195 protein-coding genes (2 of these 195 cut by a window edge) are annotated in these 230,686 nt (G+C 40.4%); 107 read left to right on the top strand and 88 right to left on the bottom strand.

The window, feature by feature from the left end; genetic code table 11:
- Positions 1-223, top strand: the 3' end of a protein-coding gene (locus HCZ11_RS01695; protein WP_130052806.1) for a DsrE family protein. Its footprint begins 302 nt before the window's first position; 223 of the gene's 525 nt are visible here — the last part of the coding sequence; its start codon lies off the left edge, out of view; the stop codon is at positions 221-223.
- The gene (locus HCZ11_RS01700) at positions 223-822 is read left to right on the top strand and encodes an SGNH/GDSL hydrolase family protein (protein ID WP_167657462.1); all 600 of its coding nucleotides are present in this window, start codon (positions 223-225) and stop codon (positions 820-822) included. The genes HCZ11_RS01695 and HCZ11_RS01700 overlap by 1 nt, the downstream gene beginning before the upstream one ends.
- Here HCZ11_RS01700 and HCZ11_RS01705 read toward each other — a convergent pair.
- Together HCZ11_RS01705 and HCZ11_RS01710 are read right to left on the bottom strand one after the other, a co-directional pair.
- Complete coding sequence (locus HCZ11_RS01705; protein ID WP_130052804.1) at positions 819-1,487, bottom strand: LytTR family DNA-binding domain-containing protein; 669 nt, start codon at positions 1,485-1,487, stop codon at positions 819-821. The genes HCZ11_RS01700 and HCZ11_RS01705 overlap by 4 nt on opposite strands.
- Complete coding sequence (locus tag HCZ11_RS01710; RefSeq protein WP_250662275.1) at positions 1,480-2,514, bottom strand: sensor histidine kinase; 1,035 nt, start codon at positions 2,512-2,514, stop codon at positions 1,480-1,482. Before HCZ11_RS01710 ends, HCZ11_RS01705 begins: the two co-directional genes overlap by 8 nt.
- A gap of 782 nt (positions 2,515-3,296) precedes the next feature.
- Between HCZ11_RS01710 and HCZ11_RS01715 the strand changes: the two genes are divergently transcribed.
- Positions 3,297-4,166: an ABC transporter ATP-binding protein gene (locus HCZ11_RS01715; protein ID WP_167657463.1), complete on the top strand. Its 870-nt coding sequence runs from the start codon at positions 3,297-3,299 to the stop codon at positions 4,164-4,166.
- Positions 4,160-7,312 carry a M1 family metallopeptidase gene (locus HCZ11_RS01720; protein ID WP_167657464.1) on the top strand — a complete coding sequence of 1,051 codons (3,153 nt, stop codon included), beginning with the start codon at positions 4,160-4,162 and terminating at the stop codon, positions 7,310-7,312. Before HCZ11_RS01715 ends, HCZ11_RS01720 begins: the two co-directional genes overlap by 7 nt.
- A 76-nt stretch (positions 7,313-7,388) precedes the next feature.
- Here the strand turns inward: HCZ11_RS01720 and HCZ11_RS01725 are convergent, their stop codons facing one another.
- Complete coding sequence (locus HCZ11_RS01725) at positions 7,389-9,647, bottom strand: TonB-dependent receptor (RefSeq protein WP_130052801.1); 2,259 nt, start codon at positions 9,645-9,647, stop codon at positions 7,389-7,391.
- Between the two features lie 263 nt (positions 9,648-9,910).
- Here HCZ11_RS01725 and HCZ11_RS01730 point away from each other — a divergent pair, with 263 nt between their 5' ends.
- The 3 genes from HCZ11_RS01730 (at position 9,911) to HCZ11_RS01740 (ending at position 13,788) form a co-directional block, all read left to right on the top strand.
- Entirely contained in the window at positions 9,911-10,918 is a 1,008-nt protein-coding gene (locus HCZ11_RS01730; RefSeq protein ID WP_167657465.1) for a LacI family DNA-binding transcriptional regulator, read from the top strand.
- 101 nt (positions 10,919-11,019) lie between these two features.
- Entirely contained in the window at positions 11,020-12,270 is a 1,251-nt protein-coding gene (locus HCZ11_RS01735; protein ID WP_130052799.1) for a sugar MFS transporter, read from the top strand.
- Positions 12,271-12,279: 9 nt separating this feature from the next.
- Entirely contained in the window at positions 12,280-13,788 is a 1,509-nt protein-coding gene (locus tag HCZ11_RS01740) for a trehalase family glycosidase (RefSeq protein WP_167657466.1), read from the top strand.
- A 625-nt stretch (positions 13,789-14,413) separates the two neighbouring features.
- On the opposite strand, the gene HCZ11_RS01745 is transcribed toward HCZ11_RS01740, so the two are convergent.
- Positions 14,414-14,626 carry a catalase gene (locus tag HCZ11_RS01745; RefSeq protein ID WP_167657467.1) on the bottom strand — a complete coding sequence of 71 codons (213 nt, stop codon included), beginning with the start codon at positions 14,624-14,626 and terminating at the stop codon, positions 14,414-14,416.
- A 225-nt stretch (positions 14,627-14,851) separates the two neighbouring features.
- Here HCZ11_RS01745 and HCZ11_RS01750 point away from each other — a divergent pair, with 225 nt between their 5' ends.
- Positions 14,852-16,063 carry a sugar efflux transporter gene (locus tag HCZ11_RS01750; RefSeq protein ID WP_294090139.1) on the top strand — a complete coding sequence of 404 codons (1,212 nt, stop codon included), beginning with the start codon at positions 14,852-14,854 and terminating at the stop codon, positions 16,061-16,063.
- Positions 16,064-16,121: 58 nt separating this feature from the next.
- Here HCZ11_RS01750 and HCZ11_RS01755 read toward each other — a convergent pair whose 3' ends face one another.
- From HCZ11_RS01755 to HCZ11_RS01765, 3 genes are all read right to left on the bottom strand, one after another.
- On the bottom strand, positions 16,122-17,207 hold the full coding sequence (locus HCZ11_RS01755; protein ID WP_167657469.1) for a methyl-accepting chemotaxis protein: 1,086 nt from the start codon (positions 17,205-17,207) through the stop codon (positions 16,122-16,124).
- A gap of 228 nt (positions 17,208-17,435) precedes the next feature.
- Entirely contained in the window at positions 17,436-19,835 is a 2,400-nt protein-coding gene (locus HCZ11_RS01760; protein WP_167657470.1) for a TonB-dependent siderophore receptor, read from the bottom strand.
- A gap of 150 nt (positions 19,836-19,985) precedes the next feature.
- Positions 19,986-21,206: a sugar MFS transporter gene (locus tag HCZ11_RS01765; protein WP_130052794.1), complete on the bottom strand. Its 1,221-nt coding sequence runs from the start codon at positions 21,204-21,206 to the stop codon at positions 19,986-19,988.
- 138 nt (positions 21,207-21,344) lie between these two features.
- Between HCZ11_RS01765 and gtfA the strand changes: the two genes are divergently transcribed.
- Entirely contained in the window at positions 21,345-22,817 is a 1,473-nt protein-coding gene (gene gtfA, locus HCZ11_RS01770; RefSeq protein WP_130052793.1) for a sucrose phosphorylase, read from the top strand.
- Here the strand turns inward: gtfA and HCZ11_RS01775 are convergent.
- Positions 22,814-23,845 (bottom strand): LacI family DNA-binding transcriptional regulator, encoded by a 1,032-nt coding sequence (locus HCZ11_RS01775; protein ID WP_167657471.1) that lies wholly within the window; start codon positions 23,843-23,845, stop codon positions 22,814-22,816. The genes gtfA and HCZ11_RS01775 overlap by 4 nt on opposite strands.
- 128 nt (positions 23,846-23,973) lie before the next feature.
- Here HCZ11_RS01775 and HCZ11_RS01780 point away from each other — a divergent pair, with 128 nt between their 5' ends.
- A complete protein-coding gene (locus HCZ11_RS01780) occupies positions 23,974-24,645 on the top strand; it encodes a YoaK family protein (protein ID WP_130052791.1) in 672 nt (223 codons plus the stop codon).
- On the opposite strand, the gene HCZ11_RS01785 is transcribed toward HCZ11_RS01780, so the two are convergent.
- Positions 24,635-25,543 (bottom strand): AraC family transcriptional regulator, encoded by a 909-nt coding sequence (locus HCZ11_RS01785; RefSeq protein ID WP_167657472.1) that lies wholly within the window; start codon positions 25,541-25,543, stop codon positions 24,635-24,637. The two genes, HCZ11_RS01780 and HCZ11_RS01785, sit on opposite strands and share 11 nt — an antisense overlap.
- A 177-nt stretch (positions 25,544-25,720) precedes the next feature.
- On the opposite strand from HCZ11_RS01785, the gene HCZ11_RS01790 reads away from it, so the two are divergent.
- Together HCZ11_RS01790 and HCZ11_RS01795 are read left to right on the top strand one after the other, a co-directional pair.
- Entirely contained in the window at positions 25,721-27,241 is a 1,521-nt protein-coding gene (locus tag HCZ11_RS01790; RefSeq protein ID WP_130052789.1) for an aldehyde dehydrogenase family protein, read from the top strand.
- A gap of 129 nt (positions 27,242-27,370) precedes the next feature.
- Complete coding sequence (locus HCZ11_RS01795) at positions 27,371-27,856, top strand: GNAT family N-acetyltransferase (protein ID WP_167657473.1); 486 nt, start codon at positions 27,371-27,373, stop codon at positions 27,854-27,856.
- 293 nt (positions 27,857-28,149) lie between these two features.
- On the opposite strand, the gene HCZ11_RS01800 is transcribed toward HCZ11_RS01795, so the two are convergent.
- The gene (locus HCZ11_RS01800) at positions 28,150-28,623 is read right to left on the bottom strand and encodes a hypothetical protein (RefSeq protein ID WP_130052787.1); all 474 of its coding nucleotides are present in this window, start codon (positions 28,621-28,623) and stop codon (positions 28,150-28,152) included.
- Between the two features lie 206 nt (positions 28,624-28,829).
- On the opposite strand from HCZ11_RS01800, the gene HCZ11_RS01805 reads away from it, so the two are divergent.
- From HCZ11_RS01805 to map, 3 genes are all read left to right on the top strand, one after another.
- A complete protein-coding gene (locus HCZ11_RS01805) occupies positions 28,830-30,314 on the top strand; it encodes a S41 family peptidase (protein ID WP_167657474.1) in 1,485 nt (494 codons plus the stop codon).
- Positions 30,315-30,386: 72 nt separating this feature from the next.
- A complete protein-coding gene (locus tag HCZ11_RS01810; protein ID WP_119853080.1) occupies positions 30,387-30,593 on the top strand; it encodes a ParD-like family protein in 207 nt (68 codons plus the stop codon).
- A complete protein-coding gene (map, locus tag HCZ11_RS01815; RefSeq protein WP_130052785.1) occupies positions 30,586-31,368 on the top strand; it encodes a type I methionyl aminopeptidase in 783 nt (260 codons plus the stop codon). The genes HCZ11_RS01810 and map overlap by 8 nt, the downstream gene beginning before the upstream one ends.
- A gap of 8 nt (positions 31,369-31,376) precedes the next feature.
- On the opposite strand, the gene HCZ11_RS01820 is transcribed toward map, so the two are convergent.
- From HCZ11_RS01820 to HCZ11_RS01850, 7 genes are all read right to left on the bottom strand, one after another.
- On the bottom strand, positions 31,377-31,838 hold the full coding sequence (locus tag HCZ11_RS01820) for a hypothetical protein (RefSeq protein ID WP_130052784.1): 462 nt from the start codon (positions 31,836-31,838) through the stop codon (positions 31,377-31,379).
- A gap of 111 nt (positions 31,839-31,949) precedes the next feature.
- Positions 31,950-33,119, bottom strand: coding sequence for a BamA/TamA family outer membrane protein (locus HCZ11_RS01825; RefSeq protein ID WP_250662266.1), 1,170 nt, complete (start codon positions 33,117-33,119; stop codon positions 31,950-31,952).
- Between the two features lie 43 nt (positions 33,120-33,162).
- Positions 33,163-33,951: a hypothetical protein gene (locus HCZ11_RS01830; RefSeq protein WP_130052783.1), complete on the bottom strand. Its 789-nt coding sequence runs from the start codon at positions 33,949-33,951 to the stop codon at positions 33,163-33,165.
- A gap of 138 nt (positions 33,952-34,089) precedes the next feature.
- The gene (locus HCZ11_RS01835) at positions 34,090-36,330 is read right to left on the bottom strand and encodes a multiheme c-type cytochrome (RefSeq protein WP_368484039.1); all 2,241 of its coding nucleotides are present in this window, start codon (positions 36,328-36,330) and stop codon (positions 34,090-34,092) included.
- 123 nt (positions 36,331-36,453) lie between these two features.
- Complete coding sequence (locus HCZ11_RS01840) at positions 36,454-37,680, bottom strand: threonine/serine exporter ThrE family protein (RefSeq protein ID WP_082401625.1); 1,227 nt, start codon at positions 37,678-37,680, stop codon at positions 36,454-36,456.
- 149 nt (positions 37,681-37,829) lie between these two features.
- The gene (locus HCZ11_RS01845) at positions 37,830-39,050 is read right to left on the bottom strand and encodes a glycosyltransferase family 4 protein (RefSeq protein ID WP_167657475.1); all 1,221 of its coding nucleotides are present in this window, start codon (positions 39,048-39,050) and stop codon (positions 37,830-37,832) included.
- Positions 39,047-40,054 carry a LacI family DNA-binding transcriptional regulator gene (locus HCZ11_RS01850; protein ID WP_130052781.1) on the bottom strand — a complete coding sequence of 336 codons (1,008 nt, stop codon included), beginning with the start codon at positions 40,052-40,054 and terminating at the stop codon, positions 39,047-39,049. Before HCZ11_RS01850 ends, HCZ11_RS01845 begins: the two co-directional genes overlap by 4 nt.
- Positions 40,055-40,216: 162 nt before the next feature.
- Between HCZ11_RS01850 and HCZ11_RS01855 the strand changes: the two genes are divergently transcribed.
- The 3 genes from HCZ11_RS01855 (at position 40,217) to HCZ11_RS01865 (ending at position 44,960) form a co-directional block, all read left to right on the top strand.
- Positions 40,217-42,670, top strand: a complete 2,454-nt coding sequence (locus HCZ11_RS01855) for a prolyl oligopeptidase family serine peptidase (protein WP_167657476.1) — start codon at positions 40,217-40,219, stop codon at positions 42,668-42,670.
- Between the two features lie 335 nt (positions 42,671-43,005).
- Complete coding sequence (locus HCZ11_RS01860; protein WP_254869049.1) at positions 43,006-44,103, top strand: serine hydrolase; 1,098 nt, start codon at positions 43,006-43,008, stop codon at positions 44,101-44,103.
- Positions 44,104-44,342: 239 nt separating this feature from the next.
- Positions 44,343-44,960, top strand: a complete 618-nt coding sequence (locus HCZ11_RS01865) for a LysE family translocator (RefSeq protein ID WP_130052778.1) — start codon at positions 44,343-44,345, stop codon at positions 44,958-44,960.
- Positions 44,961-45,018: 58 nt separating this feature from the next.
- Here HCZ11_RS01865 and HCZ11_RS01870 read toward each other — a convergent pair whose 3' ends face one another.
- On the bottom strand, positions 45,019-45,927 hold the full coding sequence (locus HCZ11_RS01870; RefSeq protein ID WP_130052777.1) for a LysR family transcriptional regulator: 909 nt from the start codon (positions 45,925-45,927) through the stop codon (positions 45,019-45,021).
- Positions 45,928-46,045: 118 nt separating this feature from the next.
- On the opposite strand from HCZ11_RS01870, the gene HCZ11_RS01875 reads away from it, so the two are divergent.
- Positions 46,046-48,022 carry a ligand-gated channel protein gene (locus HCZ11_RS01875; protein ID WP_167657478.1) on the top strand — a complete coding sequence of 659 codons (1,977 nt, stop codon included), beginning with the start codon at positions 46,046-46,048 and terminating at the stop codon, positions 48,020-48,022.
- Between the two features lie 221 nt (positions 48,023-48,243).
- Complete coding sequence (locus HCZ11_RS01880; RefSeq protein ID WP_217702824.1) at positions 48,244-50,424, top strand: PHB depolymerase family esterase; 2,181 nt, start codon at positions 48,244-48,246, stop codon at positions 50,422-50,424.
- 45 nt (positions 50,425-50,469) lie between these two features.
- Here HCZ11_RS01880 and HCZ11_RS01885 read toward each other — a convergent pair whose 3' ends face one another.
- The 3 genes from HCZ11_RS01885 to HCZ11_RS01895 all read right to left on the bottom strand — a co-directional run bounded on the left by HCZ11_RS01885 (position 50,470) and on the right by HCZ11_RS01895 (position 55,740).
- Positions 50,470-52,548 (bottom strand): TonB-dependent siderophore receptor, encoded by a 2,079-nt coding sequence (locus HCZ11_RS01885; protein ID WP_167657479.1) that lies wholly within the window; start codon positions 52,546-52,548, stop codon positions 50,470-50,472.
- Between the two features lie 229 nt (positions 52,549-52,777).
- On the bottom strand, positions 52,778-53,632 hold the full coding sequence (locus HCZ11_RS01890) for a DMT family transporter (protein WP_130052773.1): 855 nt from the start codon (positions 53,630-53,632) through the stop codon (positions 52,778-52,780).
- Between the two features lie 431 nt (positions 53,633-54,063).
- A complete protein-coding gene (locus tag HCZ11_RS01895; RefSeq protein ID WP_167657480.1) occupies positions 54,064-55,740 on the bottom strand; it encodes a methyl-accepting chemotaxis protein in 1,677 nt (558 codons plus the stop codon).
- A 184-nt stretch (positions 55,741-55,924) separates the two neighbouring features.
- On the opposite strand from HCZ11_RS01895, the gene HCZ11_RS01900 reads away from it, so the two are divergent.
- Complete coding sequence (locus tag HCZ11_RS01900; protein ID WP_167657481.1) at positions 55,925-57,280, top strand: flagellin; 1,356 nt, start codon at positions 55,925-55,927, stop codon at positions 57,278-57,280.
- A 16-nt stretch (positions 57,281-57,296) separates the two neighbouring features.
- Here the strand turns inward: HCZ11_RS01900 and HCZ11_RS01905 are convergent, their stop codons facing one another.
- The 7 genes from HCZ11_RS01905 to HCZ11_RS01935 all read right to left on the bottom strand — a co-directional run bounded on the left by HCZ11_RS01905 (position 57,297) and on the right by HCZ11_RS01935 (position 63,392).
- Positions 57,297-58,286 carry a Gfo/Idh/MocA family protein gene (locus HCZ11_RS01905; RefSeq protein WP_167657482.1) on the bottom strand — a complete coding sequence of 330 codons (990 nt, stop codon included), beginning with the start codon at positions 58,284-58,286 and terminating at the stop codon, positions 57,297-57,299.
- 2 nt (positions 58,287-58,288) lie between these two features.
- Positions 58,289-59,089 (bottom strand): class I SAM-dependent methyltransferase, encoded by an 801-nt coding sequence (locus tag HCZ11_RS01910; protein WP_167657483.1) that lies wholly within the window; start codon positions 59,087-59,089, stop codon positions 58,289-58,291.
- 4 nt (positions 59,090-59,093) lie between these two features.
- Positions 59,094-59,465 (bottom strand): hypothetical protein, encoded by a 372-nt coding sequence (locus tag HCZ11_RS01915; protein WP_130052768.1) that lies wholly within the window; start codon positions 59,463-59,465, stop codon positions 59,094-59,096.
- A 54-nt stretch (positions 59,466-59,519) separates the two neighbouring features.
- Entirely contained in the window at positions 59,520-59,939 is a 420-nt protein-coding gene (locus HCZ11_RS01920) for a DUF3429 domain-containing protein (RefSeq protein WP_130052767.1), read from the bottom strand.
- A gap of 96 nt (positions 59,940-60,035) precedes the next feature.
- A complete protein-coding gene (locus tag HCZ11_RS01925) occupies positions 60,036-61,574 on the bottom strand; it encodes an AMP-binding protein (RefSeq protein WP_167657484.1) in 1,539 nt (512 codons plus the stop codon).
- Positions 61,575-61,583: 9 nt separating this feature from the next.
- On the bottom strand, positions 61,584-62,276 hold the full coding sequence (locus HCZ11_RS01930) for an SDR family NAD(P)-dependent oxidoreductase (protein ID WP_130052765.1): 693 nt from the start codon (positions 62,274-62,276) through the stop codon (positions 61,584-61,586).
- Between the two features lie 96 nt (positions 62,277-62,372).
- Complete coding sequence (locus HCZ11_RS01935) at positions 62,373-63,392, bottom strand: AraC family transcriptional regulator (protein WP_167657485.1); 1,020 nt, start codon at positions 63,390-63,392, stop codon at positions 62,373-62,375.
- Positions 63,393-63,541: 149 nt separating this feature from the next.
- Here HCZ11_RS01935 and HCZ11_RS01940 point away from each other — a divergent pair, with 149 nt between their 5' ends.
- The 4 genes from HCZ11_RS01940 to ahpF all read left to right on the top strand — a co-directional run bounded on the left by HCZ11_RS01940 (position 63,542) and on the right by ahpF (position 67,594).
- A complete protein-coding gene (locus HCZ11_RS01940; protein ID WP_130052763.1) occupies positions 63,542-64,543 on the top strand; it encodes an NAD(P)-dependent oxidoreductase in 1,002 nt (333 codons plus the stop codon).
- 36 nt (positions 64,544-64,579) lie between these two features.
- Positions 64,580-65,083 (top strand): 2,4'-dihydroxyacetophenone dioxygenase family protein, encoded by a 504-nt coding sequence (locus HCZ11_RS01945; RefSeq protein WP_167657486.1) that lies wholly within the window; start codon positions 64,580-64,582, stop codon positions 65,081-65,083.
- A gap of 207 nt (positions 65,084-65,290) precedes the next feature.
- Entirely contained in the window at positions 65,291-65,860 is a 570-nt protein-coding gene (gene ahpC / locus HCZ11_RS01950) for an alkyl hydroperoxide reductase subunit C (RefSeq protein ID WP_130052761.1), read from the top strand.
- Between the two features lie 153 nt (positions 65,861-66,013).
- On the top strand, positions 66,014-67,594 hold the full coding sequence (gene ahpF / locus HCZ11_RS01955) for an alkyl hydroperoxide reductase subunit F (RefSeq protein ID WP_167657487.1): 1,581 nt from the start codon (positions 66,014-66,016) through the stop codon (positions 67,592-67,594).
- 76 nt (positions 67,595-67,670) lie between these two features.
- Here the strand turns inward: ahpF and HCZ11_RS01960 are convergent, their stop codons facing one another.
- The 10 genes from HCZ11_RS01960 to HCZ11_RS02005 all read right to left on the bottom strand — a co-directional run bounded on the left by HCZ11_RS01960 (position 67,671) and on the right by HCZ11_RS02005 (position 78,026).
- Entirely contained in the window at positions 67,671-68,141 is a 471-nt protein-coding gene (locus HCZ11_RS01960) for a DM13 domain-containing protein (RefSeq protein ID WP_130052759.1), read from the bottom strand.
- 2 nt (positions 68,142-68,143) lie between these two features.
- Positions 68,144-68,950 (bottom strand): ABC transporter substrate-binding protein, encoded by an 807-nt coding sequence (locus tag HCZ11_RS01965; protein WP_167657488.1) that lies wholly within the window; start codon positions 68,948-68,950, stop codon positions 68,144-68,146.
- Positions 68,951-68,986: 36 nt separating this feature from the next.
- Positions 68,987-70,612, bottom strand: a complete 1,626-nt coding sequence (locus tag HCZ11_RS01970; protein ID WP_167657489.1) for a methyl-accepting chemotaxis protein — start codon at positions 70,610-70,612, stop codon at positions 68,987-68,989.
- A 195-nt stretch (positions 70,613-70,807) separates the two neighbouring features.
- A complete protein-coding gene (locus tag HCZ11_RS01975) occupies positions 70,808-73,006 on the bottom strand; it encodes a DUF3300 domain-containing protein (RefSeq protein WP_167657490.1) in 2,199 nt (732 codons plus the stop codon).
- Positions 73,007-73,105: 99 nt separating this feature from the next.
- The gene (locus tag HCZ11_RS01980; RefSeq protein ID WP_167657491.1) at positions 73,106-73,942 is read right to left on the bottom strand and encodes a patatin family protein; all 837 of its coding nucleotides are present in this window, start codon (positions 73,940-73,942) and stop codon (positions 73,106-73,108) included.
- Positions 73,943-74,028: 86 nt separating this feature from the next.
- Positions 74,029-74,481 (bottom strand): NfeD family protein, encoded by a 453-nt coding sequence (locus HCZ11_RS01985; protein WP_130052754.1) that lies wholly within the window; start codon positions 74,479-74,481, stop codon positions 74,029-74,031.
- Between the two features lie 8 nt (positions 74,482-74,489).
- Positions 74,490-75,443 (bottom strand): slipin family protein, encoded by a 954-nt coding sequence (locus HCZ11_RS01990; RefSeq protein WP_130052753.1) that lies wholly within the window; start codon positions 75,441-75,443, stop codon positions 74,490-74,492.
- A 132-nt stretch (positions 75,444-75,575) separates the two neighbouring features.
- Positions 75,576-76,481 carry a GGDEF domain-containing protein gene (locus tag HCZ11_RS01995; protein ID WP_167657492.1) on the bottom strand — a complete coding sequence of 302 codons (906 nt, stop codon included), beginning with the start codon at positions 76,479-76,481 and terminating at the stop codon, positions 75,576-75,578.
- Between the two features lie 466 nt (positions 76,482-76,947).
- Entirely contained in the window at positions 76,948-77,697 is a 750-nt protein-coding gene (locus HCZ11_RS02000) for a class II aldolase/adducin family protein (RefSeq protein WP_130052751.1), read from the bottom strand.
- Positions 77,698-77,705: 8 nt separating this feature from the next.
- A complete protein-coding gene (locus HCZ11_RS02005) occupies positions 77,706-78,026 on the bottom strand; it encodes a DUF962 domain-containing protein (RefSeq protein ID WP_130052750.1) in 321 nt (106 codons plus the stop codon).
- Positions 78,027-78,123: 97 nt separating this feature from the next.
- Between HCZ11_RS02005 and HCZ11_RS02010 the strand changes: the two genes are divergently transcribed.
- The 4 genes from HCZ11_RS02010 (at position 78,124) to HCZ11_RS02025 (ending at position 85,254) form a co-directional block, all read left to right on the top strand.
- Positions 78,124-79,089 (top strand): AraC family transcriptional regulator, encoded by a 966-nt coding sequence (locus tag HCZ11_RS02010; protein WP_167657493.1) that lies wholly within the window; start codon positions 78,124-78,126, stop codon positions 79,087-79,089.
- A 227-nt stretch (positions 79,090-79,316) separates the two neighbouring features.
- Positions 79,317-81,251, top strand: a complete 1,935-nt coding sequence (locus HCZ11_RS02015) for a methyl-accepting chemotaxis protein (protein WP_130052748.1) — start codon at positions 79,317-79,319, stop codon at positions 81,249-81,251.
- A 259-nt stretch (positions 81,252-81,510) separates the two neighbouring features.
- Complete coding sequence (locus HCZ11_RS02020; protein ID WP_130052747.1) at positions 81,511-82,404, top strand: cation diffusion facilitator family transporter; 894 nt, start codon at positions 81,511-81,513, stop codon at positions 82,402-82,404.
- A gap of 63 nt (positions 82,405-82,467) precedes the next feature.
- Positions 82,468-85,254, top strand: coding sequence for a response regulator (locus tag HCZ11_RS02025; RefSeq protein WP_175580342.1), 2,787 nt, complete (start codon positions 82,468-82,470; stop codon positions 85,252-85,254).
- Here the strand turns inward: HCZ11_RS02025 and HCZ11_RS02030 are convergent.
- Positions 85,229-89,677 carry an EAL domain-containing protein gene (locus HCZ11_RS02030; RefSeq protein ID WP_167657494.1) on the bottom strand — a complete coding sequence of 1,483 codons (4,449 nt, stop codon included), beginning with the start codon at positions 89,675-89,677 and terminating at the stop codon, positions 85,229-85,231. The genes HCZ11_RS02025 and HCZ11_RS02030 overlap by 26 nt on opposite strands.
- 253 nt (positions 89,678-89,930) lie before the next feature.
- Between HCZ11_RS02030 and HCZ11_RS02035 the strand changes: the two genes are divergently transcribed.
- The 3 genes from HCZ11_RS02035 to HCZ11_RS02045 all read left to right on the top strand — a co-directional run bounded on the left by HCZ11_RS02035 (position 89,931) and on the right by HCZ11_RS02045 (position 92,527).
- Positions 89,931-90,485, top strand: coding sequence for an isochorismatase family protein (locus tag HCZ11_RS02035; protein WP_175580343.1), 555 nt, complete (start codon positions 89,931-89,933; stop codon positions 90,483-90,485).
- A gap of 76 nt (positions 90,486-90,561) precedes the next feature.
- Entirely contained in the window at positions 90,562-92,028 is a 1,467-nt protein-coding gene (locus HCZ11_RS02040) for a methyl-accepting chemotaxis protein (RefSeq protein ID WP_167657496.1), read from the top strand.
- A gap of 13 nt (positions 92,029-92,041) precedes the next feature.
- A complete protein-coding gene (locus HCZ11_RS02045; protein WP_130052742.1) occupies positions 92,042-92,527 on the top strand; it encodes a DUF6436 domain-containing protein in 486 nt (161 codons plus the stop codon).
- A 53-nt stretch (positions 92,528-92,580) separates the two neighbouring features.
- Here HCZ11_RS02045 and HCZ11_RS02050 read toward each other — a convergent pair whose 3' ends face one another.
- A complete protein-coding gene (locus tag HCZ11_RS02050; RefSeq protein WP_167657497.1) occupies positions 92,581-94,860 on the bottom strand; it encodes a CHRD domain-containing protein in 2,280 nt (759 codons plus the stop codon).
- 295 nt (positions 94,861-95,155) lie between these two features.
- On the opposite strand from HCZ11_RS02050, the gene HCZ11_RS02055 reads away from it, so the two are divergent.
- Entirely contained in the window at positions 95,156-95,572 is a 417-nt protein-coding gene (locus HCZ11_RS02055; RefSeq protein ID WP_167657498.1) for a hypothetical protein, read from the top strand.
- A 57-nt stretch (positions 95,573-95,629) separates the two neighbouring features.
- Here the strand turns inward: HCZ11_RS02055 and HCZ11_RS02060 are convergent, their stop codons facing one another.
- Positions 95,630-96,328, bottom strand: a complete 699-nt coding sequence (locus HCZ11_RS02060) for a hypothetical protein (RefSeq protein WP_167657499.1) — start codon at positions 96,326-96,328, stop codon at positions 95,630-95,632.
- 371 nt (positions 96,329-96,699) lie between these two features.
- Between HCZ11_RS02060 and HCZ11_RS02065 the strand changes: the two genes are divergently transcribed.
- The 5 genes from HCZ11_RS02065 (at position 96,700) to HCZ11_RS02085 (ending at position 103,163) form a co-directional block, all read left to right on the top strand.
- Complete coding sequence (locus HCZ11_RS02065; RefSeq protein WP_105181791.1) at positions 96,700-96,894, top strand: (2Fe-2S)-binding protein; 195 nt, start codon at positions 96,700-96,702, stop codon at positions 96,892-96,894.
- A 158-nt stretch (positions 96,895-97,052) separates the two neighbouring features.
- Positions 97,053-98,585: a phospholipase D family protein gene (locus tag HCZ11_RS02070; protein ID WP_167657500.1), complete on the top strand. Its 1,533-nt coding sequence runs from the start codon at positions 97,053-97,055 to the stop codon at positions 98,583-98,585.
- Positions 98,586-98,837: 252 nt separating this feature from the next.
- Positions 98,838-101,093 (top strand): acyl-CoA dehydrogenase, encoded by a 2,256-nt coding sequence (locus tag HCZ11_RS02075; protein WP_130052737.1) that lies wholly within the window; start codon positions 98,838-98,840, stop codon positions 101,091-101,093.
- Positions 101,094-101,238: 145 nt separating this feature from the next.
- A complete protein-coding gene (locus HCZ11_RS02080; protein ID WP_167657501.1) occupies positions 101,239-102,189 on the top strand; it encodes a phosphotransferase in 951 nt (316 codons plus the stop codon).
- Between the two features lie 2 nt (positions 102,190-102,191).
- Complete coding sequence (locus HCZ11_RS02085; RefSeq protein WP_167657502.1) at positions 102,192-103,163, top strand: Gfo/Idh/MocA family protein; 972 nt, start codon at positions 102,192-102,194, stop codon at positions 103,161-103,163.
- Here the strand turns inward: HCZ11_RS02085 and HCZ11_RS02090 are convergent.
- The gene (locus HCZ11_RS02090; RefSeq protein WP_130052734.1) at positions 103,160-103,978 is read right to left on the bottom strand and encodes a hypothetical protein; all 819 of its coding nucleotides are present in this window, start codon (positions 103,976-103,978) and stop codon (positions 103,160-103,162) included. The two genes, HCZ11_RS02085 and HCZ11_RS02090, sit on opposite strands and share 4 nt — an antisense overlap.
- A 193-nt stretch (positions 103,979-104,171) precedes the next feature.
- Between HCZ11_RS02090 and upp the strand changes: the two genes are divergently transcribed.
- The 5 genes from upp to HCZ11_RS02115 all read left to right on the top strand — a co-directional run bounded on the left by upp (position 104,172) and on the right by HCZ11_RS02115 (position 110,925).
- Entirely contained in the window at positions 104,172-104,801 is a 630-nt protein-coding gene (gene upp / locus HCZ11_RS02095) for a uracil phosphoribosyltransferase (RefSeq protein WP_130052733.1), read from the top strand.
- 9 nt (positions 104,802-104,810) lie between these two features.
- Positions 104,811-106,049 carry a uracil-xanthine permease family protein gene (locus HCZ11_RS02100; RefSeq protein WP_130052732.1) on the top strand — a complete coding sequence of 413 codons (1,239 nt, stop codon included), beginning with the start codon at positions 104,811-104,813 and terminating at the stop codon, positions 106,047-106,049.
- A gap of 138 nt (positions 106,050-106,187) precedes the next feature.
- On the top strand, positions 106,188-107,930 hold the full coding sequence (locus tag HCZ11_RS02105; protein WP_167657503.1) for an HAD-IIB family hydrolase: 1,743 nt from the start codon (positions 106,188-106,190) through the stop codon (positions 107,928-107,930).
- Positions 107,923-109,143 carry a glycosyl transferase gene (locus tag HCZ11_RS02110; RefSeq protein WP_130052730.1) on the top strand — a complete coding sequence of 407 codons (1,221 nt, stop codon included), beginning with the start codon at positions 107,923-107,925 and terminating at the stop codon, positions 109,141-109,143. The genes HCZ11_RS02105 and HCZ11_RS02110 overlap by 8 nt, the downstream gene beginning before the upstream one ends.
- A 12-nt stretch (positions 109,144-109,155) precedes the next feature.
- Positions 109,156-110,925 carry a sugar phosphorylase gene (locus HCZ11_RS02115; RefSeq protein ID WP_130052729.1) on the top strand — a complete coding sequence of 590 codons (1,770 nt, stop codon included), beginning with the start codon at positions 109,156-109,158 and terminating at the stop codon, positions 110,923-110,925.
- A 22-nt stretch (positions 110,926-110,947) separates the two neighbouring features.
- On the opposite strand, the gene HCZ11_RS02120 is transcribed toward HCZ11_RS02115, so the two are convergent.
- Both HCZ11_RS02120 and HCZ11_RS02125 read right to left on the bottom strand, forming a co-directional pair.
- Positions 110,948-111,991 carry an ABC transporter substrate-binding protein gene (locus HCZ11_RS02120; protein WP_167657504.1) on the bottom strand — a complete coding sequence of 348 codons (1,044 nt, stop codon included), beginning with the start codon at positions 111,989-111,991 and terminating at the stop codon, positions 110,948-110,950.
- A gap of 151 nt (positions 111,992-112,142) precedes the next feature.
- On the bottom strand, positions 112,143-114,989 hold the full coding sequence (locus HCZ11_RS02125; protein ID WP_130052727.1) for a TonB-dependent siderophore receptor: 2,847 nt from the start codon (positions 114,987-114,989) through the stop codon (positions 112,143-112,145).
- A gap of 348 nt (positions 114,990-115,337) precedes the next feature.
- On the opposite strand from HCZ11_RS02125, the gene HCZ11_RS02130 reads away from it, so the two are divergent.
- Positions 115,338-115,724 (top strand): cytochrome b562, encoded by a 387-nt coding sequence (locus HCZ11_RS02130; protein WP_167657505.1) that lies wholly within the window; start codon positions 115,338-115,340, stop codon positions 115,722-115,724.
- Between the two features lie 43 nt (positions 115,725-115,767).
- Here HCZ11_RS02130 and ykgO read toward each other — a convergent pair whose 3' ends face one another.
- A complete protein-coding gene (gene ykgO, locus HCZ11_RS02135) occupies positions 115,768-115,905 on the bottom strand; it encodes a type B 50S ribosomal protein L36 (protein ID WP_054554561.1) in 138 nt (45 codons plus the stop codon).
- 18 nt (positions 115,906-115,923) lie between these two features.
- The gene (locus HCZ11_RS02140; protein WP_130052724.1) at positions 115,924-116,175 is read right to left on the bottom strand and encodes a type B 50S ribosomal protein L31; all 252 of its coding nucleotides are present in this window, start codon (positions 116,173-116,175) and stop codon (positions 115,924-115,926) included.
- Between the two features lie 207 nt (positions 116,176-116,382).
- Between HCZ11_RS02140 and HCZ11_RS02145 the strand changes: the two genes are divergently transcribed.
- Positions 116,383-116,652, top strand: a complete 270-nt coding sequence (locus tag HCZ11_RS02145; RefSeq protein ID WP_130052723.1) for a hypothetical protein — start codon at positions 116,383-116,385, stop codon at positions 116,650-116,652.
- Between the two features lie 93 nt (positions 116,653-116,745).
- Here the strand turns inward: HCZ11_RS02145 and HCZ11_RS02150 are convergent, their stop codons facing one another.
- Positions 116,746-120,522: a S8 family serine peptidase gene (locus tag HCZ11_RS02150; protein ID WP_167657506.1), complete on the bottom strand. Its 3,777-nt coding sequence runs from the start codon at positions 120,520-120,522 to the stop codon at positions 116,746-116,748.
- A gap of 239 nt (positions 120,523-120,761) precedes the next feature.
- A complete protein-coding gene (locus HCZ11_RS02155; protein ID WP_130052721.1) occupies positions 120,762-121,415 on the bottom strand; it encodes a DUF6058 family natural product biosynthesis protein in 654 nt (217 codons plus the stop codon).
- 160 nt (positions 121,416-121,575) lie between these two features.
- Between HCZ11_RS02155 and dapA the strand changes: the two genes are divergently transcribed.
- The 24 genes from dapA (at position 121,576) to HCZ11_RS02275 (ending at position 143,685) form a co-directional block, all read left to right on the top strand.
- The gene (dapA, locus tag HCZ11_RS02160) at positions 121,576-122,490 is read left to right on the top strand and encodes a 4-hydroxy-tetrahydrodipicolinate synthase (RefSeq protein WP_130053029.1); all 915 of its coding nucleotides are present in this window, start codon (positions 121,576-121,578) and stop codon (positions 122,488-122,490) included.
- Between the two features lie 106 nt (positions 122,491-122,596).
- Positions 122,597-123,307 carry a beta-ketoacyl synthase chain length factor gene (locus tag HCZ11_RS02165; RefSeq protein WP_130052720.1) on the top strand — a complete coding sequence of 237 codons (711 nt, stop codon included), beginning with the start codon at positions 122,597-122,599 and terminating at the stop codon, positions 123,305-123,307.
- The gene (locus tag HCZ11_RS02170; RefSeq protein WP_130052719.1) at positions 123,297-124,082 is read left to right on the top strand and encodes a 1-acyl-sn-glycerol-3-phosphate acyltransferase; all 786 of its coding nucleotides are present in this window, start codon (positions 123,297-123,299) and stop codon (positions 124,080-124,082) included. The genes HCZ11_RS02165 and HCZ11_RS02170 overlap by 11 nt, the downstream gene beginning before the upstream one ends.
- Positions 124,079-124,336 (top strand): phosphopantetheine-binding protein, encoded by a 258-nt coding sequence (locus tag HCZ11_RS02175; protein WP_054554555.1) that lies wholly within the window; start codon positions 124,079-124,081, stop codon positions 124,334-124,336. The genes HCZ11_RS02170 and HCZ11_RS02175 overlap by 4 nt, the downstream gene beginning before the upstream one ends.
- 25 nt (positions 124,337-124,361) lie before the next feature.
- Positions 124,362-124,607, top strand: coding sequence for an acyl carrier protein (locus HCZ11_RS02180; RefSeq protein WP_054554554.1), 246 nt, complete (start codon positions 124,362-124,364; stop codon positions 124,605-124,607).
- 8 nt (positions 124,608-124,615) lie between these two features.
- Entirely contained in the window at positions 124,616-125,182 is a 567-nt protein-coding gene (locus HCZ11_RS02185) for a hypothetical protein (RefSeq protein WP_167657507.1), read from the top strand.
- Positions 125,169-126,527 carry a class I adenylate-forming enzyme family protein gene (locus tag HCZ11_RS02190; RefSeq protein WP_167657508.1) on the top strand — a complete coding sequence of 453 codons (1,359 nt, stop codon included), beginning with the start codon at positions 125,169-125,171 and terminating at the stop codon, positions 126,525-126,527. Before HCZ11_RS02185 ends, HCZ11_RS02190 begins: the two co-directional genes overlap by 14 nt.
- A complete protein-coding gene (locus HCZ11_RS02195) occupies positions 126,511-126,864 on the top strand; it encodes a thioester dehydrase (protein WP_063707686.1) in 354 nt (117 codons plus the stop codon). Before HCZ11_RS02190 ends, HCZ11_RS02195 begins: the two co-directional genes overlap by 17 nt.
- A gap of 3 nt (positions 126,865-126,867) precedes the next feature.
- The gene (locus HCZ11_RS02200) at positions 126,868-127,605 is read left to right on the top strand and encodes a glycosyltransferase family 2 protein (RefSeq protein WP_167657509.1); all 738 of its coding nucleotides are present in this window, start codon (positions 126,868-126,870) and stop codon (positions 127,603-127,605) included.
- The gene (locus tag HCZ11_RS02205) at positions 127,605-128,573 is read left to right on the top strand and encodes an acyltransferase (RefSeq protein ID WP_167657510.1); all 969 of its coding nucleotides are present in this window, start codon (positions 127,605-127,607) and stop codon (positions 128,571-128,573) included. The genes HCZ11_RS02200 and HCZ11_RS02205 overlap by 1 nt, the downstream gene beginning before the upstream one ends.
- A 1-nt stretch (position 128,574) precedes the next feature.
- Complete coding sequence (hutH, locus tag HCZ11_RS02210) at positions 128,575-130,119, top strand: histidine ammonia-lyase (RefSeq protein ID WP_368484040.1); 1,545 nt, start codon at positions 128,575-128,577, stop codon at positions 130,117-130,119.
- On the top strand, positions 130,112-130,537 hold the full coding sequence (locus HCZ11_RS02215; protein WP_167657511.1) for a thioesterase family protein: 426 nt from the start codon (positions 130,112-130,114) through the stop codon (positions 130,535-130,537). Before hutH ends, HCZ11_RS02215 begins: the two co-directional genes overlap by 8 nt.
- Positions 130,537-131,055 carry an outer membrane lipoprotein carrier protein LolA gene (locus HCZ11_RS02220; RefSeq protein WP_167657512.1) on the top strand — a complete coding sequence of 173 codons (519 nt, stop codon included), beginning with the start codon at positions 130,537-130,539 and terminating at the stop codon, positions 131,053-131,055. The genes HCZ11_RS02215 and HCZ11_RS02220 overlap by 1 nt, the downstream gene beginning before the upstream one ends.
- Entirely contained in the window at positions 131,052-133,271 is a 2,220-nt protein-coding gene (locus HCZ11_RS02225) for an MMPL family transporter (protein ID WP_167657513.1), read from the top strand. Before HCZ11_RS02220 ends, HCZ11_RS02225 begins: the two co-directional genes overlap by 4 nt.
- 3 nt (positions 133,272-133,274) lie before the next feature.
- Positions 133,275-134,516 (top strand): tryptophan 7-halogenase, encoded by a 1,242-nt coding sequence (locus tag HCZ11_RS02230; protein ID WP_167657514.1) that lies wholly within the window; start codon positions 133,275-133,277, stop codon positions 134,514-134,516.
- Positions 134,504-135,055 carry a DUF3261 domain-containing protein gene (locus tag HCZ11_RS02235; RefSeq protein ID WP_167657515.1) on the top strand — a complete coding sequence of 184 codons (552 nt, stop codon included), beginning with the start codon at positions 134,504-134,506 and terminating at the stop codon, positions 135,053-135,055. Before HCZ11_RS02230 ends, HCZ11_RS02235 begins: the two co-directional genes overlap by 13 nt.
- 2 nt (positions 135,056-135,057) lie before the next feature.
- Positions 135,058-136,221 carry a beta-ketoacyl-ACP synthase gene (locus HCZ11_RS02240; protein WP_130052710.1) on the top strand — a complete coding sequence of 388 codons (1,164 nt, stop codon included), beginning with the start codon at positions 135,058-135,060 and terminating at the stop codon, positions 136,219-136,221.
- Positions 136,208-136,663: a hotdog family protein gene (locus HCZ11_RS02245; protein ID WP_167657516.1), complete on the top strand. Its 456-nt coding sequence runs from the start codon at positions 136,208-136,210 to the stop codon at positions 136,661-136,663. Before HCZ11_RS02240 ends, HCZ11_RS02245 begins: the two co-directional genes overlap by 14 nt.
- Positions 136,660-137,385 carry a 3-oxoacyl-ACP reductase FabG gene (fabG, locus tag HCZ11_RS02250; protein ID WP_167657517.1) on the top strand — a complete coding sequence of 242 codons (726 nt, stop codon included), beginning with the start codon at positions 136,660-136,662 and terminating at the stop codon, positions 137,383-137,385. Before HCZ11_RS02245 ends, fabG begins: the two co-directional genes overlap by 4 nt.
- On the top strand, positions 137,385-138,611 hold the full coding sequence (locus HCZ11_RS02255) for a beta-ketoacyl-ACP synthase (RefSeq protein ID WP_167657518.1): 1,227 nt from the start codon (positions 137,385-137,387) through the stop codon (positions 138,609-138,611). The genes fabG and HCZ11_RS02255 overlap by 1 nt, the downstream gene beginning before the upstream one ends.
- Entirely contained in the window at positions 138,608-139,438 is an 831-nt protein-coding gene (locus HCZ11_RS02260; RefSeq protein ID WP_130052706.1) for a MipA/OmpV family protein, read from the top strand. The genes HCZ11_RS02255 and HCZ11_RS02260 overlap by 4 nt, the downstream gene beginning before the upstream one ends.
- Complete coding sequence (locus HCZ11_RS02265) at positions 139,439-139,870, top strand: excinuclease ABC subunit A (RefSeq protein ID WP_167657519.1); 432 nt, start codon at positions 139,439-139,441, stop codon at positions 139,868-139,870. It begins immediately after the preceding gene.
- A gap of 67 nt (positions 139,871-139,937) precedes the next feature.
- A complete protein-coding gene (locus HCZ11_RS02270) occupies positions 139,938-141,239 on the top strand; it encodes a DEAD/DEAH box helicase (RefSeq protein ID WP_167657520.1) in 1,302 nt (433 codons plus the stop codon).
- 193 nt (positions 141,240-141,432) lie between these two features.
- Positions 141,433-143,685 (top strand): carbohydrate binding family 9 domain-containing protein, encoded by a 2,253-nt coding sequence (locus HCZ11_RS02275; protein WP_130053027.1) that lies wholly within the window; start codon positions 141,433-141,435, stop codon positions 143,683-143,685.
- Positions 143,686-143,715: 30 nt separating this feature from the next.
- Here the strand turns inward: HCZ11_RS02275 and HCZ11_RS02280 are convergent, their stop codons facing one another.
- The 6 genes from HCZ11_RS02280 to HCZ11_RS02305 form a co-directional block, all read right to left on the bottom strand.
- On the bottom strand, positions 143,716-144,234 hold the full coding sequence (locus HCZ11_RS02280; RefSeq protein ID WP_130052703.1) for a protein tyrosine phosphatase family protein: 519 nt from the start codon (positions 144,232-144,234) through the stop codon (positions 143,716-143,718).
- Positions 144,235-144,253: 19 nt separating this feature from the next.
- On the bottom strand, positions 144,254-145,990 hold the full coding sequence (locus HCZ11_RS02285) for an amidohydrolase (RefSeq protein ID WP_167657521.1): 1,737 nt from the start codon (positions 145,988-145,990) through the stop codon (positions 144,254-144,256).
- 73 nt (positions 145,991-146,063) lie between these two features.
- On the bottom strand, positions 146,064-147,029 hold the full coding sequence (locus HCZ11_RS02290; protein WP_167657522.1) for a Solitary outer membrane autotransporter beta-barrel domain: 966 nt from the start codon (positions 147,027-147,029) through the stop codon (positions 146,064-146,066).
- A 122-nt stretch (positions 147,030-147,151) separates the two neighbouring features.
- Positions 147,152-148,747 carry an AbgT family transporter gene (locus HCZ11_RS02295; RefSeq protein WP_130052698.1) on the bottom strand — a complete coding sequence of 532 codons (1,596 nt, stop codon included), beginning with the start codon at positions 148,745-148,747 and terminating at the stop codon, positions 147,152-147,154.
- Between the two features lie 78 nt (positions 148,748-148,825).
- Positions 148,826-149,125, bottom strand: a complete 300-nt coding sequence (locus HCZ11_RS02300) for a hypothetical protein (RefSeq protein WP_130052697.1) — start codon at positions 149,123-149,125, stop codon at positions 148,826-148,828.
- A gap of 7 nt (positions 149,126-149,132) precedes the next feature.
- Positions 149,133-149,393: a DUF3081 domain-containing protein gene (locus tag HCZ11_RS02305; protein WP_130052696.1), complete on the bottom strand. Its 261-nt coding sequence runs from the start codon at positions 149,391-149,393 to the stop codon at positions 149,133-149,135.
- 189 nt (positions 149,394-149,582) lie between these two features.
- Here HCZ11_RS02305 and HCZ11_RS02310 point away from each other — a divergent pair, with 189 nt between their 5' ends.
- Positions 149,583-150,449 (top strand): thioredoxin family protein, encoded by an 867-nt coding sequence (locus HCZ11_RS02310; protein ID WP_130052695.1) that lies wholly within the window; start codon positions 149,583-149,585, stop codon positions 150,447-150,449.
- Between the two features lie 79 nt (positions 150,450-150,528).
- Entirely contained in the window at positions 150,529-151,809 is a 1,281-nt protein-coding gene (locus tag HCZ11_RS02315) for a flavohemoglobin expression-modulating QEGLA motif protein (protein ID WP_167657523.1), read from the top strand.
- Positions 151,810-151,900: 91 nt separating this feature from the next.
- On the opposite strand, the gene HCZ11_RS02320 is transcribed toward HCZ11_RS02315, so the two are convergent.
- From HCZ11_RS02320 to HCZ11_RS02345, 6 genes are all read right to left on the bottom strand, one after another.
- Positions 151,901-153,118 (bottom strand): type III PLP-dependent enzyme, encoded by a 1,218-nt coding sequence (locus tag HCZ11_RS02320; RefSeq protein WP_167657524.1) that lies wholly within the window; start codon positions 153,116-153,118, stop codon positions 151,901-151,903.
- Positions 153,119-153,365: 247 nt separating this feature from the next.
- Positions 153,366-154,256, bottom strand: coding sequence for a hypothetical protein (locus HCZ11_RS02325; RefSeq protein ID WP_130052692.1), 891 nt, complete (start codon positions 154,254-154,256; stop codon positions 153,366-153,368).
- A 28-nt stretch (positions 154,257-154,284) separates the two neighbouring features.
- Positions 154,285-155,088, bottom strand: coding sequence for a DUF1338 domain-containing protein (locus tag HCZ11_RS02330; RefSeq protein ID WP_130052691.1), 804 nt, complete (start codon positions 155,086-155,088; stop codon positions 154,285-154,287).
- 40 nt (positions 155,089-155,128) lie between these two features.
- Positions 155,129-156,601, bottom strand: a complete 1,473-nt coding sequence (gene astD, locus HCZ11_RS02335; protein ID WP_167657525.1) for a succinylglutamate-semialdehyde dehydrogenase — start codon at positions 156,599-156,601, stop codon at positions 155,129-155,131.
- 18 nt (positions 156,602-156,619) lie between these two features.
- The gene (gene astA / locus HCZ11_RS02340) at positions 156,620-157,654 is read right to left on the bottom strand and encodes an arginine N-succinyltransferase (protein WP_130052689.1); all 1,035 of its coding nucleotides are present in this window, start codon (positions 157,652-157,654) and stop codon (positions 156,620-156,622) included.
- Positions 157,655-157,700: 46 nt separating this feature from the next.
- Positions 157,701-158,906, bottom strand: a complete 1,206-nt coding sequence (locus HCZ11_RS02345) for an aspartate aminotransferase family protein (RefSeq protein WP_130052688.1) — start codon at positions 158,904-158,906, stop codon at positions 157,701-157,703.
- A gap of 204 nt (positions 158,907-159,110) precedes the next feature.
- On the opposite strand from HCZ11_RS02345, the gene HCZ11_RS02350 reads away from it, so the two are divergent.
- Both HCZ11_RS02350 and HCZ11_RS02355 read left to right on the top strand, forming a co-directional pair.
- Positions 159,111-159,539 (top strand): Lrp/AsnC family transcriptional regulator, encoded by a 429-nt coding sequence (locus HCZ11_RS02350; RefSeq protein ID WP_130052687.1) that lies wholly within the window; start codon positions 159,111-159,113, stop codon positions 159,537-159,539.
- Positions 159,540-159,606: 67 nt separating this feature from the next.
- On the top strand, positions 159,607-160,755 hold the full coding sequence (locus tag HCZ11_RS02355; protein WP_130052686.1) for a cellulose-binding family II protein: 1,149 nt from the start codon (positions 159,607-159,609) through the stop codon (positions 160,753-160,755).
- A gap of 10 nt (positions 160,756-160,765) precedes the next feature.
- On the opposite strand, the gene HCZ11_RS02360 is transcribed toward HCZ11_RS02355, so the two are convergent.
- Both HCZ11_RS02360 and HCZ11_RS02365 read right to left on the bottom strand, forming a co-directional pair.
- Entirely contained in the window at positions 160,766-161,689 is a 924-nt protein-coding gene (locus HCZ11_RS02360) for a hypothetical protein (RefSeq protein ID WP_130053026.1), read from the bottom strand.
- 42 nt (positions 161,690-161,731) lie between these two features.
- Positions 161,732-163,654, bottom strand: coding sequence for a bifunctional diguanylate cyclase/phosphodiesterase (locus tag HCZ11_RS02365; protein WP_167657526.1), 1,923 nt, complete (start codon positions 163,652-163,654; stop codon positions 161,732-161,734).
- 1,168 nt (positions 163,655-164,822) lie between these two features.
- Here HCZ11_RS02365 and HCZ11_RS02370 point away from each other — a divergent pair.
- The 11 genes from HCZ11_RS02370 to rluF all read left to right on the top strand — a co-directional run bounded on the left by HCZ11_RS02370 (position 164,823) and on the right by rluF (position 181,453).
- Entirely contained in the window at positions 164,823-165,122 is a 300-nt protein-coding gene (locus tag HCZ11_RS02370; RefSeq protein ID WP_167657527.1) for an isoamylase early set domain-containing protein, read from the top strand.
- 8 nt (positions 165,123-165,130) lie between these two features.
- Positions 165,131-167,107: a 4-alpha-glucanotransferase gene (gene malQ / locus HCZ11_RS02375; RefSeq protein ID WP_167657528.1), complete on the top strand. Its 1,977-nt coding sequence runs from the start codon at positions 165,131-165,133 to the stop codon at positions 167,105-167,107.
- A complete protein-coding gene (gene glgB / locus HCZ11_RS02380) occupies positions 167,107-169,344 on the top strand; it encodes a 1,4-alpha-glucan branching protein GlgB (protein WP_167657529.1) in 2,238 nt (745 codons plus the stop codon). The genes malQ and glgB overlap by 1 nt, the downstream gene beginning before the upstream one ends.
- Complete coding sequence (gene glgX, locus HCZ11_RS02385; protein WP_130052681.1) at positions 169,334-171,391, top strand: glycogen debranching protein GlgX; 2,058 nt, start codon at positions 169,334-169,336, stop codon at positions 171,389-171,391. Before glgB ends, glgX begins: the two co-directional genes overlap by 11 nt.
- Entirely contained in the window at positions 171,384-173,906 is a 2,523-nt protein-coding gene (locus tag HCZ11_RS02390) for a glycogen/starch/alpha-glucan phosphorylase (protein ID WP_167657530.1), read from the top strand. The genes glgX and HCZ11_RS02390 overlap by 8 nt, the downstream gene beginning before the upstream one ends.
- A gap of 18 nt (positions 173,907-173,924) precedes the next feature.
- Positions 173,925-175,226, top strand: a complete 1,302-nt coding sequence (glgC, locus tag HCZ11_RS02395; protein WP_054562381.1) for a glucose-1-phosphate adenylyltransferase — start codon at positions 173,925-173,927, stop codon at positions 175,224-175,226.
- Between the two features lie 123 nt (positions 175,227-175,349).
- Positions 175,350-176,888, top strand: coding sequence for a glycogen synthase (locus HCZ11_RS02400; RefSeq protein ID WP_167657531.1), 1,539 nt, complete (start codon positions 175,350-175,352; stop codon positions 176,886-176,888).
- Positions 176,889-176,979: 91 nt separating this feature from the next.
- Positions 176,980-178,194 carry an EAL and HDOD domain-containing protein gene (locus HCZ11_RS02405; protein ID WP_130052678.1) on the top strand — a complete coding sequence of 405 codons (1,215 nt, stop codon included), beginning with the start codon at positions 176,980-176,982 and terminating at the stop codon, positions 178,192-178,194.
- Positions 178,195-178,201: 7 nt separating this feature from the next.
- Positions 178,202-179,284 carry a DUF418 domain-containing protein gene (locus HCZ11_RS02410; RefSeq protein ID WP_130052677.1) on the top strand — a complete coding sequence of 361 codons (1,083 nt, stop codon included), beginning with the start codon at positions 178,202-178,204 and terminating at the stop codon, positions 179,282-179,284.
- 43 nt (positions 179,285-179,327) lie between these two features.
- Positions 179,328-180,419, top strand: a complete 1,092-nt coding sequence (locus HCZ11_RS02415; RefSeq protein ID WP_167657532.1) for an ABC transporter substrate-binding protein — start codon at positions 179,328-179,330, stop codon at positions 180,417-180,419.
- A gap of 89 nt (positions 180,420-180,508) precedes the next feature.
- On the top strand, positions 180,509-181,453 hold the full coding sequence (gene rluF, locus HCZ11_RS02420) for a 23S rRNA pseudouridine(2604) synthase RluF (RefSeq protein ID WP_130052675.1): 945 nt from the start codon (positions 180,509-180,511) through the stop codon (positions 181,451-181,453).
- Between the two features lie 139 nt (positions 181,454-181,592).
- Here rluF and HCZ11_RS02425 read toward each other — a convergent pair whose 3' ends face one another.
- Together HCZ11_RS02425 and HCZ11_RS02430 are read right to left on the bottom strand one after the other, a co-directional pair.
- On the bottom strand, positions 181,593-184,664 hold the full coding sequence (locus tag HCZ11_RS02425; RefSeq protein ID WP_167657533.1) for an efflux RND transporter permease subunit: 3,072 nt from the start codon (positions 184,662-184,664) through the stop codon (positions 181,593-181,595).
- Positions 184,664-185,749: an efflux RND transporter periplasmic adaptor subunit gene (locus HCZ11_RS02430; RefSeq protein WP_167657534.1), complete on the bottom strand. Its 1,086-nt coding sequence runs from the start codon at positions 185,747-185,749 to the stop codon at positions 184,664-184,666. Before HCZ11_RS02430 ends, HCZ11_RS02425 begins: the two co-directional genes overlap by 1 nt.
- A 117-nt stretch (positions 185,750-185,866) precedes the next feature.
- On the opposite strand from HCZ11_RS02430, the gene HCZ11_RS02435 reads away from it, so the two are divergent.
- Positions 185,867-186,784 carry a LysR family transcriptional regulator gene (locus HCZ11_RS02435; protein WP_167657535.1) on the top strand — a complete coding sequence of 306 codons (918 nt, stop codon included), beginning with the start codon at positions 185,867-185,869 and terminating at the stop codon, positions 186,782-186,784.
- Positions 186,762-187,079: an MGMT family protein gene (locus HCZ11_RS02440; protein ID WP_239978154.1), complete on the top strand. Its 318-nt coding sequence runs from the start codon at positions 186,762-186,764 to the stop codon at positions 187,077-187,079. The genes HCZ11_RS02435 and HCZ11_RS02440 overlap by 23 nt, the downstream gene beginning before the upstream one ends.
- On the opposite strand, the gene HCZ11_RS02445 is transcribed toward HCZ11_RS02440, so the two are convergent.
- Entirely contained in the window at positions 187,076-187,705 is a 630-nt protein-coding gene (locus HCZ11_RS02445; RefSeq protein ID WP_130052670.1) for a hemolysin III family protein, read from the bottom strand. The genes HCZ11_RS02440 and HCZ11_RS02445 overlap by 4 nt on opposite strands.
- A 257-nt stretch (positions 187,706-187,962) precedes the next feature.
- On the opposite strand from HCZ11_RS02445, the gene HCZ11_RS02450 reads away from it, so the two are divergent.
- The 15 genes from HCZ11_RS02450 to HCZ11_RS02520 all read left to right on the top strand — a co-directional run bounded on the left by HCZ11_RS02450 (position 187,963) and on the right by HCZ11_RS02520 (position 199,157).
- Entirely contained in the window at positions 187,963-188,241 is a 279-nt protein-coding gene (locus HCZ11_RS02450) for a hypothetical protein (RefSeq protein ID WP_130052669.1), read from the top strand.
- A gap of 220 nt (positions 188,242-188,461) precedes the next feature.
- A complete protein-coding gene (locus tag HCZ11_RS02455; RefSeq protein WP_130052668.1) occupies positions 188,462-189,040 on the top strand; it encodes an LON peptidase substrate-binding domain-containing protein in 579 nt (192 codons plus the stop codon).
- 62 nt (positions 189,041-189,102) lie between these two features.
- Positions 189,103-189,726: a sigma-70 family RNA polymerase sigma factor gene (locus tag HCZ11_RS02460; protein WP_130052667.1), complete on the top strand. Its 624-nt coding sequence runs from the start codon at positions 189,103-189,105 to the stop codon at positions 189,724-189,726.
- Positions 189,719-190,369 carry a ChrR family anti-sigma-E factor gene (locus tag HCZ11_RS02465; RefSeq protein WP_130052666.1) on the top strand — a complete coding sequence of 217 codons (651 nt, stop codon included), beginning with the start codon at positions 189,719-189,721 and terminating at the stop codon, positions 190,367-190,369. The genes HCZ11_RS02460 and HCZ11_RS02465 overlap by 8 nt, the downstream gene beginning before the upstream one ends.
- A gap of 10 nt (positions 190,370-190,379) precedes the next feature.
- Positions 190,380-191,333, top strand: a complete 954-nt coding sequence (locus tag HCZ11_RS02470) for a DUF523 and DUF1722 domain-containing protein (RefSeq protein ID WP_167657537.1) — start codon at positions 190,380-190,382, stop codon at positions 191,331-191,333.
- Positions 191,333-192,724 (top strand): deoxyribodipyrimidine photo-lyase, encoded by a 1,392-nt coding sequence (phrB, locus tag HCZ11_RS02475; RefSeq protein ID WP_167657538.1) that lies wholly within the window; start codon positions 191,333-191,335, stop codon positions 192,722-192,724. The genes HCZ11_RS02470 and phrB overlap by 1 nt, the downstream gene beginning before the upstream one ends.
- A gap of 1 nt (position 192,725) precedes the next feature.
- Positions 192,726-193,154: a nuclear transport factor 2 family protein gene (locus HCZ11_RS02480; RefSeq protein WP_167657539.1), complete on the top strand. Its 429-nt coding sequence runs from the start codon at positions 192,726-192,728 to the stop codon at positions 193,152-193,154.
- Positions 193,154-193,864 (top strand): SDR family NAD(P)-dependent oxidoreductase, encoded by a 711-nt coding sequence (locus HCZ11_RS02485; protein WP_130052662.1) that lies wholly within the window; start codon positions 193,154-193,156, stop codon positions 193,862-193,864. The genes HCZ11_RS02480 and HCZ11_RS02485 overlap by 1 nt, the downstream gene beginning before the upstream one ends.
- On the top strand, positions 193,861-195,117 hold the full coding sequence (locus HCZ11_RS02490) for an NAD(P)/FAD-dependent oxidoreductase (protein ID WP_167657540.1): 1,257 nt from the start codon (positions 193,861-193,863) through the stop codon (positions 195,115-195,117). Before HCZ11_RS02485 ends, HCZ11_RS02490 begins: the two co-directional genes overlap by 4 nt.
- Complete coding sequence (locus HCZ11_RS02495) at positions 195,110-195,841, top strand: DUF1365 domain-containing protein (protein WP_167657541.1); 732 nt, start codon at positions 195,110-195,112, stop codon at positions 195,839-195,841. Before HCZ11_RS02490 ends, HCZ11_RS02495 begins: the two co-directional genes overlap by 8 nt.
- Before the next feature lie 22 nt (positions 195,842-195,863).
- The gene (locus HCZ11_RS02500) at positions 195,864-197,126 is read left to right on the top strand and encodes a cyclopropane-fatty-acyl-phospholipid synthase family protein (protein ID WP_167657542.1); all 1,263 of its coding nucleotides are present in this window, start codon (positions 195,864-195,866) and stop codon (positions 197,124-197,126) included.
- 28 nt (positions 197,127-197,154) lie between these two features.
- Positions 197,155-197,598, top strand: coding sequence for a DUF2878 domain-containing protein (locus HCZ11_RS02505; RefSeq protein ID WP_250662181.1), 444 nt, complete (start codon positions 197,155-197,157; stop codon positions 197,596-197,598).
- 55 nt (positions 197,599-197,653) lie between these two features.
- On the top strand, positions 197,654-198,151 hold the full coding sequence (locus HCZ11_RS02510) for a chalcone isomerase family protein (RefSeq protein WP_254869050.1): 498 nt from the start codon (positions 197,654-197,656) through the stop codon (positions 198,149-198,151).
- On the top strand, positions 198,144-198,677 hold the full coding sequence (locus HCZ11_RS02515; protein ID WP_130052657.1) for a DUF3833 domain-containing protein: 534 nt from the start codon (positions 198,144-198,146) through the stop codon (positions 198,675-198,677). The genes HCZ11_RS02510 and HCZ11_RS02515 overlap by 8 nt, the downstream gene beginning before the upstream one ends.
- Positions 198,678-198,881: 204 nt before the next feature.
- The gene (locus HCZ11_RS02520; protein ID WP_036972004.1) at positions 198,882-199,157 is read left to right on the top strand and encodes an HU family DNA-binding protein; all 276 of its coding nucleotides are present in this window, start codon (positions 198,882-198,884) and stop codon (positions 199,155-199,157) included.
- An 82-nt stretch (positions 199,158-199,239) separates the two neighbouring features.
- Here the strand turns inward: HCZ11_RS02520 and ilvN are convergent, their stop codons facing one another.
- From ilvN to HCZ11_RS02565, 9 genes are all read right to left on the bottom strand, one after another.
- Positions 199,240-199,737, bottom strand: coding sequence for an acetolactate synthase small subunit (ilvN, locus tag HCZ11_RS02525; protein WP_130052656.1), 498 nt, complete (start codon positions 199,735-199,737; stop codon positions 199,240-199,242).
- A complete protein-coding gene (locus HCZ11_RS02530; protein ID WP_130052655.1) occupies positions 199,737-201,461 on the bottom strand; it encodes an acetolactate synthase 3 large subunit in 1,725 nt (574 codons plus the stop codon). The genes ilvN and HCZ11_RS02530 overlap by 1 nt, the downstream gene beginning before the upstream one ends.
- A gap of 750 nt (positions 201,462-202,211) precedes the next feature.
- Entirely contained in the window at positions 202,212-203,186 is a 975-nt protein-coding gene (locus HCZ11_RS02535; protein ID WP_167657544.1) for a transposase, read from the bottom strand.
- Between the two features lie 212 nt (positions 203,187-203,398).
- Positions 203,399-204,406: an isocitrate dehydrogenase gene (locus tag HCZ11_RS02540; RefSeq protein ID WP_130052654.1), complete on the bottom strand. Its 1,008-nt coding sequence runs from the start codon at positions 204,404-204,406 to the stop codon at positions 203,399-203,401.
- A 215-nt stretch (positions 204,407-204,621) separates the two neighbouring features.
- On the bottom strand, positions 204,622-206,307 hold the full coding sequence (locus HCZ11_RS02545) for a hypothetical protein (protein WP_167657545.1): 1,686 nt from the start codon (positions 206,305-206,307) through the stop codon (positions 204,622-204,624).
- A gap of 18 nt (positions 206,308-206,325) precedes the next feature.
- Positions 206,326-206,709 carry a DUF3192 domain-containing protein gene (locus HCZ11_RS02550; RefSeq protein ID WP_054563904.1) on the bottom strand — a complete coding sequence of 128 codons (384 nt, stop codon included), beginning with the start codon at positions 206,707-206,709 and terminating at the stop codon, positions 206,326-206,328.
- A 71-nt stretch (positions 206,710-206,780) separates the two neighbouring features.
- A complete protein-coding gene (xni, locus tag HCZ11_RS02555; RefSeq protein WP_167657546.1) occupies positions 206,781-207,554 on the bottom strand; it encodes a flap endonuclease Xni in 774 nt (257 codons plus the stop codon).
- A gap of 11 nt (positions 207,555-207,565) precedes the next feature.
- Positions 207,566-208,909, bottom strand: a complete 1,344-nt coding sequence (gene ppnN / locus HCZ11_RS02560) for a nucleotide 5'-monophosphate nucleosidase PpnN (RefSeq protein WP_130052651.1) — start codon at positions 208,907-208,909, stop codon at positions 207,566-207,568.
- Between the two features lie 71 nt (positions 208,910-208,980).
- A complete protein-coding gene (locus HCZ11_RS02565) occupies positions 208,981-210,516 on the bottom strand; it encodes a GGDEF domain-containing protein (protein ID WP_130052650.1) in 1,536 nt (511 codons plus the stop codon).
- A 203-nt stretch (positions 210,517-210,719) separates the two neighbouring features.
- On the opposite strand from HCZ11_RS02565, the gene HCZ11_RS02570 reads away from it, so the two are divergent.
- Positions 210,720-212,501: a M61 family metallopeptidase gene (locus HCZ11_RS02570; protein WP_167657547.1), complete on the top strand. Its 1,782-nt coding sequence runs from the start codon at positions 210,720-210,722 to the stop codon at positions 212,499-212,501.
- A gap of 4 nt (positions 212,502-212,505) precedes the next feature.
- Here HCZ11_RS02570 and HCZ11_RS02575 read toward each other — a convergent pair whose 3' ends face one another.
- From HCZ11_RS02575 to HCZ11_RS02590, 4 genes are all read right to left on the bottom strand, one after another.
- Positions 212,506-213,300 carry a glycosyltransferase family 25 protein gene (locus HCZ11_RS02575; protein WP_167657548.1) on the bottom strand — a complete coding sequence of 265 codons (795 nt, stop codon included), beginning with the start codon at positions 213,298-213,300 and terminating at the stop codon, positions 212,506-212,508.
- Positions 213,301-213,364: 64 nt separating this feature from the next.
- Complete coding sequence (locus tag HCZ11_RS02580) at positions 213,365-213,550, bottom strand: DUF1289 domain-containing protein (RefSeq protein ID WP_167657549.1); 186 nt, start codon at positions 213,548-213,550, stop codon at positions 213,365-213,367.
- 36 nt (positions 213,551-213,586) lie between these two features.
- Positions 213,587-214,099 (bottom strand): hypothetical protein, encoded by a 513-nt coding sequence (locus tag HCZ11_RS02585; protein WP_167657550.1) that lies wholly within the window; start codon positions 214,097-214,099, stop codon positions 213,587-213,589.
- A gap of 151 nt (positions 214,100-214,250) precedes the next feature.
- A complete protein-coding gene (locus HCZ11_RS02590; protein ID WP_167657551.1) occupies positions 214,251-214,988 on the bottom strand; it encodes a DUF4097 domain-containing protein in 738 nt (245 codons plus the stop codon).
- A gap of 212 nt (positions 214,989-215,200) precedes the next feature.
- Between HCZ11_RS02590 and HCZ11_RS02595 the strand changes: the two genes are divergently transcribed.
- Entirely contained in the window at positions 215,201-216,580 is a 1,380-nt protein-coding gene (locus HCZ11_RS02595) for a serine hydrolase (protein WP_167657552.1), read from the top strand.
- Between the two features lie 43 nt (positions 216,581-216,623).
- Here HCZ11_RS02595 and hisIE read toward each other — a convergent pair whose 3' ends face one another.
- Genes hisIE through hisG form a run of 8 tightly spaced genes read right to left on the bottom strand, consistent with a single transcriptional unit; the run spans position 216,624 to position 223,691 of the window.
- Positions 216,624-217,238, bottom strand: a complete 615-nt coding sequence (hisIE, locus tag HCZ11_RS02600; RefSeq protein WP_130052642.1) for a bifunctional phosphoribosyl-AMP cyclohydrolase/phosphoribosyl-ATP diphosphatase HisIE — start codon at positions 217,236-217,238, stop codon at positions 216,624-216,626.
- Positions 217,229-218,008, bottom strand: a complete 780-nt coding sequence (gene hisF, locus HCZ11_RS02605; protein WP_167657553.1) for an imidazole glycerol phosphate synthase subunit HisF — start codon at positions 218,006-218,008, stop codon at positions 217,229-217,231. The genes hisIE and hisF overlap by 10 nt, the downstream gene beginning before the upstream one ends.
- Positions 217,990-218,724: a 1-(5-phosphoribosyl)-5-[(5-phosphoribosylamino)methylideneamino] imidazole-4-carboxamide isomerase gene (locus tag HCZ11_RS02610; protein ID WP_167657554.1), complete on the bottom strand. Its 735-nt coding sequence runs from the start codon at positions 218,722-218,724 to the stop codon at positions 217,990-217,992. Before HCZ11_RS02610 ends, hisF begins: the two co-directional genes overlap by 19 nt.
- 27 nt (positions 218,725-218,751) lie before the next feature.
- Positions 218,752-219,342: an imidazole glycerol phosphate synthase subunit HisH gene (gene hisH, locus HCZ11_RS02615; protein ID WP_130052610.1), complete on the bottom strand. Its 591-nt coding sequence runs from the start codon at positions 219,340-219,342 to the stop codon at positions 218,752-218,754.
- Positions 219,339-220,400 carry a bifunctional histidinol-phosphatase/imidazoleglycerol-phosphate dehydratase HisB gene (gene hisB, locus HCZ11_RS02620; RefSeq protein WP_130052609.1) on the bottom strand — a complete coding sequence of 354 codons (1,062 nt, stop codon included), beginning with the start codon at positions 220,398-220,400 and terminating at the stop codon, positions 219,339-219,341. Before hisB ends, hisH begins: the two co-directional genes overlap by 4 nt.
- Complete coding sequence (gene hisC, locus HCZ11_RS02625; protein WP_167657555.1) at positions 220,397-221,494, bottom strand: histidinol-phosphate transaminase; 1,098 nt, start codon at positions 221,492-221,494, stop codon at positions 220,397-220,399. Before hisC ends, hisB begins: the two co-directional genes overlap by 4 nt.
- On the bottom strand, positions 221,484-222,785 hold the full coding sequence (gene hisD, locus HCZ11_RS02630) for a histidinol dehydrogenase (RefSeq protein WP_167657556.1): 1,302 nt from the start codon (positions 222,783-222,785) through the stop codon (positions 221,484-221,486). Before hisD ends, hisC begins: the two co-directional genes overlap by 11 nt.
- Positions 222,786-222,791: 6 nt before the next feature.
- Positions 222,792-223,691, bottom strand: a complete 900-nt coding sequence (gene hisG / locus HCZ11_RS02635) for an ATP phosphoribosyltransferase (protein ID WP_130052606.1) — start codon at positions 223,689-223,691, stop codon at positions 222,792-222,794.
- Positions 223,692-224,047: 356 nt separating this feature from the next.
- Here hisG and HCZ11_RS02640 point away from each other — a divergent pair, with 356 nt between their 5' ends.
- Together HCZ11_RS02640 and HCZ11_RS02645 are read left to right on the top strand one after the other, a co-directional pair.
- Entirely contained in the window at positions 224,048-224,281 is a 234-nt protein-coding gene (locus tag HCZ11_RS02640) for a hypothetical protein (RefSeq protein WP_167657557.1), read from the top strand.
- Positions 224,282-224,372: 91 nt separating this feature from the next.
- On the top strand, positions 224,373-225,338 hold the full coding sequence (locus HCZ11_RS02645; protein WP_167657558.1) for a sensor domain-containing diguanylate cyclase: 966 nt from the start codon (positions 224,373-224,375) through the stop codon (positions 225,336-225,338).
- A 27-nt stretch (positions 225,339-225,365) separates the two neighbouring features.
- Here the strand turns inward: HCZ11_RS02645 and HCZ11_RS02650 are convergent, their stop codons facing one another.
- The gene (locus tag HCZ11_RS02650; protein WP_130052603.1) at positions 225,366-226,649 is read right to left on the bottom strand and encodes a sodium:proton antiporter; all 1,284 of its coding nucleotides are present in this window, start codon (positions 226,647-226,649) and stop codon (positions 225,366-225,368) included.
- Between the two features lie 225 nt (positions 226,650-226,874).
- On the bottom strand, positions 226,875-227,954 hold the full coding sequence (locus HCZ11_RS02655) for a mechanosensitive ion channel family protein (protein WP_175580346.1): 1,080 nt from the start codon (positions 227,952-227,954) through the stop codon (positions 226,875-226,877).
- Between the two features lie 378 nt (positions 227,955-228,332).
- Here HCZ11_RS02655 and HCZ11_RS02660 point away from each other — a divergent pair, with 378 nt between their 5' ends.
- A complete protein-coding gene (locus HCZ11_RS02660; protein ID WP_167657559.1) occupies positions 228,333-230,528 on the top strand; it encodes a pre-peptidase C-terminal domain-containing protein in 2,196 nt (731 codons plus the stop codon).
- A gap of 55 nt (positions 230,529-230,583) precedes the next feature.
- A protein-coding gene (locus tag HCZ11_RS02665) for a M28 family metallopeptidase (protein ID WP_167657560.1) crosses the window boundary here: on the top strand, positions 230,584-230,686 show its beginning. 1,760 nt of this gene lie beyond the right edge of the window; only the first 103 of its 1,863 coding nucleotides appear in the window; it begins with the start codon at positions 230,584-230,586; the stop codon falls past the right edge of the window.

Raw genomic sequence — 230,686 nt, forward strand, 5'->3', positions numbered from 1 at the left:
AGAAAACAGTTTTTATAAAAAGCGCTTTGACAGCGACAATAAAAATCAGCAATTGATCTCACAATTGTTAGCACAGAACACTGTTGTGTATTTGTGCGGGCAGTCTGCAACGCACATGAAGGTAAAGCAACAGCAGCTTATACCGGGTGTACAAATGGCTTTGTCGGCAATGACCGCACACGCACAATTGCAACAACAAGGTTACACACTGAATCCATTCTAATGAATATCTTATGTTTTGGTGATTCAAACACCTATGGTATTTCGCCCGTTGATGGTAAACGCTTGGCTGCTTATGAGCGCTGGCCAAGTTTGCTTGGTATTAAATTAGGTGCTGGCTATGAAGTGATTGAAGCCGGACAGCCAAACCGTACGCTGGTGAACGACCCGCCTTTTAGTGGCGATAAACTGGGTATTAAATACCTCGAACCCTACCTCGCGGCTTATCATTTAGATGTGATTATTATTCAGCTTGGCACTAATGATTTAAAGCGCCGTTTTGCACTGTCGCCTGCTGATATTGCCAATGCCCTCGAAACACTCATTTTAGATATAAAAAACTACTATCTGCACCGCAAATTGCCCAAAATAATGATACTAAGCCCGCCTGCGGTGTATGAAGTTGGCGCGTATCAATCTATTTATGCAGGAGCAGAGCTAAAAGCAAAACTCTTAGTGGAAGAATTTAGAAATGTTGCTGACAGTAACAACTGCTGTTTTGTTAATTGCTTTGAACTTATAACGACATGTCCTTCGGAAGGAATTCATTTGCCAATCTCACAGCATGAGGTTCTTGTAGAACACCTGATAAGTATTCTCTAAAGTAAAACTTTGCAGTGCTCTTTAAAAGATTTGCCAATTTTTATCTTATCACCATTATCTAGCTCTACATGCTCGTTTGTAATAGCTATGACTCTGTTGTTATTCACTATGTATGATTTATGGATTTGAGTGAATGAACCTATTAACTGCTCTAAAAGCTGTTTTAGAGTTGTTGTTGCGAGGATCGTTTGGTCGTCTTGGTGTACTTTTACATAATTACCATATGCCTCAATATATTTAATTGTATCTAAACTAAGCTTGCGTTTTTCGCGATCTATTTTTAAGGTGATTGATTTGCTTTTAGGAGCCAGGTAAATGCGCTCGCGCACTTTATTTATTGCTTGCTGAACACGTTTTGCAGATACAGGCTTGAGTAAATAATCAGTAACATTAAGTTCAAAGCCCGTGATTGCATATTCTTCATAAGCACTCACAATGATAATTTGAGGTGGATTAGCGAGTGCTTGAATGAGCTCTAATCCTGACAATTCTGGCATGTTTATATCTAAAAACACGACATCTATAGTTGATTTTGCTAATTCGTACAAAGCATCTTTAGCGCTGAAATGCTGAGAAACTACTTTGATATCTGAGTACGACTCTAAATGATGAAGAATTACTTGATGAGCAAGTGGTTCATCATCAACAATAATTGCCTTAATCACTTGATAGCTCCAAAGAGAGGTTGGTTTGCCAAAGTCCATTGTGATTGTGCACCAATAAAGTATGTTTTTCGGGATAAAGCAGCTCTAAACGGCGCTTTAAATTTTTTAGTCCCATACCTGAATCATCGTTATCGCTTTTGCGAGGAATACTATTTTCGCAATATAAAGTTAAAACGTTGTCGTTTAATGTTAGTTTTATCGTTACTTCAGCGTTTTCTTGTGCGTGTTCAACACCGTACTTTATGGTGTTTTCAATTAAAATGATCAGAAGCAGTGGTGCTATAGAAAGAGATTGAGTAGTTTCAGGCCATGCTAGGTTGAATCTACAGTTATTTGCATGCCTTATCTTGTGCAGTTCAAGAAAGTTTTTAATGTAACTTAGCTCTTTTTCGAGTGGAACGAATGGTTTTTGCCCTTCATAGACGGTATATCTCAGTAAGTCAGCCAACTGTAATACCAAATCAGGTGTCTTTTCTGATTTTGTTAATGCAAGTGCATATAAGTTATTTAAAGTATTAAATAAAAAGTGCGGATTAATTTGCTGCTGCAGTAGCTTTAGTTCTGTTTTTATTTGCTGTTTGGCGACTTCTTCTAATTTATGGTGGTGCTGTTGGCGTTCAAACGCCAAGATAATGGGTGTAGAGATACTTAAAAATAAAAACATAAACTGATAATTGTACTTATTGATAATGTTTTGGCTGCCTCCCGGAGTTAGATTGGCGACATATGAGGGTAAGTCATTAACAGGTAATGTGAGCACAATAGCGACAAGTAATGGTGTAAAAATAACCATGCTAATTAAGCATGCAGATACAAAAATGAGCACTCCATGTCTGGCTAATAATTGACGTATTAAAATGTAACGATTAAATAAAAAAATGCCGTGAACGATAATTGCGTAGACCAGAAGCTGAGAAAAATACCAAATAAATTGATAATAGTTTGTAAGTAGCTTTTGAGTATCAAATATCAATGCGAATGGTTGATTTAGCAGGGGTGATTCATGGCTATTAAGTATGCCAGCCATGATAAACGCCCAGGCAAAACATATAAAAAAAACAACTTTATTTAATGTAAACAATGAGCTAATCCAACTGGTAAATTTAGATTTTTGGTTCTTCTTAAAACGTTGGGATGAAAGCCAAAATAAACTTGCTAGGCTGCAAAGTAACCAACATTGTTCTTGTAAGTAATGCCATTTATCATAAGTTGGCAAGCCGTTGCTTAATAGATAAGTGATTATTGGATAACCAATAAACCCTGACAACCACCACAATGAAGCTTGCTTTAAAGAGTGTTGAGATGCTATCCAGTGAGCGATTAAGAAGGGGATACACTCAAAAATTAGCTGTAAATTTACTGTTAGATAAGTACCTGGTGAATCAATTCTCAGGGAAAGATAACGAATATGGCTTTCAAGTAGTATCGCAGCGATTAATGGTAGTAAAGCAACCATGCTTTTTGTGTTTTTAGTTGATGATAAATAGCTAATAGCTGCCAGCAAAATCTACTCCGTTCATTTTTTATTTTTGCAACTTTACATTGTTGTTTTTTCGAACATTTATATATTACCCTAATTTCTAAATAATGTGGAAACTGAGGGCGTAACATACTGATAAAGGGTTACTAATAGATTTAGCTTAACGTTTTTATTGCTTTATTCATCCACATTTTGATGAAAGTTCTTTTTTTGATGACGAAAGCAGAATATTTGCTTTCATCATCAAACTTGACTCATTGATCATTACTTCATAGTAGCGAGCTTTGCCATTCCTTAATCTAGATTTGTGCTAATTAAGGAGCCAATAAATGCTAACACTTGAACATATTTCGAAAACATACCCTGATGGAACTCAAGCACTTAACGATATAACCATTGAGTTACCCAGCGGCATGGTAGGTTTATTGGGGCCAAATGGCGCTGGTAAGTCTAGTTTGATGAGAACCCTTGCATGCCTGCAAACTATTAATTCTGGCCGTATACAGTTTAGTGGCTTAGATATATTAAAAGACCCTGAAAAGTTACGTAAGCAACTTGGTTATCTACCACAACAATTTGGTGTTTACCCACATATAGGGTGTAGAGCACTACTTGAACACATAGCCATATTAAAAGGGCTTGAAATTAAAAAGACAAAGCAACAGATTGATGACCTGCTTACTGCGTTAAACTTAACTCAACATGCAAATAAAAGAGTCAGTCACTTTTCTGGGGGAATGAAACAACGCTTTGGTATTGCTCAAGCATTGCTGGGGGATCCTAGATTAATTATTTTAGATGAGCCTACAGCAGGGCTTGATCCGGCTGAGCGAGAGAGCCTCAATAACTTATTAGTATCAATGAGTAAGAATCGACTGATCTTGCTTTCAACACACATTGTGGAAGACATAGAAAACCAATGTCACTTTGTGGCGATGATTAAAGGAGGTCAACTGATACAAAGTGGCCATATCGATACCTTAGTAAGTCACCTCAAAGGTAAAGTATGGACATTAAAAACTTTGCCAAACGAACTGCCCAAAGGTGCTTTAGTACTGAGCCAAAGTTATCGATATGGCAGGCCTGTCTTTCGAGTTTATGCCGCAGAACGCCCAACTATAGGAGCTGTTTTGGCGACAGAATCATTACAAGATAAGTACTTCTTTGAACTAAAATCTCAAAGAGGCGAATTATGTTAATAATTAATGAGTTAAAGTATCTTTTTCGTCAACCAATAGTTTGGGTGTGCTTGCTTATTGCGCCAAGTTTTGCATTTTCACTTTCTTCAGGGCTTGCAACAAGTAATGTTGACCCGTTACAGCAGTATCAATTGCATTTAGTGTCATTACACATGATGCAATTGGTTTTATTGGTTGGAGCATTATCGCCAGCAATTTTCTTACGTGATCACCTCTTTCATATGGACGAAATTATTGCTGTTGCATCAGTAAGTTCAAGACAAAAAAACTATGTTCGAATAGGTGGTTTTGTAAGTCTATTAATGATGGTTTCATTAAGCAGTACGTTGGTTATGAGTTTCGTAGATTTTCAAAATAATGGATTTAGTTGGCAAATACTTGGTTATACAATTTTTTATAGTGGTTTTGTTTTACTCATAAACTGTTTTTTACTTATTGCTTTGGCATTTTGGCTTTGTCAAAGGTTTCGAAGCTCAATGATTATCTATGCCGTTTTTGCAAGCATTTGGATAGCTTATTTGTTCGCTGCGAGTATAACGGGTAATCCAATTTTGGCAGGAAGTAATGTACTAAACGAAACGTTCTATCAACTATTTATCTGGTTAGATCCATTTGCTTATACAACGGTAATAGCAAGTTTTAGCGAGTCACAAAATACGCCCTTTTATACTAATCGTTTTATTTGTTTTAGTCTGGCATTTGTTATTTTTACTTTCGCTGTTGGTTTGTACCCCCAAGCACATGCACGGGCAAAAAAAGCGGAGGAAAGGCATCTTGAGTCCGATTTTAGGCCTAACACTCACTATCAAACGGTAAAGCCTACATTTCGTCAAAGCTCGATTCTATTTGAGCTATATAAAGCTGCAATTTTAAATATCTTAAAACAACCAATAACAATCATTCTATTATTTTTATGGCTAGGGTTGGTGTTTAATAGTGTTGCATCCTCCTCTCAGTATGCAGAGCCAATGAGTGTTATAAAAGCAACTAGCATTGATGCTGTTAATCAATATGCCTTTGATATGTATATATTGCTCGGGTGTTTACTGAGCGCTCTATGGAGTTGGCAACTTAGTTGTAATGCTAGGCACTATAAAGTAGCAGAGATAATTGCGGCAGCGCCTATTAAGACCGCTTCAATTTTACATAGCCAATTATTGGCAATAATGAGTTTGGTGTTTGTTTATTCGTTAATTGGCTTAGTTGGCGCATCTCTAGCTGAACTTTTTATTGGCAGTGACTTTGACTTCTATCAACATATTTATATTTTAGCTTTAATGGGGCTGCCGCTGGCTATTATTGCTTCAGTATTTGTATGTATTTTCAATTTAATGCGCTCAGAGCTCGTTGCATCTTTAGTGGTTTTGGCCATTTTGTTACTTAAATTTACTCCAGTAATGACTTATTTAGGGCTAACACACACGTTTTGGAGTGTAGCTTGGACACCATTGCAGCCGGCTAATGAATTTTGGGGCTATCGCGCAAGTTTAAGTAGTTACTGGCCTTATATTCGCGCATGGCTAGTGTTATTACTTAGTGTTGTGCTTGTTAGTCAGGCTTTTAATCATCGTGGTACAGGGTTGGGCCGCAGGGCTTTTAAAAGTAAAGATGCTTGGCTGTTAACACCTGCAGTTTTAGCTATCAGTTTATTTTGGCAGCTGCATGCTAATTTAATTTCAGAAAAGCCACTAAGTAACTCTCATAAACGAGAAAGATTTAAAGCAAACTATGAAAGAATGTTTACTGGTTGGAAATATAAAGCTCAGCCTAAAATCAGTCATATTGATGCAGAAATAGATTTTTACCCCTATAAGCAATCAGCACAATTTAACTTAACCTACTCATTTACTAACCCTCACACAAAACCAATAAAACAGGTATTGATAGGTCGCGCAGGTTTTTATCAATGGGCAGATATTAAGATAGAAGGAGCTGAGCAAGTCGCGTTTTATCCATCAATGAATCAAGCTATTTACGAGTTTAAACCTGCACTCAAGCCATTTGAAACAAGGCAACTTAAAACACAATTTGAAGTTAAGCAAGCCAAATTATGGCCCACACAAGGGCATCAAATCATTACGCCTGAATTTAGTTATATTCGTTCTGTTCCACTTTTACCGACGCTTGGATATCAAAGAAACTATGAGCTAGGTGATGAGAAGTTAAGATTAGATTATGGCCTTCCACTCTATGTTAAAACACCACCTTCAAAGCTTTTTAATACTACATACCAAGTACCGGATAGCTATGAACGTATTACTATGAAAAGCAAGGTTACCACCGCAGTAGGTTATCAGGTCGTTTCACAAGGTAAAAATACAGAGCATATTATTGAAGGACAAAGAGCCGTTTTTAAATTTCAGACGACAGTGCCAATTAACAACTTACCTGCTTGGATGTCGTTTCCATTTGGAGCAACTGAGTTAATTTATGAGGGGGTGAAGTTACAGGTTTTTACTAAATCAAGTGCAACAGAAACTGTTCAAGATGCTGTAAAAGTTAACTTACAAGCTATGAGTGATACGCTTTCTTGGTTTAAGAGTAATCTTAATGCGTACAAAGGTTCAAAGCTCAGTTTGATTGACTCAACAGGTTTTGGTGGGACTGGGTATGCATTACCTGAAATTATTTTGATTGATAATAAAGTCGGTTTTAGAGCAAAACCAAGTGAGGGAGCAGGTTTTGATCAACGTTATCGACGTGCAGTACATGAAACGGCTCATCAATGGTTTGGTCATGATATTGGCAATAGTGTTCCTGAAGATAGCGCTTTTTTGATTGAATCATTAGCTAAATATATAGAGCTTGTGGTGATTGAAAAGCGTTACGGAAAAAAGGCTGTCGATGCATTAGTCAAATATGAAACTCAACGATATCAACAAGCTTCTAGGCTAGATATTTCGACAAAGCAAGCATTGGTAGATTCATCAAAAAGTTACGATCAGTATTCCAAAGCCACTCTTGTATTTGCAAAGCTTAGGAATGAATTTGGGGATGCATTGATTGTGACAGCTTTAAAATCAGTATGGCAAAAATACGCATTTCCTAATCGACCTGCAACGTCAATGGATTTTATTAGAGCTTTACAAGAACAGCTTAATGAACAAGATAAAGACTTAATTAATAAACTTTTTTTGGAAGTATAAAAACAAAAAAGCCACAGGTTTTAAAACACTGTGGCTTGGGTATTGATTGCATAACAACCAAGGGAGTTAGGTGAGTTTAAAACTCATAGCTAATGCTTAAGCGTGTAGTACGAGGCATAATATATCGTCCATTCGGTGCGTCAGCATTACGAGGATCACCTTCAGTGATACCTTGCTCGTCAGTTAAGTTATCAACCGCTAACTGCACTTTAATACCTTCCATAGGTTCAACAATTAAACCAATGTCTACTTTTTCGTAACCTTCTAAAACAACCGTATTTTCGTTGTCGCCGAAGCGATCATCAACCGCTGAGATTGTGCCGTATAAGGTGGCATACATGTCGCTTACTTCAAAGTCATAGCTTGGTGTTACACGTACTTGCCATTTTGGCTGACGTTGGCTTTCGTTGCCTTCGTTGCTCGGGCTTTCTGTTATCTCGGTTTCTTGAAGCGTTGAGTTTAAGTTAACTGAGAAACCAGATTCGTGGTTGTAGTTATAATCAAGCTCAATACCGTATGCTTCGTTTGTTAAGATTTCAGCGGGTACACCAGGGCGGCGAACAAAGGTATCACCTTTTACTTCATTAGTGAATAAAGTTGCGTAGAAATCGGTGCTATCGGTAAGTAACTTATAACCAAACTCGGCTTGTGTTACTTCTTTAATTAACTTTTCGCCACCTTCGTATGCACCAAAGTTATCACGAAAATCATCGAAGTAAGGCATTTTATAACCGCGGTTTACACGAGCAAATACACCCATGTCATCGTTAATTGAGTAGTTAATACCTGTTGTCCACGATGTTTTACTTTCGTCATATTGAACTGACTTGTCGATTACGCCATCAAGACCTTCATCAACTGAGTATTCAACTTCGTGGCTTTCAAAACGAACACCCGCATCAAGTGTAAAGTCATCGTTGAATTTATACTGAGCGGTTGTATAAAACGCATTGGTGCGTGCATCACCTGTCGAATTGATATCGTAGTTAAAACCACAACCCTCAACACTTGCATTACACTCGATGCCGTCTAGCATTTCGCCGCCTGCTTCAAGTACGTGATACGCAGTGTTACCTAAGCTCCACCAGTCATTTGCTGATGTGCTTGCTGTGTAATAACCAAATGCTAGTGATAAGTTATCTAGCTTTTTAGCGAATGCTAAATCATTGGTGAATGCGCTAATTTCTTTTAAAACCACCCAACGGCCAAGTTGTTGAACCGCAGTGCCTGCATCGTATTCTGTGCCAGTTACTGCACCTGTTGCTGTTTCACCGTTATCAGCCACTGCACCAACCGTTGTTGCAGAGCCTGCCGGTACTAAGCCGTAAGTGTTTGCATCACCCTTGGTGATGTTGAAGCGATCTGTGAAGCTCCAACCGTTATCGAATTCAAGCTTAATGCTACCGCCTGAAACATGACCTTTCCAACCACGGCCTTCACCTAAATCGATTTGTTGCTCATCATTATTTGCGCCTGTGTAAATTATCGCTTGGCGATTTAAAGTACCCAGTTGCGTGTAGCTTGCATCAACACCATCAACATTTAGTGGCGTAGGTAAGTACCAAGCACCGTGGTCGTCTGTTTGACGGGTGTATAAATTAATGGTGCCGTTTTCTAATTCTTTAGTGATATTAATTGTGAACTGGCTGCCTTTTTCTGATGTAAAACCAGCATCACGGATACCTGGAGAGCTTTTAACATAACCTCCCACCATGAAATATAAATCATCAGAAATCTCACCACTAACCATAGCGTCAAGGCGTTGTAAGTCATAATCTGAGGTTGTGTATTTGAATACACCTTCGGTATCTTCACTACCACGCTTAAGGCGGAAGTTAGTTGTTAAACCAGGTTGGCCATTTGAAACAACAGGGTTTGGACCACCACGTAATGCTTCCATTGTTTCAATGGTTTCGTCTAAACGGAATAACGACGAGTTTTCTAAAAATGACAAAGTAGGCGCAGGGTAAATTGGCGAACCTTCAAGGCTTAAGGTTAAAAATGGTGCATCACCACCGCCAGGAAAACCACGTACAAATACGTTAGCACCAGATTCACCACCCGAGCTTTCTACCCACACACCCGGTACGGCTTTGAATAAATCAGCAGTACTTTTTGGCGATAATTTAACAATTTGATCTGCATCGATATTGGTAACGGCATAGCCTGCATCAATTTTACGTACGCCAATACCCGCTGGCGTACCAGATACAATAATTCGTTCAACTTTTTCTTTAGCTGGTTGCTCAGTTTGCTCTTCAGCCATAACTGTCTGGCCACTCAAAGCTAGCAAAATTGCAGAGGCTAGCGCACTGCGTGTGTATGTAGTTGTCATTGTGTGTTCCCATTTTTTATGTTGTTAAAAGCAATGTATTAGCGAATATTTTGAATTGTTAACACCTTGCTTTTATAAACCATAGAGATTTATGCAATCGTTTGCAATTTGTTTTTTCAGTTTTTTGTCCTTTTTTTACTCTCAGAATGAGTTTGCCTGTTTATGCTTACTGAAAAAATATTATGCTTAATGGCGCAGCGATTTAGACAAAATGGTGGTATATTGCCAGCCTATGTTTTAAAGGAAGGCAGTGTTTCAGTTTCATGAACGATAGAAAATTAAAGTTAGCCGATCTTGCTAAGTTAGCAGGTGTTTCTACGTCGACAGTATCCCGCGCGCTCAATGATAACCCATTGATAAAACAGGAAACTCGTGACAAGCTTCAACAGTTGGCAAAAAAACATAACTTTAGTTTAAACACAGCTGCTAGCCGCCTTCGCACCCAAAAAACCAATGTTGTTGCGGTTATTATTAACCTTGATGGTGATACAGAGCAGTCTATTAATGATCCTTTCTTACTTAAAATTGTCGGTGAAATAAATTTAGCGTTAAACAAATTTGGCTTAGAGTTATTACTTTCTAACTCATTTATGGCCAGTGATGATTGGGCTAATTACTTTATCAATAGCCGCCGCGCAGATGGCATTATTGTGGTCGGCCAAGGTAAAAGCCAAGCAAATATTGAAGCTGCAGCGAATGCTGGTGTTCCTTTAGTTGTGTGGGGCGATCCAAAAACACCCAGCAGTTACCCAATTGTTGGCAGCGATAATTATTTAGGCGGTCGCCTAGCGACTGAGCACTTATTGAAAAATGGCGCTAAAAACATTTTGTTTTTAGGCGACCCTGGGCATGCTGAAATTAGTGAAAGGCATTGTGGTTATTTAGATGCCATTTCTGCAGCAAAAGCGACACCTCACGTACTCTCTATCGATATCACCAGTAGCGCTGCTTACAAAGGAATTAACCAATTATTGGTAGAAAAAGGGCTTTGTTTTGATGGCATTATGGCATGTAGTGATATGGTGGCTTTCGGTGCGATGAAAGCCCTGAAAGAGCGTTACATTAGCATTCCAAATGACGTTGCCCTTGTGGGCTTTGATGATATTGCTATGGCGGATATCAGTCATCCTTCGTTGTCGAGTATCAAGCAAAACACTCAACGTGCCTCAGTCATTCTTGTTGAAAAGTTGTTAGCTCAGTTAGCAGGGCAGTCGGTAGAGTCTCAAGTTGTTGAAATAGAACTAGTAAATAGGCAATCTAGTCAGCGCTAAACCTATTGAATGTTAGCGACATGTGTAATTTTAAATGCAAACGTTTGCATTTTATTTTTCGCTAAACTAGACTGAGTAAAAATAATCATAGGTTGAAGTGAATGAATCCTATAAGAATAACCATCGCGCTGGCATGCAGCTATTTTGTCTTTGCTTTAATGCTCAATAGTGTAGGCACTGTTATTTTACAAGCAATAAATAGCTTAGATGTAAGCAAAACACAGGCGTCTGTTCTTGAAGGATTTAAGGATTTAAGTATTGCTATTGTGTCATTTTTAGTGGCGTCATTTATTCCTCGCTTGGGCTATAAAATTGCCATGCTCGGTGCTTTATTACTGGTTGCAATTATGTGCTTAGTTGTACCGAGTATTGCTGAGTTTTGGGTATTAAAAGCACTATTTGCCGCAATTGGTTGCAGCTTTGCTGTGATGAAAATCTCTGTTTACTCTGTCATTGGTCAAGTGACTGATAATGCAAATAAGCACTCTGCTTTATTAAACACTATAGAAGGAGTGTTTATGCTAGGGGTGTTATCGGGCTATTGGATTTTTGCGTTATTTATAGATGCTGATAACCCGCAAAGTAGTCACTGGCTGAATGTATATTACTTGCTTGCAGTGATTGTTGCTGTAGCGTTTGTTTCAGTCATTGCGGCTCCAATAAAATCACCAGAACTAAAAACAAATCAGCAATCTCAGCTGCATGACTTTATTGATATGCTAAAGCTGGCCTATCAACCATTGGTGCTCATTTTCGTTGTAAGTGCATTTATGTATGTACTTATAGAGCAGGGAGTAGGCACTTGGTTACCTACTTTTAATAATCAAGTTTTAAAATTACCCGTAGATGTAAGTATTCAACTTGCTAGCTTGTTTGCTGCGGCACTGGCGCTGGGCCGTTTAGTGGCAGGGCAAGTACTTAGGTTTATTAGTTGGTTTAGTTTATTAATGGGCTGTTTGGTCGCTATGGGTGTACTTGTAGTGTTGGTGCTGCCTTTAACTCATGATGTTGATGGTAGCCAAGTGAAAAGTGTTTTTGATGTGCCTTTTGCTGCATATATGTTGCCGTTGATTGGCTTTTTTATGGCACCGATTTACCCATTACTTAATTCTGTGATGCTTAGTTCTTTAGCGAAATACAAGCACGCCGCTATGACTGGCTTAATCGTCGTTTTCTCTGCATTAGGTGGCACAACGGGCTCAATTATTACGGGCTTTGTATTTGATAAGTTCAGTGGTCAACACGCGTTTTATCTGACATTAGTGCCAATAGCCTTGCTATTAATTACTGTTTCCGTATTTAAAAGAATCACCTTACAGCCACAGTATTTAGAAGCATCAAACGTAAAATAAGGGATTATCATGAATTTCGTTAATAGCCAACTATTTAAAGACGTACAGTTAGCAGAAGTGTTTGCTGATTCAAAAATGTTTGCCGATGCAGTGCCAAAATTGTCTTGGCAAAGTGCGTGCGAGTTATATCAACTTGCTGGGCCTTTAAAAGGCGATGAACTACGAGAATTTGTGATGTCGAATTTTATATTTGCTGATCAATCTATTCCTAGTGCCACATTAGATTCCACATCAGTGAAGCAATATATTCTTGATTTATGGCCACACCTACATAGAAATGCCGATACTGATTTAGCAAGCTCACTTATGCCACTGCAATTTGATTACATTGTACCAGGTGGCCGTTTTCAGGAAATTTATTACTGGGACAGTTACTTTACCGCACTTGGTTTAGAAGATATTGAAGACTTAGCAACTATTGAAGCAATGGTAAATAACTTTATTGACCTGCAAAAGCGTAATGGCTGTATTCCGAATGGTAATCGTGTTTATTATAGCTCACGCTCACAGCCTCCTGTTTTAGCGTTGATGTTAGCGATGCTGTGGGATGCTAAATATAAATTTGAGGCTGATTTAACTTGGCTGGCAAACGCTGTAAAAGCACTTGAAGCAGAGTATCAGTTTTGGATGACTGGCTGTAACGACCTTAGCATTGAAACGCCTGCCATTAGGCGTGTTGTTAAAATGCCTAATAAGGCTATTTTAAACCGCTACTGGGATAGTGCGGCAACACCTCGCCCAGAGTCATTAAAAGAAGATTTACATGACGCTGAAGGGCTAACAACTGAGCAGCAGCAAAGCTATTTCCAGCATATTCGTGCTGCATGCGAGTCTGGCTGGGATTTTAGTAGCCGTTGGCTACGCGATCATAGTGAGCTCAAAAGTATTGAAACAACCAATATCATACCGATTGATTTAAATAGCTTATTGTATAATGCAGAACACACTTTAGCTCGCTTCTACCGTTTACTTGGTGCAGAGCAACAGAGTCAGTCCTTTGCTGAGCTGGCTACACTTCGCCTAGATACTATCAATACCTATTGTTGGAATTCTGAGGCAGGTGTTTACCGTGATTACAACATTCGACTCAATCAGCAAAGCAGCGTTGATTCAATGGCAATGGCCGTTCCTTTGTTTGTTGGTGCTGCATCTGTACAACAAGCCCAGCAAGTAAAACAAAAGCTGATGAGTGAGTTTTTAAAACCAGGTGGTTTAGTTACAACATTATGTAGTACTCCACAACAATGGGATAGCCCTAATGGCTGGGCGCCGCTGCAATGGTTTGCTGTAAAAGGTTTAACTGATTATGGTTTTGTCAGCGAAGCACAAGCGATTATGAAAAATTGGTTGAGCATGATTGAAATGCGTTTTGCAGAGGATAAATGCCTGCTTGAAAAGTACAATGTGTGTGAATTAGTCAGCCGTGCAGGTGGTGGTGAGTACACAGTGCAACAGGGGTTTGGTTGGACAAATGGCGTAACATCACGTTTTTATAAACTACTTGATGACAACCTTTGAGCTGTTTGTTCAGATCACGATTTGAAATTTATAGTAAGTGTGTCTGAAGGCATACTTACTATTAGATAAAATTTTTGATTTATTTCGTTCATTGAGACTGTTTTGTATATTTATTCATAAAGTACAATGGAATACATAGTATTAATAGTCCCAGCCATTGCCATAATGGAGCAAAAACAAACACCAACGCTGATTGTGCGTCATGAGAAAAATAAATTGAACCTAAGGTCACAATACCAAATAAGACACAAATGATAGTGACAATAAATGAGGCAATCTGTGTCATTCTTGTTTTACTGTGTTCAACCATCCACGCCATTAACAGGTAAGGTGAAATCCCCCATAGAACGAAGCCAATTGGAAGGCTTTGTGAACTGTCAAAATTATCAATGGTTATGAGTACAGTAATAATTATGGCTAAAACAGTGAGGGAATAAGCGCATTTGGAGAAAGTAATCCATTTCATAAATAAACTTAATTGACTGAATGCTATAGGTATTTACCTCTGATGGAGAATTAAGCAGAAAGTTCAATACATGGCCTTTTATTGTTTTGCTTTATTGACCTGCTAGCTCAAACAGAGCGGCAATGATTAAGTTTTCGAGATTTTTACTCGCAGCTACCCCTATGCATCCTTACCACGAGTATTAACCACACACTTAGGAATATATTTACATGCAAAGCGTTGCCGTTTTTGAATTACATGAACGTCTTCAAGTAATACGCTGCAACGAGGGGATGTTGTAAAAGAGTTTTGGGTATAACCCACAGCTACATCATTGTCTTTAGTGAATGTTGAAGCGCTGATTATAAGAGTAGGTGTGTAAATAAATTTCATATAAACCTATTCATAAGTCGTCAAGGCATTTGCATTTTATAGCAGTCTTTATGTGAAGTTTTTTTATTAGGTAATGCTGAGCGCTTTTATTAGTGTAATAGACTTTAACTATTAAATTCACGTGTACTTTAATTTGTATTACAAAATGAAGTTCTCATTAAAACTGTGTATAATTTGCGCCCTTTAAATTATCTATTCACTTGTTGTATTGATATGGGGTCGTTAGTGAAAGTATTGTTTAAACAGCATGGTGTAATATTTATTCTTCTAAGTATGCTAACAGGGTTAATGGGGGCATTCGTTAACCCTTTGATGAGCTTATTTATAGTTGAAGGGCTGCAAACACCGCCCATTTATTTGGGGGTTTATATGGTGTCGGTAACCATTACGGGTTTAGTTATCAGTCAGTGGCTGGGTGGCATGGCTGATAAAGGCACAAGTGCACGTAAGTTATTTATGGTGGCTGTAGCAGGCATGACGTGCGCGTTAGTGACCTTTGCAAATGCCACTGCATTTTGGCAAGTGCTACTCGCAGGTGTGTTATTTCTAGCGATGGGAAATGCGGCAATCCCACAAATGATGACGGTTGCACGACAATGGGCTGGACGTCAACAGAATATAGACATTACCAGCTTTAATTCGCGTTTACGTGCTGCTATCTCATTTGCTTGGGTGGGAGGCCCTCCGCTGGGCTATATGTTAGCTGCAGGGGGGAAGTTTAGTCACTCGTTTTACTTCGCTGCATTTTGCGCTTTGATTGCGCTAATCTTTGCATTTAAGTTTATTCCTGACTACAGCGCTAAAAAATCGCAAAACGGCTCAGAGCCTGCAGCCGCAGCGAGTTTATCATTTTGGTTGTTAGGCTTATCGATAATGCTTGGTTCAACGGGTAATATTATGTATTCATCGGCACTGCCACTTTATAGCATTACTGAACTTGGGTTTGCTGAACATACCCCAGGACTGTTTATGGGGGTCGTGGCACTGTTAGAAATTCCTATCATGCTGTATGGAGCAAAACTAGCTAAAAAATACAGTAAGGTCTCGATGCTTGCGGTGGCATTTTGTTGTGCCATTGTATTTTATTTAGGAGTGTTTTTTGCCACTCAAGTGTGGCATTTAATCGCGCTGCAAGTATTGAACGGCCTGTTTTACGGTATTTTTGCAGGCATTGGCTTAACCGTATTACAAGATCAGCTTCCTGAGCGAATAGGGTTTACCTCAGCGTTTTACACGAACGCCATTAAACTTGGTGTTATGTGCGGGGCAGGGGCAACAGGCGTTATTGCACAGTTTTATAGTTTTAGATTCGCCACTCTTGGCTCTATGCTAGCTGCAAGTTTAGCCCTTGGATGCTTAATGTTGTTTAGCTATGTGAAGCGCCAAGAACAACAAAGTGCTGTAATGCCGGTGCTGCAAGAAGGTTTAGTTGAGTAACTTGCTTAAATAGATCAAAAAACCGAGCATCTGAGCTCGGTTTTATTATTTTTAGTAATTAGCCGTTAGCGATTTGATCAAGTATATGCATGACACGCTCACTTGCTGCTTCCATTTTATTAATGTGATTAATAGCTGCGTCTTTATTGCCTGTTTGTAGCATCACTAACGCTTCAACACCATTACGGTGCACTTCACGGTGTGGCTCTTCTAATTGACGATAAGCATTGAGCTGTTTAAAGCCATTTGATTGTTCAGAGTTATACCATTTACCTAGTCTACACATGGTATGATCTGAAAAGTCATCAATCGACTTGTTACTTGTACCATTGGCAACCGCATATACTTCACCTTTCCATACAATATGGTCTAGTTTTACAGTTTGCACAAATGAGCGAGTAGCGGCATTAATAATAGTTTCTTTCATTGAATTGCAGTGATTCATGATCGAACTATAGTCGTTGTTCAAGGTATCAAAGCTTGTTGAAAGCTGGGTGTTATTTTGCTGAATATCTTCAACCGAGGTGACAGTTTCACCCGTTTTGTTAATGATTTCTTTTACTAAATCAGACACTTCTTGTGCTGATTTATTCGTGTTGGTAGCAAGCGTACGTACTTCATCAGCAACAACACTAAAGCCACGACCAGCCTCACCAGCACGAGCTGCTTCAATGGCGGCGTTAAGCGCGAGTAAGTTGGTTTGATCTGAAATTTTTGAAATGGTTGATACAAAGGTATTGATGCTATCAGCCATATCAGACAAGCCAGTAATGTTGCTGGTCATGCTCCCCATTTTGCCTGCCATACTCGCCATTTCACTGACGATATGCTGCAGCGCATTATTTGAGTCATTCAATAGTTGACTGATCTGTAAAGTGACTTGGCTTTCTTCTTCAATAACAAGGTATGAGTCGAGAACAGTTTGGCGTACGCCCTCAATTTGCGTGATACATTCAATCGAACTATTCAATAAATTAGCAATGAACAGTTGATCTGCATCATCAGCATGATGATGTAATTGAGCTTCTAAGCGCTCGTTTTCATCACGCAGAACGTGATTGTCGGCTTTGAGTGCCTCAACTTCAGCTAATAGCGCGTTGTATTGATCTTGGAGTAAAGAGTGGCTTTTGCGTGAGACAAACATGCATGTTCCTAATTCAAATGGTTAAACCAATTCGCAATAATACTTAATCATTTTAAGGGATTAATACTTGTGGCGCACGTTGATTATAGAACAAAGTGATAATTTATTATCTGTTTTTTTACTAGAAAGGGAGTAATTACGACTATTTGCTCAATTGAGGCTGGAAAGTTGGTTATTAAAGCTGAAAAAGCCCAGTAAAAACTGGGCTAAAACAAGGGAGTTTAGTGATTAATAAAAAGAATATTTTAAAGTAAGTGACGTTGTACGGCCGTTAATAGTACGGGCACGGATAATGTCGTTATCTGGTACTGAGCCTTCTTCTGCTTCTGTGATACCTACGGTGTCAAACAGGTTGTTCACATTAAGCGATAGGCTTAAGTTTTCAGACAAGTTGTAACTTACAAAGCCATTTACTTGTGTGTAGCCATCGAACTGAAGATCATTACTATCTTGTGCGTAAGCATCTGTTGTACCAATAAAGCTCAGACCCGCTGCACCTTTGTCAAAGTTGTAAGTGGCCATTAGTGAGTAGATAAGGTCAGCTTGACGACGTGGTGTATTACCTACTAACTCCGGCGATAACGCATCTTTAGCTATTTCTGCATCTGTCCATGTAAAGTTACCACGGAAATCCCAATCGCCTACGTAGTAAGTTGATTCAACCTCAATACCTTTGGCTTCATATTCGCGGTCAAAGAATTTTTGCGATGTGGCTTCGAAGTTTTGTTCTTCAGTTTCTGCATAGAATGCTGTTGCAAATACTGATAGTGAATCAAAACGTTTTTTCACACCGAATTCGTATTGATTTACTTCATCAATCGCATCGGCTTCAGCAACTGAACCATCCGCTTCTACTTTACCGAATAGTAAGCGGTCTGCATTTGCACGGCCGCCTTTACTAATACGAGCAAATGTCGCAAAGCTTGGATCAATTTGGTAATTAGCACCAATTGAGTATGAGCTGTAGTGCCAGTCATAGTTAACAATGCTTGGGTTTGCGTTATCTATACCAACTACACTTTGCTCCGGAATTGAGATTGTACCGTCGCTATTCATATCAACAGTTGATGTTACGGCGCCTGCGTAGTTACCACGCGCTTCACCTGAATCGTAACGAGCACTTGCATCAATGCTTAGGTCACCAAATTTAGTTGCTAAGTTAATGTAAGGTGCACGTGTTTCGTACTCTGTATCGTAGTTGCGTTGACAGCAGTTACCCCAATAAGGAGTGCCATAGGCATATAAGCCATTATCAGAATAGCTATCACCATTAGCAGCGTACACATCGAGTAATGCTGCGTTATCGCCTTTTAACTCCATAACATATGAGTTCCAAAGCCATGACATATCAATTGATTGGCTTGATGCAAAGTAACCAAAGGTCATGCTTGTGTCATCAGAAAACGATTTAGTTAACTTAAGGTCGTTAACTATTGAACCCATGTCGTTTAGTGTTACATCGAATGTGTGGATGCGCATTGCTAAATCGTCATCGCCATAAGCTTGGCCTGCTGAGCCACCATTTGCATAAACAAGTGATGCGCCATCACCAGCAATGCTAGAGGCAATTGAGCTTGCACTTGCTACTTCAGCTGGAATAAGAGAAATAAAATTACCGCTTACAGATGATGTTCTAAAACGGTTTTCGATGCGCCAGTCGTTATCTAAATCAAAAGCAGCTTCAAAGCCAACAGATGTAACAACCGGATTCATACCATCAGTCATGTCACCAGTGCTAATTTGATTATCACCATTTAAACGCAGTGTTTGTGTGAAAAGTGCTGAATGTGGCGTATCTGATTGTGCATCAAAACCAGGGATTGAATCGCCATTTGAGTACATAGGCATAGGTAGGTAACCTACACTTTTATCATCAAGGTGCTTAAAGTAAACACGCACATAGCCGGCATCAAATTCTTTAGTAAGGTTCGCCTTAATCTGGCCCCCTTTATTTGATGTATATCCAGTTTCACGCGGGCCTTCGCCTTGGCGAACAAAACCACCTATGTGATAACGCACACTGTCGTTAAGATAAGTACCATACTCAAAGTCTGTGCGAATTGAGTCATAATCAAGGCCTACAGTGGTTGATACACTGCCAGACTCGTTCTCACCGGTTTTAGAAATAAAGTTGATGATACCGCCTGGTGCATCACTTGCTGCTGTAGATGCTGAGCCACCACGGATTGATTCAACACTTTGTACTGTTGAATCTAAGCGCATGAAGATATCTGCGTTACCAAAAGCAATATCGCCAAACTGCATCACAGGTAAGCCGTCTTCTTGTAGTTGTAAGAATTTGGCACCACCCGATGCAACAGGTAAGCCACGTACTGCGATGTTGGCGTTACCTTCACCGCCAGTTGATTCTGAACGTACACCCGGGATTGTTCTGAATGCTTCTGCGGTAGAGCGTGGTGTTGATACTTCAATTTCAGCTAATGTAACACTGCTAACTGAAGAACTTGATGCCATAATTGTCGTACGGCGCGGTACACCTGTTACAACAATCGTTTCAAGGCCGCTTTTTTTAGCCTCTGGTTGTGCTTGCTCTTCAGCGTGTAAGTTTTGACTTACTGCTAATGCAAGCGCGCTTAATGTATAAAGGGCATGTTTGTGTGTTGTCATAATGTGCCTCGTCTCAATCCCAGATGGTTTGTTGTCTAAATTGTTATCTTAATCGATTAAGTAAAGATAACAATAATTTTACATAATGCAAGTTTTTTAGCGAAAAATTTGCACAATTTATGTTCGATAATTGATTTTTAAGAGTTTTATTTAGTGGCTTAGCGCGCTGTGCTGCGCTAATGCTTGCTCAGCAGGGTCTCGTAAGTAGTTATATAGCATGGCTAAAAACAATAAACATGCGAAACCTGTTGCGAGATAAAAGCCGTAACGAATGTGACCAAAGTAGTCACTGATCACACCCATTAATAACGGCCCCGCTGCAGCCGAAAGGGCGGTAAAAAACAAAATAACCCCAGCGACCGCACCGTGTTGCTGCACCGCAAAGCAAGAAATACCTTTCGAGTTTAAAGTTGGGTAGATCATCGACATAAACAGCCCCGATAATGGTAATAAGAATACCGCCCAATCAACGCCACCAAAAATTAAGCCTAAATAACAAAGAGCAATGCCTAAGCTTAGATACAGCATTGCCGCTTGCCAACTTAAATGATTTAACAGCCATACCGCTAAGAAACGCCCTGCAGCACGTAAAATGAAAAATAGGGTTAGCGCATATGTAGCCAGTAATTGCCATGGGCCGTTGTAATCACTAAGTAAAGTGGGCATCCATACATATATAGCCACTTCGGTCGCAACATAAAGAGCAATTGCTAAGGAAAAGCCAAGTGCATAGGGGTTTTTCATCATACTCATTGTGGTTGCAAGTGATGCTGGTTTAGCATGCTTTTCAAGCTTTTTAGGTTTAGGGTATTCTGCACGCCAAGCGATTAAGGTCAAAATTAAGCATAAGACCCCAGCGATGACATAAAGATAAGTCCAGCTTACCTGTTGGGTGATTAAAAAGCTGACAAGTGCAGGGCCTACAATGGCTCCAACACCAAAGAAGCCTTCGACCAAGTTCATTGTTTTTGTATGCTCTAAATTGTTTTTAGAGATGTCACCTAGTAACGCCAATGCGCCGGTTTTGAACAAGCCAATAGCAAGGCCAATGCAGCTAAGTAGCACTACAAATATACTAAAACTGCTGCTAACGGCAAATAAGAAACAACTTATTGTAAATAAGCCTAGCCCCAGCATTATGGTTTGCTTGCGACCAAAACTATCAGCCAAAAAACCTAAAAATAGGCCGCTAAAGGCAATTAATGCCATTGGTGCATAATGAAAGGCACTGGCTTGAGTCATGCTTAAGTTAAATTCATTGATAAGCTCTGGAATGATCATACCAACCGCATCAGATGTCATAGCAAACATAAAAAACATCATGTATGTCAGCCATCTAATGGTTTGCAAAGGATCGTGTGTTCTATTCATTGTTGTATCCCCACCGAAAGGTCTGCACCTTTACTATATATATTAGTGTATAAAAATTGTAAAAACTGCTTGAATAATTTGCTGTCGTGGTTAAAGATATATCTTAATCGATTAAGTTTCAACTTGGTATTAACAATTATGATCAACAATAAAGTGCAATTAATCACCTATGCAGACCGAATTACAGGTCAAGGTATTGATGAATTAAGTAATTTATTAAATGGCCCACTTAACAATGTGTTTGCAGGTGTACATTTGTTGCCATTTTATAACCCGATTGATGGCAGTGATGCTGGCTTTGATCCCATTGATCATAGCGAAGTAGACTCGCGTCTTGGTAGCTGGGACGATATTAAAGTGCTTGGTGCCAACTATGATTTAATGGCTGACTTAATTGTTAACCATGTTTCAGCACAGTCTTTTCAATTTAAAGATGTATTAGCTAAAGGCAAGCAATCTGAGTTTTGGGATTTATTTCTAACCAAAGATGATGTATTCCCAAATGGTATGTCTGAGGCTGAACAACAAGCGATTTATCGTCCGCGTCCTGGTAGCTGCTTTACGCCTATTGCATGCGGCGATGGCCAAACCTATGATTTTTGGACTACATTTACCGATAATCAAATTGATATTAATGTGAAATCAACGGCGGGCATCGAGTACTTAAATACTGTACTTGGCAAATTTGCTGATAATAATGTTAACATTATTCGTTTAGATGCTGCTGGTTACGCTATCAAAGAAGCAGGCACAAACTGCTTTATGCTTGACGAAACATTTGAATATTTAAATAAGCTTTCTGCGCAAGCTAATGAAGCAGGTATGGAAACCATTGCTGAGATTCATAGCCACTTCCAAACTCAGGTTGAAGTCGCAAAGCGTGTAAATATGGTATATGACTTTGCCTTACCACCACTTATTTTACACAGTTTGTTTAGCAATGATGCGCAAGCTCTACTGAACTGGCTAACAATTTCGCCGCGTAACTGTTTAACGGTTCTCGATACCCATGATGGCATTGGTATCATTGATGCGGGCCCTATGGGTGATAAACCGGGCTTATTAAACGCCGCGCAAATTGATAACTTGGTAGAAACCATTCATGAAAAAAGTGAAGGGCAAAGTCGCCTTGCAACTGGTGCAGCTGCAAGTAACGTTGATTTATACCAAGTAAACTGTACATATTACAATGCATTGGGCGCAGATGACTTTGATTACCTACTAGCGCGTGCGATTCAATTCTTTGCACCAGGTATTCCACAAGTTTATTATGGCGGCCTGTTCGCTTGTGAAAATGATATGGAATTACTGGCTCGCACAAATGTTGGCCGTGATATTAATCGCCCATATTTAAATGCACAAGACATTGATGCAGCGCTTGCTAAACCTGTCGTTAAAGGCTTGATTAAACTCATTCAATTGCGTAATGAGCACTCAGCTTTTAATGGTGAATTTATTGCTAAAGGTGAAGGCAGTGTATGTCGTTTAAGCTGGCATGATGATAGCAGCTCAATCGAGTTAAAGGTCGACTTTGCAAGCCGTGAAGTGATGATTCTTGATCAGCGAGATGGCGGGCAAAGCATGACTAATTTAGCTGACTTATTAGCTTAACTGCTTTGACCCAATTGCAGCTGATAGTCGATTTCGGCTGTTTGCTGCTCTTTAGATATAAACAAGGTCGCAGCAATGCGGCCTTTTTCTTCGCTATTTTGATGGACAGTTGTGAGTTTTGGCACAAATCGCTGTCCTTCATCTATACCATCAAAGCCGACAATTCTGACATCCTCAGGAATTGATAACCCCATTTTTAATGCTTCGCGCATTGCGGCAAGGGCGATTAAATCACTCATACACAACAATACATTTGGTCGTGGGGTGCTGCTAAGTGCTTCTTTAGCAGCAATGCTAGCGAAGCGTTCGCTACTTTCTGGAATATTCCATGTTCTATCATCACCAAGGGTGACGCCAGCATCGCTGATTGCTTGCTGATAACCGCGCAGTCGTTGATGAGCGATAGACTGACCAGCCTCAAATTCATGATGTTCGTAAACTCGGCATAAAACGTCGTTATCGAGTAAGCGCAGGCCTAAAATAGCAACCCGATCATCATTATTTTGTAGTGCGTGTTTGGCAATATCAAAGCTGGCTTGTTGGTTGTTTACGTTTACAGAGGCATCGCGACCGATGTTAAAATCGACAGTTACCACATGTTTTGGTACTTGTTTCAATTGTTCAACAAGTTGCTTATTACGTGGGCGACCGTAGCAAATAAAACCATCAACAAAATCAACCACGCTATTTAGGTTATCGTTGTTACCTGAAAATAATAAAAGATTGATGCCGTTTTTTTCGAGTACTGCTGACACACCACGCATAAAGCTACTTGCAACCGGATCTGATACCATATATTCAACACTGTCTGGTAGCACTAGGGCAACAATATTAAAGGTGCCACGACGTAATGATTGCGCCGCTTTATTGGGACCAAAATAGCCTAGCTTTTTACATGCAGCTAAGATCTCTTCACGGCGCGCCTTAGATAATTGATCCGGACGGTTAAACGCATTTGATACGGTAGCATTTGAAACACCTAACTCTTTGGCGATACTTTTCAGCGTCCAACTTTTTGGCTTTGTCATTATAGCTTCTTAATCGATTTACTTAATTGTAAATTACCATATAAAGAGTCGAAAAAAAGTGTTTTTAGTCATAAAAATTAACGTACCATAAAAGAATGAGTAAGAGAGCAAAAAAAGGCGAGTAGCGAGTGATTTCTAAGTTACCAAAGTGGGTTGAGATTGGGGCATTTATTTTGGCGTTGGTAGCCGGTTGCGTGAATGCAGTTGGGTTACTTAGTTTTGAACATCAAGCTGTATCACATTTATCAGGAACTGCAACTTTGCTTGGCGCAGATCTAATGCATGGCAATAGCCTTGATGCTTTACATTTATTAGGCGTATTACTGTCATTTTTAGTAGGTTCTGGTATTGCAGGGTTTTTACTGCATAGCTCTGCACTTAAATTAGGTCGTCACTACGACACCGCATTATTAATCGAAGCAGGGCTTTTATTAGGCGCACTTTGGCTATTGTTTAATGGCTCTGGTTATGGGCACTTTTTGGCCTCTGCGGCATGTGGATTACAAAACGCATTGGCAACGACCTACAGTGGTGCAATCGTTCGTACCACTCATGTGACAGGGATCTTTACTGATTTAGGTATTATGTTTGGTCGTTTTTTCCGAGGTGAGGAGCTTGATAAGCGTAAGGCTAAGCTATTTGGCCTAATCATCTTCGGCTTTATTTTAGGTGGCTTATCAGGTGCATGGTTATTTGCAAAATTTAGCTTTTCGGCGCTTTATGTACCAAGTATTATATGTATTTTATTGGCATTGACCTATCGGGTTTATACTCGTTGCAATCCTAGGTTTAATGGTTAGCGATACTCTTTGGGGTTGCGCCAAAGGCTTGTTTAAACACACGACTAAAATGGCTCGGGTTATTAAAACCTAATTGATAACAAACCTGACTAATAGCCTCACCTTTTTCGAGCAGTTTGTATGCTTTTTGTAAGCGTAATTGCTGCTGCCAAAGAGCTGGGGTGACACCAAATGCTAGCTTAAATTGCTGATAAAACTTACTGCGGCTCATACACGCTATCTTACATAACACATCAATATCAATATTCTCTGCGAGATGTTGTTCTATATAGCTAATTACATGGCTCATTGGAGTTGCAAGTTTACCTTTCTTACAGCTTGCGATCATTAAATCTCGGCTTTGTTGCTGTAATAGGCGGGTTATTAACTCATTGAGTGATAGATCAATTAAGTAATCACGGTGTTGTTCATTTTCGCTAAACAGGGTAATCATCCGTTCAAGCAGTTGTTGGGTTTGCAGGTTATGCTGTGTATGGACTAGCTTCGTTTGATATTGGAAAAAGTCATCTTGTGTAATTTGCTGATTAAAATTAAGTATATCGACTACTTGGCTTATTTTGTCTGTACTAATTTCAATCGCTAAACAGGTTGTTGGTTGGTTGAGCGAAGCATTTGGAAAATCGATTAATACACCTTGCTCTGGGGCCAGTACAAATGACTGGTTTGGCAAGAACTCTTCATGATAATCACTGTCAGCAACATGCATGATTTTTTTGCCACTGATCATGCCGCAAAATAATAATTCAGTGGAATGCAGCGCTACTTTTTGCGCATCTAAATAGGTGTCGTAAATACTTAATTCTGCATGCTCTCCAGCAAAACTTACTTTATTTTCAATAAGCACATCAATAAGTTGCCGTTTCTTATCTAAACTTCTGCTGCTAACTGATGTGTTCATTGTTGCCTCGCTGTCGCCCTAAATTCTGGACAAATAGTCAAAAAGTCTGGACTAGGAATCAAGTGTACTTCTATTAACTAAGCTAACTTCAAAAGCTAGCGGTTCATTAAACAATAACCTACCGCGTAATTTAGTCAATGCTAAATAAAACACAACAATTTGAAGAGAGAACACATTATGATTTATGCAAACCCAGGTAGTGAAGGCGCAAAAGTTAATTTTAAAGCGCAATACGAGAATTATATTGGTGGCCAATGGGTTGCCCCTGTAAAAGGAGAATACTTTGAAAACATCAGCCCTGTGAACGGTAAAGTGTTTTGTAAAGTACCTCGTTCATCAAAAGAAGATATCGAGCTGGCACTTGATAAAGCCCATGATGCAAAAGCAGCGTGGGGAACAACGTCAGTCACAGAGCGCAGTAATATCTTATTAAAAATAGCCGATCGCATTGAACAAAATCTAGAGATGCTCGCGGTTGCAGAAACCTGGGATAATGGTAAAGCAATTCGTGAAACTCTGGCGGCAGACGTGCCATTAGCGGCCGATCACTTTCGCTATTTCGCAGGCTGTGTTCGCGCACAAGAAGGCTCAATTGGTGAGATTGACGAAACCACCGTTGCGTATCATTTCCATGAGCCTCTGGGTGTAGTAGGGCAAATTATTCCTTGGAATTTCCCATTGCTAATGGCTGCATGGAAGCTTGCTCCAGCTCTTGCTGCGGGCAACTGTGTTGTTTTAAAACCGGCTGAACAAACACCTGCATCAATTTTAGTGCTGCTTGAAGTCATCGGTGATTTGTTACCAGCAGGTGTTCTAAATATTGTGAACGGTTATGGTAAAGAAGCTGGCGAAGCCCTCGCAACCAGTACTCGAATTGCTAAAATTGCCTTTACAGGTTCAACGCCGGTAGGTTCACATATTTTAAAATGTGCTGCTGATAATATTATTCCATCAACGGTCGAACTAGGTGGTAAATCGCCAAATATCTTTTTTAATGATGTAATGGAAAAAGACGATGAGTTTTTGAGTAAAGCTATAGAAGGGGCTGTACTTGCATACTTTAATCAAGGCGAAGTTTGTACCTGTCCATCGCGTTTATTTATTCAAGAAGACATTTACGAGCAGTTTATTGAGCGTGTTCTTGCCCGCACTTTACAAATTAAACGTGGTAACCCACTTGATACAGAAACCATGGTCGGCGCACAAGCATCGCAAGCTCAGTTTGATAAGATCCTAAGTTACATCGAAATTGGTAAACAAGAAGGGGCTGAGGTACTCGCTGGCGGTGAAGTAGAGCAGCTGTCAGATGAGTTTAATGGTGGCTACTACATTCAACCAACACTGTTAAAAGGCACCAACGACATGCGTGTGTTCCAAGAAGAAATCTTTGGCCCCGTTATTTCAATGTCGACCTTTACAGATGAAGAGGAAGCATTAGCGCTTGCCAATAGCTCAGAGTTTGGCTTAGGGGCTGGTGTATGGAGCAGAAATATGAATCGTGCTTATCACTTTGGCCGTAAGATTGAAGCGGGCCGCGTTTGGACAAACTGCTATCACATGTATCCAGCGCACGCTGCGTTCGGCGGATATAAAAAATCAGGCATTGGCCGCGAAACACATAAACTCGCCCTTGATCATTACCAGCAAACTAAAAACCTATTAGTAAGTTACAGTGAAAATCCACTGGGCTTCTTTTAAAAGCAATTTCTTATTGTTGTCGAAACTACCCAAACGCCACGTCTAGTGGCGTTTTTATTTTGCGTAAATGTATTCCCAAATCTTCTTTTCTGTTATTAATAAATCATTGTTGAGTAAGGAATTTCAAACATGATTAGAAATACAACGGCTGATGATAGTAAAGCCATTGCTGCAATTTACAATCACTATGTTCTCAATAGTACGGTTACATTTGAAGTTGATGCTATCACAGACGTTGAAATAGCAAAGCGGATACAGGTTAATCTTGCCTCTGGCTTACCTTGGTTGGTTGCCGAAATTAATGGCAAGGTTATTGGATATTGTTATGCAACACCTTGGAAAGCACGTAAAGCTTACCAACACTCAGTGGAAATTTCGATTTATTTAGATGCTGGTAGTCATGCAAAAGGGGTTGGTACACAGCTCTACGCTGCACTGTTTGCTCAGCTAAAAGCGCAAAATGTACATGCTGTTATGGCAGGGATTGCATTACCTAATGTAGCAAGTATCGCCTTGCATGAAAAATATAATATGCAAAAGGTCGCGCATTTCCAGCAAGTTGGAAAAAAGTTCGCTCAGTGGGTTGATGTAGCTTATTGGCAAGTTATTTTATAACGGGCATAAAAAAGCCTGGCGAACACACAAGCCAGGCCTTTGACAACAATTTGGTTGAGTCACCGCAAGTGCCATGACTCGGAATAAAAAAGCTTAGAGAACACACAAACTAAGCTTTTGACAACAATTTGGTTGAGTCACCGCAAGTGCCATGACTCGGAATAAAAAAGCTTAGAGAACACACAAGCTAAGCTTTTGACAACAATTTGGTTGAGTCACCGCAAGTGCCATGACTCGATATATGAAAAAGCCCAGAGAACACACAAGCTAGACTTTTTGTGACAACAATTCCGTTATAAAGCTAAGTTTTTCTTAGCGCGGTTTAGGTTGTGATTGACTAAATCATTACCCGATATTTTTACCGCTTCATAAAAATCTGACAGTGCAGCTGTGTCGTTTTTCGACATGATGCGTGCGATACCTCGATTACTTAAAGCGAAAGAAGTTAGCTCTCGGCGTTTATATCCGCGTACTTCGCTTGTATTAAGAAGCTTGATAGCTTCAGTACAAAGTGATTCTGCATCGCTGAAGTTTTTAGACTTCACACTTGCTGCGCAACGATTGAATGCAAGTTCGTATTGGCTGTTTGAGTCAGTCGCTTGAGCTGTGCTATTTAACACTGCATCATATTGGCCTTGCATAATTGCTTGCGATGAATCTGAGTCGCTAATTACCATTAGTTTGTAGTCACTTTGATCAGCGATTGCAAAAGCTGAACATGTCAATAAAGAGCTAAGAGCAAGTCGTTTTAAAAGTGGTTTAAACATGATTGGTTTCCTCGTTAATCGCAGCATCGTTTGCTGATGAGTTAACTTTAGAGTAATCCATCTAAATCGACAAACGATTAAAATAAACCTGATAGATGAATTTTTTTAATCTATTCATATGTGAAGTACTTTTCATTGCCACAACAATGTCTTAGTGATTAAATAGGGTGTTTTTTGAACATAATGACTATTTAAAATGGATTTTTATGAAACGCTTGGCGCTTTACTCATCACTTATCTTTACAGCTCTTAACTTTAGCCCACTTAGTGTGGACATATGTCGCGCCAATGAGGCTAATACAGTAATTAACTCTGAAATTAATTGGTCTGAGCTTGCTATAAAAGATGTTGAAGCGGCTTATCAGTTATCGGTCATAAACCACCCTGGGATGCATGATGTGCGTAACCCTGGATTTGTAAAACAGCTCGAAAAAGCAAAGCAAGAAGGCTTAAAGCTGGCTGTAAAAGCGCATAGTTCACAAGGTTTTTCTGCAGCTATTGCACGTTTTAGAACCATACTACAAGATGGTCATGCGGGAGCGGTTGATACCTTACCAAGTGAACTAAAGCCACAAAGAAGTTGGCCGGGCTTTTCAACTGTTTGGCGCGGTGATGCGTTGAAAGTGTATTACAGCGAACTAGATACAGTTGCCAAAGGCGATAAGCTCGTGAGCTGTGATAATAAAGCAATTGATACTTTGCTAGTTGAGCGTGTTTTTCGCTATTACGGAGAAGTAGAACAACCCGGTAGTTGGTGGAACCATGGTTGGCGACTAGCGATTGATGATGGAAATCCATTTTTGTCGCCTCTTGAGCGCTGCACTTTCGAAAAAGCCGACGGCTCTGCTTACAGCTTAAAGTTAAACTGGCGTATTAGGCCTGATACTGTCAGTGAAAATCTTAAAAATGCTTACAACGGCGATAAGTTACCAATTGAGCTTAATTGGCCTTTAGAGGATATTGCTTGGATCAGCATGCCAACTTTTGCACCCAATGAGCAGCAGCAAGCGGATTATCAAGCGATGCTGAGCGCTATTGAACAGCAACATGATAAGTTAATGCAAGCTAAAGCTGTGGTGCTTGATCTTCGTCATAATCAAGGTGGCTCATCGATGTGGAGTGAGCAAATAGCCTCAGCACTTTGGGGCAGTGAACAGTTTAAATATGGCCGCTATGAGTTACACAAAAATACCCAAGTGTGGTGGCGAACTTCTAAAGGTAATACTGACTATTTAGGTGATGTAGTCGCAAGCTATGATAAGGCTAGCCCGTGGTATCAATGGCTAAAGACGACCCACGAAAGTATGCAGGCGGCTTATGAAAAGGGTGAACATTATTATGTCGAGATACCTGCAGCAGAGCGACAAGCAATGCCAAAAAATGCCAGCAAATTTACTACACCGGTTTATGTGATTGTGCCAGGGCAATGTGCTAGCGCCTGTTTAGATGCACTGGATAGTTTTAAGCTGTTTGCAAACACACAATTAGTAGGCGCACCAAGTAGTACAGACTCTACCTATATGGAAGTGAGGCTCGAAACCTTACCTTCAGGCTTTGCTAAAGTCATTCTGCCGATAAAGGTCTATGTAAATAGACCACGTGAAAAAGGCTTTTATTATCAACCTGATATTAAATTCAATGAGCTTGAATGGACAACACAAGCGCTTGTTAAAATGATAGCTGAGTTGTAATTAAACAAGTTCTCCTTGCTTTTTTATATAATATGAATACGATCTGTATATGTTTTATATATAGGTCATATGATGGGTATTGTTAAAATTAGCGATGAGCTACACGAAGAAATCCGTAAAGCAAGTACAGCGATGGTGCGCTCAATTAACTCGCAATCTGAGTATTGGATTAAAATAGGCATGCTTGCTGAGCTTAATCCTACCATGACCTACAGCGATATTATTAAAGAGCAACTTCGCCAAGCTGATGTGAAGGCTAAGGATGTAAGTGATGAGTAAGGTTGTGATTAAAGATGCAGATGAAATTGCTTTGATGCGAGAGTCTGGTCGATTACTTGCTGATGTATTTGCTTATCTTGACCCTTTAGTAAAAGAGGGCGTGACTACAATGGAAATAAACGATCTCGTTGAACGCTACATTGTTGAGCAGTTACAAGCAAGGCCATCAAGTAAAGGGCAGTACGACTACCCTTATGTATTAAATGCCTCTGTGAATGAGGTGGTATGTCATGGTTTTCCAAGCGACAAAGGCATTTTGAAAGCAGGCGATATTGTGAATATTGATATCACTCTCGAGAAAAATGGCTATTTAGCTGACTCTAGCAAAATGTACTTAATTGGTGATGTATCGCCTTTAGCAAAACGTTTGGTAGACACCACCCAGCAAGCCCTGTGGCACGCAATTAAAATGGTAAAACCAGGTGTGAGGCTGGGGGATATTGGTAATGCGATTGCAAATTTTGCTCATCAACATGGTTATAGTGTGGTTAAAGAGTACTGTGGTCATGGCATCGGCCAGCAAATGCACGAAGAGCCACAAGTATTACATTACGGCAAGAAAAATACGGGGCTTGTACTAAAAGAGGGGATGACCTTTACGATAGAGCCAATGATCAATCAAGGGGCAGCTAAGGTAAAAACTAAGCCAGATGGTTGGACTGTAGTTACAAAAGATAAAAAGCTTTCTGCGCAATGGGAGCATACTTTAGCGGTAACGGCTGAGGGGGTTGAAGTGTTGACCTTGCGTGAAGAAGAGCAACACTTTTTAAACTAAATTGTGTATTAACAGGCTAATTCAGTAACAGACTCTTCTGCTAACCAGTTTAGGGCCGCTGTTTTTGACTTAAACACATTCATTACCATGCCTGCTCGTTTATACAAATTGCAGTAGGTATCGGTAAGTAAGCTTCCGCCTTCAAGCCCCTCTTTGATGACAAAGGCTGTTTTTGCTGGTGCAATGCCTTTACGTCGCAGTTCTACAAAGTACACCATTAGCTTTTCGAGTGCCCCAGGAGTTGCCATGCATGAGTTTTCAAACTCAACCAATTCAAACCATTGGCCATAATCAGTGGTGAGTTTATTAATGTAATCTTTTTGCATAAAAGAGTGCGCGTCAATAATTTCTTCGTTGAAAGGCCCTATGGCAGTCGTTAAAAGAGTATGTTCATGTTGATAAAACTCGACAAGGCCATGTGGTTTAAAATCTTTGAATGGATAATGGTTGGTTGATACTTTTTTATGCATCCGTTCAATCCCTGAATGTTTATTGAGCTATTGATAATAGCAGTGAAACAAATTAATTCAATCTTTAGGTTTAATCAGTTATTAAAATAATAACAAAAGTATTAGTTTCGATTACCAAGTAGAACCCGCCTGAATGTAAATTGCGTTTTGTTCAGGGCCATGCGCAACATCTATGCCTATGCTAATACCGTAATGTTCATCAATTAAATAACGAAAGCCTGCGCCAACAGTATCAATGGTTTCAGCCTTAGATAAATCAGAAAAATTATCGGCAGCCCAGCCCATGCCAGTAAATAAATTAAGCTTTATTTTCTGCGTAACTTTATAACTTGCTTCTGCTTCGGCCACAAACACATCAAGGCCTTGATATCGAGTTGCAGATACACCCCGTAAGCTAATACTTGGTGGAATATAAACCGGTAAGCGTTTTTTACCACGGTTATTTACTGAGTCATATTGCATGCGCAGGGCAAAGTTAAATTTATCGGTGTAACGCCAGTAATTTAAGGCGGTAAGCTTTAGGCTGGTGTAATCAACCTTACTGCCAATAGCCTCATCATAATATAAATATTCGGCCTTATAGTTAAAGCCCCGCTCTGGGTTCAGCGGGTTATCTCGGCTATCGTATTCTAGTAACGGACCAATGCCTGAGGTATTTACATCAAGCGATAGATGTTCCTTGATAATATCATTTTCGAGCAGAAAATCTTCGATAGGGTTTTCGGCTAAGCTAATATCAACTTGACGATATATCTGCTTAAAGCCATAAAAGAAGTTACTGTCGTCATAACGTAACTTAAGGTTTTGAAACACCGCAGGGCCTTCAATATTCAACGATAAAGGTGTAAGCAGTTTAATCTCGTCAAAGGTGTAAAAATCAAGGTTTATACTCGCCCAGCCAACAATCCCTTGATAGCGAATTCGGTCTTCATCCCAAAACGTAATGTGGCCAACAGCGCCGCCTTTGGTACCATTTTTAGTGCCCATTAGGCCTACTAAACTGATGCTTTGTGGCAGGGTCGAGCCTTCTTTTTTCTTCTTTTTAGCTTTCTTTTCGTTGTCATGAAAAAATAAACCAACGACCCCAAGGCCTGGCCCTACAGCAGGCTCTGTAATAAAGGTTGGTATAGGAAGAAATGAAATAGGTTCATCAACTTTTTGTTGTTGATTACTTAATTGCTGCTCTGCGGGTTTTATTGCATATTGATCATAACTCGATGCAAAGCTTTGTGTGCTGAGCAAACTTGCTGTAAGCATATTTATTAGTACAACGTTTTTCACTTAATCCCTTACCTTGTTGTTTCTTTTTACTTCACATTTTAATTTATAGCTGATAGTTAAATTCGAGACGATGATCGCCATCTAAGAAGTCAAGGTTTTCGTTCCAGTTTGCGAAATAGCGTAGATTCATACGTGGGTTAATTTGATAACTGGCTGCAAATTCGTGAGTCAAAATATGGCTTTGGTTTAAACCATAATAGTGATCTTTATAGTTATCGCTTCCGCCGATAGTTGTTAGCCAAAATGGATTGTAGTTAAGCCAAATTTTATCGTTAATAGTAATTTTTGCGTACATACCCACTAAACCATATGCACCCATAATGGAATAACCACTGTCACGACTGCCGTCATCTTCTAGGGTATTTTCACCCAGCGATGCACCGACCCCAGCTAATGGGTAAAACGTAAAGCGTCCCATAGGTTTAAGGGCTTTAATGTAGCTATATGAGACATCCATGCTTTCGTCAGCAACAAGGTTGGCATTGAGGTTATAGTTAGCATCAATCTGTGTTGCACTCATTGAGCTTAAGTCAACCGAGAAATTACGAAAGCGAAATGAGTCAATAGAATCTGTCGTTCTGCTATCGCTTTCCCAACCAAGCACATCACCATAAATACCTTTGACTTCAATAACATTCATGCCAGCAGTTGTAGCTATACCTGTATCGTATGCTTGACCCACTTTAAAATTAAGGCCCTTGTTTGTCGCACCGGTACCGGCTTGTGTATAAACAGCCAGTGGATCAGACATGTCTTGTACTTCTTTTTGTTCAGTTGCAAAGCATGAAGCTGAGAAAATGAGGATAAGTGGAGTAAATTGAAGAGAAGTCATGTGCTGTCCTTACACAAAATATTAGAATAGATATACTTTCTTTCGCTACTTATAGCTTATTTATTAATCGAGTTCAATTGTCTAAAGCATATAATACTTGCTAAATTTAAAAAGCTTCTTTTAGCCTCTAACTATCAATTAATTGATGCTATTCATCATTTCTAGTTGCTTAACAAATTGCTGAACTTGTTGGTTGCCAGGTACTAAACGAGCGAGGTTTCTTGCATAAAACAGCGCTTGGCTGTAGTTCTCTTCTGCCACATACCACTGCGCCAAACTGTAGTTAATATCAGGGTTATTCGGTGTTAGATTAAAAGCACGCTCAAGGGCTGATATTGCTGCTGGCATATTACCTAAATCTTGTAGCAGCAGCGCATAAGTATACTGGTAGCTTGCATTATCTTCTGCGAACTGGGCAGCTTTTTTTAAATGTGTAAGTGCTATGTCTTTTTGTTTGGAGCGAATAAGGCTCATGGCGAGGGCATAATGAATATCGGCGCTTTCTATATTAACCGTTAAGCCTTGTTTTAAGATTTTTTGCGCTGCCTTCTCATCGCCTTGATTGCGGTATAGATCAGCTAAGTTAACATAAGCAGGAGCAAAAATAGGCTCAATACTGATTGCTTGTAAGTAATGTGCTTTGGCTTGCTCTGGTTCTTGTAATGTGAGCGCAAGATTACCTAAATTGGTATGTGAGTAGCCGCGCTCGGCTTGGTATTGTTGGAGGCCTTTGTATTCATCAAGCGCTGCATTTAACCGTTTACTGTCTTGCACATTAAGACCGGCCGGAAACGGTTGAATTAACATGGCCGACAGAGCTCTTGCGGCTTCGGTTCTGATTGGTAAATGCTCATCATCAAGCAATGGGTTTAACAGGCGCCAGCGCTGGTTTATATCAAGCGGCATCGCTGCTTCAATCGCAGCTTGACGCTTTAAGGGCTCGCTGTCTTTTACTGAGCGAGCAATCGCAACAACGGCATTATTATCGGGACTTGCTGCTAAACGGCTCAGTGCTGATGCACGGATAATCTCAGGGAAATTTTTATCTTGCACTATTTTAGTCAGCATAGTTGACGCATTAGGCAGGCGGTTATCTGCCGCATAAAACGCCTCAGAAAAATGCGCAGTGCCAAGATGTTTTGAATTTGGATGCCAGTCTTTCATTTTTGCGACGGCCCATTGTGGTGTTTTATCTTCATGGCAACTATTACACGCATTAGGGGCATTGGTTTTTAATGTTAAATCTGGGCGAGGTACTCTAAAACTGTGGTCACGTCTGGCGTCTACTTGCATATAGGTGGTCGCGGGCATATGACAATCGACACATTGGCTACCCATACTTGCCATTTTATGGCCGTGATGTTTTGGTGTATCGAACATCTCTTGACTATGACATTGCGTACAGGTTTGATTGCCCGGTAGCTTTAATTTACCCGAATGAGGGTTATGACAGTTACTACAGGTTACCCCCGCGTTGAACATTTTACTTTGTAAAAATGAACCCCATACATAGTCTTCATCCCATACTTGACCATCAACGTGGTAAAGCTCAGGAGTGAGTAATGAGCCTTGAAAGCTTTGTAAAAAACTATGCGGGTCTTTGCGGTCATCAAGCTGTGAGCGCCGAGCATGACAGGTTGCACAGACTTGCACTTGATCGCTTTTTACAAGTGGCTGTACGCTTTGCATCCTGCCATCGGCTTGTTGAGAAAAAAGCGGGGTTTGCTTTTTAATGTTATGAGTAAAGCCTTTATCGGCAATGCTGCTATCGCCATCAGCCCATTTCAAATGAGCTTGGGTATCACCATGACACGCTTTGCAGCTCACGTTAATACTTGAGTAACTTGAATCAAAGCTATTCGTTTTAAGGTCAAATTGTTTTTTGAAATCAGTTGAGTGGCAATCAGCACACATATGATTCCAGTTTTGGCCTTTTTGCGACCAATGAAATAGGTCATGCTTTTTCTGCTCAGGATGCAGTACAAACCAGCGCTGCCCGCCGTCTGTTTTACTGCGTGAGTCCCACGCAAAGGGAAATAGCTGTATGTGGCCTTTGCCCATATCAAACATGTATTGCTGCAATGGCTCATAGCCAAATGTGTATAAAACAAGGTAGTCAGTCTGCTTGCCATCTAGGTTTGGCATGCTTATAAAAAGTTGTTGGTCTTGTTGATAAAAGCGCGCTTGCTGGCCCTGGTAGTTAAGGGTTTGCTCATTGAAATTACCAAGCACCGAGGTGGGAGTGGCTTTTTCCATAGCATGAAAATGATGGGATGTTTGCCAGTCTTCAACTTGGCTTTGATGACAGTTAATACACTGGGGTTCTGCAAACGCATTAAAGGCGAAAAAGCTGCATAACAGCCAAGCCAATCTTATCACTGAATAAATCCTTTTTATATTTACCACATGCACTTAAGAGTTATATCAGTTTGTTGCTGATAAGCAAAGTCGGCTTATAAAAACGAGGGCGTAAAAAAGCCCGAGAAACTCGGGCTTAGTAAGTTATAAACTTTTCTTCGGTGGCAGCGCGACGTTAGCAAAGATAAGCCCCGCCACTAATGACATGAAAATCAAAAAGGTTTGCTGGCCAATATGGTCTGCATAAACGAAATCTTGGCCTTCTATCAATGAGTTTAAACCAATATAGGTTTTACTACCTGGTACCAATACGATCAGACCTTGCATAGCTACAATGGAGGCTGGAGCATTGACAACGCGGTTGAATAAGTTGCTAAAAACGCCCACGGCTAATGCGCCTACAAATGTGCCTAATGTGTAGTCTAGGTACATGGCTGAACCAATACTTGTACCATACGCTATAAAGCCAGATGCAATAGACCAAACAGCATGCTTTAGCTTGGTTCTAAAAATGACGATTAGGCTGCTACATAGCATGAAAATAGCTAGCCAAGCCGTCCATTTAGGTAAAGGCTCGGGTTGCACAAAGTCACTTTGGCCAAAAATAGCAAAACCAATACCGATACCAATAAAAGCACCAAAATACAGCTTAAACAGCAGCATGAATGAGTCCATAACCCGAGCTGTACCAGACACTAAATGCCTAGCTGCTAACTCTGCTAAACCGAGGGCTAATGCTAAGCCGGGTATAAACACAATGATGGCTGAAAGTACCACCAGTCGTATGTTAATTTGGGCATCAATATAGACACTAATAGCACAGGCTATAATCGCCGATACAATGGCAACTAATGGTTCAAGCATATGTGCAACACGCTTAGAACGCGTTGACCAAAGCACAAATAAATACACAACTAAGGTAATGAGTGCTGACCAAAAAACATCATTCCAACTGGTACCCATCAACATTGCAAACGCGCCACCCGAGGTTGCAAACGCAACGCCGGTCATAAATTTATTATATGGGTTCGGCATGGTGTAAATAATATCGAGCTGTTTATCGACTTCTTGTAACGTCAGCTCCCCATTTAGCATTTTGTTTACTAGGTCATCGGTATCTGCCAGCGAGCCTAAATCATGATCGCCTGGATCAACACGCGCAACATGGGTGTACTCTTCTTCATGGCCATCAGTCCAGATCACAAAAGTCACGGATGTTGGCGACATAACAAAAGATGATTTCAAACCGAGGTAAGTCGCAACTTCCATTAAGTGTGCTTCTAGTCGGTATGCAGGTGTACCGTATTTATGAAGCATTTTGCCAAGCTTCACGATAAATTTTCGTTTTTCAGTAAACGTTGCGGTTTTCAAAGGCGTTTTGAACCAAAGGTTAAATTGTTCAGTTAAGGATAGACCAAAATTCAATAAGATATAGTCTAATAGCTAGACTATATCGCTTAAATTGACCAGCGCGATTTTAGCGACAAAAGCCGCTATGTCTAGTGTTATTTACGGCAAAATTACTTATTTTTTGCTTCAATCCACTGCGCCATGTATTGGGTCGAACGCATGGTGTGATGTTTAAGCATTTGGCCGGTAAAATTTTGCTGTCTATGCTGCGCTAATGACTCACTAATGGCGGTGATTTTAGCGATTAACTGCGACTGAAGTTTTGATTTATCATAATATTTTTGCAATAACTGCTGGCCATTTTGCTGTGCCTCATTAAATAACGCTTCATCTTGATAAAGTGCTACTGCTGCATCTGCAAATTGCTGTGCATCTTCACAGATTGCGCCTGACCATGGCTCATCTTGATGCATGCCTTCACTACCAATAGGAGTTGTTACGCTCGGCGTATGCATGATCATCGCTTCGAGTAACTTACCCTTAATACCAGCCCCAAAACGCAGTGGCGATAAACACACACGGGCATCTTCCATTACTTTATAGGCATCATCTGCCCAGCCCTTAATTAAAAATCCGGTTTTTGGATTGTTAAGCGCTGTTGCCTTTGGTGGCGGGTAAGAGCCATAAATGTGGAGTTCGGTATCGGGTAATTGTTTGCGGATCAGCGGCCAAATCTGTTGTAAGTACAACACTGCATCCCAGTTTGGCGCATGACGAAAATTACCAATAGTCATGAAGTGTTTGCGCTCAGCAAATGTTTTGGTGCTAGTGGGAATATGCTGCAAATCAACCAAAAATGGTAAATGGTGAAGTAGGGCAGAATCGACTTTGAAAACGTCATTGAGTAACTGCATCTCGTAGTGCGAGATAATTAAGCTGATATCTGAGCGCAAAATTGCGGCGATTTCTCGTTTTGCAATATCGCTGTGTAAATCGCTTTGGCTGAACTCCCGGCCTGCTTTATGAGCTTCGTGACGGGCATTTCTTAGACACTGTAAATCTTCTGTATCAAGAATCTTAAGTGCGTTAGGGCAGTATTTATCGACTCGCCAACCGAACTGTTCTTCCATCATAAAGCGGTCAAACATCACAATATCAGGGTTATACGCTTGCACGTACTCATCAAAGCTAGAGCAATTTAATGCAATTACCTGAGTGGTAATGCCATCTTCGCTGAGTTCCACCATATGTTCGGTTTTTTGCGCAGGACTGGCAAATTCAACTTGCCAGTTTTCTGCACGAAAGGCGCGCAGGAGTGACATCATGTGGGTGCCGGCTGCCGACGAATTAGGCTCAGGCCATACATAGCCGATCACTAACACTTTTTTCATTGACTTGAGTCTCGTATTTTTAAGTTAACATCCACCAAGGTGCGAACTGGCGGTGTTGATTTATCTAATAGTTCTTTTAGCACCTGACAGGTGCGTTTACCGATTTCATCGGCATTAATGGCGATGGTTGAAAGAGAAGGCAACATTAAGCGCGAATCTTCTAAGTCATCAAAGCCAATAACCTTGATGTCTTTACCCGGCTCTAGGCCGTGTTGGCGCATAGCTTCAATCGCGCCGTAAGCAATCACATCATTAAAACAGACAATGGCCTTGGTATTCGGTGCTTGTTTTATAAGGGTATTAAAGGCTTCACGGCCACCTTGTCGGTTTGTCGGTGCCTTAATAACGGGTTTTTCGTCAGTGATATTAAATTGCTCAAGCGCAGCTAAAAAACCACTTAAACGTTCATGATAATCAGATATTTCTGCCGTGCCGCCTAAAAAGGCTACCTCTTCAATACCTTGCGATAAAATATGGCTGGTCGAAATATGTGTGCCTTTTTTGTTATCAGGCAAAATACAGGGTGCTGCTGAAAATGGAATTTCACGCATGATATTAATAACCGGAAAACCACTATTTATTAAATCATCTTGCCACTGTTGCTTAGTTCCCGGAGCCGGGCACATAATAAACGCCGATACGTTGTATTCTTTTAAGGTTTTCACCACTTGAGTTTGCCTTTCGACAGACTCCGCAATATTCACCAGCATTGGCAGCATGCCAAGCTCAAAGATGTGTTTTTCGAGTCCAACAGCAAGTTGAGCTGAATAAGGGTTGGTTAAGTCATTTATAACCAGCGCGACTAAGTTTGAGCGCTTGCTACGAAGTGCTGCAGCATCACGGTTATACACGTAGCCAAGCTTATCAATGGCAGCCAGTACTTTTTCTTTACTTTTTTTACTGACCTTATCACTGTTGGTAAGGACCAAAGACACCGTTGATTTTGAAACGTGTGCTTGTTCAGCAACATCCCAAATTGTGACTTTGCCTGTCGATTTTTTCATTTTTATTAGCAAAAAGTGGCGAATAGAGTGCTTTTATTTTAGCGTAATTTAGCTGTTTAAGTCACTGATTGGCTGCCAAAAGGGTCGAAACTCTTTATGAAATGCTGCAAACATGTTCTACTTGTTTACAGAATCGAAAATAAAAACGAAAAAGGAACGAACATGAAAGCATTTAAACTGCTTTTTGCGCTAGTTATTGGCGCAGCTGTTTGCACACCCAGTTTTGCTAATCAAGGTTATCAAACTCCATCGCCTGCGCTAGCTGCAGTGGTTGACGCTAAGCTTGCACCGAGTAGTTATTTATCAAATGATGGCGAGTGGCTGGCATTATTTGATAGAAAACGCATCGATACCTTACAAGATTTAGCCAAAGAAGAGCTAAAACTTGCGGGCATTAAGCTTAATCCTGCTAATTTTTCGCGCTCACGAGTACGAAATAAGTTTACGTCGTTAGTGCTTAAACATGTAGAAACCGGTTCTGAAATTGTTGTATCTGGTTTGCCAAATGGCATTTTACGCTCACCAAGCTGGTCAAGCGACAGTCAATACTTGGCGTTTGTCGTTGAGCAAGCATCGAGTGCTAATTTATGGGTTTATAATGTAAGTACTAAGCAAGCCCGCCAGCTAAGTGATACACCTCTTAATTCAGTGTTAACTCGCACACCTTATACTTGGTTGCCAGATAGCAGCGCAATTGTTGCTAATGCAGCGGTCAATATAGGTAAAGCTCGCTTAAGCAACGACAGCTCGCAGGTTGTGCCGGTTATTCAACAAAGTAGTGGTGAAAAAGCGCCTGCCCGTACATATCAAAACTTACTAACAAGCCCTTATGATGAAGCGCAATTTAAGTTCTTTGCCCAAAGCCAGCTGACTTATATTCCGCTCAGTGGTCAAGGTCAACCGATTGGTCAGCCAGGCTTAATTAAATCGTTTTCTGTCTCACCAGATTCAACCAATATTTTGGTTGGCATGATTGATGAGCCATTTTCGTATCAAGTGCCTTACAGTCGATTTGCAGCTACTTGGCAAATTTGGGGCATGCGTGGCTATACGTTAGCAGAGCTTGCTAAGCAGCCTTTAGCTGATAACATTCCACAAGGCTATGACAGTGTTCGCACTGGTCGCCGTGACTTTCAATGGCGAGCAGATCAAGGGGCTGAGGTAATTTGGGCTGAAGCACAAGACGGCGGCGATATGAAAACCGACGTGCCTTATCACGATCACCTTTATAGCCTAAGAGCACCTTTTAAACGTGATGCTAAGTTATTTGCTAAAGTTGAACGCCGATTTGATTCAATTACTTGGGGTAATGGCAATGTTGCTCTGTTATCTGAATGGCGCTTTAGCGACCGACAAGTTCGCACATTTGTTATTCAACCACGTAATGCAGATAAAAACCGAGTGCTATTTTCTGAGCGTAGCTATAACGATGCTTACAAAGATCCAGGTTACCCAATATATGAAAAGAATGATTTAGGCGCTGACGTATTAAAAGTCGTTGGCGGGCGTTATCTTTTCTTACGCGGTAACGGTGCATCTGAACAAGGCAATATTCCGTTTTTAGACCGTTATGATGTAAAGACCAATACCACAACACGCGTTTGGCAATCAGAAGCGCCATACTATGAACGTATACGTGCCATGCTTGATGACGAAGGCGAGCGTTTAATTACTATTCGCGAATCTAAAACTGAGCAACCTAACTTCTTTATTCGCGACCTAGACGATAAAACCCTGACTCAACTTACGACCTTTGAGCACCCTTACCCAGAATTTAAAGGAGTGACTAAAGAGTTAATTCGATACAAGCGTGATGATGGCGTTGAGCTTAGTGGTACGCTTTATTTGCCGCCGGGTTATGATTCAACTCAAGGCCCGTTACCGGTTCTAATGTGGGCTTATCCGCTTGAATATAAAGATAAAGCTGTTGCGTCACAAATGCGCGAGTCGCCGTATGAATTTACCTATATCGGTTATTGGGGGCCAATGCCTTATCTTGCAAAAGGTATTGCCGTATTTGACGACCCGAAAATGCCAATTGTGGGTGTTGACGGGAAAGAGCCAAATGACTTATTCCGTAAACAATTGGTAGCAAGTGCCAAGGCTGCGGTAGACGTGCTTGTAAAAAAAGGTGTCGCAGATAAAGACAAAATTGCCATTGCTGGTCACTCTTATGGTGCCTTTATGGTGGCGAACTTATTAGCCCATAGCGATTTATTTAAAACCGGTATTGCCCGCAGTGGTGCTTATAACCGCACCCTAACGCCATTTGGTTTCCAAGGTGAAGAGCGTGACTTTTGGCAAGCACAAGATGTGTATGCGGCTATGTCACCGTTTTTCCACGCTGATAAAATCAATGAACCTATGCTGATGATCCACGGTCAAGAAGATCCCAATTCGGGTACCTTTCCAATGCAAAGTGAGCGTATGTACGCTGCATTAAAAGGCTTAGGTAAAGAAGCCCGCTTAGTGATGTTACCTTATGAGGCGCATGGCTATCGTGCTCGTAAGAGCTTGCTGCATGTGCTTTGGGAGCAAGAGCAGTGGTTAGATAAGTACTTATTAAGTGACGAAAAACCAGCAGAGCCAGTTGCCGCTGAAGGCGTTACTCAGTAATTAGAAAATTACTCTTATAAAAAATCCCCGCCCTTTAAGCGGGGATTTTTGTATTGCCTACTTGCATATTCTTATTCGTAGATAAACGGTAAGCAAATAAGAGGAAATATTGTTCATGTGCGCACATTTAAAGTCATGAAGTGGACTAATAATCAGGCCAGTTACCAGCAAGCATTATTTTTGATAGTGTAACTAGTCTACGTACTTACATTGATGAACAAGCAGGTGAACAGCACTTGAAGGGAAGATACAAATCGCTAAGTTTTTATATACCCAGCTAATTTTAGCCAACTAAAACAGGCCTTTGATGAGGTCGTTACAAAACAAGGATGCTCATGAATAAGTTTATAATTCTAATATTGTTTTTAATATCGTCTTGCTCATTACATGCAAAACAAACTAAAAGTTTAGAATTTTCTAAAGTGCTAGATAAAGAGATCCCTTTAATTCTTGAAAAAAGCAAAGCGCGTGGTATTGCTATATCGATTGTTCAAGGGAAAGAGGTGGTTGGTTCATATTATTATGGCTATGCTGACGCTGAAAATAGAACTCCAATCACACACAAAACTTTATTCAATGTTGGCTCTATTTCTAAAGTGATTACAGCTTGGGGCGCAATGAAACTAGTTGAACAAGGTAAAGTTGAACTTGATAAACCAATTAATGATTACTTAAAAAGCTGGAAAATACCGAATTCTCAGTTTGATGCTAACAAGGTAACTTTACGTAATATTCTCTCTCATACTTCAGGGCTTTCATTAAGTGGGTACAATGGATGGAGCGCTGAAGATCCATTACCTACTCTTGTAGAGTCATTAGAAGGCAATAACACAGGGGGGGGAGCCGTTAAAATTATTCATGAGCCTGATACTAAATGGTCTTATTCAGGTGGTGGTTACACGATAGTTCAGCTGTTAATTGAAGATCTGACTAATCAATCTTTCAGTAATTTTATGACTGAAAACGTTCTTTTACCCCTCGGAATGACAAATTCTTCGTTTGATATCAACCGTGTTTCTTCAGCAATGCTGGCTAGTCCTTACGATGAGAATGGCAACAAAACAGCGATGGTGTATTTTACAGAAACTGCTGCCGCTGGCTTTATAACAACTGCAGATGATTTAGCTAAGTTTAATCAGGCAGTGCTAAAAAATGAGCAAGGTAATTACATTGGTTCAAATATTTTATCAAATCAGCTTATTGCAAATATGATTCAAGCTCAGCCTCATACCGGAGGGCGATGGAGTATGAGCTATGTCATAGACTCTGAGAATAATAGTTTAGGTTTTGCAGGGTTTAATAGAGGCTGGACATCATTAACTCGCTCTGTGACAGATAAAAATATTGGTTATGTAATTTTAAACAATAGTAGCGTTGGTGGAGTGAATAATGAAATTGATCAACTTCTGCTGTCTGTAATTAAAGGTAGTTAAACTGAAGCGCACATAGCAACCATCTTAGCTCTGCGTAATCGGTTTTAACTGCTCGCTTAACCAATCAATAAAAACGCGAGTGCGCCTTGGTAAGTGACGTCTATTTGAGTAGACGATATTCATAGGCATGGGCGGTATGTTTTTATAACCCTGTTAGCAATCGCGTGTTTGTTTGCTTATTTAAGTGAATGTGATTTAATCGCTTTCTCTTTTTTAGCTATAAACATGTGATTGCATTTATGCTCGATTTAGCAGTACTCGCGGTTTTTATTCCGACCTTTTTCTTTGTTTCAATTACACCTGGTATGTGTATGACGCTCGCCATGACGTTAGGGATGAGTGTGGGTATTCGGCGCACGCTTTGGATGATGGTCGGTGAGGTGTTAGGCGTTGCCACGGTGGCCATTGCAGCGGTGATTGGGGTTGCCAGTATTATGCTTAATTACCCTGAGTTATTTGCCTTTTTAAAATACCTAGGTGGCGCGTACTTAATATACTTAGGTGTTAATATGTGGCGCGCTAAAACCAGCTTCAAACCTAAGGATGATGCACAGCAACAAATTGGCCGTGGGCAATTGTTTTCGCAAGGTTATATTACTGCTATTGCAAACCCAAAAGGGTGGGCATTTATGATTTCTTTACTGCCTCCATTTATCAATGTTGATTTAGCAGTTGCCCCACAGCTTGCTGTGTTAGTGGGCATTATTATGTTGAGCGAATTTATCTGTATGTTGATTTACGCAACAGGCGGAAAGAGCTTAAGGCTGTTTTTAGATAAAGGCGACAATGTGAAGTGGTTAAACCGTATTGCTGGTGCGCTAATGATGTGCGTGGGCGTTTGGTTAGCGCTTGGATAATACTAATTTGGATAATACCCATCCGCATACTGCAAATTGGTATTATCCATGTTGAGTCTTAATCAACTAATTCGACTTGCTTTGACACATGGTTAAAGCACAGTTTCAGAGTATCAATGGCCGTTTTTGTTTTTGCCGCTAAGCTGTCTCTGGCTGGTGTTACCGCATAAACAGTGTAATTAGGCATTGCCCATTCCGGCGCTATTTCAACCAGTTCTTTCGATTTTAGTAAATGCCTTACTTCTGGCTCTGGTAACACGCCATAGCCAACACCATCACACACCAGTTTAATTAAGCTTTGCATATTATTTACGGTGATCTTCGCTTTCGGTAATGGCTTGCTTGCCAGCGTTAACGGGTTAAACGCATTACTGTCGGCGTTGCTATGTGCAATACGCGCAAACTTGCTTAGATCTTCCCAACTGGCTTCATCTAATTTGCTAATCGCATGGTCTTTATGGGCACAGAGCTTTAACGGCCAAGTTGCTAACTTACGAGCAACAAGGTTAGAGTCAGTTAACGGGCCAATGGCAATCGCTAAGTCAGCGCCGCATTTGATCATATCGATAGGCTCATCTGTTAGAATTAACTGAATACGTAAATCATCAAATTCATTGATTAAGCGCTCCAATGGTTCACTTAATAGCCCACCCCCAAACCCCACGGGAGCCACTAATTTTAACTCACCACTCGGTTTATTTTGTAAATTCTGTAATTGCGTACTGGCTTGATCAGCAAGTGCCAGCATTTTTAAACAGCTTTGATAATACAGCTGACCAGCCTCAGTTAAAGTGAGCTCACGCGGGCTGCGATTAAATAGACTTAGTCCGATTTCTTGTTCTAATTGCTTAATGTGTTGACTGACAGCCGATGTAGTCATCGATAATTCAGCAGCTGCGCTACTCATGTTGCCTGTTTCAACAGTACGAGAAAATACACGTAATGTTTTTATCAGCTTGGAATTCATAGTTCAGGCCTTCTTAATTCAGTTTTAAGAAATCGTAAATTGTGAAAATTGGGACTTCTCATTAATATGCGAACGCTAATTATTATCATTTATAAATAAAAAGTCACGGAGTATTATTATGACGAGGGTTGTTTCTTCTGTTTTACCACTCACCGCTGCTGTGTTAGCAGGTCTTTCCCATTTTGCATACGCTGATGACAAAAAACAAGACATGGAAGTAATAGTTGTATCGGCTTCCGGTTACGAGCAAATGCTTAAAGAGGCGCCAGCCAGTATCAGTGTTATTGACCGTGAGCAGCTTGAAAAGCGTTTTTACCGTGATTTAACCGATGCGATGACCGATGTGCCCGGTGTGGTGGTCACGGGCGGAGGCGACAGAAAAGATATCAGCCTTCGCGGTATGGCTAGTCAATATACTTTGATTTTAATAGATGGCCAGCGTCAATCCTCTCGTGAAACTCGGCCAAATAGTGATGGACCGGGTGTTGAAGGCGCATGGACTCCACCTATTTCAGCGATTGAGCGTATCGAGGTTATCCGTGGTCCTATGTCATCACTATATGGCTCAGATGCAATTGGTGGTGTTATCAATATTATTACCCGTAAAACACCAGAAACATGGTACGGTGAACTACGCTTAGACAGCACTATTCAAGAATCAAGTGACTCGGGTGATATCAATCAAGGCAGTTTCTTTACTGCAGGTGGTCTAATTCCTGAGTTATTAGGTATGCAGCTATCGGGTCAGTTTTCAAAGCGTGACGAAGACGATTTTGAAGCAGGCTTTCGTGGTAAAGAGCAGAGCAATATTAAAGCTAAGTTCATTTTAACGCCCTCTGATAACCATGAAATTATGCTCGAAGTAGGTTCTGCAAAACAAAAACTCGAGGAAACATTAGGTAAAACAGTTGCGCCTTTAGCTCAAGGTGAAAGTTGTGGCCGTAATGGTTGCCCAGAGTCATCAACCACAGAGTACGACCAAGAAAGCTACTCACTAAGTCATAATGGTTTTTATGATTTTGGCTCATCACGCAGTTACTTAAAGTACGATAAATTCGATAATACCTCTCGCGAAATGTATGTCGAAAATACCGATGCGCAAACAAGCTGGACTTTACCATTTAGCAATCATAATGCTGCATTTGGTGCGTCATATTTAAAAGAAGAGCTGGACGATTACACCAGTAACCGGATTAGTGACTTAACGCATGTTGAGAACGAGCAGTGGTCAGTATTTGCAGAAGATGAGTGGGCTGCAACGAAGCAGTTTAAACTCACTAGCGGTCTTCGTTATGATCATGATGGCAATTTTTCAGGTCATTTCAGCCCACGTTTATATGGTGTGTATACAGCAGCTAAGTCGTTGACGGTTAAAGGGGGTATCTCAACAGGCTTTAGAGCGCCGAATATTCGTCAATCTACCGCTGCGTGGGGGCAAGTGAGCCGAGGTGGCAATATTTATGGTAACCCTGATTTAAGCCCTGAAAAATCTGTAAACTACGAAATGGGTATATACTATGATGCTAGCCGTGATTTATCGCTTTCAAGCACGGTTTTTTACAACGAGTTTGAAGATAAAATTACCCGTATTTCGTGCCCACTCACTCAGTGTACTGATGGACCAAACCAGTTTGGTTCAATGCCAACGACCTATGTCAATGTGGATGAAGCCGTTACGCAAGGCTTTGAGTTATCAGTATCTTATGACATTACCAGTGAGCTTGATGTAAGTGCCAATTACACCTACACCGATTCTGAGCAAAAAACCGGTGCATACAAAGGCAGCCCACTTAACCAATTACCTAAGCATATTTTACAAACTTCAGTTAATTGGCGTCCGGTTGATAAACTAGGCACGTGGCTGCGTGTTCATTACCGCGGTGAAGAAAGCCAACCGACAACAGGCCCGTCACAAAGTAGCTTAATTGCGCCAGATTACACCTTGGCTGATATTGGTGGTAACTATGATTTAAGCCGCAGCATTAAGTTAGGTTTTGGTGTTTATAATCTATTTGATAAAGATATTACCGAAGGTGAATACGGCTATGTTGAAGATGGCCGCCGTTATTGGGTATCTCTAGGTTTTAATTTTTAACCGCATAACATAGTAAAAGCAAAGCCAACGTATTGCGTTGGCTTTGTTAATGGAATTGGGTTTAGTTTCGAAAAAAGCAATAAATGCAGGTGTGATATCTTAGGGTTGTATTTTAATTAACGTATAGCACTATAGTTATAGTTCGCTTTTTAGATAGTTCTACTACATTGGGTTAGTCATCAACTGACAGACAACAATGATAACGACTATAAAGGCGATATATGCAAAAAGTAACACAATCATGTAAACGAAAATCAGCGTCGTTTACTTCGCTCGCAGTGTTCTGTGCTGCTATTTTCTCACAACCAAGCTTTGCTGGTAGTTGGCAACAAAATGTCAGCATTGGCGGTTTTAATAATGTTCATATTTACACTCCTGATACGCAATCAAGCATAGGCACTGGTCATTCTTTGATGCTGGTGCTACATGGCTGTGTACAGCCTATCAATAACTACTTAACGGCTAACCTTGAAGATGCAGCTGAAGCTCATGGCATGGTGATAGCAGTCCCTGATGCAATGAATAAAGCAGGTTATAGCTGCTGGTCATATTGGCAAGGGACAATCAATCGCAGCTCTGGCGATTATAAGAATTTGATTAATTTAGCCAATGCATTAAGTGGTGATTCAGCCCGTAATATTGACCCTAAACAAGTGTATATTGCAGGTTTATCATCTGGGGCGGCAATGGCTGCACAAACAGCTTGTGTAGCGCCTGATGTATTTGCAGGGGTTGCTCCAAGCGCTGGGCCAACCATCGGCACAAGTTCAAGTGGGGCGATTTCAACCTGTGAAACGGTTTCTGAAAACACCTTTGTATCTCGCTGTGAAAGCTATGCTGGCAGTTATAAAGATCACTTTGCCACACAAATAGCGGTGATTGGCCACGGTACTGCCGATACCACAGTAAATACCTGTTATAACCAGCAAAACGCAGATGGTTTTGCTGCCCTTTATGGGGTTAATCAACTTTCAGGTACGACGACAATAAGTGATGATGCAACACGCACTGCCGAGCAATCACTTTGGCAAGATAATCGGGTTGCTATGCTGTGGTTTAATAATTTGGATCACTCGTGGTCGGGTGGGCAAGGCGCGTCTGGCGATTATGTTGCTGCAAACAGTATTAATTTTGCTACTTATCTAGGTGAGTACTTTGCGGCTAATAATAAACGAGTTGATCGTAATGCAGGCCCTGAAATTAGTAATTTAAATGCCTCAGACAGTAATAACCAGCTCACCATTACAGGAAGCGCAATCGACCAAGAAGGCAGTGTAACGAATGTTGATATTAACGTGTATAGCCTAGCTGGTGGTGTGCCAAGCTTAATTGAGTCACTCAATGTGCAAGTCGATGCGAATAATACCTTTAGTGGGGTGACAAGTGCACTCAGCGATGGACTTTATGAAGTGCGTGTCAGTGCCACAGATAACGAAGCGAAACAAGGTGATGAAGTTAATCTTACGGTACGCGTTGGGCCAGAGCCTGCGGCTACAGCACCGGTACTTAGTGATATTGCTGCTAGTGTAAACGGGCAGTGCGCTACAGTAACGGGCACGGTGATTGATGATAATCAAAACTTAAGTACCGTAGTGGTCAGTTTTAGTAATGGTGATGTGACAGCTACAGTGAATGGGCTTGAGTATTTTGCTGAGCAATGCAATCTAGCAGGTGGCAATAATACTGCAGTGATCACCGCAACTGATGATACTGCGCTTACATCAACAGATAGCATTAATTTTGTCATCGATGCCGGCGTGACAGGCGATTACAATCTTCATATCAACGAAGGCCATATTAGCTGGGGCGAGGGTTATTCTGCCTGTTATTTAGCGTTTGGGACCGCTGCTTTTACTATGCGTGAATATTCAGCGGGTACAAATCAATGTCAGTGGATAGCTGATGATGATTCAAGTTGTGCAGGGCCGTTACAGGCATGTAAAACCACCACAGAACCTAATAATGACGCAGACAACGACGGTGTGCTCGACGGTATAGATAATTGCCCAAATGTAGCGAATGCTGATCAAGCCGATAACGATAATGACGGTATCGGAAATGTGTGTGACAGTACACCTGATGGTGAAACAAGTGACTCCGACAGCGATGGTGTCAGTGATAGCCTAGATAACTGCCCGCTGGTGGCCAATAGTGAACAGTTAGATAATGATGCAGATGGTGTGGGTGATACGTGTGACTCAACACCGAATGGTGATTACCAATGCACTGAAACTACCTCAAGCAACTATGCGCATGTGCAAGCAAACCGCGCAACCACGAATGGCTCTTACGCCTTTGCGGTGGGCTCGGGCGATAACCTAGGTCTTTATAACACCTTTTATACCAGTACTTTAGCGCAAACTAGTGCGGGGTATTACGAGTTAGGTAATTGCCCTAATTAATAGATGTGTGTCGCCCATACGGGCGACACTTCTTCTAATCAGCGTTTAGAACTTATAAGTCAGAGTTAGGCTACCGTTTGTTGGCGCGCCATAATAACCCACGGTTTGTAAGCTATTGATGTACTGCTCATCAGTAATATTATTAACGTTAGCTTGTACTGCAACTTGGTCATTAATATTCCAACGCGCGAAGGCGTTTAGCAGAGCGTAACTACCTTGCTTAACATTGTAATCAGTGCTTTCAATTTTAGATTGCCAACGACCATTTAAGCCAACAACTGCTGCGTCTGTTAATGCATAATCTACTGTTACACCGACAACATCGCGAGGCGCCCATTTGTTGGTGTCATCACCATTCTCATCAGTTACATCAATATGCGTGTAAGATGCGACGATATTCATAGCGTCGGTGATTTTACCTGTGACTTCAAATTCATAGCCTTTTGACTCAATAGACACGCCTTCATAGTAGTAGATACCATCTTCAGTCAGGCCTGCGTATTGTGCAAAGTTATCTTGTTCAGCAGTAAAGTAGGCAAACGTTGTCATCAGGGCATCATCAAGCCAAGAAGCCTTAACCCCCGTTTCAAAGTTAGTGCCTTTAGTTGGTGCTAAGTATTGGCCATTGAAATCAGTTTGCTCTTGTGGCTGATAAATATCTGAGTAACTTGCATATAGGTTTAAATCGTCGTTTAACTTATAGGTAAAACCGACATATGGGCTAGTCTCGCTCTCGTCATTATCAATCGATGCACCTGCATTCATGCCTGAGCGCTCAAATTCAATAGTGTTAAAACCAACTACGGTGAATAGTTTTTCAGTAATATTTAACTGAGCAGAGCCGAAGTAACGGGTTAGCTTTTGTTCAATATCTGAATACAGAACTGGCGTTAACCAATCAGGCTCTGGGATCGCATCTAAATCGTATGGGAACGCAGGAGTTGCTCCATAAGCCGGTGTATTTGCAAAATCAAACGGGTGTTGATACATCACATCATCACTTTTTGCATGGCTTATCCCAAAACTTGCTTGATGCTCTTTACCAAACATTTCAAAGGCACCAAATGCTTTAATTTCAAATAAATCAGCATCTACTTCGCTGTCGTAACGACCAGGAGAACCTACTAAGCCAAGGTTAGTATCTTTATCAATAGTGCCATAGGCATAAAAAAGTTTGTCTTGCTCTTCAAAGCCACGGAAGTTGTAGCTTGCTTGAAGCTGCCATGCGTTTGCAAAAACATAGTTGTATTCAACAAATGCAGAGGTGTTAATGGTGTCCCACATTGTCCAGTCTTGGGTGGTTGTGTCGCTGACATCCCATTTAGCTTGCGAACCATCTGTGTAGTTATAAACTAGACCGCCCCAGGTGTTGCCATCGGTATCTGCGTCTTGATATGAGTAACCTAAAGTAACAGTTGAGTTATCTGTAAGCTGACCATCTACCACCGCAGAGAAAAATTCGCGGTTGTTCTCAAGGCCATCAAGGTATGACTTTTTATCTTCTGCGGCAGCTACAAAGCGAGCAGCCCAACTACCAGACTCTGTCAGCAATAATGAGTAATCAGCCTGTAAACGTTTAAAATCCCATGAGCCAATAGAGACACCGAATTCGCAGCCGTTTTCGTTTTTAGGGCGCTTACGCACATAGTTTAAAGTACCCGATGCATTACCTACACCGGTAAGTAAGCCATTGGCACCACGAATAACTTCAATTTTTTCATAGCCGTATGCTTCCATTGCGCCGGTAACGATACCCCAGTCATTCGGTAAGCCAACGCCATCGATTTGTGTATTTTTAATTTCGAAACCACGTGATGTATAGTTAGTACGGTTGGTTTCCCATTCTTCAACATTGATACCTGGCGCTAAGCGTAAAGCATCATTGATATTAAATGCGGAATAATTTTTTAATTGCTCAGCAGAGATCACACTGATTGATTGCGGAGTTTCATCAATTTCTAGTGCTAAACCTGTAGCGCCTTCACTAATACGGTTTTGTCGTATACCCACAATTTCGATTTTTTCGAGATTAGCCCCTACGTCAGCCGTTTGTTCTGCAAAACTGATTTGAGGATTCAAGGCACAAAGAATAGCGGTTGCAATAGGCAATTGAGTGAATTTCATTTTATCTCCGCGTGTTATTTAGCAAATTTTTATAGGGTTATTGTTTTTAATAAGGAAACAATCGCGGGTAAGTTATCATAAATGATAATGGTTATCATCACTGTTTAAGAAAAAGGTGATATATTAATACAAATAAATGTAACAAATTATGTCAAAGAGTTTTGTGTATATGAAAAGGCAAGTTTACTAATTGGGTATGAAAAAAGCGCCCTGAGGCGCCTTGATAAATTTATTTATTATTCGACATTGAGCTGCCAACCGAGGCGGTAATCACTAATAAAATAGCTAGCCATTGCCACATGCTTAAAAACTCGCCTAGGATCATAAAGCCAGCCAATGCAGCAATGGCTGGCTCTAAACTCATCATGATGCTGAAACCTTGCGCTGGCATATTGCGAAGCGCAACCATTTCTAGCGTGTATGGTAGTGCACTAGACATGATGGCTACTAAAAGACCCAGTGGTAACACTTCCCAACTCAATAGTGCAGCCCCTTGTGAAACGCCGCCATAAGGCACAAGTACAATCGCGGCAACGCTCATACCCATGGCAACGGTCATCCCGCCTGAGCCTTGGTTTCCGGTCTTTTTGCCAAACAATATATAAAACGCCCAACACGCTCCCGCCGCAAGGGCTAAAATAACACCTATAGGGTCGAGGCTGTCTTCGCCTTTCATATCGGGTAGCAATAAAATAATGCCAGCAATGGCGCAGGCTACCCAAAATAGGTCGCGTTTTTTACGTGACGAAAGTAGAGCAACCGCAAGGGGGCCTGTAAACTCTAGCGCAACACCTATCCCTAAAGGAATACGTTCAATGGCATAATAGAACAGAATGTTCATGCCACCTAAACTTAAGCCATAAACGATAATCGGCATGCGCTGCCCGATAGGCGGAAATGCTCGCCAAGGCTTAAAAACAAGGCACAAAATAGCTGCTGAAAAACCTAAGCGCAGTGCGGTTGTGCCTTCAGGGCCAATTAAAGGAAATAATTGCTTTGCAACAGAGGCTCCAGATTGAATGGTAACCATTGCAAGAAGCACGCAAATAACAGCAATAAAAAACGGTGGAATGGTGCGCAGCATCACTGTCCTTATGAAAGTTAATAGCTCAAGTTTGCGGCGATTCTACTGATGTTTTATTGGAGAAGAAATGTTTTTCGTTAAACGTGCAAAGATTTTCGATAAAGCAAAATATGGGTATCAAATTGCTTTGATATCTAGATAAGCTAGCCTTGCTTATTTTAAGGTGAAAATGATGGTTTGTTTAGGCTGATTTTTGCTGATGACGTTTAGTCATAAACTCATTACAGCGTTTATAGAAGGCTTAAGATAACGAGCAAGGGTCGGTAAGCGTCTATATCAACGATGCCTTGGATGAAAAACGTATACCTCACAAGAGCCTGTCAGTGGTCGTCACCCACAAGGCTATATGGCCGTTGTTAATCCACGAACAATCGGTGCATCTGTTACTTTCCGATTTTAAGCTAATCGCTAATCGCTGGTATACTCAGCGACTAGCTTAATTTAAAGCGATTAATTTGCCCGTTTAAGTTATTTGCCAAGTTAGCCAATTTACTTGATGAATCTGAAATACTTTGCGTTTGTTGCTGTGACTTACGGCTTGTGTCTTGAACTTCGTTTAAGCGCCGGGCGATTTCTTCTGTCACTTGAGATTGCTGCTCAGATGCAGAAGCTATGGTCATATTGGCATCAGAAATAGCTTTTGCTTGAACGCTAATTTCATCGAGCATATGGCCAACTTTTTCTGAATTTACCACAGCCTCTTTTATTTGCGCATCACTTGAGCGGATCCTTTGTGTCACGGCATTGGTCGCCGATTGTAATGAGTCAATTTTCTCTTGGATCTCAAGGGTTGAGCTTTGTGTGCGACTAGCCAAGGTCCTTACTTCATCTGCGACAACCGCAAATCCTCGGCCTTGTTCACCAGCTCGTGCTGCTTCGATTGCTGCATTGAGTGCCAGTAAATTAGTTTGTTCAGCAATGTTACTTATAACACTTAAAATAACAGTTACTTCATTTACTGAGGCTTCCAGTTGATTAAGGTCCGTTAGTGATTTGGTTAAGGTGTCGGCCACTGATTCAACAGAATTAACACCTTGTTGCACTACCTGTAGACCATCTTGAGTTTTTTGATTTGCAGATGTCGCACTGCTTGCCGCTTCTGCACAGTTTTGTGATACTTCCTTAACGGCCGTTGAGTTTTCGTATACTGAGCTTGAAATAACCTCAATTGCTTGGCTTTGAATATCATTCAACGTTTTAGCTTGCTGCGAAATATCATCTAAGCTTCTCGCTGCCACTTGAGCTTGCTCTGATTGATCGTGTATTTCTCTAAGTAGTTGTGAGAGCTTATCGACCATAATGTTAAAGCTACTAGCAAGCTGACCTATTTCGTCATCGGCTTTGTGGTCTATATAACAAGATAAATCCCCCTCAGAGATACGCTTCGCTTCATCGATCAAGGCATGGGTGGCTTTAATCACTTTTTTTTCTAATTGCCAATAACACAATATTAAGGTGGCAATAATAGTGAGCACTAAAGCTGTACTTATTAAACTTAGGGTGACGACACTGTCATGATTGCTTTTTACATCCGCTGCACTTTTTTTCTTGATTGAGCTTAAAAAGGCTTGAACAGGCTGCTGAATTTTCTCAACTTCGGCCATGTATGCATCGTTGGTTAAAAGCTCGATAGCATGCACCCATTTTTTGTGCTCGGCTGGACTCAAATTATTAGTATCTTGACCAATCAAATTACTGACTAAACTAAATGCATTTTCTTCTGTTTCAATCAGTTTAAGTGATAAATCGTTTGATTTTTGTAAAAGGGCTAAGTCGTCAGCGGCAACATTATAAGCTTTTAAGCGCTGTTCATAACTTTTCTTTTCACCATTAAGCCAAGTTGTTTTTCCTTGAATTTGATCAACAAGCTTATAGTATTCGTCTTTATAGCGGTTATCTAAAGTCACAACATGTTGACGGGCAAGTTCAGTAAGGTGAATCGAATTTGAAGATGAAAGCTGTGCAAGATGGCTTAGTTCATAGCGCTGCTGGGCAGAGTATAAACTTTTATCTTGGCCTGCTTGCAACAATAAAATTATGACGAGTAGTCCTGCAGCAAGGGTAATGGTTGCTGCGAAAACGGCTCTTAATAAAAATCTTATAGACAAGGCTAAGTCTCACAAATTAAATAATGCATTATTTAAACATAGTGCAATAACCTACAACCGCAAAAATATTGTTACAAATGAACATTCATTAAGAAGGTTAATTCAAGGAAAGTTGAAAACTTTTAGTTACTAATAAAATGGTATGAGTTTTGCTTCGTCTAGTCTTTTTGCCAAGGAAGACAAAATGTTGACGATCAATTCGCCACGACTACGCACGCCAAGTTCACTGCAAAACACGCAATCTATTACCTCAACCTATGAGAAATTAGCTTCGGGGAAACGTATAAACTCTGCAAAAGACGACGCTGCTGGCCTACAGATAAGTCATCGATTAACAACACAATTAGCAGTGAAGCAACAAACACTTCGAAATTTACAAGATGGTATTAGCTATGGACAAGTTGCTGATGCTGGTTTATCAGAACTCACAGATACGCTTCAACGCATGCGAACTTTAGCTCTTCAAGCAGCAAATGGCTCAAATACAGATATAGATAGGGAAGCGTTAAATGAAGAGTTTTCACAATTACGAGATCATATAAATAGCGTTGTAGTAAATACAGAAATTTTTGGTAAAAAACCATTAATGTCTAAGCCTGAACTAGAGACGAATTTAGATAATGTTCCGGTATTAGATGAAGTGTTTTCTAATAATGTTCAGCAAGGGATGAGCTCAGGAGATATTTCTTTAGGCCTAATACCTGCGGGTTCAACGAACGTCAGGATTCAAATAAATGATAATGGTGCGAATGATGATTTAAATCTATTTACCCAAACTGGCGAGCATTTAGTTGGGCAAGATTTATCGTCTGTGCAATCTAGAATTGAGGCAAATTTATTTACTCCAGCAAATGGTTACCAAGGCACAGAAACATATAGCAATGGCAATTTATTTACGGGGGGAGGTTTTAATTTCCCAGCTGTAAATAGTCAAACTATTAATGGAATGAACTTTACCTACTCGGGGAATGGTAACCCAAGCTCAGGTAGTTCAAATGAAGAAATATTCATTGATAATGTAACCGAGCCGCTGCTTCTTACAGTGATTGGCTCGGGTATGTTTCGAATTACTGCCAGTTGGGACTCTCTAGGGAGTTTAAATTCATCATCTGCTGAATCAAGTGATGGTCCGATGATGGTAACATCAACAGACCAAGCAATTGGCGAAGATGGTTATATTATATTTGAAGATATTGATGCCAGTGCTGGTTCTTTAACAATTGAGGGCATTACTATAGGCCGCGAAGACTTGGCTCAAAATGCAATTGCTAGAATTGACACTGCATTGTCGCGTATCGGTGGGTTCAGAGCTGAAGTCGGGGCAAAAATGAATGCAATTGAGTCGACTATACGCAATGAATCTAATCAGTCGTCGATGCTAAGTTCAGCAAACCAGCGAATTGAAGATACCGATTTTGCCAAAGTAATGGCAGAAAAAGTATCACTAGATATTGTTCAACAAGCGGGTGTTAGTGTTGCTATGCAAGCGAGGGATATTACTAAGGATGGAATTTTGAGTTTGCTAGGGCAACTAGAATAGCTGCCCTAGGTCATTATTAGCTTTTGTCTGCAGGATAGACAACACCAAGCTGACTTCGCGCTTCATCAAGCACTGCCATGACTTGCTTTGAAAGTGCATGGGTATTAACTGACGACTCAATTTGTCCGGCATTCGCTGCTTGAATGAAATGGCTTACTTCATGACGCATAAAGTGTTCATCAAACTCCTCAGAGAGCTCTTCGACAGTACCATCGTTGCCGATAAACTGTATGCGTTTTAATAGTGATACTGCTTCGATACGAATACGGCCTTTTTCACCTTGAATTTCAGTAAAATTATCGCCTTGCGAGATTTTAGAGTAGCTTATTACTGCTTGTTTATCGGCATAATTTAATAATACGTCGCCAGCGCCATCAACACCGGTTTCAAGTAATACGCCACTGGCTTTTACTGTTTGTGGGGCACCCCAAATTGCAAGTAAGATATATAGCGGATAAATGCCTAAATCTACTAATGCGCCGTTAGCAAACTCTGGCAAGAAAGTATTTGGGCGCTCACCATTTTTATACTTATCGTAACGTGATGAGTACTGACTATATTGACCAATATATTTTCGTGGTGTGCCAATTTTTGTGATGGCATTTTTTAAACGTGCAAAGTTTGGTAAATGGGTGGTCATCATCGCTTCCATGTATAAGCGTTGATGCGTTTTTGCTGCTTGAATAATTGCCTCAAGTTCTGTGCTATTAGCAGCCGAAGGCTTTTCACCTAAAACGTGTTTACCGGCTTTTAAACACATTACAGCGTAGTCTTTGTGGAAGCTATTTGGTGCAGCAATGTAGACGGCATCGACTAATGGGTCTTGGCACACTTGCTCAATGTTGGTAAATACTTTTGCGTTTGCAATGTCGTGCTTTGCAAGGAAAGAGTCACCAGTTTGCTGCTCTCGAGAGCACACGCCATATAAGGAGAATTGTTCAATTTGTTTGGCTGCACTCAGTAGCGTGTCGCTTATAAAATTGGTACCTACAATCACAAATTTCATATTTACTCCTGGTTGTTTTGTGCAAGCCATGCTTGCCAATCCTGTTCAAATTTTTCCATCTGTTTATGTTTCTTGCTTAACAAATGTTTGTCTTCATCTTCTTGTGCCATATAAGGGCCAACGCGGCATAAAGCACAGTGTTTATCACCTAAATAAGCGGGTAAAGTCAGCTTAGAGGTAATGTCATGGTCAGTTTTTTCGCTAAATACATAGGTAATGCCGCTGGTGTCTTTAACGTGTTTATCGCGATCAACATTGCGAATTTTATAGCCCGGAAACACGCTAATATCGAATGGCATTTGGCCAAGATACTGGCAATTAAGTCCTAGATTTAACGTGCCTTCAATATTCCATTCGCGATACGGTTTTACATCTTTAGAGGTGATGTAACAAAGCATTGGGCCATTTTTATCTAATGCGAATTGGCTTGCGTAGTCTAAGTAGCGATGCAACAAAGCGCGGTTTAAAACATTCATACCACCTTGTTGGGTATTTGCTTTGAATGCTGCTTCACCTTTAAACGCAGGTATAAGTGGAAATTGAAAAATAACCAGATCGAAACGTGCCTCGCCTAAGCGCAGCCATGAATCGGGCTGTGTAACATCAAACTCAGTGAGTGTTGTTACATTTAGTTGTTGCAAAGCGCTTAGTGCATTGTCGGCATATTTTTGCTCTATAGTGTTTGCATCATCATAGGTCGAAGCAACAAGCTTAGCGGGGTTTATATGACGAGCAATGGAATGCGAAAATGACAAATCACCATCCCCTACCGTCAAAATGCGCCAACTAGGGTCTAAAAACATGTTGTTATTTGCCTTGTTTTTGCGCTTTTTCAACTGCGATTTCAGGACAAAGCGCTAAGCGAGTTTTAAGTCCTTCAATCGCTATTTGCTTAAATATTAAGTTAAAACTTATTAAAACGGCAATAACGATATGAATAGGACCGTGCGTAAAGCCTGCATCTGTGTCAAAGAGCATTAACCCGAATAATAAGAACATGGTAGCTAAAAATATTTCAATCAACTGATTGGAATATAACTTTAGAGTACCTTGGTTTTTGTGATCTTTTTTGATGTGGATAGCACAAAAAAAAGGAATCACTTTAATTTTAAAGTGAGCGCCTTTTTCAACGTAATTTTCGCCGAGGAGGTCTAGTTTGGCGCGCAATTGATCTATCATAGCAAGTCCTTAAGAAACTGAGCCGCGGATGTTACCGCAAACAGGGCTAAAGGGCTACTCAGGATAGATACTCATACCAATCACAAAAATGTGGCATACAAATACAACTGAGGTTAAAACAAATCGCATTTTTTGATAATCAACGTGATAGGTTTGCCACTGCGGCGAGCTTTTCTCGAATAATAATACAAGCCAAAAGCTTGCCGCTAGCCAAGCGAGAGTCCAGGTTGTTGGTAAAAAACTTAAAAAGCCAATAGGTAAGATAGGAATGATCGCTTTAATGGCATCAGCATGCGTTTGCTGGCCTGCATGCCATAAGTTACCAGCCATAAAGGCTAAAATAGCGATGCTATAAAAAGTGAAAAAGTCTAAGTTGACAGCATTACTGCCTGCGATGAGTGGCCAGCCAACGCAGCCTAAAAACGGCAGTAAACCTAAGTAACCGAGTTGAATGTGATTAATAAACTTTTCCATAATGACCTTAAAACCGCTTAAATTAAAAAGCATACCTAACGGTATGCTTTTATCTTTTAACTATTTTATACCAGTTAGGCGGCTAAAACGATCGCTTTATTGTTGGCGTAACTCTCGACGTAGAATTTTGCCAACCGTCGATTTAGGTAATTGTTCCATAAAAATGATTGATTTAGGCACTTTATAAGCACTTAAGTTTTCGCGGCAATAGTCACTCACTTGTTGCTCATCAATGTGCTCTTTTAAGGTAATGTAGGCACAAACACGCTCCCCTGTTTTTTCATCTTTTGCGCCAATTACGGCCGCTTCGCAGATTGCAGGGTGCTGACAAAGTACGTTTTCAACTTCATTAGGGTACACGTTAAAGCCAGAAACAATAATCATGTCTTTTAAACGGTCTACAATTTTGTAATTACCACTTGGAAGTTTCAGACCCACATCACCAGTTTTGAAAAAACCTCGTTTCATACATTTGTCTGTTTCGTCTTGACGCTGCCAATAACCCATCATCACCTGCGGGCCTTTAACAACTATCTCGCCAGACTCACCGTCAGCAACAGGCTCGTCGTTTTCATCCCAAATTTCCACGGTGGTGTTTGATAGTGGGCGGCCAATGCTGCCAATTTCTTCTTTTTTAAAGTCATTAAGTGTGGCAACGGGCGAGGTTTCTGACAAGCCATAGCCTTCTGTGATTGTGCAACCTGTGGTGCTCATCCACGCATCAGCTGCAGCATGTGTTAAAGCTGCGCCCCCTGAAACTGTCATTTTTAAGTTTGAAAAGTTCAGAGCCTTAAACCCCGGGTGCATGCACAAGCCAATAAAAAGGGTGTTAATACCTGAAAAGTAATTAATTTCAAACGGTTCTATTTGCTTCACTAAAGCATCGAGGTCACGAGGGTTTGGAATAAGTACATTAAATTGCCCCATGGCAAATAGGCCAACCATGTTCACAGTAAAAGCGTAAATATGATAAAGCGGAAGCGGGCAAATACCGGTTTCTTGACCTGGCTTTAAAATATCATCAAAGCGCTCATTCATTTGCTCGGCATTGGCTAAGATGTTGCCATGACTTAGCATTGCGGCCTTGGCAACCCCAGTTGTCCCGCCAGTGTATTGTAAAACAGCAATATCGTCACGACTTGCCTGATGAGCGCTAAGTGGTGTGAGTCTTTCACCTTGGCGAATGAGTTCATTTAATGAAAATTGACCCTCTTGCAATGTCGGCTCAGCAACCGCGGCTGCAACAATAACGGTTTTGATCGAGGTATCATTGATAATTGTTGCTAATTTATCGGTAAGGGCGTCAAGAATAACAATGGCTTTAACATCTGCATCATTAAACTGATGCAGCATTTCACGAGCAGTGTAAAGCGGGTTGGTATTTACAACGATTAATCCGGCTCGAAATGCTGCATAGGTAACGATAGGGTAGTCAACAATATTAGGCAGTTGAATAGCGATTCGATCCCCCGCAACAAGACCGCTTTGATGCTGAAACCACTGTGCTAAATAGCGAGATTGTTGTTCTACTTGAGAAAAAGTGAGCGTTTTACCTGCACTGTTATAGGCAGGAAGAGCGGCATACGTCTGACATGTATGCTCAATTAATTGCGTGAGGTTATCATGTGTGTCCATGGTTGTTCCTTAGCGTGTTGTTCTTATTAGTTGTTGTTTGATGAGGCGATCAATCACAGAACTCATTATCCAATTCGGTAAATAACGGCTCATGATATAGGTTAGTTTAGATTGTAAGCCTAAGATCACCATTAATTTTTGCTTATCTAAGCCTTGTAAAACTTGCTTAGAGGTTACGGTTGAGTTTTTAAGTAAAGTGTCAATTTTATAAGTACAAATTAAGCTGACTTTAATATTGCTTGGTTTTAACTTTTGACGTAGCTCCTTTGTAAGAAGTAAGAAGCTGGGGTCTGGTGAAAGTTTGTTTGCATTGGTGGTGGGAGTCGTTAAAGCTAGGTGACTATTCATATCAAGGTAAGGGCTTATTGCATTAGCAAAATTGTGACTGGCTAAACCAAGTTTGTGACAAGGTTGCTCACTGTTCTCAAAACAAAATTGTGAGCACTCTATTGCTAATTCGGGTTTGCCTATCGCTGAAATAGCATTGTTTACCTGGATTTGTAACGCTTCAAAATCGGCAATGTTGCTCGCAAAAAATTCAACGTACTGATCTGTATTTTTAAGCTCAATTAAGGCATGTCTGGTTTTATCGCTAAACTGAAAACCGAAGAGAGCTACATCGTCACCTCGGCGAATATAATGCTTTGCTAACTCGAACCCAACGCCACTGTTGGCACCTGTAATAAACACTCTTCTTAACATGCATGACCAATAATTAGCGAAACTAGCTAGTCAATATATATAAGTTGTTAACAGAAAACTTAGCTTTAAACGACTTATTTTTAACTTTTTACGCCATTAACAGGAGTGAGACTTACGATAATTTTTTGGTGGAATACCATACCAACGCTTGAAAGCTCGAGTAAATTCGCTGTAATTAGAAAAGCTTAATATATCTGAGATGTTTGATAAGCTGAGGCTAGATTCAGTTAAATACTGATGTGCTAAATTACAACGCACGTCATCGACTAATTCACGAAAGGTTGTGTCATGCTTTGTTAAGTGCCGCTGCAAGCTACGTGCACTCATTGATAGCTTTTCGGCGATCAGATTTACACCAAACTCTTCATGAAGTAGATATTGTTTGATCAGAACTTCAACGTGATCAGAGATGTTTTCTCGTTTCGTGTCTTGAAGGTGTCCGAGCTGTTGGCTAAGTATAGAAAATAACTGTTTATCTGAATTTTTAATAGTGAGCTTGAGATATTTTTTATCAAATACAACTGCGGTGTGTGCGCAGTTGAATGTTGGAATTTGCCCAAGGGCTTGACGATAAACACTAGGATTTTCATCGCAACTGTGGGGAAGCTCCAAACGATGCAGTTTTATTTGATCATCGGTTAATTGCTTTAACAAATTGACCCCAACACTTAAAGCTAAGTCGGCACCATGGTAAACACTCAATTTTAAGCTACTGCGCACTAAAAACGACAGTTTTACATAGTCTTGGTCTACTTCAAGGAGTAAGTCAGCGCTATTTTGATGCACATGATAGTACTTAGTTAAATTTTTTAACGCCATTTCAAGGGTGTCGCAATTCCCCATCAAATAACCCACTGACCCCAAAATGTTCAAGCTTTGCCAACGGCCTAACTCTAACCCGAAATAGGGCAGGTTTAATTCTTTCGCTGTGATTTCTAACAACTGGATGAGTTGCTGATACTGAACAAAGTTATTGGCATCTTGTAATTGCTTTCTGTCTAAACCAACGCGCGATAGTAGTGCGTCAGGGTTCACCAATTTACTTTCAATCAGTTCAATATAGCCGTGTAGAGCAGATACTCTAATTAGATCAGGTGCTTGTGTTAATCGGGGCATAGTGTGCTCTTTTTGAATGTGCTGGCGTAAAAAGTAAAAACAATTGCGCGAAAAGTAAAGTAATAGAGGTCATTAAAGTTTAACAATGTATTAACTGATTGGTCTGAGAACGGTGAATAGGGCCGCAATATACTTAAGAGGAACACACAATGCATTACTCAAAAGTTTTTATAAGTGGCGGCAATGGTTTCATTGGTCGAACACTTGCGCGCTACTTTAAAGCGCATGGAATCGATGTATGTGGGGTTGATTTAATTCCCTGTGAAGAGCTCAATATTATTGCAGGTAATTTAAATGAGCCAGCTAGCTGGCGCTCATTAATGAATGACTGCGATTTAGTTATTCATACAGCGGCAATTGTTTCAAACGCGTTTAGTTACAAGCAAACCTGGCAGGCGAATGTCGGTTGGACGAAAAATTTGCTTGATGCAGCTGTGGCAGCAAACACCGTAAAACGTTTTATTCATATTTCGTCGACCGCAGTCTATGGCAGTGATTTGCAAACTGACATTAAAGAAGATGCACCTTTGTTTCCTGATGGTCGAGCCTATAACGACTCGAAAATGATGAGCGAGCATTTATCGCTAAGCTATCACGCCAGTAAAAAACTCAATGTCACGATTATTCGTCCTGGCGATGTATACGGACCAGGATCACGACCTTGGATAGCCTACCCTTTACAAGAAATCGCAAAGGGGACATTTATGGTGCCCGAGGGCATGTTTGGACCTATTTATATTGATGATCTAGTCAAAGGCATTTACTTAAGCGCCATGAGCGATGATGCAAGCGGTGAGATTTTTAATCTATCAGGACCTGAGCAAGTGACTAATCAAACTTATTTTAATTACTTGGCTCAGGCGCAAAAGAAAAAGCAGGTCAAGGTTGTGAACTACGCCTTAGCAATAAAGTTAACAGGGTTTATCGAGTGGTGTTATCACTTGGTCGGTAAAACTACCGATATCAACCCATCAACAATGCGTATGCTAAGCCGTAAAAGTGCGGCATATAGTAATGAAAAAGCACATCGTATTTTGGGTTATAAGCCTGAATTTACCTTACAGCAAGGTATGCAACATGCATTGCAGTGGGCGTATGAGCAAGGGCTTTGCAAAGAAGAACTGCGGATAGATACCGCTCCAGTAAATTAAAGAAATATTAATAGTAAGTGAAAAGAGGGCACACTCATGGCATTACCAGATATTATTAACCATCAAGATTTTTTACTGACAATACATACCAACGATGAAAAGCTAATTAAAAACGCCTTACCTGGCGTACACATTTACCCATTGATGCTAGATTCTGAGAATGGGGTATGGGTACTACGTGTTTTATTTGAACCAGGCACGGTTTTACCAAGACATTTCCATACTGGAGTCGTGCACTTATATACGCTTGCAGGGAGTTGGCACTACACAGAATATCCAGATGATTTACAAGTGCCGGGTAGCTATTTGTTTGAGCCAGGCGGTTCGATTCATCAATTTCAAGTTCCAAAAGATAATACTGAAATGACCGATACCTTTATGGTGGTTATGGGCTCTAACATTAACTTTGACCCTGATGGTAACTATATGAATATTATGGATGCCGGTTGGATTGAGCAAGTGATGTTAGCTGCCGCAAAAGAGCAAGGAATTGAGCCTAACTATATTAAACCAAAGAGCTTATACGGCTTTAGTAAGTAATTTTATTCCTTTATGTGAAAGCCCTTTATCATGTAACTGGTTGAGGGCTTTATAGTTTTTATTACTTTTAGCTGTTTAATCTAAAAAACAAATCAATTTAATCTAAACAATCAATTTTATTTTAATCGCTCACACCTCTATTGTATTAATCAAGCAGACGCAAGACTGCGTTAATTAAACATTTTTAAAACATCAATGAGGAATACTATGAGCACTTCATTAATTAACACAAAACTACAACCATTCAATGCAACAGCTTACCACAACGGTGACTTTGTAGAGCTAACAGAAAAAGACGTGCTAGGTAAGTGGTCAATCTTCTTCTTTTACCCAGCAGATTTCACTTTTGTATGTCCTACAGAGCTTGGTGATGTTGCAGATTACTATGAGCAACTTCAAGAAATGGGTGTTGAAGTTTACTCAGTATCAACTGACACTCACTTCACTCACAAAGCATGGCACGATACGTCAGACACAATTAGTAAAATCAAATTTCCAATGATTGGTGACCCTACAGGTCGTATCACACGTAACTTCGGTGTGATGATCGAAGACGAAGGTCTTGCTCTTCGCGGTACATTCGTAATGAACCCTGAAGGCGAAATCAAAGTAATCGAAACTCATGACCTAGGCATCGGCCGTAGCGCGAAAGAGTTAGTACGTAAAGTACAAGCTGCTCAGTACATTGCTAACCACGACGGTGAAGTATGTCCTGCATCATGGCAGCCAGGTGAAGAGACACTTGCTCCTTCACTAGACCTAGTTGGCAAAATCTAATTTGCCATAGCATTAAACGATAGCAAAGCCTCGCTTTGCTATCCAAATGTAACTTTAACTGCCCATCACAACTCACATTAAGCACATTAGCGGGTGGTGGGTAGTTTCCTAAAATTTTTCTAGCTTATTTATTCTGAACTCAAGGGCTAAGCCATGTTAGATACGAATATCAAAAACCAATTAACAAGCCACTTTGCTTCTATTACCAGCCCTGTTGAGCTGCTTATCGCCTTGGATGACAGCAATAAATCAACAGAACTTAAAAACTTAGCAAACGATTTAGCATCGTTAAGCGAAAAATTCTCGGTGCGAGATAACCCAAACCAAGACGTACGTCGTCCGTCTATGGTGGTATCTTCACCTATTAACAATACGCAAATTACATTTGCGGGTGTGCCTATGGGCCACGAATTCACCAGCTTGATCCTTGCACTCCTTCATACAGGTGGTCATCCAAGTAAGGCATCAGAGAGTGAAATTGAACAAATTAAATCATTACCCGGGCCGCTTAACTTTGAAGTTTATATTTCATTAAGTTGTCAAACATGTCCACAAGTAGTGCAAGCACTAAACTTAATGGCAGCACACAATGAAAACATTAAGGCCACTATGATTGATGGCGCTTTGTTCCAAGACGAAGTGAATGAGCGTAATGTTTTAGCAGTGCCGGCTGTATATTTAAATGGTGAGCTATTTAGCCAAGGCGCAGTTAACCTTACCGACATACTAAACAAAGTAGATACTAAAGCAGCAGCACGCCAAGCTGAAGCATTAAGTGCTAAAGAGTTGTTTGATGTACTTGTTGTTGGAGGGGGGCCAGCTGGGGCTTCTGCGGCAATCTATTCGGCACGCAAAGGCTTGAACACGGGCGTGGTTGCAGAGCGTTTTGGTGGTCAGGTTTCAGATACTTTAGCAATTGAAAACTTTATCTCAGTTAAAGCGACCGAAGGCCCTAAATTAGTTGCTCAACTAGAAGAGCACGTAAAAGAATACGATGTTGATGTTATGCAAAACCAACGTGCGACATCACTTACTAAGCAAGGTAATTATCAAATCACACTAGAAAATGGCGCGGTTTTGAATGCTAAATCAGTGGTATTAGCAACCGGTGCACGCTGGCGTGAAATGAACGTACCAGGTGAGAAAGAGTATCGCGGTCATGGCGTTGCTTACTGTCCTCACTGTGATGGTCCGTTATTTAAAGGTAAAGCCGTTGCGGTTATCGGTGGTGGTAATTCAGGTATTGAAGCTGCAATCGACCTTGCTAACATTGTTGAGCATGTCACCGTGCTTGAATTTGCTGATACCCTACGTGCTGACGAAGTTCTTATTCGTAAAGCAAATAGCTTAAACAACATTACTATTATCAAAAACGCGCAAACGACAGAAGTTGTTGGCGATGGTAAACGAGTTACAGGCTTAAGCTATGTTGACCGCATCTCTGGTGATAAAAAATCGCTTGAGCTTGCAGGTATCTTTGTGCAAATAGGCTTGGTGCCAAACACTGAATGGTTAAAAGATTCAGAGTTATCACTGACTCGCTTTGGCGAAATCGAAATCGATAGCAAAGGTGCAACATCATTACCGGGTGTTTACGCGGCAGGTGATGCAACAACAACGCCGTTTAAGCAAATCATTATTGCAATGGGCAGTGGCGCTACAGCAAGTTTAGGTGCTTTTGATTACTTAATTCGCCACAGCGAAGAGACACAAAGCACCGAAGATGCAGCTTAATTAATGACTCTTGATTAGGCAGCTCACACCCATAGCTGCCGTCTTAAAGCCGCCCTCTCCAAAGGCGGCTTTGTTTTTACTGATACTGCGCTGCAGTAATAAACTCCGAGAAACTTTCACACCAAATAACCACTGTATTGTAATCGCTGACATCAATACCTTGTGGCACAGCTAATTTAAAACCATTGAATGAACGCACCCCTGCAACACGTTGCATTGTGCCTTTTTGTGCTAAAAAATCGGCTTCGTTATCGACAAAGTTGCGTGATAGGTAAAGTTGATAGTCAGGACCAGGAGATAAAGTGCCTTGCATAGAAATAGCATCATTTGTTAGGTACACCATGCCATCACCATAATGCAAGCGGTCTGAACCTTTAAGATTTGGTTTAAACTCAGCACTAAACTGAGCTCGACCTTGATGCTGCTTCAATATGCCAGCCTCAGGAGCAGGTTGCTCAGTTAAAATTGGTAAACTGTAAACCCCAGCCATAAAACCCGCAGCAAAAATTGCTGATGCCACGATAATGATGAGCAGTGCTTTTAGCATGATTACTCCTTATTATTTAGCGTTATTCTATGACGTTGCTTTAAAGAAAAATGTTTTTCAACATCACCAAAGTATTGCAAATAAAGTTTATCAAGCTCACCAGATTGCTGTAGCTTTTGCATGCCTTGTTCTAACATGTCTCTAATGTGTTGATTTTCTCTACTTAAATAAAAGTAATATTCACTGGGGTATTGCAACATGATGTTTGGTGCAATGACAAAATTGAACTGTTTTAGTCTATTTAGTTCACTGTCAATTGCTAGTACTGAGCGTGGAAAGTAATCACCAAGCCCTGTTTTGAGGGCTTTGATCATACCTGGATAATCAAGCTCTCCATTAACTGTTAAACCATTATTTTTCAGCACGGTATAATCAGACCAGCTCTGTTTTTGGAGGCCAACTAAGGGCGCTAATTCTGCAAGGGTTTTAATGGATCTAAACTTTTCTTGGTCTTCGTCGCGGATAATCAGTAAACGCTGGCCATGTAAGCCTTTGTAGAGTGGGATAGTTGTTTTTACTAGAGAGTCAGTTTGCTGGAGAGGCAAAGATAACCAAGCTAGGGTAATTGTTTTATTCTGACTCAGCTGCTCTACAATACGTTTATTATTCATTGGCTTAACGTTGTAAAGCAACACAACATTCGCATCCATTGCAGCAAAACTTTTGTTGAGAATATCGTGGATATATTGGTTTTTTACCGCTTCGATATAGTTTGGTTTTGCAAGCTGAATAACAATTTGCTTATGCGCAAAGCTTTGTAGACTCCACAGAACAAATGTTAATAGTAATATAAATGCTGCCCTGTTCATTAATGTAAGTCCCTGTTTTTTGAGCGCAGCTCTACATTATACTTTGAAAACATGCACCTGCTGTTGTAATTTCGAAGCCAATGAAGCCAATTCTTGGCTGGCTTGCGCATTTTGTTGCGAGCTTTCGCTAACCAGTGAAATGCTACTACTAAATTCATTAATATTACAACTTAGTTCGTTGGCAACAGTGGTCTGCTCATCTGTTGCAGTGGATACTTGGTTGTTCATATCGGCAATAAGAGCCATTTCTTGAGTAATTTCAGAGAGTAATTGTGATGAGCGCTCGGCGTATTCAACACTTTGTTTGGCACTTTCGTCGGCATTGCCCATGGCGGTAACTGCCTGCTGCGCCATTGCTTGTAGTTTACTAATCATTTCATTAATACTCGCTGTGGCTTTTTGCGTGTTGTGCGCAAGCTGCCTAACTTCATCAGCCACTACTGCGAAACCGCGACCTGACTCACCTGCACGGGCAGCTTCAATGGCGGCATTTAACGCAAGTAAGTTCGTTTGTTCTGCAATACCCTGGATCATCATCACCACTTGATTGATATCAGTTGATTGTGTGTTTAACTCATTGATTAGTTTTGTATTCGCATTAACGACATGTGATAAGCGGTTTATTGCATCAATATTTTCCTGCACAGATTGCTGACCCTGTTTGGCTGTTTTATCTGTGTGAGTTGCTTTTTCTGATGTTGATAATGCATTGGCAGCAACTTGCTCAATGGCACTACTCATTTGCGTAATGGCAGTAGCAATCATCGTCGATTGATGTTCTTGCTCTGTGGCTGTGCTGGCTACTTGGTCGCTAATTGAGTTCATTTGTTCAGCCGCAGATGAAAGTGTGAGTGTTGCGCTCGTTACATCATTTACTAAAGTATGAATGCGTTCCATCATGGCATTAAAGTGATGTGCTGCTTGGGCTATTTCGTCATTACCATGGGTTTTGGCGCGCAGACGTAAGTCGGCATTCTCAGAGATAGAACCTATTGTTTCACTCAGAGATAACAATGGGTTATGAATAGAGCGGTATATAATAAAGGCAATAGCCAGCAACAAAATAATTAAAACTGTGATAGATGCAGTCATAGCGATACTGACCTGAGCAAAATCTTTATCTGCGGCGTTTTTAAACTTGTTAGCCTCATTGATTTGTAAGTTTATCAGTCCTTGATAACTTTCACTGAGTGGGTCAAACACATCATAAAGACTTTTTACGAACACCTTGTTAGGTACTGCTTTAAGTTGGTCACTTTTAACTTGGGTTAAAAACGTGCTGAGTTCGCTTTCGACCACACTGAGGTTCATTTCAACTATATTAACTAAGCGCTGCTCTTCTGTGGTGAGCTTGGTTCCTAAGTAGCTTTTCCATTTGTTGTCAGCGACATTTTTTGCATTTTCAACGGCGGCTAGAAAGTCAGTTTTTGAAATTTGCTCAGCGCGGTATTTATGAAATAAATCAACAATGCTAACCGCGTAATTGTCCGATACTGTTTTTATCTGCTCAAGAGGTATGACTCTATCGTCATACAAACTGTCGATGCCTTTTATCAAGTTCGACATAATAGACATTGTAAAAATAGATGTGATCACAAAAACTGTAACCGGTAATAAAGCCAATACGGCTAATCGCGTACGAACGGTATAGTTATTTAACATGAGCGTGCAAATTTTTGTAAGGACTTAGTATTAAAATTAATAGAGAAATGGTTTTAAGCAAATTTTTGCAATTATTTTGAAGCTTTTTATCTAGGTAGGTATTTCATCTTTTAAATAGTTATGAAGCGTGCTTAACGCTAGTCAAGTTAACAAAGCCAGTATTTACACTGGCCTTGTTTTGTACCTACTTTTACATTAATGGCCTCGGTTAGGCAATTGTCTAGGCATTTGTCTTTGTGTATTGCGGCGCATTTGTTGGCGCTGCATACCTTGCTGACGTGCTCTATTTGCTTGATTTAATTGCTGCATACGATTTTGCTGTCTGTTTTGCGTATGCTGGCGTTGCTGCAATGTTTGCCTCGCTTTACTTTTATCTATGCTTTGTAATTTATTTTGCACTTGTTGGTGGTCAATGTTTTGTGACCGATCTTTGATTTGTTGCTGTTTATCTCTGGGTAATGTTTGCCATTTACCCTCTACACGTTGTTGCCATTTATCAGCATCATGTTTGAGCACGTTACCCTTTTGATCAGCGAAAACATTATTTGCCTTATCGCGTTGGCTAATAGCAGTTTTTAAATCGCGTTTAACCTGCTGTTTTGAGGCAAGACGAGATTTACTTTGATCGCGCTTATAAATATTAAGTCTTGGCTGTTTATTAAGATGCCCCGGTTTATGGCCGACATTAATTTTGTTGCCTATATTGATGTTGCCATTATTAATAATAACTGGGCCACGGTAACCACCACCATACCAGCCATTACAACAATGATAAGGTCGATAATGGGTTGGCCAACCTACATTCCAATTCATACCTAGATTTAAAAAACCATTGCTCCAACTTAAGCCAAAAGACCAGCCTGTCCAGTTGTTATAGCCAATATTAAAGCCCCAAGTCGGTGGGCGAGGGTAGTAGTAGCCACCGCCCCAGTATGGCGGGTAATACCAACCTGTTCCATACACTGGCACGCCATAATAAGGGTATGACCACATGTAACCTGGGTAATAACCGACGTAAACTACTTCAGGGGTTGACTCGTAAATATCAACATATGTCACGTTGTATACAGGAGAACTTGGAGGAATTTTTGCTATGTCGTCTTTTGGAATGCTATCAGCAACAAGCCAAGGCCCTTGTGCGGAGTCTGCCTTAAACCACACCGCATTATCGACAGCATAATATTTGCCTTTAATTTGCAGCACTTGTGCATCGGTATTAATGGCATAAGAAACCTGCGTGCCTGGGATCCGTTCAAACTTAGGCTTGCCATCATAATACACAGTCAAACTGGTGTCTTTACGGCTGATAGCCGCTGTTTGAGGCACTTTAGCATCTAATACAGCCTCGTCAGCTTCTTCAGTACCAGCAACCGAAACTCTGAGGCCACCTAAATCTGATTCAGGTGGAATATTGGCAAAGCTCTCTGGTAACTCATCACCACGTACAAATGTCCATGGGCCTGTTTGCTGTTTAGAGCGATACCAGCGCCCAGATAACAATACGTACATATTGTTAGTTTGCATATCACGCAGCCATGGGGTTTCTGTATTAAACACATACATGAGCTCGCCACCGGTTAGGCTTTTCCATTTAGCTGCGCCATCTGTTGCAATAAGCTCTGTGGGTTTAGTGGCTACAACAATGGCTGGTGGTGCACTTAGATCTGAGCTTTCGGTATCTTTAGGGAGCATTTTTATAAGTTCAGCCGGTGGCGACTGAGTATATTCATAAGGCCCTTTGGCTTGTTTTGCCTGATACCAAAATTGCCCATCGGTGAGATAACAAAGTTTGCTTTTGCTATCCTTAATCACTGTCATGGCGGTGTTTAAAGCGCGCTCATATTGGCTGTTTTCAATTTTACTAAACTTAGGTTCACCATCAAAACTAAGTAAAACTGACAACTGCTCTTTGAAAATAATCGCCGGAGGATCGGTTTTTAATTGCGTTAAACTTTGTTCTGCTGCTTCTGCACTTTCCAGGCTGGCGGTGAGTTGCGAAAGAGAGGTTTCGAATTGACTGGCTTTTATTGCTTCATTAACGACAGCAGTAAACTGTTGTTCTCCAGCATCTTTTGATTCAGGCCAGCGTACATCGGTGACATTCATATTGCGAACGGTGACGGTATCATTTTCGCGGTCAGTATCTAATTTAGCGGTAAACCAAAATACGCCAAACACAGCGTCATTGCCTGAAACCGAAAATGACATTGCTGCACGGGCTTTTAAAGTATTACCGTTTAGTTTCTCGGGTTGTGGTTGATAAACTATAAGTGTGCCTTGTGATGTTTGCACTTGTTGCGGCCACTCAATAGCTTGGCTATAAAATGAAAATAAGCAGCAAAAAGAGAGTATTAAAACCCTGAGGGCAGTAATAAAAGGCAGGAGGAGTTTCATGGTCAATCCTTGGCTAACATAACTATTTAAAGTATAGCCAATGACATCGAAAACGCTTGAAGATTGTTCCTTTTTTAGTGTATTAGTCTATATAGGGTATTAGGCAACTTGAGTTAAAAAATGTGCACCCGCATTTAAGCCCATTTCATAACCCGCACTGAGTTTTTCAAATGATTTTGTTGTTCGACCAACAGCAAAGTTAGGTGGCGGTGCAATAATATTAATTTTACAATCGCTTGGCGGGTTGGTAATAAAATCAATACTTTGATTGTAATTTTCTGCGCGTCTGAGGGTTGCTTCAGCTAATGCTGGGGTTCTCTTATAAAGACGCTTTACAAGCCAAGGCGCTTTAGCTGGCTTTTTCTTATAGCCAAGAGGTTGAGATAAAATAACGGTGATTTCTTTATTACCCATCTCGTATGCTTTGCGAATTGGAATAGAATCAGCGACGCCGCCATCAGTGAGTTGTAAATTGTCGATAATGGGAAATTCTCGATAAGCAATAGGGAGAGCACATGAGGCTTTTAATTGCTCTTCAAGATGAGCTGCACTAGCTTTTAAGTACTCTGCTTGTCCAGTTTGTATATTGGTTGTAACAATGTAAAACTCACTGGCTTGCTTTTTGAAGGTGTCGAGATCAAGGCGAATATCACGGATGGTTTCTTGCCACAGCCAGTCTAAATCAAACAGGTGGCCACCTTTAATAAAACGAACAAAATCAATAAATTCAGGTCGGCAAGAGTAATCGGTAATCACCGCATGGTTACGTTTGTATTGGGCGCACAAATAGGCGGCAATGTTTGTGGCTCCGGCAGAAACACCATAGCATTGATTAAAAGGTTGGTAATTGGCTTCAATAAAGGCATCCAATACGCCAGTGGCAAAAATACCACGCATTGCGCCACCTTCTACAACCAGTGCCTTGTTATTGTTCATTTTCGCAACCTTGCTTGTAACCGTGAGTGCTTCTAACCATAGCAAACACGGTTACAAAACTAAATAGAGTTTTGACTCTAACTAAGTTATACCGCTTCTACCCAAAGTACGCCAACTTGTTTGTCGGTCACTTTTACAGTACTACCCGCAGCAATGGGAGACTGACTTTTTAATTGCCATGTAATACCCGAATACTGATGCGTAGTTAACCCTTTATCATCAACATCAGCGTTCACGATAAAGGTAAGCTCAGCAAAATCGCTATGTATTGGCTTAGTATCGGTTTTATCTTGCATGCGTTTGAGTGGTTTCCAAAGCACTACAGCAAAGCCTAGAGTAAACACTATATTGCTCCAAAGCGCGGTGGTGTAACTCGTATCAAGTAAGCCTATATTCATTAATAAGCCACTGGCAAATAAAGATAAGCCTAAAAACAGTAGTACATAGGTACTCATACCCAGTACAGCAACTTCAACAATTAGCGCGATAACACCTATAATCATTAATGCTTCGGCTAAATGAGTATCTAAAAATGCCATCAGCTCACCTAACTTTGTTGCTTTTTATTCAAAGAGTTAATAATAGACATCCCTTGAGCAACCAATGAGCTTGCATCAGTACCACTTTCAGGAAGTAATACCACAGATGACTCACGAGCAATCGCTTCTTTAGCAGCAATAGCTTTAGTTGCTAAGTCGAGTTGAATTGCTTTTTGACCTTGCTCTGTATCCGCTGCTTCACCTACTTTACGCAGTGCATCTGCTTGCGCTTCAGCAACTGCGATAATCGCTTTTGCTTCACCTTCGGCGCGTAAAATTTGCTCTGCTTTTTCAGCTTCGGCAGCAAGGACTTGGGCTTGCTTTTTACCTTCTGCCACGTTGATAGCAGATTGACGATCACCTTCAGACTCTAAAATCTGCGCACGTTTTACACGCTCTGCTTTCATTTGTGCTTCCATGGCTTCCATTACAGAGTTTGGTGGCACAATGTCTTTAATTTCGTAACGTAAAACCTGAATTCCCCAAGGCTCAGAAGCTTGGTTAATCGCGGTAACTATGTTGGTGTTTAACATGTCGCGCTCTTCAAAGGTTTTATCGAGTTCCATTTTACCAAGTTCAGAACGCATCGTCGTTTGCGATAGCTGAGTAACCGCAAACACATAGTCATCAACACCATATGTGGCTTTATACGGGTCAAGCACGCGGAAATACAGCACACCGTCGACGATAAGCGAGATATTATCTTTCGTGATAGCAGACTGAGAAGGCACATCTTGCGCTTGTTCTTTTAAACTGCGATCAGCGGCAATACGGTCGATAAATGGCACAATAAAGTTTAAGCCCGCTTCTTTGGTTGAATGGTATTTACCGAAACGTTCGATTAACCAGGCACGATTTTGCGGCACAAATTTAACGCTACTTTTTAGTAGCACTAAAACAAAAATTAGAAGAAAGACTTCTACATTTAACAAAAGGTCTAAAATGCTAGAAATGGGATCCATGTACTTTCCTTAATACAGTTAATATTATTTTGCCACTCAGATTACCACCACAAAGCAAAGCAGGCTAATGATTTGTAATCGGTACTGGTTTTAGAGTTGCCTCATTTTGTTGAGTACAAACCTACGGCTCGTTTAATCGGTAAGTGTATGTTTTATCATATACATATGCTGATCAGCTTGCGCCACAATTTCATCGGCTGTTTCTTGTGTGCCTAAAAACATGGTGACGCCAACACTGGCAGAGCCTTTGTAGTTAATATCTTGATGAATAAATTTAATTTCGATAGCGGTTTGTAGTTTATCAGCAACGCGATGGGCGTTGTGTTTGGCTGTTTGCTCATCACGACCTAGGCCTTCAAGTAAGACTATAAATTCGTCGCCACCAATGCGGGCTAAACAGTCTTTCTCGCGCACAGCGGCTTTCATTCTATTGGCAATTTCAACAAGATAAGCGTCGCCTGTATTGTGGCCATATTGGTCGTTTAATTTTTTGAATTTATTGAGGTCAATAAATATCACAGCACCATAACTTTGGTCGCGCTTACTCATTTCTAACGCAAGTGATAAGCGAATATAAAAATAGCGGCGATTTAAAAGTTCAGTTAAGGGATCGGTAGAGGCAGCATAGAGGAGTTGTTGTTCATGGTATTTTCGTTCAGTAATGTCAGTTGCAATGCCTAAAATGCCAATTACTTTGTTTGGCTCTGAGTCACAAAAAATAGGGGTTTTTACTTCCCAAAAAATAAACGTGTGCCCACCTGGAAAAGTCAACTCAACTTCTTCTCGTGTTCGCTCTCCGCTGAGTACTCGTTTATCTATTTTTGCGAGTTTTTTGGCATCTGGGCGAGGGAAAAAGTCGGTATCGGTTTTATATTGTAATTCTTGAGCAGAACATGCAAATAAGTCTAGAGTCAGTTTATTTGCATAAACGTAATGTCCGAGTTCATTTTTTATATAAACGTATGCGGGTACGTTATCGAGTGCAAACTTTAACTCAGCAATATGCACAGGTAATTTAGTTGTATTAAATTCGGCCATAATATGTCCCTATATAACAAGCCATAAATTGATAGTGGACGAAAAAATCTTAATAAACAAGACTAACCACAAAGATAAAATTACAACTAATGATTTAGGTATGATTTTGAAAAGTAATTAAAAAAATAATAATGAAGATGGTTGATGAACTTTGTAATTAAGTTTGGTTAGCTTTTTTTAGTATCATTATTTTTTTAACTATTGTAGTGGTCACTTTTGGCTTTTGTACAGATGTTAGTAAGGCTGTTTTTGTATGCTGAGCGCTAAATAAATTACAAACATTGATAAACCGCTCCAGAATTGCCATGGCAGCATTATTGATTATTGTGCTAGCAATTAAAGTAGCGAGGGTGTCATTATGTAAACCAGCCTCCACTTAAAAGTTCATTTGTTTTTTGTCATATAAGCATGATTTTGGCAAAAGCAGCCCTATTATAGCCATGCTATTAATGTGTAGGGTGTTTCCTTACTCATCGTAACCGGGGCTTTTGCTATTTAATAAGCGTAACAAGGCAGGCCAAGCAATTGCTCCACCCAGTCCCTTAGTGGCAATTTCTGTTTGCCCTTTGATACCATCAATAATCGCGCTAGGTACTTGTACTAGTTGCTCGGTATTTTGTGAAGTACGAGTTTGTACAGCGCATGCAGCTTCAAAAACATACATAAACAAAAATGCATCAGCGACCGTTTTACCTACTGTTAATAGGCCATGATTACGTAGCATTAGAAAGTTATTCGTGCCTAGGTCATTCACTAAACGGTCTTGCTCAGCAGGGTTAAGGGCTATGCCTTCGTAGTCGTGATAACCCAAACCTGAGTGCACAACAACAGCTTGCTGAGAGATAGGCAATAAGCCGTCTTTGTTTGCAGACACCGCCGTGCCATTGAGTGAGTGGGTGTGAATAACGCAATGCGCATCATCACGCGCCATATGAATACAGCTATGGATATTAAACCCCGCAGGATTAACAGGGTATTCACTGTCATGCAGCTTATTACATTGCTGATCTACCTTGATGAGACTTGATGCCGTAATTTCGTGAAACATCATGCCATATGGATTTATCAAAAATTCGTTGTCTGTGCCGGGAACACGCATTGAAATATGGGTAAAAATTAAATCATCCCAGCCATATAAAGCAACTAGGCGATACGCGGCAGCTAGCTCAACACGAGCTTTCCATTCTTGCTCTGATACTGTGTGTTTTATAGTCATGGTTTTTTCTAAAATGGTACTTTGCGAACAATAATGTCTTTAAACATTACCCAATCACCAATAAAGCTATAAAAAGGGTGCGTAAACGTTGCTGGACGATTTTTCTCAAAGAAGAAATGACCAACCCAAGCAAAGCCATAGCCCACCACCGGGCATAAAATTATCCAGCTATATTGCTGCTGATAAATAGCGGCAAACAAAATTGCCAAAACAAACCAACTGCCAATGAAATGTAAGCGCCGACAGACTTTATTTTTGTGTTCTTGTAAGTAATAAGGGTAAAACTCTTTAAAACTCGCGAACTCGCGTTTACTTGCTACGGTGCCCATATTGCTGTCTCCGTTGATAATAACATGTTAACAATAGGCTTTTATTATTTTGTTTACTTGATAATATAGGTCATTAAATTGTTTATTTGGGACGCGAATGAGAACCTTATCAAGTTGGTGGCTACGCGCTATGGCTGAATCGTTTAAATGGCAGGGCTTACCAATCAATGAGTTGTTTGCAGGAGCAAATATTCCTTTAGCAGAATTAAGCAGTCAAACAGCCCGATACCCACAAGCCAGTGTTAGTTCGCTTTGGAAGCAGGCGCAAGCGATGTTACCAAACACTCATTTAGGTCTTTATGTTGGCAGTAACATGAATGTGCGCGCTATTCCGGTGGTTGGTATGGCTATTGTTCAAGCAACACAGTTACTGAGTGCTTTTCGGCTTATATTGCGTTATCAAAAATTAATGGGCGACACACATAATGTGTCACTCATTGATCATGGAAGTGAGTATGAACTTCGCTTTAACTTTAGTGATGGTGAGCGCGATATGTCGCTGCTAAGCTACGAAGCACCGATGGCGTTTTGTTTAAAAATAGCGCGTACTGTAAAGGGAAAAGAGTGGCACCCAACGCGAATTTGCCTAAAGCGTAAAGCGCCACACAGTGAAATTAATGAGCACTTTAACTGCAAAGTTGAATACGGCTCGCATACCCATAGCCTATTTTTTAGTGAAGAAACCGATAGTAAACCTGTGTTATCAGGTCAGATGAAACTGGTGACGCAAACCAATGTAACGCAGGTGCTGAGAATTTTACTCGAGGAGCATTTAATTCAAGGGCAAACCAACAGTAAAGCAATGGCAAAAGCACTTAATATGAGTGAAAAAACGTTGCAACGCCGACTTGCAAAAGAGGGCACAAGTTTTAGTAAAGAACTAGCAAGTTTAAGGCAGCAAAAAAGTGTTTCATTATTAAACGAAACTGATCTGTCAGTAACAGAAATTGCCTTTTTATGTGGCTATTCAGAGATTAGTGCATTTCATCATGCCTTTAATCGCTGGTATGGTATGTCGCCAAAAGTGTACAAGCAAAAAATGGCAATAATAGCTGAATCATAGTTAGTGCTACTTTGATCTAGTTGATGCCTGTCAGGTATTACTTTAATTATTAAATCGGTACAAATTGGTGTTTGTTCCGATAATATTTGAGTTTGATAACTATTTACCAAAAAACAATAATAAAAGCTTAACTAGCAATTGCTTAACACGAATTTGTTAACTAAAATTTCAAATAGGACGCAAGGATGATCTGAAACTAAACCCCCCATTAAGTATGAGGCTGCTGAATGCGAAACTTATCGCTGCGTACTATTTTTATTAGTTTTGTGTTAATTGCATTGTTTGTTGTCACTGTGGTTAGCGCTTTAATCAATACCAGCCAATTTTCTCGGCTTTATTACCAACAAACAGAAAAGCAATTATTGCCTGACGCTGTGGGTAAAGTGGCTGCGGAAGTTGATGCTCAAATGCGTTACCCCATCTCTGTGTCACAGTCGTTAGCCGAAAATCAAATTTTGCATACTTGGATGACCGAAGGCGAAAAAAGCTCGCCTATTCATCAACGTGTAATGGCGTATTTTGCAGACTTACAAAGAAAAAGCGGTGCCTCATCGGTGTTTTGGGTGAGTAAAAACTCAATGAGTTATTACACGCAAGAAGGCTTTTTTAAGTCTATCTCTAAAAATGAACCAAGAGACAGTTGGTTTTTTGACTTTATCAGTTCAGATAAACGCCAAGCGCTCGCATTAGATGTTAGTGAGCAGGGCGGACACCTCACTTTATACGTGAATACTTTAGTTGAAATAGCTGGGCAACGCCTAGGTGTTGCAGGGCTTGGTTATGATATTTCAGATATTTCTAGCATTGTTACGTCGCGTAAAATTGGCGAGCAAGGTTATTTATTTTTAATTGATGATAGCAAGCGAATTATTGCACACGCAAATGATGCTTATATTGGTAAACAAGTTACCAGTGTGGCTTCATTAAGCACATTACAAGATTTTCTGAGTAGTAAACACACTGGCTTTACACTATCGCAAGTCGAGCTCGCAGACGAAGATGTTTACGCTGGTGTTATGCCGATTGAAGGTACTGGCCTTACTCTTGTGGCGATTCAGCCACGCCAAGAGATATCAAGTGCAATTAATACTGTCGTTTGGATGTCGATTATTGTGAGTGTCGTGCTTGCGGGCATCTTCTTAGTGCTGACGCTTTATTTTGCGAATTGGCTCAGTAAGAAAATACGCAGTGTTGGTGACGAGCTACTTGGTATGGCGGGCCACGGTGGTGACTTAACAAAACGCTTAGATGACAGTGTTGATAATGAGTTAGGGCATCTTGCTAAGGGCTTTAATGCAATTATAGGTAAAGTAGCCGAGTTGGTAGATGAAATCAGTGTCACTGAGCAAGCAATGCGAGAGGGTATTGACGACCTTGCGAACTTTGCCAATAAAACGTTTGTTGCCACTGAAGATCAACGCGCGCAAACAGACCAAGTTGCCACTGCTATTACACAGATGGGACAAACAATTAATGAGGTGTCTGATATTGCTCATCGCACAGCAAGCGACACAGAAGAAGCGGTAAGAGAAACCGTACAAACCAATCAGAGTATGGCTGCCACAGCACAAACTATGAATGAACTAAATGATATTTTGAGTACGGTTGATCAAAGTATCGGTGAATTTGCAAATCAAGCTGCAGAGATCAACTCGGTTGTTGAAGTGATCAATGCGATTTCTGAGCAAACTAATTTATTGGCACTCAATGCTGCAATTGAAGCCGCTCGTGCTGGCGAGCAAGGCCGTGGTTTTGCGGTGGTAGCAGATGAAGTGCGCTCACTTGCGCAGCGCACGCAAACATCAACTTCTGAAATTAGAGAGCAAATTTCGCGCTTACAAAGCTCGTCATTGCAATCACAAGAAGCGATTGCTGAGGGCACGCAAAGTAGCCAAAAAGTCACTGAACTTACGCATGTTGCGGTGTCTGCACTTCAGTCTATACAGCAGAAGTTTGAAATTATCAGTCAAGGTAATCATCAGGTTGCTGCAGCCACAGAAGAGCAAGGTACGGTTGTTGAACATATTAATCAGTCAGCACATGATATTTCAGACAGTGCCATGCAAATCCATAATAATGCAGAACAGCAACAACGCGGTACGCAAAGTTTATTGTCCCGTGCCCAGCACCTTAAAGACTTAGTAAGTCAGTTTAAAGTTTAATTGACCGCTCTTTAAATCAGCCTCGATTAAAAGACGTTAACAACATGTGTTGTTAACGTCTTACTGTTTTTTAGCTTACAAGTGAGTTTTTAGTTTACTTGTTAACTGCTAATTCCTTTCTTTTTACTAACAAATTGCGCAAAAAACTTTCATAGAGAGACTATTAACTAAGTTTTTAGTGCGTTTAAGAGCGCTGCGTATTACAATTGAGACTTTATATCATTACCGCATTTCCAGCTAATAGGTATTTCACTTCTTCATGACAGATATTACAACACACCAAGCATCTAGACGCCGCTTGTTGATTGCTTTAGCTATAACGTGTTCGTTTATGGTTATACAGATTATTGGCGCCTATTATTCAAATTCGCTTGCTGTACTTGCTGATGCTGGGCATTTGTTTGTTCATAACAGTTCTTTATTTATTGCACTTATCGCTTCAAGCATGGCGATTTATTTTGCGAAAAACTTTAACGATGGCTACCAGCGGGCTGAACTTACCGGCGGTTTGATCAATGGTATTTTATATTTAAGTATTAGCTTAATTATTTTGTATGAGGGTGGTGAACGTTACCTTCATCATAACGATGGTCACGATTTACAAATTAATAGTTATTTGATGTCGGTAATTTCTGCTATCGGTTTTCTTTTTCATGGTGCTGCTGCATGGGTTTTATATAAGGGACGTAAAGCTAGTATCAATGTATATGCCGTCTTTTTGCACTCATTTTTTGATTTAATTTCAACTGTTTCAACCTTCTTTGCTGGTATTTTAATTTATCTTACTGGGTGGGCTGAAGTCGATATTATATCGAGTATGTTGATTGCGACCTTTGTGTTGTTTACAGGGGCTAAAGTAATTATTCGTTGCATTCAAGGTTTACTTGAAAACAGAAGTAAATTACCAGATGTGGCTGATATTGAGCAAAGCATAGCCTCTATTGAGCACGTTCAGAATGTACACAATGTAACTGTAATGCGCCAAGATAAAGACATCGTTGTTGGGGCTCATGTCGTGCTAAAACAGCATTGTACCGTTGAAAAGCACGATGAAGCGTGTCGCTTAAAAGTAGAAAAGCTATTACTTTCACGCTTTAAAATCAAAAAAAGTGTGCTGCAAATAGAAAGCCATGAGTGCCATTATGTTAATTAAAGTGGCAAAAAGTTTAATTTTCTTTTAATTTAAAGGTATCACTATGAAGTTAGGATACCTTTTTTGCTTCAAAATAAGTCTTCATATTTTAACTTTTTAGCTGCACTACTGCTTGGTTGTATTGCTGGAGTTGTTAATTTACTGCCAATTTGGTTTCTAGATAGCTCAGAATTTATTCTTGGCCAGTTTTTTGTGATCTTAAGCTTACTGCTGCTTGGCTGGCGGTTTGCAATAATCACTTTCATTTTAAGTACAGGGTTTATTTTTTACCGTTGGGGGCATGCGTGGCCTTCCATTGTATTTGCCTTAGAACTGATATGTTTGCAGTTGTTTTGCTTATCAAAATCGCGCCCAGTTTTTTTAAGAGGCATGCTGTTTTGGTTTGTGATTGGTCTGCCGCTACTTTGGAGCTTTGGGCATTTCTTTTTAGGTTTACCAATCTTAACTATTGCCATTGCGCTTGCTAAATACTGTTTAAATGCGGCTATCTACTTATCTGTTATTGATTTATTGAGCTTCTTTTTTAGCCGCTATTCATGGCACAAACACTATTCGTCTTTATACAAAATTCTTAACTATGTTGTGACCTTATTGGTAGTGTTGGTGGTTATTTTAACCTCAATAGTACTAACCAATAACCATTATTCACGTATTGAGTACGAGATAAATGAGCAGTTAAAAGAGAAAGCGAAGGAAATTGCACGGATGATTGATGCTCACCTCGATCATCATAAAAAAGGCTTGGTATTAACGGCTCGAAGTATTGCCAATGGTGTTCCTCGGCAGATTGCGCTTGAAAATATGGCTAACTTGTATCCTGACTTTCGAACGCAGATCATTGCTGATGCACTGGCCAATGTTACTCATTTTTACCCACAATCGTTAGCGATTAGTTTGCAGCAATCAAACATACGCCCCAATGTGGCTGATCGTGACTATTTTATAAATGCACCGAATAATAAACTTGGTTATATCTCAACAATTTTTAAAGGCCGTGGCTTTGGCTCTTTACCGATTGTTGCAGTATCAGCTCCGATTTATATTGAAGACACCTTTACAGGGGTTGTTGAAGGCTCACTGATGTTTGATTATTTTGCAGGCCTCAGACCAAGCCTATTTAGTTACCAGGGGGAGCTATTGATTTTAGATCCCACCAATAAAGTAGTATTTAGCACCCTGGATGATTTTAGAGAGTTACAACAATTAACTGACGATGAGATAGACTCGTTTGCTGATGAAGCGCGTTTTAAAATGTTTGATGCGGAAGATGAGCAACAGTATTACGCTAGGGAAGCTCGCTCTACTGAACATAATTGGATTGTGATGACCATGCTTAATCGCAAACACGCAAATAATGTTGCTGTGAGTGCATGGGGTCAGTCTTTAGTAATGGTTTTGTTCATTATTTTATTAACTAGTGTGTTTATCACTCAGTTAAGCCGCTGGTTAATTGCTCCAATTGAAAAGCTGGCTGAACAAATCGATAAATTTGAACCTGAACGTGCAATCACTGATACTGACTTACCAGAAACCTGGCTCGAGGTAAGTCGTTTGCAGTCTCAGTTTTCGAGTTTAGCAAACAAGCTTGTTCTTAATTTTAATCGCTTACATCAAGCGAACCATGAAAACGAATTATTAAATAATAAATTGACAGATTTTAATTCTCAGCTCGAGCAGCAGGTTAATGATAAAACAAACGAATTAGTCGAAGCTGTGCGTTTAGCGAATCAGGCTAACCGCACAAAATCTCAGTTTTTAGCAAATATGAGTCACGAAATTCGTACCCCACTAAATGGTATTTTGGGGATGACTCAACTATTGTTAGAAAATCCTAATCTGCCAGAAAGTGAGCGCGATGAGCTGGCAATGATACACCAAAGTGCAAATAACTTATTGTTGATTTTAAACGATATTTTAGATTTCTCTAAAATTGAAGCTGGTGCACTTAAACTTGAAAATCGCGCTGTTGAGGTTAAATCGTTACTTGCTCAGTTAGCTAAAATCTTTAGCACTACCAGCGTTAAGCCAGGGGTTCAATTTAACCTTAGTATTGCGGATGATATCCCTGATTATATCCGTTTAGATCCACTCAGATTTAGCCAAGTCGTCAACAATATCTTGAGTAACGCTGGCAAATTTACTGAGTTAGGTGAAATAAACATGCACTGCCAAATGGCAAATAATGCACTAGAAATAAAAATTCGCGATACAGGTATAGGTATTTCAGCGGATCAACAAGTAAAATTATTTACTGAATTTACCCAAGCCGATATATCCACCACCCGTAAATATGGAGGTACTGGGTTAGGACTAACCATTAGTAAGCGCATTATTGAGCTTATGGATGGAGAACTCTCTTTAGTGAGTCATGAAGGTGAGGGAAGTGAATTCACTATTGTCGTGCCTGTGACTGAAAGTGGTGCAGAGGAAAAGGCAGAGCAAAGTATAGACAAGCCAATTCTAAGTGGCATTAACGTATTAATTGTTGAAGATAACCCCGTAAATCAAATTGTGCTGGAAAAGATGATGCAGGACACCCAGTGTACTATTAAAAAGGCCAATGATGGTTTAGAGGCCCTTAAAGAGCTTAAAACCTTTACAGCAGACATTATTTTGATGGACTGCCAAATGCCGCACATGGATGGCTATCAATGTACACACGAAATCAAACAAAACCCTGCGCTTTATGGCGAAGCAATCATTATCGCTATTACGGCGAACGCCTTTGAAGATGATCAGAAACGTTGCCTTATGGCGGGCATGGATGACTTTATCTCTAAACCAATTAACAAAGATGAGCTATACCGATGCCTAAATAAATGGCTTAAAGCGCGTTTAGTCGATCAATAACTGCCTGAATCGTGCTTTCTGCTATTAGGTCATCGGCCAACATGGGTTTGGCAAAATAATAACCTTGTAAATCTTCGCAGCCCATTTCGGTTAAGAAGCTGATTTGCTCACTGGTCTCAACCCCTTCAGCTATACAATATAAACCTAAATTTGATGACAGCGCATGAATGGTTTTAATAATTGATTCATTACTCTTATCTTGGCCGATATTGCGCACAAAGCTTTGATCAATTTTGATCACATCAATCGGGAATTGGCTAAGGTATGTCAGTGACGAGTAACCTGTACCAAAGTCATCAAGTAATAGTTTGAAACCAGCATTTTTAAGTTTTTGCAGTTGCTTTGATGCTTTCTCTTTATCTTCTAAAAGCGTGTTTTCTGTAATTTCAAGGCGCAGCTGAACAGGTTTAACCATATGATTATTTAAAATCAGTAGTAAGCGCTCAGTTAAGTTCGATTTTAAAATATGCGTTGGCGACAGGTTTAATGACAAATAAAACTGTGGATTAGCACGAAGCATAGGCATCAGCTCAGTTAGTGCTCTATCAAGTGCTTGCTCAGTCAGCGCATCAATTAAGCCAATCTCCTCGGCAATAGGGATAAACTCGGCGGGTGATACAAAACCTTGCTCGTTTTTCCAGCGCATTAAAAGCTCTACACCGTTTATTTTTTTAGTTTTGGCATTAACGATAGGTTGATAATTATTAAATAACTCATCATCTTTAAAGGCATCTTTTAAGGCATTTTCAAGTAATAGCTTTTTGGTTAGCTGGTTATTCATTTGCTCCGTGAAATATTTAAAATTGTTCCGGCCAGATTGCTTTGCGTGCATCATGGCTATATCAGAATTTTTAATTAAATCATCTGCAGTTTTTGCATCAAATGGGTAAAGAGCCACACCAACACTTGCAGAAATATTAATTGAAAAATCGTCGATAATGACTTTGCTTGCTAGCTCGTCAGTTAACTTTTTAACCAGCTCACTGAGAGTTTGTGGCGAATGTAAGTCTTTAATAAGGACTAAGAATTCATCACCACTTTGGCGGCCTATAACCGCGTTTTCGGGTAAGATCAGGCTTACTCTTTGTGTTATATCACACAGTAATTGGTCGCCTACAGCATGACCGAATGAGTCATTAACCGGTTTGAATTTATCTAAATCTATAAACAGCAATGCTGCGAGTTTATTGTGCTTTTTAGCGTTACTTATGCATTGACTAATTTTTGAATGCATCAGAGTTCGATTTGGCAGCCCTGTGAGTGGGTCATAATTCGCTAAATAGCGTAAATCGTCTTCAGCGCGTTTTTGCTCTGTTAAGTCAGAAATAACAATCACATAATAGCTAATTGTGTGGTTTTCTTTGGCCACGGCAGTAACACTTATATGAACGGGATGTGCTGGGCTTTTTAGAGTGCGAATAACAGCTTCTGTTTTCCAGTTCTGTTTTGGTTTAAGTGTTTTTAATACGTTGATATATTCAATATATTTGCTTCGACCAATTGCAGCAATAAAGTCGCTGCTAGTTAGCTCTGCAATATTTTTTGGCGTAGCGAATGCTTCACCAAAGCTGGCATTAGCAGAAAATGGTTTAAGTTGATTGTCTAAAATTAATAACCAGTCATTTATTTGTCCGAACGCTTCTCCGAGCACACTCGCCTGCTGTGCATTAGCGCGCTGTTCAGTAATATTGGTATAGATACCGGTAATTTTTAGAGGACGATTAGTTTCATCAGTTGCAACAATGCGGCCAATATCTTCGTACCAAAGCCAACCCCCATTTTTATGTTTTAACCGGTAAGTAATGTTCCATTGTTCATTATTAGTTTGTTTACAAAAGATTTGCCACTGGTTAGTAACATAATTGTGATCATGTGGGTGAACTAACTTTATAAATTCTTTAAGGTTTATACCATCTTTGTACTCATCATAACCAAGTTCAGCAGAAAAACGTGTCGTTCTTAAAAATTGTTCTGCAAGGTTTATTTCCCAAACGCCACTTTTGGTGCTACTCAAGGCAAGTTCAGTTTGCTGCTGTGATTTTACGACTTCTGCGTGAGCGCGTCCTATCATTTGTTGACGAGCACGATATTGCCAAAAGATGAAAAATAAAATAACTAAGACGATAATAACATAGCTTGTAACGGCAATAGGAGATGACCAAGGTGCATGTGCAACATTAAACCTTAGTTGTCTAGTTGAAGATATTGCATCGTTTAATTCTGTTGACGATGTTACCGATAAAACATAATCACCTGGTGGCAATTTAGTAAAGAAAACTTCGTTGGTCGTTAGCTTGTTGTATTCAAGTGACGTTGGTCCATCAAGGGTCACTTTATACGATGTTTTATCTTTATTAATAGTATCAAAATTAGAAAAGGTAACAGCCAAGCCCATATCTTCAGAAGTGATCTGAAGAGGCGTGTTTACATATTTGTAGGGGTGATAGTTGAGCTCACGCGATAGTAACGACACATTGGTGATTTCGGTATTTATATTGCCAGCCTCAACAGGGGATGATAAAAAGTCCTCCGGTGAAAGTAAAAGTACGCCACGTGTTGTGCCAAATGCAAGTTGTCCATTATGTAATGTAGTGTCGGAATCAATGTTAAATTCATTTACGGTTAAACCATCACGAATAAAATAACTGTCAAGTTCTAAAGAGCTTAAATCAAGTCGGTAAAGGCCATTTTGTGTACCCAGCCATAAAAAGCCAAAACGATCTATTTGCAATCCAAAAACAGATTTAGCTTTCAACCCTGATTGCATATTAATGCGATGTTTAACCTCATAAGTTTTAGAATCAATGCCGATAAGCCCTTCATCTGATGAACCAAGCCAAAGAGTGTTATTATAATCTATCACCCAGTCATCAATAGTATAGAACGCTAATGGGTTATAGTTTTCTGTTTGGTATATAAGTGTCAACTTTTCAGTCTGCTCATTGTAGCGATACAACTTGCCCGACATACTGAGTACATACTCGTCGGGGTAATCGGGAAGTGGCTTTAAAAAACCATGAGCATTAACTATGTCGACTTGTTCTTTTAACCCTTTAATTGTGACAAGTTCACCTGTTTTTCCGTTATATTTATAAAAGTTTTGTTCATCCAAAAATGCAAATTGATCATTGCCCATTGCACTAAAGCCCCAGTTAGGGCCGTATTCTATAAGGTGTATGGTTTCTGCATTGCCTTTTAAGGGCGCTAATTTGCCAGTTTGTTTATCAAAAAGTACAAGGCCAATATATTTCATTAGCCATAAATAGCGGTCACTATCGTCAATATTTGCTTCAGCAATACCATAAATACCGTGTTGGCCGTGAAATGCTTTCTCATCGTTGCTCACTAAGAATGGTGTAATCTTTTTAGTTGGCTGGTTGTACTTCATTAGGCCATTATCAGTGCCAATCCAAATCGTATTTTTTTGATCTTGTAATACCGTCCAGATATTATTATTGAAGCTAGCTTGGTTGTTTTTTAATTCAATATGCTTGAAACGCCTTGCCAGTGTTGACCATGTAAATACCCCTTGAGAGCGCGATGCAAGCCAAAGCAGCCCAGTTTTATCAACCATCACATCTTGGATTGTATTGTCAGTCATTAAGTACTTACTCTGTTCAAAGTTTAAGATAAACTCAATAGACATAGTTTCGCGATTAAATTCGAACAAGCCTTTTTCAGTGACGATATACTCACCGAACGAGCTAACAGAATAGTCCCAAATATTTAAGTTAGGGATTAATAGTTTTACCTTATCAAACGTCAAACGATTGGCCTTTAGTGGGATATTGAACATTCCCTCTACTGTGCCTACAAGTAAGCCGAGCTCAGTATCGACCTTTAAAAATTTAACGTTTTTATTATCTTCTGTGGTATGTGTTTTATCTGTCAGTGGAATATGCGAGATATGTTCATCAGCAAGATTTTTTGAAAAAAGCCCATCCGAAGTGCCTATATATAAAAAGTTGTCGTGTAAGGTGAGAGCTCGCACGATATGCTCTTCCTTATTGATTGAAAATTCATGCAAAAACTTTTTAGATAGTTTGTTGTATGAATAAACATGCTGAGCAATTGCGAAGTAAAAAAAGTTGTCATCTTCAGTAACAGCTAAAATGGGCGAGAAGAAAACATCTTCTGGATCGAGTTTGCCAGAGTAAATTTTTTCAACTTTCAGGGTTTTAGGATCAATAAAAAAAGCACCTGAGAATTCGGTACTGACAAAAATGTTTCCGTCTTCAGTTTTGTGCATTGCGGTAATTTGCCGCTGATCAAGAATGAACTCTCCAGCAAAAGGCGATACCTGATAACCATCGTATCGATTTAACCCTTGGTAGGTGCCTATCCAAATGAAGCCTAAATCATCTTGTATAATTTTAGTTACACTGCCTTGTGTAAGGCCTTCATCAGTCGAAATTCGCTGCATTTGCAAAGCGTAATTTTGCGCAAACACAGTTGAAGTTAGCGTGAAGAAAAGCAGACTGAGAATCAAAAGAAAAAGTTTAGGCACTGACTGATTAACCCTAAATTATTATTTACGCATAATTTTTAACAAAATATAGCACAATTATGACCGTAAATAACGGTTCTGAAAAGTTAAATTAGTAATAAGGTCTACTTGGTATTGAAATTAAAACCTATGCTATAACTAGTTCAATTGTTATTTATCAGAGAAAGTGATGCGCCATTCATTTATAAGTCAAAAAAATCATGCTTTGTTATTGATTATTGACCTACAAGCAGGGCTTGAGCCGGTTATAAACGATTTTAATCAAGCTGTTAATTACACAGAAAAGTTGATTAAAGCAGCTAAGGCATTAGATATTCCCTATTTATTTACCGAACAAAATCCAACCAAGTTAGGTAAAAGTAGTGAACAGCTTTTACCCTTTATAAATGACAACAATTGCTATCACAAAATACATTTTAGCGCATGCCAAGAAGCGCAATTTAACAATCAATTGGCTGGCTTTAACCGTAAACAAGTGGTGGTAACGGGTACGGAGTCACATGTTTGTGTACTGCAAACTTGTTTAGACTTAATTGCCAATGGTTATCAAGTGTTTGTAGTGGAAGATGCCATCGCATCACGTAATGAAAAACATAAAGAGCTGGCGATTAAGCAACTATTGGCAGCAGGTGCTATTATTACATGTACAGAAAGTGTGATATTTCAATGGCTAGAAAAAGCAGGGACAGATCAATTTAGAGCACTATTGCAATTAATAAAGTGAACCATGATTCGCATCAAACCGTATTGGCTCGATTAATTGTGTTTTTGTAAATTATCTAATAATTAAGGCTTTATCTATGACGAGCGTGCGCCGCCTTTTTACTTATTTGTTCCTTCTCTTATTTATTGAGTCTTTGGTTTTAGGCTTCATCTATTCGACTTTGATAACGGGTGTGATAACCGGTTTATTACTGCTGTCTTTACCGCTTTGGATGCTCCATAAATACCCAACGAGCAAATTAACAGCCCATGTTGTTGCTGCCGGTTGCATGATGTTTTCGTTTTTACACATCCAACAAAGCTACGGCCTCATTGAAGTTCACTTTGAAATTTTTATTTTAATGGCCGTATTGATCATGTTTGTTGAATGGCGAGTGTTCATTACAGCACTTACTTTTGTGGCCGTTCACCATTTGAGCTTTTACTTTTTACAGATAAACGAAGTCGGTTTATACGTTTTTGACCCAGACAGATTGTATTTTAGCACCGTACTTATTCATGCCGTATATGCCATTGTTGAAGCAATTGTAGCGGGTTACATTGCTAAAACCCTCCATCTTGAACGCAGTTCAGGCTTATCGTTAAGTACAACGACAGAGCAGATAATGGCCGACGAAAACAGCATTAATATTAGTTTAAGAGCGGATGATAGACATAGTGAAGCTGTGGCGGGTTTTAACCGCTTACTGGGTTTTGTATCCACTGTGATAGGTGATGTTCAAAGTCAAAGTAGTGTTTTAAAAAATCAGTCTAAACAATTACTTGAAGTACATGACGAATTACATGAGCAAGCTGTTAAGCGTGAGCAGTTATCGACGGATATAGCGCAGTCGGGTGAACGAGTTTCTGAAGGCTTTGCTCATGTTGAACATGAAAGTAATGAGCTGCAAACACAGTTTGAGCAGCTCCATTTAAGTGCAACAGAAGCACTAAATGAAGTAGCGAATACAGACAGTAAAACAGCTGAACTTGCCAATAACCTTCAAGAAGCAGACCAAAACATTAGCCAACTTGTAAGTGCATGTTCGCATATCTCTGAATTACTTAATGAGATTTCGTCAATTGCTGAGCAAACGAATTTACTTGCGCTAAACGCCGCAATTGAAGCTGCTCGAGCTGGTGAGCAAGGCCGTGGCTTTGCGGTTGTTGCTGATGAAGTAAGAAATTTGGCAACACGAAGTAAAAATACTACAGATAAAATAACCAATACACTCGAAAGCTTGATGCAAAATAGCGCATCATCAACCAAGTCGATGCAAGGTAGTGTCGCACTTATCGAACAGTTATCAGCAATTAGCTCACAGATGAAGCTGCAAATTACAGAGATGACAGAGCAGGTTAATGTTGCCGCAAGTAGTTCACAATCGGTTGCACATGTAGTGCAAAATCAAGCGGGGAATACACGTGCCATTGCCGAGAATTCACAAGCCTTAATTGCTAACCAAGCCAACGACAACCTGATGATTGAAAAACTCACCGATCGCGTCCAGTTAATTGATGTAAGTATCGATGTGCTGGAGCAAGGTATTGCTAAATTCAAATAGTAAATGGGTAATAGTGGCAACCCTGGTTTGGGTTGCCTCTGTGGCATTGGCCTTGGTGTTTGCTTACTCTCAACAAGCTAGCACCTTTGATCCAGATAAAAAGCTAGCCACAGCCAACTGGCTACCTGCTTTTCAACAAAGAATGGGGCTTGGCATCACCAATACAGATACCTTGTACATTATTGATGAAAATACCTGTGTATGCTCAACGCGTTCACAACCGCACATAACAAGCCTTAGCAGCTATGCAGCAGAACAAGGTGTTAAAGTAATAAAACTTAAACCAACATCTGCGGTTGCTGAAATTTTACCCGCTCAACCTGCCGCAGTACTTGTTTCAGAAAATCAACAGCTTGTATATGCAGGGCCATTATCAAAAGGACTCGCGTGTTCAAGTCAGAATGGCTTTGTTGAGTTAGTAATCGCAAACTTACGAGCAGGTTTTAATAGTCGGTTTATTAATTCAGATGCTGAGGGGTGTTATTGTAAAATTAATTGAGCTAGAAAGGTAAGTTAAAGAGGCCAAGTATTTTGGCCTCTGACTCTATAAAATTATTGAATTTGGCCGCGTATCTCACCGTTTGGGTTGGCAGGCGTATGGACATTTACATAATGACCGCCTGAAGCTAAAACTGAGAAAATCTCAGCATTGATCATTAAGCCAGTGCTACTCATCCAGCGATTCATATCATCACTGTCTTGAACAAGAGGAGCTAACACAGGGCCATTTTCACCTGCTACGCCGGTATGAATATGGGCTGCACTTGCATCGCTTACACCCGATGTAAGTACTTGCAGCTCAACGCTATAATCGTTTGTATTAACAAGTGCATAACCATCGCCAGATGCATCTGTTGTAACCGCTGGTACTTCTTGTTCACCACTTAACGGGAAGGTTACAAACACATAGTTATCAGTAAGGATTTGACCGCGTAGTTCACCACTTGGGTTAGCAGGAGTATGCACATTTACGTAGTGGCCACCTGATGCAAGTACTGCAAAAATATCTGCATTAATCATGGTGTTTTCAGGTGTTTGCCATAGATTCATGTTATCGCTTGATTGTTCTAACGCGGCAAGTACGTCGCCATTGGTGCCTATACGACCTGTATGAATGTGCGCTGCAGTTGCATCACTCACACCCTCGGTTAAAGCTCTTAATTCTAGATGGTAATTATCCATATTAACTAATGCATAACCACTTCCTGATGCCATGGTATCGACCGCAGGTACTTCTTGCATACCACTAAGTGGGAAAGTAACAAGCTGATAGTTGTCTGTTAGTATCTGACCTCTAATTTCGCCACCAGTGTTAGCAGGTGTATGCACGTTAACGTAATGACCACCTGATGCAAGTACCTCAAAGATCTCAGCGTTGATCATGGTATTTGCTGGTGTCATCCACATGCCTGCGTTAGTTGTTGACTGCTCAAGTGCAACGAGCACATCGCCATTTGTGCCAATTCGGCCAGTGTGAATGTGCGCTCCTGTCGCGTCATCAACACCCATTGTGTTTACCACAAGTTCTAAAGCATAGTTATCCATGTTAATTAATGCATAACCTTCACCGCTTGCATCAGTTTCGACAGCAGGAACTTCTTGCTCGCCGCTTAGTTTAAAGCTCGTAAAGCCATAGTTACTAGTTAGGATTTGCCCGCGAAGCTCGCCGCCAGCATTATCAGGTGTATGAACATTGACATAGTGACCGCCAGAAGCAAGCACTGCAAAAATATCAGCATTGATTTGTGTATTACTTGGTGTCATCCAGACATTGCTATCATCCATTGATTGTTCAAGCGCCACTAATACATCGCCATTAGTCCCGATACGACCTGTGTGAATATGCGCAGCGCTCGCATCGTCCAAGCCTGACGTTACAACAGTAAGCTCTACGCTGTAGTCAGTAGTATCAACTAGGGCATAACCATCACCATCAGCCATGGTGCTCACCATGGGTACTTCTTGATTACCACTCAAGTCAAAGGTCGCAACTGCGTAGTTGTCTGTTAATATTTGGCCGCGAATTTCGCCACCGGTAAATTCCGGTGTGTGAACGTTAACATAGTGACCGCCGTCTAAAAGTACTGCCAGAGTGTCGCTGTCTATCATGGTGCCTTCTGGCACTACCCAGTCGGTCATTACTTCATCGTCTTGCTCTAAAGTCACGAATACATCACCATTTGAGCCTAATTTGCCGGTGTGGATGTGAGCAGCTGTTGCGTCATCAACACCCATTGTCACTGCGCGAAGTCGTAATTCTGTTGTGGCACTGTCATAAGATGCGTAGCCATAACCCATAGCATCACTGTCATTCATAGGAACTTGCTGATCGCCGTTTAAAACAAACGTGATGATGCTGGTTGTATCTGGCACAATTTGCGCACGAAGCTCACCGTTTGCATACTGTTCAGTATGAAGGTTAATGTACCAATCACCATCCATTAAATCAGCGATTAAACTTTCATCAAGGTCGGTGATTGCGACTTCATACATACCATCGGTAGTGGCTTCAAATGCAAAAGCAACATCGCCATTAGCGCCTAAATCGCCGTCGTGTATGTGTGCTGCGCTAAAACCTTCGACTGAGCTTGCATCAAGCGTTGCACGAAATTGCATTAAACTTTCGTCAAGCTCTACTGTTGCAGTCGCTGTTTGCATTGAGTCATTCATTGGCACTTCTTGTTTGCCACTTAAAGTTACAGCATAGGTTTTACTTGGAGTGAATTCTTGAACTGGAGGAGGTGGCGGTGGTGTGATGACTTCTTTGTTATCATCGTCATCGCTACAAGCAGTTACCAGGAGTAGGCTGCTTAATAAGAGTATGTATTTCATCGTTCTTCCTTATATCTTTGTATGTTCGGACGTTACGACGTGTCCATTTCAATAAGGCTTACGGAAGATGTTTAAAATGCGATCAAAAAAGGTTGCATAAAAGTTAATTTTTAATTCTTTAGTATTGGTTTTTGGTGAAATTAAGAATTTAAACTTTTTAGCAATTATTTGAAAATGAATATTTCTAGCAGTTTGAATTAGAGATGTTTGGCTTGTTAATGGGTACGAATTATGCATTAGATTTCTTTTCGAAAATTTCTTTGTTAAACGCCAATAAATAAACGATAGGAAAACTATGCAGCTAACTTCGTACACATCCTCATTTCTAAAAGAGCCATTATTAGATCAGCAAAATAAAAATGAGCTAAACCCAGCAAGTGAAAAAGCAACAAACCTTCAAGGCTCAAAACGTCAAGAAACTGATGTCGATTCTGATCCTGAAGTAGAGACTAAATCGAAAACATCACAAACACAACAAGAGCTAGTAGCTAAAATAAAGGAGTTACAAAATAAGATTAATAGTTTAAAAAGTAACGAAGAGCTAGCTCCAGAACAACGAGAAAGTGAGTTACTAGAGCTTAATAAACAACTTGATGAAGAAATAAATACAGTCCAGCTTGCCGTAAAAAGTAATGTTTCTACGATGATAAACTCTTTGTTTGCTCCTACTTCTAGTAATCACTCTGGTATGCTGTTTAACAATAAAGCGTAAGTTCAAGGCAAAGCGCTTGTTCGCAGTGACTTTGCCAATTGCATATTTATAAGTCCGCTAAATTACATATTTTATAAGTGAGTAGATGAAAATACACATAAAAGTAAATAGGAAGAACCATTTTATGTGAACTGTTATTGGTGACCCGCGTTTGGCTGTTCTTATCATAGTGACTGGGTAATCATACTCAACAAGTGTCTTGAAGAGTTCAGGATGTTCTAAGCTCCAGTCATTTAAAGGAATTGAATCACCATAGCGAGTTTTAAAAATCACAGAAAATAGATAGGCACGCCTAGGTTGTGGATCGTTAATATCGTAGCCGCTTTTGGTGCGTGTAAAATTCCATACGGCCTCAACATTTAGTAAATCTTCTCTTTTAATTGTTCGTGGTTTTCTGTCATCGAATAAAAGTGCGGGCAGGTAAACCTGTTCTTGGTTTATTTTTATTTCGCACAAGGGGGATTCACGGATGAAGTAACGCTTATTGGCGATAAACATCTGAATTAAATAGTAACTGAGGTAAGTAATGATCACAGCGGCAATTGCACCTGCACCGGATTGTGTTTTCCAAACAAGGAGGCATGCAATGATGAATATAGCACCAGTGATTAACTTTGCTTTGAATTTCTGCGCTTTAGGTAAAGGGACTGCGCATCTCAAGATAGGTATTTCAGGTTGCACTTTCGTTTTTATGAAAGTCTGAAAAAAGATGGAGTTAAAGTTCTCACGAGTTAATTCAACTGTAGGCGCTTCCATGTGTCCTCGGTTAAAGATTAAGTGTTGGATAAAAATAGTAAAAGCAGTGCTTTATTACCAACTAAAGGGTTCGTTTTGTTGTTTTATTAAAAATGACTTATTTATCAAAACTAATTACATGAAATCTAGCATGCATTTCAATCTAAAGAATAGCTTATAGCTAGAGCGAAACAATACCTAAAAAGTTAAAAATTTTTTCTTTACTCGCCTTGATCTAACTGCCCAAATCATAAGGGAAAATTTTAAGCTGTGTGCCATTTTGGAAATTTCGGTATAAAAGTTATGCAAATATTGCCTATAACACTATTGCGAACTATTACTGTTTAGATTAATATACTGACCATCAAGAGAAATGAGAGTGGTTTGCATTCATGTATATCTGTTTATGTCATGGTGTGACTGATAAAAAAATCGAACAAACAATTGATGATGGCGCAATGACAATGCGTGAGTTATCAAAAGAACTGCAAGTGGGTAGCCAGTGCGGCAAGTGTTGTGGTTGTTGTAAAAAAATTCTTAATCGCAAACTGATCGAGATTGCAGATATTACTGAGCAAGTAGCGTAATTACTTGCTCTTAAGCTTGCTTGCTTAACTATTTTTCCTTCGTTTAATTCTTCTAATTTATCCGCTTACTTACGAGTTTTTATTTGCTTTTAACCCCTTCATTTATTAGGGTTATAACAAAGCAGATACGTGTATCACACGGTCATTGGTAGGAAGCCATGATAACAGACTCTTCAAAATCACTTTTTTGTGTAGTACTTATTTTAATCACTGCGGGCTGTGCGCAGCTACCTTCACGAGAGTCCATTCAACCTAGCTATGCCATTGCAGCAGATACACCCAGCACCATAGGAGATGCAGTGGGTAATAATCATCCTGGGTTATCAGGGTTTTATCCTTTAGCAGATGGGGTCGATGCCTTTGTAGCTAGGTTAGCACTCATTGATTCTGCCGAGCACACCATTGATGTGCAGTACTATTTATATCACAGGCAGCAAACTACCATTTTATTTACGGCCTTTTTGTTAAAAGCCGCAGATAGAGGGGTAAGAATTCGCTTGCTGCTCGATGACTTGTCACAAGCTGACAGTGAGCTTGATTTAGCTGCACTGGCTGTTCACCCTAATATTGAAGTTCGATTATTTAATCCATTTCCTAACCGTCGTTTTAGAGCGCTTGGTTTTGTTACCAACTTTAGCCAGCTTTCTAGACGTATGCATAACAAGAGTTTTATTGTTGATAATCGAATTTTTATCACCGGTGGGCGCAACATAGGTAATGCGTATTTCTCGGCTGAAGATCACTCTGAATTTATTGATTTAGATGTGATGAGTGTTGGAGAAATAGTGCCTGAGGCATCAAAGGCATTTGATTTATATTGGAATCATCACCTGTCTTTCCCTGTTGAAGACTTGCACGGTGAGCGTGATGAGCAATCACTTATTGATATCACTAAAACCTTATCGACCTATGTTGAGCAAAATCAGCAGAGTAATTACGTTGAGCAATTACGCGAAAGCGCCTTTGTAAAACGCTTATTGCACGATGAAATAGAATTCGATTGGCAAAAGTCTGTGTTGTTTTATGATCATCCCGATAAGGTGATGAACGACGTCAGTGAAAAATCGGCCAATATGTCGCCAATGTTATTTAAAGAAATGGGCGAGCCAAAACAAAAAGCAATTATTGTGTCGCCGTATTTTATTCCCCGTGAGCAGGGCGTTAAATTGCTAACAAACTGGGCTCAGCAGGGCGTTGATGTCACTGTACTCACTAATTCTTTAGCTGCTACCGATGTATCTGCGGTGCATGCTGGTTACAAAAAGTACCGAGAAGATCTTATAAAGGGTGGGGTTAAGCTGTGGGAGTTAAAACCCAGTGACTTAATGGCCATTAAGCGCAAAGCGGGACGTAAAGTAACCGGGTCATCACAGGCAAGTTTGCACGCAAAAACCATGACCTTTGATGATGAAAAGATTTTTGTGGGTACCATGAACCTCGACCCCCGCTCAATTGATTTAAATACCGAGATGGGTGTATTAATCGAAAGCAAAAAGCTTAGCCGCTTTTTGGCCCATTGGGTTGATAATCAAATGCCCGAATATGCTTGGAAAGTCGAGCTTAAAGAGGATGATTTAGTTTGGCTCGACACAGTGAGTAATGAGCAGTTTGATGAAGAACCACAAACTTCTTCTTGGCGACGTTTTCAAGTGTGGTTTATTTCGTTATTCCCCATCGAAGATGAGCTCTAAGCCATTCCTTCAGCATTTATACCTAAGCCCAACTTTTTAGTTGGGCTTTTTGTTATCAGCCTTTAGTTGTTAACCATTTCGGGATAAAAAAAGTATTTGAGCGTACACGTGTAAACCCAATATATTCAAGTGCTTAGCATGCAAAGAAAAAATAAATATAAAAAAATGTTAAAAAAACTGGTTGGACCAATTGATCTATTGTTCATTTTATGACGTAATGTAGGTATTACTATCTGGTCGGATGAGTTTATTATGAGCTTACGTACAAAATTAAAAAAAGTATTACCTAGTATTTCAATTACAGAACAAGAAGCGTTAGATGCGGGTGATGTTTGGTTAGAAGGTTCAATCTACCAAGGTAAACCTGATTTCGATGCACTTCGTGACGTGCCAGCAGCTAAGCTAAGCACTGAAGAGCAAGCATTCTTAGATGGCCCAGTGAAAGAATTATTATCAATGATTGATGATTCTGAAATTCAAAATGGTGTTCATCTTCCTGACTACATTCTTGATTTCTTGAAAAAAGAGCGTTTTTTCTCGCTTATCATTCCTAAATCATTCGGCGGTTTAGAATTCAGCCCTTATGCAAACTCTACAATCGTTGCGACTATCGCGACGAAGAGTTCTGCGGTTGCGGTAACCGTGATGGTTCCTAACTCATTAGGCCCAGGTGAGTTATTGCTTCACTTTGGTACAAAAGAGCAACAAGATCACTACTTACCACGTCTTGCAAATGGTCGTGATATTCCTTGTTTCGCACTAACTAGCCCAGAAGCGGGTTCGGATGCGGGTGGCATTCCAGATATTGGTGTTGTTAAACGTGGTCAGTTCAATGGCGAAGAAGTGTTAGGTTTAGAAATTACCTGGGACAAACGTTACATCACACTTGCGCCAATTGCGACAGTACTAGGTTTAGCATTCAAAGTAGTTGACCCTGATGGTTTACTAGGTGGCAAAGAAAACCTAGGTATTACCTGTGCGCTTATCCCTAAAGATCACCCAGGTGTTGAACTTGGTAATCGTCATGATCCTATGGGTATCCGTTTTTATAATGGTACGACACGCGGTGAAAAAGTATTTGTACCAATGGACTTCATCATTGGTGGTCAAAAGAACATCGGTCGTGGCTGGCAAATGCTGGTTAGCTGTTTAGGTGCAGGTCGTGGTATTTCGTTACCGGCGCTTGGTGTTAGTTCATCACAAGTAGCATTTAAAGGTGCTTCAGAGTACGCAGCAGTACGTGAGCAGTTTGGTCTTGCGATTGGTCAATTCGAAGGCATCCAAGAAAAGCTAGCTGATATTGCGGGTAAAACTTACCTTCAAGAAGCAATGCGTGTATTAACCACAGAAGGTTTAGGCATGGGCTTAAAACCATCTGTAGTTACTGCGATTGCTAAATACCACATGACAGAAATTGGTCGTAACGTGCTTGATTCAGCAATGGATATACAAGCAGGTAAAGCGATTCAAAATGGTCCACAAAACACATTAGCAAGTGGTTATGTTGCACAACCAATCGCAATCACGGTTGAAGGTGCAAACATTCTTACTCGTAACTTAATGATTTTTGGTCAAGGTGTAATGCGTTGTCATCCTTATCTACAATCTATGGTTGAGTCTATCCACAGCGAAGACAAAAATGCAGATAAAGAATTCAATAGCATTTTACGTAAAACAGTAGGCTACAGCGTAGCTAACAGCTTACGAGCTTTCCGTTTAGGTGTATTACCGTTTACTGCGGGTGCTAAATCGTCACTACCCGAAGTACGTGAATACGAAAAAGCAGCGCACAAACTATCTGCAAAACTTGCAGTTTATGCTGACTTCTCGTTATTGGTACTTGGCGGCAAACTTAAACAAGCAGAAATGTTATCTGCACGTTTAGGTGACGTAATGAGCTTCTTATATGCTGCCATGGCATCGATTAAATACTACGAGCAAAAAGTAGCAAGCAGTGAACGTGAGCAAGCTGCGCCTTACTTCCACTATGCGACTCGCTTTGCACTACAAAGCGCTGAAGAAGCATTGCATAAGTTCTTAGATAACTTCCCTGCAAGTGGTACTCGTAAGTTTATGCGTTTCATTACTATGAACTATTCAATGAAGATGCCTAAGATCAGCGATGATTTAATTCGTGAACTTGCAACTCAAGCGCAAATGGATACCGCATTTAAAGCGCAAATCACTCACTTGGTTAATCCAATTGAAGGTGATGGTCATTACATTAATGAGCAAGCATATAAAGCGAAAATGGCGTGTCTTGATTTACTTAAGAAAGTTAAAAAAGCACTGCGTGCTAAAACTATCAAGCCGGGCGTTCGTTTTGCTGAAACACTTGATAATGCACTTGTTGCAAGTGTTATCAATGAAGAAGAATATGCAAAACTGATTGACTACAACAAGAAACGTGAAAAAGCGATTCGTGTTGATGAATTCGATTTTGATATGAACTTACTGGATGACAATGCAAAGCCAGTAAACCCACTTAAAAGTGTGGTAAACGAGTAATTCAACAATGCAAGTCCTTAGCAGTATTAGGACTTTATCTTCGAAAACCCGTGTTTAGCACGGGTTTTTTATTGCCTATAGGCCGTTGTGCCAGTAGCTAATTTCACCTACCATTGCCATCAGTTTATATAAATTACAGAGCGTTATGGATCTTAGGCAATTTGTTACATCTCACTTTTCAAACATTACAGGTTTGCAGCAAGCGGCATCAGTATGGAGCGGTTGCGGTGAGATTATTCGTTGCCAAATGGATGGCACTGCTGCGGTAATTAAAGCGATTGAAGTGCCTAGCCAGATCAATCATAGTCGTATAAAACAAAGTGATTTTGCGCTTGCCAGAAAGCGCCAATCTTACTTAGTCGAATTTAATTGGTATCGGCGTTACGCTAAGCAATTACCCCATGAAGCTGCGGCTATCCACTGCATCGAGGCAATACAAGAGGGCAGTAAGCAAGCGCTGTTATTTAGTGATTTCAGTGCACTTGGCTACCAGCAAGCAAGTGCTACACACAGTGACATTCAAGCAATTATAAACTGGCTTGCACATTTTCATGCTTTTCATTTAGCAAGCTCTGCTGGTGGACTTTGGCCGCGAGGTAGTTACTGGCATTTAGCAACACGACCCGATGAGCTACAGCGTATGAGCGATTTAAGCTTAAAAGCGCAGGCACACGCTATTGATACTGCGTTGAGTGAGTCACCTTACCAAACGTTAATTCATGGTGATGCTAAGCTTGCCAATTTTGCTATTTTGCCACAAAACCAGCACGTTCTTGGCTATGATTTTCAATACGTTGGCAAGGGAATTGGGGTGATTGATGTGATGTACTTTTTAGGTAGTTGTTTAGATGATGCAGCATTAAAATCAGTTGCAGATGACTATTTAAATCGCTATTTTGATACCTTCACACAAGCACTAAAGCGCTATCAACCGAGTGTCAATCCTGCGCATGTCGTTAGCAGTTGGCAAGCGCTTTGGTGTTACGCATGGAGCGATTTTTATCGCTTTTTAGCAGGTTGGAGCCCTGATCATGCAAAAATAAATGGCTACATGCAGCAGCAATTTGCAACGTACCTAACAAAAATAAAGGAATAACAATGAATAAGCCAATGCGATTTGCCATTATCGGCTGTGGTGCTGTAACCGAACTGAAAAGCGGCCCTGCTTATCAACAAGCAGAAGGTATTGCGCTTATTGGGGTGACACGTCGCGACCTAGAAAAAGCCCATGATTACGCTAAACGCCATAATGTCGCAAAGGTGTTCACATCGCCAAGCGAACTAATTAACGATAACAGTGTTGATGCAGTGTATATTGCCACGCCGCCAGATAGCCATAAAGCATTTGCTCTTGAGGTTGCAGCGGCAGGTAAACCTTGTTGTATTGAAAAGCCACTGGCACCGAGTTATCAAGACAGCCTTGACATTGTCGCAGCGTTTAAAGAGGCTAAACAGCCGCTATTTGTGGCTTATTATCGCCGTTCATTACCACGCTTTAATCACGTTAAACAATTACTTGAGCAAGGTGCCATTGGTAAGCCTCGTCATGTAAGTTGGCATTTAAGTAAAGCACCTAACGCCCTTGATTTATCGGGTGAGTATAACTGGCGCACAGATCAAAACGTGGCACGAGGTGGTTACTTTGACGATTTAGCCAGCCATGGTCTTGATTTACTTGCTTACCTTTTAGGTGATTTTAATAAGGTGCATGGTTTATGCGCTAATCAACAAGGCTTATATTCAGCATTCGATGCTATTACCGCGCACTGGCAGCATCAATCTGGTGTTACAGGCACCGGGAGTTGGAACTTTGCTTCAGCAAATCGTTTTGATGATGTGATGATTTATGGCAGTGAAGGCGAGCTTAGCTTTAGTGTTTTTGACGAAAAGCCGATTGTGCTTAACAATGCACAGGGTGCACAACAGCTCGTAATTGATAACCCTGCACATATTCAACAATATCATGTTGAAAACATGGCGAACTATTTTCATGCTCAGCAACCCCATCCATCAACTGGTGAAACTGCACTACACACAAGTTGGGTTATGGAGCAGATTTTATCGGCTTAGTGCTCAAACGCAGCATTGAAGGCATTTACTATTTGTGTGTTTTCACCTTCATGAAATAGCGCCATTAGGCGCTCACTAATTAAAGTGCGTACTTTTTCTGTTTTAAGCGCTTTGTCGAACAGCGCGATTGCTTGTTTGCCGACCTCTGTTGGTGAGCAAGCAATATAACCAAACACCGCGGCTTTTTCTGGTTTAAGGCTGATATAGCGAATACTACTTAGATCCTGTGCTCGTTTATAACGGTTACTAAATATAGTTTGATATTCTAAAACGGCATCAATTTTATTTTGAAATAACATTTGTCCGAGCCTTGGTGCATTTCTTGCCCCATCGAGTATGAAAAAATGCTCATCATTTAAACGTACAAACTGATCAATCTCTTCTGAGTATGACCGACCTTTAACTATGCCTATTGTTAAATCGTAATGAAAAATAGCTTGCACTAGTGTGATTGAGTCTGGAATGGTGGGCTTATTAAATACCACTAGCTTATTAGGGGGAAAAGCCATTATTGGGTATTGGCTGAACACAGCATGGGCCTCGCGCTCAGGGGTTTTTAATTTATTGTACAAGCAAGCATTATTCATTTTGCTTAATTGCTGCCATTCTCTTAACCGGCTTGCAGGTATAAAGCGCAGGCTGATTTCATCGCCTAGCTCAGTTGCAGCAGCAAGTAAGAACTTGGTGGCTTCATTTTTTGGATTACCATCATCTTGCGGAACAAAATCAGCCATAACTTGAATATCGAGTGTTTCACTGTGGGTAGGTAGGCAAAAGCTACAAAGTAGTATCGAAGTAAGGATAAACGTTTTCATTACTGCAGGGCCAAAAATAAATAAAGTGTTAAAGATTGCCGATACGTGTTGTTGCAAAAAAATTAATATTTGCAATGTCCTGTATGATTTTAGACCAGAACAAGAAATTAATGCAGTGAGTGTGCATTTTTTGCAGTCGAGAAGACTATTTTGCGCTAAAATAGGCGTAATTTATTTCATTTAGGTTCTACTTATGTCTATCCATGTAATTACTCATCCGTTAGTTCAACACAAACTTGGCCTTATGCGCGCACAAGGTATTAGCACAAAAAGTTTCCGTGAGCTTTCGTCTGAAGTAGGTACCTTGCTTACTTACGAAGCAACAAAAAACCTACCATTAGAAAGCGTGCAAATCACAGGGTGGGATGGTTCAACTTTAGATGTAGAGCATATTAAAGGAAAAAAAATTACTGTTGTGCCTATTCTTCGCGCCGGTCTTGGCATGATGGATGGCGTAATGCAATTATTACCTGCTGCAAAAGTAAGTGTGGTAGGTCTTCAGCGCAATGAAGAAACACTTGAACCAGTGCCTTATTTTGAAAAACTAGTTGGCAAAATTGATGAGCGTTTAAGTCTTGTTATTGACCCAATGCTGGCAACGGGCGGTTCAATGATCGCAACTATCGATATGCTGAAAAAAGCAGGCTGTAAAGATATTAAAGTGATTGTATTAGTGGCTGCACCAGAAGGCGTAGAAAAAACCCTTGCAGCGCACCCAGATGTTGAAATTTTCACAGCATCTTTAGACAGTCACTTAAACGAAAAAGGATATATTATTCCAGGCTTAGGAGATGCCGGTGATAAGATTTTTGGCACAGTGTAAGGCGCTCACGTGGAAAATCATCAAACATTTTCGTTAAAAACCATTCTAACAGGCGCGCAAATGCTGTTTGTAGCATTTGGTGCATTGGTACTTGTGCCGTTACTGACAGGCCTTGACCCAAATGTGGCTTTATTTACCGCAGGCTTAGGAACGTTACTGTTTCATGTGGTTACCAAAGGCCAAGTTCCTATCTTTTTAGCATCGTCTTTTGCTTTTATTGCACCCATTATCGCCTCAGTACAAATGTGGGGCATTCCTGCAACAATGGGCGGTTTAATGGTGGCAGGCTTTTGCTATTTTGCGCTTAGCTTGATTGTAAAGTTTAAAGGCGTAAATGCTCTGCATAAAGTGTTACCGCCTGTGGTTGTTGGCCCAGTTATTATGGTGATAGGTTTAGCCTTAGCGCCGGTTGCCGTGAATATGGCAATGGGTAAAGCTGGTGATGGCAGTGCGCAATTAGTTCCTTATGCGCAAGCTATTTGGGTTTCAGGTTTATCATTACTGGTTACGTTAATTTTTGCTGTTTGGGGCAAAGGTGTATTTAAACTTATCCCTATTCTCGCTGGCGTTATTGCAGGTTACCTTGCTTCGTTATTTATAGGTATTGTTGAATTTAGTGCGGTTACTCAAGCAAACTGGTTTGCTGTGCCGGCATTTACTTATCCTGAGTTTAAGTGGCAAGCTATTTTGTTTATGGTGCCTGTGGCAATTGCTCCGGCCATTGAACATATTGGTGACATGATGGCAATTAGCCAAGTAACAGGTAAAGACTATTTAAAGAAACCGGGTTTACATCGCACTTTACTCGGTGATGGCTTAGCAACCTCTGCGGCATCGGTTTTTGGTGGTCCACCTAATACTACTTACTCTGAAGTAACAGGTGCGGTTATGCTTACGCGTAACTTCAACCCTCGAGTGATGCTTTGGACTGCAATCATCGCAATTGTGCTCGCGTTTGTGGCAAAAATGGGCGCGGGATTACAAACTATTCCGGTTCCTGTGATGGGTGGCATCATGATTTTACTATTTGGTTCTATTGCTGTTGTTGGTTTAAATACCTTAGTAAAATCAGGTGAGGACCTTACTGCGCCTCGTAACCTGACTATAATCGCACTGATTTTAGTGTTTGGAATCGGTGGTATGCATATTGGTGGTGACGAGTTTAGTTTGCAGGGTGTGAGCTTATGCGCAATTTTGGGGATTATCTTAAATGCTGTCCTCCCCAAAGCAGTGCAACAAGCTGATTAGAACTGAATAACTGCTGGAATATTGCACCAAAAAAGCGCATTAAATATGCGCTTTTTTTGTAACTATATAAAAAATAAGGAATTATAAAACTGGTCTACTAACTGCATTTATCTCTATGTCATACTGGTAGGAGCGATTATGCAAGAGGCAAATGTTGTGGATATTACCCCGTTTTTAGCGAAGCATCAGTTACCACTCAAGTATCAATACTTAAGTGAGCAGTTTTTTATACCCCTCGCGCACGATATCTTGAGCGCAAAAATGACCGGCCAACCTATGTTGGTGGCTATCAACGGCTGCCAAGGTTCAGGTAAAACAACTCTCGCTGATTTTTTAGTGACTTGGGTTAATAGTAATACCGAATTTAATAGCGTGTCATTATCAATCGATGACTTTTATTTAAGCCGTGATGCACGCAATGAGCTTGCTAAAGATGTTCATCCTTTGTTTGCGAGTCGTGGGGTACCGGGTACGCATGATACGCAATTAATGGAACAAACCTTATCGGCTTTGTTGGCAGGTAAAATGGATGTGCCACTACCTCAATTTGACAAGCTAACCGATGATCCTGTGCCACAATCGCAGTGGCCTAGTAACCAAAAACCGATTGATATCGTGTTTTTTGAAGGCTGGTGTGTAGCCAGTACACCGCAGCAACCTTATCAACTACAAACTCCAGTTAATGAATTAGAGCAACTAGAAGATGCCGACGGCATTTGGCGTCGCTGCGTAAATAGTTGCTTAGCAAATGAATATCAAAATGTATTCGCAATGGCTGATTACACCATTATGTTAAAAGCGCCTTCATTTGAAGATGTGTATGCTTGGCGGTTAGAGCAGGAGCATAAGTTAATCGCCAAAAAAGGCGAAGGACAGGGTACTTTTGATGAACAGAGTTTAAAACGTTTTATCTCTCATTTTGAGCGTATTACGCGTGAAAATTTAGCAACCCTCGCGCAGAGTGTAGATGCTTTATTATTACTCGACACAGACCGTGACATCACTAAGATGGAACTACTCGCTGACCAAATTGCTCAGCCACTTATTTTTACCGACTTAGACGGCACATTGCTCGATCACGATAGCTACGAATGTGAGGTGATCAAACCATTTTTGGCAAAGTTGAATGATACCGGTGTCAATGTCATTTTTAATACCAGCAAAACCTTTGCTGAAGTCACTGATATTCAAAACGGTTTGGCTCATCATCAACCTTTTATTGTTGAAAATGGCGCGGCTGTTTACATCCCGAAAGACTATTTTAAAGTAAAGCCGATTGGCTGTGATGAATATCAAGGTTATTGGCGCTTTGCTATGACACAAAGTACCGATAAATTGCATGAAGATCTTAAACGATATGCGAGTGATTATAGTCATTGTGTACGCTTATTTAGTCAATTTAGTGCACAAGAAATAGCCAAATTAACAGGGCTACCTGTCGATAAAAGTGAACTGGCTTTACAAAGACAGTACTCAGATCCGGTTTGTTTCTCGGGCAGCGATGAAGAAAAACAAGGCCTGATAGATGCAATGAGCCAAGCTGGCTACGAAGTGCTTGTTGGCGGGCGTTTTATCCATTTAACCAAAGGTAACAACAAAGGGCTTGCACAAAAGTGGCTGTTAAATCAGTTTAAAAAAGCCTATCGCAATCCATTTACTGTGATTGCCCTTGGCGACAGTCAAAACGATGTAGCCATGCTAAAGGCGGCCGATACCGCCATATTAATCAATAACCCTGGCAGCCAAGTTCAATCACAAATACTACAAAAAGCCTGGCAGCTCAGCGAAAAACCAGCCCCTGCGGGTTGGGTTCAAGAAGTTTCTGCGTTAACTATCATCAAAGCGCGTTTTGCAGCAAAACAGGAGCAATCTCATGGCTGATTTCTATCAAAATGGCATTATCACTACGCTACACAATATTGCTGATCGCCCAGTAGAAGAACTAGAAAAAGAGTTGTTGGGCTTTTCTAAACAACGCCCAATGGGCCTTATATTACCCTCGCTTTACAGTGAGTTAGAAGGGCCAGCTTTGCAAAATATTATTGCTGAGCTGAAACATGTGCCTTACTTATCGCAAATAACCATTGGCCTTGATCGCGCCGACGAAAGCCAATATCGCCATGCACTGCAGTTTTTTGCAGAGCTTGATCAACACCATAAGGTACTTTGGAATGATGGCCCGCGTCTACAAGCCCTTGATAAAGAACTTCAAAAGTTAGGTGTTGCGCCACGAGAATTAGGTAAAGGCCGTAATGTTTGGTATTGCATGGGTTATAAACTCGCCACCTCAAAAGTGGAATCAATTGCATTACATGACTGTGATATATTGACATACGATAGAGCACTTTTAGCTCGCTTGATTTACCCTGTTGCTCATCCTCGTTTTAACTATGAGTTTTGTAAAGGGTTTTACCCTCGCACTGCAGAAGGCAAAATCAATGGCCGTGTATCTCGTTTATTAGTTACGCCATTACTGCGTTCATTTAAAACGATCTTGGGCAGTAGTGATTATCTAGAGTATATGGATTCGTTTCGATATCCATTAGCTGGAGAGTTTTCATTCCGTCGCGATGTACTCAACGATATCCGTATTCCAAGTGACTGGGGCTTAGAAATTGGCGTGTTATCAGAGATGTATCGCAATTACTCGCATAATCGTTTATGTCAGGTTGATATTGCTGATAACTATGACCATAAACATCAAGACTTATCACTAGGCAATCAAGCTGCGGGCTTGTCGAAAATGTCGATTGATATAACTAAAGCTCTATTCAGAAAGCTGGCTACTCAAGGGGTTACTTTTACGAGCGAAACAATTCGTTCATTAAAAGCAACGTATTATCGTATCGCCCTCGACTTTATTGAAACATATCACAATGATGCGCTTATGAATGGTTTAACATTGGATATTCACCAAGAAGAGAAAGCCGTTGAAATGTTTGCACAAAATATTATGAATGCGGGTCAGCATTTTCTAGAAAACCCAATGGAAGCACCATTTGTGCCGAGTTGGAACAGAGTAGCCTCGGCAATGCCAGATGTATTTGCTCGCTTAGAAGAAGCCGTAGAGCTTGATAACAAAGAATATATTTAACGGGGAAGGCACGTGACTTTAGAGCTACTCCAACAAAGGGTTATTCAGCATTTAACCTGCATCTACGGCGAGGTTGAACTATCAACAACGCTTGAACAACTCGCAGACAGATTAATCGATACCATGTTAGGTGATGATCCTGTTCGTGACCCAACGCCGCATAAAAACCGTTGGGATGAGCAAGATATGATTTTAATCGCCTATGGTGATTCGATTATTCGCCATGCTAACACGGATGAAGCGGTTGCTAAGCCTGAAGAGCCACCTTTGCATACCTTACATCGCTTTGTAAAAAACCAATGCTTGCCTGAACTTAATGCATTACACATTTTGCCATTTTACCCGTATAGCTCAGATGAAGGCTTCGCGGTAATGAACTATGTGCAAGTGAATGAAGCGTTAGGCAGTTGGCAGCATATCCGCGATATTTCGAAGGATGTCAGGTTGATGGCTGATTTAGTGATCAATCATTGCTCTAGCAGAAGTGTTTGGTTTGAAAACTTTATTCAAGGCAAAGAGCCTGGTAAGAGTTATTTTAAAACAGCAAGCCCGAGTGACGATCTTGTTCAAGTTGTTCGCCCGCGAACATCGCCTCTTTTACAAGCGGTTGAAACAAAAAACGGTTTGCAACATGTATGGTGTACGTTTAGCCACGATCAAGTCGACTTTGATTTTGCCAACCCAGATGTGCTCAATGAGTTTGTCAGCATTATTCGTCATTATTTAGATAATGGTGTACGAATTTTCCGCCTCGATGCGGTGGCATTTTTATGGAAAAAGCTGAATACCCGCTGCATTAACCTACCAGAAACTCACGAAGTGATCAGATTACTTCGCACCCTGATAGAGCATTTTGAGCCTAACGTGATTATTATCACTGAAACCAATATTCCAAACCGCGAAAACCTCTCTTATTTTGGTAATGCCAACGAAGCACATTGTATTTACAATTTCTCATTACCGCCTTTGCTATTACATACCTTACTGAGTGGCGATAGCACCGCATTAAAGCACTGGATGATGAGCATGCCACCCCCTCAAGAAGGGACTGCATACTTTAACTTTATAGCATCACATGATGGTATAGGTTTAAGGCCTGTCGAAGGGTTATTGGAGCAAAGTGAAATTGCCGAAATGGTCAGTACCACGGCTAAATATGGCGGTAAAGTATCATTACGTACCGCACCAGATGGCACCAACACCCCTTATGAGTTAAACATCGCATTGTTTGATGCGCTGCAAGGTACCCATAAAGGCCCAGATAAATGGGGGGTTGCACGCTTTTTATGTGCGCATGCCATTATGTTTGCACTTGAAGGTATTCCAGGTTTGTATATTCATAGCTTACTCGGTACTACCAATGATTATGAACGCTTTGAAAACAGCCAACATAACCGAGCGATTAACCGTCACCGCTGGCAAGAGTCAGATTTACTTGCCAAGTTGAGTAACGAAAATGCTCATCATCGTACTGTGTTTAAAGCGATGAAAAACCTAATGGCTATTCGTAAGGCACAAAGCGCTTTTCACCCTAATGCAACGCAATATACATTACATTTAAGCGAGGGGTTATTTGGTTTTTGGCGACAAAGTATCAACCGTTCGCAAAGTATGTTTTGTGTTTATAACATCAGTGACGAGACGCAAACTCTTACTCTTGCCGACTTAAATTTGATTGGTACTGAGCAGTGGCGTGATTTAATCAGCGGTGAGCAAATTACCGAGCAGACAAAAACCATGTCGCTAACCCCATACCAAGCTGTATGGCTCAGCAATAAATGAAGGCAGGCACTGTAAATGCCCTTTACAGTGCGCTTTTTGTTGCCTCTAAGAGAAGAGATTCAACACTAAAGGGGAGGGCATTTTTATGCGCATTACTGAAAACGCGAAAGTTAATTGCCAAGTTATCACTGTGAATTTGTTCAACGAGTTTAAGCGTTTGTTCGTTATGTTGACTGAAAATGGCCACTTTTTGATGAATAGGTCCAGAGGAGTGTTTATTCAGTAAGTCATGAATATTCACCACTGCTAAAGCCCCCAGCGTAACATGACCACCGATAGTGACGTCTATTTTTTCTGCTACAGCTCGAAGCGGCCAGTTAATTGCACCAACTAATACTTCTTTGCGTTTGTTTAATTCATCAAGCGCAGCAATCGCTCCTAAGGCCATAGCATCGTTGGCTGCCCAAACAATATTAATGGTTGGTTGATGGCTAAAAAAGCCAAGGCTATGACGATACGCTTGTGTTGCTGACCAGTTGGCAACAGTTTTCGCCGTGATGTGCGTATTATCATGCGTTAATATACTTTGTTTTAAACCTTGCTCCCTATCAAGAGCTGCATGAGTGGTGTAATCGCCATTTATCGCAAAAACATTAGCAGCTTGTTGACTATTTTCAATCAGCTTATTGGCAAGAAGTTGCCCCGCTTGTGTGTTATCGGGTACCACGCTACCTGTGATATTAATACCATGATCAATCAATCTTTTTAGTTCTTTTTCAGATGGGCGGTTAAGTAAAAAGTAGATCGGCGTAGAAGTGTGTTCTATGCTCAAAAGATGTTGGGTTAGCACGCTTTTCTCATCAACTAAAATCAGCATATCTGGCTTTGCTTTAATCGCTTTAGCCACTAATGACTTCATTTCAATATGATTTCGGTTGGCATAATGGATGGTTAAATCGAGATCAAAGTCTTTGGCAGCGTCACGCATCATCTGCGACACTTCAAACCAAAACGGGCCCGTGACATTAGTATCGGCATGGCCAGGATTTATAAAAATAACACTTTGCTTGGCAAATACACTCGGTAAGCAAAATAGGCAGATAGTGAAAAATACCGTTTTTAGCATGGGTAAGTTAAGTTAATTGACTGATTTGCCCTAGTATATAACTTGAATTGATAGGTTTTAAGTAATGGATTGGAATAAGATCGTTTTTGACTTCTTAAATGAAAAAGGGCTGCATAAAAGTGCAGCCCTAAGAGAATCAAATTTTTTACGATTAGAAGTCGTAAGAAAGTCTTAAGTAGCCGAAGCGGCCAATGTTGTCATAACTCGCACTTCCTGAGCCAGTACCTATCGTACCGAATGGAAGTTTGCGGTTAAAGATGTTATCAACTCCTAGCTTAACGCCAAAACCGTTTTCGAAGTTATACCCAACTGTTGCATCAGAGATAACATAGGTACCAAATTTAGTTAAGCTATTTGGATTCGGGTTATCTTCTAGATCTTGGTCTGTATAAAGGCTTACCTCATCAATATAACGAGTATCAAGCGTAGTGAAGAAACCATCACGCTTATATGAGATTGAAAGGTTTGCCTGCCACTTCGCTTCGCCAGTTGTACCTGCATATTCGATATAATCTTCAGGTTGATCTTGGAAAGGATAGTCTTTACGTTCAATTAAGTACGTACCAATTAAACGTGTAGAGAAGTTACCTTCTAATGCATCAAAGTCATAACCTAACTCAAAGTCAACACCCGATGCTTCTTGACCAGAAACGTTTAATACCGAGTTTTGAATCAATGTAATTTCACTTGATGCGCTATCACGCGTAATTAAATTACAGTATTGGTTATTGATACCGCCTTCAGCGTCAACACAGCGATCAAGAATTTCTTGAGATGCAATTGTTGAGATTGCGTCTTCAAGTTCAATTTTCCAATAGTCGATTGTAACAACTGAGTTTTCTAGGAATGAAGGTTGGTAAACTAAACCAATAGTCGTACTAGTTGACTCTTCACCTTTTACATCTCGGTTACCACTTACTAAACCTTCAAGGGTTTGTGCATCGTAATCTGATTCAAAATCTGCAGGCACACCAAGGGCTGCACAGTTCGCGCGGCGTACTTCTGAATTTTGTAAATCATTTAAGTTATCAGCTAAACAAGGATCGTCAACACTGTAGAAGGTTTGGCTAGGTGCACCGAAGATTTCGCCAATGTTTGGTGCACGAAGGGCTTCAGATTGTGTGGCACGAACACGTAATTGGTCGTTAACAGTCCAATCTAAACCAACTTTCCAGCTTGTTGCATCGCCAATTGTGCTGTAGTCAGCGTAACGTACCGCTGTATCTAGAACTAAGTCTTGTACAAGAGGTAAGTCGGCAAGAAGTGGGATTGATGCTTCGAAGTAAATTTCATTTACGTCAAACTCACCTTTGTCTTCACCCAGCGCGTTAAAGAACGTACCTACTGCGTTGTCTGGCTCTTCAGTTTCACTTTCTTCTTTACGGTATTCAACACCGGCAGCAAAACCAACATAGCCAGCTGGTAATTCATAAATTGCAGAGTTTGCGAGTGATGCTGTTACAACAGTTTGGGTGATTGTTGATGTACCTGTTGATACGGTATTGATATAGTCAATTGCTTCTTGGCTAGGTGCACCAAAGCCCATGATATTTACTGGTACACAGCCATCAGCACGTGCTTCTTCACTACGACAAACAATGTTGCCTGAACCATCATCAATAGCATCCAGGGCATTGTAATAGTTCGCCATGATCATATTTGCGCCATTAACGCGCTCTAGATCTGTTTGACCGTAAACAACCGATGCATCTAATTCCCAATCTGTAAATACAGTGCCTTTTAAGCCTGTAACAAAACGGGTTGTTTCACGTGTGTTGTTTTCTATACGACGACCTAAATCAGTCATCATACGGTTAACCATAATAGAGCTAACACCTTCTTGTTCCATTAGATTTTTAACACTAGAGTCAAGATAAGGGTTGTCAATCTTAATGCTGTTATTTGGATTAAAGAAGAAGAATGCTGGCTGACCTATGCTTTGGCCTTCGCTGTTAACGTATTTTGCTTCAAAGTAAGCATTCATATCTTCAGCAACGTCATAGTTAACTTTAAAGTTTACGTTGTAACGTTCAAATTCAGGTTGAATCTCATTGAATTGTGCAAGGTTAAACGAATCACAATTAGCACAAGATAAGCCGTCGACTTGGTCGCCAATATTGAGTTCGCGATAAGTGCCATCTGGGTTGAATGAGTTCACATAGCCATTACTTAACGCGAAAACACCTGCATTATTGATTGCATAGTAGCCGGCATTTGGTGTGTAGATAAAATCAGGGAAGTTTGGATCGTCTTTGTTTTCTTCAGTTTGCGCAGTGTTACGCATGCTACGATAAGAGCCGTCTGTCCATGGGTGATCAAGCGCATTGAGCGTATCTTGTGCTGAATACTCAACAGCAAAGGCTACATTACCACGGTCATTATCGAAGTTTGTGCCATATGAGAATGTCGCTTTTTCGTTATTGTAATCGCTAAGGTCAGACTCACCGCGAGTTACACTTGCACTAAAGCCTTCAATGTTCTTTTTTAGAATAAAGTTAACTACGCCTGTTACAGCGTCGGCACCATATACTGCAGATGCACCACCTGTGATGATCTCAACACGCTCTACCCATACACTAGGAATTGTATTGGTATCAACTGATTGAGAGCCCGCAGAGCTAGATACATGGCGTTTACCATTGACGAGTACTAGCGTACGGTCAGTACCCATGTTGCGTAAATCAAGAATGTTTAGGCCTGCAGTACCGATAAAGCGACCTGAGTTTGAAAGGGAAAAAGTATTACCAAGAGCTGGTAATTTATTTAGTGCCTCACCGATATTAACAGCGCCGGTATTAACTAAGTCATCACCACTGATAACCGTTACTGGAGCTGGAGCTATAGCACCTTCGCGTAAAATACGAGAACCTGTTACTTCGATTCGGTCGATTGATTTAGCACCTTGATCTTCAGCAGCCATCGATTGGCTAGAAATGGCAAGCGCCGATGAGCAAAGAGCGAGCTTGATGCTGGCACCTAAATAATTATTTTTTATCATTGTTTCACCTGTTATTTTATTGTTCTTTCCCTGGAAGGGTTTTGTTAAATGTTGTTTCCAACATGTTAACGGTTGTTACTCTATCATTGTCCCTGTTTATTTCAAATAAAAAATACGTAGCAAAATGTATTTGGTTTAATTCTTTTTTTTCAGTCACTTATATGGATGGTTTGTTTTTTATTTCAAAATTTAATGTTGGATTGTTTTTGTTTCTGTAATTATGGTGGGATTATTGATGCGTTTATTTGTATAAAGGTGATGTGTTATGAACTTAATCTAAATGTCAGAATTAGGCTGTGCCTGAGTTTCGGTTTATAATGCTGCAATAGTTATATATATGAGAGTTTTATGAAAATTTTTATCGTTAGCTTATTGTTGTTTTATTCGAGTGTTGGTTCGGCTACCAGTATAGATCTTGAGGCCAATATGAAAAATATGGGACTTGCTTATAAAAACTCTGTACGTGCTAATGATCTTGCCACCTTTAATACAGCTATTGATGAATTTATTGAATTGTTAGAGACAGCTAAAACTGCTGATTTTAAACAGCATAAAACGGCGTCTTTAGAAGGGCTGAATAAAGTAATAAATCAAGCAAAACAAGCTAAGCAGCTTGCAAGTACTCATGGCCTTGAAGCTGCTAAGGCGCCGCTTAAATCTATTGATGAGCTCAGAAAAAAATATCATGAGCTACATGAGCCACCAGGCTTTTGGGAGTTGTTATTTGGTAAGTAAGTTAGATTTACTTTAATTTTAAAAAGGTGCCGAGGCACCTTTTTTAACGCTTTTTCTTTTTACCTTGAACTGCTTTAAAACGCGGATTGTCTTTATTAATAACATAGACACGACCCTTACGTTTTACGATTTGGCAGCCCGGGCGGTTCTTAGCACTTTTTAATGAACTTAATACTTTCATGTTCTTTCCTTAAAGTAACTATTTGCTCGCTAAGTTTTTGAAACGACGATTAAATGCTGCTACACGTCCATCGCTTGCTAGGGCTTTTTGTTTACCAGTATAAAACGGATGAGAGTCGCTTGAGATATCTATTGGTACATAAGGGTAAGTTTTTCCCTCAAGTTCAATCGTACGCGAAGTTTTGATAGTAGAACCAATAATAAAGTAGCTGTCTGCCGCTGTATCATGAAAAGCGACTTGCTGGTAATCAGGGTGGATATTGGGCTTCATAATTCAACTCTGTGTTATGTGATAATGTATCAAATATATAGTGGTTGTGTATTGATATCAAGATGGAAATAATTCTTATTTATTGTGTTCTGTTTTAAATTTATACAAGCTGAGCAATCAATAAGCAGTTAGCTTTAAAAAGCTGGATATTGTCGATAAGGCTGTTATAACTAGGTATGCGTGCTTATTTTAAAGAAGGATATGGAAGTGAATGATAAAACTAGCCGTGAAGAACTAGATCAAAATGTAATGAACATGCTTCGCGATAAAGACCATTCTATTTTAGCTAATCATGTAGATATTTTGTCTTGTAGTCACAACGATATTATTGAGCTGTTAGCACAATATTTAGCACTAAGTGAACAAGATGATGATGAACGTTTTGATACTTGGTTTGATAATCTAAGTAAAGAGCAACATACCGTCGTTAAAACTTTTGAAGTTTATCGCGGGCAGTATGAGCATTTAGATTCTTAATACCTATTCATGCTTGAATATATTGTGTTTAAGCATCATGTTTTATATGAAAAAAGCCACCCGAAGGCGGCTTTGCTGATTAGCGCTAACTAATTATTTGAGCATATAAGCACGTAATGTAAATTGCTCAGCTGTGCTTGTGCCATAATCACTTACAACAGTACGAATGTGGACAAAATCACCTGAGTTGCCATCATTTGGAATTGTCGCAATCCATTCACCATCAATATTTTGTATCTGTGCATCAACCCAGTTTTCTGGGGAGAACTTGTCTGATACAGGGCAGTAGATGTACGCAGGAATTGAGGTAATTGCACACTCTTGACCATAGGCATATTGGAACTGTACGTCTGCTAACGGAACTTCGCCAACACCATCAAGTAAGCCTGATAACTTAACCTGTGCAGCTTCGCCTACATTCATCGTGTTTTCGATGTCTACAGGTAAATCAATCATAGGTATCAGTACTGGTTGTATACCTTGATGCTGCTCATTGGCAGTAAAAGTATAGAAGCCTTGGTATAGTGATCCTAGGTTGTCTTTAACAGGAGAGCGCTCACCAACACCACGTGCGTATGAACGCACCTCGAGTGTAATTTGGTGGTCGCCAGGTTCAAGAGTTAGGGTGCCTTGATAAGGGGATACAGGCTTACCATCTAAAGTTAAACCGAAAGCCGAACTACCCATATAGCCAAACATCCCGTCGTGATTAGAGGCATCGCCAAAGGCTGCAATATTGAAGTGGAGTAAGTTAGTATCTCGGCGGATAATTGGCGAACCACTGCTGCCTAAGCTACCAGCACGAGGGCCTTTGAACCATGTTGTTGTTTCTTCTTCTGCGGGTGTCATTGTACGTGGACCATCAAAGTAAGCGCCAGAACTTTGCATTTGATAATTTGGCATGACGATATTCGTCCACGCATTCTTCGTTGTGGCTGTGTAATACTCTTCACGTACATGAGGTAGCATGATCATCTGTGTACTACCTGTAGAGTAAAACTCACCTGTACTGTTGGTCATTGCCATCGCATCAGTCCAAGACGGACGTTCATCATTTTGTGAATGATAAGAAGCGGTGATCTTATGCATCTTATGTTCAGTGATATTGATTTGACCTGATTGAATACGACCATCAGTAATATGATTAATAGAGTAGGCATAAGGTGAGCGTTCGGCTGCAATCCCTGACCAACTTACCATATTATTACCTGCTTCGATCTCAGTCATAAGCGTTTCACCTTGCTCAGAACTAATACCAATTACAGGTATTTTAGGTGTGCCTGTAATGGTTCCTTTATAGCGACCTGCACGAGATGGACGATAGAAGATTACGCCAATGGCGCCATTCTTCATCGCGTTACCAACCATGTAAGAAGTCAGATAATAAGGGTTAGTAATAAGGGCTATTTTACCTTCTAACTGAAATTGACTCCAGTCAGTGCTATAACCTGCATCACCTACTGGTACTACTTCAGCAGAGCCTTCGCCATGAAAAGAAAGTGCTAAGCCTTGCTTAATATAGTCAAGCTCAACGCCATTTTGCATTTTTACCGTTGTTTCTGGTGCAAGTGCGCGTGTAGTGACAAATGAGCGGAAACGATCATCATGACCTTGAGACCATGCAAACATATCACTTACATAATCTGGTGCCATTTCAATGCCGGCTAGTTTCGCTACTTTTTCATCGTCTAGGGCATAGGTGAAACCAAAAGAATAACCTTGAGGAGCAAGAGGTTGTTCAGCTTTGAAGGTTACTTGTTGAGCTGTTCGAGCATCTAAATCAATTACTGTAGTACTATCAATTTTTCTATTTAGAACGGCCATTTGCGCTGCTGAATCAACGAGACCTGAATTTGAGTCAGGGTTATCGTAAGTCATGATATTAGCCACAATAGTATAGTAACCAGCAGGTACTTCAGCTTCTGCTTTCCCACCATTTAGTCGGACAAGTGAACCCCAATCATCTTCTTCATTAATTAGATACACCTTTGAAGGAGCACTTGCACGATTACCCCAACGGTCAGTTAAGTTGACTGTGAGAGAAACTTTTGGTTGATCTATCCAAAAAGAGACGGGAACAATAAGTTGCTCATTGCTTTGGCTTGTTGAAGTACCTGTAATACGACCAGTAATCGCTCCGTATGCACCGTTTCTCAATGCAACAGACGGGTCGATCCACATTGGTACTTGCGCTTCGCCATTGGCTGGTATTGTAATTGATTTAGCAGCTAGTCCTGCCAGTGTCGCTGGTAATTGTGTTTTACCATCTTCACCAATTAAATCGAGTTTTAATTTTAGGGTGATATCTTTATGCGAGATATTTTTTAAGGTTACTGATGTTTCAGTAAAAGCATCGTTTTCAGTATGCTTAAAAAAGCCAAGTTCTCTGTTAGGTGGGGCAATGATGGCTTGATCAATCGCGCGATTGATATCCATCGGGCCTGCGCCTTGCTCAAGTACATGTGAATCGGTTATTTTTACAGATGAAGTCAGTACATCTTTTATTTGTTGTGGTGTTAAATCATGGCGGGCCTGCATGACAATAGCTGCTCCTCCAGCTACGTGGGGGGCTGACATCGATGTACCAGAGTAAACTCGGTATGCAGTATCACCTAAGCCACCCGATGCAGCTGCTACAACTGACACACCTTGTGAGGTAATATCTGGTTTTGCTGAGTGACCATCTGGTGATGGACCGCGCGAAGAGAACGAAGCTGTATTACCGTCACGATCTATAGCACCAACGGTTAGTGCACTTGGCGCACAGCCCGGTGAACCAATAGTTTCACGGGTAAAACTATTACCTGCCGAGATAATAAATAATGCCTTCTCGCTAAGAGCTTCAACCATGTCAACGAGTGGGCCACTACAAGTTGTTGCCGTACCGCCGAGAGACATATTAACAATATCTGCTTGTTCATCCATGACAGCCCAATACATCCCATTTAGGATTCCTAGTGTTGAACCGCCGCCATTATTACCAAGTACCTTACCGATTATAAGCTCTGAACCGGGTGCAACACCGACCCATTTACCATCAGATTCGTGACCATTACCAGCCACGGTTGAAGCAGTGTGTGTACCGTGACCATTTATATCGTCAACACCGTTACTTGAATATGTAAAATCACGAGATGCAACTACACGTCCATGTAAATCAGGGTGTTCAGTGTCATAGCCTGTATCAAGAACGGCTACTTTAATACCTGCTCCATTGTAGTTAATGGCTGCTTCACCATAAGCTCCGGTTAAAGGTACTGTCGGTGTTAATGTCTCTGACTTTGAGACTTTATGAGCATGAACGATAGCATCTAACCAAATACCTTCTACATCAGCTTGTGATGCTAGCGTTTGCCAAGCTTGAGCGGCTTTATCTTTACTAATTGCGAATGCTGCACTGTCGATAAGTTCTATTTCGCTAGTCAATGATATGCCTGCAAATGTCTTTGGTACTGCCGTACCTGCAAGGCTGCCATCGCGATATTCAACAATTATAGGCAGTACATCAGTAGATGCATCATCATAACCAGACTCGTAAAGTTTATTGATATTAAATAATTCCATATCAATTGATTGTGAATTTACAAGGGCTTGTGCTTGCGTTGGGATAACATAAGTACTTTTACCACGTTTAAAAATACTCGTAATTGCATCAGAGCCATCTGCATTGAGTAAACGAATACCACCTAACTCACCGTTTTTATTGACGACCGCAGATACTTTGTCCCCTGTAATCAGTGTAAAGGTAAGCGCATCTGTTTTTGTTTTAGTGATGGCAACATCTTGTGCCATTGCTGGTTGCGCTAAACTCAAGCCGAGCATAGCCAAGTAGGTCGCATTTATGCGACCAAGCCTTGAAAAAGGTTTCATCTTTCAATCCTTCATTTATGATTTAATTAGTTGAGAAGAAAAGAGCACTGTTCATTGTTAATGTGCATTGCACTCGCAACTTAAGTAACTCAACTAGATCAATCTAACGATTAAAAATATGAATACCTACAAAACAAAAGTAGCAAATTGTATTAACCAAATGGTAACAATTTAAACGTTGCTGTAACTTTACCCGGTCGTTCAGTTTTACTTCATTTTAGAGTGGCAAATTAATCGGGTTATTTTATTGATAGGTCGTATTTAGTGACCACGTTATCTATATAACGATGTCTTAAAGTGTTTTTACCCTCGTTTCCAGTACCATAACTTAAAGCGCGGTTCATTAATTTGAGAGCTTTATGTAAGCTTTGTCGCTCCTCCAAAGTTAAGCCGATTTTAGTGCGTAGCTCAGTAATATCATCAATAAGTAATTTAGCGACATCTAGCTGCACTGCTTCTTCAACTAAGCCATTTTGTGTGAGGACGCCATATTTGCTGCATAAAAACTGTTGCCATACTTGTTGTAAGTGTTCCTCAATTTCACTACCAAACAACTCTTCATTTATTGCAAATCCTTGCTCGGCCAGTTTACTCAGATGATTTGAATATTGCTGGGCAAAATAATTAAATGCTTGGCAAGATGAAGTAATGTCATGCTTAATAATTAATTGCCCCCAACTCGCCGCGCCACGAGGGTAGTAGTCTTGATATTCTTCGCATTGGTAAATACCTGAATATGAACTGCACTCTAACTGACTCTGCAAACAGTAACTTGGCTTTGGAAATAAACTACTTTGCTGCCATTCTGATAAGGTTTCCTCATCAATTGATAGGGTCTGACATAGCTCTTCGGTAGTGTAAAAGTAGGTTGCCAAAAATTTAGAAAGTTGCATTGTCAAATACTCGTTATAAATACTGTTGATATATACAGTATTTGATTTTGGCTTAACTTTGATTTTTTCTCAAGTATTTTTATTTATTACAGCTCACTACTCGGAAAATGGCTGTGTTTATGATACAACTAGCGCAAATTTTCCAAACATTAAAAAAGTTATGCGCAACCTAGAAACAATTAAACAAGCAAGTTTGATCACCGCTATAAAAACACCATATTTAACGAATGGTGAAATTGACCTTGCTTGCTATGACGGCCTTGTTGAGCAACAAATTGCAGCTGGCGTTGATGGCATTATTGTGGGCGGTACCACAGGTGAAGGCCAACTAATGAATTGGGAAGAACACTTAATGCTGATTGCACATAGTGTTAGCAAATTCTCAGATCGTTTACTAATTGTAGGTAATACGGGTAGTAACAATACCCGTGAAGCGATTAAAGCAACCGAGTATGGTTTTGCTACAGGGATGGATGCTGCGCTACAAATCAATCCATATTACGGGCGTACGTCTTTGGCCGGAGTAAAAGAACACTTTAATCGTTTACTAGATATTGGTCCTGCGTTTATTTACAACGTAGCAGGTCGTACAGGTCAAGATCTAACCCCCGATATCATTGAACCACTCGCTAAGCACGAAAACTTTATTGGTGTAAAAGAGTGCGGTGGCAATGAGCGAATTGCTCATTATGAACAGCAAGGCATTGCTTGTTGGTCAGGTAACGACGATGAAGCGCATGATGCAAGACACATTCATAAAGCCCACGGTGTTATCTCGGTTACATCTAATATTATTCCAGGCTTATTCCGTCACTTGATGAATGAAAAGAATGATGCATTAAACGCAAAATTACAGCCTTTAATGGGGTGGTTGTTTTGCGAGCCTAATCCAATTGCGATAAATACTGCTCTGATGATGACAGGTGCGGTGAACCCTGTTTTCCGTCTACCTTATGTGCCACTATCAAATGAGCAACAAAAAATAGGGTTAGCATATATTAACGAACTTGATATTGCTGATATAGTAGGCGAAAAAGCACAACTTTTAGCTGAAAAAGACGTCATTTTACGATAAAAATGAATGAGTGCTTAATTACTTTTGTAATTAAGCACCATTGTTTTACTTTTTTGTAGCTAATAGGTAAAATTAGCAATCGTTTGGCGTTATAAGAATAATACTTGTGAAATTTGTTGTTGATAATCTGTGTTTATGGGTTGCACCCGAGCAACAAGTAGCAGGATTAAGCCACCTCGATCTTCTCGACCTTGATTTAAGCTGGGTTGCACCTATGCAGCGTCGCCGTTTAAGCCCTTTCATGAAAATGGCTCTTCATACTATGCATCAAGCACAAGGGAATCACGAGCAGCTCGCCGTAAATTTTTCATCGCGTCATGGCGACTTACCAAAAACGGCGAATCTATTACATTCACTAGTTGAACAAGAGCCTCTTTCTCCTACCGCATTTGGTTTGAGTGTGCACAATGCCGCAACCGGGTTGTTCTCTATTATTGCAAAAAATAAAGCACCAATGAATGCCATCGCAGGTGGGCAAGACAGTATTATTTCTGCCATGATCGATGGCTTTGCACGTGTTCATATTGGTGTTGAGCAGCAAATTTTAATAGCCCATGCCGAAAGCGTATTACCCGATGAATACTTACCATTTAGCGATGAGCAACAAATTGCTCATAGTGTGTCGTTTGTATTATCAAAAGCACAGATCGGTAAGCCGTATTTTGAATTAATAAAACTTCCTGAATCAGAACATACGCAAAGTGACTCATGTTTACCATTGAGTTTGCAATTGGCAGCTGCTTTAACAAGCAAAGGAACACAATCGCTGCTTTCACATCAACAATCAGCTTGGATGCTACAGTACCATGGCGACTAACTTTTATATAAAGTTGAATAAAATTTGGCGTGTATTGGCAACGGGGTTTTGTTTTACTGTATTTGGTTTTGGCGGTATTCTTCTAACCTTATTGGTTTTACCTATCCAACGCTTATTTGAACCCTGCCAAGCAAAACGTAAGCAAAAAGCGCGTTTAACGGTTCATTATAGTTTTAAATTTTTTGTTGCCTTGATGCATTACACTGGTGCTATCCATTTTTCGGTGCATGATAAACAGCGATTTCATGATCTTAAAGGGCAACTTGTACTTGCCAATCACCCTTCATTAATTGATGTCGTGGTGCTGATATCTGTCATTAAAAATGCTGACTGCGTGGTCAAAGCACATCTATTTAAAAATCCATTTATGCGCGGTGTAATTAAGGGCACAGGTTATATTAGTAATGAAGACCCACAAGAGTTACTAAACGAATGTGAAGCATCACTTGCTGCTGGAAATAACCTGATTATCTTTCCTGAAGGCACCCGCACAACCCCTGGTGAACAGTTAAAATTTAAGCGTGGTGCTGCGAATATTGCTGCTCGCTGTAAAGCTCCTATTACCTCAGTGCTGATTAGTATGAAACCAAGTACTTTGACCAAAGGCACACCATGGTATTGCGTCGCAGCAACAAAAGCGCATTTTGAAATGCGCTTTGCCAGTGACCCATTTACATTTAATGACACACTTAATAATGAACAACCCGCTATGCAAGCACGACAATTAACCCGTGATTTGCAACATTACTTTTCAGAGGAACTCAGGCACCTATGACTGAACTAAAGAACAAAATAAAACAATTAATCATTAGCAGCTTAGATCTTGAAGATATTACCGTGGATGATATTGAAAATGACCAACCTCTATTTGTTGATGGTTTAGGTCTAGATAGCATCGATGCGCTTGAGCTTGGTTTAGCCATTAAAAAAGAGTTTAACGTTAAAATTGACGCAAACTCAGAACAAACAAAAGCCCATTTTGCATCAGTAGATGCACTGGCAGAATTTATTAACCAACACCAATCATAATACAGACTTAGAAGTAGGAATAAGCATGAAAACCGCTGCTGACATTTATAACGTTTTACAGGGCATTTTAGTAGATGAATTTGAGATTGATGCTGATGATATCAGCCTAGATGCGCACCTGTATCAAGACTTAGATCTTGATAGCATTGATGCTGTTGACTTAGTTGTAAAGTTACGCGAAATCACTGGCAAAAAAATTGAGCCAGATGCATTTAAACAAGTGCGTACTGTGCAAGATGTGGTAAACGAAGTAGAAAAACTCGTTTCATAAACATTATTATGCTCAAAGCGATAACCACAACACTGCTCTTAGTGTGCTTATCTTTATACCCGTTTATTGTGTATTTTGGATTACAGCATATCTCATTAAGGCAAGTGAGCTTGGTACTGATGGTATTGGTCGGCTTAAGGCTTTTGCTTAGCAAAAAGCTGCTCAAATCTATGCCATGGATAAAACCCGCCTCTATTTTGGGTATTATCGCTTTAGCAACAACGCAGTTTTTTAACAGTGATCTGGGCTTAAAACTTTACCCAGTCATTATAAATACAGTAATGGCAATCACCTTTGCTTATTCGCTGAAAAATGGCCCAACAGTCATTGAGAGTTTTGCTCGAATTAAAGAGCATGATCTTGATGAAAAAGGGGTCAATTACACGCGCCAAGTTACTAAAGTATGGTGCGCGTTTTTTATTATTAATGGCAGTATTGCGTTATACACTAGCCTATTTACTTCGTTAAAGACATGGACTCTGTACAACGGATTAATAGCCTATATTCTGATAGCTCTCTTAGGCCTTGTGGAATGGCTTGTAAGACAAAAGGTTAAAAGTAATGGTAGCGAGTAACCTGAAATTTCACCCAGACGCTGCATTTGTTGTTGCAGGGCAGCCAATAACACAAACACAGTTTTATGCTGATATTGCGGCTTATCAAAGTAAGCTCACAGCGCTGAAAACTGGCAGCCATGTAGTGTTATTCCATCCTGATACCTACCAATTTGCAGTGCGCTTATTTGCTTTAGCCTGTAGTGGTCATAATGTCATTTTGCCACCTAATGGTCAGCGTGAAACATTAAGTTTATTGCTTGCGCAGTCTGCTTTTTTTGCTGGTGATGCAACTAATATCGATGACGATGTGTTATTTACCAACCTTGAACAAAGCCTTGGTCACACGCCTTTGCAAACTAACCGTTTACAATGGCCAACAAACACTGCTGTTATATTTTATACGTCAGGCTCATCAGGACAATCTAAACCGATTGTGAAACCGTGGCGGGTATTAAATAGAGAACTCGCAGTATTATCAATGTCATTTGACTTACCACGTCAATTTACGTTTTTAGCGACCGTATCGCATCAACATATTTATGGCTTATTGTTCCGTTTACTTTGGCCGTTGTCTAAGGGTCATATAATTGATAGCGAGCAAATTCAGTATCCAGAACATATCGCGCAAAGGTTAAAAACCATTCGATATGCTGTGCTCGTTTCAAGCCCAGCACAGCTTGGCCGTTTATGTGCTGATAATGTGTTAATACCTGAACGCGATAAAATTAAGTGGTTATTTTCCTCTGGGGGACCACTCAATAATGAGCATGCCGAAACTTTATTTAACCAGTTAGCTCTCCCGGCGACACAAGTCTTTGGTAGTACTGAAACAGGCGGCATTGCTTATCGTCAAGTTACACAGGCTGCGGTTGATGTACCATGGCAGCCGTTTAATGGTAATTTTTTATCGTTAAATCATGAAGGGCGATTGATGCTAGATTCTGCGATTTTAGAGCAATCGAACTTTCCTTTAGATGATAGAGCACTCGTTCATAAAAATGGTCAATTTAAACTGTTGGGCCGTATAGACAGAACGATAAAAATTGAAGAAAAACGTTTAAATTTAGATGAGCTTGAGAGTTATCTGCAAAACCATGACTGGGTAAAAGAAGTAAAAGTAGTGGTTATTCCAGCCAAGCGTGTACAAATTGGTGCGGTGGTTGTACTCAGTGATGAAGCTAATAAAGAGCTTGAACAACAGGGTAAATTAGCAATAAACCGCGCATTACAAGCGCACCTCTCAAACCGCTTTGAACGTATTTGCTTACCACGTAAATGGCGCTACATCGATGCACTTCCTTTTAACAGCCAAGCTAAATTAAGTTTAAAAACATTGGAGCAGTATTTTGCCAAGCCTGAATAACGTAACCCCAGAGGTGGCCGTTTTATCACAAACTGAAACTAGCGTGAGTTTAGCGTTAACCATTGCAGCTGATTTAGATTATTTTCGCGGCCACTTTCCAGATGCGCCAATTTTAGCAGGCGTAGTACAGCTGGATTGGGCAGTAAAATATGCTCAGCAATATTTGGGTTTTGGCAAACTAGTACAAGATTTAGAAGTGTTAAAGTTTCAGGTAGTAACAACCCCTGATATGACGGTAAACCTAACCCTTGAGCGTAATGCAAAAGGTAAGTGCTTGTTTAGCTATCAATCAGACAAAGGCCAGCATGCGTCTGGTCGAATTGTATTTTGTGATTAAGCCATGAACCAGTTTTGTATTGTTATTCCTAATTACAATCATACACATGCTATCGCTGCTGTAATCTACGAGCTAAAAGAATTACAGCTGCCAATTATCATGGTTGATGATGGTAGTGACGAAGATGCCAAGCAAGTATTTGCAGAGCTTGACACTCAGTACGACTTTTTAACCTTGATAAGCCATGCTCAAAATCAAGGTAAGGGTGGGGCCGTTCAAACTGGGTTGTTGGCTGCCTATCAACAAGGGTTTAGCCATGCTATTCAGGTTGATGCAGACGGTCAGCACTCGTTAGCAGATATTAGTAAGTTGATTGAACTGAGTAATGAATCACCGAAAAAAGTGATCAGCGGTTGTCCAATTTATGACAGCTCAGTGCCTAAGCACCGTTATTTGAGCCGTTATATCACCCATTTTTGGGTTTGGGTGGAAACCCTAAGCTTTGATATTGTCGATTCAATGTGTGGGTTCCGGGTTTATCCATTAGCAGCTGTTGAACAATTAATGACAAAGCAACCGCTTGGCAAGCGCATGGACTTTGATATCGAGATTTTGGTCAGGCTTTATTGGCAAGGTGTAAAAGTCACGTTTTTGCCAACCCAGGTCATTTACCCTGAAAATGGCGTATCTCACTTTCGAGCCTTACACGATAACGTGGGAATTTCTTGGCTACATACGCGTTTATTCTTTGGCATGTTGCTACGCTCACCTAAGCTACTTTGGCGTAAGGTGGCTAGCTAATGGCTATAAAGCACTGGTCAAAAATGCAAGAACGTGGCAATCGCTTTGGCATGCAGATATTGCTTGTGTGTTATCGCGTATTTGGTCGTAAAGGCTTGTGGCTGGTGCTGTTTCCAGTGGTGTTTTATTTGTTTTTAACAGGCAAAACTGCCCGCCAAGCATCACATACATTCTTAACCCAAGCGCGTAAGGTGAATGGTAATAGTAAAGCCGTTACTTGGCGTGACAGCTTTCGTCATTTTCGCTGCTTTGCAGACAGCGCTTTTGACAAAATAGATGCTTGGCTTGGGCGAATACAGCAACATAACATTCTTTACACTAACGAAGCGCTTTTTAAACAACTTGATGAGCAACAGCAAGGGGCTATTTTTATCGGCTCGCATCTTGGCAACTTAGAGGTATGTAGGGCCCTTAGCCAACACAGAAACAGTAAAACGATTAATGTATTGGTGTTTACTCATCATGCCGTTGAGTTTAATAAATTACTGAAAAGTATTAATCCGGATGTTGCGGTAAACCTCATTCAAGTAACCGATCTTGGCCCAGATATGGCGATTATGCTTAAAGAAAAAGTCGAGCAGGGTGAAATAGTGGTGATTGTCGGTGATAGAACCAGTACCACCACCACAGGAAGAGTAATCGAAGCTGACTTTTTAGGTAAGCCAGCCCCTTTTTCACAAGGGCCATTCATATTAGCTGCGCTATTAGATTGTCCGGTGTTTCACCTGTTTTGTTTAAAAGATAAAAAGCCAAATGGCGAAATATTTTACCGCGTGATTTTTGAAAAATACGCCGACAAACTCGTTCTACCGCGTAAAACGAGACAACAAACATTACAACAAATTGTTAGCGATTATGCGCAAAGGCTCAGTTTTTACGCTGCGGCCTATCCGTATCAATGGTTTAATTTTTATGATTTTTGGCAAAATGGCGAGCAAGTGTCTCGTGGTCAAAACAAGGAGAACTAAGGTGTCAGAGCACACGACTACCGTATTTGGCGAGCAGCGTTTATCGATTGAAGATATTGTTCATATTGCATTAGAGCAAGGTGCTGTAGCGTTAACATCAGACCGTCAATTTGCGAATAAAATAGACAGCGCCGTAGCGTTTTTAGATAAGTTGCTTGAAGATGATGGCGTGATATATGGCGTAACCACAGGTTATGGCGACTCGGTAACCGTAAAAGTGCCACTTGATTTAGTCAATGAGCTACCACTGCATCTTACTCGTTTTCATGGTTGTGGCCTTGGCGATGTGTTTAATCAAGCCCAAGGGCGCGCTATTTTAGCGACCCGTTTAACCTCGCTTTCACAGGGGTATTCTGGTGTTAGCTGGGATATGTTGAACTTATTACGTGACTTTTTAAATCACAATATTGTACCGGTAATTCCGCAAGAAGGGTCGGTGGGAGCCAGTGGTGATTTAACCCCGCTTTCGTATGTAGCCGGTGCCATGGTTGGTGAGCGCGATGTGTATTACAAAGGCGAAATTAAAAACAGTCTAGAGGTGATGCAAGAACTTGGCTTACAGCCATTAAAGCTGCGCCCGAAAGAAGGGCTGGCAGTCATGAATGGCACGGCCGTGATGACAGCTTTGGCATGTCTTGCTTATGATAGAGCAGATTACTTAGTTAAATTGACCAGCCGTATAACAGCCCTTGCAAGCCTTGCATTAAAAGGTAACAGTCATCACTTTGATGATATTTTGTTTTCGGTGAAGCCACATCCAGGGCAACAGCAAGTAGCTGCATGGATCCGTGGAGACTTAAACCATGTAGAGCACCCGCGTAACGCTGACCGCTTGCAAGATAGGTATTCAATTCGCTGTGCCCCACATGTTATTGGTGTGCTGCAAGATAGTTTGCCTTGGTTTAGGCAAATGATTGAAAATGAACTAAATTCGGCGAATGACAATCCAATTATTGATGGTGAAGGTGAACACGTGCTGCATGGTGGCCATTTCTATGGTGGCCATATTGCAATGGTGATGGATAGCATGAAAACGGCTGTGGCAAATTTAGCAGACTTAGCTGACAGACAAATAGCATCGTTAGTGGATACACGCTATAACAATGGGTTACCCTCTAATCTATCGGCAAGTAACGATGAGCGCCGTTACATTAACCATGGTTTTAAAGCGGTGCAAATCGGTGCTAGTGCGTACACTGCTGAAGCGCTAAAACTGACCATGCCAGCGAGTGTGTTTTCTCGTTCGACCGAGTGTCATAACCAAGATAAAGTGAGTATGGGAACCATAGCAGCGCGAGATTGTTTACGTATATTGCAGCTTACTGAACAAGTTGTCGCTAGTACGTTGCTCGCGAGTATTCAAGGTCTACGTTTACGTATCAACAGTGGTGAGCTTGAGTTTGCTAGTTTAACTAGTGATGTACAAAGTATGTATCAAGACATTAGCGAGTTTTTCCCGCTGCTTGATGAAGACCGTCCACTAGAAGCTGTTCTTCGCTATACGGTTGACGCTATTCAAACAAAACGTTGGAGTTTATATGCATAGTCGTGGCTCGTTGCTGAGCACTCATGTTGAGATTGAAATTCCTTTTCATGATTGCGATCCAATGAATGTGGTATGGCATGGTAATTACCCGCGCTATTTAGAAGTCGCGCGCTGCGAGTTACTGCGTTTGTTTGATTATGACTATGTGCAAATGCAAGAATCTGGCTATGCGTGGCCAATTATTGACATGCATATTAAGTACGTCGGCCCAGCATTGTTCACACAAAAAATCCGCGTTGATGCCTACTTAAAAGAATATGAAACACGATTACGTATCGATTACGTAATCACTGATTGCGCTACAGGTAAAAAGTTAACCAAAGCAACGACTATCCAAGTTGCGGTTGATATAGAGAAAAAAGAAATGCAGTTTGTTTCGCCGCCTGTTTTACATGAAAAACTTCAAAAGGTGATTTAATGCGATTAAGCGTGTTGTTACTGAGTGTGCTAGTTTTTTTTCCTGTGTTTGCATCAAGCGCAGTGACAGAGCAAGGCACATTTAGCCAAGAGAAGCATTTTAAAGGATTTAGTAAACCTTTTATATCAACAGGTTCGTTTGAACTTGCTGAAGATGGCCTCACTTGGCAGGTTGAGTCTCCGGTTAAAAGCACGCTATTAATTAAGCAAGGGCAAGTATATACACTTAACGCTCAAGATGAGCCGCAGCTACAAAAAGGCGCTGAGCCTTACGTTAATTTACTGCAAGCAATTTTAAAGCATGATGAAGTGGCGCTTGCTGAGCAATTTACGATGACAGACCATGCAGAGCCCGCTTGTCAGACTTTATTACCTAAAGATGACCTGCTAAAGCAGCTATTTAGTCAGTTCGAATTATGTGTAGCAGCAGAGCAAGTGAGCCGTGTGCGTCTTCAAGAAGCAAATGGTAACTTTACTGTATTACGCTTTGCTTATCCTCACAATGAGCAAAAACAGTGAAAGCATGGGGCCTAACGCTCGCTTGGCTGAGCCTATTAGTTAGCGCCTTAGTGGCTGTTTTTATTCTAAAACAGCCTACGTTGAATAATGATATTTTGGCTTTGTTGCCAAAGTCAGAACCGCGTTTACAGCAAGTCGAAGAACACTTTTTTTCAGCTAACAAACAGCAGTTGAGCTTTTCTTTTCGTGGTGAGAATGCAGTAAAAGCTTATGATGAATTATATCAATGGCTGGCGAGCAAACACATTGAGCCTCGTTTTAAGTTACCAGAAATATCCCAGTTGGCAGCATTTTACGGTCAGTACGCAGGGCATTTAGTTTCCGAGGAATATAAGCAAGCGATTGGCGATGCTAATCGCTTTCAACAGTATTACTTTAATCAGTTGAGTAAAGTCGCTGATCCTTTTGTTTCAAGTACTATCAACCAAGACCCTACGCTTGCTACAGCGGGGTTCTTATCCGAGGCAATGGCGCACATGCAGCAATTTGAGCTGCAAGATGGCCGAATTAACATTAACTATCAAGGTGATGAGTATTTAATGTTATTCGTGCAAAGTGCTGACAATGCCTTTTCAATAAATCAATCAATAGCTTTGAGCAATGAGATAGTTACCTATATCGCTGAGCTTGAAAGCCGCTATCCCGATACACAAATTCGCTATGCCGGTGCTTTATTTCATACCGCAGCAAATGCGCAGCAAGCCAAATTTGAAATGACCTTGTTTGGTTCGGTGAGCTTGCTGGCGCTTATTTTGATGGTGGTGTGGGTGTTTCGCTCGATAAATGCATTGTGGCTGGCCTCTGTAACCGTGATAAGCGCCGCTATTGGCGGCACCATTGCGCTGATCAGTATTTTTAGTCAGGTGCATGTATTAACCATGGTGTTTGCAGTGACGCTGATTGGTATTGCCATTGATTATGCATTTCATGGCATGCTTGATTTAACCGAGCAGCCGCAAGGTTTTAGCCAAGGGCTCAAACTGGCGCTGCTCTTGTCGTTACTAACCACTATACTCGGTTACGCGAGTTTGTTTTTCTCGCCAGTACAGTTACTCAGTCAAGTAGGCGTATTTGTTGTTGCAGGGCTAGTTACAGCTTGGCTTTGCACCCGTATCTTATTTCCCTATTGGCAAGCTGGTTTAACCATTAACGCTGCTGCTCATCGATTAGCAAACATGTTAAGTGGTTATTTAAAACGATTAACGCATTATCGCGTTGCACTCAGCATGCTGATGTTAGTGTTTCTGAGTGCCTTTGCCTTACTAAAACCCCCTGTGATTAATGATGATGTAAAGCTGTTAAATGCAAGTCCTGCTGATTTAATGCAAAACGAAGCGTTGCATATGTCTTTATTAGGAAAAGATAATGGCCAAATCATGATTTTATTTGCCGATAATGCGCAGCAATTACTAGAAAAACAAGAAACACTTAAGACAAAAATAACTGGGCTCAATGGTAACGTATTGATGCTTAGTGACTTAGTGCCTAGTAAGCAATTGCAAAAACAAAACTACGAGCAATTACATTCGGCCCAGCAAGCCATGAGTGTGGTTAGCCAAATGACAGGGACGCCTGTTGAGCTCTCAACATCAATGCTTGATTTAAACGCGGCACTTAATTCACCATTAGCGCCGTTAATCGCTAACCAAGTGATCTCAAGCAATACACTGACCGCAAGCTGGTTTATGGTAACGGGTGTAAATAAATCCGAGCTTAAGGATTTGGCCAACGCTTCTACAGACTTAATTGTTTACGATAAAGTTGCGATGATAAGCGAAGGTTTAAGCCATTACTCAAATTCGTTACTGGTGACACTGGCCATTGCGATGATCTTTGCGTTATTACTTTTTAGCGTTAAATTTGGTTTTAAAACAGCATGTAAGCAAATTTTAGTGCTTATACTAACAACCTCTGCAGTACTGCTGCTCTGCAGTGTGCTGCAATCTCAGCTATCGATTTTTAATCTGTTAGGCTGTTTATTGATATTAGCCTTGGCAATTGATTATTTGGTGTTTTATCAAGTTAATAATTTAAGTCCTAGCAATGTGCTTGCAATTAGTTTATCAGCGGCTTCATCGATGTGGGTATTTGGCATGTTGGCTGTTTCGAAAACACCAGCTATTTTCAGTTTCGGATTAACGGTATTAGTGGGGCTAGTTTGTATCTATATCCTGGCGCCGCTCAGTATTGCATTACCTAAAAATAAGGAAAAATAATAGGTGAATAATCAAGTTCAACAGGCCGATGTTGTTATTATTGGTGCTGGCCCTTCAGGAGCCGTGGCTGCCAGTTTACTGGTGAAAAAAGGTTGGCATGTGGTGGTGTTAGAGCAGCAAACCTTTCCTCGTTTTTCGATTGGTGAAAGTTTATTACCCCAGTGCATGAGCTTTTTAGAAGAAGCAGGCCTTGAGCAAATGGTGCAAGCACAGGCACAATCACGTGGATTTCAGTTTAAAAATGGTGCTGCGTTTCAGCGTCGGGGCGACCACACAACGATCGATTTTACCGAAAAATTTAGCGAAGGCCCTGGCACGACTTTTCAGGTAAAACGTGCGGACTTTGATAAATGCTTAGCCGATGGTGCCATGCAGCAGGGGGCTGAAATACGTTACCAGCATAGCGTGTTTGCTTACACCGATTGTGAAGATGGCGCTTTACTTGATGTTACAGATGAAAACCAGCAACGCTATCAAATTAAAGGGCGTTTTGTACTTGATGCCAGTGGTTTTGGCAGAGTATTACCTCGCTTACTTGATTTAGAGTCAGCATCAAATTTCCCTGTACGCTGGGCTTTTTTCAGCCATTTTAAAGATAATATTAGCGATCCCCAGTTTGACCGTGAAAAAATCTTAATTAATGTTCATCCAGAGCATAAAGATATTTGGTATTGGTTGATTCCATTTAGTGATGGTACGGCAAGCATTGGTGTAGTTGGGAAACCAGAGCAGCTTGAGGATAAACTCCCCCTCGCTGGCTTAAATGAATTTATCGAGCAAGACAGCTATTTAAGTGAGTTATTAGCCAACCGAGAAGCTATAGGTGAAGCGCGTGCTATCAAAGGCTATTCTGCTAATGTGTCGAGCTTGTATGGTGAGCATTTTGCACTACTTGGTAATGCAGGTGAATTTTTAGATCCGGTGTTTTCATCTGGGGTGACGATTGCGTTAAAATCAGCCTCATTGGTTGCTCCTTTAGTTGATAGCTACTTACGTGGTGAGCAAGTTGATTTCAAAAACGATTACAGTGAGCCTTTGCAACAAGGAGTTAATTGCTTTAGAACCTACGTTAGTGCTTGGTATGATGGCTCATTTCAAGACGTGATTTTTTACAGTGAGAAAAACCAACAAATTCGCGAGATGATCAGTGCTATTCTTGCAGGCTATGCCTGGGATTTACAAAACCCATTTGTAAAACAAAGCAACAAACGCTTAAATACGTTGGTTGAATTATGTCGCGATTAACACGCTCTTTGCTTTTAAGTTTGAGCATATTAGTGGCTAGTTGTGCCAGTGAATTTGCTGTAAAAACGGGCGTTGATTTAGCGCCAAATGCAGGAATTTACTTGCTTGATCCACCTCCGTCATTAGTTGCTGATAATTGGCAGCAAGTGCTTGAAGTACGCCATGGTGATGAGCAGTATACGTTACTAGCGCAGCTGAGTTTAAATAGTGAAACAGGTATCAACTTGGCTGTTATGACAGCTCAAGGTATGCCTATTTTTCAATTAGAGAAAGCGCCACTTGGGCCAATTAAAAGCGAAAAAATGCTCCCAATCAACGCTGTTGATCCTCGTTATATTCTCGCTGATATCATGCTTGTGCACTGGCCTGTTACTGTGCTGAACTCTCAGCTTTATGGCTTGAAGCTAGTTGAACAAGGAACGACGCGACGTTTATATCAGGGTGAGCAGTTAATTAGTGAAATTCGCTATTTAGACGGTGCAACAGAACTTGTAAACTATCAGCGAAATTACAAAATTAAATTTCAAAGGGTTAATTGATTATGCCATTTTGGCTTAACGACTTAGGTATTGTTAGTGCATTGGGGGTTGGTCACCAACAGACAATGCAAAGTATCAGCTTACAACCTAAACAAACACTCACAGAGGTGACGTCGCTTGCATTTGAGCAGCGTCCAACCTTTGTCGGCTTGGTTAATGAGTTGCCATTAACAGCATCAATGCGATTTTATCAGCTAATCGATTTAGCGCTGGCGCAAATTGCAGACACATTAGCAAGCATAAACATTCCGAGCAGCCGTATTGCAGTGGTTATTGGTACTAGTACTGCAGCCATTCAAGAAGGTGAAAGAGGCCGAAAATCCCATGCGGCGCAGGGAAAGTGGCCAGAGGGATTTGATTATTACGACCAAGCGCTCGTCGCTCCGGCCAATTACATTGCCAAAAAGCTCGCTGCAAACGGGCCCTGTTATAGTATTTCAACTGCGTGTAGTTCAAGTGCCAAGGCGCTTATTAGTGCTCGCGCCTTACTTAGTGCCGATTTAGCCGATGTGGTGATTTGTGGCGGGGTAGATAGCTTGTGTCAACTCACTATCAATGGTTTTGATTCGTTATCTTCTATCAGTGATGAAATTTGTAAGCCATTTAGCGCTGACAGAGCAGGCATTAATATTGGTGAAGCCGCAGCGTTATTTGTTATGAGTAAAGAGCAGCATACAAAACAAAGTATCGCCTTTTTAGGTGGTGGTGAAAGCTCTGATGCCCATCATATTTCAGCTCCGATTGCTGATGGTTCTGGTGCAATCGCTGCTATGACAATGGCGTTACAAGACGCGAATTTAAGGCCATCAGATATCGACTACATAAATGCTCATGGGACAGCAACGCCGCAAAATGATGCAATGGAATCTTTGGCAATCAGTGAAGTGTTTGGTCAAAATACCAAGGTGAGCTCCTCTAAACATTTAACCGGGCATACTTTAGGAGCCGCAGGTGCTTTAGAGGCTGGGTTATGTTGGTTATACCTAGCTTATCCAGAGTTTAATGATTTAGTGTGGAATCAGGTTACTGAGGATGACTCTTTAGCTGAAATTGGCTTAATAACGCAGTCAGAAAAAGCAGAAATTAATCACTGTTTATCAAATTCATTTGCCTTTGGTGGCAATAATGTCAGTGTAGTATTAGGACATCTAAATGAATCACTATAAAATTGAGCAAGTAGTCCCTCATAGCGAACCAATGATTTTGCTCAATCGTCTCAGTAATTACAGCGAAGAGTCAGGTTGCTGCGAAGTTGATATTAGTTCACACAGCCCGTTTTATGACGAGAGCTTAAATGGAGTTGCTAGTTATATTGGCTGTGAATATATGGCGCAAACTATCGCGGCCTACGCTGGTGCGCTGGCAAAGGACAAAGGGGATGAAGTTCAAATTGGCTTTTTAATTGGTACGCGCAAATATAAAACCTATGCCCCGGTATTTAAAAACGAGCAGACGCTTAAAGTATCGGTCACAAAATTATATCAAGAAGAATCAGGGTTGAGTGTATTTGAGTGTCAAATTCACAGCGATGAAACATGCTTAGCAGAAGCTAAAATTAATGTGTTTCAACCACAGGACCCAATGCAGTTTATAAGAGAAAATCAATGACAAAACGTATTTTAGTCACAGGCTCAAGCCGCGGAATAGGCAAAGCAATCGCTCTTAGATTAGCTAACGATGGCTTTGATATCGCTGTTCATTGTCGCAGTGGTGTGGCTGAAGCCGAGCAAACCTGTCAAGAAATTAGTGTCCTTGGTCGCCACGCAAGCTTATTGCAATTTGATGTGTGCGATAGAGAGCTTGCTAAACAACAAATTGAAGCAGATATCGCTGAGCATGGTGCTTATTACGGCGTGATTTGTAATGCTGGTATCACTAATGATATGGCGTTTCCAGCAATGCAAGGTGATGACTGGGATAAGGTGATCCGTACCGGCCTTGATGGTTTTTACAACGTGGTTCATCCAACGGTGATGCCAATGGTGCAAGGTCGTAAAGGTGGACGTATAGTAACTATGGCATCAGTGTCAGGGATTGCTGGTAATCGCGGGCAGGTAAACTACAGTGCAGCGAAAGCGGGCATAATTGGTGCGACAAAAGCGCTTTCGCTCGAGCTTGCTAAGCGTAAGATTACCGTTAATTGTGTGGCACCTGGATTAATCGAAACCGAAATGACAGACGATTTACCAGTTGATGAAATGCTAAAAATGATCCCATTAAAACGTATGGGCTCGGTTAATGAAGTGGCTGGCACGGTGTCATTTTTATGTTCAGATGACGCCGCGTATATCACACGCCAAGTTATTTCTGTGAATGGCGGTATGGTGTAATGAAGCGCGTTGTTGTTACAGGCATGTCTGCTATCACCGCATTAGGTGATACATGGGACGAATTTAAATCAGCTTTGCAAAAAGGTGAAAATGCCGTTCAGTACATGACTGACTGGGATGTTGCGCCAGAATTAAACACTCGATTAGCCGCACCTGTTACTCACTTTAGTAAACCGAGTCACTACAAACGCAAACAAGTTCGCTCAATGGGGCGCGTTGCAATGATGTCGACCCGTACTACAGAGCTTGCTTTAGAAGAAGCAGGTCTGCTCGAACACCCAAGTCTAACCGATGGTTCAACAGGTATTGCCTTTGGTTCGTCAACGGGGTCAACGCCACCATTATTGGCTTTTGCAAAAATGATGGAAACTGGCGAAATGACTGGCGTAACGGCCACCAGTTACATCCAAATGATGGCACATACGGCGCCTGTGAATGTAGGGGTCTTTTTTGGTTTAAAAGGCCGAGTGATCACCACAAGCTCTGCGTGTACATCAGGTTCTCAGGGGATAGGTTATGCCTACGAAGCCATTAAGTATGGACGTCAAAAAGCCATGGTTGCTGGTGGTGCAGAAGAGTTGTGCATCACTGAAGCCGCGGTATTTGACACCTTATATGCTACAAGCACCAAAAACGATGCTGCGAAAAGCACGCCACGGCCATTTGATCAAAATCGTGACGGTCTCGTTATTGGTGAAGGCGCGGGCACACTCATTTTAGAAGAGTATGAACACGCTGTTGCCCGTGGAGCGACTATTTATGCTGAGTTAGTCGGTTTTGGTTGTAACTCAGATGGTCAACATGTCACGCAGCCCACTGCAGAAACAATGCAAGTAGCTATCGAAATGGCACTGAATGATGCACAGCTTACTGCTAGTCAGATTGGCTATGTAAATGCCCATGGTACTTCAACGGACCGTGGTGATATTGCGGAATCTCTGGCGACTTTCAATGCCCTTGGGAAGAAACCAATTAGCTCATTAAAAAGCTATTTAGGTCACAGCTTAGGAGCGTGTGGTGCCATTGAAGCATGGGCAAGTATTAACATGATGAATGATGGTTGGTTTGCACCTACTATCAATTTAACTGATGTCGATGCTGAGTGCGCTGATTTAGATTATATCAAGGGTAATGGCCGTGAAATACAAACAGATTACATCATGAGTAATAATTTTGCGTTTGGTGGCATCAATACGTCGTTAATCTTTAAAAAGTGGCAAGCATGATCAACCGCTGCATTTTAAGTATTTTATTTGTTCTAACTTTTAATGCTTATGCTGCAGAAGATAGTGCAGAAAAAGGTGCTGCAAAAATGGAGCTAGGCGCTGGCCTGTTTTATGCTGATATCCCACATTATTTGGGATCGGATGAAAGTGAGCACTACTTATTGCCTGTGCCTTATTTTCGTTATCAAAGCGATAAAATGGCCATCGACCGCAACAATTTCACTGGTTTTTTGTGGCAACAAGAAAATCTTCATTTAGATTTATCTGCCAATGTGGGGCTTGCGGTTGACAGTGAAGACAATAAAGCCCGAGAAGGTATGGATGATCTAGATTGGGTGTTTGAATTAGGGCCTTCACTTAATTACTACCTAATAGGTGAACCAAACGCTAAACAGCACTTGTATTTAAGCCTGTTTGCACGCAAAGCCATTGCAACGGATTTCTCTGGTATTGATGATATTGGTTGGCGCTATGGACCAAGTGTGTATTATCGAGTGCCGATCATCGAAAAGGCGGATTCACAATTTTCATTAGCGTTTCGTGGCAATATCAATTTTGCTACCGATAAATACCTTGATTACTACTATGGGGTGAGTGACTTACATAGCAATGAAACTCGCCAAGCATACTCAAGCCGTTCAGGTTTTTCTGGTGCTGATGTATCAATTGGGGTACATTTTGACACACCAAAGTATTGGTTAGGTGGTTTTGTTAAATATCATCACCTTGCTGACAGTCAACAAGATGCAAGCCCGCTAGTGAAGCAAGATTATAATGTTTCGGTCGGTTTTGGGGTTGCTTGGAAATTTTATAGAAGGAATTTTTAAATGAAATTATTTATCCTTACATGTGTTTTAGTTGCTTGTTTGTTTTCAGTAAAAAGTTTTGCACGTGATGATATACAAACCCTACCTATACAAGCATTACTTACAACCAGTAAAGCGAAACAAGCACTGTTAGATATTCCACTTTACTTTGCTGATCAAAGTCATAACACCATTAAAACTAAGTATGGTGAAGTTATCACCAATAAGAAAACCAACGCGTTTAATAAAACGGACCGTGAAGCCTGTGAGTGGGTAATGCTTAGTGCTTTAAAAGCATTACAAGAGCGTGCTGTACGTGAAGGCATGAATGCGGTTGTAAATATTCAGTCGTACTACAAGAAACGTGAGTTTGTTAGCCAAACCGAATATCAATGTGGTGCGGGTACATTTATCGCTGGTGTGGCATTAAAAGGCACTTTAGTTAAGTTATAACTAACTAAAGTCATTTTTTTTCTGTATAATTTGCGACCCTTGATATGATGGCCGCAGGTTATACAGCATGAATTTTAAATCATTTAGTTTTTCTTCTGAGCTTTTACAGGCATTAGAAGAGCTTAATTTCGAAACGCTTACTCCCGTTCAACGTAGTGCAATTCCTGCGGTAAGAAAAGGCAAAGACGTACTTGTTAGTGCGCAAACAGGCACCGGTAAAACGGCTGCTTTTGCATTGCCTATTATTCAAAAGTTATCAGAATCTGCTGTTAGTGATAAGAATGCGCCAAGTGCCCTAGTGTTAGCGCCTACTCGTGAATTAGCAGAGCAAATAGCCAATAATTTTAAAGCGTTTGCCAAATACACGGAATTAAAAACTGTTTGTCTTTTTGGTGGGGTTAATCTTGCAGGCCAAGCTAATGACTTAAAAGCGGGTGTCGATATTGTAGTTGCAACACCTGGCCGCTTACTTGACCAACTTCGTTTGGGGAACATTAGCTTAGCTAAAGTGAAGCATTTAGTGCTTGATGAGGCTGACCGCATGCTAGACATGGGGTTTATCAGCGATATGCAAAATGTTATCAATGGCTGTGATGAAGCGCGTCAAATCTTACTGTTCTCTGCAACTTTTCCAGCTGCAATTAAACAGTTTGCAAGTAAAGTTTTAAAGCAGCCTGAAGTCATTCATGTAGATCAAACAAACAGTACTGCAGAAACAGTGCAACACGTTGTTTATCCAGTTGAAGAACGTCGTAAGCAAGAGCTTTTATCTGAATTGATTGGTAAGAAAAATTGGCAGCAGGTACTTGTTTTCGTAAACATGAAAGAAACCGCTGATGAGCTTGTCAAAGAGCTGAATCTTGATGGTATTCCTGCAGTTGTTTGTCATGGCGATAAAACACAAGGTAATCGCCGCCGTGCTTTACGTGAATTTAAAGAAGGTAAAGTTCGCGTACTGGTAGCCACTGAAGTAGCTGCCCGTGGTATTGATATTGAAGGTTTACCACGTGTGATTAACATCGACCTACCTTGGCTTGCAGAAGATTATGTTCATCGTATTGGTCGTACCGGTCGTGCAGGTAAACCTGGCCAAGCGATTTCATTTGTGAGCCGTGAAGAAGAAAACACGTTATTCGATATCGAAAAGTTAATTGGTCAGCGTATTAAGCGTATTGTTTTACCTGGTTACGAAGTAAGTAACCGTGATGTATTGATTGATAAAATAGTTAAAAAGCCATCACATTTACGCCGCAGTCGCACAAACAAGCCTTCAGGTCAGGCAACTGGCGAGGCTCGTGCGAAAAACCGTTCACGCATCGCAAATGTTCGCAAATCTTTGAAAGGCAATAAACTAAGCCTTAAAAAGTAATAAATTTTCTACAAAAAGCCCCATTGCTGTTTGGCAATGGGGCTTTTTTTGGCTCTATATATAGTACGAACGGAGTATTTTGTTAATTTTTATGGTGTTAAATGCAGAATTAGATTAACAAATGTACCATGCTGAATTACAATCGCTTTGAAATCAGTCAAGTAGCGTTTCTAACGCGTCAGTGTCTAAATGGATGTTTATGCAGTACTTAAAAAGAATTATAAAAAAAATAATCACCCCTACTTTTTTACTTGGTGTTGTCTGTGTGCCTTTTTATGCCAATGCATTTGATAAAGCAGAGTTCTCCCTTGCCCATATAAAAGAGTCCATCAGCGTTGATGGTGTAATGGATGAACCGCATTGGCAAGAAGCCACAAAAGTGTCATTAAAATATCAAAATGAACCAACCGAAAAAGGCACACCGCTTGTACAAACTGATGCCTATATGTATGAAGATGGTAAATACTTGTATGTTGGCTTTATTGCAAAAGATGATGACCCTTCACAAATTCGTGCTGCACTTCGTGACCGCGACACGCTTTGGCAAGATGACAATGTTGCCTTGATGATTGATACGTTCAACGATGAACGAACTGGTTATGAGTTTTATGTAAATCCACTAGGTGCGCAAGGGGATATGCGCATGACGGATATTGACGATTGGGTGGAAGACCCATCGTGGGATGCCATTTGGGATAGTGCAGGGCAAATTAATAACGATGGCTATGTGGTTGAAATGCGTATTCCGTTCACTGCTCTTCGCTTTCCAAAAGATCAAGCTGAGTTAACGTGGAGTTTTGCTGTATGGCGTAATTACCCGCGTGATGTATTTTATCAAATGTCGAATGTTGGTTTTGACAGAGATGTAAAATGTAGCTTTTGTCAGTTTGATAAACTAACAGGCTTTGCCAACATGACTGAAAGCCAAAACATTCAGCTTACGCCAACTTTAACTGCGCTTCGCCATGATACCAAAGACGCAGTGCCTGGTGATTGGCAAAATGGCGATATTGATACTGAAGCGGGCTTGGACTTACGTTGGGGTGTGACGCAAGATGCGGTTATTAATGCCACCATTAACCCTGACTTTTCGCAGGTCGAGGCCGATTCACTTGAACTTGATGTAAATACTACTTACTCAATTTACTACGCTGAAAAGCGTCCATTCTTTTTAGATGGCGCCTCTTATTTTAATACCAGCCAACTAGAGCTTTTATATACGCGAATGATTGCTGAACCTGATGTAGGTTTAAAATTAACAGGTAAAACCGGCGCGCACAGCTACGGCTTTATGTACGCTGACGATCAGAATACCAGTGTCTTACTTCCGACTAACCAAGGTTCGGGCTTTGCTAATCTAGCAGATAAAACACAAGCAGTTGCGGGACGATATCAATTTGATATCGGCCAAAAAGGCACAATTGGTGTGATGAGCACTCACCGTGAAAATGATGATTACCATAATACAGTGTTATCTCTAGATGGCAGCTACTGGTTTAATCAATCAGATAGTTTGCAGTATCAAGTAGCAAGCACAGATACCACTAACTCAGAATTTTTAGTTGATTATTATGGCGTTGATAAAAATCAATCAGATCAAGCTTATGCTATTGAATTTACTAGAACTAAGCGTGATTACGAAGTTTATGCTAATTACGAAAATATAGGTAAAGAATACCGCTCAGACTTAGGTTACCAAGCTAAAGTTGATTACGAGCAAATACAATTAGGTGGTGGGCAAACCTGGTACCGTGATGCTGATGATGCAATCACTGAGTACAGCTATAATGCTGAATGGGATAAAACTTGGGCGCAAAATGGCGACTTACTTGAAGAAGAATACGATGGCTTTTTTACCTTTAAAGGTAAGATGCAATCGCAAACAGAAATTGGCTTTATCCATCGTAATGAATTTTATGCCGGTGAGTTTTTTAATCAAAACATAGGTTATATCTACGGCGGTTTTAGACCCATCCGCGATGTCCGTTTCTTATTATATGCTCAATATGGCAGCAAAATTGACTACAGTAATGCAGCTCTAGGTACAATGGTCCGCATTGAACCTGAGATGACGTGGGATATTAACGATCATTGGCAGGTTCAGTTGGAGCACAGCTACAGCTACCTAGATAACGAGCAAAATGAGCGTGTTTATACTGCTAACTTAACGGATCTACGCGTTTATTATAAATTTAATATGCGTTCAATGCTGAAACTCGTTTTGCAGTTTGAAGATGTCGATCGAAACAACGAAGCTTATCGATTTGATGTAAGCCAAACTAACCGCGATTATGGTAGTCAGTTAGTGTATTCGTACAAGATTAACTCACAAACACTGTTTTATTTAGGGTATTCAGATAAAGGATACCAAGACGATTCGTTGGAAGGTCTTGAGCGTGATCAACGCACCTTCTTCACTAAGCTAAGCTATGCATGGCAGCTATAGCTGAAGCAATATAATAAAAACTTGGTCAGCTTATGGCTGACCAACTTCTTCGTTTACCTTAGTTCTTACCACCCCTTCAAGGCTTTTTAAGCCCCACTGCTTACCAATCTCGACAGCTTCATCAATTGGCTTTTTTAAGGTTATGGCATTGTATAGCGCAACGAGAGCGCCAACACGGTTGCTGCTAGCACAGTGAAGTAAGGTGGTTTGTTGTTGATGCTCATTGAGTAAGGCCTGAAGCTTAGTGGCATTTTCAATCGTAATATCAGCTTTAGATTGCACAGGAATATGGTAATAGTTCATGCCAAGCTCAGTCACTAATTCTTGCTCAGACCAATTTGTTTCGTTATCACCACGTAGGTTAATGATGTTCTCAACACCGAGTTGTTTTAACTTGGCAAAATCGGTTTGATTGGGCTGCCCTGAGGTTAATACATGCTCAGACTGGGCCTTTAGATTTAGAATATCCAGTTGTGTAGCGGTCGTTTGTGCTGCCGATACTGAAAAAGACAGTAAAGTAGCGCACGCTAATAATATGAAGCTCTTCATGTTATTCCTTCTATTAAGTTTAATTTTTGCGGTAAACGGTTTTACCACGGCTAATGGTTTCTAAGACTTGTAAATTATGAAGCTCTTCAGGCTTTATTTTCAACGGGTTATTATCAAGGATAATTAAATCAGCTTGCATCCCTTGTTTTAATTGCCCTTTTGAGGTCTCTTCAAAGTGTTGATACGCCGGCCATGTCGTCATTGCTTGTAGTGCAGTATACACAGAAACGCGTTGTTCAGGGCCTAACACTTTATCTGTACGGGTCGTGCGGTTAACCGTTGCATCTAATACACGTAGAGCATTTGGTAGAGCCACTGGCGCATCATGATGGGTGCTAAACATTAATCCTTGCTTGCGAACAGCATGAGTGGGTGAAATAAAATCGGCACGGGGGGGACCTAGCACCGAATTTACATGCCAATCGCCCCAATAAAAGGTATGCATTGGGAAGAGCGATGGAAATATGCCCAACTCTTTAAGGCGATTTACCTGATCTTGACGAATTGTCTGACCATGAATAAGTACAGGGCGTCTGTCTTTTTTACCAAGCTTGTTATTGGCATTTTCAACAGCATCTAAAAATTGCTCAATGGCGGCATCACCATTTGCATGTGTCATCACTTGCCAACCATTGGCAAAGGCCGTTTCTACATATTTATAAGCTTGTTCATCATTAAAAGTAGGGTAGCCTGCATAACCTTGCTCTTGGCCTTCAGGTGCTTTTAAGTATGGATGAGATAACCAAGCAGTTTTCCCTTGCGGTGAGCCATCAAAGTTAAGTTTTACACCACCAATACGAAAATGATTTGTGTAGTGTTTACTGTTATAGGTTGAGTCCATAAAACTGCTGCTGGTGGCCATATCAGCATACGCAACCACATCAATCACGAATTTATCAGCCTTTGATGCTCTTACCATCGAATCATAGGCTTCTTGAGTTGCTCGGCCTTCTTGCGCTGTGGTGTAGCCGTATTTTGTGTAGAGCTTTTGTCCTTCTTGTAGCATTAAATCTTGTAAGTCAGGATCAAACGACTGCATGAGTTTAAACAGTAAACCAAAGTGTGCGTTTTCTTCGAGCACCCCATTAGGTTCTTGTGAGTTCGCCATACGACGAATTAGCCCACCTTTAGGGTTTTCTGTGTTTTCGTCGATGCCAGCCAGAGTTAAAGCTTTACTGTTTGCAACACTTAAGTGCCCCGAGGTATGAATGATGATCACTGGCTTTTCGGTGCTAACGCGGTCTAAGTCCATTTTAGTCGGGTATCTATCAAGCTCAGCATCATCGTAACCAAAGCCTAAGATAGCGCCGGTTTTTTCAATAAATGTGGTGTAATCAGGGTTATTCTGTGCGGCTGTAAGCATATTAACGATTTGCTCAACACTATTGGCATCACCATCTGGGCTAGGTAATACATTGGCTACCATGGCTTGCAAACCAACACCGTAGACATGGCTATGACCATCTACAAAGCCTGGCATCAAGGTTTTTCCTTGTAAATCAATCAGCTTTGTTTTGCCAAATTTAAACTCAAGGGCTTTAGTTTTATCACCCACAAAGATGATTTTGTCACCTTGGGTAGCGATTGCTTGTGCATATTCTGGTTCATCGCCAGTCATTGTAAGAATATCGCCACCATAATAAATGGTATCTGCAGCACTCACTTGGAGAGGTAGCGTTTTAGCTGTGTGTTCAGGGCGATTATCGCAAGCCGTTAAGGCAAGTAATGAACAAGCGATTGCGAGGTGATGTTTCATTTAAATCTTCCATGAATTTTAATTATGTCTAAGAATATAGTCTGTTTTAAAATTTTGTCTTTAAAAAATAGACTTAAATTTCATTAAAGTACAAGACTATAGCTGCACCATCGAGGCTACTACCGTTGTGAATGTTGATACCAATGCCAAAGTTGTCAAACCATGACGTCCACTTTCTACTGTCCCATAAAAAGCCGATACCGTATTCATAAAAGTGATCTGTAGAAAATGCAATACGACCATCACCACCTAAATCAATTCGCTGTCCTTTAATATAAAAAGCTTGCTCAAAAAGGCCTATTTTAAACATGTTAAACTTAGCTTTAATTCCATTGAGTGTACGCCAAGTTTCAGGAGCTGCATTACTCATTTCGTCAGGATGAGACAAGGCCCAGCCATAATAGTAATTAAAGTTAAGTTTGTATTCGTAATAGCCCCAGTGCCTTGGCAGGCGATAAATCATGGTCGCATTTGGATTTAGTACTAGTGCATTACTATTTAGGTTGGTGTAAAGATTATCAGCTAAAGGCTGTATATTACGTCTAGATTCGGGCGAGTTGTACTCGTAATCATTGTTGTAATGTAAGTAGTGACTGTTAAAGCCAAGTTGATATGACCATTTAGATCCAAGCGCTTTCTCTGCATTAACACCGATCATGCTGTTATACACCGTTTCTGAAATATAGTCGTCAGGGACATTGTCATACAGTGAGATAAAATCTGATTGATTTAAATAGCTGACTCTACCGGTCAAACTTAGTTTGTGCTGATAAATTGGCTCATCAAGCTGCCATGTATAAGGAATGCTGTAGAGTTTGAGTTTTTTTCTAAGTGCGATACTGTCTTCATCTTTACTAGCATGTTGCGAGTTAAACAATGTTTGCGGATCAAAATCACCAAACCCCAAGGTAATACTGTCACCATCAGTTAAAACTAACGAGGTTGCAAATGCGGTTTCAAGTTGCTTAGTTGGGCTGGCATATAAATTAAATGTACTTAATGCTTGTAGTAATATCCACAGCTTAAATAATAGTTTCATGCAAAATAATAATGAAAATTAATATGTTAATAATAGAAGTAAAGTTAGATTGCGACAACAGCAGGTACAAAAAAACCAAGCTTTATGAAAGCTTGGCTTTTTTACACCTCTTTGAGAAGAGATTAAGGCTGATAATAAATCGGTGATTCAGGGCCAACTGGGAAGCCCAGAACAAATACCCATAAGTAGAATAACGCGACCCAACCAACAAAGAAGATCATGCTGTAAGGCAGCATGGTCGCAACCAGTGTGCCAATACCCATGTCTTTCTTATATTTAGTTGCTACAGCCAGTATCAAGCCAAAGTAGCTCATCATTGGTGTGATGAGGTTAGTAACCGAGTCACCAATTCGATATGCAGCTTGAATGGTTTCTGGCGCGTAGCCTATTAGCATTAACATTGGTACGAAGATAGGTGCAGTTACCGCCCACTGTGCTGATGAAGAACCCAAGCTTAAGTTAACCAATGCACACATTAAAATGAATAGCACGAATACTTCAGGACCAGTTAGGTTCAGTGTTTGTAAAAGAGCGGCGCCGTTAATAGCTAAAATTGTGCCTAGGTTAGTCCATTTAAAAAAAGCAACAAATTGCGCGGCAAAGAAAACCAGCACAATGTACATACCCATTGAGCTCATACTTTTGCTCATGGCATCAATGACATCTTTATCGTTCTTCATAGTGCCAACAACGCGACCGTAAACAAAGCCCGGAATACCGAAAGTCACAAAGATAAATACCACAATGCCTTTTAAAAATGGTGAGTGTGCAACAAGGCCCGTTTCTGGGTTACGCAAAATGCCGTCTTCAGGAACAATTGTCCAAGCAAGTAATAATGACACCACTAACAGTGAAACACCCGCCCACTTAAGGCCTGACTTTTCTTTATCGGTTAGGCCTGCAATGTCATTCTTTGGCAAATCATTGCTTGCTTCTTCAGGGTTGTACTTGCCAAGGCGTGGTTCAACGATTTTTTCTGTAACGAAAGTGCCTAAAATGGCAATTAAAAATACAGAGATCATCATGAAATACCAGTTTGCTTCTGCGCCAACTTGGTAATTTGGATCAATCATTTGTGCTGCAGGTGTTGTGATACCTGCAAGTAGCGGGTCAATGGTGCCTAGCAATAGGTTGGCACTGTAACCACCTGAAACACCAGCAAATGCGGCAGCAAGACCGGCAAGTGGGTGACGACCAAGGCTGTGGAATATCATCGCTGCTAATGGAATAAGTACCACGTAGCCAAGTTCTGACGCCGTATTTGATAAAATCGCAGCAAACACCACCATAAAAGTAACGAGCCTTTTAGATGCGCCCATCACCATGCCACGCATAGCAGCTGAGAGTAAACCTGAGTGCTCTGCGACACTTACGCCTAATAAAGCAACTAGTACCGTGCCAAGTGGTGCGAAACTGGTGAAGTTGGTAACAAGGCCGGTAACGATACGCTGGAGCCCTTCTGCACTAAGTAGGCTGACAACTTCAATAACACCATCAGGGTCGCGACCCGCAGCGCCTTCCGGACGTGGGTCGATAGCACTTAATCCAAACCAATCGGCGATGCCGCTAAAAACAATAATAGCAACGCAGAACATTGCAAATAATGTGATAGGGTGGGGTAGCATGTTACCCAAAAATTCAACGGTGGCTAAAAATCGGTTAAACAACCCATTATTGCCACCCTCATGGGTATTGTGAGAGTTTATAGTTTTTGACATGTCCAGTTCTCGTTATTTCAAAATGGCGCTAACCTAGCATTTTTTACCGGACAGATCATGTTTTAGCGGTGGGCAAAGCTAATAGGTACGTTCCAATACGCCCTTGTATAGCAAGGGATAGCGGCGCAAACGTTTACCAATGTAATCATCGGCTAGAATTTGCGCACAGATTTGGTCTACATCGTTACTTGCTTCAAACACCCAGTCAAATCGCTCAATAGCAAGCAGAAAACCACGTTTGAGGAACTGTTGTTCTCGATAGTAGCTAAGATTATCGCGGATGATATCTAACTTATCAGGGTTATTTTTAAGTTCATTAATAACTTGGTTGATAAACGCTTGCTGTTGCTTTGACTCAGTTTTTACCCGTCGTTTCATTATCTATTTATGGTTCCTGCTCTGCGATATATAGCACTTTCTTTAAAAAGTCTTCTTTGTTTTTTTCATGTTGGTAGTCAAGGTGGTAGGTATTGTGAAAACCAAAGCGAAGTAACACACCACTGCCTTTAAGATATACGGTATAACCATCGATATCGGAAAAAGCACAAATACCTTCGTATAGCTTCCCATCTTCATGATCTTCACCGTGTTGAATGATTTTCTCATATACAGAAAGAATTAATTTACCGTCTAGCTCATTTTTCATGATGACTCCTTTTTTGTGCAATACGTTTCATATCTATAAAAAGTTTAGTGCTATTTTTAATGTTTTGAGTGTTTCTAACCTCTACTTTGCGATAAATCATTAAATCTGCATTTAGCCAGCAGATGTCGAAAATTTACAATATTTTGGCTTACATTACGCTTACGCTTGGTTTTATTTAAGGAACGTACTATGAAATATAAGTTTTTCCTCATGATATTGCTGACAGGCTTGATGCTTGTAAGCCAAAGAATATCAGCGAATACAGACACGCTTATTTTAGAAAATGAAGCAGGGCAAATCGTCAAATTTGAAAGTTTCTTAGGCAAAAAACCAGTTTATTTAAAGTTTTGGGCAACTTGGTGCAAGCCATGTATGGAGCAGATGCCGCATTTTCAGCATGCTTACGAACAATATGGCGATAAAATTCAATTTGTGGCGATAAATATCGACCTCAATGATGATGCACACTCTGTTGCTAAGGTTAAAGAACGTTTTTCACTTAGCATGCCATTATTTACTGATCTCACAGCTCAGGTTGCTAAACACTATGAATTTATGGGTACCCCTTTTCATGTGCTAATTGATAGCGATGAAAAAGTGATTTTTCAAGGTCACGAAGCTGATAAAGCGCTTGATAACACGTTACGTTTGTTATCACACAATGGCAAAGTTGAAAAAGCGCGGCTACTTGGTGAAAAGCAAAGTGAAGCAACGCCTTTGGTTATTCCGAATAAAGGCAAAAAAGTAGTGCTTTTCACCGCAACGTGGTGTGATTGGTACTTGGCCGACACTCGCCCTGCTATGGCAAAGCAGTGCGTATTAGCACAGCAACATGTTAATAAGTTGGCGGAGCAAGGGATTGATGTCGAGGTTAAAGTAAGTCAGTTGTGGACCGATCAAACTGCAGTGCGAGAATATGTTGATAAATTCTCTGCAACCATGCCCGTTTCAATCGATTATGGTAATGATTTATTTATCAAAAATGACATTAATTCGGTACCAAATCTGCTTATATACAGCGATGGAAAATTAGTTTCTAAGCAGGCTAAATTTTAGCTAAAAACTGATTAATTTTGCTTTGTAATTATGTAAATTTAGCCTATGCTCTAGGCTCATTTTTTAGTGAGCCTAGAGCATGATTGATAAGGCATTATTAGCAAAAACACGCGAATTATCAGACCGATTAATTGCATTGCAAACACCCATTCGTATCCTTGATGCAATCAATTGGGATAAACAAATCAAAGAAGAGTTTTTTAAGCACAAATGCCAGAAAAACCCTACGATTGATCAAGCCTATTACCAACAGCGTGACCTTGGTTTTGTACCAAGCGAATTGCGCCGAGGTTTTTCTGATTTAAATCGCGATATCATCAGCCAATTAGGGCAGTTAAATCCAATCGCCCAATACATGAGCAAGATGTGTACTGAATATAAAACCGTACTCAGTATGATTGAGTATCGTGGTACCCCGGAGTTTCATGATCTATCTGTTGAGTTGTTTGGTCATCCTAAAGATTTATTTCATGCTGGAGAGCCTTCACTTTCTGAGCTTGCAACCATGCTTGAGCAGCCGCTAAAGAGTATGCTTGATGCCGATATATTGCCTGATGATCCAAAAAATATAGATGCCGAAGATGCAGTTAAAATTCTCGCATCACAAGTGTCTCAAACGATGCCAGGTATCGATGTTGAGGTCATTCTTAGTGACGGTATTGTCAGTGATGCTGCAGCTGGTGCAAATAATATAAAACTTAATCAAGATGTTAAGTTTTCCCAGCGTGAGCTTGATATTCTAGAAGTGCATGAAGGCTGGATCCATGTAGGTACGACCCAAAATGGCTTAGCACAGCCTTATTTAACCTGTTTGAGTAAAGGCACACCTAGCTCTACGGTCACCCAAGAAGGGCTTGCTGTGTTGACCGAAATTATTACCTTAAAATCGACGCCTCGACGTTTAGCAAAATTAGTTAATCGTATTCAAGGTATTACGAAAGTCATTGATGGTGCTGAGTTTGTTGATATCTATCGCGACTATATAGCTCAAGGTTTAAGTAAAGACGACAGCTATACACTCACTCAACGCGTGTTTAGAGGAAGTACAGCAACGGGATTACCTTTTACCAAAGATATCGCCTATATCAAAGGTTTCGTTTTAGTGTATAACCTTATTCGTGTGGCAATACAATTAGGTCGCATTGATCAATTGCACTTATTATTGGTCGGTAAAATCTCAATTGATGATTTTAGATTGATATCACAGTTACATGATTTAGGTGTCATTGAAGATCCTAAATTTATTCCACCACACTTTAAAGACTTACGAGGCTTAGCAACTTGGTTGAGCTTTGGTCGTTTTATTGGCAACTTGTCGTTTGAACAGTTAGAAAACGATTACAAACCACTCTTTCTTTAAACAAATACACAAAAAAAATGCAGCTGGAATGAGCAGCTGCATTTTCAGTTTTAAAGCATGTTGCCTTACATGCTTTTAGTCGAGGAAACGATTAACCAGTAAGTGCGTCAACCTGCACTACATCATTGAGAATGATAACGTTTGCACGCTTGAAGAAGTTAAAATCTGTCGCGGTTGCTAATGTGTAAGCACCCATCATACGACTGATAATTAAATCACCATTGTCTAATTTTGGTAGCATGATTGACTCACTCACTACGTCGATACTGTCGCAAGTAGGGCCTGCTAATACTGATTCTACGCGTTCGTTTGATTGTTTTAACGACTCTATTGGGTATGATGCTTCATCAAATAATAAACCACTGAATGAGCCATAAATACCATCATCTAAGTAGTACCACGGCTTACCTTCACGAACTGCTTGGCCCATTACCGATGCAACACTAGTTACAGCACTTGCAACAATAAAACGACCCGGTTCTGCAATCACGCGAACTGTCTCTGGTAACAGTGCTAACGCATCATTAATTGGCGCACAAAATTCATCAATTGGCAGCACGTCTTTGCTGTATGGCACTGGGAAACCACCACCAATATCAAGCGTACTAAGCGCTGGTAATCCTAAGTCAGCTACTTCATTCATTACTTGGTTGCATGCAGCTATTGCTGTTACGTATTTAGCTGGGCTCGCTGTTTGTGAACCAACATGGAACGACAAACCTTTTATGCGAATACCTAATTGTTGCGCGTAAGTAATGATTTCGATGGCCATTGCTGGGCTGCAACCAAACTTTTTCGATAAGTCAGCGAATGACTCTGCATTACGAAAGCTTAAGCGCACAAGTAATTCAACTTGATCTTTGTAAGCAATGAACTTTTCTAATTCATTGATGTTATCAACCACAAATACGTTACAACCGTATTCAAGTGCATCACGAATATCACGATCACGCTTTATAGGGTGTGTGTGAATAGTGCGATCACTTGGCACGCCTTGACTTGCTACTAAGTCAACTTCACCGCTCGTTGCTAAATCAAAGCTTGCACCTTCTTCTAAAAGAGTGCGAACAACCGCCGCCAGAGGAAGTGGCTTTAGTGCAAAGTGTAAAACAACACCTGGTAAAGCACGGCTTAATGCACGGTATTGATGACGAACAGATTCACAATCAAGCACCATTAGAGGTGCGCCATGTTGTGTAACTAATTGTTCAAGAAGTTGGATTGATGGTTGTGCAATTGACTCATTAGCAGCAACCGCAGCTGCAGGTACTTTGATTGTTAAATCTTGTGTTAGTGTAGAAATAGCCATTTTACTCTCCGGCAATTAAGCAACAGCTCGGGAAAATGGGAGTCCGAGTCAGTTGAGTGTCATTAAACGCACTTATTGTTATGTGCAATCAAATTCACTCTTGGATAGTTGCTCTATCGCCTTGCTACAAACAGTGTTTGTAATGTACTCGGATTGGCTATCATCAAGAAGCGGCGAGATAATATATCTGCTTTTTTTATTGTGCAAGCTTTTTTTTTAGGAAATTCATGAAGCGAAAATAAATCAATTAACTGTTGTTTTTGAAGGATATTTTGTATCTTCTTTTATAAACATTAAGCATTGCTTCGAGATCAGCTGACAGGTTATTGGCTTTATGAATGGCGTACAGATATTCCGCCATAGGTGGCGTCATCATGTATGTATTCATTAATCTAATAGCATGTATGCCCTCAGCCGTTTTACTACATGTGAAATAGCCATTAGTAAACTCAGGATACTCACTAATTGGACGAGAACTTACCAGCTTTAATTGATCTTCGTTTAAGTGAGCATATAGAGACTCAGGATATGCGACGATAAAGTCAATACGTTGATTTAAAAGTAGCTTACTTAATTGCAGAAATGGATTTTCACCATAGATATTAGCAATTTTTGAGCGATATTTTTCAAAAGATGAATCTAATTGTTGATAGCTCGAGGAACCAATAATTCCGAAAATATACTTCTCTTTTAAAAGAGAGGTAACAGAAACAGGGGAAGGAAGATTGTCTATATTTGATTTTAACCCGAAAAGCTGTCTTTGCATGTGCATAAAAGTGGGTACTTTTGAAAACAGCATGTGCTCAGCTCGTTCAGCTGACTTTATTGCATTGAAAGTACAGCTAGGCTCTTTGCTTGAAAGACGCTTAATTAATCGAGCATGATTCGTAAATTGTACACTTAGATGAAATTCATCGCCTAAAGCAGGTTTGATAACTTTAAGAAAATGCTCGTTGATGTTTCTTTTATCAAACTCATTAGCAAAATAGGAGTGGGATAGGATGGTTAGTTTGCGCTTCTCACTTGCTTTAGTATCAGTACTAAAAAATGTTATGGCAAAAAATGAAACAAGAATAAATGCCCAAGCCATTTGTTGAAGGAATTGATTTGTCTGACTGTTAAACCTTGGTGTCTTCATATGGCTCGGGTATTGATTAAAAACTTAATTATCGAGCATTGGTGCTCTCAAATATTTTATCAGCTGATGCAGCAACAAAGCCGGTGTATAGCTCGCCATCTGGTTTTGCATAACGCAGAGCGAATTCATAGAAACAGCTAGGTACAGCTACAACGCCATCACTAAATTCAACTTCACTGTCATCAGCAAGTGTTGAAGATTGCTCAAGTAAAACTTCTGGTGAACCTTTAATTTCACCACCAGATGTATTTAATGCAAAACCTGCATCTTTAAGTGCCTGGTTTACGCTTTCGATGTCATCAAATTTAGCAAGCTCATTGATGCTTACTGTAAAGTGATTAGCACGGTAGCCCCACGCCGACATCCACGCTGCATACTCACTCTCTTCTAATAGCTTTTTGTAAGTTTCTGAACTTACTTGCCAATGTGTACCTGAATAGAGGAAATTATCCGCTGTTACATCGCTTTCGTCAATCTGTGAAACCATATCATTTACGATAGCTTGTAATTCTTCTGAACATTGCTCAACAAGTAGTTCAGAGATAAATACTTTAGGTTGTTTTGGATCAGAATGTTCAAAGTGCTTAGCGTACAATTTCTTTGCCTCAAAATGGTACTCGCCGCATTCTTTATAACCAACTGCTAAAAAGTGCGCAGCTAGCTTTTCTAAACCGATTTTTTCATGATTAAAAGTGCGTAGAGCGATGTGATCGTTAATCACGTCATCTTTTTGAGTAGAGCCTAATAGCTCATGTACTTTTACTGCCGAAGGCGTAACTGATAAATAGTTTTCCCATAGGTTTTCAAATAGGGCGTTTACATCTGTGTGCATGTTTAATTCCTTCAATTAAGGCGGCGAAGCCGCCAATCAATTATTCAATAATTAAGCCCGGCGCAAGGGTCTGTGGTAAGTTAACTTTTTCGGCTTCAACAGAAGCAACAGGGTACGCACAGTAATCAGCAGCATAATAAGCGCTCGCTCTGTGGTTACCACTGGCACCAATACCACCAAACGGTGCAGCGCTTGATGCGCCTGTAATTGGTCGGTTCCAGTTAACGATACCGGCACGAATACGTTTTAAGAAATGTTGGTAGTCATTACTATCATCACTTAATAAACCAGCAGATAAACCAAATGAGGTGTTATTCGCTTCATTAATCGCGCTATCGAAATCTGTGTAGCGGTAAACCTTGATAAGAGGACCAAAGTGCTCTTCATCAGGAATATCTTCAACAGCTGTTACATCAATAATACCAGGGCTTACAAAACCTGTACCCGGTTCTAAATGCTTAAGCTCAACAAGAGAAGTCGCTCCCATATCAAGTAACTGTTGCTGAGCTGCAACCATACCTAATGCGGCTTTTTCGCTGATCATTGCACCCATAAATGGTTGATCTTCGCTGAAGCTGTCGGCTACTTTAATTTGTTTTGTTGCAGCAATTAATTTTTCTAAAATTGCATCGCCATTTGCCGAGTTCTCAATGAATAAACGACGAGAACAGGTACAACGTTGGCCAGAAGTAATGAAACCAGACTGAATAATATCGTGAACAGCCGCGCTTACATCAGCGACATCTTTTACGACTAGTGGGTTATTACCACCCATTTCCAGCGCTAAGATTTTACCTGGGTGACCTGCAAATTGCTTATGTAATAGATGGCCTGTATTAGAGCTACCAGTAAAGAATAAACCATCGATATCTTGATGAGATGCAAGTGCAATACCTGTGTCTACTTCACCTTGTACTAGGTTAATCACACCAGCAGGCAAACCTGCTTTTAGCCAAAGCTTTAAAGTGAACTCAGCAACATGAGGCGTTAGTTCTGATGGCTTAAATACAACTGTATTACCTGCTAAAATAGCAGGCACAATATGACCATTCGGTAAATGACCAGGGAAGTTGTATGGGCCAAATACTGCAACAACACCATGAGGCTTATGGCGTATAAATGCTTTAGCGCCCGGCATTGGGTTTTCTGTAGTGCCCGTACGTTCGTTATAGGCCCTGATTGAAATGGCAATTTTACCCGTCATTGCACCTACTTCGGTACGTGTTTCCCATAATGGCTTGCCTGTTTCACGGGCAATGATGGTTGCGAACTCTTCACTGTGCTCTTTTAGTTCAGCAGCAAAATTTTCAAGAATTACAATGCGCTGTTCAAGGGTCATATCAGCCCAGTCAAGCTGAGCATTACGGGCAGCTTTGATAGCATCGGCTACCTGTTCAGCCGTGGCTGTTTTACCTTGCCAAACAACCTCGCCATTACTTGGGTTGATTGAACTAAAATCATGACCAAGGCCTGCTTGCCATTGATTATCGATAAGTTGAGTTGTTACACTCATTTTAAACTCCTTAAGTGGTTACAAACGGAAGAACCGTGCTGCATCCCCTTGTTTCAATTTAAGTGCATCTGCCACTTCTTGGCTGACGATTAACGTATGCTTAGCGTGGTTATAATGAGCATGTTTGGTGAATGTTGCTCTAAAGTCATTCACGCCTTGGTTGCAGATAGCTAATGTATCTGAGCTTTTCTCATTGATATGGGCAAGCTCACCAATAGTGATAGGGCAAACTTGTGACTCACGAACACTGCGAATATTGCCAAGTTTTGCTTCAACAGTTGGCCCTGCATCGAATAGGTCTACATAACCTCGGTGCTCAAACCCTTCTTTTTCTAGAAGTTTAAGCGCTGGCTTTGTTTTTTCATGGACCTTCCCAATCACAGCTTGTGCTTTTTTGCTCAGTAAGTTGGCATAGATAGGGTACTTAGGCATTAATTCGCTGATAAATACTTTATCGCCTAAACCAACTAAATGGTCTGCCTGTGGGAACTCAATGCTAAAAAAGTGCTCTTGTAACCATTGCCAGAACGGTGAGTGACCGTCTTCATCACTAACACCACGCATTTCTGCGATGATTGTGTCAGCAAAACGTTCACTGTGCTGCGCCATAAATAAGAAGCGCGAACGTGATAAAAAGCGACCCGTTAAACCTTTGCGGTTTTGCTCACGTAAGAACAAAGTACAAATTTCAGAGCAACCTGTATAGTCGTTACACATACTTAGAATATCAACGGTGTTATATACGTTGAGAGTGCGTGAATGGTGAACAGTTTTACCTAGATGGTAATGATACAAAGGAACAGACATACCCACAGCAGCTTCAATAGCCGTTGTACCTATAACTTCACCCGTTTCACTGTCTTCTAAAACAAATAAGTAGGTTTCGTCTTGTGGTTTATTAATGTCTTTTGCAAAACTGCGTTCCGCGCGTTCGATTTTTTCTTGTAGTAAATTGTCGTCAACCGGTAAAGAGGTAAAACCATGACCAGATTCAACAGCAATTTGTTTTAACGCAGCAAAATCATTTGCTGTTATAGGACGTAATACTTGCATTAAGTGCACTCCAATGGCGCATGCTTAAAGCATGCGCCAACTAGGATTAACCGTTTACAACGTCTGCAACCGCTTTTTCAAAGCGAGCTAAACCTTCTTTGATATCCTCTAATGGAATCACTAAAGACGGTGTAAAGCGAACAACATTTGTACCAGCAACAAGACTCATTAAACCATGTTTTGTGCTTGCTACTAGGAAGTCACGTGCACGGCCTTCAAATTTGCTGTTAAGAACCCCACCTAATAATAGACCTTTACCACGTACTTCACTAAACACGTCGTATTTTTCGTTGATTGCAGCAAAACCGTCACGTAAAAGTTGTTCACGCTCTTTAACACCTGCTAGTACTTCTGCTGTATTTACAGTATCAAAAGCAGCTTCTGCTACTGCACAAGCAAGTGGGTTACCACCGTAAGTAGAACCATGGGTACCCACTTTTAAATGCTCTGCAATGCTAGCCGTTGTAATCATTGCACCAATTGGGAAACCACCACCTAATGCTTTTGCAGTCGTAAGAATATCTGGCGTTACATCTAAACCTTGATATGCATATAAATCGCCTGTGCGGCCGACACCAGTTTGTACTTCATCAAAAATAAGTAATGCATTGTGCTTATCACATAACGCACGAACGCCTTTAACGAACTCGTTAGTTGGCGAAATAATACCGCCTTCACCTTGTAAAGGTTCCATCATAACGGCACAAGTGTTGTCACTGATAAGCGCTTCAAAAGCAGCTAAGTCATTATAGTCACAGTGATCGACTGCAGCTGGCTTAGGCCCGAAACCATCAGAGTAAGCCGCTTGGCCACCGACAGTAACAGTGAAGAATGTACGACCGTGGAAACCTTTGTTGAAGGCGATGATTTGATTCTTTTGCTCACCATGGACATCTAATGCCCAACGACGTGCTAGCTTTAATGCTGCTTCATTGGCTTCGGCACCTGAGTTTGCAAAATATACTTTATCTGCAAATGTTGCGTCTGTTAGCTTTTTAGCTAAACGCAGTGCCGGCTCATTCGTCATAACGTTTGATAAGTGCCAAATTTTTTCGCCTTGCTCTTTAAGCGCATTGACAAGAGCCGGGTGACAATGGCCTAAACAATTAACAGCAATACCACCTGCAAAATCGATAAATTCTTTACCGTTTTGATCCCAAACACGTGAGCCTTCACCGCGAACAGGAATAACCTCTGATGGATTGTAGTTTGGTACCATTACGTCGTTAAAAAGTTCTCTTGTTACTTGCATTTATTGCACCTAAATCTGGCTTAGTATGAAAAAAGTTAAATTGCAAAAAATAGGTCAGTTAAGCCGTTCCTGCCTAATTAAGCACGATGAGATTATTTTTCTTATCTATTTTTCTTATTATCTGGGTTAGAGACTTAAATTTGCAGTGCTATTTTGTGAAAAATGACTAAAATAAAAAGCAAATTAACGAACGGAGTAGTCAAATTGATAACTGCACAAGATGAAAAACTATTAGCTATTTTAAGAACCAATGCTCGTGCGAGTATTTCAGACCTTGCTAGAGCGCTTAACTTATCGCGATCAACAGTGCAAAGTCGAATGTTAAAATTAGAAGAAACAGGTGTAATCAAAGGCTATAGTGTAGACTATGGTGATGCCTATTTGAGCCAAATGGTATCGGCGCATGTGTCGATTAAAGTTAAGCAAAAACTCACTACCAAAACTAACCTTGAGTTAAAGCAGATTGATGCTATTTCACAGCTCTATGCAATTAGTGGTGAATTTGATTTGATTGCCGTTGTGCAAGCGCAAAACCTAGAAAAACTTAGCCACCTTTTAGATGACATTGGTAACTTGGATGGCGTGGAGCGAACCACATCATCGGTAATTTTAGAGACAAAGTTTAAGCGTTAACCCTTTTTCAGGTAAAATTGCTTCTATTGTCTATAATAACTCTATTTAGTTATTTAGGCTTGTATTGATGCTTGCTTCATTATTGCTCTCACTCACTGTGGCTCAGCCTTTTCAGTTAGGCACTAATCTGCCCCTTAATGCACCTCACAATGCAATAACTCATGTTGAATGTATTTTTAAGCAAATCAATGTGCCATTTAAGTTACAGAAGTTACCTTGGTTAAGAGCAAAAAGAGAAGTGCAGTTAAATCGACTTGATGGTTACTTTACTGCGAACCTGTTGTCAAAAATGCAACAATATGGTGAGCTCTCAGCCCCTATGTTTCTAGAAAACTGGTACTGGTTTACCCATGCTGATTCGGCTTCGATAGCCGAACACGATCTTCGTTATGGAGTCGTAAGAGGCAGCCATCAGGCTGATTGGTATCAATTAACTAATCGGAAAATAGAAGTCGAAGTCAACACTACCCAAGAGCTTATCAAAGTATTCAAAAAGCAGCGGGTAGACAGAATACTGCTTGATTTAGAAGAGTTTGAATTCAACGCTGTGCAGTTACAAATAAAGCCAGATGAATATAAGCAAACATTCTACCGTTATGTGCCTTTGGGCTTATTTGCTGCAAATAAAACGCTTGAGGAGTTTCCTGAATTTTTGAATGCTTTTAACAGCCACATAAGTAGCTGTTCACAAAGCCCCTTTGTATTGTCAAAAATCGAAAAACAATCCTTAGTGCGAGCGCTTTTTGAACAAATAAAAGTATTAGCTAATGCAGAGCTGGTGCAACAAGCCGTAAAAAAAAGTAACAGGCAACTAATTTCGAGTGAAGAGTTAGAGCAGTTTGATAATCTGTGGGAACAGCAGGTTATTGATAATAAACCGATTATGGCCGAAAGCTACCTAAAGCTTGAAGGTTCACAATTCTTACAAGTGTGGCAAAGGCAGATGCAAGGCATCATTACTGAAATAATTGTCACAGATAAACAAGGTAAAAATGTCATTATTAGTGCAGTCACAACCGACTATTGGCAGGGTGATGAAGCTAAGTTTTTAAATATGTATCAGCAAGATGATGACTACTACATTGATACCTTGGAGTTTGATGAGTCGACTAAACATTTTCAAGTACAGTTCAGCGTGCCTATATTCGATGAAAAAAAACATCAGATAGGCGTACTGATTTTAGGCGTTGATGTTGAAAAAGCACTCTCTAAATAATGCTTCTTCTCTATTGATTGGATCTGGGCGCTTTGCGGATGACTTTTTTTTCGACTTCATCGAGTTTTATGACATAAGCATTCCCACCTATGCCTTTAAATTCTTCGTCAGTAAAGACAATGGTGTTGTCATCATAAAAGGTGATAGCTTCTTTTTGAGTTACGATACCTAAATCAATACGTGATACATCGGCTGAGAAAAACTTATCGCCTTGAAAGTTTTCAAATAACCAAATGCTGGTGGAATCAAGAAGAACCAATTTGCTCCGGTCTGGGCTGAGGGCCGCAGATGTGATCCAACATAGCTTTTCCATTGTGGTGCAAGTTTGAAACGAATCAATCAATTCAGCATCAAAATTAGCAGCATGATCACCAACTTTATAAACTTTCGTAATACCATCGAATGGTTCAGTACGATTTTTAGTAAATAGGTATAGGTGTCGGCCAAGCGCTACAAAGGCTTCTAAATCAAAGTTACGTTGATCAGGTTGAATAGGGCTGCCATCCATCTCTGGGTAAGTAAATTTGATTATCTCTGCTTCTGTGGTGTCGCTTTTGATGTCGATAGGATTTTCTATTTTATAAATGGTTAGCCATTTTCTGTCGTTTTTATTATTGCCAAAATCTCCTAAAAAGAAGTGACCAAATTTATTTTGCGTCATATCTTCCCAATCAATATTTTTAGCATTGGTTACCAAAATTTCTTTTGCAATTGAACCATCTTCATTAAGGCGGTAGAGTTTTGGCTGATCGCCACTGTCATTAATCGCCCAAAGCCGGTTAAATTTATCAAATTCAATCCCTGAAATTTCTCTCAGTTTCGGATCTACAGTTAAACGTTTTTTGCTGTACAGGGTGTAAATGGATGAAGCAATCAACAATCCGATGACGGTGACTGACAAGGTTAATACCGTAAGTAAGCTTTTTTTTAACATTAACAAGGGAGTGGCTTTGAATAATGTGTTCATTATAACTTACTAAAGCGGCTGCTGTATATTCCAAACCCCTGTCCCAGTGACAGACACAAAGTTAATGTTATCCTGCAAGACTTTATGGCCAACATTAACTGATGACTCAGGATGACTAACTAAGTAGCCTTGAACACAGTTAATGCCCATCGATTTAACTAACTCAAATTGAGCGAGTTCTTCAACCCCTTCGGCAACGATTTTCAAACCGAGTTTGCGGCCAAGCTCGCTAACCGAATGCATGATTTCATTATACTTAAGGTTATCGTTAGCTTGTGACACAAACAACTTATCGAGCTTGATCACATCTATAGGTAAGTCTGCAAGGGTACTTAAAGAGCTAAACCCTGTACCAAAATCATCAATTGCAATAGTGATCCCTTCCCCTCGAAGCTTTTCTAATGATTCTATAATCTTATTGCTTGCTTTGATTAAAGTTGATTCGGTAATTTCTAGCATTAGCGCTTTTGCTGGTAGCCCAGTTTTAGCAAGCTTTTCCATTACCCACTCATAAATGTCGTAATGCTTTAATTGGACGCCGGATAAATTAACCGAAATAGAAACTTTATTCATACCGGCATTGTACCAAGCTGACATTTGCCGACATGATTCAAGCATGATCCAATCGCCGAGTTCCAATATCAGGTTTGACTCTTCAGCAATAGGGATAAACTCATCTGGTGTAATGAAACCTTCAACTGGGTGCTCCCACCTAACGAGCGCTTCAAAGTAGTCAATAGCACAGTCATCTACGTGGACTATGGGTTGGAAAGATAGATGAAAACTATTACTGGAAATCGCAAGACGCATCTCTTCTAACAAGTAGTGGTAGCGGCGAATTTTTTTGCCCATTTCAGGTGAATACACCTTAAATATTCCGCGGCCGTCAGTTTTAGCCCGGTACATAGCCACATCTGCCATTTGTAATAATGCTTGTGGAGTAGCTGCACTATCGGGATAAACAGCAATGCCAATACTGGCACTAATTTTTATCAGCTTATTACCTAAGACAAAGTCGCGTTCAATTTCATGCAACACATTCTGTGCAACTTCTAATGCCTTTCCTTTATTATCTTTCAAGTTAATGAAGATAGAAAATTCATCACCTCCAAGTCGAGCTAGGTTTTGTTCTAATTGACTAATTGGTGAAATGTTACTTATTTTATGATGGCGTAAAACACTACTTAAACGAGATGCAACTTGAATTAAAACATCATCTCCAAAGCTATGACCAAAAGAGTCATTAACCTGTTTAAATCCATCTAAATCAATAAATAATAATGCGCAGCTAAACTTATTAACTTCTGCAATTCTTAGCTGTTTGGCAAGATGCTCTATATAAGCATGTCGATCAATAAGGTGGGTCAATTTATCTTGATAAATACTGACTTCAGTTTCGCGGGTGTAATTAGTGATATATGTACTTAGAGATTGAAAGTTATTTTGTAACTGTTCAAGTTGAGTACGTTTTGTATGATGAGAATTGATGGCAATATTTAGGCCACTGAGCAATTCTATAAATTGATTGTTAAGAAAATCAAGTCTTTGATTTTCTATTTTATTTTTGAATCTTAAACTTACTAGCCAACTTACAGCTAACGCTAATAACAGCAAGATGATTATGTTAATAGGTGCTAAAAGCGTAGCAAGTACAAGGTCTGAAGCACTCGTTGTAATTACAGAATCCGCTGTGACATTAATTACAATATAAGCGATGTCGTTGTTGTAAATTAAGTGCTGTCCACTTAAAACAAGATTATACCAAGGGGCAGCAACAACATTTACTTGCCCTTGTTCGAAGGTATGTATGTCTATGCCTTTAGGAGCATAAACTAAATCATTGACTTGTTTAGTCAAAAAGATATTAAAGCCGTATATAAAAGCTATTAGAGTTATAATACATATAGATAAAATTCGAAGAGTATTAGCCATAAATTACTACCGTTTTGGTGTTTTTGTTTTACTATAAAACCTCACCAGTTAATGAATTGAGTATATTGTTTGTGTTTAAGATAGACAAAGTCTTTCTCATACTTTGGGGTTTGGATGAGTGCTTAATGTGAAAATTCATAGCGTTTAGTGTTATGTGTATACAACTTTAAGGTTGCATTATGGTGGTTTTCCTATGACTTTTATACTATTTTGTTTGTGTTGATAAAACAATTTTTGTTATTAGTTTTTAAATCTGGTTACTAAAAGGTTTTAAATTTTTACATTTGTACCCAATATCGTTCTGGTTGTTTTGTTTTTAAATTTTAAAGTTTATATATTTAATTATTTTATCCATAGGTTTTTAGTTTTATTTATTATCTATAGAGTTTCAGGTGGTGTTATTAATTTTGATAGAGGTGACTCTGTAAATATAGATTTCTGTGTCAGAACAAATTGCTATTACATTGCAGGTTTAGCAATGCGTACTATAATTTGATGAATGGCTTTCAGCTTTTAATTTACGCTTTTCTACTTATTGTTTTTACACTTTTACTAAGATAATTTTTAAAAACGTTAATTGGACAATGTTGAAGTTAACGGTTGTTTTATAATTTTATTTTTTAATAATTTATGTGGTAGTAGCATAGAAAGTAGTTAAGAATTTAAACTTTGTTTTTACTTATTTTGTTGGTTTATTTATAAAAACAGTGTGGCGTAAACAAGTTTTCATTTTTGGAAATAATTAGCTAATGTTTTTTGATGAGTGAAGTAGTGTCTCTTTTGGTGCTTTTACTCTAATTAATCACTTCAATTTTATTCACTTTACCCAACCTAAATTGTTATCTACTTTTTATAAGTTATGTAGAGAGCTGATAAAAATGACGCTGAAAATAAAGTATATTTTACCATCAACTTGGTTCAGTTATTGCTCGTAATAATATAGCAATATGATTGTTGTAATTTTGTATGTTTTACGCACTATTTTGGTGCAAAAAATAAACAGTTGCACTGTCATAATGCGTAAATATAGGTTTGATTTACTAACACGAACTTGATGTTTTTGTAAGCAAGATAGCAAAACCTGCAACGCACAGTTTCCGCTCAATGATTTATTAGTGCGGGACTGTGGCAAGGATTAATTTACCAATTGGTTGAATTGGAGCCCACTATGTTAAGTAAACGTTTTTTTAAAACTAAAGACGAAACCGAAGTTACCTTTGAATTCCAACACCCTGACGCTGATGATGTGCAATTAGTCGCAGAATTTACAGATTGGCAACCAGTGCCAATGAAGTTCAATAAAAAAGAACAAGTTTTCAAATACAAACAGCGTTTACCTTTAGATCAAGAATTTCATTTCCGCTACTTAATTAACGGCGAAACATGGGACAACGATCACCAAGCTGATGGTTATATTCCTAACGGTTTTGGTACTGATAACAGCATTGTTAATACCCAGCGCGCTTAGGTGTTTTAATGCAGTCACTTTCGCAGTTATATTACCTGCATGGCATAGGCTATGAATACACTAAGTACACTGGCGAACATGTTATTTTCGATGAAAGTACACGTAAGCAGGCACTTAGTTGTTGTGGTATCGATACTCAAGATGAAGATGCAATTAAGCAACTTAATTTTGCATTAGATGCAGGTACTTGGCTGAATTTGTTGCCTCAAACAAGTATTGTTGAGGCACATCAGCCTATTTTGAAAGTACGCTTAGATGAACGTTTGTTATCACGATCATGCACATTAAGCGTTCCTTCGTTAAATATTTACTTTACCCGTGAAAACTTACAGGGTTTAGAGGTACTCGGAGATTATGGTTTAAATGGCATACGTTATCTCGAACTCGCTTTACCGGTTCCTGACATGCCGATTGGATATCATGACGCGCTAATTTCTGTTGCAGATCAGCAGTCTCACAGCCAACTTTGGGTAGTACCAAAAGAGTGTTTTTCTATTGATGATAAAAAGCGTTTAGGTTTATCTATTCAGCTTTATAGCTTATGTAATGAAGATGGTTTAGGTATTGGTGATTTTGCGGATTTAGAAAAGCTGATTCAAGAAGCAGCAGCACAAAATATGGATTATGTGCTACTTAATCCCTTGCATTTATTATTTGAGCATAGCCCAGAAAGAGCAAGCCCTTATAGCCCAAATTCCCGAGCTTTATTAAATCCTTTATATATTGCTGTATCGCAATGCGAGGACGCCAAAAATAATAAGGTACTTACTAAATTATTAGCAGATAAGCCGCAACCCAATTCGTCTTACATCGATTACACATCGGTCAGTGAATTCAAATATCAAGTATTTAGTTGTTTGTATCAGCATTTTTGCGAGTTTGCCTCACCAGATCGAAAAGAACAGTTCGCGATTTTTTGTGATACGCATAAGCGTAGCCTATCCACCATGCTGGTTGGCGATCGTGATTATGCAAGTTACTTACAATGGCAAGCGCATTCACAATTAAATATATGCCAACAAGCAGCCCGTGATAGTGGTATGGCTATTGGCCTAATCAATGATTTAGCTGTTGGGTGTGCAGGTGATGGTAGTGAGTTTAAAAGCCAAAACGAACTTTTTGCCGAAGGTGCGCATGTCGGCGCACCACCAGATCCTTGGGCTGAGCATGGCCAAAACTGGGGGCTACCAGCCCTTAATCCGCAAAAGTTAAGCAAGGACAACTTTGCATTCTATCGTTCGCTTATCCGAGCCAATATGGAAGACGTTGGCGGTCTGAGAATTGACCATGTAATGGCAATTCGTCGACTTTGGTGGTGCTTCAAAAATAATTCACAGCAAGATGGTTGTTATGTCTATTATCCATTTGAGCATTTATTAGCGGTGCTTAAAATTGAATCTCACCTTAATCAATGTGTGGTGATTGGTGAAGATTTAGGAGTTGTACCGAATGAAGTACGTGAAGCTCTAAAAGCGAGCGCAATATATTCTAATGGACTGTTTTATTTCGAAAAAGATTATCAAGGCGAGTTTTTAGCCGCTGAGCATTTTGCTCCTCAAAGCTTATTAATGATAGCAAACCATGACGTTCCACCTTTTAAAGGTTGGTGGATTGGCCATGATATTACCATTAAACAACAATATGGTTTGCTAGATGAAGGGCAAGCAAGGGCTCTGTTTGATGCGCGAAACCTTGAAAAGCAACGCATGCTAAACTTTATAGCGCGCGAATCAGAACAATATTTATCGTTAGATGCAGACGCTTTCTTGGTATATGAAGCTCTGGCATCGTCTTTAGCAGCAGCACCAGCAAGGCTATTTACTATTCAAATAGATGATTTAGACCAGCAAGTACTGCCTGTAAATATCCCCGGTACAGACAAAGAGTACCCAAATTGGCGGCGTTTATTATCGCGTCCAGCGGCGGAAATTATTAAAGCGCAACAGTCATTCTTAGCCAATTTAATCTCGATAAGGAATCAATAATGCGAAGTCGAGTTCGTCAAGAGCAAAATGCACAACCTATTATTTATCAAAAACAGATAGATGCATTAGTCAGTGGTTGTTTTAGAGACCCCTTCAGCTTTCTTGGGCCTCATAAAAGTGATGACTCAAGTTATGACATACGTTGTTTTTTGCCTGGTGCTAGTAGTGTTACGGTTTTACTTGGTACAGAAAAAATCGTTGCGCAGCAACAAGGTAATAGTCACTTATTTATTGCTAATATCAAGTCAAAAACAAAGCCTGACTACCAACTAGATGTCAGTTATAGCGATGAATTTAACCATCTACAACATGATGAGTACAGTTTTGATAGCACCTTAGATGAACAGGCTATGTATCTGTTTAATGAAGGTAGTTTAGAGTATGCGTATCAACATTTTGGTGCTCATTTTGTATCTCAACAAGGTGTCGATGGAGTACGCTTTACGGTATGGGCACCGAATGCTAGCAGTGTTTCTGTGATTGGTGAATTTAACTACTGGCAGCGTAATCGTCATTTTATGCGTTTTCATCCTGCCAGTGGGGTATGGGAGTTATTTATCCCAGGGCTTAAAGAGCATCAATGCTACAAATTTGCTATCACGACTCTGACCGGAGAAGTGCTTGATAAAGCCGATCCATTTGCGTTTAAGATGCAACAAGCACCGGGTACTGCGTCAGTGCTACAAAAGCTAAAAACAGGTATTCAGCTTTCTGAAAAGGCGTTAGCGAATCGTGCTAAACGAAACTGTGTCGATGCGCCTGTTAGTATTTATGAAGTGCATGCGGGTTCTTGGCAAAGACGAGATAACGGTGAGCGCTATCTAACTTGGCGTGAACTTGCCGATAACCTTATTCCGTACACTAAAGAGCTTGGTTTTACGCATTTGCAATTAATGCCTATCAGTGAGTATCCCTTTGATGGATCATGGGGTTATCAACCCGTTGGATTATTTGCCCCGACTAGTCGCTATGGCAGTTTTGAAGATTTTGTTTATTTTGTTGAACAGTGTCATGAAGCCGATATCGGTCTTATTCTTGACTGGGTACCCGGGCACTTTCCTAGCGATCCTCATGGTTTACATCGTTTTGACGGAACCCATTTATTCGAGCATGCTGATGTTAGACAAGGATTTCATCCAGATTGGAATACGTATATATACAATTATGACCGAGCAGAAGTTCGCAGCTTTTTAATTGCAAATGCAATGTATTGGTTAAATGAGTTTGGCATTGACGGCTTACGTGTTGATGCTGTTGCTTCAATGCTTTATCTGGATTATAGCCGTGAAGAAGGGCAGTGGATTGCAAACCAATTTGGTGGTCGAGAAAACCTAGGCGCCATTGAGTGTTTAAAACAAGTAAATATGCGCTGCTATGCAAAAAATCCAGGCATAATGATGGTGGCTGAAGAGTCGACAGCATGGCCAGGGGTTACACGCCAAGTTGATCATGATGGTTTAGGCTTTGGTTATAAATGGAACATGGGTTGGATGAATGACAGTTTGCATTATATGCAACGTGATTCGATATACCGTTCGCATCATCATCATGAAATGACTTTTTCAATGGTTTACGCTTACAGCGAAAACTATATTTTGCCGCTTAGTCACGATGAAGTCGTGCATGGTAAAGGCTCATTAATAGAAAAAATGCCAGGAGATGATTGGCAAAAGTTTGCAAACTTACGTGCATATTATGCGTTTATGTGGGCGCATCCGGGTAAAAAACTGTTATTTATGGGTGCAGAAATCGCCCAACGCAAAGAGTGGAATCACGATCAATCTCTTGACTGGCATTTGCTTGAGCATATGAGCCATCGTGGTATGCAGCAAACTATCAAAGAATTGAATGCCGTTTACACAAGCACCCCAGCCTTGTATGAGCAAGACACCAACCCTGCAGGGTTTGCATGGCTTGATAGCACTAATGCTGAGCAAAGTATGTTTAGCTTTATTCGCTATGCAAAAAAAGCGAAAGACTTTGTGGTGGTGATTTGTAACTTAACTCCACAGGTATATCACGATTATGTCATTGGCGTGCCAAAATCGGGCTCTTATCAAGTCGTTTTAAATACCGACAAAACTGACTATTTTGGTTCCGGTGTTGAAGTTACCAGTCACGCCGAACAAATCATTACAAGCCAAGCTATAGAAAGTCATGGTTTTAATCAAAGTATTAGTATCTCTTTGCCTGGTCTTGCAACTATTTACCTGAAGAAGGTGAGCGATGAGTCATAGTGTCGAACTCGAAGTCGGGGTGAGCTCTCCTTTAGGTGCGTCTGTTGTTGGCAATGGCGTTAATTTTGCTGTGTACGCCCCTCAAGCGCAACATATGTCGTTGTGCTTATTTGACAGTAGTGGTCATTCTGAGATTCTCACTCTCGCGATGCATATGAACGAAGGCGGGATATGGACGCTAAAAGTGAGTCCTCTGAAAAGTGGTGCTTTGTATGGCTTTCGGGCTGATGGTGAGTATGCACCTGAAAAAGGGCTATTTTTTAATAATCACAAACTGCTATTGGACCCTTACGCACGTGATATATATGGCGAATTTACTTGGAGTGAACGCCATTATGGGCAAATGCCTGTTGGGAAATTAAGCCAGGTTAACAACGCGATTGATATGCCTAAATCACGGGTACGGGAACTAACACCTTACGCTGGGAAAAAACCAAATCATTGCTGGGGCAAAACGGTTATTTATGAATGCCATGTGGTTGGTGCAACCTGTCGTCACCCAGAGATCCCAAAATCTTTGCAAGGTAAGTTTTTAGGTTTAAGCCATCCAAGTTTTATTGAGCACCTGCGCAAGATTGGTGTGACTTGCATAGAATTATTACCTGTCCATGCTTTTATAAGCGAGCAGTTTTTAACGGCGAAAGGCTTACAAAATTACTGGGGATACAACACGCTTAATTTCTTTACGCCGCATAAAGATTATCTAGTTAATGATGATATTTGTGAATTTCAAGAAATGGTGACGGCGCTACACAAAGCTGATATCGAAGTAATATTAGACGTGGTTTATAACCACACCGCTGAAGCAGGAACTGATGGGCCTATCTTGTCACTTCGCGGATTAGATAATCTCGGTTATTACCGTACAGTTGCAGAGAAACCAAAACATTACATTAATGATACAGGCTGCGGCAACACGGTAAATATTGATTCGCCTCGGACTTTACAACTTGTGCTTGATAGCTTGCGGTATTGGGTTGAAGTAATGGGAGTAGATGGTTTTCGTTTTGACTTAGCGACGATTTTAGCTCGTAACCCCAATGGCTTTAATCAAGCACATGCATTTTTTCAAGCTATCAATCAAGATCCTATACTTAGCCAAGTTAAACTCATTGCAGAGCCATGGGATATAGGTCCTGGCGGTTATCAATTAGGAGCTTTTCCCTCACCTTGGCGTGAATGGAATGATAAATATCGCGATACTATAAGGCGCTTTTGGAAACAAGAACAGGGTGTTATTGGTGAGCTAGCAAAACGTTTACATGGTTCGTTCGATTTGTTTGAACATAACTTACGTGGCCCTCTCAATAGTATCAACTTTATCACTAGTCATGATGGTTTCACGCTTGCTGATTTAGTCAGCTACGAAAATAAACATAATGAAGCTAATGGTGAGCAAAATCGGGATGGCCACAGTGACAATCACTCTTTTAATTGTGGTGCCGAAGGTTTTACCAATGACCCACAAGTAAGCAAATTACGCTTACAACAACAAAAAAATATGCTGCTAACTTTGTTACTTTCTAAAGGCGTACCTATGCTTTCTTTAGGAAGCGAAATGGCACACTCACAAGGTGGTAACAACAACGCTTATTGTCAAAACAATCGCACAAGCTGGCTTGCATGGAAAGACTCACAACTTAGTCACCCTTTAACCCGATTTATTGACGATGTACTGCGCATTCGTAAGCAGTTCAGTATTTTTAAACACCATTTTTTTGTTCACGATAATGACCCACGTTATGAGGTCGCATGGTTTACAGAATCAGGCACTAATATGCAACAAGATGATTGGCATCAAGGCGATCGTCAAGTGTTGATCTACAGCCTGACAGACAAGCACACAAATCAAGCTTTATTGATTATTTTAAATGCAGGATCAGAGCCGGTAAATTGCCAACTTCCTAGTTTAGAAAAAGGAAAGTGGCGATTAGCACTGACCAGTATTCACCCCATGTCAACACAGTTTGTTGATAAGGAACAACAGATTGCTGCTATGAGCAGCTGGGTTTTTACCGCCAATTCAGAGGATCTAAATCATGGCTAAAAATGCCGATCAAGTATGTGTTGTAAAGGGCTGGCAGGATGCGCCTATAGTTGATGAAAGTACCCTAGACGATGATTTATCACGCCATTTTTATTATACCTTAGGGCGTGACAAAGTCGGTAAATCACAACTGTATTTATACCATGCATTAGCCTTAACTATTAGAGACAGGCTTGTTGCCCGCTGTCGTGTTACTAAACAACAAATTCATGAGCAAAAGCGCCGTAAAACAGCTTACTTATCACTTGAGTTTTTAATGGGGCGTGCACTTGGTAATGCGATTTTAAACTTAGATCTAGACGAGCAAGTCGCTAAAGCATTACAAGAGTACTGTACAGAACTTGAGCAAGTTGCAGAAGCTGAGCATGATGCCGGTCTTGGTAATGGTGGCTTAGGGCGTTTAGCAGCATGTTTCTTAGATAGCTGTGCAAGCCTTGCATTGCCAGTGATTGGCTATGGTATCCGTTATGAATATGGGATGTTTAATCAAGCTATTGAAAATGGTCATCAGATTGAACAACCAGATAATTGGCTACGTGAAGGCCACCCTTGGGAGCTCAGTGCGCCTGAGCAATCAAAGCGTGTAAAATTTTTTGGTCATGTTGAAAGCTATACTGATAAATATGGCCGTGAGCACCGTCAATGGCTAGATTCTCACGATGTCTTAGCAGTGCCTTATGACGTACCAATTCCAGGATACAAGAACGATATTGTAAATACTCTACGTTTATGGAAATCAGAAGCTACTGATGAATTTGATTTGAGCGAATTCAACGCAGGTAGTTATTCAGAAGCGGTAGCTCGTAAAAACTTAGCCGAACAAATTACAATGGTACTTTACCCAAATGACAGTAGTGAGAACGGTAAGGAACTGCGTTTGCGTCAGCAATATTTCTTATCATCAGCGAGCTTACAAGACATCATTGATACTTGGGTTAGTAAACATGGCGAAGATTTTTCTGACTTTGCCGATTACCATGTTTTTCAATTAAACGATACACACCCAAGTATTGCTGTAGCTGAGCTTATGCATATTTTGGTTGATGAGTATGAGCTTGATTGGCAAGATGCTTGGTTTATCACTACTAAGACCATGGCTTATACTAATCACACTTTACTGCCTGAAGCATTAGAAAAGTGGTCAGTATCATTATTTGCCCGATTATTACCGCGTATCTTAGAAATTATCTATGAAATCAATGCGCGTTTCTTAGCTGAAGTTGCTTTAACTTGGCCTGGTGATGTTGAAAAACAACGTGCATTGTCACTGATCGAAGAAGGCCCAGAGCCACAAATTCGCATGGCGTATTTAGCGATTGTGGGTAGCTATTCGGTTAATGGTGTGGCTGCACTTCACACTGAGCTACTTAAAGCGGGCTTATTCAATGAGTTTTATCAGCTATGGCCAGAAAAATTCAACAACAAAACCAATGGTGTAACACCACGTCGCTGGTTAGCACATTGTAACCCTGAGTTGGCTAAACTGCTTAATCAACACATTGGTGATGAATGGGTTGCTGACTTTAGCAAAATTAGCCAGTTACGCCGTTTATATGACGATCCTAAATTCCATAAACAATGGCAAGCTGTAAAACACAGCAATAAGCAACGCCTTGTTGAGTTAGTGAAAAACCGCTGTGGTGTAGAGTTTGACGCCGAAATGATGTTTGACGTGCAAGTTAAACGTATTCACGAATATAAGCGTCAGCTATTAAACGTACTGCACGTTATTCACCTTTACGACCGTATTCGCCAGGGCGATACAGCAAACATTGTTCCTCGTTGTGTGCTATTGGGTGGTAAAGCTGCACCTGGTTACTACATGGCGAAGAAAATTATTAAATTAATTAATAACGTAGCAGAAGTAATCAACAAAGATCCGCTTGCTAAACCGTATTTAAGAGTTGCTTTTTTACCAAATTACAATGTAACAGCAATGGAAACCATTTGCCCAGCAACGGATTTATCTGAGCAAATCTCTACAGCAGGTAAAGAAGCATCTGGCACAGGTAATATGAAGTTCATGATGAACGGCGCTTTGACCATAGGTACGTTAGATGGTGCTAACATCGAAATTCGTGATGCTGTGGGTGCGGACAACTTCTTCTTATTTGGTGCACGTGCAGAGCAAATTGATGATATCAAAGCGCACTATAATCCAGAGCAGATTATTCACCAAACTGACAGTCTCTATAAGGTAATGCATTTACTTGAGAGCGGTCACTTCAACTTGTTTGAGCCTAATTTATTTGACGACATTATCGCGGCGATTAAGAGCCCGCACGATCCATGGTTAGTCGCTCATGATTTTGCCAGCTTTGTAGAAGCGCAAGAGCAAGTTGAACAAGCCTACTTAGACACTGCTCACTGGACCAAGATGAGTATTTTGAATACTGCAGCCAGTGGCATGTTTTCGAGCGATAGAACCATTAGTCAATACAGTGACGACATCTGGCATTTGGAGCCATTACTGGATACTAGTGCACAGCAAAACACACAGAAGAAAAGCAGCTAGCTTAAGACGGAGAGAGTTATGCCAAGTTATGCAAACCGATACATAAGTAGTTTAACCAGAGAAACGTATGCCCTCATCTTAGCAGGGGGACGAGGCTCACGTTTACATGAATTAACAGACTGGCGTGCTAAACCAGCAGTCTATTTTGGTGGTAAACACCGAATAATCGACTTTCCACTGTCGAACTGTATTAATTCAGGTATTCGTCGAGTTGGTATTGCTACTCAATATAAGTCGCACTCGTTAATTCGTCACGTAAACCGTGCATGGGGCCACTTTAAGAAAGAGCTGGGTGAATCTGTAGAGATTTTACCAGCATCTCAGCGATATGGTGACGAGTGGTATTGCGGTACAGCTGATGCGGTATTCCAAAATATGGATATCATCCGTCATGAACTGCCTAAGTATGTCATGATCCTCTCTGGTGACCACGTATATTGTATGGATTACGGCGGTTTGTTGGCAAAACACGTTGAGACAGGTGCTGATATGACGGTTTGTTGTATTGAAGTACCCTGCGAAGAAGCTGCAGATACATTTGGTGTAATGACGGTTGATGAAAGCAATCGTGTCCGTCGTTTTGATGAAAAGCCTGCTGAGCCAACGTCTGTACCAGGTAAGCCTGGGACCTGTTTAGCATCAATGGGTAACTATATTTTCAATACTGAGTTCTTATTTGAACAATTGAAAAAAGACGCAGAAACTGAAGGTTCTGGTCGTGATTTCGGTCACGATATTATCCCAGCTATCATCGAAGAGCATAACGTGTTTGCATATCCGTTTAGAGACTCTAACACAGATGGTCAGCCATACTGGCGCGATGTTGGTACGCTTGATTCATTCTGGGAAGCCAACATGGAGCTGGTAATGCCAGAGCCTCAGCTTGACCTTTATGATCCAAAATGGCCAATCTGGACTTATCAGGAGCAGTTACCGCCAGCGAAATTCATTTTTGATGATGATGACAGACGTGGTATGGCTGTTGATTCAACAGTATCGGGTGGCTGTATTATCTCTGGCTCTAAAGTTAAAAAGTCACTGCTGTTCTCGAATGTCTATGTTCACTCATTCTGTGAAATAGAAGAATCAGTGATTTTACCTGGTGCAAAAATACAGCGAAACTGCCGAATTAGGCGTGCTATTATTGACCGCAACTGTGAGATCCCAGCGGGCCTAGAAATTGGTTACGACCACAAGGCCGACAAAGAAAATGGCTTTAGAGTCTCGAAAAAAGGGATTGTGCTGGTAACTCGTGATATGTTGAATGAACTTGCAAAAAAGTTAAAACAACAAGAGCAAGATAATAAACGACTTGCTTAAGCAATCGCGCTAAATGAAAAAGGGAGGGCATGTCCCTCCTTTATTTATATTTGAATAATATCAATTTGCTTAATTAAGTATTATTGCTGATTGGTATAACAGTTTTATGGAGTACTGCAAAGCATGCATGTATTGATGGTAGCTGCAGAGAATGATGCATTACCGAATGCCAAAGTCGGTGGTGTAGCGGATGTTGTTAGAGATTGTCCTAAAGCTTTAGTAGAAAAAGGACTGAGTGTTGATGTAGTCATACCTGATTACGGCTTTAGTCATTTAGAGCGTCATCATATTGGTGAAGTGCATGTGCCATTTGCCGGACAAATGCAAAAGCTTGATGTGTGGAAACTAGCTAAAAGTGAAAAAGGTGTAACACAACTAGTTATATCTCACTGGGAATTTAGCCGTCATAACGGTGCTGTTTATTGTAATGATGACCCCGGCCGTCCGTTTGCTACGGATGCAAGTAAGTTTGCTCTTTTTAACGCCGCTGTATGTGAAGCTTTGCTACAAGGAATTATTCGCACACCGGATGTAGTTCATCTACATGACTGGCATAGTGCCTGTGTTGCTTTATTACTAAAAACAGACAGTCGCTACAGAAAACTAGCGCATTTATTCTTAGCCTACACAGTTCATAACCTTGCATTGCAAGGGATACGTCCTTTTAAAGGCGACAGCTCAAGCCTTGAAGCCTGGTTCCCAGGTTTAGGTTATAACGGCGAAAAATTATGCGATCCGCGTTACTTTGATTGCTTTAACCCAATGCGCACTGCAATTAACTTGGTTGATAAAGTACATCTTGTATCGCCAACTTATTGCCAAGAAGTACTGCGTCCAAGTGATGCTGAAAAAGGTTTTTTTGGGGGGGAGGGCCTTGAAGCTGACTTGCAAGCTGCCTATGAACAAGGCCGCGTAGTGGGCATTCTTAATGGCTGCGAATACCCTGGAATGAAGCTTGACGACATTAGTTTAGCGAGTCTTTATCAGCATGCTGAAAATGCATTATTTCAATGGATGGCAAAAAGCCCTGTATTAGATTCAAGCTATTACATAGCTCATCAAAGATTACTTAAATTTAAAACTCAGCCGTTTTCCGGGCCATTAGTAACAAGTGTTGGTCGTTTGACAGATCAAAAAGCACTGCTACTTCGTCAGCCTTATGATAAAGGGCTCGTGTTAGATGAGTTGTGTCAGCGCTTAAAACAGCATAACGGTTACATGATTATTTTAGGTTCTGGGGATGCTGAACTTGAGCAAATTATGACATCGGTTATGGCTCGTCAAGAAAACCTGCTATTTTTAAAAGGGTACGCACATTTTGTTGGTGAATACATGTACCATTTAGGTGATTTATTCCTAATGCCAAGTTCATTTGAACCTTGTGGTATTAGTCAAATGTTAGCTATGCGAGCAGGGCAGCCGTGTTTAGTCCATAGCGTGGGCGGTTTACGTGATACTGTCGACCATCTTGTCAGTGGTTTTAGTTTTCAAGGTGAGAGTTTAGCAGCACAAAGCTACGAACTTGTTACTAGTTTTAGCGATGCGCTTGAGCTTAAGAAATCACAACCAGATAAATGGTGTTCAATATGTGAACAGGCCAAAAATGCCCGTTTTACGTGGCAATCTGTGGCAGAAGGCTATTTATCAGGCTTATATCAATAAAAAATGCGTGATTCATGGTAATTAAGTGACTTTTTTGTCAATTTCAGCTATTAATTACTTAGTGTGAGATAAAATATAAAAAGTAGGTAAAGTGGCTGTATTTGTTGCTAGGCAAGCGGTCTTTAACCGTCGTCAACAAGTTGTCGCCTATGAGCTACTATTTAGAGATAGTTTACAAAATAGTTTTCCTGATGTGTCAGAGAGTACGGCAACGGCTCGACTTATTATGGAAAACCAGCTCAATTTAGGTACCCGTCATATTACGTCGGGCAAAAAAGCATTAATTAATATAGGTCCAGAGTCTTTGAAGCTGGACCTTTGCGCGTTTCTGCCAACTCAAGATGTGGTGATTGAGTTACTAGAAACCATGGAACCTACCGACGAAAATTACGAATATTGTCGTGAGTTGTTTCATAACAATTATAAGTTGGCATTGGACGATTTTGTCTATCAACCTGAATGGGATCGCTTTTTAAAACTTATTCGTCTTATCAAGTTTGATGTACAGCAAACTCCTTTTGAAGAAATTGCTCCTGTTGTTAACAAGCTTAAAGAACATAAAAAAATAAAGCTTTTAGCCGAAAAACTTGAAACAGCTGATGATTACGACAAAGCCTATAAAATGGGCTTTGACTTCTTCCAAGGTTATTTCTTTGCAAAACCCAAAATGATTCAGCATCGCGATATTGATTACAACTACGCACTCGTATTATCAATTTATGCTGAAGTAATGCGCCCAGATCCAAACATAAGCGAAATTGCTGGCTTGTTCTCGTTAGATACCGCACTTGCTTATAAATTGCTGCGTTTAATAAATAGCGGCGTGTTTCCTATCAAGAGTAAAATTGGCTCTTTAAAACAAGCGCTAGTTTATCTTGGCCATGAACGACTGAAAAAGTTTGTGAGCTTAATTATCACCGCCCACAGTGCCCAATCAAAACCAGCCGAGCTTACTCGGCTTTGTGTTGTCAGAGCACGCTTTTGCGAATTAATAGCTCAGCGTGTTGCTAAGCAGCAAACGGGTGAGGCTTTTTTAACGGGACTGTTTTCGTTACTTGATGCCATATTAGATCAGCCTATGGAAAAGCTATTGGATCGATTGCCGTTTCCTGACGAAATTCATGCTGCTTTAATGCAAGAAAAAAATATTTTGTATTACATACTTGAAACTGTCAAAGCTTACGAAACCGGCAGCTGGTGGGCGCTTGAGCAGGCCGTTGCCTATTTAAGTATTGAAAGTGCAGATCTTCCCAAAATATACGAAAATGCAGTAAATTGGAGCGATAGCTGCAGACAAAACTTATAAGGGATTTATGCGCAATATAAATATGGATGTTTTACGGGGTATTGCGGTACTCGGCTTGATGTTTATGAACATCTACAGCTTTGCTCTATTTGAGTACGACTATACCCCAAGTGCTGCGCCACCCTTTTCAGACTCACTCATTTACACCGTAAATACAGTTTTCATTGATGGGCGCTTTAGAAGTTTATTTTGCTTATTATTTGGTGCATCTTTAGTCATTCAATGGCAGCTTTGGCAAAACGTCGAGAAGCAACATAAACGGCTACAAGTTTTGGCTTGTATTGGCCTTGCTCATGGCTTTCTATTATGGGCTGGTGATATATTGTTTATTTATGCCTGTGCAGGCTGGTTAACCCTTAAATTTAGCCAGCAAGATGAAGAAAAAATACTGCGTATGGGCATATTGTTCTTATTCCTTGGTGCTTTCATTTCATTTTTACTTGCCTTTGTAGAGCCGGAGTTTACCCCTGTAACGCGAAGCTCTGAGAGCTTTTTAATGGCGTATGATGCGGCTTATTCTTCTTACTTCGCAGGATTCGTCAGCAACTTTTTGATGTTTATTATAATGCTTATTGCTGTGCCACTGATCACTATGTGGATGGCTGCAGGGTTAATGCTGGTGGGCGTTTATCTATATAAACAAGGGGTATTTGTTGACGGCTTAACGAAAGCTCAGCTTAACATGATTGTTCCAGCGGCTATTGGTTTAACAGTTGTAAGGTTGATGATAGACCCTAGCAGCAGTGTATTTATGTACGCGATTGTGGAACCGATTAATTGGCTTGCTGCTTTAGCCGTGGCCATTTGTTATTGCCACATCATTATAAAAGTAGTTAAAAATACACCTAGTAACTGCTTGTTGCTACAGCAGGCAGGGCGTATGTCGTTGACGTTATATCTAATGCAAACAGTCGTATTTATCCTGTTTTTTAAAGTCGCATACCCTACCGCAGCACTTAATTTTGATCGCATAGATTATTGGTTGGTAATTGCTGTTGTGCTTGTTTTTCAGTTGTTTTTTTGTAAAGTGTATAGCCAGTATTTTACACATGGTCCGTGTGAATTTATTTGGCGGAAATTGTCTAGATAATTCCTCATATACTACAATCAAAGAAAAACAAAGCGGAGTGGTAATGCGAATTTGTTTGTTGGTTTTTACATTGCTTTGCTATTCACCACTTTATGCTGGCGAGCAATTCTCTGTGCTGTTAGTTAATCCCTCTGTTAAAAGCGATGTATTTTGGCAAAAAGTGACTGATGTGATGCAGGTTGCTGCCAAGCAAAATAATGTTTCTCTCACAACAATTTACGGTGGTGGAAATCGCCACATTCAATTAGCCGAACTAAAACAATACCTGCAATATAACCCTAAACCTGATTACGCCATTTTAATCAATTACCCAGGTGGCGCAGAGCAATCAATGAGTTTGCTTGAACAACACAAAGTGAAATTTATCACCCTTGAAGAAACGATTGTTGGCGTAGAGCGAGACGAAGTGGGTAAACCCCGTCAGCGCTTTAAGTATTGGCTTGGGGAAGTATTTCACGATAACTTTAAAGCGGGTGAGCAACTTGGCAAAGCCTTACTTGATGAGGCAATAAATACGCAGCAAACGCCTCACTTCGTTGCGATTAATGGTCATTATGGCACTGAATCTGACACCCGCAGTGATGGGCTCGTGCACTATCTACGAAAACAAGATGTTGAGCTTGAGCAAGTTGTGTATGCTGGTTGGAATAAGCAAGAAGCCGAGAATAAAGTAAGCCGATTGTTACAACGATACCCTGATACTAATGTGATTTGGTGTGCCTCTGATTTAATGGCACAAGGTGCCCTTGAAGCAGTAAAAGGTAAAACAGATAGAGTCTATTTTATTGGTGGCATTGATTGGCTTGACGATAATTTAAACTTAATTGAACAGCAAAAACTCACAGCCAGTGTTGGCGGGCATTTTATGATGGGTGCATGGGCATTAATTAGCTTGGTCGATCATCATAATGGTAACCCTTATTGGCAAAATCATGATGCGATTAAATTTCAGCTTGGGGTGATCACAAAGCACAATATTCAAAGTTACAACTGGCTAAGAAACATCAAAGACTGGTCGGTTATCCCTTTTGAAACTTTCTTATTGCAAAACAGCAAAAGTACCGAGTACGCGTTCGATTTTGATACTCTACATAGTTTATTGAGCGAAAAGCCTAAAAACGCAGCACTACACTAAAAGTGTAGTGAAAGAGCCTAGATTCTACCTAGCTTGGTAAAGTCTTCTGGTATAAACTAGCGGCTTTAAAATCCAGACAGAAGTGTGCCATGACAGAGTTAAAGCGATTAAATAAATTTATCAGTGAAACAGGTTTTTGTTCACGCCGTGAGGCAGATAAATATATTGAAGAAGGTCGTGTTACTGTTAACGGCAACTTGCCTGAAATGGGCGTAAAAGTCAGTGACGCCGATGATGTACTCATTGATGGTAAACCATTAAAAGCAAAACCTAAGCTGGTTTATATCGCCTATAACAAACCTGTTGGTATTACTTGTACGACTGAGCGAAAAATCCAAAGCAATATTGTTAAAGCGGTTAATTACCCAGAACGTATTTTCCCTATTGGACGCTTAGATAGACCTTCAGAAGGGTTAATCTTCTTAACCAACGAAGGCGACATCGTTAATAAAATTCTTCGCGCTGGTAATAATCATGAAAAAGAATATGTAGTGACGGTTGATAAACCGCTTAACCGCCAGTTCGTGAATAAGATGGCAAACGGGATTCCTATCCTCGATACTGTCACTAAAAAGTGTAAAGTTAAACAAACGGGCCCACAGCAATTTACCATAGTGCTAACACAAGGCTTAAACCGCCAAATACGCCGTATGTGCGAATATTTAGGCTATGAAGTGGTGACTCTAAAGCGCACACGAATTATGAACGTGACCCTAAAAGGTTTAAAAGTCGGGCAGTGGCGTCACTTAACCGAACAAGAAATGGCTGAGATCAATAACTCAATTGCTGACTCAGGTAAAACGGAAGAGCGTTCAGTTGATGAAAATAAACAACCTACTCAAGCTCGTGCCAAGCAAAAACCACGCAATGAAGAAGAAAAAAAGCGCGACTTCTCTAAATACGTGAAAAAGGCACGAGGTGATGCCAAACAAGGTCAATCAAGATCAAAGGCTGGCAATTCTCACTCATCAAAACCAAATCAAACTAAGCGTAGCAGTACAAAACGCACCGGTACATTAAGCCTGAAAAAATAGGCTTCAGAATAATAATGTGAAGTTAATTACACTAACGTTAATTAGCCTTCCACTTTAAAACTTAACTAGAGTGTTCACTTTTTAAAGAAAAAGCCCTAACAATTTGATGTTAGGGCTTTTGGTTGAGAGTCAATCTGTATTAATTAGCATGACGCTGTTTAGGTACTTTGATCTTAAACAGCATGGTATAGAGCACAGGCACAACAATCAGTGTCAGTACTGTGGCAAAACCAAGACCAAACATAATGGTTACCGCCATTGACTGGAAGAACACGTCAAATAGCAGTGGGATCATGCCTAAAATGGTGGTAATTGCAGCCATCGCTACAGGACGAACACGGCTCACCCCAGAGTCGAACACCGCTTTGTAAGGGTCTTTGCCGCTATCGAGTTCAAGGTTAATTTGGTCAACTAAGACAATGCCGTTTTTGATGAGCATGCCGCTTAAGCTCAGTAAGCCAAGTAGTGCCATAAAGCTAAATGCAGCATTCATTAGTAATAAACCTGCGGATACACCAACAATAGCCAGCGGCACTGTCGCCCAAATCACTAAAGGCTTTTTAACCGAGTTAAATAGCAGTACAGTTATAGCGAACATAGCTAAGTAACCTAGCGGCAATGAGCCGAAAATAGCTTTTTGCGCTTTGCTTGATGACTCATATTCGCCGCCCCACTGCAATTCATAGCCACGAGGCAGCCCAATAGCTTCTATGTCTTTGCGAACACGTTCAAAAAGCTTCGCTGGAGTTTCATCGCCAATAACATCGTGGTCGGCCATCACAGTGATGGTACGCTTACGGTCACGTCGCATGATCAAGCTGTCTTCCCACTCAACAACAAAATCATCAACCACTTGGGTCACCGGTACAAACACACCTAACACAGGGCTGTAAATTTGTAAGTCACGCAAGCTTTCAACGTTTAAGCGTTCTTCAGCAGGCGAACGAGCAATAATAGGTAGCATTTGTGTGCCATCTTTATAAACGCCCACTTGTTTACCCGATAAGCTAGTTAACAGCAGCTGATCAAGGTCAGATTTAGCAATCCCTAAACGACGGGCTTTTTGCTCGTTAAATTGCGGACGAATTAACTTAGAGCGAGCACGCCAATCGTCACGAATATTAAATGCCCCTGCATCTTGATGCAGAATGTCTTTTGCCTCTTTTGCTAACTGGCGAAGTACCACAGGATCAGCACCAGAAAAACGTGCTTCAATTTTTGCATCAGTGGATGGGCCAATTTCCATACGTTTAACTTTAAGCTGAGCATCAAGTACATGCTCGTGCTGATAATCACGTACTTTTTTGATCATGGTAGTAACAGCTTCGCGGTCTTTTACACGAATAATCAATTGCCCATAAGCTGGGTATGATTTTTCAGGTGCGTAAGTCAGCATAAAACGCGGTGCGCCTTGACCAACCGTTGTGGTTATTTCTTCAACCAGAGGGTCGGCTTGTAAGAATTTTTCAAGCTTTGCAACACCATCCATTGTGGTATGAATATCAGCGCCTTGCGTATGCCAATAATCAACATAAAACATAGGTGTATTTGATGCAGGGAAGAACGACTGTTTAATAAATTTAAAACCATAAACTGAGCTTACCAACATAATAACCATTAGAAGTAGCGTGGTTTTACGGTACCGCATTGCTGTATGTAACACGCCTTTATAGACATTAAAAATAACACCTTGGTAAGGGTCTTCATCATGATGCGGCTGTTTTTCAGTTGCTTGTTTAAACATCAAATCAGCGAAGAAAGGCGTTAAGGTAATGGCTGTGATCCAGCTCAGTAATAACGATATAAATAATACCCAGAATAAGCTTCCTGCAAACTCTCCACTGGCATCTGAACTCAAGCCAATTGGCGCAAATGCTGTAATAGCGATAACCGTAGCACCTAATAACGGCCACTTGGTTTGATCTACAATATTAGTTGCAGCTTGCAGTTTAGTTTGTCCGCGCTTTAGATTTATCAATATGCCTTCGGTTACTACAATAGCATTATCAACCAGCATACCTAAGGCTATGATCAAGGCACCAAGCGAAATACGTTGTAAATCAATAGCAAACAACTTCATAAATATGAAGGTACCTAATACCGTTAGCAGGAGTATTACACCAATCAATACGCCGCTTTTAAAGCCCATAAAGACTAAGAGTACGATAATAACAATGGCAACAGCTTCTAGTAGGCTGATAATAAAGCCACTTACTGACTTTTCAACTTCGGCAGGTTGGTTATAAACGCTGTTAATTTCCATGCCATGTGGTCGTTGATATTCAAGTGACGCTAAATGAGCCTCAATATTTGCACCAACATCAACTACATTGACACCAGAGCTAAACGACACGCCTACCAGTAATGCTTGCTGCTGGTTATAGCGAATAATATTATTAGGGACTTCTGCATACTCACGAAAAACGGTAGCAACGTCACCTAAGTAAATAAGTTCATTCTCACCTGGCTTAGAGATAAGTAGATTTTCGAGCTCTTTTACATCTTTGAATTCACCTGTTGGATGTAGGCGAATTGATTCATCGCCAACGCGCACTTTACCTGCGTTCGACACACTGTTTTGTGTTTGTAAAAGCTGGTAAATACGATTGGGTGAGATACCTAACTGGGCTAGTTTACGAGTTGAAATTTCAACCATCACTTGGGCTTGTTGTTCACCACCTACGGTTACTTTACTTACACCATCCACCAAAACAAGTTCGCGTTTTAGATAATCAACGTAATCTTTGAGTTCATCATAAGAGTAACCATCACCGGTTACCGCATACATCACACCGTATACATCACCAAAGTCATCCATAATCTTACTAGGATAAACCCCTGATGGCATTGACGCTGCTTGATCGTTGATTTTACGACGCAGTTCATCCCATATTTGGCGTAAGTCTTGTTTACGGTAATTGCTTTTCATCTCCACGGTAATTTGCGATTTACCTGTTGATGAAATACTCGTTACGTAATCAACATACGGCAGCTGTTGAATTGCATTTTCGATAGGAAAGGTAACTTCTTCTTCAACCTGTTGTGGTGACGCGCCCGGGTAAAGCGTGATCACCATGGCTTTTTTTAGGGTGAATTCAGGATCTTCAAGTTGTCCTAAGCCAAAGTAAGCGACTGTTCCACCAATCAGTAAAAACAGCGCAAACATCCAGCTAATGACTTTTCTTTCAATAGCAAGTGCAGCGAAGCTCATTATAAGCCTCGCTCTTTTTGCCATGGGCGCACTTTCATACCTTCTTCTAAAGAGTGCACGCCTGCTGCAACAACAATTTGGTCTTGCTCAATACCTGATAGCACTTCAATACCATCACGATGTAACTGGCCAACTTCAACAGCTTGTTTATGTACTAAGCCAGTATTTTGGTCATACAGCCACACATAGCTATTGTTATTTTCAGACTCGGTAGGCTCTGAAAAAACCGCTTCAACAGGCAATAGTGTGTAAGATGATTGTGAGCTAGTGATTTTGCTTAAATCTATATCAACGCGGCCAGTCATACCTGCAAGTAGATTAAAGTCTTCTGGTACAGGTAAAGAAAACACAACTTTGTAGGTTAAAGTGATAGGGTCGGCTTGGGTATCAAACTCTTTTATGGTTAATTGATATGACTTGTTTGGGTAACCATCGAAGACAACTTCAGGTTGATAGTCAACGTCTTTATCGATTCGTGCAATAAGTTTTTCGGGAACTTGAATTACTACGTCCATTAGGTCGCGTGTTTCAAGGCGTAAGATGTTTTGTTTCGCTTGAATGTTTTCAAAGTTTTTAACAAACACCTTTGCCACAGTACCCGCGAACGGTGCGCGTAATTCACTATTATCTAGATTGGTTTTGGCTATTTTTAGCGCTGACTCTGCAACTTGTTTATTGGCCAGCGCTTGATCTAACTCAGATTGGCTGGCAATTGAACGGTTAAATAGCTTTTGGACTCGGTCAAGTTGAGATTCAGCAAGTTCAAAGCGAGCTTTGCGTTCATCATATTGCAGTTGAAAATCTTCGGGATCGAGTTTTGCTAAAAGCTCACCTTTTTCAACATGTTGGCCCGCTAGAGCTGGAAACTCAAGTAACTCACCATTAACTCTAAAGGCTAGGTAAGAACCTTGGTTAGCAACAACTTCAGCAGGAAAGCTGCGAATGCTTTGCTCTGAATTATTACCAATATTAAAAAGTTTAACAGGGCGTACTACCGGCTCTGCTTCAACTTGTTTTGCTTGCTCTGAACATGCCGAAAGTAACAGAAACATGCTGCTAAATAACACGGCGGGTGCCAATCTCATTGTCTTCTCCATAGATAAGAAAGCATAAATTTGCTGCAGGATACGCTGCAAAGATATAAAATAAAAATTATTAAATTTTAGAAACAGTATTAATTTTATTTATATAGTTTGCCATTAATGAATTTAAATCAATTAATCGTTCTAGATGCTATTGTGCAAAGCTCTAGTTTGAGTCAAGCCGCAGTAAAATTGCATAAGACCCAACCTGCTCTAACTTTGGCTATTAAGAAGCTAGAGTCGGAACTAGGTTTTGAGCTACTAGATCGAAGTCAATATCGTTTACATTTAACTGAAAAAGGCCGTATTTTTTACCGAGAAGCGCGCCAATTGATGAATGCAAACAGTGAGTTAAGATCATTAGCTAAAGAACTTGCACTAGGCAATGAGGCTAATTACAAAATTTGTTATGAACAGCTTTGTCATCAACATAGCTATAACCAAGTGATTAGCCAAACCTTTAAGCGCTTTGCCAGTACAGAGTTTAGTATTTCTTCGGGTAAACGCTTTGTATCACTTGAGCAGGTTAACAGCCATCAGGCTGATTTAGGAATTGGTCCTTGGTTTGATTTGTTTCATGCAACAGGGGATTTTGAGAGTCTACCAATTGGTAAATTTGATATTGGTATTGTCAGTGCTCCTGATGTGGTGCCAAATGAAATCAGCTTTGCGGATATTCAAAATTACCCTTGCTTAGCTATGTTTGAAAGCGACTTGAGCTTTGACAGTGATAGGCTTTCTTATACCTTGGGAGCTGCATTGATGAAAATTGATGATATAACCAGTGTTAAGTCGTTTTTATTGTCTGGTGCTGGTTGGGCAATGATTAGTTTACAACACTGCAAAGCTGAAATAGAAGCTGGTTTATTACAGCAAATTAAAATTACTGACCGTGAACACCAGTTTGGCGCAGAAATTCGCGTATTTAGACAGCACTCTGTCCATCATGGTCCTGTTGCTAGAGCTATTTGGCAAGATTTTAGCGAGATCAGTAAACAATATTTGGAGTGTAGTCGTGCAGCAACCAACACACGTTAGTAAAGAGGATTTAATTTATACCATTATTTGTGCAATTCCAGAGGGAAAAGTAGCAAGTTATGGGCAAGTAGCAAAGCTTGCTGGATACCCTAACAATTCGAGATTGGTAGGGCGGCTATTAAAGCTCATGCCTGAAGGCTCAAGTATCCCGTGGCATCGGGTGGTAAATAGCCAAGGGAAAATTTCCTTTCCTGAGGGCAGCTGTAAACATCTTGAGCAACGACAAAAACTACTCAGTGAAGGCGTAACATTTAATAAGACTAAAATTAATATGCGCCTACATCAGTGGGATTAATAAACATATAAACTAATTGATACGTAGTGGCAGACACAGCCAACTAGCACGAATACATGCCAAATTGCATGGCTGAAATGGCGGGTTTTAGCACTGTAGAACAAAGTTCCTAAGCTGTAAGCAATACCACCTGCTAATAACCACCATAATGCACTTAAATCAAGGTTTAAATAAAGAGGATATACAAGCGCCAATGCAAACCAGCCCATTAATAAATAAGTGGCGAGAGAGACCTTTTTATTACCGTTTTTTACTAGCAATTTATAAATAACACCGCCTAAAGCTAGAGACCAAATAAACACTAAAGCGGCAATTGACCATGCCCCTGATAAAGTAATAACTAAATAGGGTGTATAAGTACCTGCAATAAGTAGGTAAATAGCACAGTGGTCACATTTTTTATAAATAGCACGAATTCGTTCTTTAGTACTGGCATGATATAAAGTAGAGGCTAAGAATAATACCAGTAGACTTGATCCATAAACGATGGCACTCACTGTCGCCGATGCGACATTAGATTGTGAAATCAAATCCCACAGCACATATATCGCAAAGAGTACTCCCATGCCGTGAGTGAGCACGTTAAGTTGTTCTTCTTGGCGTGAATAAGGGAGTAGTTTTGTCATATTTATTTACTAATACGCGTGTTTAAAACAGTTTCAGTGTACAAGTGTGCGCCGAAATTGGCAACGCTTATTTTTTAACTAAATATTGGTCAAAATATCTAAATCAGTTGGTTTTATTAACCACCACTGAATAGGAGTAAAAAATAAATTAATATTTTAGTCATTGAAAATCAATGGGTTAAAAAATATTTTCAGAGTGGCACAACCTTTGATTAAGTAATTACGACTAATTACTTAAAGAGACAAGGAATACCACTATGAATAACTCACTTAAATTAACTACTGCTGCGTTACTTGTATTAGGGTCAACTCAAGCAAGCGCTACTGACTTTGAATTAGATATCAGCAACACAATTACACAATCTGTTAAAAGCTATGTTCAGCAAGCAAGTAACGAACTGAAACAAAGCGTAATGAACAGCATTGAGTTTGATGCTCAAAAGTTACTAGATACTTACATGAGTGAAGATGCAATTACTTCGAAAGAAGAAGAGTTAAAAGTTGCACAAGCTCCAAAAGCAACAAACAAACAGTAAGGAAGCAAGATAATGAGTAGTGAAATCAGCTTATTTTTACTTATGGTTGCACCGGTTTTGAGTTTACTCAGTGCATATGCATCTATCGAATTATTTCGTAACGTTGCACAATGGTTTAACTTCTAAAGTATAAAGTAGATATTAAGATTTCATGAAATATTGATCGGCGGATTAAAAGCGCACGTAATTAAAGGCATGTGGTTTTAGAATAGTAGACTTTATGAAGCGTGCGATTTTTCCTTTACCGGTTTTTATTTTACCTGAAGGGTTCACCAAGCTAAGAATATTTGAGCAGCGTTACTTAACGATGGTCAAAGAAGCTGTACAAGATAATACAGGTTTTGTGCTTTGCACTTACCAACATGACACAGATCTTAACTTGCCCGAAATAGGTTGTTTAATGCAAATAACCGATTTCAATCAAGATGATAACGGCCAATTATTAATTGATGTTTATGCTGAGCATGCGGTATCTATTCATAATGCTAATCAGGATAAGCAGCAGTTACGTCATGCTGATATCGAAAGAATTTCGTCACCTTCGTGGTACATAAACACACCAATCAACGATGAAAATACCTTACTAAGCCACACGCTTCGCGCTGTGTTTGCAAATCAGCCAGATTTAGCAGGCCTTTATAAAACCCCACAATTTGATAACCTTGCCTGGGTTGTTGCCCGTTGGCTTGAGATTTTGCCTATTTCATTAGTTAAAAAACAACAACTTGCTTTTAAATCTAACTTTGAAAACTTGCTAAGTTTCCTCCATACTCTAATTAATAACGAATTTACTAATTAATGTGATCTAACCTCAACTTTTTGCCGTATTACTTTAAACGACAATAATTGGATGACACAAAGATGGTAAGTCAACAACTTAACACAGGTTGTAAACCTAACATAGGTCAATACTCTGCCATGCCAGATACACCAAGCAAAGAGCTTGCTGATGCTTTATTTGCTGTTGCCGAGCACCGCGATAAGCGTGCGTTTGCAATACTTTTCCAATATTTCTCGCCAAAAATTAAACGTTTTGGAATAAAGCAATTTGGTTCTGAAGCTCAAGCGATGGAGTTAGTTCAAGAAACGTTAACTTCTGTATGGCGTAAAGCGCATCTTTATCACAAAGAAAAAGGTGCGGCGACAACGTGGGTTTATACAGTTATGCGAAATGCGTCTTTCGATATGCTCAGAAAAATGAAAAGCAGTAAAGAAGAGTGTATCAGTGAAGATATTTGGCCGTTAATTGATGAAGCACAGCCGGGGCAACACGAGTTCAGTGACCATTTAGAAGATAAACAAATCAAACAATATCTTGATAAATTACCGATTGCACAACGTGAAGTCGTGCGCGGAGTCTACTTTCAAGATATGTCGCAAGAGCAACTTGCTGAGCACTTAAACATTCCCGTAGGCACAGTGAAGTCTCGTCTTCGCTTAGCCTTGCAGAAGTTACGCAATGAAATGGGAGAACACCATGATTAAGCACCATCCAAGCAACGAATTACTTGCCAAGTTTAGTGAGGGTAATCTACCTGCCACCTTGAGTGTTGCAGTCGCTATTCATGTTGAAATGTGCCCAGTGTGTCAAAAAGAGATAGCCGCTCTTGAGGCAAAAAATGCTGACAGTGTATTTACCGAGGTCGCTACCGATTCGGATGACATGTTAGACATAAGCCTTTTTGATGCAATTACTGCAGATGAATCAATTGATGAAGTGTATGAGCAAGCACAGGTTTCTGTTGATGTTAAAGATAAAAGCTACACATTACCCAGAGCGCTTACGCGCATTGGCCACAGTAATTTTATGCAAATAGGTAAACTTGCCCGTTCACGCATTGATTTAGATGATGGTCCATTAAGGGCAAGCCTGTTGCACATTGATGCCGGTGGTGAAATTCCTGAGCACACACATACGGGTTTTGAGCTAACTTTATTATTAGATGGTGAGTTCAGTGATGAAGACGGACATTACGTACCAGGTGATTTTATGATGCTAGATGGTCGCCACAATCACACGCCAAAAACGATTGAAGGGTGCTTGTGCTTTACAGTCGTTAGCAGTGCGCTTCACTTCAATAAAGGTATTAGTAAATTACTCAACCCAATTGGTAATCTTATCTATTAGTAGGGTTTATATGCAGCAATCAACAATTAAAATTGGTTTAAGCGCTTGCTTAGCAGGCGACAAAGTGCGTTTTGACAGTGGACACAAGAAATCTAATTTTTGCATGGATGAGTTGGCTAACCATGTTGAATATAAAAAGTTTTGCCCGGAAGTGGCGGTAGGGGTACCTATACCTAGGCCAACAATTCGCCAAGTGCGTGTTGGAGATACCATCAAAGTGTGCCGCCCTGATGGCACTGGCGATGTTGGCCCTAAATTAACTGAGTACGGTAAACGAGTTGCGACAGAGCAAACCGCAGAATTAAGTGGTTTTGTGTTTTGTGCGAAAAGCCCTAGTTGCGGAATGGAACGCATTAAAATTTATAACGAAGCTGGTACGGGTAATACTTCAGAAGGGGTTGGTTTTTTTGCAGAGCAAATAATGGCACATAACCCGTTATTGCCTTGTGAAGAAAACGGCCGTTTAAACGATATGCATTTACGTGAAAATTTTGTAATGCGTGTTTATACCTACAAGCACTGGCAAACGTTGAGCGAGCAGCCTCTTACAGTTCATAGGTTGACTCAATTTCATGCCCAGTATAAGTACTTATTAATGGCACATAACTATGAAGCTTACCGGAACTTGGGAAATCTGCTCGGCACTTTTGATGGCGAAGACATCCAAACCTTAGCTGATGAGTACATATTGGGATTAATGACAGCCCTTAAAAAGCCAGCATCACGTAAAAATAACGCCAATACATTAATGCACTTGCAAGGTTATTTTAAAAAATCGCTTTCTAAGATTGAAAAACAAGAACTGCGCGATGCAATTGATGAATACCGCCAAGGGTTAGTGCCACTTTACGTACCACTTACACTGATAAAGCATCACTTAAAAGTGCATCCAAATGAGTACCTAGCCAAACAAGTCTACCTCGATCCATATCCGAACGAACTAAAATTACGCTACGGAATTTAATGAATACATTATTTTGGTTTAGGCGCGATCTGCGCCTTTTTAATAACGATGCTTTGTATCAGGCTATCGAAAATGGTTGCCAGCATGCGGTTTTTTTTATTACCGAAAAACAATGGCAAGCGCATGATGTAGCAGCAATTCAGCTCGATTTATTAAAACGCAGGCTTCGTTTTCTAGGTGAACTTTTAGCCAGCAAAGGTATTAAATTACATGTTATTGATGCGAAAGATTACGTTGGATGCGTAGAAAAATTAGCGTTATTTTGCGATCAACACCAAGTAAAAAATGTATATGCCAATAACGAATATGAGCTTAACGAAGTTAACCGCGATAAAGCTTTTTTACAGCATGCTGACAGTAAAGGCATTACCTTTTATGCTTACGATGGTGATGTAATTGCGCCGCCTGGGAGTATCAAAAATCAAAGCGGTGAGATGTTTAAAGTTTTTACGCCATTTAAAAATGCATGGCTTAAAGTTTATCAAGACACCCATTTTTATTTTGCTGAGCCGCCTAAGATGTTCGAGCCTATTGAGTGGCAGTCAAGTGAGTTGTTAGCCACAGACGGTAGCTCAGATAAATGGCCTGTTGATGATGAAACGCTCAGCCACGTTTGCGCGCGCTTTATTGAAGAAAAGCTAGCAAGCTATCAAGAGCAACGCGATATCCCAAGCATCAAAGGCACCTCTGGTTTAAGTCCTTACTTAGCTCTTGGCATTGTCAGCGTTCAGCAATTATTAGCACTTATTCAACAGCGTCATCCTGATGTATTACGCAGCAGCAAAAGTAACTTGTTTTGCTGGGTAAACGAACTGATTTGGCGTGAATTTTACCGTCACCTTATGGCGATTTATCCAAACCTAAGTAAATACGACAACTTTAACGAGAAATACAACGCTGTGGCATGGCGTGATGATGAAGGTGACTTTCAAGCATGGTGCGAAGGTAAAACAGGCTACCCATTGGTTGATGCCGCTATGAGGCAGTTACTTCAAACTGGCTGGATGCATAATCGTTTACGTATGGTGGTAGCGAGCTTTTTAACTAAACACTTACTAATTGATTGGCGTAGAGGTGAGCGCTTTTTTATGCAACACCTTATTGATGGTGATCTAGCATCTAACAACGGCGGCTGGCAATGGGCTGCAAGCACAGGCTGTGATGCTCAGCCGTATTTTCGAATTTTTAATCCAATCACTCAAAGTGAGCGATTTGATCCAGATGGTGAATTTATCCGTAAATATTTACCAGAGCTGGAAAAAATTCCTGCCAAGCAAATCCATTTTCCGCATGACTATTTAGCGAAACAGGGTAAGTCGAGCAGTTATTGGCCAGCAATTGTTGATCATAAAGCAGCGCGAGAGCGAGCGTTAAACGCATTTAAGGTGTGACATGGAAAAGGCGACCCTTGATAGATTTATTAATGTTTATCAAACACTCAATAAAGATAATTTACAGTTATTGGATGATATCTATCACCCAGACATTCAGTTTGCAGATCCCTTGCATGCGGTAAATGGTCTTGAGGCGCTGCGTGATTATTTTAAAAATCTTTATGCTAATGTGATTTCCTGCGAATTTGTTATTGAAAATACCTATAGTAAAGAGGAAAACGCGTTTATTTATTGGACCATGCAGTATCGTCATCCAAAACTTAAAAAAGGCCAAGCAATTTCAGTTGAGGGACATAGCCGCTTAAAATTTAATGACGACAAAATCATTGAGCATCGCGATTATTTTGACGTAGGGGCTATGCTTTACAGGCATATTCCAGTGCTTGGTTCTGCTGTAAAATTTATCGATAGAAGGGCGAGTGCATAATGACGACATTAATTACAGGCGCAACTTCTGGTATTGGTGAGTCATTGGCAAAGCTTTATGCAGACAAGGGTGAGCAAGTTATTGCTTGCGGTAGGAATACAGAAAAGCTTGCCAAATTAAGTCAGTACCAAAATATCGAGTCTTGCCAGTTTGATGCAACAGACCTTCAGGATATACGTTCGAGCACAGTGGCATATACGCAATTTGATCGTGTCATTTTAAATGCAGGGAATTGTGAATACATTGATGATGCACGTAATTTTGATAGTAGTTTGTTCGAGCGTGTGATTACCACCAATCTACTTAGTATGGGCTATTGTCTTGAGGCATTGTTACCAAAAATAAAACCCGGTGGGCAGCTCGTTATAGTGAGCTCTAGTGTAACTTACTTGCCTTTACCACGTAGCCAAGCTTATGGCGCTTCTAAAGCGGGAGTCAGTTATTTAGCTAACAGCTTAGCTGTTGATTTAAACGATGTGGATGTCACGCTAGTTCACCCCGGATTTGTTAAAACGCCGCTGACAGAAAAAAATGACTTTCCTATGCCAATGGCAGTCAGTGCAGAAGAAGCGGCAAACTATATTTTTAAAGGTGTCGCGAAAAGGCGCAAAGAAGTGCATTTTCCGCATCGTTTTACCTTCATTTTAAAATTTTTAAGAATGCTTCCTACGCCGTTGTGGCTGAAGCTTGCAAAAGGATTATCACGTTGAAAAAAGTGGCTGTTATTGGATCAGGCATAGCAGGTTTAAGCTGTGCGCACCTCTTGCACAAACATTACGATGTAACCGTATTTGAGAAAAACGATTACATAGGTGGCCATACTGCAACCATTGACGTAAAGGTTGATGGCGTTGAATACGCTGTTGATACAGGCTTTATTGTATTTAACGACCGGACCTACCCGTATTTTGAAAAATTACTTGAGCGTTTAGGTGTTGAACGCCAGAAAACGCAAATGAGTTTTAGTGTGCATAATGAGCAAACGGGATTTGAATATAATGGCCACACCTTCTTTAGTTTATTTGCTCAAAAACGTAATATCTTTCGCCCTAAATTTTGGAAACTATTGAAAGACATCGTTCGTTTTAATGAAGTGTGTAAATCATTGCATGCTGAAAAAAATTATAAGGCAAACCAAACTTTAGGTGAGTTTTTAGACGAGCATCACTTTAACGAATTTTTCCGTTTCCATTATATCTTGCCGATGGGGGCTGCTATTTGGTCAACAAGTATAAAAGAAATGGCGCAAGTTGGCGTAGAGTTTTTTGTTAAGTTCTTTTATAACCACGGTTTGCTGGATATTACTAATCGCCCGCAGTGGTATGTTATTCCGGGTGGTTCTCGCGAATACATCAAACCGATGATCCAAGGCTTTGCTGATAAAATTCGTTTAAATAGCAATATCAGCTCGGTATCTCGAAAAGATGGCAGTGTGCATGTGCATTTTGATGATGGCCATAGCGAAACATTCGACAAGGTGGTGTTTGCTTGCCATTCCGATCAAGCATTAAACCTATTATTAGACCCAAGCGCAGACGAAAAACGTGTTCTCTCAGCTATACCTTACACGGCTAACTCAGTGGTACTACATACCGATACAACACTTTTACCAAAACGAAAAGCTGCGTGGGCTAGCTGGAATTACCTATTAAACAACAACACAGACAAAGCCGCTGTTGTCACATATCAAATGAATATTCTACAAGGAATTAAAAGCGACACACAATTTTGTGTCACGCTTAACCACCTTGATGGCATTAACAAAGATAAAATTCTACGAGAGTTTACATACCACCATCCAGTATTTAACAAAGAGTCGATAGCAGCACAGCAGCAAAAATCCTTGATTGATGGAAAAAACAATAGCTATTTTTGCGGAGCATACTGGTATAACGGCTTCCACGAAGACGGTGTTAGAAGTGCTGTCAATGTGGCGCAAAAACTCGGAGTAGAGTTTGAATAGTGCTATTTATATAGGTGATGTTCGTCATCGGCGTTTTGCGGTTAAAGAGCATCACTTTAAATACCCGCTTTATATGATGTGGGTTGATTTAGCAAATCCTAATGAGCTAAATGGTATTCACCCTTGGCTTGGTTCTAGTGGCTTTAAGGCTCTTAAATTTAAACAAAGTGATTACTTTAATTATCAAACTGATATGCAGTTACCACTCAAGCAGCGTGCGCTTAATAAAATTAAAGAGCTAGGCATTTCTAATGAATTTGCCAATGTTTTTATGCTCGGACAAATGCGTTGTTTAGGGCTGTACTTTAGCCCTGTAAACTTTTTCTTCTTTCAAACTAGTAATGGTGACTTTACCCACATGCTTGCTGAAGTAAGCAATACCCCTTGGAATGAACGTCATTATTATGTAGTACCTCTTGAAAAAAAAGTGAACTTTAAAAAGGTTTTCTCCGTATCACCTTTCATGAACTTAGATATGAACTATCATTGGAATATTAGAATGAATTCTGATAACACCATGATTCATATTGAAAATAAAAAAGACGAGACTCTTTTGTTTGATGCAACCCTGCGTTTGCAAAAGCACATCCTGACGAAGGAGCGGGTTAGTGCCGTGCTTAAACAGTTTCCGGCTATGACGTTTAGTATCTTTAAGGGTATTTACCTTCATGCTTTGAAATTGTTTTGCAAACGTGTGCCATTTATTGGTCACTCGGGCAAATAAGAGAATTCAACTAGGTGATGTGATGGAAAAAGTATCAAATTTAACGCAAGCCGCAACGACTGGCTGGATGACAAAGCTGTATAAAAAACTTGTCATAGGTGCATTCAACAGTATAGATACTGGACGTATTACGCTCATTGAAGGTGATCAAAAAGAGCATTTCGGTGATTTGACAAGTGATTTGAACGCAACGGTTACAGTGAATGATGCTGCGATGTATAAGTCATTTGCTTTATCTGGCAGTGTTGGTGCTGGTGAGGCCTACATTCTTGGTTATTGGGATTGTGACAACCTCACTAAACTTATTGAAATATTTGCCCTTAATCAAGCTCAACTAGATGCCTTTGAGAAAAAATTTGCTTTTTTAAGTGGTATTGCGCACAGACTTAATCATCTTAAAAATAAAAACTCAGCCAGCGGTTCGAAAAAGAATATTGCAGCGCATTATGATTTAGGTAACGACCTATACAGTGCATTTTTAAGTGATGAAATGCTGTATTCTTGTGCAGTGTATCCTTCAAAACAAGCCACCCTTGAACAAGCCCAATCTCATAAGCTGGCATTAATTTGTGAGCAAGTTGATTTACAGCCAGGTGATTCTGTTATTGAGATTGGCACAGGGTGGGGCGCCTTTGCGATTTACGCTGCAACACATTTTGATTGTCATGTTACGACTACGACGATTTCTGATGAGCAACATGCTTATGTAGAACAAAAAGTTAAAGAGCTAAAACTTGAGGATAAAATCACTTTACTGAAGCAGGATTATCGTCTGTTAGAAGGTAGATACGATAAGCTTGTGTCAATCGAAATGATTGAAGCAGTAGGTCATGAGTACTTACCAGGCTTTTTTGCTAAATGTCAGTCTTTATTAAAAGACAGTGGTGCAATGCTTATCCAAGCAATTACCATCGCTGATCAGCGTTACAGTCATTACCTAAAGAACTCAGACTTTATTCAGCAATATATCTTCCCAGGTGGCTGCCTGCCTTGCTTAGATGAAATGAATAAGCAAATAAAGCAGCAAACAGACATGGTCGTGCATAGTGTCAAAGATATTGGTGTTCACTATGCAAGAACCTTGGCTGATTGGCGTGAGCGCTTTGTTGCTAGTTGGCCTGAAATAGATAAAGTGAAATTTGACCAGCGTTTTTATCGCTTATGGCTATTTTACTTAGCTTACTGTGAAGGAGCATTTAGAACCCGCGCCATCAGTACCGTTCATTTAGTTGCCCGTAAACCGCGTTTTGGCCATTCTGGCGATGATATCGCGCTCAATTATTAATTTTGCGTTGTTTCAAGGAGTTTGGTTTATGGCCTTACTCCTCGAACACAACTCTCTGATACCCGCTTTAGCTGTTGTAGCTGTGATGATTTTTTTATCAACGCAGCGAAGACAAGATATTTGGCTAATTTTATGCGGCTTACCGCTTGCTTTAGGCTATGAATGGCTAGCGAGTAGTTTTAATTTACTCGCTTTTAAAGAGAGTCCCTTTCCCTTATGGCTTGCTGTACTTTGGACTGCGCTACTTCTAACTATTAATACTTCGATGAAATTTCTACAAAAGTTGCCTTGGTATATTGGCTGGGGTGTTTGCGCGTTATTTGCTCCAGCCAGTTACTACGCTGGGATGCGCTTTGAAGTACTTAACACACAATTTGCTATTTGGCAGTTTTGGCTTATTTATGGTTTAGGATGGGCGAGCATGTTTATGATTATCATCACTATTAATAAGCGATTTTTAGCGTCTAAATGATCAGTTCAGTTATGCTTTACGTAATGATTAATAACACAACTTTTAGGATTTATTGATGTATCAGCCACTTAAATTATCCTTGTTTGCTGCGTTATTTTTTTCAGCAGGGGCTATCGCAAACGGTTTTAAAACAGTAGGACAAGCCAAGATGGAGTATCTATTTTGGGATGTGTATAACGCCAAACTAGAAACGCCAACGGGTTCGTATCAATTTGGTCAGCACCCCAGCAAGTTAACACTTACCTATTTACGTGATTTTGATGCAAAAGACATCGTTAAAGCAACCAACGAGCAATGGCAACATTTAAAGCTCAATGACATGGTAGGTGCATACGACGAACAGTTATTAGCCCTTTGGCCTGATATCAAAAAGAATGATTCGCTGTCGTTTCGTACGAACGAGCAAGGCATTGGTACTTTCTACTTTAATGACAAAAAGTTAGGTCAGGTTGGTGACAATAAATTCGCTAATAACTTTTTAGCAATTTGGTTAAGTCCTGACACTTCTGAACCATCACTTCGAAAACAGCTTATTGGAGGGAAACATGATTAAGCTCAAAGCACTTTTTATTTTTGCTATGGTATTGTTAATTACCAGCTGCTCTGCGCCAAACGTTGATTATTATCAAGGCACAGAACCTAAGTTTGACTTTAAACAGTTTTTTAGCGGAAAGCTCAAAGCCTACGGCGTTGTTCAAGACCATAAAGGTGAATTAACTCGTAAGCTGGTTGTCGATATGAAAGCAACTTGGGATGGCAATCAGGGAGTGATTGACGAGCAATTTGTTTATGATGATGGCGAAACGCAAACGCGTATTTGGTATATCACCATCAATGAAGATGGCAGTATCACAGGTACAGCCTCAGATGTGGTTGGCGAAGCAAAGGGTGATAGTAATGGTAGTGTGTTCCACTGGACATATTCTGTCGAACTTCCATATAAAGATAGTACTTTAGTGGTGAATTTCGATGATTGGATGTACTTGGTAACACAATCACGCTTGATAAACCGTACCGCTATTGATAAGTTTGGCTTTGAGGTTGGGGAAGTTACCTTAGTTATCGAGAAAATTGAATGATGGTTTGGCTATCATAAAATTTAGTTATGGAAGTTAAATTAAGTCTTTATTAATACTGATGTCACTAACCTTGTGATTGATAGTTAAATAGTAGTCATTTTTGAATAAATTACGTAAAAATAGCAATTTGCTGTTGCTAACTTCTCAAAAATGCATAAAGATAGGTTTTGCGAAGGCAAAATAATAACGAATAGGAATCTAACAATGAATAAAGCTCAATTAGTTGAAAAAATTGCTACTGATGCAGAAATCTCAAAAGCGGCAGCAACTCGTGCACTAGATGCATTCACTGGCGCAGTTACTAACTCTCTTAAAGAAGGTAACTCAGTAGCATTAGTTGGTTTCGGTACTTTCTCAGTAAAAGAGCGTGCAGCGCGTACTGGCCGTAACCCACAAACTGGTGCAGAAATTCAAATTGCGGCAGCAACTATCCCAAGCTTTAAAGCGGGTAAAGGTCTTAAAGACCAAGTTAATCCTTAATAGGCTAACTTACTATTTATTGAAAAAAGGGCTTATAGCCCTTTTTTTGTGTCTGTAATTTAATCGCTACTGCGAAAAAGGCTTACGCCTTTAACGCTTTATCACCACGACCAATGCCAACTGCACCTGAACGCACTACCTCAATAATATCGGTTTCATGACGCAGGGTATCAAGGAAAGATTCGATCTTTTCAGTACTCGCTACAAGCTGTAGAGTGTAGCTGTGGCGACCCATATCTAAAATAGCACCTTGAAATACATCTGCAACACGAGTTACTGCTGCACGAGTTGTCTCATCTTGGGCAAATACTTTAACTAGCAACAGCTCACGTTCAATATGCGCCATTTCGGTTAGATCAATAATCTTGAGGACATCTACTAACTTGTTCACTTGCTTGGTGATTTGTTCAACGATACGATCATCACCCATAGTGGTAATGGTAATACGCGACAGAGAATGATCGTCAGTCGTGCCAACAGTAAGGCTATCGATGTTGTAAGCGCGCTGTGAAAATAAGCCTACAATGCGCGATAACGAGCCAGGTTCGTTTTCTAATAAGATTGATAAAATACGGCGCATTATGCTTTTACTCCTTTACGTAACCACATATCATCGACTGCCCCTAGCTTTATTTGCATAGGGTAAACATGTTCTTTCTCATCTACACAGATATCTAAAAATACTAACCTGTCATTTATAGACATGGCTTTTTCAATAGCAGGTTGTAGCTCATCAATATGATCAACGCGAATACCTATATGACCATAGCTTTCTACTAATTTTACGAAATCAGGAAGTGATTCCATGTAAGAAGATGAGTGACGACCTGAATACATCATATCTTGCCATTGACGCACCATGCCCAGAGAGCGGTTATTCAACGACACAACTTTTACTGCTAAATTGTATTGCAAGCAGGTTGATAGTTCTTGGATGTTCATTTGAATTGAACCATCTCCAGTCACACAGATTGACTCTTTTTCAGGGAAAGCAAGCTTCACGCCCATTGCCGCAGGTAAACCGAAGCCCATAGTGCCTAAGCCACCAGAGTTAATCCATTGGCGTGGGTGTTTAAACGGATAATACTGAGCTGCAAACATTTGATGCTGACCTACATCAGAGCTGATGTAAGCATCACCATTGGTTGCCTTGTAGATTGCTTCGATAACCGCTTGTGGTTTGATTTTATCGCCATCGGTGCTGTAGCTAAGGCATTTTTGTTCACGCCAGCTAATGATCTGACGCCACCAATCTTCTTGTGCAGAACGATCAATTGAAATAGAGCTTTTATCAATCGCCGTTTGTAACTGTTCAAGTACAGTTTGTAAGCAGCCAACAACTGGGATGTGCGCTTTGATTGTTTTAGATATTGAGGTTGGGTCAACATCAACATGAACGATGGTGGCATTTGGGCAAAATTTCTTAACATTATTTGTTACCCGATCATCGAATCGAGCACCTAAGGCTAAAATAACATCAGCATTTGCCATGGCTTTATTTGCTTCAAGGCTACCGTGCATACCTAACATGCCAATAAAGTTAGGGTGCGTACCGCTGATGCCACCCAGACCCATCAAGGTATTAGTGATCGGTGCGTTTAATGATTCAACCAAGTGAGTTAGTTGCTCAGAGGTGTTTGAAAGTATGATGCCGCCACCTGAATAAATAACCAGCTTTTTAGCTTCTAATATAGCGCTAACAGCTTTACGAATTTGTTTTGAATGACCCTTGGTATTCGGGTTATAAGTTCTAAGCTCAGTCGTTTTTGGAAACTCAAACGGAAACTTTAATTCAGGGTTAAGCATATCTTTTGGTAGTTCAACCACAACCGGGCCAGGGCGGCCTGTACTGGCTAAGTAAAATGCTTTGGCTAAGATTGTTGGAATATCTTTTGCGCTACGACAGTTATAACTGTGCTTTACGATAGGGCGAGAGCAACCAACGATATCAGTCTCTTGGAATGCATCATCACCGATTAAACCTGTAGGAACTTGGCCTGAAAGTACCACCATAGGAATAGAGTCCATGTAAGCAGTAGCAATACCTGTAACACAGTTTGTTGCACCTGGGCCTGAGGTTGCAAGTACAACACCAACTTCACCAGTCGCACGGGCATAACCATCAGCCATATGAGTAGCAGCTTGTTCGTGGCGTACTAATATATGCTCAATATCTTCTTGTTGAAATAACGCATCATATAAATCAAGGACAGACCCGCCAGGATAGCCGAAAATATACTTTACATTCAATTCTTTAAGTGCCCGAACAACTAGTTCGGATCCATTATATTCAGTTGTACTCATCCTCATTCCTCTATCTGTGCAGCATAAATGCATAAAAAAACCCCCGCATAAGGCGGGGGTTTTTTAAAAAGCGTGCTTTCACCTTTTAATAGCCTCCCGCTGGGCTTGTAACTAAGACCAGTACGAGAACGTTGACGACTAAAAGGTGGCGGCGAATATTCATTATTCTTAATTTCTTCTAAAAACAGACAGCAGACTAAATGTTTGCTGTTTAAAAAATGTTAGTAGTATTTTTAAGTGTTTTAGAAACTGATGTCAACCGCAAAAGAGTGTTTTTGCATTAATTTTTCCATATTTGATTTTTATGTTGGTTTTTTTGCATCTGTATTTTGTTTATCCTGATTTTGATGGTGTAACTATGCATTGAATCGTTCGTGTAGTTAATTAATAACTCTACCAATAGATAATGCATTTTCATGTCTGAAATGCATAACTTAGCCACTTTATAAGAGATATTTATTTAGACACCCATTTTAATAAAAAGCTTCTTTAAATTATCTCAAAACATGACACCCAAATTAATTTCTAACAGCAAGCGGTCATTTAGTAAGATGTAAGTCGAGGTCAACAAATTATATAGACTAAGAAGTTTTGTACTATTTGATGGGGACTCTTCAAAAAAGCAATCTAATATGATGGCTTTATTTTTAAATTGTGCGTACAGGGTAACTCTACTTGTAAAGAAGGGGTCGCCTCCAGTTTGCAAGGAAGTTTAGTTTATAAAATAGAAACTCAATGCCTAACATGCAACTAAGCAAATAAAGCTAAACTATTTGTAATCGAGCTTCTTCGCTGTCGCTTCATGCGATTTGTATATGCATTGATAGCTCTCTCTTTACCCGCTGCATTTTTGAATGATTTTGTAAATGAGGTGGTGAGTATAAGCCAGTTGTCAGCACAGATATTTAATCGTTCTAAGATAGGTAGTGCGTCTTTAGGTATTGCACCGGGTTTACCCTTTTGTATTGAGCGGCCAGTCCAATCAACGAGCTGCAAATATGTTTTAAGCTCAAATGGTAAGCCTTTAGACATATGATTATGTGGCTTACTAGCAAAACGCATCAATGATTTGGGTTGTTTGTCTTTTTGAGCTGATTTAATGCGTGTTTTTATACTTGTATAATCAGATCGCTCTGGTAAATCAGCCACTTTTACTCTTACTGGGTTTAAGTCAACGTAAGCAAGGCAAGCTGCAAGTGCGGCTTCATCTAGCAAGGCTTGCGATTTAAAGCGACCTTCCCAAAATCGCCCTTTGCACTCATCTTCTTGATTGGCCTTTCGTGCAATGCTCTCATTAAGTACACGCATAAACCAACTAATACTGCTGAGTCTTTCTCGGTATATATTTACTCTGATATTCACCGCTGAAAGCTCTGCTTGTGTTAGTAATTCGCCATTTAAGAATCGTTGACAAAGAAAAGTGCTTTTAAATAACTTGTGCCACCTAATCAGAATAGCTTTATTATTTAGACGCTTAGCTTTTGCTATATCAATGTGTAGAACCAAATGAGTATGATTACTCATAACTGCATAGGCACAAACATCAATACAAAATATTCGACCGAGTTTGAGTAGTTTTTTTTCTACCCATTCGCGCCGGTGTTCATAAGAACGACCGGTTAGTGGGTCTTGACCACACAAATAAGCACGACGAACGCAGCGTGAAATACAGTGGTAGTAAGGTGTGTTTGAAACGCTAATTAAGTTTCTACGAGGGGTTGCCATGCTCTTCTCCTCCATGAGTTGAACAATCTAAGTTTAGGCACAATTTTTAGGAATGTGAAATATTAAGTTGGGTGTCTTGTTTTGCATTTTCTTATCTTGATAAATAAAAGTGGGTGTCTGATTAATTAGAGGTAATAAAAAGCCAGTCTGAGACTGGCTTTTGGTAGGGGGGTTAAGGGTTATGTTGTCATAAGCCCTAAACAATTGTTCTCTTATAGACGCTCAATTACAGCTTGAGTGAAGTCTGTAGTGCCGTGGCTGCCGCCTAGGTCACGCGTTGTGCGGTCGCCAGTTTTGATTACATCAGCAACTGCGCTGCGGATGCGCTCTGCAGTGTCAGCCATACCTAAGTGCTCAAGCATTTGGATAGATGCTAAGATTACTGAAGTTGGGTTAGCAAGGTTTTTGCCTGCGATGTCTGGAGCACTACCGTGTACGGCTTCGAAGATAGCTGCATCTTCACCAATGTTTGCACCAGGAGCCATACCAAGACCACCAACAAGACCTGCACATAAGTCAGATAAGATATCACCAAATAAGTTTGTAGTAACAATTACATCAAACTCATCAGGAGTCATAACTAGTTTCATACATGTTGCATCAACAATCATTTCTGTTGATTCGATTTGCGGGTAACGCTCAGCTACTTCACGTGCAACTTTTAAGAATAAACCAGATGTTGATTTAAGGATGTTAGCTTTGTGCACAGCTGTTACTTTTTTACGGCCTTCACGTACCGCTAACTCGTATGCAAAAGTTACGATCTTTTCTGCACCTTCACGGGTGATTTTAGACATTGCTTCTGCTTCGTTACCATCTTCTGATACTACTTGACCAAGGCCAGAGTACATACCTTGTGTGTTCTCACGAACTGTGATGATGTCGATATCGTCGTAACGAGCTTGTGTACCTGCGAATGATTTAACAGGACGAACATTAGCATATAGGCCAAACTTTTTACGCAAAGTTACGTTGATTGAAGTGAAACCTTCACCAACTGGTGTAGTTAATGGGCCTTTTAAAGTGATCTTGTTACGCGCGATTGTGTCGATTGTTTCTTGCGGCAGTAACTCACCAGTTTTTTCTAGGGCAGCAAGGCCAGCATCAACGAATTCATAATCAAAATCGCAACCTGCAGCTTCAAGGATCTCAAGTGCTGAATCAATAATGCTAGGACCAATGCCGTCGCCTTTGATCACTGTGATGGTTTGTTTAGCCATTTACTTTTCCTATTTATGAGTAGATAAACACGTAAACTCGTTGCGAAATAGCATGCGATTTACTTGTTAGAAGGTTTACGTGAATGTGTTTGAAAATTTAAGCGGCTTTTATAGCAATTTATTCAGCTTTTTGCCAGTTTATCCTGTGAATACTGACTATAAACAGACTAAAGTTCATATTTATTTAACGTTTTCGCACTTTTTAACAACACATTCTAAAAATTGTCTGCAAATTCACAGTTTTTGAGATATGCATAAAAATCTGCTTTTGATTGCCAACCAGCAGCCAATAAACTATCGGAAATAATTTGCTCTTGCCAACTACTAAACAGGGCTTTTGGTTGGAAAACATAATAAGTAAAAAGCTTAATTGCGACCCAATGCTTTTCGTTGATATCAAGTTGCTGTTTTTTATGTTGCTCACTACCTAGTAAATGCTGAGTCCAGCTATTGTCGCCAATCAGCTGATTTAAATACATCGTCAGAGGTTCTGGGTTTAATTGACTAACACCAAATAAACAAGCCAGTGGCGGGCTTATTATCTGTTCTTCGGCTTGTTCAAAAATGGTTTTACGTGAAAGGCTAGTTGCTTGATGCTCGCAAAGGAACAAAACATAGGCATATAACGGCAAAGCAACCTGTTCAAATTGAATTGAGTCGATGTGTTTAAATAGCGCCTGGATAATTCGCACCATATTCTCAAGGCGCTTAGATATATGCTGAAAAAGCGGATGAGAGGTGGTTGCAACTAAGCGTTGAAATAAGACTTTTTGAATAATCGCAGGGGCGTTATCGTATCCGACCATAGATAAACAATGGCGTAAGTCTTTAGCTCTTTGCTGCTCTTTATTATAGGGCTTAACGGCAACAGTAAGCTGCGTAATCAATTCAGGGTAGGGGCTTAAAAGCTTATCTAAGCTACGGTAGCTGTATTCTTTTGATACTTTTAATGTGCTAATTAGCTCTAAATATTGCTGTCTACGTTGCTGATTTAAAGGCTGTGGCTCGGCAAAATTAATGTTTTCACTAAACCATACGGTGTATAGCAAACGAGTATCTTTACAAAGTCTTTGTTTGTCAAAAATAGTTAAGTTTGCTTTAAAGCGGTGCCAGCGAATTTTATCTGGGCAACTGGCATCAACTAAAATATGGCGGCCATGTTCATCTGTGGCTAAATAGATAAGCACCTGCTCTGCGTACTTTACTTCACTTGCTGGAATATAAGGACCAATATGAGCAATCAATGCTTTTATAGCATTTTGAGCAAACTCGTTCGGAGTGCGCAAGTAGATATCAGCCATAGCTTTGTGCATACTAATATGACCACCCGAATCGCGATAAGTCGTATTCATAGCAATAATATTAGCTAGAGCTACTAGGGTTGTTGCACCATCGTAAATCATAATTTTTGGTGCGCTTAATAGTGCTTGTTTATATTTATTTAAACGAGCTAATAAATGCTGAATAGAAAGCGTATGTGGGCCTGAGTCTTTGAGTAGTTTTGCGGCTAATTGATGACGACACTGCCAAAGCTTTTTATCTTGAGCTGTGAGTGTTTGGCCTGCGGCTAATTTATTGCTTTGTGATTGCACACATAGGTAATTGGCTAAACAACAGCTAATTATCTGTTCACTAATTGCTTGGTTGTAGTTAAGACTGTGGCATAAAGTACAGGCAATAACACATTGGTTTACGACTAAATTGGTCGTGTAGCCGTGGTTCGCAACATACAAACTTAATTGCGCTTGCATGCCTTTTGGGCAGGCTTGATATAGTAGATAATACCGCTCGGCAAGATTACTTAGTATAGGGAAAATTTGTGACCATTTTTGCTTTTGATGATAAAGCTTGAGTAACTGGTGCGTACTATCAAATAAGCGTGCCAATTCTCGTGGCGTCACGTTTTCCATCATAAGCTGTTAGGTTTCTTGTTGATAGCTTTCATAGGCACTTGGTCCCCATAATACCAGCTGACCATTTTTAAAAAGTAGGCCTGTGCATTCATCTATAGTGGTTATCCCATCAGATTTAACATGCTGAGTGCGATAAAAAATAATTTGCCAAACATTGTCCTCAACTCGTTTAGCATAGGTTAGATCGGGGCTACCTAAATAATCAAGTACAGCATTGAGGTTTTCGGGCTTATCAATAGATAGTTTCGCGATATAGCGTTTATTAAAAGCTTCACGGTCTTGCCAAATCATAGCTTGCGGATCATCTTTATAAAAAGTGATCACTAGGGTTGCTATCAGTGCATAAACACCTAACCCAAGTACCAGATATTGGAAAACCTTTTTAAACATGTGTAACTCTATAAAACTAACGCGAATTTTCAGTATACGCCCAGTTAGCAAACTGTGCTACGAGATTGCGACTAATTGAGCCTTAACTGCTTTAAACTAAAGCCTAAGTTAATATCGGTACGCAGCATGACAAGGTTTTTTGATATCACAAACATGTCCATACCAGCACTAAGCTTACGTTTTAGTGTTGGGTTTAAATCATCGTCATTAATAGCTGCTTCAATCGACTCATAATCATTTATAAGTTGCTGCGCTGATTTGTTACCAATGCCTTTGACCCCAGGTATATCATTGGTTTTATCACCTGCTAAGGCCCAAAAATCAGCGAGCCGATGCTTTGGTACATTAAAACGCTGCTTTATATCTTCAACGTCAAGATATTGCTTTTTAAAGTAATCATATATAGCTATTTGCTCAGATAAAAACGGTAAAAACCCTTTATCTGTAGAGACGATAGTAGAAGGTACATTATTAGTCGCAGCTTTATGAGCAAGGGTAGCAATTATATCGTCTGCTTCGTCATTATCTGGTGAGAAAATCACAATGCCCGTTTCTTCAATTGCTTGTTTAAAGCGTGATAAGTTTTGTTTGAGGGTATCGGGCATCGGTGAACGAGTGCTTTTATATGCTTCAAAATAGTGATAACGCCAGCTTTTTTCACCATCAAACACTGCAATCGCGTGAGTAGCATTCGTTTGCTGGCGTAGTTTTTTGCAAGCATGTGCCACTCGGGCACAGCTTGCTTTTATCATATGTTCTTGACTGTGATGACTCTGATTACTATCAACAGCATAGATGCGTCTAATAAGATTAAGCGCATCTATTAAAAGTAATTGGGTTGTCACATGGGCTCCTATTAAGCTTTGATCTCATAGCAAGGAATATATCTACTGCCTGGTAACTTCATGCGGCCTTGCTCAACAAATGCTGCCAGTAGTTTATCCATATCAGCCATAAGTGCAGGCTCACCACTTAACACAAAGCGGCCATGCTGTTTGATGGCTTGTAAGCCTTCGTCTTTAACGTTACCAGCCACGATGCCTGAAAACGCACGGCGTAAATTAGCAGCTAATTGCTGAGTTGGTTGATCTAAATGTAGATCTAAGCTCGACATATTAGCATGAGTCGGTGCAAACGGTTGTTGGAAATCATGATCGATTTTTAGCGTCCAGTTAAAGTAATATGCATCACCTTGGCTTTTACGATAGTCACGTACCTCGACCATTTTATCTTTTAATGTTTTACCAACACGCTCTGGATCGTCGATTATCACTTCAAACTTATCAAGTGCCGCTTTACCTAATGTTTTCTCGATGAATTTACACAGCTCAATAAAGTAGTTTTCACTTTCTTTAGGGCCTGTAAGGATTACTGGTAAACATTGTTTTTCGTTATCTGGGTGCAGCAGAATACCTAAAAGGTATAGCAACTCTTCAGCGGTACCTGCACCACCTGGAAAGATAATAATGCCATGAGCGGTGCGAATAAATGCCTCTAAACGCTTTTCGATATCAGGCAAAATAACCAACTCATTTACTATTGGGTTAGGTGGTTCAGCGGCAATAATGCTTGGTTCAGTTAAACCTAGATAACGGTTGTTTGTAATACGCTGTTTAGCGTGGCCAATGGTGGCACCTTTCATTGGGCCTTTCATTGCACCAGGGCCACAGCCGGTACAAATATTTAATCCACGGAGGCCAAGCTCATAGCCAACCTGTTTGGTGTATTTGTATTCAACCTCGTTAATTGAATGACCGCCCCAGCATACGATCATACTCGGGTCACTATTAACTCTAAGTGCGCCTGCGTTTCTGAGCATATCAAAGACCATATGAGTGATGGCTTTTTGTTCTGTTAAGTCTTTTTCATATTTTTGACAAATAAACAGAATATCGCGAATAACCGAGAAAATATGTTCATGAATACCGGTAATAATTTCGCCATCAACAAAAGCGGATTCGGGTGGGTTTTCAAGTTCAATTTTAATACCACGCTCTCGGCTTAATAAGCGAATATCAAAGTCTTCGTATTTATTGTAAATTTCTAAGCTTGAATCGGTGTGGCTGCCCACATTGAGAACCGCAAGCACACAGTTCCTAAATAATTTATAGCGCTCGCTGGTGGATGATTGTTCGAGTAGATCAACTTCTAGTTGCGATAGTAAATCCAGTACACCTGTAGGATTCAGTTGTTTTAACATAAGCACTCTCCCGGCTCGTCAATGAGCCTTTATCATTATGTGTCAAAGACCTCACATACTAGATGAGGCCTTTATTTGCTAATGCAAACTTTATTTCGTCCCTCGTTCTTGGCTTTGTATAATGCTTCATCGGCACGGTCAAAGGCAATTAGCGGGGTATCACCTTTTTTCAACTGGGTTGCACCAGCAGAAATAGTGATTTCTACTTGCTTATCTTTGAATTTAAACGGAATACTTTGAATAGTCTTGCGCAGCTTTTCTAGCGGTACTGTCGCTTTTTCAATCGCCATTCCACTCATTAGTAATACAAACTCTTCGCCCCCGTAACGGGCAATGAAGTCTGATTTACGAATTGATTTTTGTAATGCTTTGGCAATCACTTGCAGTGTTTTATCACCAGCACTGTGGCCATATTGGTCATTGATTGATTTAAAGTGGTCAACATCAATCACTACAAATGTGATGTCTGATTCCTGCACATTAAATAAGTTGAACTCATGATTGAACCGCTCATCGAACGCAGAACGATTTGGTAACTTCGTTAGACCATCCAATAAACTCTTAAAGCGTTGTTCATTAAGGCGCTGCTTGTAGGTCGAAAGCTTGCTTTCTAAATGACTAATACGGTTATTAATATCGTTGAAGCTGGCAAGTAAGTTCTCGCGCTCCGTTTGTTCTAGCTTTTCTTTAGCGATTAAATCATCACTTAATGATTTTAACTCTTCTTCTACTAGCTCTTTAAGCGAAGAAATAGATGTAGCCTGCTGTGTTTGCGTATGCAAGTTTTTAATCTTGTTTTCGATTTGTTTATTAAGCGTATCATATTCGGCGCTGAGTGATTCTGAGTGTTTACTAGTAGAAACAATTGAATGATGTAAATCTTCAATGGTCTGATTTAAAGAGATCAAAAAGCTCTGAGCTGATTGCCGCTCTTTACTCATATTGCGTGTAACGATGCTAATTATATTCAGCGCAGAATCAAGTAGGTCGTCAACACTATCATTATGGGTGATTTTGCTTTTGATGCTATTTATTTGCTCGGCACTTTCTTCCTCGAGCACTAAGTCATTAGCAAGAGATAAAAGTTGCGTGGCAAGTTCAGGTTTGATTTGTGCTTCAGTTTTGCTTGTCGTTGCAAGTTTGGCTTGTAGGGCTTGATGATAGATAACCACTAACTTTGAGAGTAACGGAACAAAGTCATGATTAGACTGAATATTATTTAATTCGTGGTCAAGTAGATAACGCAGCGAACGACGGGCATCATCAGGCAGACCTCTCACTTTTTGTAGCTGCTTACCAGCGTCAGTGACACTATCATTCAGTTCGCGTTGAAGTGCCATTTGCTTAGTTTCTTGGTGTTTTAACAGGCCAAGCACATCATCTATTAGCGGTGAAAGTAAATCGAAATTTACACCTTTTTTTAACGCATTTCTAAATTTAGCCAATCGATTGTCTAGTTCAATGTCTAGTCCCTTACAGCTGAGTGATAGTTTCGCTGCAAATTGAGAAAGGACTTCAACTTGATGTTTGCGCGCATCTTCGACCACTGCACGAGCGTCGATCGCTTGCTTTAGCTTTTTATTAAGAACATCATGCTGTTGCTGCACCAAGTAATACCGCCATCAAATTTCAAAAATTGCTATACGATAAGTTTACAACAAATTAATACGAAATGTAGTTTCCAAGTCAAAAACTTAGCTATTTTGTCTATCAAACTTGTTGCAATGGTTGTTTATCGGTTTTTAATTCACATTTTTTCTCGCAATTGTTAGTCTGTTTTGCAATTTTGATAGTAATAAAAAGAGTTGTTATGAAAAAGTTTTTGGCAATGTCTATCTTGGCGGCCTGTTCTAACAGTGTGTTTGCAGATGTAAACTACTCACTGTCTATCACTCAGCCAGAGCACCATCTAGGTAATGTAAGTGTTGAGTTTCCCCAAACCGCACAAGCACATTTAGATATTAAACTTCCAGCTTGGCGTACTGGCCGTTATGAAATTTTAAATCTTGCCAATGGAGTACGCTTTTTCGAAGCAAAAGATGATGACGGTAAAGCATTACAGTGGGAAAAAATTGACCACAGCACTTGGCGTGTTCATCTAAACGAGCCAACTCAAGTAAATGTAGATTATCAAGTTTACGCTAACGAGCTAGGTAAACGCGCTCGTCATATTGATGACAGTCATGCATTTATTGATGCATCTGGCTTTTTTATGTTTAGTGAATCATTCCGTCAAGACCCTGTGACTGTAAAACTAAACGTACCAAAAGAATGGCGTTCAGTGTCGGGGATGGAAAATGCGGGTTCTAAACATAGCTTTAAAGCTGCAGATTACGACATTTTAGTTGATTCACCAATCGAGAGTGGTATCAATGAGCTACATAAGTTTAGCGTTGATGGTCGTAAATACGAACTAGTTATCTGGGGTGAAGGTAACTACGACGTAGATCAAATGCTAACCGACCTTAAAAAGCTCGTTACAACTGGCAATGTAATTTGGGATAGCTACCCGTATGAGCGTTACGTATTTATGGTACATGCAACGTCAGGTGCCGGCGGTGCAACAGAGCATTTAAACTCAACAATTATACAACGTCCTCGCGATCGTTTTGGTTCTCGTAAAGATTATCTTGCGTTTATCAGCACCGCAGCACACGAATTTATTCACACTTGGAACGTAAAAGCGTACCGTCCTAAAGGGATTGCACCGTACGACTACACGAATATTAACTACGCGAAAACATTATGGATTGCAGAGGGCTCAACCAGCTACTTTGAGGATCACTTAATGGTTCGTGCAGGTATTGAAACAACGGATGAGTTCTTCGGTACATTAACCAAAACAGTTAATCGTCACTTACAAACACCGGGTCGCGAAGTACAAAGCGCAACTGAAACTAGTTTTGATAAGTGGATTAACCAAGGCGGCGATCATGCACGCAACTACAGCACCAATATCTATTTAGAAGGTTCATTGATCTCAATGGCGCTTGATATTGATTTACTAGAAAAGAGCGACGGCAAAATTAGTTACCGCGATGTTCACCGTGCACTTTACAACAAACACCGTTTACCAGATGGTTTTACGCCTGATGATGTTAAAGCGATTTTAAAAGAGCTAACGGGTCGTGATTACAGCGCATGGTGGCAAGCGAATGTGGATGAGCCAGCAGCTATCGATTTTGATTCACTACTTGCAAAAGTGGGGTTAGGTTTAATTCGCCCTGAAGGTGCAAAATCAGTACCTAGTATTGACTCGTTCGCTAAAAACAGCGGTGAGTTATTAACCTTAACTCATGTTCGCCGTGGCGGCGCTGCATGGCAAGCGGGCTTAACTACAGATGATAAAATCGTCGCGTTTAACAAAAAGCATGTTGGTAAAGATTTAACAGCCAGCCTTGAAACGTTTAAAGCAGGCGACACAGTGACTGTTGATTTCATTAGACGTGATGCATTGCAAAGTACGACACTGACACTTAGTGAAGACTTTGATAAAGAGAAAAAGGTACAAGCATTAAAAGATGCAACACCAGCTCAAATGGCATTGTTTAAAGCATGGATGGGCGTTGATCACCCAAACCTAGCAAAATAACTCGTTAATGGTTTTTGATTGGTAAGAGAGGAGCTGCGGCTCCTTTCTTTTTGTTTGGTGTTTGCTGCGCTTTTATAAACTGCTTAGTGTATTTTGCATTTTGTAGAGTGCTTTGGAATTGCTGCTTTTTTCGTCGCCAAAACGATTTGTTAACTTTGTCTGTTCGGTCTCGAATATCACTTTGTGGATTATCGGGTTGTGATACTGGGTAGGGCAGCAATGAGTATCCATATACGCCGGTTTCCCAAACATGCTGTAAATCACAATCAACGGGGCGGCCAAATGTGGCTGTGGCCTTTAAAAGTGATTTTGCACCTTCAAAACTAACAGCAGTTGCACAGCAGCCAGACATAAGCTTTTTATGAATGACTAAATGCTGCTCATCAGCGAGTTGTTTTGTGAAAGCAATGTCGCGATTGCGGTCTTTGTAAGCAGCCAATTTTATTAGCTGCCAAGGCTGTTTTAATGTATTAATGTTGTCAATTGCACTGTGAATAGAGCGGTCGAGAACAAAGTCATCTTCTAAAATAATGGCGTAATCTAATTGCCTATCGACAATGGTTTGCCATGCTTTTCTGTGACTTAAGTAACAGCCAATTTCACCTTTGCTCAATGGCTTATGATACTTTTTTAGGTTTAAATCAGCACTATAGTGCTTGGCTATCTCTTTATCAGACAGCTCTCTTCCATCAATTGCATCAAGGCGTTCAAATGCCAAATTCTGTGCGTTGAGCTCATGGCTTACACGGTTTAATCGTTCAGTAGAGCTTGCTAAGTTGATTACAAAAATAGCGGTCATTATCGTTACCTGATGGTCAGTTTGAATCAGGCTAACAAGCTTTAATGACGCTTGGGTGTCAGAACTATTTCGCTTTTATGTCAGGGCGAGGGGTATTTAAAATCACTTTTTTTTCTTGCTCGGATAAAATGATCCAATCAAAAATTTCATCATTACTGCGGCCACAGCCAGTGCAAAAGCCATTTAAGCGATGACATTGGCCGATGCAATCTGTTTTAAATTGGCTGGTTGGTTTTTTTGAATTTGTCATAGTGATGTGAAGGCTAATGTAGCCTTCAAAAATGTATTATTTACCTTCAACGGGTTTACCAATTTCAAGAGTGGTAGACCAAGGCTGTTTACGTGATAAGGTTTTACCCGAATGAATCGAGATAACAGGGTTGTTTTCGTCAAGCACAAACGTGGTGCGTAACGATTCTGCAGACTCTTTTTGTGTTTGATGCCAATTATTACCTGCTAAACAAGCTTGGGTAAAATTAACCGCACGGGTGTGATCGGCCACAGCTTGCTGCTGTTGCTCATAGTTGCCTACACAACGGTAGGTGACATTGTCTTTATCAAGCGCCGTGATTTGACAGTTATCAGCAATAAGGTTGTATTTTGCTGTCCATGTTTCCATGTATTTAGTATTTACACGGCTACGTTTTAAGTCTTCAAAGCGGTTGTCGTAAGCACCTAATAGGGCGTTGATTTTCTCGCAAGGGGTTAAGTTATCAATGGCAACTTGTTGTTCAGTTGTTAGTCCTGTACAACCTGTTAAAACAAGGCCAGTTAGTAAGGCGACGAGTGGCTTTTTCATATCAGGCTATCCTTTTAAATAGCAGTTCCTTAAACGTTTTCTAGAGGATACCTAAGCCCTTGTAAAAATGCTAATAAAGATTGGCAATTACAATGCAAAATGCCCTCACAAAGGAGGGCATTTGGTTATATCTTGTTGTATATTCGTGAGCTTACATCTTAGTTTTACCGGCAATATTAGTTACTTTTACAGAGCCAGAACCATCACTTAATAGTTCAAAGTTTGCCGCAGTATCAACGCGAATGCTTCCAGAGCCATCTGAAACGACAACATCACCGGAAATATCATTTAAATCGATACCGCCAGAACCGTCGTGTACTTCAATATTGCCCTGTGCTTTTGCCACATTAATATTGCCAGAGCCGTCATGAATTTTAATATTACGGCTGACATTACGAACATCTATGCTGCCAGAGCCGTCATTGATTTCTAAAGTGCCTGTAATGTCATTAGCTGTAATTGAACCAGAACCATCGTTGATTACTGTATCAGCTACTTGGCTAATAATAATCTCACCAGAACCATCGTGCACATCGACATTAAATGAACGCGGGATCGCAACAGTTAAATCAATGCGAGTTTGCTTATTGGTATGGTGTTCACATTGTCCTGCACCAAGTGCGGCATTATTGCCTTTAGCTTCAAGCGTTAAGCAGTATTCATCGTGCGGCTGTTCTTGATAAATTTCAGCTTTAACGGTTACTTCATCACTGTCAGTGCCTGTAATGTGCAAAAAACCAGAGCCAGCTTCGACTTTCAAAGCACTTAATGATGCTGCATCTAGCTTAAGGTTTTTGGTTTCTTGCAGAGGCATTTCACCCCAAGCAAATGTTTGGGCTGATAATAGGCCTGCGGCAATAAGCGAGAGTGTTTTTACTTTACTTAACATGGTTCTTCCCTTTCATATTTGAGATGTTTTTAGCTTAGTCGCAGGTGCTGGTACAAAAGGTTTAAACAGTTTATAAACTTTTAAAAAAATAATGCTTCTTAGTTTTTTAATATCCAGCTTTTTTACCGTTAAAAGCGTTAACTCTGCCGTAAAAACATATCATTATTTTTCCCTTTTGCTAACTTATACTATTTGCCACCCAAGGAATAATAATGAAAAAAATAATCTTCCTAAGTAGTTTATTGTGGTTCAGCTTTTGTGCTTGTAGTGAGGAAACTGATGTAACCTTAAACGCTTATGCTGCAGGGTATGTCGCCAACTTTACTTGTAGTGCCACGTTTAATGCTGACAAAACGACTGAGCAAATCGTTACAGATGAACTCACGGGAATTTATCCTTTAATCGCAGACACGGTAAAAACACTGCAAGCAAATATTGATACCAAGCATAGGCGAGTCACTGTCGATTATGATAAAGATAAGCAGCGTATATCAGTGTGGCGTCCGCGTTTAGGTTGCGTTGATTTGCCTGTTGGAGCTAGCCTAGAATCTGCATCACTTGTGCAATCTCCGTTTAAAGAAAACCTAGCTGATCTAAAGGATGATGGTAAGCCATGGCAAACGCTAAATGGTGTTAATAAAACAACGGGCAATAAGGCGCTTGATGAGGTTATTGCTCAGGCTTTTACTCGTCATTATGGCGAAGGCGCACGTACTTCAGCTATTTTAATAGCAAGCCCTCAGGCGATTTTAGCAGAGCAATATAAAGCAGGCTTTACCCCAGAAACCGCACAGCGAACTTGGTCTGTTGCAAAAAGTATTGGCGCTAGCATCATTGGTGTGGCGGTAGAGCAAAAGCGACTTGATGTAACTAAACCAGCGGGGCTTGAAAGTTGGTCTCATTCGCTTGATCCGCGTGGTGAAATAACTCTTGAAAACTTACTTCATATGGCATCAGGCTTAGATAGTAATAAAGCGGGCAACCGGACAGATCGGGTTTATATGGGGGGCGGTTTAGTGTCTGATACTGCAACGCATACTGCGTTAGAAGTAAAGCCTGGCAGCCGCTGGAAATATGCCAATAACGACACCATGTTAGCGCTTCGCACTCTAAGAGAAACTTTCAAAGATGAAGCGAGTTACTTACGTTATCCGTATGAAAACTTGCTCGATAAAATTGGCATGCAGCATACTTTTTTAGAATCTGACTGGCAAAGTGACTTTATTTTGTCATCGCAAGTGTGGACTACCTCACGAGATCTTGCTCGTTTAGGACTGTTACACCTAAATAATGGTCGCTGGCAAGGTGAGCAAATATTACCTAAAGATTGGTTAAGTTATATAAGTAAACCAGCACCTGCGCAGCCCCCAAAAGCTGCACCTGGATACGGTGCACAGTGGTGGCTTTATAACGAACGCTTCCCAGAATTACCAAACGATACTATCGCAGCGCGAGGCAACCGAGGTCAATATTTGGTGATTATTCCAAGCGAGCAGCTAGTTATTGTTAGGCGAGGGTATGATCTTGCGGGTCTTAAAGGCTTTAGTGAACATGACTTTACTCGTGATGTTTTAAAAGCACTTAGGCAATAAGATTTAAGATGCACCTGAAAAGGTGCATCTTAATGTACTTCATTTACTTATGGCGGCCTTGTAAGCAACTCACCACATCGGCCAATGATAAGCCTTGGCGCTGTAATAACACGGTTAAGTGATACAGTAAGTCTGCCGATTCATTGGTTAATTCATCGTTATCATGTTTCATAGCTGCAAGGGCAACTTCGACACCTTCTTCACCCACTTTTTGGCAACTACGGCTTAAGTCTTTTGCAAATAAAGACGCAGTGTAGCTTTTGCTTGGGTCATCATTTTTACGCGAGACAATAACTTGTTCAAGCTCGGCCAAAAACGATAAGCTAGGTTTTGCATCATCGCCAAAACAGCTTTGTGTACCCAAGTGACAGGTTGGGCCAAGTGGGTTTGCGAGTACTAATATAGAGTCGTAATCACAGTCGGTGTGCACCGAGACAACTTCAAGGTAGTTTTCTGATGTTTCGCCTTTAGTCCATAAGCGCTCTTTAGAACGTGAGAAAAAGGTTACTTTTTGTTTGTCGAAAGTGGCAGCTAATGCGTCTTGATTCATAAAGCCTTGCATTAAAATAACCCCAGTGCGTGCGTCTTGCACAATAGCTGGGATCAATTCGCTTTTGGCAAAATCGACTTGAGTAAGAGTGTCTTTGGTTAATTGCATAGTCTTGCCGCTACATTATTATCGATTAAAAATTGTTTTAGTTCGCCAATATCAATGACGTTCTTGTGAAATACGCTGGCAGCGAGAGCACCATCAACTTGGCTTTGCTGAAATACATCAACAAAGTCTTGCATTGTCCCTGCGCCACCCGAAGCAATTAGTGGAATATCGCACAGTGCACGCATTTTTGATAGCTGAACATTGTCGTAGCCTTTACGCACGCCATCTTGGTTCATGCAATTAAGGACGATTTCGCCAGCACCTAGGTCTTGCACGCGCTTAACCCATTCTTCGGTTTTGTAGCGAGTACGGCTTGATGCATTTGGATCACCCGTTAACTGGTACACCAAATACTCATCAGTTTTTTCATCATAAAAACTATCAATACCAACAACTACGCATTGTTTACCGAACTCATCGTGTAATTCTTTAATTAGCTCTGGGCGAGCGATAGCTGGGCTATTAATACTGATTTTATCTGCGCCACGTTCTAAAACACGTGCCGCATCAGCAACAGATTTAATGCCACCAGCCACACAAAATGGAATATCAATATGGCGCGCAATGTTCTCTACCCAATTTACATCAAGTAGACGCTTTTCGACGCTGGCACTGATTTCATAAAAAACTAGTTCATCAGCACCGGCATCGCTGTATGCTTTTGCAAGCTTTAAAATATCACCAACTACTTCATGGCCTTTAAATTTAACACCTTTAACGACTTGACCGTCTTTAACATCTAAACAAGGAATTATGCGTTTTGATAACATGCTAACGCCTCCTCAACATTAAAGGCACCATCGAGTAATGATTTACCTAATATAACACCGCCAACGCCAAGTTTTTTCAGCTTTGCAATATCATCAAGTGAGCTTACACCGCCTGATGCTTGAACTTTAATCTCGCTATTGTGGTTAGTTAGATCTTCATAAAGTGCAAATGAAGGGCCTGTCATCGTGCCGTCTTTACTGATGTCTGTACACAGAAAATCAATTACACCGAGAGCTACGTAAAAATCAACAAGTTCGAACAAACCAAACTTAGATTCACTTAGCCACCCATGTGTCGCTGGTGCCCAGCCGTTTTCCGTTTTATTTACATCAAGTGCTATAACGAAGTGCTTTGCACCAAATTTTTCAATCCAAGCTTGTACTTGCTCGCGCTTTTCAACGGCCATTGAGCCAATCACGACTTGGTTAGCACCGGCTTCAAGCCAGTCGGCAACATCTTGCTCAGAGCGAATACCGCCACCTACTTGATAAGGTACATTAAGCGCTTTGGTTGCCGCTTGAATATGCTGCCACTGTTTTTTATTTGGATCGCGCGCACCCTCTAAATCAACGAGGTGTAGTTTACCTGCGCCGCTATTTGCATACTCTTGTAAGCGTGCGCTAAGTTCGTAAGGGTAAAATTGTGCTGTATCATACTTACCTTGGTATAAGCGCACAATTTGGTTTTGTAATACATCGAGTGCTGGAATTATCACGTTTATTTCTCTTATTTTTTGCTGCGCTTACAGCTGCCAATCTAAAAAGTTTTGTAAAAGTCGGGTGCCTACTTTAGCACTTCGCTCAGGGTGGAACTGCATACCTGCGTAGTTATCTTTGGCAACAATCGCTGAAAAAGCTTGTCCGTATTCACCGCTAACTAAGGTGGCATCGTTCACTGTGTGAGCAAAGCTATGCACAAAGTACACTTGATCTTGCGCTGATAAACCTTTAGTGAGGGCATGCTCTTTTAAGACGCTTAGGTCGTTCCAGCCCATGTGCGGTGAAGTTAATTCACCTACATCAAGTTGCTTAACAATACCTGGGATTTTGCCAAGACAATCAACATTGCCTTCTTCAGTTTTGTCACAAAGTAATTGCATACCTAAACAAATTCCCATCAGTGGGCGCTGATATTCATCAATTGCTTGCTGCCAGCCACCGTCTTTTAAGCGTTTCATTGCAACAGAGGCATGGCCTACGCCAGGTAAAATCGCACGTTCAAAACCTTTTAATTGCTCAGGTGAAGTGATCACCTCTGGTGTTTTACCTAAGCGTTCAAAGGCAAAACGAACAGAGTTAATGTTGGCACAACCGGTATTAATTATAGCAATCATAAACACCCCTTAGAGCTAGCAGTTTGTTGCGAAGCATCTTTAGCAATCGCAGCGCGAAGTGCTCTAGCAAACGCTTTAAATAGACCTTCAACTTGGTGATGGCAGTTACCATCGCTAACCGACAGAATAAGGCTCATCGCAGCATTATCACTTAAGCTTTTAAAGAAATGTTCAACCATTTGTACGTCTAAGTCGCCTACTTTTTCACGGCTAAAATCGGCATTTAATACAAATGATGCACGGCCTGATAAGTCGATTTGTGCTTCAGCTTTGCATTCATCCATAGGCAATGCGAAACCATAACGACCAATTTGCGTTTTTGTACCTAATGCTTGTTTAAGAGCAAGACCAAGTGCAATGCCGATATCTTCAACTAGGTGGTGCTCATCAATGTGTAAATCGCCAGTTGCTTGAATATTAAGACCGATATTGGCATGGGTGCGAATTTGGTCAAGCATGTGATCGAAAAAGCCAAGGCCTGTGCTAATTTCACCATTTTTTGTTTGGTCTAAATTAACTTGCACATCGATTTGTGTTTCTTTGGTATTGCGAGTGACACGGCCTTCACGGTTCGCAGTTGTCAGCTTAGTGACAATGGCATCCCAGCTGCCATCATACAAAATGCCTTCGCAACATAAGTTCTTGGCAAGTCCGATATCTGTTTGGCGATCGCCAATCACAAATGAGCGTGCTAAATCGACTTTACCTGAACGCATTAGCTCAGTAAGTAATCCGGTTTTTGGCTTACGGCAGTCACAATTTTGTTCATCAAAGTGAGGGCAGATCAGAACCTCATCAAATTTGATTCCTTGGCTGTTTAAGATATTCATCATTTTGTCTTGAGCAATATCAAAATCAGCTGTTGGGAAGCTATCAGTTCCTAAACCATCTTGGTTCGAAACCATCACAAGGCGGTAACCTGCCGCTTGAAGTTGTAATAGAGCAGGGATCACATTCGGCAAAAACACCAATTTTTCAAGGCTATCAACCTGTTTGTCGGTGATTGGCTCTTCGATAATCGTGCCATCGCGGTCAATAAATAAATACGGGTTGCTCATGATAATTCCTGTTCTACTGTTTTGCTGGTCAGTGATAAGCCATCTAACCAAACTTTTACTTGTTCTAGTTCTTGCTCGTTACCGATAGAAATTCGTAGCCAATCATTTTCGCCATATAAAGTGAAGGCACGCATTACGAGTCCTTGCTCAAGTGCGATATTAAATGATTGCTTGTCTTTTAATTTTAAAGTGACAAAGTTACCTTCACCGCTCAGTACTTTGATAACGGCAGGTGATTGCTCGAGCCAACTTTTTAGTTTGCTTTTTAAGCTATTGAGAATTGTCACCTGACGGCGCATTGAAGCGATGTTGTCACTACTTAAGGCATCCGCTGCAATACTCGCAACAACGGTTGATACAGGGTAAGGCGCAATCACTTTACGAATAGGCGCAAGTAGCTCATTGTTAGCGAGTGTGAAGCCTGTTCTAAGACCCGCAAGTGCAAACGCTTTAGATAAGGTTCTCAGTACCACAAGGTTACTAAACTCATTAATGAGACTTGCAGCTGTTTGCTCTGGGCAAAATTCTATATAAGCCTCATCAACCACGACAATCGCTTTACCTGCAAGTTGCTGGGTGATTTTTCTGATTTTGTCTAGGCTAGTCATACTGCCAGTTGGGTTATTTGGATTACAAATAAACACCAGTTTTGAGTCAGCAACTGCGGTTACAATCTCATCAACCGTACCTTTTAATAACAGTTCTTGAGTTAAACCGTTAATCGCAATGTTGTGAGTGTCAGCGGTTACTTTGTACATGCCGTAAGTTGGCAAAAAGAGTGCAATGCTATCTTTAGCTGGACGACAAAACGTACGTACTAATAGCTCAATACCTTCATCAGCTCCGCGAGTCATTAGTACTTGCTCCGGCTCTAAATTAGCATAGCAAGCATAACGATTAATCACTTGCTGAGGCTGCGGATCTGGGTAGCGATTTAAATCAGCTAAATTGATATTTGGAGTACGTGAATATGGACTTTCGTTGGCATTTAACCAAGTAGTGCCTGTGAGCTTTTCACTTTTCGCTGAACTATAGGCTGTAAGTGCAGCAATGTTATCTGGCAACAGCGTTGTTATTTTTGCATTATCGCTCATTGTTCATAGCCTCAAGACGAATTGAAACAGCATTAGCGTGAGCATCTAGTCCCTCTGCTGCAGCTAAAGGTAAAATTGCTTTAGATAATTCACGTAAGCCATTTTTACTGATGGTTTGCACTGTGTAAGTTCTAAAGAAGTCCAATAAGTTTAAGCTCGAATAGGTCGCACTGTAACCATACGTTGGTAGTACGTGGTTAGTACCGGACGCATAGTCACCGGCAGACTCAGGGGTGTAATCACCCACAAATACTGAACCGGCATTTTTCACTAAGCTTAGATAAGGCTGCGCATCAGCAAGTTGTAAAATAAGGTGCTCAGGACCATATTCAGCAGACACTGCAAAGGCTTGCTCAACCGAGTCCACTAATATCAAGCTTGAGTTAGCTAGGGCTTGTTCGGCAGTGTCTTTACGACTTAATTTTGCTAGCTGCTCTGTTAATGCTTGCTGTGTTTTTTCAATAATACGTTCGCTGTTACATAGTAAAATAACTTGCGAATCAGCGCCGTGCTCTGCTTGCGACAATAAATCAGCGGCAATAAACTCAGGGTTTGCACGCTCATCAGCAATCACTAACACTTCAGAAGGGCCGGCTGGCATATCAATCGCCATACCCGGAATAGTTTGCGCAACAAGTTGTTTTGCCATAGTGACGAAACTATTTCCAGGGCCAAAAATCTTGTTCACTTTAGGCACTGACTCTGTGCCGTATGCCATTGCTGCAATCGCTCCGGCGCCGCCACTTTCTACAATGGTTTTAATACCACATAGTTTTGCCGCATATAAAATGGCAGGGTTGATAGTTTCATCGGCTTTTACAGGTGTAGTAAGCACAACAGTTTGTGCACCACTTAACTGTGCAAGCACCCCTTGCATAATCACTGACGATGGCAGTGGCGCACTGCCACCTGGCACGTAAATACCAACCGCTTCAATGGCTTGATATTTAAGTTCACACAACACACCCGGTTGCGTTGTTAACTTAATGTCTTTGGGTAACTGTGCTTGGTGAAAGCGTTTTACATTGGCATAGGCCGTTTCGATGGCGGCTTTTAACTCGCTTGATAGTAACTGCTCAGCTTGATTAATTTCTTCAACCGGTACTAATAAGCGAGGTGTTTCGCGCTTATCAAACTCTTTTGCCATCTTTAATAACGCTGCATCACCTTCTGTTTTAACTGCATTTAAGATGTCGATACAAATTGCTTCGACCTCTTTACTTGCAGTAACAGCAGGGCGGGTGAGTACCGCCTGCTGTGCTTGTTGATTTTCCTCATTCCAGCGAAACATGGATAATTACTCCATCATTTTTTCAATAGGCATAACGAGAATTGAGTTGGCACCCAATGCTTTTAACTGTTCCATCGTTTCCCAGAATAGGGTTTCGCTACTAACCATGTGCAGTGCTACATAATCGTCGCTACCTGCAAGCGATAGTAAAGTTGGTTGGCCAGTACCAGGTAGCAAGTCGCACACTTCATCAAGCTTTGCTTTAGGAGCGTGTAACATGATGTATTTACTTTCCTTAGCTTGACGAACACCTCGTAGACGCGGCATTAGCGTATTGATTAAATCAAGTTTACTTTGATCTGCTAGGTCTTTGTTTTGAATTAAACATGCATTTGATTCTAAGATTGTGTCGCCTTGCATTAAGCCATTGGCTTCTAACGTTGCACCGGTAGACACTAAGTCACAAATCGCATCAGCCAGACCAGCACGCGGTGCCACTTCAACAGAGCCTGTTAACATTACCGTGCTTGCGTTGATGCCTTCACGTTTTAGATATTGGCTTAAAATTTCAGGGTATGTAGTTGCAATGCGTTTACCTTCGAACCAGCTTTTATCTTGTGGGCCAAGTTCTTGTGGCCATGCAAGTGCTAAACGGCAGTAACCAAAATCAAGTTTAGAAAGCTTATTTACTTCGAATGCCACACCTTGGCGTTCGCGTTCAGCTTGTACTTCAACGAGTACGTTTTCACCGACGATACCTAGGTCACATACACCGTCCATTACAAGACCCGGAATATCGTCATCGCGTACACGAAGTACATCAATTGGCATGTTGGTAGAGTGTGCGATTAAACGTTGTTCACGAAGATTTAATTTAACACCAAGTTGCTTAAGTAACTCTTGGCAGTCTTTTGATAAGCGGCCGCCTTTTTGGATGGCGATTCGTAAACGGTTGGTATTGCTCATTATTCATTTTCCTTTAATTCAAAAACTAAAAACCCCGAGGGAACCTCAGGGCGAAAATAAATAATTTGGTTGATTGCTCGCCAGAGGTTCCTTTTAGGAATAACCTCTCAGCGAAAAACCTGACAGGCTATTCCGGTGAATGATGGTGATGATGGATAGTTGTCAGATTGAAGCGCATAATTTTTCCTGTATTGCACTCGTTTGTATAAACAAGTGCGTAAATCTGTTTAAATAAGTTACGTATATAGATAAACATGCTTTGCTAATCTTTGGCAAGCATTTTTTTGCGAAATTAAAGTATATCTTATAACTGTCGATATATATTGGATAGGTAGGAGGTACAATAGGAGGTACAAATGGATATCATGATCCCCTTTTTAGGTCGAATAACGCGCTTACAGTTGGAGAGTAAAGGTGCGTTTCATATTGCGGGCGTAAAAGACGCGAACGTGCAGCGAATTGAACTCGAAAAGCGCCAAAAGCGTGAAATAGAGCGCCGTAAAAAAGCAGCTGAAAAAGATGATAAAAACAGTAAAAATGCCATTGAAGAGGATGAAGAGGGTAATAAACACCTAGATACATGGGCTTGATACTCAATATAAGAATTTGTATTTATGCAACAGGTCGTTTTTTTCTGCTAACGTAAAGAAACACTTGTGTTGTTCCTTACAAGGCAATTCAATGGAAAAACCTTCAGTACCTTTAAACGAGCAAGCTAGGCTTGAAGAGCTTCGCTCGTTGGATGTTTTAGACTCTCAAAGTGAACCTGCCTTTGACCGAATCACTCGCCTTGCCCAACAGTTTTTCTCTGTGCCTATTTGTGTTATTAGCTTAATCGACGAGCAGCGACAGTGGTTTAAGTCATGTGTGGGGTTAGACGTCACAGAAACAGCGCGAGATATTTCTATTTGCGCCCATGCAATTTTATATAAAGACCCACTAGTGGTTGAAAATGCTTTAAATGATAAGCGCTTTGCAGACAACCCCTTGGTAATGGGTGATCCAAATATTCGCTTTTATGCGGGCTGCCCAATTACACTCAAATCAGGAAATAGAATTGGCACTTTGTGCCTTATCGATCATCAACCGCGCAGTTTTAATAAACAAGAAATTAAAGCGTTAACAGACTTTGCCGCAATTGTTGAACGAGAGTTTGCAATCATGCAGTTAGCGACTACCGATGAGCTTACCTTATTGCCTAATCGTCGAGGTTTTAATAGCACCGCAGAGCATTATCTTGATTTATGTATTCGCCATCATTTAAAGGCAAAATTAGTATTTATTGATTTAGATAACTTTAAAGCAATTAACGACAAATTTGGCCACGCCGCAGGCGATAGAGTACTGAAAGATTTTGCTGGGTTGCTAGAAAGATGTTGTCGTAAAGCTGATTTATATGCGCGTTTGACTGGTGATGAGTTTGTTATTTTATTTACAGATTTAAATACCAGCGAATGCGAAGCAATCATGCAACGTTTGTTGCTGTCATTTAATCACTCACCCAATAGTTTTAATAACAAAGTTGAACTTGGCTTTTCTTATGGTATTGCTGATTTTTCAGACCAGCAGCCTTGTTCGTTGACTAAGTTACTTGCAGTTGCAGATGGTCGAATGTATGCCAATAAAGCACAAAAAAAGGCTCGATAATCGAGCCTTTAAAGTAAAAAGCGGTGCTTAATTTTTCGCTTCTGCCGATTGAATACTACTATGGATCAGCGGTGATATTGTTAAACCTTGTACGATGATTGAAAAAATGACTACCACGTAGGTTACAATAACGATTAAATCGTGTAGGTCAGAGCCTGCAATCATTACTTGATCTCGTGGGATCGCAGCAGCCATGGCTAGCGCTAAACCACCACGTAAGCCACCCCAAGTGAGTATCTTCACTGAGTGCTTATCGTATTTTCGATATTTTTTAAAGAACACAAATGGCGCACCTACACTTATAAAGCGAGCTAGCAATACTACAGGTACTATCAGTAAACCTAGGCCAACTTCTGCAAGGGTAATTGGCATAGTGACAATCAGCATACCGATGATCAAAAACAGCAAGGCATTTAAAAAGCTATCGGTGGCATGCCAAAAATCTTTTACATAGCGGGTATCTTCTGGTCCTGTGCGCTCGGTTGCCTTAGAGCGAGTAATATTGCCAAGTAAAATACCACTTGTAACCATGGCAAGAGCACCTGAAATTTCCCAAATATTTGCTGCGGCAAAGCCAGCGGTTGGTATTGTCAGTGTTAATAGCAAACGAATGTTCACATCGCGACTATTAATAATTAAAAAATGCCCAACTAACGCAATTACTAGGCCAAACACGATACCGCCAATAGCATCCACTAAGAATAATTCAGCAACGTCAGTAAACGTGGCTTCGGTACCATAAAAGGCCACTGAAAATATCGTAGTGAAGATCACTAAACCAATGCCATCATTAAACAAAGACTCACCTTCAACTTGCACAGAAATACCTTCTGGGGCTCGCATTTGTTTAATAATGGCTAATACTGCAATTGGGTCGGTTGGGCTGATTAATGCTCCAAACAACAAGCAGTAAATAAACGGCACTGGCCAGCCAACAAAAGCAAATAAGTAATAGCTTAAGTAACCAACGATGACTGTGGAGGTAATCGTTGAAAATAATACTAATGCGGTTATTTCCCAACGCTGTTTACGAAGGGCTGCTAAGTTTATTTCTAATGCGCCAGCGAACAGTAAAAAACCCAACATGCCTTTTAATAGCAACTGATTAAAGTTGATACTAGAGACTATTTGAGTTATTTCGAGGGCGGTGGTATCACCAAGCATTTTAACAGCAAGAATAAGTAGTAAAGAAATAACAACAGAGCCTGTTGTTATAGCAATAGTGGTTTGCATTTTGAGGATAAATTGGTTAGCAAAAGCAATAAAAATAGCTAATGCTGAAAGAAAACAAATGAGGTACCAAGCATTCATTGTTTGACCTTAAATATTTGTATAACAAGACGCAGAAAGCAGTCACTTTCTGGCGGCATATAGTACGCCTCTAATATAGGTATGTCACAGTGTTTATGCGATTTTTATTGTATTTTAGAGTAAAAATTCAAGGCTCCGATTGCATATGTATAATAGGTGTTAAAAATGTCTAAAAAGAGACATAAAAAACCATACAAATATGCAATTATGATAAGCTCTGTTAGCTCAATCAGCAGGTTTAAATTGCGCAGACTCTTGGCTGGTATTAATAGCCCTAATTGGATAAGGAATAACGATTCCCTCTTCTGCGTAACGTTGATGTAATGCTTTAATAAACGCAGATTTCACCCAAAAACGGTTAAAATACTCTTTTGCTCTTAACATCACTGTAAAATTGATACTGGATTGATCAAAGGTGTGAAATACAACAAATGTATCGTAATCATCTACACCCCATTTGTGGCTTTTTAAAATCTGTCTAGCAACATCCAACGTAACTTGCTCAACCTTATCAAGATCTGAGCCGTAGTGAACACCAACCTCAACAGGTACGCTAAGCTCTTTTTCTGGATAAAAATAGTTAATGATGCGTGATTTAGACAACTGACTATTTGGGATCACTATCATATTATTAGGCAACATTTTTACCCAGGTTGAGCGCCAACCAATTTTCTCAACAAAACCTTGATCGCCACTTTCAAGCTCTATAAAGTCGCCAACCCGAATAGGTTTATCAACCACCAGTTGAACCCCAGAAAAGAAGTTTTCGAGTGTAGGTTGTAAAGCCAAAGCAACAGCAAGAGATGTAATGCCTAAAGAGGCAATAATAGGGGTGATAGAAATTCCTAACGTGCCCAATAACACCAGTAATCCAACACATACTATTGCACAGCGGATCAAGCCTTTAATTATGCTATGGCTATTTGAAACCACAACCGAACGGGCACTGTAATAATCAACGGTGCCAAATAAGAAATGGTCTAAAAATAACACTAAGGCAAAAATACAAATAGCTTTGGCGGTGGCTGAAATCGGTAAGGGGTGCTCAGCCATAAAGCCAGTTGTGTTCAATAATTGACCAAAGATGATCACAAGCACCATCATTGTGCATAAGGTCAATGGCGTAGCAAGTGAGTCAACCAATAAAGAGTCGAACACAAAGTCGGTTCGCTGGGTCCACTTTTTTAAGCAATAAATAATTACAAACTTTAATAAAAACAATGCCATGGCAGCTAAAGTTGTGCCGCCAATAACGACTAGCCAAGGCTTATTTAGCCAATCGCTTTGTATCAGTTCAGTAATCATGCTTAATCCTTAAACCTTAGATATTTGGTGTTATTGCAATTTATATACCTAGGCTTTTCTGCAATGAGTTATGTCTTCTAACTATCAAATAGAAAAGATGAGATGATAAAAATAAAAGGTACAAATGTTTAATAAATGTTATAAATTTGTATCATTAATTTTACACCTCAACTCCGTTTGTTAACATTTTGTACATATGAAATCCATTATCATATTGTTATTTAAGGAATAATGTTTTAGAGCTAATACTTTACTTGTAAATTTTTTGTTTCATTTTCAATTTCACTCCATTCAATCTAGGCTGGTCACTAATCGGGAACAGTGCAGTCCGGTTACTAGGAAAATATTAAATACATAACAATCTAACGGAGCGTAAACGTGAATTTATCTAAAATCACATTAGCAACTCTTGCTGCTTTTGCTTTGACTCAAGCAACAAGTGCAGTAGCTGCGAATAAGAAATACCTAAACGAACAAACAGGGATTAACCAAGCTTTGCAAACCAATGCGTCATCGGTTTTGAGTGCAAATCCTAATCAGTTAGTTGGTTTAGGTGCAGGGAATGATTTAGTGGTATTAAAAGAAATCAAAACCAGTAACGGCAATACGACGCGCCGTTACCAACAAATGTATCAAGGTCTGCCTGTCATCGGCGATACGGTTAGCCTTACATTTGATAGTAATGGTCAGTTAAAACGTGCACATGGTGCAGCTGTGTATGATATTGCCGCAGACATCGATTCTGTGTCTCCGGCACTTAACAAGAAAAAAGCAGTCGCTAAAGGGCTCGCTAATTCACCCGCTGCAATTAAGTCAGTCGGGTTAAAAAAACATAATGAACAATCACGTTTAGCTATTTGGCTAGATGAAGATAGTGTTGCTCATCTGGTGTATGAAGTTACGTACGTAACTTATGGCGAAAACCCATCTCGTCCGTACCAAATTATCGATGCAAACAGTGGCGAAGTATTATTTAGCTTCGATAACCTTCAACATGCCAGTGCAACAGGCCCTGGTGGTAACTTAAAAACAGGCAAATACATCTACGGCACTGACTTTGATAACCTAGATGTTGCTCAGTCGGGTAGTACCTGTACGATGAATAACGCTAACGTAAAAACCATTAACTTAAATGGTGGTACGAGTGGTTCGACAGCGTATTCGTTCACATGCCCTGAAAATACTTTTAAAGAAATTAACGGTGCGTACTCGCCTTTAAATGATGCACATTATTTCGGTAACGTTATTTTTAATATGTATAACGATTGGGTCGGTACTGCGCCATTAACTTTCCAGTTGAAAATGCGCGTTCATTATGGCAACAACTACGAAAATGCGTTTTGGGATGGTAGTGCCATGACTTTTGGTGATGGTCAAAATACCTTCTATCCACTAGTAAGCCTTGATGTATCAGCTCATGAAGTAAGCCATGGTTTTACTGAACAAAACTCTGGCCTTGTTTATTCTGGTAAATCAGGTGGTTTGAACGAAGCCTTCTCTGATATGGCAGGTGAAGCGGCTGAGTTTTATATGAAAGGCTCAAACGACTGGTTAGTGGGTCAGGAAATTTTTAAAGGTAACGGTGCATTACGTTACATGAATAATCCAACCCAAGATGGTAGCTCAATTGATCATCAAAACAATTATTACTCTGGCATGGATGTGCACTACAGCTCAGGTGTATTCAACAAGGCATTTTATAACCTTGCAACCACACCTGGTTGGGATACGCAAAAGGCGTTCGTGGTCATGGCTCGTGCTAACCAACTTTACTGGACTGCCAGCACAAACTGGGATTTAGCAGGTAATGGCGTGATGGATGCGGCCTGTGATTTAAGTTATGACCCAGCAGATGTACAGGCGGCGCTTGCGGCAGTCGGTGTGACTTCAAGCTTAAGCGCAGGTAGCAGTTGTGGTACGACTGAGCCACCTCCAAGCGGTGATGAAGAACTAACTAATGGCGTTGCACGCACAGGGATCAGTGGTGGTGCTAAAGATCAAATGTTCTTTACCCTCGAAGTACCAGCAGGTGCAACAAATTTACAATTCAATACAACCGGTGGAAGTGGGGATGCAGATCTCTATGTAATGTATGGTGCAAAACCAACACTGAGCAACTTTGATTGTAAAAGCACTTCATCTACCAGTACTGAAAGTTGCGCAATTAGTAATGTGCAAGCAGGTACTTACTACGTAATGGTGGAAGCTTGGAATGAAATTTCAGGTGTATCACTAATTGGTAGCTTTGATTCGGGCAGCGGTGGTGGTGTAACACCTATTAACCGCACTGAGTCTAACTTAAGTGTTGCTACAAATAGTTGGACTCGTTTCACGCAAGACCTAGATGCTGGGTATTCGTCACTTGATGTGACTATTTCTGGTGGTTCAGGTGATGCTGACTTGTATGTGAATTTTGGTTCGCAATCGACTACATCTAGCTATGACTGCCGTCCTTATAAAAATGGCAATAGCGAAACCTGTACATTTACAAATCCTCAAGCGGGTACTTGGTATATCGACCTTCGCGGCTATCGCGCTGCAAGTGGTGTAACACTCACCATTTCGGCTAACTAGCCACCCTTTTAGGGAGCTCCGGCTCCCTTTTTTTATTTTTAATAAGGAAGCGATTATGACAACCCGCCTAAAGCAGTGCCTAGTGGGCTTTGCCACTCTGTCACTGAGCCAATTAAGTTATGCAGAACAAGACGAAACAATTTGGGTGACCATTGATG

This window comes from Pseudoalteromonas sp. HF66 (genome assembly GCF_011806445.1).
Classification (GTDB): domain Bacteria; phylum Pseudomonadota; class Gammaproteobacteria; order Enterobacterales; family Alteromonadaceae; genus Pseudoalteromonas; species Pseudoalteromonas apostichopi.

Bases quoted from the DNA above. Each gene is read 5' to 3' on its own strand.
- HCZ11_RS01700 (WP_167657462.1), top strand. From the start codon at position 223: ATGAATATCTTATGTTTTGGTGATTCAAACACCTATGGTATTTCGCCC.
- HCZ11_RS01710 (WP_250662275.1), bottom strand. From the start codon at position 2,514: ATGGCTGGCATACTTAATAGCCATGAATCACCCCTGCTAAATCAACCA.
- HCZ11_RS01715 (WP_167657463.1), top strand. From the start codon at position 3,297: ATGCTAACACTTGAACATATTTCGAAAACATACCCTGATGGAACTCAA.
- HCZ11_RS01720 (WP_167657464.1), top strand. From the start codon at position 4,160: ATGTTAATAATTAATGAGTTAAAGTATCTTTTTCGTCAACCAATAGTT.
- HCZ11_RS01725 (WP_130052801.1), bottom strand. From the start codon at position 9,647: ATGACAACTACATACACACGCAGTGCGCTAGCCTCTGCAATTTTGCTA.
- HCZ11_RS01730 (WP_167657465.1), top strand. From the start codon at position 9,911: ATGAACGATAGAAAATTAAAGTTAGCCGATCTTGCTAAGTTAGCAGGT.
- HCZ11_RS01735 (WP_130052799.1), top strand. From the start codon at position 11,020: ATGAATCCTATAAGAATAACCATCGCGCTGGCATGCAGCTATTTTGTC.
- HCZ11_RS01740 (WP_167657466.1), top strand. From the start codon at position 12,280: ATGAATTTCGTTAATAGCCAACTATTTAAAGACGTACAGTTAGCAGAA.
- HCZ11_RS01745 (WP_167657467.1), bottom strand. From the start codon at position 14,626: ATGAAATTTATTTACACACCTACTCTTATAATCAGCGCTTCAACATTC.
- HCZ11_RS01755 (WP_167657469.1), bottom strand. From the start codon at position 17,207: ATGTTTGTCTCACGCAAAAGCCACTCTTTACTCCAAGATCAATACAAC.
- HCZ11_RS01760 (WP_167657470.1), bottom strand. From the start codon at position 19,835: ATGACAACACACAAACATGCCCTTTATACATTAAGCGCGCTTGCATTA.
- HCZ11_RS01765 (WP_130052794.1), bottom strand. From the start codon at position 21,206: ATGAATAGAACACACGATCCTTTGCAAACCATTAGATGGCTGACATAC.
- gtfA (WP_130052793.1), top strand. From the start codon at position 21,345: ATGATCAACAATAAAGTGCAATTAATCACCTATGCAGACCGAATTACA.
- HCZ11_RS01775 (WP_167657471.1), bottom strand. From the start codon at position 23,845: ATGACAAAGCCAAAAAGTTGGACGCTGAAAAGTATCGCCAAAGAGTTA.
- HCZ11_RS01785 (WP_167657472.1), bottom strand. From the start codon at position 25,543: ATGAACACATCAGTTAGCAGCAGAAGTTTAGATAAGAAACGGCAACTT.
- HCZ11_RS01790 (WP_130052789.1), top strand. From the start codon at position 25,721: ATGATTTATGCAAACCCAGGTAGTGAAGGCGCAAAAGTTAATTTTAAA.
- HCZ11_RS01795 (WP_167657473.1), top strand. From the start codon at position 27,371: ATGATTAGAAATACAACGGCTGATGATAGTAAAGCCATTGCTGCAATT.
- HCZ11_RS01800 (WP_130052787.1), bottom strand. From the start codon at position 28,623: ATGTTTAAACCACTTTTAAAACGACTTGCTCTTAGCTCTTTATTGACA.
- HCZ11_RS01805 (WP_167657474.1), top strand. From the start codon at position 28,830: ATGAAACGCTTGGCGCTTTACTCATCACTTATCTTTACAGCTCTTAAC.
- HCZ11_RS01810 (WP_119853080.1), top strand. From the start codon at position 30,387: ATGGGTATTGTTAAAATTAGCGATGAGCTACACGAAGAAATCCGTAAA.
- map (WP_130052785.1), top strand. From the start codon at position 30,586: ATGAGTAAGGTTGTGATTAAAGATGCAGATGAAATTGCTTTGATGCGA.
- HCZ11_RS01820 (WP_130052784.1), bottom strand. From the start codon at position 31,838: ATGCATAAAAAAGTATCAACCAACCATTATCCATTCAAAGATTTTAAA.
- HCZ11_RS01830 (WP_130052783.1), bottom strand. From the start codon at position 33,951: ATGACTTCTCTTCAATTTACTCCACTTATCCTCATTTTCTCAGCTTCA.
- HCZ11_RS01845 (WP_167657475.1), bottom strand. From the start codon at position 39,050: ATGAAAAAAGTGTTAGTGATCGGCTATGTATGGCCTGAGCCTAATTCG.
- HCZ11_RS01850 (WP_130052781.1), bottom strand. From the start codon at position 40,054: ATGAAAAAATCGACAGGCAAAGTCACAATTTGGGATGTTGCTGAACAA.
- HCZ11_RS01855 (WP_167657476.1), top strand. From the start codon at position 40,217: ATGAAAGCATTTAAACTGCTTTTTGCGCTAGTTATTGGCGCAGCTGTT.
- HCZ11_RS01860 (WP_254869049.1), top strand. From the start codon at position 43,006: ATGAATAAGTTTATAATTCTAATATTGTTTTTAATATCGTCTTGCTCA.
- HCZ11_RS01865 (WP_130052778.1), top strand. From the start codon at position 44,343: ATGCTCGATTTAGCAGTACTCGCGGTTTTTATTCCGACCTTTTTCTTT.
- HCZ11_RS01870 (WP_130052777.1), bottom strand. From the start codon at position 45,927: ATGAATTCCAAGCTGATAAAAACATTACGTGTATTTTCTCGTACTGTT.
- HCZ11_RS01875 (WP_167657478.1), top strand. From the start codon at position 46,046: ATGACGAGGGTTGTTTCTTCTGTTTTACCACTCACCGCTGCTGTGTTA.
- HCZ11_RS01880 (WP_217702824.1), top strand. From the start codon at position 48,244: ATGCAAAAAGTAACACAATCATGTAAACGAAAATCAGCGTCGTTTACT.
- HCZ11_RS01885 (WP_167657479.1), bottom strand. From the start codon at position 52,548: ATGAAATTCACTCAATTGCCTATTGCAACCGCTATTCTTTGTGCCTTG.
- HCZ11_RS01890 (WP_130052773.1), bottom strand. From the start codon at position 53,632: ATGCTGCGCACCATTCCACCGTTTTTTATTGCTGTTATTTGCGTGCTT.
- HCZ11_RS01900 (WP_167657481.1), top strand. From the start codon at position 55,925: ATGTTGACGATCAATTCGCCACGACTACGCACGCCAAGTTCACTGCAA.
- HCZ11_RS01905 (WP_167657482.1), bottom strand. From the start codon at position 58,286: ATGAAATTTGTGATTGTAGGTACCAATTTTATAAGCGACACGCTACTG.
- HCZ11_RS01910 (WP_167657483.1), bottom strand. From the start codon at position 59,089: ATGTTTTTAGACCCTAGTTGGCGCATTTTGACGGTAGGGGATGGTGAT.
- HCZ11_RS01915 (WP_130052768.1), bottom strand. From the start codon at position 59,465: ATGATAGATCAATTGCGCGCCAAACTAGACCTCCTCGGCGAAAATTAC.
- HCZ11_RS01920 (WP_130052767.1), bottom strand. From the start codon at position 59,939: ATGGAAAAGTTTATTAATCACATTCAACTCGGTTACTTAGGTTTACTG.
- HCZ11_RS01925 (WP_167657484.1), bottom strand. From the start codon at position 61,574: ATGGACACACATGATAACCTCACGCAATTAATTGAGCATACATGTCAG.
- HCZ11_RS01930 (WP_130052765.1), bottom strand. From the start codon at position 62,276: ATGTTAAGAAGAGTGTTTATTACAGGTGCCAACAGTGGCGTTGGGTTC.
- HCZ11_RS01935 (WP_167657485.1), bottom strand. From the start codon at position 63,392: ATGCCCCGATTAACACAAGCACCTGATCTAATTAGAGTATCTGCTCTA.
- HCZ11_RS01940 (WP_130052763.1), top strand. From the start codon at position 63,542: ATGCATTACTCAAAAGTTTTTATAAGTGGCGGCAATGGTTTCATTGGT.
- HCZ11_RS01945 (WP_167657486.1), top strand. From the start codon at position 64,580: ATGGCATTACCAGATATTATTAACCATCAAGATTTTTTACTGACAATA.
- ahpC (WP_130052761.1), top strand. From the start codon at position 65,291: ATGAGCACTTCATTAATTAACACAAAACTACAACCATTCAATGCAACA.
- ahpF (WP_167657487.1), top strand. From the start codon at position 66,014: ATGTTAGATACGAATATCAAAAACCAATTAACAAGCCACTTTGCTTCT.
- HCZ11_RS01960 (WP_130052759.1), bottom strand. From the start codon at position 68,141: ATGCTAAAAGCACTGCTCATCATTATCGTGGCATCAGCAATTTTTGCT.
- HCZ11_RS01965 (WP_167657488.1), bottom strand. From the start codon at position 68,950: ATGAACAGGGCAGCATTTATATTACTATTAACATTTGTTCTGTGGAGT.
- HCZ11_RS01970 (WP_167657489.1), bottom strand. From the start codon at position 70,612: ATGTTAAATAACTATACCGTTCGTACGCGATTAGCCGTATTGGCTTTA.
- HCZ11_RS01975 (WP_167657490.1), bottom strand. From the start codon at position 73,006: ATGAAACTCCTCCTGCCTTTTATTACTGCCCTCAGGGTTTTAATACTC.
- HCZ11_RS01980 (WP_167657491.1), bottom strand. From the start codon at position 73,942: ATGAACAATAACAAGGCACTGGTTGTAGAAGGTGGCGCAATGCGTGGT.
- HCZ11_RS01985 (WP_130052754.1), bottom strand. From the start codon at position 74,481: ATGGCATTTTTAGATACTCATTTAGCCGAAGCATTAATGATTATAGGT.
- HCZ11_RS01990 (WP_130052753.1), bottom strand. From the start codon at position 75,443: ATGGATCCCATTTCTAGCATTTTAGACCTTTTGTTAAATGTAGAAGTC.
- HCZ11_RS01995 (WP_167657492.1), bottom strand. From the start codon at position 76,481: ATGGCCGAATTTAATACAACTAAATTACCTGTGCATATTGCTGAGTTA.
- HCZ11_RS02000 (WP_130052751.1), bottom strand. From the start codon at position 77,697: ATGACTATAAAACACACAGTATCAGAGCAAGAATGGAAAGCTCGTGTT.
- HCZ11_RS02005 (WP_130052750.1), bottom strand. From the start codon at position 78,026: ATGGGCACCGTAGCAAGTAAACGCGAGTTCGCGAGTTTTAAAGAGTTT.
- HCZ11_RS02010 (WP_167657493.1), top strand. From the start codon at position 78,124: ATGAGAACCTTATCAAGTTGGTGGCTACGCGCTATGGCTGAATCGTTT.
- HCZ11_RS02015 (WP_130052748.1), top strand. From the start codon at position 79,317: ATGCGAAACTTATCGCTGCGTACTATTTTTATTAGTTTTGTGTTAATT.
- HCZ11_RS02020 (WP_130052747.1), top strand. From the start codon at position 81,511: ATGACAGATATTACAACACACCAAGCATCTAGACGCCGCTTGTTGATT.
- HCZ11_RS02030 (WP_167657494.1), bottom strand. From the start codon at position 89,677: ATGCAGCGAATTTCGACTGATGAAGGCCTTACACAAGGCAGTGTAACT.
- HCZ11_RS02035 (WP_175580343.1), top strand. From the start codon at position 89,931: ATGCGCCATTCATTTATAAGTCAAAAAAATCATGCTTTGTTATTGATT.
- HCZ11_RS02040 (WP_167657496.1), top strand. From the start codon at position 90,562: ATGACGAGCGTGCGCCGCCTTTTTACTTATTTGTTCCTTCTCTTATTT.
- HCZ11_RS02050 (WP_167657497.1), bottom strand. From the start codon at position 94,860: ATGAAATACATACTCTTATTAAGCAGCCTACTCCTGGTAACTGCTTGT.
- HCZ11_RS02055 (WP_167657498.1), top strand. From the start codon at position 95,156: ATGCAGCTAACTTCGTACACATCCTCATTTCTAAAAGAGCCATTATTA.
- HCZ11_RS02060 (WP_167657499.1), bottom strand. From the start codon at position 96,328: ATGGAAGCGCCTACAGTTGAATTAACTCGTGAGAACTTTAACTCCATC.
- HCZ11_RS02065 (WP_105181791.1), top strand. From the start codon at position 96,700: ATGTATATCTGTTTATGTCATGGTGTGACTGATAAAAAAATCGAACAA.
- HCZ11_RS02070 (WP_167657500.1), top strand. From the start codon at position 97,053: ATGATAACAGACTCTTCAAAATCACTTTTTTGTGTAGTACTTATTTTA.
- HCZ11_RS02075 (WP_130052737.1), top strand. From the start codon at position 98,838: ATGAGCTTACGTACAAAATTAAAAAAAGTATTACCTAGTATTTCAATT.
- HCZ11_RS02080 (WP_167657501.1), top strand. From the start codon at position 101,239: ATGGATCTTAGGCAATTTGTTACATCTCACTTTTCAAACATTACAGGT.
- HCZ11_RS02085 (WP_167657502.1), top strand. From the start codon at position 102,192: ATGAATAAGCCAATGCGATTTGCCATTATCGGCTGTGGTGCTGTAACC.
- HCZ11_RS02090 (WP_130052734.1), bottom strand. From the start codon at position 103,978: ATGAAAACGTTTATCCTTACTTCGATACTACTTTGTAGCTTTTGCCTA.
- upp (WP_130052733.1), top strand. From the start codon at position 104,172: ATGTCTATCCATGTAATTACTCATCCGTTAGTTCAACACAAACTTGGC.
- HCZ11_RS02105 (WP_167657503.1), top strand. From the start codon at position 106,188: ATGCAAGAGGCAAATGTTGTGGATATTACCCCGTTTTTAGCGAAGCAT.
- HCZ11_RS02110 (WP_130052730.1), top strand. From the start codon at position 107,923: ATGGCTGATTTCTATCAAAATGGCATTATCACTACGCTACACAATATT.
- HCZ11_RS02120 (WP_167657504.1), bottom strand. From the start codon at position 111,991: ATGCTAAAAACGGTATTTTTCACTATCTGCCTATTTTGCTTACCGAGT.
- HCZ11_RS02125 (WP_130052727.1), bottom strand. From the start codon at position 114,989: ATGATAAAAAATAATTATTTAGGTGCCAGCATCAAGCTCGCTCTTTGC.
- HCZ11_RS02130 (WP_167657505.1), top strand. From the start codon at position 115,338: ATGAAAATTTTTATCGTTAGCTTATTGTTGTTTTATTCGAGTGTTGGT.
- ykgO (WP_054554561.1), bottom strand. From the start codon at position 115,905: ATGAAAGTATTAAGTTCATTAAAAAGTGCTAAGAACCGCCCGGGCTGC.
- HCZ11_RS02140 (WP_130052724.1), bottom strand. From the start codon at position 116,175: ATGAAGCCCAATATCCACCCTGATTACCAGCAAGTCGCTTTTCATGAT.
- HCZ11_RS02150 (WP_167657506.1), bottom strand. From the start codon at position 120,522: ATGAAACCTTTTTCAAGGCTTGGTCGCATAAATGCGACCTACTTGGCT.
- HCZ11_RS02155 (WP_130052721.1), bottom strand. From the start codon at position 121,415: ATGCAACTTTCTAAATTTTTGGCAACCTACTTTTACACTACCGAAGAG.
- dapA (WP_130053029.1), top strand. From the start codon at position 121,576: ATGCGCAACCTAGAAACAATTAAACAAGCAAGTTTGATCACCGCTATA.
- HCZ11_RS02170 (WP_130052719.1), top strand. From the start codon at position 123,297: ATGGCGACTAACTTTTATATAAAGTTGAATAAAATTTGGCGTGTATTG.
- HCZ11_RS02175 (WP_054554555.1), top strand. From the start codon at position 124,079: ATGACTGAACTAAAGAACAAAATAAAACAATTAATCATTAGCAGCTTA.
- HCZ11_RS02180 (WP_054554554.1), top strand. From the start codon at position 124,362: ATGAAAACCGCTGCTGACATTTATAACGTTTTACAGGGCATTTTAGTA.
- HCZ11_RS02185 (WP_167657507.1), top strand. From the start codon at position 124,616: ATGCTCAAAGCGATAACCACAACACTGCTCTTAGTGTGCTTATCTTTA.
- HCZ11_RS02190 (WP_167657508.1), top strand. From the start codon at position 125,169: ATGGTAGCGAGTAACCTGAAATTTCACCCAGACGCTGCATTTGTTGTT.
- HCZ11_RS02200 (WP_167657509.1), top strand. From the start codon at position 126,868: ATGAACCAGTTTTGTATTGTTATTCCTAATTACAATCATACACATGCT.
- HCZ11_RS02205 (WP_167657510.1), top strand. From the start codon at position 127,605: ATGGCTATAAAGCACTGGTCAAAAATGCAAGAACGTGGCAATCGCTTT.
- HCZ11_RS02215 (WP_167657511.1), top strand. From the start codon at position 130,112: ATGCATAGTCGTGGCTCGTTGCTGAGCACTCATGTTGAGATTGAAATT.
- HCZ11_RS02220 (WP_167657512.1), top strand. From the start codon at position 130,537: ATGCGATTAAGCGTGTTGTTACTGAGTGTGCTAGTTTTTTTTCCTGTG.
- HCZ11_RS02235 (WP_167657515.1), top strand. From the start codon at position 134,504: ATGTCGCGATTAACACGCTCTTTGCTTTTAAGTTTGAGCATATTAGTG.
- HCZ11_RS02240 (WP_130052710.1), top strand. From the start codon at position 135,058: ATGCCATTTTGGCTTAACGACTTAGGTATTGTTAGTGCATTGGGGGTT.
- HCZ11_RS02245 (WP_167657516.1), top strand. From the start codon at position 136,208: ATGAATCACTATAAAATTGAGCAAGTAGTCCCTCATAGCGAACCAATG.
- fabG (WP_167657517.1), top strand. From the start codon at position 136,660: ATGACAAAACGTATTTTAGTCACAGGCTCAAGCCGCGGAATAGGCAAA.
- HCZ11_RS02255 (WP_167657518.1), top strand. From the start codon at position 137,385: ATGAAGCGCGTTGTTGTTACAGGCATGTCTGCTATCACCGCATTAGGT.
- HCZ11_RS02260 (WP_130052706.1), top strand. From the start codon at position 138,608: ATGATCAACCGCTGCATTTTAAGTATTTTATTTGTTCTAACTTTTAAT.
- HCZ11_RS02265 (WP_167657519.1), top strand. From the start codon at position 139,439: ATGAAATTATTTATCCTTACATGTGTTTTAGTTGCTTGTTTGTTTTCA.
- HCZ11_RS02270 (WP_167657520.1), top strand. From the start codon at position 139,938: ATGAATTTTAAATCATTTAGTTTTTCTTCTGAGCTTTTACAGGCATTA.
- HCZ11_RS02275 (WP_130053027.1), top strand. From the start codon at position 141,433: ATGTTTATGCAGTACTTAAAAAGAATTATAAAAAAAATAATCACCCCT.
- HCZ11_RS02280 (WP_130052703.1), bottom strand. From the start codon at position 144,234: ATGAAGAGCTTCATATTATTAGCGTGCGCTACTTTACTGTCTTTTTCA.
- HCZ11_RS02285 (WP_167657521.1), bottom strand. From the start codon at position 145,990: ATGAAACATCACCTCGCAATCGCTTGTTCATTACTTGCCTTAACGGCT.
- HCZ11_RS02290 (WP_167657522.1), bottom strand. From the start codon at position 147,029: ATGAAACTATTATTTAAGCTGTGGATATTACTACAAGCATTAAGTACA.
- HCZ11_RS02295 (WP_130052698.1), bottom strand. From the start codon at position 148,747: ATGTCAAAAACTATAAACTCTCACAATACCCATGAGGGTGGCAATAAT.
- HCZ11_RS02300 (WP_130052697.1), bottom strand. From the start codon at position 149,125: ATGAAACGACGGGTAAAAACTGAGTCAAAGCAACAGCAAGCGTTTATC.
- HCZ11_RS02305 (WP_130052696.1), bottom strand. From the start codon at position 149,393: ATGAAAAATGAGCTAGACGGTAAATTAATTCTTTCTGTATATGAGAAA.
- HCZ11_RS02310 (WP_130052695.1), top strand. From the start codon at position 149,583: ATGAAATATAAGTTTTTCCTCATGATATTGCTGACAGGCTTGATGCTT.
- HCZ11_RS02315 (WP_167657523.1), top strand. From the start codon at position 150,529: ATGATTGATAAGGCATTATTAGCAAAAACACGCGAATTATCAGACCGA.
- HCZ11_RS02320 (WP_167657524.1), bottom strand. From the start codon at position 153,118: ATGGCTATTTCTACACTAACACAAGATTTAACAATCAAAGTACCTGCA.
- HCZ11_RS02325 (WP_130052692.1), bottom strand. From the start codon at position 154,256: ATGAAGACACCAAGGTTTAACAGTCAGACAAATCAATTCCTTCAACAA.
- HCZ11_RS02330 (WP_130052691.1), bottom strand. From the start codon at position 155,088: ATGCACACAGATGTAAACGCCCTATTTGAAAACCTATGGGAAAACTAT.
- astD (WP_167657525.1), bottom strand. From the start codon at position 156,601: ATGAGTGTAACAACTCAACTTATCGATAATCAATGGCAAGCAGGCCTT.
- astA (WP_130052689.1), bottom strand. From the start codon at position 157,654: ATGCAAGTATTACGTCCTATAACAGCAAATGATTTTGCTGCGTTAAAA.
- HCZ11_RS02345 (WP_130052688.1), bottom strand. From the start codon at position 158,906: ATGCAAGTAACAAGAGAACTTTTTAACGACGTAATGGTACCAAACTAC.
- HCZ11_RS02355 (WP_130052686.1), top strand. From the start codon at position 159,607: ATGCTTGCTTCATTATTGCTCTCACTCACTGTGGCTCAGCCTTTTCAG.
- HCZ11_RS02360 (WP_130053026.1), bottom strand. From the start codon at position 161,689: ATGTTAAAAAAAAGCTTACTTACGGTATTAACCTTGTCAGTCACCGTC.
- HCZ11_RS02365 (WP_167657526.1), bottom strand. From the start codon at position 163,654: ATGGCTAATACTCTTCGAATTTTATCTATATGTATTATAACTCTAATA.
- HCZ11_RS02370 (WP_167657527.1), top strand. From the start codon at position 164,823: ATGTTAAGTAAACGTTTTTTTAAAACTAAAGACGAAACCGAAGTTACC.
- malQ (WP_167657528.1), top strand. From the start codon at position 165,131: ATGCAGTCACTTTCGCAGTTATATTACCTGCATGGCATAGGCTATGAA.
- glgB (WP_167657529.1), top strand. From the start codon at position 167,107: ATGCGAAGTCGAGTTCGTCAAGAGCAAAATGCACAACCTATTATTTAT.
- glgX (WP_130052681.1), top strand. From the start codon at position 169,334: ATGAGTCATAGTGTCGAACTCGAAGTCGGGGTGAGCTCTCCTTTAGGT.
- HCZ11_RS02390 (WP_167657530.1), top strand. From the start codon at position 171,384: ATGGCTAAAAATGCCGATCAAGTATGTGTTGTAAAGGGCTGGCAGGAT.
- glgC (WP_054562381.1), top strand. From the start codon at position 173,925: ATGCCAAGTTATGCAAACCGATACATAAGTAGTTTAACCAGAGAAACG.
- HCZ11_RS02400 (WP_167657531.1), top strand. From the start codon at position 175,350: ATGCATGTATTGATGGTAGCTGCAGAGAATGATGCATTACCGAATGCC.
- HCZ11_RS02410 (WP_130052677.1), top strand. From the start codon at position 178,202: ATGCGCAATATAAATATGGATGTTTTACGGGGTATTGCGGTACTCGGC.
- HCZ11_RS02415 (WP_167657532.1), top strand. From the start codon at position 179,328: ATGCGAATTTGTTTGTTGGTTTTTACATTGCTTTGCTATTCACCACTT.
- rluF (WP_130052675.1), top strand. From the start codon at position 180,509: ATGACAGAGTTAAAGCGATTAAATAAATTTATCAGTGAAACAGGTTTT.
- HCZ11_RS02425 (WP_167657533.1), bottom strand. From the start codon at position 184,664: ATGAGCTTCGCTGCACTTGCTATTGAAAGAAAAGTCATTAGCTGGATG.
- HCZ11_RS02430 (WP_167657534.1), bottom strand. From the start codon at position 185,749: ATGAGATTGGCACCCGCCGTGTTATTTAGCAGCATGTTTCTGTTACTT.
- HCZ11_RS02435 (WP_167657535.1), top strand. From the start codon at position 185,867: ATGAATTTAAATCAATTAATCGTTCTAGATGCTATTGTGCAAAGCTCT.
- HCZ11_RS02445 (WP_130052670.1), bottom strand. From the start codon at position 187,705: ATGACAAAACTACTCCCTTATTCACGCCAAGAAGAACAACTTAACGTG.
- HCZ11_RS02450 (WP_130052669.1), top strand. From the start codon at position 187,963: ATGAATAACTCACTTAAATTAACTACTGCTGCGTTACTTGTATTAGGG.
- HCZ11_RS02455 (WP_130052668.1), top strand. From the start codon at position 188,462: ATGAAGCGTGCGATTTTTCCTTTACCGGTTTTTATTTTACCTGAAGGG.
- HCZ11_RS02460 (WP_130052667.1), top strand. From the start codon at position 189,103: ATGGTAAGTCAACAACTTAACACAGGTTGTAAACCTAACATAGGTCAA.
- HCZ11_RS02465 (WP_130052666.1), top strand. From the start codon at position 189,719: ATGATTAAGCACCATCCAAGCAACGAATTACTTGCCAAGTTTAGTGAG.
- HCZ11_RS02470 (WP_167657537.1), top strand. From the start codon at position 190,380: ATGCAGCAATCAACAATTAAAATTGGTTTAAGCGCTTGCTTAGCAGGC.
- phrB (WP_167657538.1), top strand. From the start codon at position 191,333: ATGAATACATTATTTTGGTTTAGGCGCGATCTGCGCCTTTTTAATAAC.
- HCZ11_RS02480 (WP_167657539.1), top strand. From the start codon at position 192,726: ATGGAAAAGGCGACCCTTGATAGATTTATTAATGTTTATCAAACACTC.
- HCZ11_RS02485 (WP_130052662.1), top strand. From the start codon at position 193,154: ATGACGACATTAATTACAGGCGCAACTTCTGGTATTGGTGAGTCATTG.
- HCZ11_RS02500 (WP_167657542.1), top strand. From the start codon at position 195,864: ATGGAAAAAGTATCAAATTTAACGCAAGCCGCAACGACTGGCTGGATG.
- HCZ11_RS02505 (WP_250662181.1), top strand. From the start codon at position 197,155: ATGGCCTTACTCCTCGAACACAACTCTCTGATACCCGCTTTAGCTGTT.
- HCZ11_RS02510 (WP_254869050.1), top strand. From the start codon at position 197,654: ATGTATCAGCCACTTAAATTATCCTTGTTTGCTGCGTTATTTTTTTCA.
- HCZ11_RS02515 (WP_130052657.1), top strand. From the start codon at position 198,144: ATGATTAAGCTCAAAGCACTTTTTATTTTTGCTATGGTATTGTTAATT.
- HCZ11_RS02520 (WP_036972004.1), top strand. From the start codon at position 198,882: ATGAATAAAGCTCAATTAGTTGAAAAAATTGCTACTGATGCAGAAATC.
- ilvN (WP_130052656.1), bottom strand. From the start codon at position 199,737: ATGCGCCGTATTTTATCAATCTTATTAGAAAACGAACCTGGCTCGTTA.
- HCZ11_RS02530 (WP_130052655.1), bottom strand. From the start codon at position 201,461: ATGAGTACAACTGAATATAATGGATCCGAACTAGTTGTTCGGGCACTT.
- HCZ11_RS02535 (WP_167657544.1), bottom strand. From the start codon at position 203,186: ATGGCAACCCCTCGTAGAAACTTAATTAGCGTTTCAAACACACCTTAC.
- HCZ11_RS02540 (WP_130052654.1), bottom strand. From the start codon at position 204,406: ATGGCTAAACAAACCATCACAGTGATCAAAGGCGACGGCATTGGTCCT.
- HCZ11_RS02550 (WP_054563904.1), bottom strand. From the start codon at position 206,709: ATGTTTAAAAAGGTTTTCCAATATCTGGTACTTGGGTTAGGTGTTTAT.
- ppnN (WP_130052651.1), bottom strand. From the start codon at position 208,909: ATGTTAAAACAACTGAATCCTACAGGTGTACTGGATTTACTATCGCAA.
- HCZ11_RS02570 (WP_167657547.1), top strand. From the start codon at position 210,720: ATGAAAAAGTTTTTGGCAATGTCTATCTTGGCGGCCTGTTCTAACAGT.
- HCZ11_RS02575 (WP_167657548.1), bottom strand. From the start codon at position 213,300: ATGACCGCTATTTTTGTAATCAACTTAGCAAGCTCTACTGAACGATTA.
- HCZ11_RS02580 (WP_167657549.1), bottom strand. From the start codon at position 213,550: ATGACAAATTCAAAAAAACCAACCAGCCAATTTAAAACAGATTGCATC.
- HCZ11_RS02585 (WP_167657550.1), bottom strand. From the start codon at position 214,099: ATGAAAAAGCCACTCGTCGCCTTACTAACTGGCCTTGTTTTAACAGGT.
- HCZ11_RS02590 (WP_167657551.1), bottom strand. From the start codon at position 214,988: ATGTTAAGTAAAGTAAAAACACTCTCGCTTATTGCCGCAGGCCTATTA.
- HCZ11_RS02595 (WP_167657552.1), top strand. From the start codon at position 215,201: ATGAAAAAAATAATCTTCCTAAGTAGTTTATTGTGGTTCAGCTTTTGT.
- hisIE (WP_130052642.1), bottom strand. From the start codon at position 217,238: ATGCAATTAACCAAAGACACTCTTACTCAAGTCGATTTTGCCAAAAGC.
- hisF (WP_167657553.1), bottom strand. From the start codon at position 218,008: ATGTTATCAAAACGCATAATTCCTTGTTTAGATGTTAAAGACGGTCAA.
- hisH (WP_130052610.1), bottom strand. From the start codon at position 219,342: ATGATTGCTATAATTAATACCGGTTGTGCCAACATTAACTCTGTTCGT.
- hisB (WP_130052609.1), bottom strand. From the start codon at position 220,400: ATGAGCAACCCGTATTTATTTATTGACCGCGATGGCACGATTATCGAA.
- hisC (WP_167657555.1), bottom strand. From the start codon at position 221,494: ATGAGCGATAATGCAAAAATAACAACGCTGTTGCCAGATAACATTGCT.
- hisD (WP_167657556.1), bottom strand. From the start codon at position 222,785: ATGTTTCGCTGGAATGAGGAAAATCAACAAGCACAGCAGGCGGTACTC.
- hisG (WP_130052606.1), bottom strand. From the start codon at position 223,691: ATGAGCAATACCAACCGTTTACGAATCGCCATCCAAAAAGGCGGCCGC.
- HCZ11_RS02640 (WP_167657557.1), top strand. From the start codon at position 224,048: ATGGATATCATGATCCCCTTTTTAGGTCGAATAACGCGCTTACAGTTG.
- HCZ11_RS02645 (WP_167657558.1), top strand. From the start codon at position 224,373: ATGGAAAAACCTTCAGTACCTTTAAACGAGCAAGCTAGGCTTGAAGAG.
- HCZ11_RS02650 (WP_130052603.1), bottom strand. From the start codon at position 226,649: ATGAATGCTTGGTACCTCATTTGTTTTCTTTCAGCATTAGCTATTTTT.
- HCZ11_RS02655 (WP_175580346.1), bottom strand. From the start codon at position 227,954: ATGATTACTGAACTGATACAAAGCGATTGGCTAAATAAGCCTTGGCTA.